Annotated in this window: 184 protein-coding genes, 2 tRNA genes and 5 pseudogenes (2 of these 191 only partly in view); 120 read left to right on the top strand and 71 right to left on the bottom strand. The window is 70.9% G+C overall.

The features are described from left to right. Window positions 1-969 carry the 3' portion of an aspartate-semialdehyde dehydrogenase gene (locus LWJ43_RS22130; RefSeq protein WP_277333962.1) on the top strand. 60 nt of this gene lie to the left of the window's left edge, so 969 of the gene's 1,029 nt are visible here — the last part of the coding sequence; its start codon lies off the left edge, out of view; its stop codon occupies window positions 967-969. 70 nt (window positions 970-1,039) lie between these two features. Here LWJ43_RS22130 and LWJ43_RS22125 read toward each other — a convergent pair whose 3' ends face one another. Genes LWJ43_RS22125 through LWJ43_RS22115 form a run of 3 tightly spaced genes read right to left on the bottom strand, consistent with a single transcriptional unit; the run spans window position 1,040 to window position 2,162 of the window. Continuing rightward, a complete protein-coding gene (locus LWJ43_RS22125; RefSeq protein WP_277333961.1) occupies window positions 1,040-1,387 on the bottom strand; it encodes a type II toxin-antitoxin system PemK/MazF family toxin in 348 nt (115 codons plus the stop codon). Continuing rightward, window positions 1,374-1,604, bottom strand: a complete 231-nt coding sequence (locus LWJ43_RS22120) for a ribbon-helix-helix domain-containing protein (RefSeq protein ID WP_033299349.1) — start codon at window positions 1,602-1,604, stop codon at window positions 1,374-1,376. The genes LWJ43_RS22125 and LWJ43_RS22120 overlap by 14 nt, the downstream gene beginning before the upstream one ends. A 45-nt stretch (window positions 1,605-1,649) precedes the next feature. Beyond that, window positions 1,650-2,162 carry a DUF1203 domain-containing protein gene (locus LWJ43_RS22115; RefSeq protein WP_277333960.1) on the bottom strand — a complete coding sequence of 171 codons (513 nt, stop codon included), beginning with the start codon at window positions 2,160-2,162 and terminating at the stop codon, window positions 1,650-1,652. Between the two features lie 113 nt (window positions 2,163-2,275). Between LWJ43_RS22115 and pepN the strand changes: the two genes are divergently transcribed. Next, window positions 2,276-4,852: an aminopeptidase N gene (gene pepN, locus LWJ43_RS22110; protein ID WP_277333959.1), complete on the top strand. Its 2,577-nt coding sequence runs from the start codon at window positions 2,276-2,278 to the stop codon at window positions 4,850-4,852. 140 nt (window positions 4,853-4,992) lie between these two features. Here the strand turns inward: pepN and alc are convergent, their stop codons facing one another. The 5 genes from alc to LWJ43_RS22085 all read right to left on the bottom strand — a co-directional run bounded on the left by alc (window position 4,993) and on the right by LWJ43_RS22085 (window position 9,942). Continuing rightward, window positions 4,993-6,138, bottom strand: a complete 1,146-nt coding sequence (gene alc, locus LWJ43_RS22105; RefSeq protein WP_277333958.1) for an allantoicase — start codon at window positions 6,136-6,138, stop codon at window positions 4,993-4,995. Between the two features lie 59 nt (window positions 6,139-6,197). Beyond that, window positions 6,198-7,133, bottom strand: coding sequence for a LysR family transcriptional regulator (locus tag LWJ43_RS22100; protein ID WP_277333957.1), 936 nt, complete (start codon window positions 7,131-7,133; stop codon window positions 6,198-6,200). Window positions 7,134-7,210: 77 nt separating this feature from the next. Continuing rightward, window positions 7,211-7,441 carry a hypothetical protein gene (locus LWJ43_RS22095; protein ID WP_462100901.1) on the bottom strand — a complete coding sequence of 77 codons (231 nt, stop codon included), beginning with the start codon at window positions 7,439-7,441 and terminating at the stop codon, window positions 7,211-7,213. Between the two features lie 20 nt (window positions 7,442-7,461). Next, window positions 7,462-9,609 (bottom strand): 4-alpha-glucanotransferase, encoded by a 2,148-nt coding sequence (gene malQ, locus LWJ43_RS22090; protein WP_277333956.1) that lies wholly within the window; start codon window positions 9,607-9,609, stop codon window positions 7,462-7,464. After that, window positions 9,610-9,942, bottom strand: coding sequence for a hypothetical protein (locus LWJ43_RS22085; RefSeq protein WP_277333955.1), 333 nt, complete (start codon window positions 9,940-9,942; stop codon window positions 9,610-9,612). 350 nt (window positions 9,943-10,292) lie between these two features. On the opposite strand from LWJ43_RS22085, the gene LWJ43_RS22080 reads away from it, so the two are divergent. After that, complete coding sequence (locus LWJ43_RS22080; RefSeq protein ID WP_277333954.1) at window positions 10,293-13,295, top strand: beta-N-acetylglucosaminidase domain-containing protein; 3,003 nt, start codon at window positions 10,293-10,295, stop codon at window positions 13,293-13,295. Window positions 13,296-13,323: 28 nt separating this feature from the next. On the opposite strand, the gene LWJ43_RS22075 is transcribed toward LWJ43_RS22080, so the two are convergent. Continuing rightward, a complete protein-coding gene (locus tag LWJ43_RS22075; RefSeq protein ID WP_104785722.1) occupies window positions 13,324-13,860 on the bottom strand; it encodes an HNH endonuclease in 537 nt (178 codons plus the stop codon). A 315-nt stretch (window positions 13,861-14,175) separates the two neighbouring features. Here LWJ43_RS22075 and LWJ43_RS22070 point away from each other — a divergent pair, with 315 nt between their 5' ends. Continuing rightward, entirely contained in the window at window positions 14,176-15,240 is a 1,065-nt protein-coding gene (locus tag LWJ43_RS22070) for a mechanosensitive ion channel family protein (RefSeq protein WP_277333953.1), read from the top strand. Between the two features lie 65 nt (window positions 15,241-15,305). Here LWJ43_RS22070 and LWJ43_RS22065 read toward each other — a convergent pair whose 3' ends face one another. Beyond that, window positions 15,306-15,830 carry a hypothetical protein gene (locus LWJ43_RS22065; RefSeq protein WP_277333952.1) on the bottom strand — a complete coding sequence of 175 codons (525 nt, stop codon included), beginning with the start codon at window positions 15,828-15,830 and terminating at the stop codon, window positions 15,306-15,308. Between the two features lie 232 nt (window positions 15,831-16,062). On the opposite strand from LWJ43_RS22065, the gene LWJ43_RS22060 reads away from it, so the two are divergent. The 17 genes from LWJ43_RS22060 (at window position 16,063) to LWJ43_RS21980 (ending at window position 41,877) form a co-directional block, all read left to right on the top strand. Continuing rightward, complete coding sequence (locus LWJ43_RS22060) at window positions 16,063-17,223, top strand: ROK family transcriptional regulator (protein ID WP_277333951.1); 1,161 nt, start codon at window positions 16,063-16,065, stop codon at window positions 17,221-17,223. A 120-nt stretch (window positions 17,224-17,343) separates the two neighbouring features. Further along, the gene (locus tag LWJ43_RS22055; RefSeq protein WP_277333950.1) at window positions 17,344-18,684 is read left to right on the top strand and encodes an ABC transporter substrate-binding protein; all 1,341 of its coding nucleotides are present in this window, start codon (window positions 17,344-17,346) and stop codon (window positions 18,682-18,684) included. An 11-nt stretch (window positions 18,685-18,695) separates the two neighbouring features. Then, complete coding sequence (locus LWJ43_RS22050) at window positions 18,696-19,694, top strand: carbohydrate ABC transporter permease (protein ID WP_277333949.1); 999 nt, start codon at window positions 18,696-18,698, stop codon at window positions 19,692-19,694. Window position 19,695: 1 nt separating this feature from the next. Then, window positions 19,696-20,598: a carbohydrate ABC transporter permease gene (locus tag LWJ43_RS22045; RefSeq protein WP_277333948.1), complete on the top strand. Its 903-nt coding sequence runs from the start codon at window positions 19,696-19,698 to the stop codon at window positions 20,596-20,598. Window positions 20,599-20,603: 5 nt separating this feature from the next. Beyond that, window positions 20,604-21,869: a 6-phospho-beta-glucosidase gene (locus tag LWJ43_RS22040; RefSeq protein ID WP_277333947.1), complete on the top strand. Its 1,266-nt coding sequence runs from the start codon at window positions 20,604-20,606 to the stop codon at window positions 21,867-21,869. Then, on the top strand, window positions 21,860-22,828 hold the full coding sequence (locus LWJ43_RS22035; RefSeq protein WP_277333946.1) for an N-acetylglucosamine kinase: 969 nt from the start codon (window positions 21,860-21,862) through the stop codon (window positions 22,826-22,828). The genes LWJ43_RS22040 and LWJ43_RS22035 overlap by 10 nt, the downstream gene beginning before the upstream one ends. 302 nt (window positions 22,829-23,130) lie before the next feature. After that, entirely contained in the window at window positions 23,131-24,519 is a 1,389-nt protein-coding gene (locus LWJ43_RS22030; protein WP_277333945.1) for a hypothetical protein, read from the top strand. 11 nt (window positions 24,520-24,530) lie between these two features. Continuing rightward, window positions 24,531-25,568 carry a glutamate ABC transporter substrate-binding protein gene (locus LWJ43_RS22025; protein WP_277333944.1) on the top strand — a complete coding sequence of 346 codons (1,038 nt, stop codon included), beginning with the start codon at window positions 24,531-24,533 and terminating at the stop codon, window positions 25,566-25,568. Window positions 25,569-25,615: 47 nt separating this feature from the next. Continuing rightward, a complete protein-coding gene (locus LWJ43_RS22020) occupies window positions 25,616-26,953 on the top strand; it encodes a coiled-coil domain-containing protein (protein WP_277333943.1) in 1,338 nt (445 codons plus the stop codon). After that, on the top strand, window positions 26,950-29,691 hold the full coding sequence (locus tag LWJ43_RS22015) for a serine/threonine-protein kinase (protein WP_277333942.1): 2,742 nt from the start codon (window positions 26,950-26,952) through the stop codon (window positions 29,689-29,691). The genes LWJ43_RS22020 and LWJ43_RS22015 overlap by 4 nt, the downstream gene beginning before the upstream one ends. A 2-nt stretch (window positions 29,692-29,693) precedes the next feature. Then, window positions 29,694-31,064, top strand: a complete 1,371-nt coding sequence (locus LWJ43_RS22010) for a PP2C family serine/threonine-protein phosphatase (RefSeq protein ID WP_277333941.1) — start codon at window positions 29,694-29,696, stop codon at window positions 31,062-31,064. Between the two features lie 191 nt (window positions 31,065-31,255). Next, entirely contained in the window at window positions 31,256-32,617 is a 1,362-nt protein-coding gene (locus LWJ43_RS22005) for a vWA domain-containing protein (RefSeq protein WP_277333940.1), read from the top strand. 111 nt (window positions 32,618-32,728) lie between these two features. Beyond that, entirely contained in the window at window positions 32,729-34,186 is a 1,458-nt protein-coding gene (locus LWJ43_RS22000) for an FHA domain-containing protein (protein ID WP_277333939.1), read from the top strand. A gap of 84 nt (window positions 34,187-34,270) precedes the next feature. Continuing rightward, window positions 34,271-34,675 carry a globin gene (locus tag LWJ43_RS21995; RefSeq protein WP_277333938.1) on the top strand — a complete coding sequence of 135 codons (405 nt, stop codon included), beginning with the start codon at window positions 34,271-34,273 and terminating at the stop codon, window positions 34,673-34,675. A gap of 158 nt (window positions 34,676-34,833) precedes the next feature. Further along, the gene (locus LWJ43_RS21990) at window positions 34,834-38,160 is read left to right on the top strand and encodes an FtsX-like permease family protein (protein WP_277333937.1); all 3,327 of its coding nucleotides are present in this window, start codon (window positions 34,834-34,836) and stop codon (window positions 38,158-38,160) included. Between the two features lies 1 nt (window position 38,161). Continuing rightward, on the top strand, window positions 38,162-40,924 hold the full coding sequence (locus tag LWJ43_RS21985; RefSeq protein WP_277333936.1) for an FtsX-like permease family protein: 2,763 nt from the start codon (window positions 38,162-38,164) through the stop codon (window positions 40,922-40,924). Further along, window positions 40,921-41,877: an ABC transporter ATP-binding protein gene (locus LWJ43_RS21980; protein WP_277333935.1), complete on the top strand. Its 957-nt coding sequence runs from the start codon at window positions 40,921-40,923 to the stop codon at window positions 41,875-41,877. Before LWJ43_RS21985 ends, LWJ43_RS21980 begins: the two co-directional genes overlap by 4 nt. A 49-nt stretch (window positions 41,878-41,926) precedes the next feature. On the opposite strand, the gene LWJ43_RS21975 is transcribed toward LWJ43_RS21980, so the two are convergent. The 7 genes from LWJ43_RS21975 to LWJ43_RS21945 all read right to left on the bottom strand — a co-directional run bounded on the left by LWJ43_RS21975 (window position 41,927) and on the right by LWJ43_RS21945 (window position 50,751). Further along, complete coding sequence (locus tag LWJ43_RS21975) at window positions 41,927-42,622, bottom strand: hypothetical protein (RefSeq protein ID WP_277333934.1); 696 nt, start codon at window positions 42,620-42,622, stop codon at window positions 41,927-41,929. After that, on the bottom strand, window positions 42,619-43,041 hold the full coding sequence (locus LWJ43_RS21970; protein ID WP_277333933.1) for an acyl-CoA thioesterase: 423 nt from the start codon (window positions 43,039-43,041) through the stop codon (window positions 42,619-42,621). The genes LWJ43_RS21975 and LWJ43_RS21970 overlap by 4 nt, the downstream gene beginning before the upstream one ends. A 5-nt stretch (window positions 43,042-43,046) precedes the next feature. Further along, the gene (ettA, locus tag LWJ43_RS21965; protein WP_277333932.1) at window positions 43,047-44,711 is read right to left on the bottom strand and encodes an energy-dependent translational throttle protein EttA; all 1,665 of its coding nucleotides are present in this window, start codon (window positions 44,709-44,711) and stop codon (window positions 43,047-43,049) included. Between the two features lie 207 nt (window positions 44,712-44,918). Continuing rightward, window positions 44,919-46,292: a Cys-Gln thioester bond-forming surface protein gene (locus LWJ43_RS21960; RefSeq protein WP_277335961.1), complete on the bottom strand. Its 1,374-nt coding sequence runs from the start codon at window positions 46,290-46,292 to the stop codon at window positions 44,919-44,921. 293 nt (window positions 46,293-46,585) lie between these two features. After that, the gene (locus LWJ43_RS21955) at window positions 46,586-47,011 is read right to left on the bottom strand and encodes a single-stranded DNA-binding protein (protein ID WP_277333931.1); all 426 of its coding nucleotides are present in this window, start codon (window positions 47,009-47,011) and stop codon (window positions 46,586-46,588) included. A 165-nt stretch (window positions 47,012-47,176) separates the two neighbouring features. Beyond that, window positions 47,177-49,111, bottom strand: coding sequence for a YfjP family GTPase (locus LWJ43_RS21950; protein ID WP_277333930.1), 1,935 nt, complete (start codon window positions 49,109-49,111; stop codon window positions 47,177-47,179). Beyond that, window positions 49,108-50,751 (bottom strand): GTPase domain-containing protein, encoded by a 1,644-nt coding sequence (locus LWJ43_RS21945; protein WP_277333929.1) that lies wholly within the window; start codon window positions 50,749-50,751, stop codon window positions 49,108-49,110. The genes LWJ43_RS21950 and LWJ43_RS21945 overlap by 4 nt, the downstream gene beginning before the upstream one ends. 319 nt (window positions 50,752-51,070) lie before the next feature. On the opposite strand from LWJ43_RS21945, the gene LWJ43_RS21940 reads away from it, so the two are divergent. Further along, window positions 51,071-51,143 (top strand) — tRNA-Arg (locus tag LWJ43_RS21940). 162 nt (window positions 51,144-51,305) lie between these two features. On the opposite strand, the gene LWJ43_RS21935 is transcribed toward LWJ43_RS21940, so the two are convergent. After that, window positions 51,306-52,106 (bottom strand): HAD-IIA family hydrolase, encoded by an 801-nt coding sequence (locus tag LWJ43_RS21935; RefSeq protein ID WP_277333928.1) that lies wholly within the window; start codon window positions 52,104-52,106, stop codon window positions 51,306-51,308. Between the two features lie 119 nt (window positions 52,107-52,225). On the opposite strand from LWJ43_RS21935, the gene LWJ43_RS21930 reads away from it, so the two are divergent. The 7 genes from LWJ43_RS21930 to LWJ43_RS21900 all read left to right on the top strand — a co-directional run bounded on the left by LWJ43_RS21930 (window position 52,226) and on the right by LWJ43_RS21900 (window position 59,580). Then, on the top strand, window positions 52,226-53,491 hold the full coding sequence (locus LWJ43_RS21930) for a phosphoribosyltransferase family protein (protein WP_277333927.1): 1,266 nt from the start codon (window positions 52,226-52,228) through the stop codon (window positions 53,489-53,491). 175 nt (window positions 53,492-53,666) lie between these two features. After that, entirely contained in the window at window positions 53,667-54,233 is a 567-nt protein-coding gene (locus LWJ43_RS21925) for a GNAT family N-acetyltransferase (RefSeq protein ID WP_277333926.1), read from the top strand. A 273-nt stretch (window positions 54,234-54,506) separates the two neighbouring features. Next, entirely contained in the window at window positions 54,507-56,030 is a 1,524-nt protein-coding gene (locus LWJ43_RS21920) for a sugar ABC transporter ATP-binding protein (protein ID WP_277333925.1), read from the top strand. Continuing rightward, window positions 56,027-57,079, top strand: coding sequence for an ABC transporter permease (locus LWJ43_RS21915; protein WP_277333924.1), 1,053 nt, complete (start codon window positions 56,027-56,029; stop codon window positions 57,077-57,079). The genes LWJ43_RS21920 and LWJ43_RS21915 overlap by 4 nt, the downstream gene beginning before the upstream one ends. Beyond that, window positions 57,063-58,118, top strand: coding sequence for an ABC transporter permease (locus LWJ43_RS21910; protein WP_277333923.1), 1,056 nt, complete (start codon window positions 57,063-57,065; stop codon window positions 58,116-58,118). The genes LWJ43_RS21915 and LWJ43_RS21910 overlap by 17 nt, the downstream gene beginning before the upstream one ends. Window positions 58,119-58,162: 44 nt before the next feature. Continuing rightward, on the top strand, window positions 58,163-59,248 hold the full coding sequence (rhaS, locus tag LWJ43_RS21905; RefSeq protein WP_277333922.1) for a rhamnose ABC transporter substrate-binding protein: 1,086 nt from the start codon (window positions 58,163-58,165) through the stop codon (window positions 59,246-59,248). A 17-nt stretch (window positions 59,249-59,265) separates the two neighbouring features. Then, complete coding sequence (locus LWJ43_RS21900; RefSeq protein WP_277333921.1) at window positions 59,266-59,580, top strand: L-rhamnose mutarotase; 315 nt, start codon at window positions 59,266-59,268, stop codon at window positions 59,578-59,580. 120 nt (window positions 59,581-59,700) lie between these two features. Here the strand turns inward: LWJ43_RS21900 and LWJ43_RS21895 are convergent, their stop codons facing one another. From LWJ43_RS21895 to LWJ43_RS21845, 11 genes are all read right to left on the bottom strand, one after another. After that, on the bottom strand, window positions 59,701-61,281 hold the full coding sequence (locus LWJ43_RS21895; protein ID WP_277335960.1) for a vWA domain-containing protein: 1,581 nt from the start codon (window positions 61,279-61,281) through the stop codon (window positions 59,701-59,703). A gap of 126 nt (window positions 61,282-61,407) precedes the next feature. Continuing rightward, complete coding sequence (locus LWJ43_RS21890; protein WP_277333920.1) at window positions 61,408-62,292, bottom strand: ABC transporter permease; 885 nt, start codon at window positions 62,290-62,292, stop codon at window positions 61,408-61,410. After that, window positions 62,289-65,078 (bottom strand): alpha/beta fold hydrolase, encoded by a 2,790-nt coding sequence (locus LWJ43_RS21885; RefSeq protein ID WP_277333919.1) that lies wholly within the window; start codon window positions 65,076-65,078, stop codon window positions 62,289-62,291. Before LWJ43_RS21885 ends, LWJ43_RS21890 begins: the two co-directional genes overlap by 4 nt. A 212-nt stretch (window positions 65,079-65,290) precedes the next feature. Next, window positions 65,291-65,893, bottom strand: coding sequence for a DUF4291 domain-containing protein (locus LWJ43_RS21880; protein ID WP_385455086.1), 603 nt, complete (start codon window positions 65,891-65,893; stop codon window positions 65,291-65,293). Between the two features lie 166 nt (window positions 65,894-66,059). Then, window positions 66,060-67,151 (bottom strand): C40 family peptidase, encoded by a 1,092-nt coding sequence (locus LWJ43_RS21875; protein WP_277333918.1) that lies wholly within the window; start codon window positions 67,149-67,151, stop codon window positions 66,060-66,062. Window positions 67,152-67,407: 256 nt separating this feature from the next. Beyond that, complete coding sequence (locus tag LWJ43_RS21870) at window positions 67,408-68,451, bottom strand: aminoglycoside phosphotransferase family protein (RefSeq protein ID WP_277333917.1); 1,044 nt, start codon at window positions 68,449-68,451, stop codon at window positions 67,408-67,410. Between the two features lie 73 nt (window positions 68,452-68,524). Beyond that, window positions 68,525-70,024 (bottom strand): CoA-acylating methylmalonate-semialdehyde dehydrogenase, encoded by a 1,500-nt coding sequence (locus LWJ43_RS21865; protein ID WP_277333916.1) that lies wholly within the window; start codon window positions 70,022-70,024, stop codon window positions 68,525-68,527. 14 nt (window positions 70,025-70,038) lie between these two features. Further along, the gene (gene iolD, locus LWJ43_RS21860; protein ID WP_277333915.1) at window positions 70,039-71,952 is read right to left on the bottom strand and encodes a 3D-(3,5/4)-trihydroxycyclohexane-1,2-dione acylhydrolase (decyclizing); all 1,914 of its coding nucleotides are present in this window, start codon (window positions 71,950-71,952) and stop codon (window positions 70,039-70,041) included. Next, window positions 71,949-72,836: a 5-deoxy-glucuronate isomerase gene (gene iolB, locus LWJ43_RS21855; protein WP_277333914.1), complete on the bottom strand. Its 888-nt coding sequence runs from the start codon at window positions 72,834-72,836 to the stop codon at window positions 71,949-71,951. The genes iolD and iolB overlap by 4 nt, the downstream gene beginning before the upstream one ends. A gap of 31 nt (window positions 72,837-72,867) precedes the next feature. Further along, window positions 72,868-73,758: a Cgl0159 family (beta/alpha)8-fold protein gene (locus tag LWJ43_RS21850; protein ID WP_277333913.1), complete on the bottom strand. Its 891-nt coding sequence runs from the start codon at window positions 73,756-73,758 to the stop codon at window positions 72,868-72,870. Continuing rightward, window positions 73,755-74,816 carry a 5-dehydro-2-deoxygluconokinase gene (locus LWJ43_RS21845; RefSeq protein ID WP_277333912.1) on the bottom strand — a complete coding sequence of 354 codons (1,062 nt, stop codon included), beginning with the start codon at window positions 74,814-74,816 and terminating at the stop codon, window positions 73,755-73,757. The genes LWJ43_RS21850 and LWJ43_RS21845 overlap by 4 nt, the downstream gene beginning before the upstream one ends. 168 nt (window positions 74,817-74,984) lie before the next feature. On the opposite strand from LWJ43_RS21845, the gene LWJ43_RS21840 reads away from it, so the two are divergent. Beyond that, a complete protein-coding gene (locus tag LWJ43_RS21840) occupies window positions 74,985-75,911 on the top strand; it encodes a sugar phosphate isomerase/epimerase family protein (protein WP_277333911.1) in 927 nt (308 codons plus the stop codon). Between the two features lie 157 nt (window positions 75,912-76,068). Beyond that, window positions 76,069-76,260 carry a helix-turn-helix transcriptional regulator gene (locus LWJ43_RS21835; RefSeq protein WP_277333910.1) on the top strand — a complete coding sequence of 64 codons (192 nt, stop codon included), beginning with the start codon at window positions 76,069-76,071 and terminating at the stop codon, window positions 76,258-76,260. A gap of 94 nt (window positions 76,261-76,354) precedes the next feature. Here LWJ43_RS21835 and LWJ43_RS21830 read toward each other — a convergent pair whose 3' ends face one another. Continuing rightward, window positions 76,355-77,407 carry a zinc-dependent alcohol dehydrogenase family protein gene (locus LWJ43_RS21830; RefSeq protein ID WP_277335958.1) on the bottom strand — a complete coding sequence of 351 codons (1,053 nt, stop codon included), beginning with the start codon at window positions 77,405-77,407 and terminating at the stop codon, window positions 76,355-76,357. Window positions 77,408-77,606: 199 nt separating this feature from the next. Next, on the bottom strand, window positions 77,607-79,856 hold the full coding sequence (locus LWJ43_RS21825) for an MMPL family transporter (RefSeq protein WP_277333909.1): 2,250 nt from the start codon (window positions 79,854-79,856) through the stop codon (window positions 77,607-77,609). A 158-nt stretch (window positions 79,857-80,014) separates the two neighbouring features. Here LWJ43_RS21825 and LWJ43_RS21820 point away from each other — a divergent pair, with 158 nt between their 5' ends. The 3 genes from LWJ43_RS21820 to LWJ43_RS21810 all read left to right on the top strand — a co-directional run bounded on the left by LWJ43_RS21820 (window position 80,015) and on the right by LWJ43_RS21810 (window position 83,859). Continuing rightward, window positions 80,015-80,773 (top strand): TetR/AcrR family transcriptional regulator, encoded by a 759-nt coding sequence (locus tag LWJ43_RS21820; RefSeq protein WP_277333908.1) that lies wholly within the window; start codon window positions 80,015-80,017, stop codon window positions 80,771-80,773. 96 nt (window positions 80,774-80,869) lie between these two features. Beyond that, window positions 80,870-81,175 carry a heavy-metal-associated domain-containing protein gene (locus LWJ43_RS21815; protein ID WP_277333907.1) on the top strand — a complete coding sequence of 102 codons (306 nt, stop codon included), beginning with the start codon at window positions 80,870-80,872 and terminating at the stop codon, window positions 81,173-81,175. Window positions 81,176-81,396: 221 nt separating this feature from the next. After that, window positions 81,397-83,859 carry a heavy metal translocating P-type ATPase gene (locus LWJ43_RS21810; protein ID WP_277333906.1) on the top strand — a complete coding sequence of 821 codons (2,463 nt, stop codon included), beginning with the start codon at window positions 81,397-81,399 and terminating at the stop codon, window positions 83,857-83,859. Window positions 83,860-84,450: 591 nt separating this feature from the next. Here LWJ43_RS21810 and LWJ43_RS21805 read toward each other — a convergent pair. Continuing rightward, complete coding sequence (locus LWJ43_RS21805; RefSeq protein WP_277333905.1) at window positions 84,451-85,749, bottom strand: citrate synthase; 1,299 nt, start codon at window positions 85,747-85,749, stop codon at window positions 84,451-84,453. Window positions 85,750-85,946: 197 nt separating this feature from the next. Next, window positions 85,947-88,178 carry an SF1B family DNA helicase RecD2 gene (gene recD2 / locus LWJ43_RS21800; protein ID WP_277333904.1) on the bottom strand — a complete coding sequence of 744 codons (2,232 nt, stop codon included), beginning with the start codon at window positions 88,176-88,178 and terminating at the stop codon, window positions 85,947-85,949. A 107-nt stretch (window positions 88,179-88,285) separates the two neighbouring features. Between recD2 and LWJ43_RS21795 the strand changes: the two genes are divergently transcribed. Further along, window positions 88,286-88,618 (top strand): SMI1/KNR4 family protein, encoded by a 333-nt coding sequence (locus tag LWJ43_RS21795; RefSeq protein WP_277333903.1) that lies wholly within the window; start codon window positions 88,286-88,288, stop codon window positions 88,616-88,618. 243 nt (window positions 88,619-88,861) lie between these two features. Beyond that, window positions 88,862-89,608: a class I SAM-dependent methyltransferase gene (locus LWJ43_RS21790; RefSeq protein ID WP_277333902.1), complete on the top strand. Its 747-nt coding sequence runs from the start codon at window positions 88,862-88,864 to the stop codon at window positions 89,606-89,608. Between the two features lie 335 nt (window positions 89,609-89,943). Here LWJ43_RS21790 and LWJ43_RS21785 read toward each other — a convergent pair whose 3' ends face one another. Together LWJ43_RS21785 and LWJ43_RS21780 are read right to left on the bottom strand one after the other, a co-directional pair. Beyond that, on the bottom strand, window positions 89,944-91,062 hold the full coding sequence (locus LWJ43_RS21785; RefSeq protein WP_277333901.1) for a hydrogenase expression protein HypA: 1,119 nt from the start codon (window positions 91,060-91,062) through the stop codon (window positions 89,944-89,946). Between the two features lie 534 nt (window positions 91,063-91,596). Further along, window positions 91,597-92,004 (bottom strand): RidA family protein, encoded by a 408-nt coding sequence (locus tag LWJ43_RS21780; RefSeq protein ID WP_277333900.1) that lies wholly within the window; start codon window positions 92,002-92,004, stop codon window positions 91,597-91,599. Between the two features lie 126 nt (window positions 92,005-92,130). On the opposite strand from LWJ43_RS21780, the gene LWJ43_RS21775 reads away from it, so the two are divergent. Beyond that, window positions 92,131-92,514 (top strand): winged helix-turn-helix transcriptional regulator, encoded by a 384-nt coding sequence (locus LWJ43_RS21775; protein WP_277333899.1) that lies wholly within the window; start codon window positions 92,131-92,133, stop codon window positions 92,512-92,514. A gap of 64 nt (window positions 92,515-92,578) precedes the next feature. On the opposite strand, the gene LWJ43_RS21770 is transcribed toward LWJ43_RS21775, so the two are convergent. From LWJ43_RS21770 to LWJ43_RS21755, 4 genes are all read right to left on the bottom strand, one after another. Further along, entirely contained in the window at window positions 92,579-93,145 is a 567-nt protein-coding gene (locus LWJ43_RS21770) for a hypothetical protein (protein ID WP_277333898.1), read from the bottom strand. Window positions 93,146-93,465: 320 nt separating this feature from the next. Further along, window positions 93,466-94,299: a sugar phosphate isomerase/epimerase family protein gene (locus LWJ43_RS21765; RefSeq protein ID WP_277333897.1), complete on the bottom strand. Its 834-nt coding sequence runs from the start codon at window positions 94,297-94,299 to the stop codon at window positions 93,466-93,468. Next, entirely contained in the window at window positions 94,296-95,438 is a 1,143-nt protein-coding gene (locus tag LWJ43_RS21760; RefSeq protein ID WP_277333896.1) for a dihydrodipicolinate synthase family protein, read from the bottom strand. Before LWJ43_RS21760 ends, LWJ43_RS21765 begins: the two co-directional genes overlap by 4 nt. Next, window positions 95,435-96,586 (bottom strand): Gfo/Idh/MocA family protein, encoded by a 1,152-nt coding sequence (locus LWJ43_RS21755; RefSeq protein WP_277333895.1) that lies wholly within the window; start codon window positions 96,584-96,586, stop codon window positions 95,435-95,437. Before LWJ43_RS21755 ends, LWJ43_RS21760 begins: the two co-directional genes overlap by 4 nt. A 110-nt stretch (window positions 96,587-96,696) precedes the next feature. Here LWJ43_RS21755 and LWJ43_RS21750 point away from each other — a divergent pair, with 110 nt between their 5' ends. The 5 genes from LWJ43_RS21750 to LWJ43_RS21730 all read left to right on the top strand — a co-directional run bounded on the left by LWJ43_RS21750 (window position 96,697) and on the right by LWJ43_RS21730 (window position 106,241). After that, window positions 96,697-97,761 (top strand): LacI family DNA-binding transcriptional regulator, encoded by a 1,065-nt coding sequence (locus LWJ43_RS21750; RefSeq protein WP_277333894.1) that lies wholly within the window; start codon window positions 96,697-96,699, stop codon window positions 97,759-97,761. A gap of 168 nt (window positions 97,762-97,929) precedes the next feature. Further along, window positions 97,930-100,995 carry a type 2 lanthipeptide synthetase LanM family protein gene (locus LWJ43_RS21745; protein ID WP_277335957.1) on the top strand — a complete coding sequence of 1,022 codons (3,066 nt, stop codon included), beginning with the start codon at window positions 97,930-97,932 and terminating at the stop codon, window positions 100,993-100,995. After that, window positions 100,992-101,189, top strand: coding sequence for a hypothetical protein (locus LWJ43_RS21740; protein WP_145801427.1), 198 nt, complete (start codon window positions 100,992-100,994; stop codon window positions 101,187-101,189). The genes LWJ43_RS21745 and LWJ43_RS21740 overlap by 4 nt, the downstream gene beginning before the upstream one ends. 78 nt (window positions 101,190-101,267) lie before the next feature. Next, window positions 101,268-104,183 (top strand): helix-turn-helix transcriptional regulator, encoded by a 2,916-nt coding sequence (locus LWJ43_RS21735; RefSeq protein WP_277333893.1) that lies wholly within the window; start codon window positions 101,268-101,270, stop codon window positions 104,181-104,183. Between the two features lie 210 nt (window positions 104,184-104,393). After that, window positions 104,394-106,241 carry an AfsR/SARP family transcriptional regulator gene (locus tag LWJ43_RS21730; RefSeq protein WP_277333892.1) on the top strand — a complete coding sequence of 616 codons (1,848 nt, stop codon included), beginning with the start codon at window positions 104,394-104,396 and terminating at the stop codon, window positions 106,239-106,241. Here the strand turns inward: LWJ43_RS21730 and lanKC are convergent. The 3 genes from lanKC to LWJ43_RS21715 form a co-directional block, all read right to left on the bottom strand. After that, entirely contained in the window at window positions 106,228-108,843 is a 2,616-nt protein-coding gene (gene lanKC / locus LWJ43_RS21725; RefSeq protein ID WP_277333891.1) for a class III lanthionine synthetase LanKC, read from the bottom strand. The two genes, LWJ43_RS21730 and lanKC, sit on opposite strands and share 14 nt — an antisense overlap. Before the next feature lie 73 nt (window positions 108,844-108,916). After that, on the bottom strand, window positions 108,917-110,242 hold the full coding sequence (locus LWJ43_RS21720; protein WP_277333890.1) for an MFS transporter: 1,326 nt from the start codon (window positions 110,240-110,242) through the stop codon (window positions 108,917-108,919). 176 nt (window positions 110,243-110,418) lie between these two features. Next, window positions 110,419-110,577 carry a hypothetical protein gene (locus LWJ43_RS21715; RefSeq protein WP_187282406.1) on the bottom strand — a complete coding sequence of 53 codons (159 nt, stop codon included), beginning with the start codon at window positions 110,575-110,577 and terminating at the stop codon, window positions 110,419-110,421. Between the two features lie 361 nt (window positions 110,578-110,938). On the opposite strand from LWJ43_RS21715, the gene LWJ43_RS21710 reads away from it, so the two are divergent. The 9 genes from LWJ43_RS21710 (at window position 110,939) to LWJ43_RS21670 (ending at window position 121,323) form a co-directional block, all read left to right on the top strand. Further along, window positions 110,939-112,024, top strand: a complete 1,086-nt coding sequence (locus tag LWJ43_RS21710) for a radical SAM protein (RefSeq protein ID WP_277333889.1) — start codon at window positions 110,939-110,941, stop codon at window positions 112,022-112,024. Continuing rightward, entirely contained in the window at window positions 112,021-112,755 is a 735-nt protein-coding gene (locus LWJ43_RS21705) for an iron-containing redox enzyme family protein (protein ID WP_277333888.1), read from the top strand. The genes LWJ43_RS21710 and LWJ43_RS21705 overlap by 4 nt, the downstream gene beginning before the upstream one ends. Then, a complete protein-coding gene (locus LWJ43_RS21700; protein ID WP_277333887.1) occupies window positions 112,752-112,997 on the top strand; it encodes an aroma-sacti cluster domain-containing protein in 246 nt (81 codons plus the stop codon). The genes LWJ43_RS21705 and LWJ43_RS21700 overlap by 4 nt, the downstream gene beginning before the upstream one ends. An 84-nt stretch (window positions 112,998-113,081) precedes the next feature. Next, the gene (locus LWJ43_RS21695; protein WP_277333886.1) at window positions 113,082-116,201 is read left to right on the top strand and encodes an adenylate/guanylate cyclase domain-containing protein; all 3,120 of its coding nucleotides are present in this window, start codon (window positions 113,082-113,084) and stop codon (window positions 116,199-116,201) included. 3 nt (window positions 116,202-116,204) lie between these two features. Beyond that, window positions 116,205-117,086, top strand: coding sequence for a S8 family peptidase (locus LWJ43_RS21690; protein ID WP_277333885.1), 882 nt, complete (start codon window positions 116,205-116,207; stop codon window positions 117,084-117,086). A 4-nt stretch (window positions 117,087-117,090) separates the two neighbouring features. Continuing rightward, window positions 117,091-117,663: a GAF domain-containing protein gene (locus LWJ43_RS21685; RefSeq protein WP_277335956.1), complete on the top strand. Its 573-nt coding sequence runs from the start codon at window positions 117,091-117,093 to the stop codon at window positions 117,661-117,663. Between the two features lie 109 nt (window positions 117,664-117,772). Next, complete coding sequence (locus tag LWJ43_RS21680) at window positions 117,773-118,561, top strand: sugar phosphate isomerase/epimerase family protein (RefSeq protein ID WP_277333884.1); 789 nt, start codon at window positions 117,773-117,775, stop codon at window positions 118,559-118,561. A gap of 197 nt (window positions 118,562-118,758) precedes the next feature. Beyond that, window positions 118,759-120,582, top strand: coding sequence for a glycoside hydrolase family 3 protein (locus tag LWJ43_RS21675; RefSeq protein ID WP_277333883.1), 1,824 nt, complete (start codon window positions 118,759-118,761; stop codon window positions 120,580-120,582). Between the two features lie 120 nt (window positions 120,583-120,702). Beyond that, window positions 120,703-121,323 carry a hypothetical protein gene (locus LWJ43_RS21670; protein ID WP_277333882.1) on the top strand — a complete coding sequence of 207 codons (621 nt, stop codon included), beginning with the start codon at window positions 120,703-120,705 and terminating at the stop codon, window positions 121,321-121,323. Between the two features lie 45 nt (window positions 121,324-121,368). On the opposite strand, the gene LWJ43_RS21665 is transcribed toward LWJ43_RS21670, so the two are convergent. From LWJ43_RS21665 to LWJ43_RS21655, 3 genes are all read right to left on the bottom strand, one after another. Then, window positions 121,369-122,853 carry a S28 family serine protease gene (locus LWJ43_RS21665; RefSeq protein WP_277333881.1) on the bottom strand — a complete coding sequence of 495 codons (1,485 nt, stop codon included), beginning with the start codon at window positions 122,851-122,853 and terminating at the stop codon, window positions 121,369-121,371. A gap of 77 nt (window positions 122,854-122,930) precedes the next feature. Further along, window positions 122,931-123,383 carry a hypothetical protein gene (locus LWJ43_RS21660; RefSeq protein ID WP_462100956.1) on the bottom strand — a complete coding sequence of 151 codons (453 nt, stop codon included), beginning with the start codon at window positions 123,381-123,383 and terminating at the stop codon, window positions 122,931-122,933. 136 nt (window positions 123,384-123,519) lie between these two features. Then, a complete protein-coding gene (locus tag LWJ43_RS21655) occupies window positions 123,520-127,296 on the bottom strand; it encodes an ABC transporter ATP-binding protein (protein ID WP_277333879.1) in 3,777 nt (1,258 codons plus the stop codon). A gap of 184 nt (window positions 127,297-127,480) precedes the next feature. On the opposite strand from LWJ43_RS21655, the gene LWJ43_RS21650 reads away from it, so the two are divergent. After that, entirely contained in the window at window positions 127,481-127,837 is a 357-nt protein-coding gene (locus LWJ43_RS21650) for a hypothetical protein (protein ID WP_147963516.1), read from the top strand. A gap of 56 nt (window positions 127,838-127,893) precedes the next feature. Here the strand turns inward: LWJ43_RS21650 and LWJ43_RS21645 are convergent, their stop codons facing one another. The 3 genes from LWJ43_RS21645 to LWJ43_RS21635 all read right to left on the bottom strand — a co-directional run bounded on the left by LWJ43_RS21645 (window position 127,894) and on the right by LWJ43_RS21635 (window position 132,106). Further along, entirely contained in the window at window positions 127,894-129,576 is a 1,683-nt protein-coding gene (locus LWJ43_RS21645; protein ID WP_277333878.1) for a thiamine pyrophosphate-binding protein, read from the bottom strand. Then, on the bottom strand, window positions 129,573-130,541 hold the full coding sequence (gene speB / locus LWJ43_RS21640; protein WP_277333877.1) for an agmatinase: 969 nt from the start codon (window positions 130,539-130,541) through the stop codon (window positions 129,573-129,575). The genes LWJ43_RS21645 and speB overlap by 4 nt, the downstream gene beginning before the upstream one ends. A gap of 101 nt (window positions 130,542-130,642) precedes the next feature. After that, entirely contained in the window at window positions 130,643-132,106 is a 1,464-nt protein-coding gene (locus tag LWJ43_RS21635; protein ID WP_277333876.1) for a sodium:solute symporter family protein, read from the bottom strand. A 125-nt stretch (window positions 132,107-132,231) separates the two neighbouring features. On the opposite strand from LWJ43_RS21635, the gene LWJ43_RS21630 reads away from it, so the two are divergent. Both LWJ43_RS21630 and LWJ43_RS21625 read left to right on the top strand, forming a co-directional pair. Next, entirely contained in the window at window positions 132,232-133,713 is a 1,482-nt protein-coding gene (locus LWJ43_RS21630) for a PucR family transcriptional regulator (protein ID WP_277333875.1), read from the top strand. 209 nt (window positions 133,714-133,922) lie between these two features. Further along, the gene (locus LWJ43_RS21625; RefSeq protein ID WP_277333874.1) at window positions 133,923-134,843 is read left to right on the top strand and encodes a hypothetical protein; all 921 of its coding nucleotides are present in this window, start codon (window positions 133,923-133,925) and stop codon (window positions 134,841-134,843) included. Window positions 134,844-134,902: 59 nt separating this feature from the next. Here LWJ43_RS21625 and LWJ43_RS21620 read toward each other — a convergent pair whose 3' ends face one another. Beyond that, window positions 134,903-136,027, bottom strand: coding sequence for a tetratricopeptide repeat protein (locus LWJ43_RS21620; protein ID WP_277333873.1), 1,125 nt, complete (start codon window positions 136,025-136,027; stop codon window positions 134,903-134,905). Then, entirely contained in the window at window positions 136,024-137,277 is a 1,254-nt protein-coding gene (locus LWJ43_RS21615; RefSeq protein ID WP_277333872.1) for an ATP-binding protein, read from the bottom strand. Before LWJ43_RS21615 ends, LWJ43_RS21620 begins: the two co-directional genes overlap by 4 nt. Before the next feature lie 141 nt (window positions 137,278-137,418). Between LWJ43_RS21615 and LWJ43_RS21610 the strand changes: the two genes are divergently transcribed. Continuing rightward, complete coding sequence (locus LWJ43_RS21610; RefSeq protein ID WP_277333871.1) at window positions 137,419-137,829, top strand: RidA family protein; 411 nt, start codon at window positions 137,419-137,421, stop codon at window positions 137,827-137,829. 14 nt (window positions 137,830-137,843) lie between these two features. Here the strand turns inward: LWJ43_RS21610 and LWJ43_RS21605 are convergent, their stop codons facing one another. Next, window positions 137,844-138,152 carry a hypothetical protein gene (locus LWJ43_RS21605; protein ID WP_277333870.1) on the bottom strand — a complete coding sequence of 103 codons (309 nt, stop codon included), beginning with the start codon at window positions 138,150-138,152 and terminating at the stop codon, window positions 137,844-137,846. Window positions 138,153-138,516: 364 nt separating this feature from the next. Here LWJ43_RS21605 and LWJ43_RS21600 point away from each other — a divergent pair, with 364 nt between their 5' ends. The 12 genes from LWJ43_RS21600 to LWJ43_RS21545 all read left to right on the top strand — a co-directional run bounded on the left by LWJ43_RS21600 (window position 138,517) and on the right by LWJ43_RS21545 (window position 150,393). After that, complete coding sequence (locus tag LWJ43_RS21600; protein WP_277333869.1) at window positions 138,517-139,308, top strand: helix-turn-helix domain-containing protein; 792 nt, start codon at window positions 138,517-138,519, stop codon at window positions 139,306-139,308. Next, window positions 139,305-139,526: a DUF397 domain-containing protein gene (locus tag LWJ43_RS21595; RefSeq protein ID WP_277333868.1), complete on the top strand. Its 222-nt coding sequence runs from the start codon at window positions 139,305-139,307 to the stop codon at window positions 139,524-139,526. The genes LWJ43_RS21600 and LWJ43_RS21595 overlap by 4 nt, the downstream gene beginning before the upstream one ends. 33 nt (window positions 139,527-139,559) lie before the next feature. Next, window positions 139,560-140,198, top strand: a complete 639-nt coding sequence (locus LWJ43_RS21590; protein ID WP_277333867.1) for a hypothetical protein — start codon at window positions 139,560-139,562, stop codon at window positions 140,196-140,198. A 130-nt stretch (window positions 140,199-140,328) separates the two neighbouring features. Beyond that, window positions 140,329-140,613: a hypothetical protein gene (locus tag LWJ43_RS21585; RefSeq protein ID WP_277333866.1), complete on the top strand. Its 285-nt coding sequence runs from the start codon at window positions 140,329-140,331 to the stop codon at window positions 140,611-140,613. Next, on the top strand, window positions 140,595-141,008 hold the full coding sequence (locus LWJ43_RS21580; RefSeq protein WP_277333865.1) for a DNA-binding protein: 414 nt from the start codon (window positions 140,595-140,597) through the stop codon (window positions 141,006-141,008). Before LWJ43_RS21585 ends, LWJ43_RS21580 begins: the two co-directional genes overlap by 19 nt. Before the next feature lie 244 nt (window positions 141,009-141,252). After that, a complete protein-coding gene (locus LWJ43_RS21575; protein ID WP_277333864.1) occupies window positions 141,253-142,545 on the top strand; it encodes an ABC transporter substrate-binding protein in 1,293 nt (430 codons plus the stop codon). Between the two features lie 31 nt (window positions 142,546-142,576). Next, entirely contained in the window at window positions 142,577-143,518 is a 942-nt protein-coding gene (locus tag LWJ43_RS21570) for a carbohydrate ABC transporter permease (protein ID WP_277333863.1), read from the top strand. Window positions 143,519-143,532: 14 nt separating this feature from the next. Beyond that, a complete protein-coding gene (locus LWJ43_RS21565; protein ID WP_277333862.1) occupies window positions 143,533-144,360 on the top strand; it encodes a carbohydrate ABC transporter permease in 828 nt (275 codons plus the stop codon). Further along, window positions 144,357-145,409 carry a LacI family DNA-binding transcriptional regulator gene (locus tag LWJ43_RS21560; RefSeq protein ID WP_277333861.1) on the top strand — a complete coding sequence of 351 codons (1,053 nt, stop codon included), beginning with the start codon at window positions 144,357-144,359 and terminating at the stop codon, window positions 145,407-145,409. Before LWJ43_RS21565 ends, LWJ43_RS21560 begins: the two co-directional genes overlap by 4 nt. A 52-nt stretch (window positions 145,410-145,461) precedes the next feature. Next, window positions 145,462-147,396: a cellulase family glycosylhydrolase gene (locus tag LWJ43_RS21555; RefSeq protein ID WP_277333860.1), complete on the top strand. Its 1,935-nt coding sequence runs from the start codon at window positions 145,462-145,464 to the stop codon at window positions 147,394-147,396. Window positions 147,397-147,421: 25 nt separating this feature from the next. Beyond that, entirely contained in the window at window positions 147,422-149,767 is a 2,346-nt protein-coding gene (locus LWJ43_RS21550; RefSeq protein WP_277333859.1) for a glycoside hydrolase family 3 N-terminal domain-containing protein, read from the top strand. A gap of 215 nt (window positions 149,768-149,982) precedes the next feature. Further along, complete coding sequence (locus LWJ43_RS21545) at window positions 149,983-150,393, top strand: peptidase inhibitor family I36 protein (RefSeq protein ID WP_277333858.1); 411 nt, start codon at window positions 149,983-149,985, stop codon at window positions 150,391-150,393. Between the two features lie 63 nt (window positions 150,394-150,456). Here the strand turns inward: LWJ43_RS21545 and LWJ43_RS21540 are convergent, their stop codons facing one another. Then, window positions 150,457-150,888 (bottom strand): Asp23/Gls24 family envelope stress response protein, encoded by a 432-nt coding sequence (locus LWJ43_RS21540; protein WP_277333857.1) that lies wholly within the window; start codon window positions 150,886-150,888, stop codon window positions 150,457-150,459. Window positions 150,889-151,411: 523 nt separating this feature from the next. On the opposite strand from LWJ43_RS21540, the gene LWJ43_RS21535 reads away from it, so the two are divergent. The 3 genes from LWJ43_RS21535 to LWJ43_RS21525 are packed head-to-tail and all read left to right on the top strand — an operon-like array spanning window position 151,412 to window position 154,454. Then, window positions 151,412-152,569, top strand: coding sequence for an acyl-CoA dehydrogenase family protein (locus LWJ43_RS21535; protein WP_277333856.1), 1,158 nt, complete (start codon window positions 151,412-151,414; stop codon window positions 152,567-152,569). Window positions 152,570-152,590: 21 nt separating this feature from the next. Continuing rightward, entirely contained in the window at window positions 152,591-153,466 is an 876-nt protein-coding gene (tesB, locus tag LWJ43_RS21530) for an acyl-CoA thioesterase II (RefSeq protein ID WP_277333855.1), read from the top strand. Window positions 153,467-153,494: 28 nt separating this feature from the next. Next, window positions 153,495-154,454, top strand: a complete 960-nt coding sequence (locus LWJ43_RS21525; protein ID WP_277333854.1) for a cation diffusion facilitator family transporter — start codon at window positions 153,495-153,497, stop codon at window positions 154,452-154,454. Window positions 154,455-154,656: 202 nt separating this feature from the next. Here LWJ43_RS21525 and LWJ43_RS21520 read toward each other — a convergent pair whose 3' ends face one another. Then, a complete protein-coding gene (locus LWJ43_RS21520; RefSeq protein ID WP_277333853.1) occupies window positions 154,657-154,836 on the bottom strand; it encodes a hypothetical protein in 180 nt (59 codons plus the stop codon). Between the two features lie 605 nt (window positions 154,837-155,441). Here LWJ43_RS21520 and LWJ43_RS21515 point away from each other — a divergent pair. Further along, complete coding sequence (locus tag LWJ43_RS21515; protein WP_277333852.1) at window positions 155,442-156,410, top strand: AraC-like ligand-binding domain-containing protein; 969 nt, start codon at window positions 155,442-155,444, stop codon at window positions 156,408-156,410. Between the two features lie 19 nt (window positions 156,411-156,429). On the opposite strand, the gene LWJ43_RS21510 is transcribed toward LWJ43_RS21515, so the two are convergent. Further along, window positions 156,430-156,651, bottom strand: a complete 222-nt coding sequence (locus LWJ43_RS21510; protein WP_277333851.1) for a hypothetical protein — start codon at window positions 156,649-156,651, stop codon at window positions 156,430-156,432. 506 nt (window positions 156,652-157,157) lie between these two features. Here LWJ43_RS21510 and LWJ43_RS21505 point away from each other — a divergent pair. Further along, on the top strand, window positions 157,158-157,310 hold the full coding sequence (locus LWJ43_RS21505) for a WYL domain-containing protein (protein ID WP_277333850.1): 153 nt from the start codon (window positions 157,158-157,160) through the stop codon (window positions 157,308-157,310). Window positions 157,311-157,328: 18 nt separating this feature from the next. Next, window positions 157,329-157,691: a WYL domain-containing protein gene (locus LWJ43_RS21500; protein WP_277333849.1), complete on the top strand. Its 363-nt coding sequence runs from the start codon at window positions 157,329-157,331 to the stop codon at window positions 157,689-157,691. Here LWJ43_RS21500 and LWJ43_RS21495 read toward each other — a convergent pair. Both LWJ43_RS21495 and LWJ43_RS21490 read right to left on the bottom strand, forming a co-directional pair. Next, window positions 157,643-158,440, bottom strand: a complete 798-nt coding sequence (locus LWJ43_RS21495) for a phosphatase (RefSeq protein ID WP_277333848.1) — start codon at window positions 158,438-158,440, stop codon at window positions 157,643-157,645. The genes LWJ43_RS21500 and LWJ43_RS21495 overlap by 49 nt on opposite strands. A 151-nt stretch (window positions 158,441-158,591) precedes the next feature. Beyond that, complete coding sequence (locus tag LWJ43_RS21490) at window positions 158,592-159,206, bottom strand: SACE_7040 family transcriptional regulator (RefSeq protein ID WP_277333847.1); 615 nt, start codon at window positions 159,204-159,206, stop codon at window positions 158,592-158,594. 119 nt (window positions 159,207-159,325) lie between these two features. Between LWJ43_RS21490 and LWJ43_RS21485 the strand changes: the two genes are divergently transcribed. The 12 genes and pseudogenes from LWJ43_RS21485 to glmS all read left to right on the top strand — a co-directional run bounded on the left by LWJ43_RS21485 (window position 159,326) and on the right by glmS (window position 174,369). Beyond that, a complete protein-coding gene (locus LWJ43_RS21485) occupies window positions 159,326-160,942 on the top strand; it encodes a carboxyl transferase domain-containing protein (protein WP_277333846.1) in 1,617 nt (538 codons plus the stop codon). Between the two features lie 13 nt (window positions 160,943-160,955). Next, window positions 160,956-163,004: an ATP-binding protein gene (locus tag LWJ43_RS21480; protein WP_277333845.1), complete on the top strand. Its 2,049-nt coding sequence runs from the start codon at window positions 160,956-160,958 to the stop codon at window positions 163,002-163,004. Window positions 163,005-163,021: 17 nt separating this feature from the next. Further along, a complete protein-coding gene (locus LWJ43_RS21475; protein ID WP_277335955.1) occupies window positions 163,022-163,951 on the top strand; it encodes a hydroxymethylglutaryl-CoA lyase in 930 nt (309 codons plus the stop codon). A 7-nt stretch (window positions 163,952-163,958) separates the two neighbouring features. After that, the gene (locus tag LWJ43_RS21470) at window positions 163,959-165,125 is read left to right on the top strand and encodes an acyl-CoA dehydrogenase family protein (protein ID WP_277333844.1); all 1,167 of its coding nucleotides are present in this window, start codon (window positions 163,959-163,961) and stop codon (window positions 165,123-165,125) included. 186 nt (window positions 165,126-165,311) lie between these two features. Continuing rightward, on the top strand, window positions 165,312-166,340 hold the full coding sequence (locus LWJ43_RS21465; protein ID WP_277333843.1) for an ABC transporter substrate-binding protein: 1,029 nt from the start codon (window positions 165,312-165,314) through the stop codon (window positions 166,338-166,340). Window positions 166,341-166,486: 146 nt separating this feature from the next. Beyond that, a pseudogene (locus LWJ43_RS21460) lies at window positions 166,487-166,804 on the top strand (siderophore-interacting protein); the annotation flags it as partial. Window positions 166,805-166,963: 159 nt separating this feature from the next. Beyond that, window positions 166,964-168,412 (top strand): pyridoxal phosphate-dependent decarboxylase family protein, encoded by a 1,449-nt coding sequence (locus tag LWJ43_RS21455; protein ID WP_277333842.1) that lies wholly within the window; start codon window positions 166,964-166,966, stop codon window positions 168,410-168,412. Continuing rightward, entirely contained in the window at window positions 168,396-169,682 is a 1,287-nt protein-coding gene (locus LWJ43_RS21450) for a lysine N(6)-hydroxylase/L-ornithine N(5)-oxygenase family protein (protein WP_277333841.1), read from the top strand. Before LWJ43_RS21455 ends, LWJ43_RS21450 begins: the two co-directional genes overlap by 17 nt. Beyond that, entirely contained in the window at window positions 169,679-170,254 is a 576-nt protein-coding gene (locus LWJ43_RS21445; RefSeq protein ID WP_277333840.1) for a GNAT family N-acetyltransferase, read from the top strand. Before LWJ43_RS21450 ends, LWJ43_RS21445 begins: the two co-directional genes overlap by 4 nt. Continuing rightward, the gene (locus LWJ43_RS21440) at window positions 170,251-172,032 is read left to right on the top strand and encodes an IucA/IucC family protein (protein WP_277333839.1); all 1,782 of its coding nucleotides are present in this window, start codon (window positions 170,251-170,253) and stop codon (window positions 172,030-172,032) included. Before LWJ43_RS21445 ends, LWJ43_RS21440 begins: the two co-directional genes overlap by 4 nt. A 177-nt stretch (window positions 172,033-172,209) precedes the next feature. Then, window positions 172,210-172,485 carry a hypothetical protein gene (locus LWJ43_RS21435; RefSeq protein ID WP_277333838.1) on the top strand — a complete coding sequence of 92 codons (276 nt, stop codon included), beginning with the start codon at window positions 172,210-172,212 and terminating at the stop codon, window positions 172,483-172,485. Between the two features lie 54 nt (window positions 172,486-172,539). Beyond that, window positions 172,540-174,369, top strand: a complete 1,830-nt coding sequence (glmS, locus tag LWJ43_RS21430) for a glutamine--fructose-6-phosphate transaminase (isomerizing) (RefSeq protein WP_277333837.1) — start codon at window positions 172,540-172,542, stop codon at window positions 174,367-174,369. Window positions 174,370-174,453: 84 nt separating this feature from the next. Here glmS and LWJ43_RS21425 read toward each other — a convergent pair whose 3' ends face one another. After that, a complete protein-coding gene (locus LWJ43_RS21425) occupies window positions 174,454-174,975 on the bottom strand; it encodes a universal stress protein (RefSeq protein ID WP_030875140.1) in 522 nt (173 codons plus the stop codon). An 824-nt stretch (window positions 174,976-175,799) separates the two neighbouring features. Between LWJ43_RS21425 and LWJ43_RS21420 the strand changes: the two genes are divergently transcribed. From LWJ43_RS21420 to LWJ43_RS21405, 4 genes are all read left to right on the top strand, one after another. Then, on the top strand, window positions 175,800-177,032 hold the full coding sequence (locus tag LWJ43_RS21420) for a helix-turn-helix domain-containing protein (protein ID WP_277333836.1): 1,233 nt from the start codon (window positions 175,800-175,802) through the stop codon (window positions 177,030-177,032). A 10-nt stretch (window positions 177,033-177,042) separates the two neighbouring features. Beyond that, on the top strand, window positions 177,043-177,651 hold the full coding sequence (gene orn / locus LWJ43_RS21415; RefSeq protein ID WP_277333835.1) for an oligoribonuclease: 609 nt from the start codon (window positions 177,043-177,045) through the stop codon (window positions 177,649-177,651). A gap of 123 nt (window positions 177,652-177,774) precedes the next feature. After that, window positions 177,775-177,847, top strand: a tRNA-His gene (locus tag LWJ43_RS21410). Between the two features lie 220 nt (window positions 177,848-178,067). Continuing rightward, window positions 178,068-179,219 (top strand): tyrosine-type recombinase/integrase, encoded by a 1,152-nt coding sequence (locus LWJ43_RS21405; RefSeq protein ID WP_277333834.1) that lies wholly within the window; start codon window positions 178,068-178,070, stop codon window positions 179,217-179,219. 131 nt (window positions 179,220-179,350) lie between these two features. Here the strand turns inward: LWJ43_RS21405 and drmB are convergent, their stop codons facing one another. From drmB to LWJ43_RS21375, 6 genes and pseudogenes are all read right to left on the bottom strand, one after another. Beyond that, a complete protein-coding gene (gene drmB, locus LWJ43_RS21400; protein WP_277333833.1) occupies window positions 179,351-181,321 on the bottom strand; it encodes a DrmB family protein in 1,971 nt (656 codons plus the stop codon). Further along, entirely contained in the window at window positions 181,270-184,737 is a 3,468-nt protein-coding gene (locus LWJ43_RS21395; RefSeq protein ID WP_277333832.1) for a helicase-related protein, read from the bottom strand. Before LWJ43_RS21395 ends, drmB begins: the two co-directional genes overlap by 52 nt. Window positions 184,738-184,739: 2 nt before the next feature. Then, window positions 184,740-186,464, bottom strand: coding sequence for a nuclease-related domain-containing DEAD/DEAH box helicase (locus LWJ43_RS21390; protein ID WP_277333831.1), 1,725 nt, complete (start codon window positions 186,462-186,464; stop codon window positions 184,740-184,742). Further along, entirely contained in the window at window positions 186,461-188,056 is a 1,596-nt protein-coding gene (locus LWJ43_RS21385) for a hypothetical protein (protein ID WP_277333830.1), read from the bottom strand. Before LWJ43_RS21385 ends, LWJ43_RS21390 begins: the two co-directional genes overlap by 4 nt. Next, window positions 188,029-188,988: a hypothetical protein gene (locus LWJ43_RS21380; RefSeq protein ID WP_277333829.1), complete on the bottom strand. Its 960-nt coding sequence runs from the start codon at window positions 188,986-188,988 to the stop codon at window positions 188,029-188,031. The genes LWJ43_RS21385 and LWJ43_RS21380 overlap by 28 nt, the downstream gene beginning before the upstream one ends. Before the next feature lie 166 nt (window positions 188,989-189,154). Beyond that, window positions 189,155-189,992 (bottom strand): annotated as a pseudogene (locus tag LWJ43_RS21375) (IS5 family transposase); the annotation flags it as partial. Between LWJ43_RS21375 and LWJ43_RS21370 the strand changes: the two are divergent. After that, window positions 189,991-190,110, top strand: a pseudogene (locus LWJ43_RS21370) (IS5/IS1182 family transposase); the annotation flags it as partial. The pseudogenes LWJ43_RS21375 and LWJ43_RS21370 overlap by 2 nt on opposite strands. Window positions 190,111-190,213: 103 nt before the next feature. Here LWJ43_RS21370 and LWJ43_RS21365 read toward each other — a convergent pair. Continuing rightward, a complete protein-coding gene (locus LWJ43_RS21365; protein ID WP_277333828.1) occupies window positions 190,214-190,438 on the bottom strand; it encodes a hypothetical protein in 225 nt (74 codons plus the stop codon). Window positions 190,439-191,654: 1,216 nt separating this feature from the next. Here LWJ43_RS21365 and LWJ43_RS21360 point away from each other — a divergent pair. From LWJ43_RS21360 to LWJ43_RS21340, 5 genes are all read left to right on the top strand, one after another. Further along, window positions 191,655-192,299, top strand: coding sequence for a hypothetical protein (locus tag LWJ43_RS21360; RefSeq protein WP_277333827.1), 645 nt, complete (start codon window positions 191,655-191,657; stop codon window positions 192,297-192,299). Between the two features lie 65 nt (window positions 192,300-192,364). Next, the gene (locus tag LWJ43_RS21355) at window positions 192,365-193,786 is read left to right on the top strand and encodes a ParB N-terminal domain-containing protein (protein ID WP_277333826.1); all 1,422 of its coding nucleotides are present in this window, start codon (window positions 192,365-192,367) and stop codon (window positions 193,784-193,786) included. Continuing rightward, a complete protein-coding gene (locus LWJ43_RS21350; RefSeq protein ID WP_277333825.1) occupies window positions 193,787-195,607 on the top strand; it encodes a DEAD/DEAH box helicase in 1,821 nt (606 codons plus the stop codon). A gap of 286 nt (window positions 195,608-195,893) precedes the next feature. Beyond that, the gene (locus tag LWJ43_RS21345) at window positions 195,894-196,847 is read left to right on the top strand and encodes a NaeI family type II restriction endonuclease (protein ID WP_277333824.1); all 954 of its coding nucleotides are present in this window, start codon (window positions 195,894-195,896) and stop codon (window positions 196,845-196,847) included. A gap of 104 nt (window positions 196,848-196,951) precedes the next feature. Continuing rightward, entirely contained in the window at window positions 196,952-197,356 is a 405-nt protein-coding gene (locus LWJ43_RS21340; protein WP_462100900.1) for a very short patch repair endonuclease, read from the top strand. A 41-nt stretch (window positions 197,357-197,397) separates the two neighbouring features. Here LWJ43_RS21340 and LWJ43_RS21335 read toward each other — a convergent pair whose 3' ends face one another. The 3 genes from LWJ43_RS21335 to LWJ43_RS21325 all read right to left on the bottom strand — a co-directional run bounded on the left by LWJ43_RS21335 (window position 197,398) and on the right by LWJ43_RS21325 (window position 203,260). Then, complete coding sequence (locus LWJ43_RS21335; protein ID WP_277333822.1) at window positions 197,398-198,693, bottom strand: DNA cytosine methyltransferase; 1,296 nt, start codon at window positions 198,691-198,693, stop codon at window positions 197,398-197,400. A 945-nt stretch (window positions 198,694-199,638) separates the two neighbouring features. Further along, on the bottom strand, window positions 199,639-201,129 hold the full coding sequence (locus LWJ43_RS21330) for a UvrD-helicase domain-containing protein (RefSeq protein WP_277333821.1): 1,491 nt from the start codon (window positions 201,127-201,129) through the stop codon (window positions 199,639-199,641). Beyond that, window positions 201,122-203,260, bottom strand: a complete 2,139-nt coding sequence (locus LWJ43_RS21325; protein ID WP_277333820.1) for an ATP-dependent nuclease — start codon at window positions 203,258-203,260, stop codon at window positions 201,122-201,124. Before LWJ43_RS21325 ends, LWJ43_RS21330 begins: the two co-directional genes overlap by 8 nt. A 376-nt stretch (window positions 203,261-203,636) precedes the next feature. On the opposite strand from LWJ43_RS21325, the gene LWJ43_RS21320 reads away from it, so the two are divergent. Beyond that, entirely contained in the window at window positions 203,637-203,924 is a 288-nt protein-coding gene (locus tag LWJ43_RS21320) for a hypothetical protein (RefSeq protein WP_277333819.1), read from the top strand. Between the two features lie 86 nt (window positions 203,925-204,010). Here LWJ43_RS21320 and LWJ43_RS21315 read toward each other — a convergent pair whose 3' ends face one another. Next, a complete protein-coding gene (locus LWJ43_RS21315) occupies window positions 204,011-204,763 on the bottom strand; it encodes a DNA-methyltransferase (RefSeq protein ID WP_277333818.1) in 753 nt (250 codons plus the stop codon). A 575-nt stretch (window positions 204,764-205,338) separates the two neighbouring features. Between LWJ43_RS21315 and LWJ43_RS21310 the strand changes: the two genes are divergently transcribed. The 15 genes and pseudogenes from LWJ43_RS21310 to LWJ43_RS21240 all read left to right on the top strand — a co-directional run. Beyond that, window positions 205,339-206,472, top strand: coding sequence for a C40 family peptidase (locus LWJ43_RS21310; RefSeq protein WP_277333817.1), 1,134 nt, complete (start codon window positions 205,339-205,341; stop codon window positions 206,470-206,472). Between the two features lie 82 nt (window positions 206,473-206,554). Continuing rightward, complete coding sequence (locus tag LWJ43_RS21305; RefSeq protein ID WP_266621993.1) at window positions 206,555-206,863, top strand: DUF6112 family protein; 309 nt, start codon at window positions 206,555-206,557, stop codon at window positions 206,861-206,863. Next, window positions 206,863-207,552, top strand: a complete 690-nt coding sequence (locus LWJ43_RS21300; protein ID WP_277333816.1) for a hypothetical protein — start codon at window positions 206,863-206,865, stop codon at window positions 207,550-207,552. Before LWJ43_RS21305 ends, LWJ43_RS21300 begins: the two co-directional genes overlap by 1 nt. Window positions 207,553-207,579: 27 nt before the next feature. Beyond that, window positions 207,580-209,007 (top strand): SCO6881 family protein, encoded by a 1,428-nt coding sequence (locus LWJ43_RS21295; protein WP_277333815.1) that lies wholly within the window; start codon window positions 207,580-207,582, stop codon window positions 209,005-209,007. Between the two features lie 148 nt (window positions 209,008-209,155). Beyond that, complete coding sequence (locus tag LWJ43_RS21290; RefSeq protein WP_277333814.1) at window positions 209,156-210,628, top strand: SCO6880 family protein; 1,473 nt, start codon at window positions 209,156-209,158, stop codon at window positions 210,626-210,628. A gap of 42 nt (window positions 210,629-210,670) precedes the next feature. Then, window positions 210,671-211,123 carry a DUF6238 family protein gene (locus tag LWJ43_RS21285; RefSeq protein WP_277333813.1) on the top strand — a complete coding sequence of 151 codons (453 nt, stop codon included), beginning with the start codon at window positions 210,671-210,673 and terminating at the stop codon, window positions 211,121-211,123. 26 nt (window positions 211,124-211,149) lie between these two features. Next, complete coding sequence (locus LWJ43_RS21280; protein WP_277333812.1) at window positions 211,150-212,655, top strand: ATP-binding protein; 1,506 nt, start codon at window positions 211,150-211,152, stop codon at window positions 212,653-212,655. Between the two features lie 66 nt (window positions 212,656-212,721). Continuing rightward, window positions 212,722-212,931, top strand: coding sequence for a hypothetical protein (locus tag LWJ43_RS21275; RefSeq protein WP_277333811.1), 210 nt, complete (start codon window positions 212,722-212,724; stop codon window positions 212,929-212,931). A 1,293-nt stretch (window positions 212,932-214,224) separates the two neighbouring features. After that, the gene (locus LWJ43_RS21270; protein WP_277333810.1) at window positions 214,225-214,992 is read left to right on the top strand and encodes a hypothetical protein; all 768 of its coding nucleotides are present in this window, start codon (window positions 214,225-214,227) and stop codon (window positions 214,990-214,992) included. 27 nt (window positions 214,993-215,019) lie between these two features. After that, the gene (locus LWJ43_RS21265) at window positions 215,020-215,517 is read left to right on the top strand and encodes a hypothetical protein (RefSeq protein WP_277333809.1); all 498 of its coding nucleotides are present in this window, start codon (window positions 215,020-215,022) and stop codon (window positions 215,515-215,517) included. Window positions 215,518-215,694: 177 nt separating this feature from the next. Continuing rightward, a pseudogene (locus tag LWJ43_RS21260) lies at window positions 215,695-217,483 on the top strand (type IV secretory system conjugative DNA transfer family protein). Beyond that, window positions 217,480-217,710, top strand: a complete 231-nt coding sequence (locus LWJ43_RS21255; protein WP_277333808.1) for a hypothetical protein — start codon at window positions 217,480-217,482, stop codon at window positions 217,708-217,710. Before LWJ43_RS21260 ends, LWJ43_RS21255 begins: the two are co-directional and overlap by 4 nt. Beyond that, complete coding sequence (locus LWJ43_RS21250) at window positions 217,707-218,876, top strand: DnaB-like helicase N-terminal domain-containing protein (protein WP_277333807.1); 1,170 nt, start codon at window positions 217,707-217,709, stop codon at window positions 218,874-218,876. The genes LWJ43_RS21255 and LWJ43_RS21250 overlap by 4 nt, the downstream gene beginning before the upstream one ends. A gap of 82 nt (window positions 218,877-218,958) precedes the next feature. Continuing rightward, window positions 218,959-219,498, top strand: coding sequence for a hypothetical protein (locus tag LWJ43_RS21245; RefSeq protein ID WP_277333806.1), 540 nt, complete (start codon window positions 218,959-218,961; stop codon window positions 219,496-219,498). 297 nt (window positions 219,499-219,795) lie between these two features. After that, window positions 219,796-220,761, top strand: a pseudogene (locus LWJ43_RS21240) (DNA cytosine methyltransferase); the annotation flags it as partial. Here LWJ43_RS21240 and fxsT read toward each other — a convergent pair. Both fxsT and LWJ43_RS21230 read right to left on the bottom strand, forming a co-directional pair. Further along, window positions 220,758-223,019, bottom strand: a complete 2,262-nt coding sequence (gene fxsT / locus LWJ43_RS21235) for an FxSxx-COOH system tetratricopeptide repeat protein (RefSeq protein WP_277333805.1) — start codon at window positions 223,017-223,019, stop codon at window positions 220,758-220,760. The pseudogene LWJ43_RS21240 and the gene fxsT sit on opposite strands and share 4 nt — an antisense overlap. A gap of 46 nt (window positions 223,020-223,065) precedes the next feature. Then, complete coding sequence (locus LWJ43_RS21230; protein ID WP_277333804.1) at window positions 223,066-223,497, bottom strand: hypothetical protein; 432 nt, start codon at window positions 223,495-223,497, stop codon at window positions 223,066-223,068. Window positions 223,498-224,510: 1,013 nt separating this feature from the next. Here LWJ43_RS21230 and LWJ43_RS21225 point away from each other — a divergent pair. The 6 genes from LWJ43_RS21225 (at window position 224,511) to LWJ43_RS21200 (ending at window position 228,496) form a co-directional block, all read left to right on the top strand. Next, on the top strand, window positions 224,511-224,762 hold the full coding sequence (locus LWJ43_RS21225) for a hypothetical protein (protein WP_277333803.1): 252 nt from the start codon (window positions 224,511-224,513) through the stop codon (window positions 224,760-224,762). Between the two features lie 729 nt (window positions 224,763-225,491). Continuing rightward, window positions 225,492-225,653: a hypothetical protein gene (locus LWJ43_RS21220; protein ID WP_277333802.1), complete on the top strand. Its 162-nt coding sequence runs from the start codon at window positions 225,492-225,494 to the stop codon at window positions 225,651-225,653. A 93-nt stretch (window positions 225,654-225,746) separates the two neighbouring features. Next, window positions 225,747-226,340 carry a DUF4913 domain-containing protein gene (locus LWJ43_RS21215; protein WP_277333801.1) on the top strand — a complete coding sequence of 198 codons (594 nt, stop codon included), beginning with the start codon at window positions 225,747-225,749 and terminating at the stop codon, window positions 226,338-226,340. Between the two features lie 28 nt (window positions 226,341-226,368). Beyond that, a complete protein-coding gene (locus LWJ43_RS21210) occupies window positions 226,369-226,845 on the top strand; it encodes a hypothetical protein (RefSeq protein WP_277333800.1) in 477 nt (158 codons plus the stop codon). Further along, window positions 226,842-227,510: a hypothetical protein gene (locus LWJ43_RS21205; RefSeq protein WP_277333799.1), complete on the top strand. Its 669-nt coding sequence runs from the start codon at window positions 226,842-226,844 to the stop codon at window positions 227,508-227,510. The genes LWJ43_RS21210 and LWJ43_RS21205 overlap by 4 nt, the downstream gene beginning before the upstream one ends. A gap of 125 nt (window positions 227,511-227,635) precedes the next feature. Then, window positions 227,636-228,496 (top strand): SPDY domain-containing protein, encoded by an 861-nt coding sequence (locus LWJ43_RS21200; RefSeq protein WP_277333798.1) that lies wholly within the window; start codon window positions 227,636-227,638, stop codon window positions 228,494-228,496. A 475-nt stretch (window positions 228,497-228,971) separates the two neighbouring features. Here the strand turns inward: LWJ43_RS21200 and LWJ43_RS21195 are convergent, their stop codons facing one another. Further along, window positions 228,972-229,208 carry a hypothetical protein gene (locus LWJ43_RS21195; RefSeq protein WP_277333797.1) on the bottom strand — a complete coding sequence of 79 codons (237 nt, stop codon included), beginning with the start codon at window positions 229,206-229,208 and terminating at the stop codon, window positions 228,972-228,974. A gap of 220 nt (window positions 229,209-229,428) precedes the next feature. Between LWJ43_RS21195 and LWJ43_RS21190 the strand changes: the two genes are divergently transcribed. The 3 genes from LWJ43_RS21190 to LWJ43_RS21180 all read left to right on the top strand — a co-directional run. Then, window positions 229,429-229,641: a hypothetical protein gene (locus LWJ43_RS21190; RefSeq protein ID WP_030881314.1), complete on the top strand. Its 213-nt coding sequence runs from the start codon at window positions 229,429-229,431 to the stop codon at window positions 229,639-229,641. Then, entirely contained in the window at window positions 229,638-230,045 is a 408-nt protein-coding gene (locus LWJ43_RS21185) for an esterase (RefSeq protein ID WP_277333796.1), read from the top strand. The genes LWJ43_RS21190 and LWJ43_RS21185 overlap by 4 nt, the downstream gene beginning before the upstream one ends. A gap of 553 nt (window positions 230,046-230,598) precedes the next feature. Continuing rightward, window positions 230,599-230,686: the beginning of a hypothetical protein gene (locus LWJ43_RS21180; protein WP_103510037.1), read on the top strand. The gene runs 182 nt beyond the window's last position; only the first 88 of its 270 coding nucleotides appear in the window; it begins with the start codon at window positions 230,599-230,601; its stop codon lies off the right edge, out of view.

Genomic DNA, 230,686 nt, shown 5'->3' with positions numbered 1-230,686 from the left:
GCCGAGCGGAAGTTCCCCGTCGCCGAGCTGCGGCTCTTCGCCTCCGCGCGTTCCGCGGGTTCCACCATCGCTTACGAGGGCACGGACATCACCGTGGAGGACGCCTCCACCGCTGACTACTCCGGTCTGGACATCGTGCTGTTCTCCGCCGGCGGCGCCACCTCGAAGGCGCTGGCCGAGAAGGTCGCCTCCCAGGGCGCCGTGGTGATCGACAACTCCTCCGCATGGCGTAAGGACCCCGAGGTACCGCTGGTCGTCTCCGAGGTCAACGCCCACGCGATCGCGAACCGCCCGAAGGGCATCATCGCCAACCCGAACTGCACCACGATGGCCGCCATGCCCGTGCTGCGCCCCCTGCACGACGAGGCGCAGCTCGACGCGCTGACCGTCGCCACCTACCAGGCGGTGTCCGGATCCGGGCTCGCCGGTGTCGCGGAGCTGCACGGCCAGGCGTCGGAGGTCGTCGCCGACGCGGACAAGCTGACGCACGACGGCGGCGCGGTCGACTTCCCCGAGCCGGGTGTCTACAAGCGCCCGATCGCCTTCAACGTGCTGCCCCTCGCCGGCTCGATCGTCGACGACGGTTCCTTCGAGACGGACGAGGAGCAGAAGCTCCGCAACGAGTCCCGCAAGATCCTGGAGATCCCGGAGCTCAAGGTGTCCGGCACCTGCGTCCGGGTCCCGGTCTTCTCCGGCCACTCCCTCCAGATCAACGCCCGTTTCGCCCGTCCCATCAGTGTCGAGCGCGCCTACGAGCTCCTGAAGGACGCCGAGGGCGTCGAGCTCTCCGAGATCCCGACGCCGCTCCAGGCGGCCGGCAAGGACGCCTCGTACGTCGGCCGTATCCGCGTCGACGAGACCGTCGAGCACGGCCTCGCGCTGTTCGTCTCCAGCGACAACCTGCGCAAGGGTGCCGCGCTGAACGCGGTCCAGATCGCGGAGCTGGTGGCGGCGGAGCTCGAGGGCTGACACCCTCCCCACCCGTGCGAAGGGGCGGCCACCGGATCCCGGTGGCCGCCCCTTCGCGCGCGGGCCGGTATCAGAGGGCGAGGTGCCTGCGCAGGGCGGCCTCGATCTCCCCCATCCGCTGACGCGGCACGGTCCCGACGCGCTTCAGGAACCGCTCGTGCGCCATCGCGCGTACCTGCTCACACTGCACTTTGCTGTCCTTGGGCAGGCCTGACTCGCCCGCCTGCAGCAGCACCTGGAAAGGGTAGACCCGAGCGGTGTTGGAGGTCAGCGGCACAACCGTGACCACACCGCGCCCGGTCCGGTCCACTACCGCGTTGGCGCCGTCGTTCGAGACGATCACCGAGGGCCTCGCCTTGTCGGCCTCACTGCCTCGGACTGGTTCGTACTCGACCAGGTAGATGTCACCGCGCTTCATCGGTCAGCCCGTCCCCGGAGAACCGGTCCCAGAACGCGGCGTCCTCACTCGCGTCCCACTCCGCGAAAGCTGCCTCGTAGTCGGCCTCCAGGTTGGAGGCGCGCAGAGCCTCGATGGCGGCGTGTATGACCGCCGACCGGGAATCCGCCTCGGTCTTCGCGGCGTACTCGTCGACGAAGGCGACATCCTCCTGCGGCAGGCTCACACTGATCTTCATGGAGGCAATCCTACCCTGAGTAGGAAAAGAATGGCTACCTGAGCGCTACCTCCCCGCCCTGTTCGGTCGCACCTCGAAGTGGAAGCACCCGTACTCCACGGCCCGCACGTGCACCAGCGCCACCTCCGGGTCGGCGAAGGCCTCCGCGAAGGCCGCGTCGAACCCCTTCTCCTGGGCGGCCGGGATCTCCAGCAGCCGGCCGCCGATGATCTCGCCGTCCGCGTCGTAGCGCCGGACCGTGCGCATGGCGCCCGTACGGGAGAACGGGTAGCCGGTCCGGTCCGCCGCCGGGCCCTCGCACTCCTCGGCGTGGATGAAGACCGGGCCCTGTTCGTCGTACGCCCCCGGGCGGGCCCAGGTCTCCGCGGCCCAGCGCCTCAGCGGCGCGTAGGAGACGAGTGCGACCCGCTCCCCCGCCTCGGCACCGCGCAGGCAGCAGCGCAGGGGATCGCCGCCCTCCGTGGCCGTGTACGGGACGCAGGGGCGTCCGGCGTCGTCGGTCGTCCGGAGGCCTTTCAGGGCGCTGGGTTCGATGGGCCGTGCCTCGTATGCGGTCATGGTCCGAGGGTGGCCCGGATGCCCGCGCGGGTCCGGCGGAAAACGGACATCGCGCTGCGCCCTCCGCACGTGGAAGGATGACCAAAAACGTCGCATATCAAGGAGATGACCGCGTGCCTGGCACGAATCTGACCCGCGAAGAGGCACAGGAGCGGGCGCGCCTGCTGACCGTGGACGCGTACGAGATCGATCTCGACCTCTCCGGCGCGCAGGACGGGGGCACCTACCGGTCCGTCACCACCGTGCGCTTCGACTCCGCCGAGGCCGGTGCGGAGACCTTCATCGATCTGGTCGCCCCGGCCGTGCACGACATCGTGCTGAACGGCAAGGACCTGGACATCGCAGCCGTCTTCCGGGACTCCCGGATCACGCTGAAACACCTCCAGGCCGGTGCCAACGAGCTCAAGGTCGTCGCCGACTGCTCGTACACGAACACCGGCGAGGGCCTGCACCGCTTCGTCGACCCGGTCGACGAGCAGGCCTACCTCTACACCCAGTTCGAGGTCCCGGACGCCCGGCGGGTGTTCGCCAGCTTCGAGCAGCCGGACCTGAAGGCGACCTTCCGGTTCACCGTGAAGGCGCCGTCCGGCTGGACCGTGATCTCCAACTCGCCGACGCCCGAGCCGAAGGACGACGTCTGGTCCTTCGAGCCGACGCCGCGCATCTCCACCTACATCACGGCGCTGATCGCCGGTCCGTACCACTCGGTGCACAGCAGCTACGAGAAGGACGGCCAGTCGGTCCCGCTCGGCATCTACTGCCGGCCGTCGCTCGCCGAGTACCTCGACGCGGACGAGATCTTCGCGGTCACCCGGCAGGGCTTCGACTGGTTCCAGGAGAAGTTCGACTACGCGTACCCCTTCGCCAAGTACGACCAGCTCTTCGTCCCGGAGTTCAACGCGGGCGCGATGGAGAACGCGGGCGCGGTCACCATCCGCGACCAGTACGTGTTCCGTTCGAAGGTCACGGACGCGGCCTACGAGACGCGCGCCGAGACGATCCTCCACGAGCTGGCCCACATGTGGTTCGGCGACCTGGTCACCATGGAGTGGTGGAACGACCTCTGGCTGAACGAGTCCTTCGCGACGTACACCTCCATCGCGTGCCAGGCGGACGCCGCGGGATCGAAGTGGCCGCACTCCTGGACCACGTTCGCCAACTCCATGAAGACCTGGGCGTACCGGCAGGACCAGCTGCCGTCGACGCACCCGATCATGGCGGACATCCAGGACCTCGACGACGTCCTGGTGAACTTCGACGGGATCACGTACGCGAAGGGCGCCTCGGTCCTGAAGCAGCTCGTGGCCTACGTCGGCAAGGACGCGTTCTTCCAGGGCGTGCAGGCGTACTTCAAGGCCCACGCCTTCGGGAACACCCGCCTGTCGGACCTGCTGGGAGCGCTCGAGGAGACCTCCGGCCGCGACCTGAAGACCTGGTCCAAGGCATGGCTGGAGACGGCCGGCATCAACATCCTGCGCCCGGAGATCGAGACCGACGCGAACGGCCACGTCACCTCGTTCACCGTCCTGCAGGAGGCCCCCGCGCTGCCCGCCGGCGCGAAGGGTGAGCCCACCCTGCGTCCGCACCGGATCGCCATCGGCTGCTACGACCTCGACGCGGCGGGCAAGCTGGTCCGCACGGACCGGATCGAGCTGGACGTGGACGGCGAGCGCACCACCGTGCCGTTCCCGTCCGGCACGGCGCGTCCGGCGGTCGTCCTGCTCAACGACGACGACCTGTCGTACGCGAAGGTCCGTCTCGACGAGGAGTCGCTGCGGGTCGTCACGGAGCACCTGGGTGACTTCGCGGAGTCCCTGCCGCGCGCGCTGAGCTGGGCCTCGGCCTGGGACATGACGCGTGACGGCGAACTGGCGACGCGTGACTACCTGGCGCTGGTCCTCTCCGGGATCGGCAAGGAGTCGGACATCGGCGTCGTGCAGTCGCTGCACCGCCAGGTGAAGCTGGCCCTCGACCTCTACGCCGCCCCCGAGTGGCGCGAGGCGGGCCTGAACCAGTGGACCGAAGCGACGCTGGCGCACCTGCGCGCGGCCGAGCCGGCCGGTGACCACCAGCTGGCCTGGGCCCGCGCCTTCGCCGCGACGGCGCGCAGCCCGCTGCACCTCGACGTCCTGCAGTCGCTGCTGGACGGCACGCAGGAGATCGAGGGCCTGGCCGTCGACACGGAGCTGCGCTGGGCGTTCGTGCAGCGCCTGGCGGCGACGGGTCTCCTGGACGAGGAGGAGATCGCCGCGGAGTACGAGCGCGACAGGACCGCCGCGGGCGAGCGTCACGCGGCGTCGGCGCGTGCGGCCCAGCCCTCCGAGGAGGCCAAGGCCGAGGCGTGGGCGTCGGTCGTCGAGTCGGACAAGCTGCCGAACTCGCTGCAGGAGTCGGTCATCACCGGTTTCGTGCAGACGGACCAGCGTGAGCTGCTGGCTCCGTACACGGAGAGGTTCTTCACGGCGGTCAAGGACGTCTGGGACTCGCGCAGCCACGAGATGGCCCAGCAGATCGCGGTCGGCCTGTACCCGTCGCTCCAGGTCTCGCAGGAGACCCTGGACGCCACGGACGCCTGGCTGGAGTCGGCGCAGCCGAGCGCCGCGCTCCGGCGGCTGATGTCGGAGTCCCGCTCGGGTGTGGAGCGTGCGCTGAAGGCCCAGGCGGCCGACGCAGCGGCGGCCACCGCGTAGCGGTCCTCCGGTACGCGCGACGAGGGGGCGCCTCCCGTGGGGGGGCGCCCCCTCGGTCGTGCGGGGCGGAGGGCGCGGACGGCCGCTGGAAGCCGCCCGGCGGGCGGGCGCGGGTGCGCAGCCGTCCGCCGGGCGGGGCGTCAGGCGCCGGACTCCTGGTGGCGGCGGGCCAGTTCGGCGGCGCCGGCCTCCGTCAGTGAGCCGTGGAGGCGCATCCGGGCCACCCCGCCGTCGGGGTAGGCGTCCAGGCGTACGTGGGTGACCACGGCCTCGGTGTCGAGGACGAAGCGGTGGAGGGTGTCGGGCTGGAGCCGGGTGCGGGGCAGGATCTCGAACCACTCGCCCGTGTCGCCGTCGCGGCCGTGGAGGCCGGTCCAGCCGGCCGCGTTGCCCTTGAGGCAGGCCGTGTCGATCTCGACCGCGCGCACCGCGCCCTGGGCGGGCAGCCGGAAGCGGACCCAGTCGTTCGTGTCGCGGACCCGGCGGCGGCGGTTCTCCCAGCCGTCGTCCATCTTGCGGGAGGTGCCGGGCAGGATGATCTGGGCCGGGGAGGAGTAGAAGCGGTCCGAGGCGTCCTCGTACGTGCCGCCGTTGAGGATCGAGATCAGGTCGATCGTGCCGAGGGCCGCGAGCCAGGCCGGGTCGGGCACGACCTCGCCGTGGACGCGGAGACGGGCGATCCCGCCGTCCGGGTGCTGGCGGATCCGCAGGTGCGTCCAGCGGCGGTCACCGGTGACCTCGAAGCCGTTGGCGGCGTGGCCCCGCACGGGGGTGGGCGGGACGAGCTCCTCCCACTTCACGTCGTCGGCGAGGAGCTCCCCGGGTCCGGGGGCGCCTTCCACGGCCGTGGCCTGCACGGAGACGCGCTGCGGGTAGTTGCCGCGGAAGTGGGCGGTGTCGACGACGATGCCGCGGATGATCCCGGGCGCGCCCAGCCGGACGATCGCCCAGTCGTGGTCCTCGGGGGCGGGGAAGGGGTGCTCCGCGTCCGCGCCCCGGCGGCGGCGGGTCTCCCAGCCGTCCATGATCTTGCCCTTGTGGCCGAAGCGCTCGGGGTCGAAGACGGCGGGTTCGCGGATCAGGAGGTTCTCGCGCTCGGCGAAGAACTCGTCGTTCGCCGCGATCACTCCGGCGCCGAGGCGTCGGTCGGCGAGGTCGACCAGCCGGGTGAAGGGGAAGTCGCCCGCGCGGTAGTCGGCGTAGGGGTCACCACCGCCGTAGGGGGCCGCGTCGTTGGCGTGCGGGTCGCTGGAAGAGGGCTCCGTCTGGATCTCGTCGGTGGGCATGGGCCCACTGTGCGGCCCCGTCGACGACAAGGTCCATCGAAAGTTTTCGTACGGTTCTTTCAGCTGTGCTTAACGGTGTGCCGGTGGGAAGTGGCCGCCACCTGCTGGAGCGCGCCCAGTACGCGGGCGACCGCCGGGCCGCGTTCGGCTCCCTGCCGCACGGCGACCACCACGTGGCGGTACGGCCGGTCCGCCTCCAGGACCCGCATCGCCACGCCGTCGTGCGGCCGGTCCGAGGCGGAGACCATCCGGGGGATCAGCGCGACGCCCATGGACGCCCGCACCATGGCGAGGATCGCCGTCCAGCCGCTGGCGCTGTGGGCCTGTTCGGGGACGAAGCCCGCCGCCTCGCACGCGGCGGTGGTGATCTCCGACCAGGGGCCGGACCCGCCGAAGATCCAGGGCTCCCGCGAGAGGTCCGCCAGCCGCAGGACCGGCGCCCCGGCGAGGCGGTGCCCGGCGGGCAGCGCCACGTCCAGCGGGTCGGCGAGGAGCGGCTGCAGGGTGAAGCGGGGGTCACGGGCCGTCGGGGCGTGCGCCGCCAGGGAGAGCGCCAGATCCACCTCACCGGCCGACAGCAGCTCGAAGGCCTGGGCCGCCTCCGCCTCCCGTACGCGGATCTGGGGCCCGGGGCGCTCCTCGGCTCCCAGCAGTCGCACGGCCGGGACCACGAGGGCGGGCACGGCCGTCGAGAAGGCGCCGACGCGCACCTGGCCCGCCTCGCCCCGCAGATAGCCGGTGAGTTCGGCGTCGGCCCGTTCCAGCTGGGCGAAGACCGCCTCGGCGTGGTGCAGCACGAGGTGCGCGGCGTCGGTGAGCCGCACGCGTCGCCCCTGCGCCTCCAGCAGTCGCACCCCGAGCTGCCCGGCGAGGTTGGTGAGCTGCTGCGAGACGGCCGACGGCGTCATGCGGAGGGCTTCGGCGGTGGCGGTGACGGTGCCCCGGTCGCGCAGGGTGCGCAGGATGCGGAGCTTCTTGACGTCCCACTCGGTCATGCCCGCGACCTGTCCGGGTCCGGACACGCCGGTGCGCCGCGCGGTACGGAGTACCGGCGGCGCACCCGGGGGATTCCCTAGGCCTGCTTCTTGGACTTGTCGAGGACCATCACGAGGCCCACGATCACCAGGAACAGGACGATCGGCAGCGCGACGTAGAGACCGAGGGTCTCCAGCACGTTCAGGCCCGGCCCCGGGTCGTCACCGTCGTCGCGGGTCAGCGCGAGCGCCGGGGACGACATGAGCAGCATCATCAGCGTCGTACCGGCCGCGACGGCGCCGGCGCGCATAGCGTTCTTCTTGTCCACGGTGCAAACGTAGCGAACGCCTACGAGGGGCGCGCGTCCGGGGGTGCCGTACGGGACTCCGGACCGTCCGTCAGGACGGCCATCAGCCGGTGCAGCCGGGGCGAGGCGGTGATCTCCTCCAGGGTGACGGGATGGCCTTCCGCATCGGCGACGGGCAGACGCCAGTTGGGGTACTGGTCCCAGGTACCGGGCAGGTTCTGCGGGCGGCGGTCGCCCACGGTGTCGGGGAGCCAGACGCCGGCCATCAGGGCCGGGGTGCCGCGCAGGAAACGGTGGACGGCACGGACGGCCGCCTCCTCGTCCCCGTCGCCCTCGGGCAGCAGCCGGAGCCGGGCCAGGTAGGCGAGCCATTCCGCGGTGTCGGCGGCGTCCTCGGCCAGCTCCTGCTCCAGAGGGTGGGTCAGCAGCCCGAGCCGGTGGCGGAGCGTCACGTGTTCGCCCGTCAGCCGGGCGGCGGTGGAGGGCAGGTCGTGGGTGGTCGCCGTTGCCACGCAGCCCTGGCGCCAGGCCCCGGGGGCGAGCGGGCGCCCGTCCCCCGCCCAGTCGCGCTCGAACCAGAGCACCGAGGTACCGAGCACCCCGCGCCGGGCGAGCGCCTCGCGTACGCCGGGCTCGACGGTGCCGAGGTCCTCCCCTACGACGACGGCACCCGCCCGGTGGGCCTCCAGGACGAGGACGGCGAGCATGGCCTCGGCGTCCTGGGCGACGTAGGCGCCCTCGGTGGGCGGGAGCCCCTCGGGGACCCACCAGAGCCGGAACAGGCCCATGACGTGGTCGATGCGCAGGGCCCCGGCGTGGGCGAGGAGACCCCGCAGCAGGTCCCGGTAGGGGGCGTACCCGGACGCCGCGAGGGCGTCCGGGCGCCAGGGGGGCAGTCCCCAGTCCTGGCCGTGGGCGTTGAAGGCGTCAGGGGGCGCGCCGACGGACATGCCCCGGGCGAACGCGTCCTGCTGCGCCCAGGTGTCGGCGCCGTCGGGGTGCACGCCGACGGCGAGGTCGTGGACGATCCCGACGGTCATCCCGGAGTCCCGGGCGGCGCTCTGCGCGGTGGCGAGCTGGGTGTCCGTGAGCCAGGCGAGCCGGCAGTGGAAGTCGACCCGGTCGAGCAGGTCGGTGCGGGCCCGGGCGCTCTGCGGGGAGCGCGGGTCGCGCAGCCCTTCCGGCCAGGCTCGCCACTGCGGGCCGTGCACCTCGGCCAGGGCGTACCAGAGGGCGTGGTCCTCCAGGGCCTGCCCCTGCGCGGCGAGGAAGTCGCAGTAGGCGGCACGGCGGCCGGGGGTCAGGGGCACCTCGTGGACGATCTCCAGGGCCTGCTTCTTGAGCGCCCAGACGGCGTCCCGGTCGATCAGTGCGCCCTTGTCCAGCACGGCCTCGCGCAGCGCCGCGGCTTCCTGGCGCAGGTCGTCCAGGGCCGCCCTGCCCGGCTCGCCGACATGGCCGTACTCGGGGATCGACTCGATGTGCAGATGGACGGGGTCCGGGAAGCGGCGCGAGGAGGGGCGGTACGGGGACGGGTCCGTGGGCCGGCCCGGTACGGCGGCGTGCAGCGGGTTGACCTGGACGAATCCGCTGCCCAGGGTCCGTCCCGCCCAGGCGGCGAGGTCGGCCAGGTCCGCGAGGTCGCCCATGCCCCAGGAGCGGGCGGAGAGCATCGAGTAGAGCTGGACGAGGAATCCGTGCGTGCGCGGGGGCGGCTGGGGTACTCGGTCCGGAGCGACGACGAGAGTGGCGGTGATGTGGCGGTGGTCCGGGGTGCGGACGGTCAGCCGGTGGACGCCCAGGGGCGGTTCCGTCCACCAGGTGGGCGTCTCAGGCGCGTTCTCGACGGGTGCTGGGGCGGGGAGGACCCGCATGCGCAGGGGCCGGGGCGTCCCGGTGGCCCCCGGCTCGTGCTCGACCGTGAGGAGCGCGCCGGGCGGCAGCCCGGTGAGCGCCGCCGGCAGCGGCTCCCCCGACCAGGCCACCACCGTCGGCGGGAGCAGTCGGGAGGCCGCCGCCGATTCGGCCGCGGCGAGTGATCTCCGTACCTCCGCGGGAGTGGCGGCGTCGACGCCCAGCGCGGCGAGCACGGCCGTGACCGTGTCGTCGGGGACGGACACCGTGACGTCCGCGGACGGGGAGAAGGAGGTGGCGACGCCGTGCAGTGCGGCGAGCCGGGACAAGCCCATTCAGACTCCTGGGGACTCCATGCCCCCCGCGGTGCCGGGTGCTGTCGGCTCGCTGGTCAGAGGGGCGACGGCGGCGAGCGGTGGCTCGCTCGTGAGGGGTGTCGCGTCGGCGAGCGGAGGCTCGCTGGTGAGCGGGGGCTCACTGATGAGCGGGGCGCTGTCGGCGGACGCGGGTTCGCCGGTCAGGTGGGACACGTCGGCGAGCGGGAGCTCGCTGATCATCGGAGGGGCGGTGAAGGTCGGCGACGTCTTGCCTGCCAGCGGATCGGGATCCATGGGGCTCGGTACCTGTTTGGAGAGGGCGGAGAGCAGAAGCTGCGCGGATGCGGGCACGTTGGCCTCCTGGCCGTGGACAACAGGACACAGCAGGCCTACCCAGCGGGAGCGGGTACAGGCGTGGACGTGACACAGGCGTTATGACTAACGAGCTCAACGTGCCGTGGGTCACACCCCGTTCCCGCACTCGTCGGGTATGGGTGGTTTTCAGCCACTCGACAGCACTTCCCCGAACACCCACGCGTCACACCCGGCAGCACCTAGGGCATATGGGTCCAAACGGTCACGTGCATTGACACCCCCGCGTCCGGGTGGTGGGCTCGGACGTCATTGCCGGGGCAGCGGTCCCCCGCTCGGACCGGGCCCGGTCCGGACGCGGGCCCCGTGCCAGGACGAAGGGGTGGGGCGTGCAGCTCGGGCGCAGGAGGCACGCGACGGCCGTCGCCGTCGCCGTGATCGGCGGGCTGCTCGGCCCGTTCGCACCGGCCGCCGTCGCGGCCCCCGTCACCCCCTCCGCGACCGCCGCGGACCGTACGGAGGACACCCGGCTGCCCGCGGTCTGGCCCCGTCCGCAGTCCGTGGAGGCGTCCGGGCGGGCGGTCACCCTGGGGACCGAGGTCACCCTCCTCGCCGACGCGGACGCCGATCCGTACGCGGTGGAGGCGCTCAGGACACTCCTGCGCGACGCCGGCGTACGCACGGTGCACGACGCCCTGCCCGGCGGGGGGCCGGTGCTCCTGCTCGGCGGCACGGACGCCGGCCGCGCCCTGCGGGCCCTGCGCGCGCCCGAACGCGCCGACCTTCCGTCCGGGGGCTACCGCCTCGCCGTGGGTGAGGACGACGGCCGCCCCACGGTCGCTCTGGACGGCGTCGGCGATGACGGCCTGTTCCACGGCGTCCAGACCCTGCGCCAGCTCGTGAAGGACGGCACCGTCGCCGGGGCCGTCGTCCGCGACTGGCCGGGTACCGCCGTACGCGGTACGGCCGAGGGCTTCTACGGGCAGCCGTGGACCCGTGAGGAGCGGCTCGCGCAGCTCGGCTTCATGGGGCGCACGAAGCAGAACCGCTATCTATACGCGGCCGGCGACGACCCCTACCGGCAGGCCCGCTGGCGCGAGCCCTACCCGGCCGGCGAGCGTGCCGACTTCCGCGCGCTGGCCAGGAGGGCGCGGGCCGAGCACGTGACCCTGGGCTGGGCGGTCTCTCCCGGTCAGGCGATGTGCATGACCTCGGACGCGGACGTGCGGGCGCTGAACCGGAAGATCGACGCGATGTGGGCGCTGGGGGTACGGGCCTTCCAGCTGCAGTTCCAGGACGTCAGCTACAGCGAGTGGCACTGCGACGAGGACGCGGAGACGTTCGGCAGCGGGCCCGAAGCGGCTGCCAGGGCGCAGGCCCGGGTCGCGAGCGCGGTCGCCCGGCACCTCGCGGACCGGCACCCGGACGCGGAGCCGCTGTCGGTGATGCCGACCGAGTTCTACCAGGACGGCGCCACCGACTACCGCACCGCACTCGCCGCCGAGCTGGACGAACGGGTGCAGGTGGCCTGGACCGGCGTCGGAGTGGTGCCGAAGACGATCACCGGGGGCGAGCTGGCGGGCGCCCGGGCGGCCTTCCGCCGCCCCCTGGTCACCATGGACAACTATCCGGTGAACGACTACGCCCAGGACCGGATCTTCCTGGGCCCGTACACCGGCCGGGATCCGGCCGTGGCCGGAGGGTCCGCGGCCCTGCTCTCCAATGCCATGGAGCAGCCCTCGGCGTCCCGCATCCCGCTGTTCACGGCCGCCGACTTCGCCTGGAACCCGAAGGGGTACCGGCCGCAGGAGTCCTGGCAGGCGGCGATCACGGACCTGGCGGGCGGCGACGCCACCGCGCGGGCGGCCCTGGAAGCGCTGGCGGGCAACAGCGCCACCTCGCTGCTGGGCGGTGACGAGTCGGCGTACCTCCGGCCTCTGCTGTCCGCGTTCTGGGCGACGCGTCCGGCCGCGCACGCGACCGACGGGACCGCCCGCGACAAGGCGGCGCGTGAGCTGCGGGCCGCCTTCGGCGTGATGCGGCAGGCACCGGACCGGCTGAAGGCCCCGGCGGACGGCCGGCTCCAGGACGAGGTCCGGCCGTGGACCGGACAGCTGGCCCGGTACGGCAGGGCGGGCGAGCTCGCCGTCGACCTGCTGCGGGCGCAGGAACGTGGCGACGGGGCGGCCGCCTGGCAGGCGCAGCTGGCGCTCGAACCGCTGCGCGAGAAGATCGCGGCGAGCACGGCGACGGTGGGCAAGGGGGTCCTGGACCCGTTCCTGGACCGGGTCGTCGAGGAGGCGGACGCCTGGAACGGCACGGACCGCGACGCGGGGACGCCGAGCCGCGACGCCGACGGTTACACCCTCCGCCTCGACCGCGCCCGCCCGCTGAAGGCCGTCACCACACTGACCGGGCCCGGCGGCAGTGCGGCGGACGCGGTCCTCGAGGTCCATGTCCCCGGCGAGGGCTGGCGCGGCCTGGGACGCCTGTCGGCCGCCGGCTGGACGCAGACGGCGGTGGAAGGCCTGCGGGCGGACGCGCTGCGGGTCACCGTGCCGTCCGCCCGCCCGGTCCTGGTCGGCCCCCCGGCACCGGGGGTCACCGGCACCCGCCGGCCCTCGGACGAGGGCCCGGAGGTGCGGGCGCTCGTCCCCTGGTTCGGGGACGAGCCGGCTGCCCGGCTCGCCCTCGTCCGTGACAGGACGGACGCCGTGATCGGCGGCGGTACGCAGCGGGTCGAGGCGCGGCTGGCGGGCGGGCGCCCCGGCGAGGTGAAGGGCAAGGTCACGGCGCGGGCCCCCGAGGGCATCGACGTGAAGGTGCCGAAGCAGGCGACGGTGACGGGCGGCTCGCGCACCGACGTCCCGGTGGACGTCACCGTCCCGGCCGGTACCCCGGCCGGTGAGTACGAGGTGCCGCTGCGCTTCGGGGATGAGGAGAGCACGCTGACCGTGCGGGCCTTCCCTCCCACGGCGGGCCCCGATCTGATGCGTACGGCCACGGCGGCCTCGTCGGGCGACGAGACCCCGGACTTCCCGGCCTCGGCGGCCTCCGACGGTGATCCGGAGACCCGGTGGTCCTCACCGGTCGAGGACGGCGCCTGGTGGCAGGCCGAACTGCCCGCCCCGGTCCGGCTCGGCCAGGTCGTGCTGCGGTGGCAGGACGCCTACGCCTCCCGCTACCGCGTGCAGGTCTCCCCGGACGGCCGCACCTGGCGGACGGCGGCGACCGTGCGGGACGGCGGGGGCGGGCGCGAAAGCGTCCGGATGGACGCGAAGGACACCCGCTTCATCCGGATCCAGGGCGACGGCCGGGCCACGGAGTACGGCTACTCGCTCTGGTCGGTCGAGGCGTACGCCGTCACCGCGGAGGGCGAGGACGCGCCCTGAGGGCCCGGAGACGTCGAAGGCCCGGTCCTCAGGCTGACACGCCGTCGATCCGGGCCATCACGTCGTCCGCTCCGAACGGCTGCAGATAGGGCAGCCAGCGCGGATCGCGGTGTCCCGTCCCGATGATCCGCCAGGCGAGCCCGCTGGGCGGCGCCGGCTGGTGGCGCAGCCGCCAGCCCAGCTCGGGCAGATGGCGGTCCGCCTTGACGTGGTTGCAGCGGCGGCAGGCCGCCACCACGTTGTCCCAGGCGTGCTGCCCGCCCCGGCTGCGCGGGATGACGTGGTCGACGCTGGTCGCGGCGGCCCCGCAGTACATGCAGCGGCCGCCGTCCCTCGCGAAGAGCGCCCGGCGCGTGAGGGGGACGGGCCCCCGGTAGGGGACCCGTACGAACCGCTTGAGGCGGACGACGCTGGGCGCCGGTACGGCGCGGGTCGCACTGTGCATGAAGGCGCCGGACTCCTCGAGGCAGATGGCCTTGTTCTCGAGGACGAGGACGAGTGCGCGGCGCAGGGGTACGACGCCGAGCGGCTCGTACGAAGCGTTGAGAACCAGGACGTGCGGCACGTGGATGCCTCCTTGTACGCCGGCGACGCGTGGCTCGCGCCGGGACGATCCATCCAAGTCTCTCCTCATGCCTGGTCCGAGCGCCACCACGTGCGGGTAACGGGCCGGAGGGATTTTCCCCACCGGCGGGCCGCCCGGGGGTCCGGGACGCCCGGAACAGGCGCTTCGGCAGGGCGGCCGCCCATGCTGTGCGATCGGCCACAGCCGCTGTGTCCCCGGGTGAGACGCGTCTCTCCCCCCTCTACGGCAACGAACCACTCCCCCCGCTTCGTTACTGTTGTTGGTCTGCTGTCGCCCCACCTGGAGGTCCCCGCCGTGTCCTTGTCCGCCCTCCTGGCCGCGACCCGGTCCCCCGGCGCCGCCGGCTCGCTGGACGAAGCCGCCGAGCGGGCCGGGAACGCCGCAGGCTGGGTCGAGGAGAACTGGTCCACCTGGCTGAACACCGGTCTGCGCATCCTCCTCATCGCGGCCATCGCGATCGTGCTGCGCTACCTGATCCGGCGTGCCCTGACCAACCTCATCGACCGCATGAACCGCAGCGCCCAGGCCGTGGAGGGCACGGCCCTCGGTGGCCTGCTGGTCAACGCGGAACGCCGCCGTCAGCGCTCCGAGGCCATCGGCTCGGTACTCCGCTCGGTCACGTCGTTCCTGATCATGGGCACCGCGGCCCTGATGATCCTGGGCGCCTTCCAGATCAACCTGGCCCCCCTGCTGGCCTCCGCGGGGGTCGCCGGTGTGGCCCTGGGCTTCGGGGCGCGCAACCTCGTCACCGACTTCCTCTCCGGCGTCTTCATGATCCTGGAGGACCAGTACGGCGTCGGGGACACCGTCGACGCGGGTGTCGCCTCCGGAGAGGTCATCGAGGTGGGACTGCGGGTCACCAAGCTGCGCGGCGACAACGGCGAGATCTGGTACGTCCGCAACGGTGAGGTCAAGCGGATCGGCAACCTCAGCCAGGGCTGGTCCACGGCCGGCGTCGACGTCACGGTCCGCCCGGTGGAGGACCTCGACCTGGTCCGCAAGGCGATCGCCGGGGCCGGCGAGACCATGACCAAGGAAGAGCCCTGGTCGGAGCGGCTGTGGGGCCCGGTGGAGGTCCTCGGTCTGGACGCGGTGCTGCTCGACTCGATGACCGTGCGGGTCACGGCCAAGACCATGCCGGGCAAGTCGCTGGGCGTCGAGCGCGAGCTGCGCTGGCGTATCAAGCAGGCCCTGGACGCGGCCGGCATCCGGATGATCGGCGTCGTTCCCGCACAGCCGGACGGCGAGTCCGTCGCCGACCCGACGGCGGCCATGGCGGCCCCGTCGGCGTACGCCTCGGCGACGTCACCGCAGTCGCTGGCGGCGACCCCGATAGCGCCGCCCAACCTGTCGAAGTAGTACAGGCCACGCGAGGGGCGCTCCGCGAGACCGCGGGGCGCCCCTCGCGTGCGTCGTCGGGCCGGTCAGTCGCCCGGACACGTGCGCTGCGCGTTGATCTCCTCGCGCGTCATGATCCTGCCGCGGTAGGTCAGGAACTCGTCCTCACCCAGCGTCACCGACTTCAGTCCGCCCAGGTCGACCGAACCGCTGCCCGCCTCCTCGACCTCGCCGGCGGACGCGGTACGCGTACTGACGTAGAAGACCTTCGGCAGGGGCTTCGACCGCGGCTCCTCCTGAGTGGTGAAACTGCGCACGCCGTCCACGAAGAACACGCCACGGCTCACTTCCGGCGACCGCGGGCCGCTCGCGCTCCACAGGGTCTCGAAGCCGTCGCCCCGCCCCTCGCCGTCCACGCCCGTCTCGATCCGGGCGCCGTGGACGGTCTCCGCGGGGCAGAGAGGCACGGCGATCAAAATGTCCCCGCCCTCCAGCCGGTAACCGAAGTCCATGGCCACGGGCGCGTTCGTCAGCACGCAGGACGAGAGCCCGGCGACCGCCCCGAGGGGCAGGAGCACAGTGGTCAGCGTCGCTCGCAGCAGTGATCGCACCCGGACTCCCCCGACGTGACGGCCGGCCGCCCGGGGAGCGTGCCCGCCCCGGCACCTGCTTCCGGTGCCCGCCCGCGGTCCGACCCTAGGGCCCCGGCCCTGACGTGGCACCAGGCGGTAGGTAACACTTCGGTAGCTCTGCGACCAGACACCATTGACGGCTCCGTGACGCCCGCCATACCTTCCTCCCATCGACAGTAAAGTTTCCTAACAGAAGGCGGGTGCGCCGCTCATGGCCGGAACGACACCGGGTACCCCTCGCGTGCTGCGAGCCATGAACGACCGGGCGGCGCTCGATCTCCTGGTCACCCAGGGGCCTCTCACCCGCACCCGCATCGGTGAACTGACCGGGCTGTCCAAGCCCACGGCCTCCCAGCTGCTGGCGAGGCTGGAGGACGCCGGCCTGGTCAGGTCGACGGGCAGCCAGAGCGGTCGGCCGGGGCCGAACGCCGTGCTCTACGAGATCGTCCCGGCCGCCGCCCATGTCGCCGCGCTCTCCGTCGGCCCCACCGGCATAGACGCCGTCGTCGCGGACGTCACCGGCGCCGTGGTCGGCTCCTGCCGTGTCGAGGCCGACGCCGTCGCGGACGACGTACGTCACCGCACCGCCCAGCTCGTCGCCGAAGCCGTGGACGGCGCCCTCGGCCGGACGGGTCTCGGCCACGACGACCTCGACGCCGTGGTGATCGGCACACCCGGCGCGATCGATCCGCACACCGGGCAGCTGCGCTACGCGCCCCATCTGCCCGGCTGGCACTCGCGCACCCTGCTCGCGGACCTCGCCGAGGTGGTCGGAAGGCCCGTCGTCATAGAGAACGACGTGAACCTCGCGGCCATCGCCGAGCAGTACGAGGGCGCGGCGCAGGACCACGACCACTTCGTCCTCGCCTATCTCGACGAAGGCGTGGGCGCCGCGATCGTGCTGGGCGGCACCCTCCTGCGCGGCGCCACGGGCGGCGCCGGGGAGATCGGCTACATGCCGTTGCCCGGCGCCCCGCTCGCGCGCGGAGGGGCCGCCGACTGGGCCGGCCCGGACGCGGGCGGCGGATTCCAGAGCCAGGTCTCCTGCCCCGCCGTGCGCGACCTGGCCGGGGGCAGGCCGCTGGCCGAAGCCCTCGCCGACGAGGCCGTGCGGGCGGAGGTCGCCCGCAGGCTGGCCACGGGCCTGGCCTCCGTGGTCGCCGTGGTCGACCCCGACCTGGTCGTCCTCTCCGGCGGGGTGGCCCAGGCCGGCGGGGAGGAACTCCGCGAGCGGGTCGAGGCAGAGATGACCGGTCTGGCGCTGCCCCGGCCGCTCCTCCGCGTCAGCGACATCGAGGGCGACCCGATCCTGACCGGCGCGCTGCGGACGGCCCTCGCCCAGGCACGCGACAGCGTCTTCGACACCGCCTGAACCACCCGCCACCGCAACGCGCCAGCCGTCTGAGCCCGTTGGCGTGTACGGCCCCCGTACCCGGCGGCCCGTCCCCGGTGCCCCCGTCCCCGCGAAGTCCCGCTGCAAAGGAAGTCCGCTATGGCGCCACGGCGCTTTCGTACCCGCGTGCCCCTGGCGCTCGGCGCAGCCGCGCTGCTGCTGTCCGGCTGCGCCAACCCGAGTACCGGCAGCAACACCGACGACCCCACGAAGCCCGTCACGCTGAAGTTCTGGCACGGCTGGTCGGCGCCCGGCGAGGTCGAGGCGATCAACGAGAACATCGCCCGCTTCGAGAAGCTCCATCCGAACATCGACGTCGTCTCCACCGGCAACGTGAGCGACGAGACGATCAACCAGGCGCTGCGCGCGGGCGGCGGCGACGCACCCGACGTCGTGACGTCCTTCACCACCAACAACGTCGGGCAGTACTGCTCGTCCGGCATGTGGGTGGATCTCGACCCGTTCATGGAGAAGAGCGGGATCGACAAGGAGAAGGTCTTCCCGAAGACCCTGCTGGACTACACGCGGTACGAGGGCGTGCAGTGTGCGACGCCTCTGCTCGCCGACGCGTTCGGCATGTACTACAACAAGGACGCCTTCGAGGCGGCGGGCATCGCCCGGCCCCCGCGCACCATGTCCGAGATGAAGGCCGACGCGGTCAAGCTGACGCAGCGGAACAAGGACGGCTCGCTGAAGCGCGCCGGCTTCATGCCGAACTTCCAGCTGTACCAGAACTCCCCCGACCGGATGTTCGCGCAGTGGGGTCCGGAGTACTTCGACGACGAGGGCAGGGCGAAGCTCGCCGACGAGCCGAAGACCGAGGACTTCTTCACCACCATGCGCGACCTCTCCGACGCCCAGGGCGGCTACGCGGCCATGGAGGGGCTCCGCGCCCGCTTCGGTGACGAGATGTCGTCCCAGAACGGCTTCCTGACCGGCAAGCTCGCCATGCACCTGGACGGCGAGTGGCGCGGGCTGATGCTCGACGAGGCGAAGGCGGACTTCGACTGGGCGGTCGCCCCGCTGCCGGTCCCCGACGACCAGGCGGACACGTACGGACGCGGCTATCTGACCGGCACCGTGGCCGGCATCGCGCACAGCAGCATGCATCAGAACGCGGCGTGGGAACTGGTGAAGTACCTGACGGTCGACACGGAGCCGGTCGTCCGCTTCGCCAACGCGATCCACAACGTGCCGTCCACCTTCGAGGCGCTCAAGTCCCCCGATCTGGACGCGGATCCGGCGTTCCGCGCCTTCATCGAGATCGCGCGGAACCCGCACAGCCAGGCCGTCCCTCCCTCGAACAACGGCGGTCAGTACATCAACTCGTTCGGTGACTTCTCGCAGTCCGTCGAGGCAGGCAGGACGAAGGACCTGCACCGCGCCCTGAAGGACCTCGACGACCAGATCGACGCCGACAACGTCCAGTCGGAAAACTGAGGAGCCGAGTCATGGCACTGTCCCTCTCCACCCCGGCGAAGTCCGCGGGACGGGCGACTGATCCGGCCCCCCGCGACTCTCCCCTGCGGCGCAAGCGGAACCGTGAGCGGCTGCGCAACCTGGGGTTCCTCTCGCCCTGGATCGTCGGGTTCTCGGTCTTCTTCGGATACCCGCTGATCGCGACCGTCTACTTCTCGTTCATGCACTACAACCAGATCAAGGCGCCCACCTTCGTGGGGCTGCGGAACTGGCGGTACGTGCTGGAGCAGATGCCGCTGTTCGGCCCGGCCCTGTGGAACACGCTGTGGCTGGTCGTCGTGATGGTCGCGCTGCGCGTGGTCTTCGGCCTCGGCATCGGCCTGCTGATCACGAAGATCAAGACGGGTGCGGGTCTGTTCCGCACGGCGTTCTACATCCCGTACCTGGCCCCGCCCGTCGCGGCCACGGTCGCCTTCGTCTTCCTCCTCAACCCGTCCACCGGGCCGGTCAACGAGATGCTGTCGTGGGTCGGCCTGCACGGCCCGAACTGGTTCAACGACCCGGACTGGTCGAAGCCCTCGCTGGTCCTGCTCTCCCTGTGGGGCATCGGCGACCTGATGGTCATCTTCATGGCCTCGCTGCTGGACGTGCCGAAGGAGCAGTACGAGGCCGCCGACCTGGACGGCGCGGGCGCCTGGGCGAAGTTCCGCTACGTCACCTGGCCCGCCATCACCCCGATCGTGCTGTTCGCCGTCGTCACCGGAGTGGTGCAGACGATGCAGTACTACACGCAGGCCCTCGTCGCGGGGAAGCTCGCCTCGGGCGTCTCCATCGGTCCCGGCACGGTGATCCAGCCCGGATATCCGGACCACTCCACCCTGACGGTTCCGCAGCTCGTGTACTCGCTGGGCTTCCAGAACTTCAACACCGGCGCCGCGTGCGTCCTCTCCCTCGTGCTCTTCGCCATCGCCATGGCCGTGACCCTTCTGCTGATGCGCAAGAGCGTCGGCCTCATCCCGGCGGAGGACTGACATGACCACCACCACCCTGACCAGGCCGGACACCGCCGTGCCGAGCCGTCCGAGCGGCGCCGACGCTGCCAGGCACCGGCGCAAGCGGATCCTGAACTGGATCGCGGTCCACTCCGTGGCCGTCGCGCTCGCCCTGTTCTTCGTCCTGCCGTTCGTGTTCGTTCTCCTCACGTCCGTGATGAGCGACGACCAGGCGATGAGCGGCGATCTGTGGCCCGGCTCGTGGAACTGGTCGAACTACTCGACGGTCTTCCACACACCCGGGTTCCTCGACTGGTGGCGCAACTCGCTGATGTACGCGCTGCTGGGCACCGTGTTCACGGTGTGCTCGTCCGTGCCGGTCGCCTACGCCCTGGCCAAGTTCCGCTTCCGTGGCCGGCGTACGGCGATGATGCTCGTCATCTCCACGATGATGCTGCCGCCGCAGGTCGTCATCATCCCGATGTACCTGGTGTGGGCGCAGCAGTTCCACCTCTCGGGCTCGCTGTGGCCGCTGATCATCCCGATGGCGTTCGGCGACGCCTACTCGATCTTCCTGCTGCGGCAGTTCCTGCTGACCATTCCGCAGGAGTACATCGAGTCGGCGAAGGTCGACGGGTGCGGTGAGTTCCGCACCCTGCTGAAGATCGTCGTCCCGATGGCCAAGCCGGGGATCGCGGCCGTCGCGCTCTTCCAGTTCTTCTACTGCTGGAACGACTACTTCGGACCGCAGATCTACGCCGCGCAGAACCCGGGCGCCTGGACCCTGAGCTACGGCCTGGAGTCCTTCAAGAGCGCCCACGCGGTCAACTGGAACCTGACGATGGCCGCCACGCTGCTCGTCATGGCACCGGTCGTCATCGTGTTCTTCTTCGCACAGAAGGCCTTCGTAGAAGGCGTCACCCTCACCGGAGTAAAGGGCTGAGAACCATGAAGCTCGCAGTAGTTGGTGGCGGGTCCACCTACACCCCCGAACTGATCGACGGCTTCGCGCGGCTGCGGGACACCCTGCCGGTGGAGGAGCTCGTGCTCGTCGACCCGGCGGCCGACCGGCTGGAGCTGGTCGGCGGCCTGGCGCGGCGGATCTTCGCCAGGCAGGGCCACCCCGGGAAGATCGTCACCACCTCCGACCTGGACGCCGGGGTCGCCGGCGCCGACGCGGTGCTGCTCCAGCTCCGCGTCGGCGGGCAGGCCGCCCGCGACCAGGACGAGACCTGGCCGCTCGAATGCGGTTGCGTCGGCCAGGAGACCACCGGAGCGGGCGGTCTGGCCAAGGCGCTGCGCACGGTGCCGGTCGTCCTCGACATCGCCGAGCGGGTCCGCCGCACCAATCCCGACGCGTGGATCATCGACTTCACCAACCCGGTCGGGATCGTGACCAGGGCTCTGCTCCAGGCCGGGCACAAGGCGGTCGGCCTGTGCAACGTGGCGATCGGCTTCCAGCGGAAGTTCGCCGCGCTGCTCGACGTGACGCCCGGTGAGGTGCACCTCGACCATGTCGGGCTGAACCACCTGACGTGGGAGCTCGGGGTGCGTCTCGGCGGCCCGGACGGCGAGGACGTCCTGCCGAAGCTGCTCGCGGAGCACGGCGACGCGATCGCCGGCGACCTGCGCATGCCCCGGCAGATCGTGGACCGGCTCGGCGTCGTCCCCTCGTACTACCTGCGGTACTTCTACGCGCACGACGAAGTCGTGAGGGAGCTCGGGACGAAGCCGTCCCGCGCCGCCGAGGTGGCCGCGATGGAGAAGGAACTCCTGGAGATGTACGGCGACCCCGCTCTGGACGAGAAGCCCGCGCTGCTCGGCAAGCGGGGCGGGGCCTTCTACTCGGAGGCGGCCGTGGACCTGGCGTCCTCGCTGCTCGGCGGGGGCGGCTCCACGGTGCAGGTGGTCAACACGTACAACAGGGGGACGCTGCCGTTCCTGCCGGACGACGCGGTGATCGAGGTCCAGGCACGGGTCGACGGCACGGGTGCCTCCCCGCTCGCCGTACCCGCGCTGGACCCGCTGTACGCGGGGCTGATCGGGCACGTCACCGCCTACGAGGACCTGGCCCTGGACGCCGCGCTGCGCGGAGGCCGCGACCGGGTGTTCAAGGCGCTGCTGGCACACCCCCTGATCGGCCAGTTCGAGTACGCCGAGGCGCTCACCGACAAGCTGATCGCGCACAACCGGGAGCACCTGGCGTGGGCCTGACCGCACATGTGCTCGCGATCGACGCGGGCAACAGCAAGACCGACGTCGCCGTGATCGGCGCCGACGGAACGGTCCTCGGGACCGCGCGCGGGGGTGGCTTCCAGCCGCCCGTCGTCGGGGTCGACGTGGCTGTGGACGGGCTGGGGACGGCGGTGGGCGCCGCGTTCGCGCAGGCCGGGGTGACCGGGGTCGAGCATGTGTCGGCCTGTCTCGCCAACGCCGATCTACCGGTCGAGGAACGGGGGTTGGCCGCGGCGTTGCGAGCCCGCGACTGGGGGCGGACGGTGGAGGTGCGCAACGACACCTTCGCGATACTGCGCGCGGGGGTGGACGAGCCCCGTGGGGTGGCCGTGGTGTGCGGGGCGGGGATCAACTGCGTCGGGATGCGGCCGGACGGCGCCACCGCCCGGTTCCCCGCGATCGGCCGGATGTCCGGTGACTGGGGCGGCGGTTCGGGGCTCGCCGAGGAGGCGATGTGGTTCGCGGCGAGGGCCGAGGACGGCCGCGGTGAGCCGACCGAGCTGGCGCGGACCCTGCCCGGGCACTTCGGGCTCGACTCGGTGTACGCGCTGATCGAGGCACTGCACCTGGGACACATCCCGTTCGGGCGCCGTCACGAACTGACCCCGGTGCTGTTCTCCACCGGCGCGGCCGGCGACCCGGTCGCGCGTGGTCTGGTGGAACGGCAGGGGGACGAGGTCGTGGCCATGGTGTCGGTCGCGCTGACCCGGCTCGGGCTGCTGGACGAGGAGGTGCCGGTGGTGCTGGGCGGCAGTGTGCTGGCGGCCCGCCACCCGGCGCTGGACGGCCGGATCGCCGAACTCCTCGCCGTACGGGCCCCGAAGGCCGCGGTGCGGGTGGTCTCGGCTCCGCCGGTCCTGGGTGCCGCGCTGCTGGGTCTGGACCACACCGGAGCCTCCCGGGAGACACACGACAGGCTGCGGGCGCAGTACGCCTGAGGCCCCGTCATGAAGGGCGCCCCGCGGTCGTGCCGCGGGGCGCCCCCGCGCGTCGGGAGGGGAACCGATCAGTCGTCCCGGACGTGTTCATGGTGGGGAGATCGGATCGCGCGGGGCCGGGGCCTGGCCCGAATCGCCTTGATCGTTCGCGCTCGTCCTGGTCGAATACGGGCGGCGACGCGGGATCCGGGCACTCCTGGTGGATGGATGGCTGCCCCGGGGGCCATAATTCTGGCCAGGACCAGTCGTCCATGATCGGCCGGGGGGCCCGGGCCGTCGCCAGTGACCGAGGGGGAGGTCAAGTGACATACCCGCCGAGCGGGACCGCGCCGCGGGAGCCCGGCCCGGGTCGGCCGTCCGCGCCCGTGACCGTACCCGCGCAGCGCCGTGGGGCCGGGTCGGAGGCCGCCGCGCGGCTGCGCGCCGCGGCGACGACCGAGCCGGGCAGGCTGCAGATCTACGGCGCCGTACTCGCACTGCTGGTCGTGGTGTTCGGGGTCGTCACCTATCTGGAGATCGCCGCGAGGTCCTCGTCCGCCGACGACGTGGTGACCCGCAGCCAGCCTCTGAGCGCGGATGCCGCGAGCATCTACCGGTCGCTCGCCGACGCGGACACGATGGCCGCGAGCGGCTTCCTCGCGGGTGCGCAGGAGCCCCCGGAGGTGCTCGCGCAGTACGACGCGGACATCAAGGAGGCGTCGCGGCTGCTGATCGACGCCGCGGCGAGCACCGACTCCTCGACGTCCTCGCACGAGGAGATCACGACGCTCAGCCGGCTGCTCCCCGTGTACACGGGCCTGATCGAGCGGGCCAGGGCCAACAACCGGCAGGGGCTTCCGCTCGGAGGCGCCTACCTCCGGTACGCCAACCAGAAGATGACCGACGAACTCCTCCCGGCGGCGGAGCGGTTGTACGTCGCCGAGACCGGCCGGCTGGCAACCGACTCGGCCGACGCGCGGCAGCTGCCCTTCCTGTCCTTGGGGGCCGGGACCGTCGCACTGGGCGCGCTGGTGTGGATGCAGCGGCGCAACTACCGCAGGACCAACCGCGTCTTCAACCGCGGGCTGCTCGCGGCGACGGCCGCGGCCACGGTGGTCCTGCTCTGGCTGACCGTGGGGCACACGGTGGCCAGGACCGAGCTGCGGGGCGCGATGGTGCACGGCCAGGAGTCGCTCGACGTACTCAACAAGGCCCGGATCAGCTCCCTGAAGGCACGGGCCAACGAGAACCTCACCCTGGTCGCCCGGGGCGCCGTTCTCACCGCGGACGGCACGCGGGACCAGTACGAGACCGACTACGGCACGGGCATGAAGGACCTCGGCGCCCAGCTCGAAAGGGCGCAGGACCTCGCCGACGACGCCCGGGGCGGCGAGCCCGTGAAGGACGCGATCGACGGTGTGTCCGCGTGGCAGGACCGTCACAGGAAGGCCCGGACGACGGACGACCGGGGCGACTACGACAGTGCGCTGCAGCAGATCATCGGCCCGCAGGACTCCACGGGCGATTCGTTCGAGCAGGTCGACGACGCGCTGGAGCAGGCGCTCGCCCATGAACAGGACGAGTTCGACACGGCGGCGGAGGACGGGCGCGGAGCGCTGGGCGGGCTGCCCTTCGGAGCGGCCGTCCTCGCCCTGCTGGGTGCGGTGGCCGTGATCGTCGGGGTCAACCGCAGGCTCTCGGAGTACCGGTGAGGGGACGAGGGATGACCAGGGCGAAGGGACGGGCCACACGCGGCGGGCTGCGCGGCTGGGGCGGTGTGACGGGCATGGCGGTCGCCTGTGCCGTCACCGCCTCGCTCACCCTGCTGCCGCTGGCGCACGGCGACGGGACGTTCGGCGGGCTGAGCGCGGGCCACGGCGCCGCCCCGGCGGCGCCCGCCAAGTCGGTGGAGGAGTGCGAGGACCCGGAGGCGAGCCTGCCGGCGAAGGACGCGGACGGCCCGAGCATCGAGAAGATCAGGAAGCGCGGCAAGCTGATAGCGGGTGTCGACCAGAACAGCTTCCAGTGGGGCTACCGCAACCCGGAGACCCGCACGCTCGAAGGCTTCGACATCGATCTCGTGCACGCGATCGCGGAGGACATCCTCGGCGACCGCGACGCGGTGATCTTCCGCGCCATCCCCACCAACCAGCGCATCGCCGCACTGGAGAAGGACAAGGTCGACGTCGTCGTCCGCACGATGACGATCAACTGCAAGCGCATCGGGCAGGTGGCGTTCTCCACCGCCTACTTCCAGGCCGGTCAGCAGGTCCTGGCGCCCAAGACGTCCACGATCGACGGCTACAACGAGTCGCTGAAGGGCAAGCGGGTCTGCACGGCCGAGGGTTCGACGGCGTACGACGCGCTGAACGAGAAGTCCTTCGGCGCGGTCTTCCAGGACGAGCACGACGGGACCGGGCAGGACGAGGACCGGCTGACCGTGCCCAACCAGCTGGACTGCCTGGTGCGGCTGCAGCTCGGCGAGGTCGACGCGGTGGTCACGGACAACGCGCTGGCGGCCGGTCAGGCGGCCCAGGACCCGGCGGTGGAGCTCAAGGGCGACAGGCCTTTCACGACGGAGTACTACGGCGTCGCCGCGAAGCTCGGCGCGGACGACCTGGTGGCCAGGGTCAACCATGTGCTGGAGGATTACCGCAGCGGCGGTGCCGGCAGCCCCTGGATGACGTCGTACCGGGCGTGGCTGGCGACCGGGCTGCCCGGGATCACGGGCCCCCCGGCGCCCGAGTACCGGAGCAACTGAGCCTGCCCGGGCCCCCGGGTCCGGCGGAACGAGCGGAGAGGTGAACGATGGGCGTCGCGGGTTCCTTCCCCAGCTTCGCGGGGAGGCCCCCCGGCCCGGTCATGGGCCGGGACGAGGCGGACCGGACGCTGGCACGGCTCGGTGCGGAGCACGAGGCCATCGAGACCTCGCTCCTCGCCCTGGAGGAACACGCCGGCCGACGGCTCCTGGAGGGCGCCACTCTGACCGGTGTCACCAAGGAGCGCTGGGGCTCCGCCAAGCGGTCGATCACGCTGCTCTGGCAGTACTTCGACGCCTACGCCGGGACGCTGGCCTCGGCCCGTGAGATCCGGGCCAGGCGCCGCTACCCCGGCAGGAGCGACCTGGTGGCGCTGACCGACCTGCTGCGCGGCGACGGTGTGACCGTGGCCAACCAGGGCGCGGCGGGCCCGAGCGCCTCGCTCACCGGTCCGGCCCGGCTCTCCGAGCGGTTCACGCTGGAGGAACTGGTCGCCCGGATGAACGACCTGTACGCCCGGTCGCTGGACATGGTCCTCGCCTCCGACTCCGTGTGGTCGGCGCTGCCCGCCCGGATAGACCTGCTGGCCGCCGAGCTGCGCCGCACCGCCTCGCTGGCGCACTCCGTCGGGGTACGGCCGGGGGAGCATCCGGCCGGTGACGACCTGGAGTCGATCGCCGGGGAACTGACCACGCTGCGCGAGCAGGTGATCTCCGATCCGCTGGCGTTCTGGACGCCGGGCGCCGGCAGTACCGCACCGGGCGGGGGGCGGCCCGACACCACACGCTACGACCGCGCGGCCCGCGCCCTGGAGGAGGTGCGCCGGGAGATCGAGGCGGTGCTGGCGGTCCGGCAGGACGCCGAGCAGCGCCTGCTCCAGGTGCGTGACCTGCTGTCGCGTGCGAACCGTACGCTCGCCGAGGCGCGGCTGGCGCGCGGCGAGGTGCTGGCCAAGATCGCCGCCTCCGAGGTGCCCGCGGTCAGCGGACCGCCGACCGTGCTGCAGGAGCGGCTCGCGACGGCTTCGGCCTACCGCAGGCACGCCCAGTGGAACCGGCTGTCACCTCTGCTTGAATCGCTGGAGCGGGAGGCGGAGGACGAACTGCTGCGCGCCCGGGAGTCGCTGACGTCCGTCACCGAGCCGCTCGCGGTCCGTGCGGAGCTGCGCGGCAGGCTGGACGCGTACAGGGCGAAGGTGGTCCGGCACGGTCTGGCGGAGGACCCGCTCCTGATCGAGCGGTACGACGCCGCACGGCGCATGCTGTGGAGCGCCCCGTGCGATCTGCGGGTCGCCGAGCAGGCGGTGCTGCGTTACCAGCGGGCCGCCACGGATCAGCTGACACCACGCGGTCCGGGCGGGCACGACGGACAGGGGGAGACATCATGAGTACGGAGTGCCAGCGCCCCACCTGTGAGGGCGGCTACGAGGACATGGGCGGCGGCGAGCTGTACTGCGACACCTGCGGCCTCGCGCCGGTCGTGTCGCCGACGGGCCTGGTGAGTTCGCCGCCCACCGGCATCGCGGGCGGGAAGAGGGCGGCCGGCGTCCGGGGTGACAGCGCCTCGCAGCGAACAGGTTCGCAGGCGTCCGCGCGCGCGTCGGCCCGCTCCTCGACCTCCCGGCGATCGGTGTCCGGGAGGCTGTCCCGCTCGTTGTCGGGAAGCCCCACGTCCCGCTCCGTCTCGGTGCGCTCCTCGGGCACGTCCACGGGCTCCGCCTCCGGGCGCGGCCGGCTGGGCGCGGGCCTGGTACTCGTCCCCGACGTGCCGCGGCCCGATCCGCACACCGCGGTGATGGAGAAGCCGGAGGTCCCCGAGCGGAAGCGGTTCTGCTCGCGTTCCGACTGCGGCGCGCCGGTGGGCCGGGCCCGCGGCGAACGGCCGGGCCGTACCGAGGGGTTCTGCACCAAGTGCGGCCACCCCTACTCCTTCGTGCCGAAGCTGCGCGGCGGTGACATCGTGCACGGGCAGTACGAGGTGGCCGGCTGCCTGGCACACGGAGGGCTCGGCTGGGTCTATCTGGCGGTGGACAGGGCGGTCTCCGACCGCTGGGTGGTCCTCAAGGGCCTGCTGGACACCGGGGACCAGGACGCCATGGCCGCGGCCATCTCGGAGCGGCGCTTCCTCGCGGAGATCGAGCACTCCAACATCGTCCGCATCTACAACTTCGTGGAGCACCTCGACCAGCGCACGGGTTCGCTCGACGGCTACATAGTGATGGAGTACGTCGGCGGGAAATCGCTCAAGGAGATCGCCAACGAGCTCCGCACACCGGCCGGGAGGCGGGATCCGCTGCCGGTGGAACAGGCCTGCGCCTACGGGATCGAGGCGCTGGAGGCGCTCGGCCACCTGCACAGCCGCAACCTGCTGTACTGCGACTTCAAGGTCGACAACGCGATCCAGACCGAGGACCAGCTCAAGCTCATCGACATGGGCGCGGTGCGCCGGATGGACGACGCCGAGTCGGCCATCTACGGGACCGTCGGCTACCAGGCACCCGAGGTGGCCGAGGCCGGCCCGTCGGTGGCCTCGGACCTCTACACGGTCGCCCGGACGCTCGCGGTGCTGACCTTCGACTTCCAGGGGTACACGAACGTCTTCGTGGACTCGCTGCCCGATCCGGACAACATCGAGGTGTTCCGGAGGTACGAGTCGTTCTACCGGCTGCTCGTGCGGGCCACCGACCCGGACCCGGCACGCCGGTTCTCCTCGGCCGGGGAGATGGCGGAGCAGCTGACGGGTGTGCTGCGGGAGGTGATCGCCCTGCAGACGGGGCGTCCGCGCCCGGCGCTCTCGACCCTGTTCGGCGTCGAGATGCGCGTGACGGACACGGAGTTGTTCGCGCGACTGACCGGAGACGTGTCGCGGCTCGGCGTCCGGACCGACCCGTCCCGCGGCGGGCGCTTCGGAAGACGCCGTGCGACGGCCGCGCGGGCGGTCGCCCTCCCCGCCCCGGCTCCGAGCGCGGCGCCGGCTCCTCCCGTCGCGGCCCCGCAGGCGATGGGCGCCGCCCCGCTGTACGCGCCCGACACACATGTCCGGGGCAGCACCGGAAGCGGGGCCCGGGGTGGCGCCGCGGCCCACGCCCCGTCCCGGGCGCCCGTGCCGGCCCCCCGTCCGGCGGTCCCGGACTCCGGGGCGCTGCCGCCCGTGTTCCCCGGCGCGGGTCCCCGGCTCGCCGAGTTCGACGCGCGGGCGACGTCGCTGGCCCTGCCGGTCCCCCGGGTCGACCCGAACGATCCCAACGCCGGGTTCCTCGCCGGGGTGATGACCTCGGCGCCCGCGGAGCTGATCTCCGCGCTGCACTCCGTGCCCGCCGCCTCGCTCGAGACCCGGCTGCGGGAGCTGCGCGCCCGCCTGGAGATGCGCGAACTCGACGCAGCGGTACGGGCGCTGGCGGCGGTCGAGACGCAGCACCAGGACGACTGGCGCGTCGTCTGGTACCGCGGTGTCACCTCGCTGGTGACCGGTGACCACGTGAACGCCGCGCTGTCCTTCGACGCGGTCTACGACGCCTTCCCCGGCGAGCCCGCGCCGAAGCTCGCGCTGGGGGTGTGCGCGGAGGTGCTGGGTCAGCTGGACAACGCGGCGGAGTACTACCGCCTGGTGTGGGCGACGGATCCCGGTTTCGTCAGCTCGGCGTTCGGCCTGGCCCGGGTACAGATCGCCGCCGGGGACCGGGCGGCGGCGGTGCGCACCCTGGAGTCGGTGCCGGAGTCGTCGATCCACTACACGGCGGCCCGGGTGGCCGCGGTGCGGGCCAGGCTCCGCGGGCGCGCACCGCAGGAGCCGCTGCTCCACGACCTGTCCGCCGCCGCGGACCAGGTGACCGCGCTGCGGGGCTACGGCCTGGACGCGGTGAGACGCGAACGGTTGTCGACCGAGGTACTGGGTACGGCACTTGACTGGGTACTCTCCGGTGGTCCCACGGCTCAGCCGGCGGCTCCGTCCTCCCCCGCGGCCGGGGGGCCGGGGACGGTCCTGGGCAGCGAGCTGGACGAGCGGGGTCTCAGATCCGGTCTCGAACGCTCGTACCGGATGCTCGCCCGGCTCGCGCAGCGGGGCGACGAGAGGATCGAACTGGTGGAGCGGGCCAACCGCCTCCGCCCCCGGACCTGGGTGTGAAGATGTCACAGAGCCACCAGCAGACCTCCTTGCCGGGGTGCCCCAGCTGCGAGGAACCGCTGGAGTCGGGCGACCGATTCTGCGGCGCGTGCGGGTACGACCTCTCGGCCGTGCCCGCGCCTCCCGGCGACCGTCCGACGGTCGCCGTCTCCGTGCCGGCGCAGGGCGTCGGCACGCCGGTCGCCGCCGGGCAGGTGGAGTGGCCGCGCGCCTCCGAGACGGACAGCTCCGATCTGCCGGCGCCCACGCACCGCCCGGCCGACGTGCCGGGCGTGGACTCGGGCGGGAAGCCCCTGCCCCTCGCGGAAGGGCCGGCGGTCCGCTTCGACGGGCCGGACGCCCCGGGGGCCTCCGCCTCCGAGGGCCCGGACGGCTCCTCGGGCGACTTCGAGCTGGCCGCGCCCGATCCCCGGACCGTGGAACACGCCACGGCCGGCGGCTCGGTGGCCGGTGCGAAGGTCTGCGTGGCCTGCCGTTCGGGTCATGTGGACGCCGACGGCTACTGCGAGAACTGCGGCCATGCCCAGCCCCGCGAGCGTGACCACATGGAGAAGGAGCTCGATTCGGTCGCGGCGGTGAGCGACCGGGGTCTGCGCCACCACCGCAACGAGGACGCGTTCGCGGTGTCGTCCACCGCCCTGCCGGACGGCTCCCCCGCCGTCGTCGCCATCGTGTGCGACGGCGTCTCGTCGGCGAGCCGGCCGGACGAGGCGTCGGCTGCCGCGGCGAGCGCGGCCAACGAGTCGTTGCTGGAGTCGCTGCCCCGCGGCACGCATCCGCAGCAGGCCATGCACGAGGCGATCGTGGCGGCGTCCGAGGCCGTGAACTCCCTGGCGCAGGGACCAGGTCAGGCGCTGGAGCACGATCAGCACCGGCATCAGAACGCCCCGGCCTGCACTCTGGTCGGCGCGGTCATGGCGGGCGGTCTGCTGATCGTCGGCTGGGTCGGTGACAGCCGCGTCTACTGGGTCCCCGAGGACCGGTCCCACCCGCCGGCCAGGCTCACGGAGGACGATTCCTGGGCCGCGCAGATGGTGGCGGCCGGTCTGATGAACGAGGCGGAGGCGTACGCCGACGAGCGCGCCCACGCCATCACGGGGTGGCTCGGCGCCGACGCGTACGAACTGGAGCCCCACACCGCGTCGTTCAAACCGGACCGGCCCGGCCTGGTGGTGGTGTGCACCGACGGCCTGTGGAACTACGCGGAGTCGGCGGAGGAGATGGCCGCGGCCGTGCCGTCCGACGCGTACGAACGGCCCCTGCACGGCGCCCAGGTGCTGGTCGGTCACGCGCTCGACGGCGGGGGCCACGACAACGTAACAGTGGCGCTGCTGCCGTTCGCCGTGGCGGCACCGGGGGCAGGATCCGCCTGAGCCGCGGCCCGCGCTCCACCCTGCGCGGCGCCCTGCCCCGACGCCCTGTCCGACGCTTCGTCCCGACGTCCCGTCCCTGCGCGCTTCCCGTCCCGCGACCGGCTTTTCCTGTCCCGCGCGTCCGCGTCCCGGGAACCCGTCCGCACCACTGTCCTCGTCCGACACCTGTGGAGCCTCAAGGAGCCGATCAGATGGCCAACTTCTCCAAGTCCAACGTGCCGCAGTTCTCCGTCGAGGTGTACCAGAACGAGTACCTGCCCGAGGGCGGCCGTGACGTCAACGCGATCGTCACCGTCACCTCCACGGGCGGGGGTACGACCGGCGGTGTACCGCTGGCCGACGGGGCTCGGCGGTCCGCGCGCGTCCCGGGGCAGGCTCCGGACGCCGCCGTGGTGCTCATGGTCGACTGCTCGGGTTCGATGGACTACCCGCCGACGAAGATGCGCAACGCGCGTGAGGCGACGGCCGCGGCCGTCGACACCCTGCGTGACGGCACCCGGTTCGCCGTCGTCGCGGGAACGCACACCGCCAAGGACGTGTACCCGGGCAACGGGCAGCTGGCGACGGCCGGCCCGGCGACCAAGGCCCAGGCGAAGGAGGCCCTCCGGCGGCTCGGCGCGGGCGGCGGCACCGCGATCGGGACCTGGCTGAGGCTGGCCGACCGGCTCCTCGGGGCCGCCGAGGTGGACATCCGGCACGGCATCCTCCTCACGGACGGACGCAACGAGCACGAGTCCCCGGAGGATCTGCGGGCCGCTCTGGATTCCTGTGCGGGCCGGTTCACCTGCGACGCGAGAGGCGTCGGCACGGACTGGGAGGTGAAAGAGGTCACAGCGATCGCCTCGGCGCTGCTCGGCACGGCGGACATCGTGGCCGATCCGGCGGAGCTCGCCGCGGACTTCACGAAGATGATGGAGAACACGATGGGCAAGGAGGTCGCGGACGTCGCGCTGCGGCTCTGGACCCCCGTCGGAGTCCAGATCGTGTTCGTCAAGCAGGTGGCGCCCACGGTCGCCGAACTGACCGGCCGCCGCACCGAGGCGGGACCGCGTGCCGGGGACTATCCGACCGGCTCCTGGGGCGACGAGTCCCGGGACTACCACGTGTGCGTCAGGGTTCCGGAGGCCGGCATCGGCCAGGAGATGCTGGCGGCCCGGGTCTCGCTGATCCTGCCGCCCGCCTCCGCCGACGGTGTTCCGCAGACCCTCTCGCAGGGACTCGTGCGAGCGGTGTGGACGGACGACATGGCCGCGTCCACCTCGATCAACCCCCAGGTGGCGCACTACACAGGACAGGCGGAACTGGCACAAGTCATCCAGCAGGGGCTCGATGCGCGGAAATCGGGCGACTTCGACGGCGCGACGGCGAAACTGGGCCGTGCGGTGCAGCTCGCGTCGGCCTCCGGAAATGCGGATACCGCGAAACTGCTTTCGAAGGTGGTCGACGTCGTCGACGCGGCGACCGGTACTGTGCGACTGAAAGCGAGGGTCGCGGATGCGGACGAGATGACACTCGAAACGCGCTCGACCAAGACGGTTCGCGTCAAGAAGTAGCAGCGCGAAGCACACGAGACAGCCGTACGAAGAGCCTCCCCGGCCCACCGGACGGCGCACCGACGAGCATGGCGGCCTCCGGGCCGGACGAGGAGAGGGGGAAGCGCCGACATGCCGACCTGCCCGAACGGACACCAGTCGGGTTCCGAGGACTGGTGCGAGGTCTGCGGACATCGCATGGCCGGGACGAGCGCGCCCGCGGGCGCGGTCCCGCCGCCGCCTCCCCCGCCGCCCGCACGCGGTTACGGCTACCCGCCGCAGGGCGGTGGACCGACCGCGCAGGCCGAGCTCTGCCCGCAGTGCCGCACCCCGCGTGAGGCGATGGCGCCGTACTGCGAGGAGTGCCGCTGGAACTTCCTCACGAACACGGCGACGTCGTACACCCCGCTGGCCCCGCAGGGCGGAACCGGCGCCCCGCCCGGACTGAATCTTCCGCCCGGTTTCCAGGCGCAGCAGGGACCGCCGCCGCAGCAGCAGCGGGATCCGTTCGAGTACCAGGGCTCCCGGCCCTCCCAGGTGAACCGGCCGGCCGAGCCGCTGTCGCCCGATCAGGCCGGCCGTCCGGGTCCGCCGCCGCCTCCCCCGTCGTTCCAGCAGGGGCCGCCGCCCCCGCCGTCGTTCCAGCAGCAGTCGCCGTCCCCGTTCGAATCGCAGGGGCAGTCGCCGTCCCCGTTCGAACCGGGACAGCTCGGCCGTGGCCCGCAGGGCCCCGGTCAGGGTGGCCCCCCGTCACCGTTCGACCCGCAGGGCCGTCCGGCCGGGCCGGGAGAGCAGGTCCCGGGCCAGCAGGGTCCCCAGGGTGCCGGTGAGCAGGGTCCCGGCCCGGGTGCTCCCGGCCCGGGTGCTCCCGGCCCGGGTACTCCCGGCCCGCAGGGTCCCGGCCGGTCCGGCCCGCCGTCGCCGTTCGAGCCGCAGCGGCAGGGGCCGCCGCCGCCGTCGTTCCAGCAGCAGTCCGCACCGCCCGCGCCCCCACGGCCGCAGGCGCCGGGGACCGGCGGGGGCGACGACTGGATGCTGCCCCCGCCTTCGCGACAGCAGCCGCCGGCCGCCTTCCAGCAGGGTCCCCAGTCGCCCCAGGCGCCGCAGTCGCCCCAGGCGCCCCAGTCTCCGCAGCAGCAGTTCCCCGGCCAGGGCCCCGCCCAGGGCGGACAGGACCAGGGCCCGGGCAGCTGGACCGCCGTGATCGCGCCGGACCGTGACTACTTCCTGGCGATGATGCAGCGCAGCGGCCCCGAGGCGACGGGGCTCAACCTGCCCGCGTACTCCCCGGAACAGCGCCTCGCGCTCACCGGCAACCAGATCACGATCGGCCGCCGCCGTCACAGCACCGGCGAATCCCCCGACATCGATCTCGCGGTGCCCCCGGAGGACCCGGGCGTCTCGCACCAGCACGCCGTGCTGGTGCAGCAGCCGGACGGCACCTGGGCCGTCGTGGACCAGAACTCCACCAACGGCACCACGCTGAACGGCGCCGAGGACCCGATCCAGCCCTACGTCCCCGTTCCGCTCCAGGACGGTGACCAGGTGCATGTCGGGGCCTGGACGACGATCACGGTCCGCCGCGACTGACCGCCGCGGGGCGCTGCGCCCACCCGCACGGGCCGGGGTCCTAGGACCCCGGTCCTCGGCCGGTGCGTCTGCGACGATGGACGGGTGACTGAGATTCCGCGCGACACGCTTCAGGAGCAGACCTTCTACGAGCAGGTCGGCGGCGAGCAGACGTTCCGGCGCCTGGTGCACCGCTTCTACCAGGGCGTCGCCGACGACCCGCTGCTGCGGCCGATGTACCCGGAGGCCGATCTGGGCCCGGCCGAGGAGCGCTTCGCGCTGTTCCTGATGCAGTACTGGGGCGGTCCGCGCACCTACAGCGACCGGCGGGGGCATCCCCGGTTGCGGATGCGGCACGCCCCGTTCCAGGTGGACAGGGCGGCGCACGACGCCTGGCTCGGCCACATGCGGGTGGCCCTCGACGAACTCGGCCTCTCACCCGCGCACGAGCGGCAGTTGTGGGACTACCTCACCTACGCCGCCGCCTCCATGGTCAACACCGCGGACTGAACCCATGTGCGGAATCCGGTACGCCGTGGCCGCATAACGGTCACGATCCCATCAAGGTGCGCCCACAAGCGGTTTCCAGGAGCCCGTGCACTCTGAAAGCATCCGGTACACACCGGGGGGCGTGCGGGGCGTGCGGCTGCTGAGGTTCGGGGGATCAGGTGACGGGGTTCGTCCTTCTACGGGTGCGTGCGCACCGGCTCCTGCTCAGCGCAGCCCTCCTGGCCGTCCTCCTGACCACGTGCGTGCTGTCCGCGCTCACCGCGTTCTCCGGTTCGATGGGCGACGCGGCTCTGCGGCACACGCTCACCCACCGCTCCGCCGAGCGGGCCGCGCTCTTCGTCTCCGCCGACGTGGAACGCGGGGAGCGCGCGGAGGCCGACTCCGCGGTGCGCCGGGCGGCCCGCGACACCTTCGACGGACTGCCGGTGACCGTGCGGAAGCTGGAGAGCTCGGGGCCGTACGCGCTGCCGCGCGAACTGCGGGTGCCTGCCGCGCGGCGCGACCAGCCCGACCTGACGCATCTCGCCTCGCTCGACCGCAGCCGGGTCCGCCTGGTCGCGGGACGCATGCCGGACACGGGGGCCGGGGGCGCCCAGGACCCCGTGCAGGTGGCGTTGCCGCGCACCGCCGCCGAGGCACTGAAGCTGGAGCCGGGTTCCCGCGTCACCCTCACGGACCGGCTGGCGGAGACGCCGCTCCCGGTCGAGATCACCGGTCTCTACGAGCCGTCGGACCTGGACGACCCGTACTGGCGGCTGGACCCGCTCGGCGGGCGCGGTGTCCGCAAGGTCGTCTTCACCACGTACGGCCCGCTGCTGGCCGACCCGGCCGTCCTCGGTTCGGGCCGGGTCGGCGACGGTCCGGTGTCCTGGCTGGCCGCCGCCGACTTCCGTACGGTGACGACGGGCCGTACCGACGCGCTGCACCGGGCGTCGACGGACGGGCCGAAGGAGCTGTCCGCCTCGGCGCTGTTCGGGGACGGGGCCACGGTGCGTACCTCGCTGCCGACCGTCATCGACCAGGTCGGGCGCGCGCTGCTGGTGTCCCGCTCGACGATCATGATCGTCGCCGTGCAGCTGGTCCTGCTCGCCGGGTACGCCCTGCTGCTGGTGGCCAGGCTGCTGAGCAGCGAACGCGACGGTGAGACCGAACTGCTGCGGGCCCGGGGCGGATCCAGGGGGCGGATCGCCGCGCTGGCCGCGGTCGAGGCCCTGCTGCTCGCGGTGCCCGCCGCCGCCGTCGCGCCGCTGCTCGCCGGTCCGCTGACCCGGCTGCTGGCGGACCGGAGCGCGCTCGGCCGGATCGGACTGCGGCTCGACGGCGGGGTGGACGGCACGGTCTGGCTGGTGGCCGGCGGTGTCGCGCTGGCCTGTGCGCTCGCCGTCGTCGCCCCCGCCCTGGCGGCGGGCGCGCGAGAGCGCCGCGGCGCCCGGGCGGCCGCGCTGCCCACCCCGGTGCGGGCGGGCGCCGACATCGGGCTGCTGCTGATCGCCGGTGTGGCGTACTGGCAGCTGGACCGGCAGACCGGGGCGTCCGCCGGCGGTGCGCTCAGCGGCGACCGCGAGGGCGAGCTCGGCATCGATCCGCTCCTGGTCGCCGCACCGGCGCTGGCGCTGCTCGCGGGCACCGTGCTGACCCTGCGTCTGCTCCCCCCGGCCGCCCGGCTCGCCGAGCGTCGCGCGGCGGGCGGCCGGGGGCTGTCCGCGGCCCTGGCCGGCTGGCAGTTCAGCCGCAGGCCGCTGCGCGGCGCGGGCCCGGTGCTGCTGCTCGTCCTGTCGGTCGCGATGGGCATGCTGGCCATCGGCCAGAGTGCGACCTGGGACCGTTCGCAGGGCGACCAGGCGGACTTCAGGTCGGGCGCGTCGGTGCGTGTGGTGGGCACCCTGTCCGGCGATCCGGCGAAGGCGGCGGCGTACACGGGCCTCCCGGGCGTACGGGAGGCGGCACCGGCGTTCCGCACGACGGCCGATCTGTCCGGCGGCCGGACGGCCGAGGTGCTCGCCCTGGACACGGCGCACGCGGACGAGCGGATGCTGATGCGCGAGGACCTCTCCGGTACGTCACCACAGGGGCTGTTCGACGCGATCGCCCCCCGGAGTACGACACGGACCGGGGTCGTCCTGCCCCAGGACAGTGAGCAGGTGCTGTTCGACGTGCGGGTCCGTGACACCTCGGCGTCAGGCGGGAAGTCGCCGTCCGGCTCGACGGGCCTGGTCAGTGTGCTGCTGGAGGACCGTTACGGCATCGGGTACCGGGTCGGGGCGGGGAGCGTCCCCGTCGACGGCCGCACGCACAGCCTGTCCTTTCCCGTGTCGGCGTCGGGTGAACTGGCGGTGACGGGCTTCGAGCTGGACAGCGACGTACCCGAGGGCCGCGCCGAGACGCGTGTGGTCTCGCTGACCGGGCTCAGGGCCGTGACCGCGGGCGGGGACGAGCGGCCGGCCACCGCTGCGGGCGGGGTGCGCTGGCAGGCGAAGGCGACCATGGCGGCGGCCGGGGAGGAGCAGGCCGCGGAGCCACCGGTGGCGGTGACGGGCTCGGGTGCCTCACCGGCCTTCCAGTACGAGACCGGTCACACCGCCGCGGACGACGGCTACTACGGCGACCCGGTCAGCACCCTCCGCGTCACCGCGGCGCGCCCCGCGGCGCCCGCGCTCAAGGCGGTGGCCACCGACGCGTATCTGACGTACGCGGGCGCGAAGCCGGGCCAGGAGGTCGACCTCACGCTGGCGGGCAACACGGTCCGGGTCACCTTGGTGAAGTCCGTGCGGGAGCTGCCGACCACAGGCCCGGGGGCGGTCTCCGGGGCGCCCGAGGGCGCCTCGGAGGACGTGTCCACGAAGCCGGGCGGCGGTCTGCTGCTGGACCTCAGGGCGGTGTCGGAGGTGCTCGCCCACCGGGAGGGGGCCGCCCTCGCGCCCACCGAGTGGTGGTTGAGCACCGCACCCGGCGACGGCGCCGAGGTGGCGGCGGCACTACGGGCGCTGCCCGGCACGGATCCCGCGCAGGTGCGGGTGCGGGACGAGGTGGCGCGGGAACTGGCGGACGATCCGCTGGGGGCCGGTCCGCAGGCCGCGCTGCTGGCCGTCGCCGTGGTGGCGGCGGCACTCGCGGCGGTCGGGTTCGCCGTCGGCCTCGTCGGCTCGCAGCGCGAACGGAGCGCCGAATTCGCGGTGTTGCGGGCGCTGGGCACCCCACGCCGGCGGATGGCCCGGATGACGGCCGCCGAACAGGGTGTGCTGATCACCCTGGCCCTGCTGATCGGTCTCGCCCTCGGGGCGGCGCTCACCCGGGCCGTCGTACCGCTCGTCGTGCTGACCGGGCAGGCCGCCCGGCCCGTACCGGACGTGCTGGTGCTGCTGCCTGCCGGCCAGGTCGCGGTCCTGCTCGCCTCGGTCGCCGCACTGCCGCTGTTGATCGTCGCGGCGCTCACACTGCGCCGCGCCGATCCTGCGGTGTCGCTGCGCCACCAGGGGGACAACTGACATGAACGCCGCCAAGATCCCGGCTGCCTGCGCCCCTTGGGTGCGTACGCGGCTGCGCACCGCACCCGGCATCTCCGCCGCCCTGGCCGTCCTGGTGTTCCTGACCGCCTTCCTCGCCGCCGCCTTCCCGCGCTCCGTGGACGCGTACGAGACGCAGGCGCTGCGCCATGACGTCACGACCGCGTCCCCGGGACAGAGCGTGCTCGAGGTGACGACACTTCCGCCCCCGCTCGGCCAGGCACCCTCGGTGCGTGAGGCCGCGATGCGGGAGAAGGCCCTGGCCTCGGCCCACGGTGCGCTGATCGGGGCGCTGCCCGACCCGGTACGCGCGGACGTGCCCGCCTCCTCGTACGGGGTGCACACCACGAAGCCTCTCGTCGCGGACGAGCCGTGGCTGCCCCGCCCCGACGCGCTGCCGCCGCAGCTCACCTACGCCGCCCCCTCGGCACTGCCCGACCACAGCACCCTGCGGTCGGGGCGCTGGCCCGAGGCGCGGGGCACGGTGACGCTGGACACCCGGGAGGTGGAGGCAGCCGTCACCGAGGAGACGGCGGCGGAGCTGAAGATGAAGCCGGGCTCCACCGTCACGGTGCCGACCCAGAAAGGCACGTCGCTCACCGTACGGGTCACCGGCGTCGTCGCCCCCTCGCGGCCCGGGAGCGGCTACTGGGCGGTCGACCCGCTGTTGCGAGCCCCGTCCCTGATCAGGGACCCGGGGTCCCCGGCGCCCGTCTTCTACTGGCGGGCCACGCTGCTGCTGGCCCAGGACACGGGGCCGGCCCTGCTCGCCACCACCGGTGAGCCGGAGATGTACTGGCGGCTCGCCCCGGACGCCTCTGGGCTGACCGCGGCCGACGTGCCCGCGCTGGAGACCGGGATCGCGGCCGTGGAGAACGGTCCCGGCCTGCTGGAACTGCGCGACATCGCCGGGCCGAACACCACGCTCACCACCGGCCTCGACGCGATCCTCGGCGCCTACTCCTCGATGCGCACCGCGATCGGGCCCGTCGTGATGGTCGCCGCCGTGGGCATCGGGGCGGTGGCCGCCGTCGTCCTGCTGATGACGGGCGGTCTGATCGGTGCCCGCCGCCACCATGAACTCGCCCTGCTGCGCTCCCGTGGCGGGTCCCTGCGCGGCATCGGCGGTCGGCTGCTGGCCGAGACGGCGGTGTCGGTGGTGCCGGCTGCGGCGCTCGGTCTGGCGGCGGCCGTCCTGCTCGTCCACGAGGCGCGGTTCCTGCCGGCGCTGGTGGGCGCAGCGCTGGTCGCGGCCCTCTGCGTGGTGCTGCCGCTGCGCACGGCCCTGCACCACCGCAGGCCGATGCTGCACGGCGCCCGCGACGACGTGATGAGCGCCAGGCCCTCCCGGCGCCGTACCGTGGCCGAACTGACCGTGCTCGTCCTGGCGGTCGGCGCCGTCGCGGCCCTGCGCCGCCGCGGTACGTCGACGGGCTCGGAAGGCGATCTGCTGGTCAGTTCCGCGCCTGTCCTGGTGGGGCTGATCGCCGCGCTCGTCCTCGTGCGGCTCTACCCGCTGCCGCTGCGGCTGGCGGCGCGTCCCGTGGCGCGGTTGCGCGGAGCGGTCGGTTTCCTGTCGCTGGCCCGCGCGGGCCGGGCGTCGTCGAGCGGCACGCTCCCCCTGCTCGCCCTGCTGATCGCGCTCACCACGGCGGCGTTCGGCGGTTCGGTGCTCGCGGGGGTCGCGGACGCACGGGACGAGGCGTCGCTGCGGGCGGTCGGTGCGGAAGCCAGGATCAGCGGTGAGGGCGGGCCGGCCCCGGTCTCCGGCGGCCTCCTCCGGCAGGTGCGGGAGACGGAGGGGGTCACGGACGTCGCACCCGTACGCATCGAGTACGGGACACCGTTGGCGGCTTCCTCGGCCGTCAGGTCGGACACGGAGCGCGTCACGCTGGTGGGTGTCGAGCCGGAGTCGTACGCGCGCCTGGCCCTCGGCACCGGGCTGCCGGCCTTTCCGACGTCCGCGCTCGGGGACGGGCCGGGGAAGGCGCTCCCCGCGGTCGTCTCGCCCGGGGTCGCGCGGCTGCTCGGCGACCGGCCGCACACCGTCCGGTCCGAGGCGGGGGACATCACGGTGCGGGTCGCCGGGGTGCTCCCCCGCACCTCCGCGGTGACCGACTCCGAGTTCGTGGTCGTCGACGCGAAGAGGCTGGCACGGCCGGGCGCGACGACGCTGCTGGTCACCGGTTCCTCGCTCGACGGGCAGCGGTTGCGGGCCGCCGCGCGGGAGGCCGGACCGGAGTTCGCGGTGCGGCTGCGGTCGGCGGAGCGCGACAGGTTCACGGACACCCCGATGCAGTCGGGCGCGGAACGGATCTACGGGGCGGCGGTCGTGGCGGGCGCGGGTTACGCGCTGCTCGCTGTGCTCCTCTCCCTGCTGCAGACCGCGCCGGAGCGCACCACGCTCCTGGCCCGGCTGCGCACCATGGGGCTCACCACCCGGCAGGGCCGACGCCTCCTCGCGTCCGAGGCGATGCCCCAGGCGCTGCTGGCGGCGTCCGGCGGGCTCGTCGTCGGCTGGGCGACCATCGCCCTGCTCGCACCGGGTATCGATCTGGGGGCACTGGCACTGGCCGACGGTGACCCGTCGGCGGGGCACACCGCTTCGCTGCGGGCCGACCTCACGTCGCTCGCACTTCCGGCGGTCGGGGTGGTCGTCCTCGCCGCCGCCGTCGCCGGCGTCCAGGCGTGGTGGGCGAGCCGCCGTGGCTCGATCAAGGAACTCAGGGCAGGAGACACCCGGTGACATCGTCGACAGAGACCACGCTGGCGGAACTCGAGGAGCGGGCCGCCGCGCGCCGCGACCGGCCTTCGTACGGGCACGACGCCCTGATCGCGTGCGACCGGCTGGTCCGCGTCTTCTCCGCGGACGGTGTGGAGGTGCAGGCGCTCCAGGGACTCGATCTCCTGGTCACCGAGGGCGAGTTGATGGCCCTGGTGGGGGCCTCGGGCAGCGGGAAGTCGACGCTGATGAACATCCTGGCGGGTCTGGACGTCCCGACGGCGGGGTCGGCGAAGGTGGCGGGCTGCGATCTGCTGGCGATGGGACCGAAGGAGCGGCTGCGGTACCGTCGGGACGTCGTCGGTTTCGTCTGGCAGCAGACCTCCCGCAACCTGCTGTCGTACCTGACCGCAGTCCAGAACATCACGCTCCCCATGCAGCTGCGCGGCGGTGGCCGGAACCGCGAACGGGCCGCGCGGGCCGAGTCGTTGCTGACGATGCTGGACGTCGCGGACTGCCGTGACCGCCGCCCCGCCCAGATGTCCGGCGGCCAGCAGCAAAGGGTGGCGATCGCGGTGGCCCTCGCCAACAACCCGTCGGTGCTGCTCGCCGACGAACCGACCGGTGAGCTGGACTCCGCGACCGGCGAGCAGGTGTTCGCAGCGTTCCGCCGGGCCAACGAGGAGCTCGGGACCACGATCGTGATCGTCACGCACGACCAGGCTGTGGCGGGCGAGGTGCGCCGTACGGTCGCGATCCGCGACGGCCGCACGTCCTCCGAGGTCCTCCGGCGTACCGAGGTGGACGCGGCGACGGGGCAGGAGTCCCAGGTGGCGCGGGAGTACGCGATGCTCGACCGGGCAGGCAGGCTCCAGCTGCCCGCGGACTACACGGAGGCCCTGGGGATGGAGCACCGGGTGATGCTGGAGCTGGAGCAGGACCACATCGGGGTGTGGCCGGACGCGCCGAAGGAGTAGGGCGGGCCACGGAGGACCACGGCCGGTCCCGGCCAGGGGGCGCCGTTCCTCAGACGGTCCCGACCGTCACGGCGAGCGTGCCGAGGCCGCCGCCCGTGCCCCGCAGGGCGATCGAACCGAACGGCGTGCGCAGCCGCAGCCAGGAACCGGCCGTGAGCAGTGCGACGGGGAAGTCGGGCGCCGGGCGCAGGAAGCCGAGGGACTGGGCGGCGTGCACCGCGCGGAGCGGCAGTTCCGTGTCCCCGACCGTCCGGGACCAGATGTCGCGGCCGATCAGGTCGCGTTCCGCCCGGGTACGCCGTTCCTCGGGCAACGCCGCGTCGCGGGAGCGGAATTCGGCGACGGCGTCGGCGAGCCGGGTGCGGAGGTCGACGGGCCCGGGCAGCCCGGGACGTTCCTGCCAGCCTCCGCGCGGCGGCAGCATGCCCGCCCACGGCGGCCCGGTGACGGGGGACGGCAACGCGCTCACGCCGGCCTCGCCGTCGGTCCCGTCCGTGTCCAGTGATTCGAGGAGTTCACCGGCCGAGACCGTGACGTCGAACTCGTGGGCCGCTGACAGCCGGGCCGTCCGGATCGCGAGGACCTCGAACGACGGCGGCCTGCCGAAGACGGCCAGTGCGCCGCCGCCCGCCTGGAGACGGACGGCGGCGGCCCGGTCGTAGTGCAGCAGCCGGCGGAGGAAGGCGGCGAGATCCGCCGCCTCCCTCACGTCGGCGAACCGCGGGGACCGTACGGGCACTGTCATGCGACGGCGGGCTCCTGGTCGAGGTACTCCTGCAGGAAGAGCTTCTCCTCGGCCGTGATCCGCCGGGGCCGCCCCTCGGCCAGGTCGTAGGGCACGACGACCGTCGACGCCCGTACGTAGACCTGCTCGGGGTCCTTCACCTCGTAGGCGATGGTGAGCGAGGCGGCGGTCATCTTCGTGACCCAGGACTCGATGGTCACCGGCGCGTGCCGGTGGACCAGCGGCCGCACGTAGTCGATCTCGTGCCGGGCCACGACGGAGCCGCCCGAGAAGGACGGCGAACCGTCCCCCGGCGCCAGCCGGAACATGAAGTCGATGCGCGCCTCCTCCAGGTAGCGGAGGAAGACCACGTTGTTCACGTGGCCGAAGGCATCCATGTCCGACCAGCGGAGCGGGCAGCTGTAGATGTGACGGGCCAAGTCGATCAGCCTCGCGTGAGCTTCTTGTAGGTGGCACGGTGCGGGCGGGCCGCGTCCGCACCGAGGCGCTCGACCTTGTTCTTCTCGTACGACTCGAAGTTGCCCTCGAACCAGTACCACTTGGAGTCGCCCTCGTACGCCAGGATGTGCGTGGCGACGCGGTCCAGGAACCAGCGGTCGTGGGAGATGACCACAGCTGCTCCGGGGAACTCCAGCAGCGCGTTCTCGAGCGAGGACAGGGTCTCGACGTCGAGGTCGTTGGTGGGCTCGTCGAGGAGCAGCAGGTTGCCGCCCTCCTTGAGCGTCAGCGCGAGGTTCAGGCGGTTGCGCTCACCACCGGAGAGGACACCGGCCGGCTTCTGCTGGTCCGGGCCCTTGAAGCCGAACGCGGAGACGTACGCCCGCGAGGGCATCTCGACCTGGCCGACGTTGATGTAGTCCAGCTCGTCCGACACGACGGCCCAGAGGGTCTTCTTGGGGTCGATGTTGGCGCGGGACTGGTCGACGTAGGAGATCTTGACCGTGTCGCCGACCTTGATGGCGCCGGAGTCGGGGGTCTCCAGGCCCTGGATCATCTTGAACAGCGTGGTCTTGCCCGCGCCGTTCGGACCGATGACGCCGACGATGCCGTTGCGCGGCAGCGTGAACGACAGGTCGTCGATGAGGACCTTGTCGCCGAAGGCCTTCGAGAGGTTCTCGACCTCGACGACGATGGAACCGAGCCGCGGGCCCGGCGGGATCTGGATCTCCTCGAAGTCCAGCTTCCGCATCTTGTCCGCCTCGGCCGCCATCTCCTCGTAACGGGCGAGACGTGCCTTGGACTTGGTCTGCCGGCCCTTGGCGTTGGAGCGGACCCACTCCAGCTCTTCCTTGAGCCTCTTGGCGCGCTTCTCGTCCTTGCGGCCCTCGACCTTGAGGCGGGTGGCCTTCTTGTCGAGGTACGTGGAGTAGTTGCCCTCGTAGGGCAGGGCGCGGCCCCGGTCGAGCTCGAGGATCCACTCGGCGACGTTGTTCAGGAAGTACCGGTCGTGCGTGACGGCGACGACGGCGCCCGCGTACTTCGAGAGGTGCTGCTCCAGCCAGTTCACCGACTCGGCGTCGAGGTGGTTGGTGGGCTCGTCGAGGAGGAGGAGGTCCGGGGCCTCGATGAGCAGCTTGCAGAGCGCCACACGGCGCTTCTCGCCGCCGGAGAGGTTGTTGACGGGCCAGTCGCCGGGCGGGCAGCCCAGGGCGTCCATGGCCTGCTCCAGCTGGGCGTCGAGGTCCCAGGCGTTGGCGTGGTCCAGGTCCTCCTGGAGCTTGCCCATCTCGTCCATGAGCGCGTCGGAGTAGTCGGTCGCCATCAGCTCGGCGACCTCGTTGAAGCGCTTGAGCTTGCCCATGGTCTCGGCGGCGCCGTCCTGGACGTTCTCGAGGACGGTCTTCGACTCGTCGAGCTTCGGCTCCTGCATGAGGATGCCGACGCTGAAGCCGGGCGAGATGAAGGCGTCACCGTTGGACGGCTGCTCCAGGCCCGCCATGATCTTCAGCACCGTGGACTTACCGGCGCCGTTGGGGCCCACGACACCGATCTTCGCGCCGGGCAGGAAGTTCAGGTTGACGTCATCGAGAATCACCTTGTCGCCGTGCGCTTTGCGCGTCTTGCGCATGGTGTAGATGTACTCAGCCAAGAGAAACCGTCCGGCAGCAATAGAGGTGTGGGCAGATACACCCATCTTGCCTGACGTCCGTGCCCGGAAGGAAACCAGTCCGGTCCCCGGAACGGGCCCGGCCCCTGCGGGCGGTCCGGCCGGAGGGGCCCGGGGAGCACGAAGGGCCTGGTACGGAGGTCCGTACCAGGCCCTTCACCGGCGCATTCCCGCTGCGCCTGTGTTCAGTCACTCACCGCTGGTCTGCGGCTTCTTACGGCGAAGCATGAAGACCGCGCCGCCGCCGAGGACGACGAGGGCGATGGCGACACCCGCGATGACGGGGGTGGCGCTGGAACCGCCGGTCGCGGCGAGGTCACCCTCGGTGCCCGGGGTGCTCGCGGCGGGCGCGGGCGTGGGCTCGGAACCGGTCTGGGTCGTGGTGTCGTCACCGGGGGCGGGGGTGCCCGCGGTCTCGCAGTCCAGGACGCCCTTGAAGTTCTTGCTGAAGCCGCCGGGGCCGGTGATCGTGAAGTCGTAGGCCTCGTCCTCGCCGACCGGGATCGTCACCGTGCGGGTCTCACCGGCCGGGATGGTGTGCTCGGTGCCGGCGAGCTCGAAGGTGAACGCCTCGTCACCCGTGTTGCTCGCGGTGATGTCGACGCCGCCCTTGGCGCAGTTCTTCTGCGCGGTGACCGCCGGGACGGCACCCTTCTCGGCCCAGGTGGCGGTCGCCGTCGCGGAGACGGTCGACTCACTGGAGCCGGCGAGGATCATCGTCTGGCTCTTGATCAGCCCGGCGAAGACCCGGCCCACGGGCACGGAGGTGGTGGCCTGGACGGTCAGCGCGGCGGAGCCGTCGGTGGCGTCCTCGGGGACGGAGAAGTAGAGGTCGGAGCCGTCGGCGGCCTCGGTGACGGACTTGCCGGCCTTGTCGGTGACCTGGATCCCGCTGGCGGCGGCGTCGGCGGGCGGTGCCACCGAGACCTGGCCGGCGTCGGTGTGGACGGTGATCGGACCCAGCTTCTCACCGGCCTTGCCGGAGACCGCGGCCGGAGACAGCCCCACGGACGCCTTGGGCTCCGCGACGTTCTTCGCGTTCGCCTCCAGCCAGTCGGCGAGCTTCTCGGCGTTCTCGTCCTTGGCCGTCACGTCGGCCTTGTCCGAGAAGCGCCAGATGGCGACCTGGGTGCCGGCGGCGGCGGTCTTCGCGTCGAGCTGGCCGGTACCGGCCGTCTTGGCGAGCGCCGCGAAGTCGTTGACCTGCGGGTAGGAGTGCTGCAGGATCCAGCGCACCTTGCCGGCGTCGTCGTTGGCACCGAGCGAGGACTGGTCCCAGGGGGTCTCCAGGTACTTCGCGCCGTCCTTGGTGGGCGTGTGGAAGTCGATGCAGTACGTCTGGATCGTGCCGCCGCCGTCGACCTTCATCTCGAACAGGCCGGCGGGCAGCTCCTGGGGCTCGTTGCCCTTGCCGGTGTCGAGCTGGGCGGTGCCGTAGGTCTTCAGACCGTCCAGTACGGCGACCGCACCACCCTGGTGCTGACCCGTCTCGTCCGTCGGCGCGGCCGAGGCGGCCGTCGCTCCGACGATCGTTCCCGCAGCGACCAGACCGGTGGCCAGCATCGCGGCGGCCGACCTGACGAGACCGCGGCCCTTGCTCCGGCCCCCTGGGGAGCCCTCCGTCGCCGCCGTGGACGACGAAGCGAACGCTGAAGACACAGAAATCACAGAATTCCCCTCCGGGCGAGACCTTCACGCGTGGTGTGCGTGTGGGAGGTGCCTCGCCAGCAAACTCAAGTGCCGCATGAGTACGGGGGAATCGTAAGGAGCGAGCGAAGTGGATTCCCCCGTCATGCCGTCAGATAAGCATTCCGACTCGTAATCGTTATCGGCCTGTTCGGCGCGCCCCCTCCCCTTCAGGACACCGACGCCATTTCTGTGGCCGGTTTCTGACGGTACGTAGGGTCTGTCAGGGCGGGATCGGCCCTGACCACGCGCCGGAACGCCGCCGTCCCCCTGGTCAGGTCGTGCCCCACCGCCACGGCGTCGATGTCCACGGAGGTCCTCCACACCCCGTCCCGCTCCTCCTCCCGCACCTTCAGGCGGCCGTGGACGACGAGCGGCTCTCCGACCGAGACCGAACCGGACAGGTTCGCCGCGAGTGTCCGCCGTGCCCACACCGTGTAGAAGCCGGTGCTGCCGTCCGTCCAGACCTGCTGTTCCCGGTCCCACCGCCGGGGTGTCACCGCCAGCCGGAATCGTGCCGTCGATCCCGTCGCCGTCTCCCTGAAATCCACCGGGGTCGCCGCGTTTCCCACCAGCGTCACCATGGTCTCGTTCATTTCCCGTCCCCCGATTCCCTGCCGCTTCCGGCCGCTTTCCGTCCCGCTGTCCGCCCTGCACCGATGTGGTGAGGTGCGGTGCGACGACGTGCGGTCGGGCGCCTCCGTCCGATCCGCCGGGAACCATGCTGGACGGAAACCGGGAATCCCGTCGGGGCCTGTGGATTACCCGCCGGTTGTGGAGAACTCCGTCACCGCCACATAGCGCTCCCGCACCTCGCGGTAGCGCGCCAGTTCCGCCGACACCGGGTCGAGGACCCTGGCCCTGCCGCAGCCGGCCGCGGCCTCGCGGAGCCGCCGCTCCGCCTCCTGCCCGTACCGGCGCGCCGGCCCCCGTGCCGCCGCCGCGCACGACCACTCCACGAGCGGCCCGCCGACCACTCCCGCGAGCATGAGCAGCGCCGGGGTGAGCAGTCCGGGTTCGAGCACGCCCACGATCTGGCCGAGCAGCCACAGGCCCCCGAAGATCTGGAGCAGCGTCATCGAGGCCTGCGCGAGTACCGCCGCCGGCCACCACGCCGGACGCGGCGGCCGGGTGCCGCGGCTCCCCGTGGCGCCGGTGACGGGTGGGGACGTCCTGACCGCCGACGCGGAACCACGCTTTCCCTGCCCCACGGCCGTGGTGTGTCCGGACCTGGTGTCCGTGTTCCCTCCACGGCCCCGGCCGCCGCCTCCCGCCTGCGCGTTCCGTGACAGGTCGTCCAGTGCCTCGGGCAGTCCCCCTGCCCCGTTCACCGCCGCCTCGCGCACCGCCTGCGCCCACGGTGCGGGCAGCCCGTCGACGGCGGCGTCCGCCAGCTGCCGTACGGCCTGCTCCACCCGCTGCCGGGCGGTGAGCTCCTCCTCCGGAGGAGCGAGCACCTGCGCCATCAGGTCGAGTCCCCCGAGCTGCCGGGTGGACTCGTACCAACGCCAGAGCCGCAGCCAGGGGGTCCCGCAGGCCCGCCCCGCGTTCCTGCGCCACTCACGCTCCGCGGCCTGCCCGGCCGCCGCCGCGCCGACGGCCTCCGCGAGCCGCTCGGTGAACTCGTCGCGGGCCCGCTCGCCGAGCCCGGGCCGCCCGTCGGCGACGTACACCGACCTGAGCCGGGCGGCGGCGGCGTCCACGTCGGCGGACAGTCTGCGCGCCGCCGCCGTGCGGTCCTGGACGAATCTGCCGAGCAGTTCGCGCAGGTCGCCCACCCCCGCTCCGGTGAGCGCGGACAACGACATGACCGTGACGCCGGGTTCACCGTGCTCCCCCACCGCCATGCCGTCCTCGTCGAGCAGCCGGCGCAGATCGTCCAGGACCAGGTCGGCGGCCTCGCCGGACAGCCGGTCGATCTGGTTGAGCACGACGAAGGAGATCTCGGCGTGCCCTGCGAGCGGCCGCAGATAGCGTTCGTGCAGGGCCGCGTCGGCGTACTTCTCCGGGTCGACGACCCAGATCACCGCGTCGACCAGGGCCAGCACCCGGTCCACCTGCTCACGGTGTCCGGTCGCCGCCGAGTCGTGGTCGGGCAGGTCCACCAGCACGAGTCCCTGCAGTGCCTCGTCGACGGCCGTTCCGCCCTGCACCGGCCTGCGCCGGAGCCGTCCGGGGATGGCCAGCCGGTCGAGCAGCCCCGCGGCACCGTCGGTCCAACTGCAGGCGATGGGCGCCGAGGTGGTCGGCCTGCGCAGCCCGGTGTCGGAGATCTGCACGCCCGCGAGCGCGTTGAAGAGGGTGGACTTCCCGCTGCCGGTGGCCCCCGCGACGGCGACGACCGTGTGCCGGGACGAGAGCCGCTGGCGGGCAGAGGCCTCGTCGAGCACGCGCCCCGCCTCGGTCAGGGTGGCCGCGTCGAGCCGGGCGCGGGAGAGCCCCACCAGCTCACGCAGTGCGTCCAGCCGCGGCCGGAGGGAGCTGCCTGGCATCGCGTACGCCTCGGCCTCGGGCCCCGCATCGTCCTGTGGAGGCCGTTCGGTCTCGAGCCTCTCCTGCGCGGCCTCGGCGGCACGGCGGGCGATGAGCCCGTCGTCCCAGCGGCGCGCGTCGTCGCCCGGGGCCTCCCCCGCGTCCTCTCCCCCGGGTCCGTTCCCCTGCCCGTGGTCCCGGCCCTGGTCAGTGACGGCAGTCATCGCTGCCACCTCTCCTTCTGCAGTAGGGACAGCGCGGCGATGAGTTCGGCCTGGGGCTCGGGGGTGACCTCGAGTGCGTCCAGCGGTGCGAGGCGCCGGTCGCGCTCGCCGTGCATGACCTGGTCCAGGCACCCGGTGAGCAGCGCCCCGCCCTTGTCGCGGAGGCGCAGCGCCCCCTGGGCGCCGATCCGTTCGGCGAGCTGCTCCCCCGCGCCCCTGGCGCGGCGTCCGCCGAGGAGGGCGGCGGCCAGGAGCGCCGCCACCGTCTCGGCGTCGGGCGCCGCGTTGCGTTCGAGCAGCCGCGCCTCCTCCTCGGCGAGTTCCTCCAGTACTCGCCGCCAACGCCGTACGGCCATGCCGATCCGGCCCTGGACGTCCTCGGCGGGCCCCCACCCGCCGTCCTCCCGGCCGGCGTCCTCGAACCGGAAGATCCCGGCGGCGGGCTCGCGCTGCCAGGTCGCGCGGATCTGCTCGTCGGAGGCCGCCACGGCGCACTGCAACAGGGCCACGAGACTCTCCACCAGAGCGTCCAGCAGCTCCCCCGCGGTGCTGTACAGGGGGTATCCACGCCACCGGGTCCGTGCGCCGCCGGCCAGCACCGCGCCGTTCTGCAGCCGCCGCCGCACGCGTGACAGCTCCTTGCCGTACGCCTCCTCGACGACGCCGGTGAGGCGCACGGCCGCCGCGTACTGCGCGGCCACCGCCCCGGCCAGCTCGGGCATCCGTACGTTGAGCGAGTCGATGACCCCGGAGGCCGTACGCCCCACGGCCTGCTGACGGGCCGCGGGGTCCTGCGCCCGGTGGGTGAGCCAGGCGCGCAGGGGCGCCACGGCGGTGGTGGGCAGCAGACCGCTGCCCCCGCCCGCGGACTCGGGGAGCTCCGGGATGGTGAAGCGGGGCACATCGCCGAGGCCGGCCCGGGTGAGCAGGGCGGCGTACTGCCGTGACACCTCGGCGATCACCTGGTGGGGCACCCGGTCCAGGACGGTGACCAGGGACGCGTCGTACTCCTTTGCGGTACGCAGCAGATGCCACGGCACGGCGTCGGCGTACCGGGACGCCGTGGTCACCATGACCCAGACGTCGGCGGCGCAGATGAGCTCGGCCGCCAGGACCCGGTTCCGCACGACGAGCGAGTCGATGTCGGGGGCGTCGAGGAGCGCGAGGCCCCGGGGCAGGGTCGCCGCGGTCTCGACCCGCAGCACGGTGTCGTCCCGGTCACCGTCGATCCCGAGGTGGTCGAGGCCGTCCGGGTCCGGGACCTGTCCCGGGGGCAGCCACACCCGTGTCAGCTGCGGCAGCACGCGTACCCCGGCGAACCAGTGGTGGTCGTCCGGGTGGCAGACGAGCACGGGGGTCCGCGTGGTGGGGCGCAGCACCCCGGCCTCGCTGACCCGGCACCCGACCAGCGAGTTGACGAGCGTCGACTTGCCCGCGCCGGTGGATCCCCCGATGACCGCGAGCAGCGGTGCCTCGGGGTCCTTGAGCCGGGGTACGAGGTAGTCGTCGAGCTGGGCGAGCAGTTCGGTCCGCGTCTGCCGGGCGCGCGGGGCGCCCGGCAGCGGCAGTGGAAGACGCACGGCAGCGACACGGTCGCGCAGGGCGGAAAGTGCGTCGATGAGCTGGGGCCGTACATCCATGGTTACCACATGTGAAGAATGCCCAATTTTGGAGCCTTTTTGAAGCGTATAGACCTCTCTGCGCGGCGGATCCACCCTGGGGGACAGAGGGGACGAGTGGGGCGCAGGCATAACGAGTGCACAACACCCGGGGCGCGAGACGCGAAAAGCGATGCATCAATCGCACCTACCTGCGATTATCGGTTCGCTTCACCGAACCTCCACATCGTGCCACGCAGGTGAAGCAACCGGGAGGAGGCGATCTGAGCCCTATCCTTGTCCCGGCAAGGTCCGCAGATGGCTTGAACCAGCGCCCTCCGGGGCACCAGGCCGACACCCGGCCCCCGTAGCTCAGTGGATAGAGCAGGCGCCTTCTAAGCGCTTGGCCGCAGGTTCGAGTCCTGCCGGGGGCGCTCCCGCCGCAGCACGTCAGGCCCTCCCTCGGGAGGGCCTTTTCCCTGGCCCGCAGCACCGTAGCGACCATGGCGTAGCGCGGGCGTAAGCACTGCGGCCGTCGGCGGGTGCGCTCGAGTTCCGCGGCCGGCAGGCACGTTCGGCTTCCCGTCAGGCAGGTGTCAGCTCCTCAGCCGTTCGAGCAGGGCGGGTACGTCGGCGAAGGAGTCCACGACGTGGTCCGGGGTGCCGTCGGCGGCCGCAAGGGTCTCCGGCCGGTACTTGCCTGTCCTCACCAGTGCCCCGGTCATGCCGTGGCGCTGGGCGGCCAGCACGTCCGTCTCGATGTCGTCGCCCACCATCAGCGTCCGGGCGGGGTCGGCGCCGAGGTGCGCCAGCGCTGCGGCGAAGAACGCCCCGGACGGCTTTCCGGTGACGACCGCCTCGGTGCGCGCGGCACGCTCCAGGCCGAGGAGGAAGGCGCCGGTGTCGAGGTCGAGTCCGTCCGCGGTGCGCCAGTACAGGTTGCGGTGCATGGCTACGAGGGCCGCGCCCTGCTGGACGAGATGGAAGGCGCGGTTGATCGCGGCGTAGGTGAAGGCGGTGCCCGCGCCGCCGAGGACGACGACGTCGGGCACGGCACCCTCCGTGTCCTCCTCCTCGACGAGGGGCACCCCGGACAGGTCACCCCGCACGTCACCGGTGTTGATCAGCAGGCAACGCGCTCCGGGGTGCCGCTCGCGCAGGTGGGCCGCGGTGACGGCGGGCGCCGTGAGGACGTCTTCGGGGCCGACGGGGAATCCGGAGTCCGCGAGCCGCCGGGCGATCGCCGCGCGCGTCCGGGACGTGGTGTTGGTGACCAGCGCCAGCGGTACCCCCGCGGTCCGCAGGGCCTCCATGGCCTCCACAGCGCCGGGCAGCGGCTCCCAGGACACGGTGAGTACGCCGTCGATGTCGATCAGGACCGCGCCGATTCGCTCCATACGACCGACCGTCCCCGACTTGCCGAACCAGCGCAAATGGGATTGTTTCGAAGGTGGGGGTGTGCGTGTGTGTTCCGCGCTTCCTCACTGATGGAGACCTCTCTTGGAGGTGAACCACCGTGCAGTTCACCGACCGCACGGACGCCGGACGTCGGCTCGCCGTGGCACTGGGGCACCTGAGCAGACGCGATCCGGTCGTCCTGGGGCTGCCGCGTGGCGGGGTCCCGGTGGCGTACGAGGTCGCACAGGCCCTCGGCGCCCCCCTCGATGTCATCGTGGTCCGCAAGCTCGGGGTGCCGTACCACCCCGAACTGGGGTTCGGCGCCATCGGAGAGGGCGGGGTGCGGGTGATCAGCGAGGAGATCGTCCGCCGGACCGGGGTCGGCGAGAAGGACCTCGTGGCCGTGGAACGCGCCGAGGAGGCGGAGCTCGTGCGTCGGGCGCACGCCTACCGCGAGGGCCGGCCACGCCTGCCGCTGAAGGGGCGCGCGGTGGTCGTGGTGGACGACGGGGTCGCCACCGGGGCGACCGCGAGGGCAGCCTGCCAGGTGGTGCGGGCCCAGGGCGCCGCCCACGTCGTCCTGGCCGTGCCGGTCGCGTCGCCGGATGTCGCCGCCGGGCTGCGTGAGGACGTCGACGAGGTCGTCTGCCTGTCCACGCCGAGCTTCTTCTCGGCCGTGGGCGAGTGGTACCGGGACTTCTCCCAGACCTCCGACGAGGAGGTCGTCGCCCTGCTGGCGCGGGCCTCCGCGACTGTCGTCCCGGCCGAGGAGGTCGAGGTGGACGCGGGCGGGGTAGCGCTCACCGGAGACCTGGTGCTCCCCGCGGACGCCGGGGCGGTCGTGGTGTTCGCCCATGGTTCGGGCAGCAGCCGCCGCAGCCCGCGCAACCGTTCCGTGGCCGCCGCCCTGAACCGCGCCGGTCTGGGCACGCTGCTCTTCGACCTGCTCACCCCCGGGGAGGAGGTCCACCGCGCCAATGTCTTCGACATCGGTCTGCTGGCCGGGCGGCTCGCGGACACCACCGGCTGGCTGCGGCGCCGCGTCCCCCTCCCGGTCGGCTCGTTCGGGGCGAGCACCGGGGCGGCGGCGGCGCTGCGGGCCGCCGCCGCGGCGGACTCGGGGGTCGGCGCCGTGGTCTCCCGCGGCGGGCGGCCCGATCTGGCCGGGGCCGATCTGGCGGGGGTCCGCGCACCCACCCTGCTCATCGTGGGCGGCGACGACACGACGGTGATCGACCTCAACCGGCAGGCGCAGGCCGCGTTGCGCTGCGAGAACCGGCTGGAGATCGTCCCGGGCGCGACCCATCTGTTCGAGGAGCCGGGCACCCTGGACCGTGTCGCGGACCTGGCTCGTGACTGGTTCACGGCGCATCTCCTCCGGTAGCCGCCGCGAGCCGCGGGCGTTGCCACGCGGTGTGCGGACGCGCCCCGGGTACGCCGACCCGACCTGTCCTCTCCGCGAGTTGCGAGAGAGAGGTTGCGGCCACGGAGTCGCGGGGCAGGGAGTCGGGCAGGAAGTAGCGGGCACGGGATTCGCGGGGCGGGGAGTTGGTGCGGTGATGCGGGTCCGACAGGTCGGGAGCGCGAGCCTCGCCGAGTACGCCGAAGGGATCCGGCGGGTGCACTCCGAAGCGTTCTCGGCGCCGCCGTGGAACGAGGACCCGGCGACGGGCCGTCTGTACGTCGAGCGGCTCGGCGACGACGCCGGGCGCCCCGGGTTCACCGCCGCCCTGGCGCTCGACGGGCACACTGTCGGCGGCTTCGCCACCGCCTGGACCACACCAGGCACCTTCCCTTCCGGCCGCAGTCACGGGCACGTCGCCCGCGCACTCGGACCCGACCGCGTCACGGCGTGGCTGTGCGGGGCCGTCGAGGTGGACGAGTTGGCCGTCTCCCCCCACCTCCGCAGCGCCGGACTGGGCGCGGCGCTGCTGTCGGCGGTCACCGGGGCCGCGCCGGGCGGACGGTGCCGGCTGCTCACTTCCGTGCGCGCCGGGGCGACACTGCGGTTCTACCGACGCGCGGGGTGGGTCCAGGTCCCGGTGCCGGTCCCCGGCCGGGCCGGGCTCGTCGTCCTCCTCGGGCCGGACCATCCGGCAGCCGCCGGCCTCGCCGTCGGTCCATGAACGGTCGGCACCTGGTGTGCACTTGTAAGTGGAGCGATGCGCGACCGTGATGTGAATCGATTCAAGGGGCCGGAAGATAGTGGCCCGCCCCGAAGGCTGTCAAGGGTGTCCAGCCGTTCCTCCCCTACACGTCGCACATCGCGGCACCGTCCTGGAACTTCTCGGCATCAACCCATTGACTGCGCCCGCAATCCCCGTTTAGCTTCCGAGCAACCTGATTGAAACCTTTCACGGCGGGGTGGCGCGGAACGGTCCCACCGCTGAGGAGCTCTCATGAACCAGTCCGCCCCGGACCCGGCCCCGGTCCTGGCCCTGCAGGGCGTGAGCAAGTCCTTCGGTGCCGTACGGGCCCTGCAGGACGTGTCCCTGCGGTTGTTCCCCGGCGAGGCCCACGCACTCGCGGGTGAGAACGGCGCAGGCAAGTCGACCCTGATCAAGGCCCTCGCCGGAGTGCACCGGCCGGACAGTGGTGAGGTGCTTCTCGACGGCGAGCCCGTCGTCTTCCACGGCCCGGCGGACGCGCGTGACGCCGGCATCGCCGTCATCTACCAGGAGCCCACGCTCTTCCCCGACCTCTCCATCGCCGAGAACATCTTCATGGGCCGTCAGCCCCGGCGGTCCCTGGGACGGATCGACCGCAGGGCCGTGCGCGAGACCACCGCAGGGCTGATGCGGAGACTCGGGGTGGATCTCGCCCCGGACCGGCCCGCACGCGGGCTGTCGATCGCCGACCAGCAGATCGTCGAGATCGCCAAGGCGCTCTCCTTCGACGCCCGTGTCCTGATCATGGACGAGCCGACGGCCGCCCTGACCGGCAGCGAGACCGCCCGGCTCTTCTCCGTCGTCCGCGCACTGCGCGCCGAGGGCGCGGCGGTGCTGTTCATCTCGCACCGCCTGGACGAGATCTTCGAGCTGTGCCAGCGCGTCACGACCCTGCGCGACGGCCGTTGGATCTCCTCCGAGCCGCTCGAAGGGCTCACCGAGGACGACCTGGTGCGCAGGATGGTGGGACGCGACCTCGACGACCTCTACCCCAAGCAGGACGCCGAGGTCGGCGAGGTCGCGCTGTCGGTGCACCGGCTGACCCGCGAGGGTGTCTTCCGCGACGTGTCCTTCGACGTCCGGCGCGGCGAGATCGTCGCTCTCGCCGGACTGGTCGGTGCCGGGCGCACTGAGGTCGCCCAGGCGGTCTTCGGTGTGGACCGCGCCGACGCGGGCGAGGTGAAGGTCGCCGGCACGGTGCTGCGCCCCGGCTCGCCGACCGCCGCGATGGACGCCGGGCTCGCGCTCGTACCGGAGGACCGGCGCCAGCGGGGTCTGGTCATGGATATGTCGATCGAACGCAACATCGGACTCACGGGCCTGGGCGAGGTCCGCAAGCGCGGGCTCGTCAGCCGCGCCCTGGAGCACGACCGGGCCGCCGACTGGGCGGTGCGCCTCCAGCTCAAGTACAACCGGCTGGCGGACACCGTGGGTGTGCTGTCCGGCGGCAACCAGCAGAAGGTCGTGCTGGCCAAGTGGCTGGCGACAGGTCCCGCCGTGCTGATCGTCGACGAACCGACCCGCGGGATCGACGTCGGCACCAAGGCGGAGGTCCACCGGCTGCTCTCCTCGCTGGCCGCCGACGGTCTCGCCGTACTGATGATCTCCTCGGATCTCCCCGAGGTCATCGGGATGGCCGACCGGGTGCTCGTGATGCACGAGGGCCGGCTCGTCGCCGAGATCCCGCGCAGGAGCGCCACCGAGGAGTCGGTCATGGCCGCGGCCACCGGACGCGTCGAGAGGGCAGCGGCATGACCACCACCATCGGGAGCCCCCCGGACACCGCGAAGACACCGGAGCGGAGTGCCTCCTCGCTCGTGGACGCGGTCTTCCGGGCGCGCGAGATCTCCATCGCCGGGGCGCTGGTCCTGCTCGTCCTCGGCACCTGTCTGGCCAATCCGCGCTTCCTGTCCGACCAGGGCGTCAAGGACCTGCTGCTCAACGCGTCGATCCTGGTGCTGCTCGCGGTCGGCCAGTCCGCCGTGGTGATCACCCGGAACATCGACCTGTCGGTCGGCTCGGTCGTGGGCCTGTCCGCCTTCGCCTGCGGCAAGTTCGTCGCGGGGAGCGACCACGGTGTGCTGACGGTGATGCTGCTCGGCATCGCCGTCGGCGTGGTCTGCGGACTGCTGTCCGGCGCCCTCGTCAGCTTCGGCGGGGTCCCGGCGCTGGTCGTGACCCTGGGCATGCTCTACATCATCCAGGGCATCGACTACTGGTGGGCGCAGGGTGAGCAGATCAGCGCCTCCGAGGTGCCGGAGGCGGTCCTGGGCCTAGGCAGCGGCAGCGTGCTGGGCGTCCCGTACCTGCCGCTGATCGCGCTCGTCCTGCTCGTGGCGACGGCGTACTTCCTGCGCGGCTACCGCTCGGGACGTGAGCTGTACGCCATCGGGTCGAGCCCCGAGGCCGCCCGCCTCGCCGGTATCCCGATCCGCCGCCGGGTGCTCGCCGCGTACGCCTTCTCCGGGGCCGTCGCCGGCTTCGCCGGGGCCCTGTGGCTGGCCCGCTTCGGCACGGTCGTCGCGGACAACGCGCACGGCTGGGAACTGACGGTCGTCAGCGCCGTGGTCGTCGGTGGTGTCGCCATCACCGGTGGCACCGGCAGCGTCTGGGGCGCGGCGCTCGGCGCCCTGCTGCTCACCACCATCGGCAGTGTGCTGGTCGTGCTGAAGGTGGACTCCTTCTGGCAGGGCGCCATCACCGGCGCTCTCCTCCTGCTGGCCATCAGCGTCGACCGGATCGTGAACCTGCGGATGACCGCCGCACTGAGGAAGAGGAACGCCCGTCATGACCACGGCGCCTGACACGAAGACGGCTCCCACTCCGCGGGCCGCGGCGAGGCCCTCTCCCGTGCGCGCCCTGGCGCTTCGCTGGGACACCGCGGTCGGCGCCCTGCTGGTGGCGGTCCTCGTCGTCGGTCTCGGGACGACGGAGGGGTTCGGTTCGGGCGAGAACCTCGCGTTCGCCTTCAACGACATCGCCGAAGTCGCCCTCATCGCACTGCCGATGACGCTCCTGGTCGTCGCCGGGCAGGTCGACCTGTCCGTCGCCTCCATGCTGGGTCTGGGCAGCGCGCTGACCGGCGCGCTCTGGGAAGCCGGCTGGGCCTTCGAGACGATCGTCCCCGCCGTGCTCCTCGTGGGCGTCGCCGGAGGCCTCCTCAACGGCTGGCTGGTCACCAAGGTCGGACTGCCGTCCCTGGCCGTCACCATCGGCACCCTGGCGCTCTACCGGGGTCTGGCCTCGGTGGCGCTCGGCAGCGACGCGGTGACGGACTTCCCGCAGGTGTACGCGGACTGGGCCGTCGACACCACGACCGTCCCCGGCACCTTCCTCACGTATCCGGTGCTGCTCTTCATCGTCCTGGCCGCGATCACCGCGGTGGTGCTGCACGCGACCGGTCTCGGCCGCTCCCTCTTCGCGATCGGCGCCCAGGAGGAGGCCGCGTACTTCGCCGGTATCCGGGTCAAGCGGATCAAGCTGCTGCTCTTCGTCGTGACCGGGCTGTTCTCCGCGTTCGCCGGTGTCGTCTTCACCCTCCGGTACGGAAGTGCCCGCGCGGACAACGGACTCGGCTTCGAGATGCTCGTCATCGCGTCCGTCCTGCTGGGCGGTATCGACTTCGACGGTGGGAAGGGCACGCTCTTCGGCGCGGTCGCCGGTGTCCTGCTGATCGGCGTCCTGAAGAACCTGCTCACGCTCAACGACATCGCCAACGAGGTGCAGGTCATCGTGACCGGACTGCTCCTGGTGGCGTCCGTCCTGACCCCACGGGTCATCGCGACGGTCGTCGCACGACGGCACAGGCGGACCGCGCGCACTCCCGCACCCCCGTCGTCCTGACACCCCGTCCTCCGCCCGTACCTCTCCGAAAGGCACACGCCGCCATGATGCTCCGCAATGCCGCTGGGCGCCGCGCCGTCGCGACCGCAGCCACCGCCGTCTCCCTCGCTCTCGCCCTCACCGCCTGTTCCGGCACCACGAAGGACAGCGAGGGGAGCGGGGGTGCGAAGGCCGCGAGCTCGGCGAAGGCCGACCCGGACGCCCCGCTGAAGAAGGGCCTGAAGATCGCCTTCCTGCCCAAGCAGATCAACAACCCGTACGAGAAGATCGTCGACGAGGCGGGCATCGACGCGGCGAAGGAGTACGGCGGCACGGGCAAGGAGGTCGGCCCGTCCGACGCGAACGCGTCCTCGCAGGTCTCCTACATCAACACCCTGATCCAACAGCGTCAGGACGCCATCCTCGTCGCGGCGAACGACCCGAACGCGGTGTGCGGCCCGCTCAAGCAGGCCATGAAGAAGGACATCAAGGTCGTCGCGTACGACTCCGACACGGCGAAGGACTGCCGGCAGCTCTTCATCAACCAGGCCAGCTCCGAGGAGATCGGCCGCAGTCTGGTCCAGCACCTCGGAAAGCAGATCGGCTACAAGGGCAAGGTCGCGATCCTGTCGGCCACGCAGAACGCGACGAACCAGAACACCTGGATCGAGTTCATGAAGGAGGAGCTGAAGCTCCCCGAGTACAAGGGGATGGAGCTGGTCAAGGTCGCGTACGGCGACGACGCGGACCAGAAGTCGTTCCAGCAGACGCAGGGCCTCATGCAGGCCTATCCCGACCTCAAGGGCATCATCTCCCCCACCACGGTCGGCATCGCCGCGGCGGCGCGCTACCTGAGCGACTCCTCGTACAAGGGCGAGGTCGTGCTGAACGGGCTCGGCACGCCGAACCAGATGCGCAAGTACGTCAAGGACGGCACGGTCGAGCAGTTCTCGCTCTGGAACCCGGAAGAGCTCGGCTACCTCGGCTCGTACGCGGCCGCCTCCCTGGCGTCGGGGCAGATCACCGGTGCGGAGGGCGAGAAGTTCAAGGCGGGCAAGCTCGGTGAGTACACGATCGGCAAGGACGGCGAGGTCATCCTCGGGGAGCCGACCGTCTTCGACTCCGAGAACATCGACACGTTCGACTTCTGATCGGGGGAGCCGTCTTCATGCAGCGCGTCTGTTTTCTGCTGAAGGTCCGTGAGGACCGCAAGGACGAGTACCGCGAGCGCCATGCGGCGGTGTGGCCGGACATGCTCGCCGCGCTGTCGGAGGCGGGCTGGCACAACTACTCGCTGTTCCTCCGCCAGGACGGCCTGCTGGTCGGGTATCTGGAGACGGAGGACTTCGACGCGGCCAGGGAAGCGATGGCCGCGACGGAGGTCAACGCCCGCTGGCAGCGGGAGATGGCCGAGTTCTTCGAGCAGTCGGAGGCCGCCGACGAGGCCATGGTCCCGCTGACCGAGGTGTTCCACCTGGCGTAGCGGGCGGAACACCCTGATGCCGCCCCGTCCGCCCCGGCTGTCCGTGACAGCCGGGGCAAGCGTGCTCCAGGGGGCGCGTGCGGGTCGTCGCCGTCGCCCCGCACGGGCCGGACGGCCGTGTCAGCCGACTTCGCCCTCGCCCTCGTCGCCGGGCGGTCCGTCCCCGCCGCCGTTCTTGATCCGGTCGGCCTGTTCGATCATCGTCGCGAGCTTCTCCACGGCTTTGTCCTCGGTGGAGGAGGCCAGCTTCCGCGCACGGTCGGCGAGTTCACCGAGCGCGGGCGTTCCGGGGAGGTCACCGCCGCGCAGCGTGTCCGCGAAGTAGGCGGCCACCGCGGTCACCTGGAGCCGTGCGCCGGCGTCGTCCCAGAGTCCTCCGCCGATCGCGCCGGTCTCCACGGATCCCGTCTCCTCGTGGGCCTTCCGTGTCTTCGGGTCCAGCCAGCGCACGGTCGCCGTCGCGACGTGGCCGGAGGCACCCTCGCGGAGCCGCACGGCGTAGAGCGCGGTCACGGTGTGGCCTGGGCCCACCTCGCCGCCGTCGACGCCGTCGTCCCGGAAGTCGTCGTCGGCGACCTTGCGGTTCTCGTAGCCGATCAGCTCGAACTGCTGGACCGTCTCGCGGTCGAAGGCCACCTGGGCCTTGGCGTCGCGGGCCCGGAGTTCGACGTGGGCGGGCAGCTGGTCGACGAAGACCTTCCTGGCCTGGGCCTCGTCGGCGATGTACGTGGTGTTGCCGTCGCCCTTGTTGGTGAGGCGTTCCATCAGCTCGTCGCCGTAGTCGCTGCCGACCCCGACGCCGAACAGGGTGATGCCGTACTCCTTGCGGGCGTCCCCGACGCGTTCCAGGATGGCGTCGGCCTCGGTCTCGCCCGTGTTGGCCAGGGCGTCGGACAGCAGGACGACCCGGTTGGTGGCGCCCTTGCGGTGGCCCTCGACCGCTTCCTCGTAGCCCTGTTCGACGCCGGCCGCCACATTCGTGGATTCGGCGGGCTCCATCTCCTCGACGGCGTCGCGGAGTTTGGTGCGGTTGCCCCGCAGGCGGGTCATCGGCAGCCGGGTCTCGGCCTCCTCGCTGAAGGTGACCAGGGACACGGAGTCGTCGTCACGCAGTTCGTCGGCGAGGATGCCCAGCGAGGTCTTCGCCAGGTCGAGACGGCCCGGTTCGGACATCGATCCGGAGATGTCGACGACGAAGGTCAGTGCGGCGGGCGGCCGTTCACCGGCGCCCGAGGCCGCCTCGGAGGCCAGTCCGACCCGTACCAGCGACCAGTCGGCGGCGTCGGAACGGGCACCGTCGACGCTCACCGCGAAGCCGTTGCCCTTCGGCCGCTCGTAACCCTGGCGGAAGCTGTTGACGAACTCCTCCGGGCGCACCGTGTCCGCTGCCGGGAGCCGCCCGTCGCTCAGGGTGCGGCGCGCGTATCCGTAACTGGCGGTGTCGACGTCAAGGGCGAAGGTCGACAGGTAGTCGGGCGCGGCGCTCTCCCGGGCCGGGCCGTCCTCCGCCCGGCTCGCTCCGTCCTCCTGCTGCTGCGGTGCGGCGGACGGCTGTCTGCCCCCGGCCGGTCCGCCGCGCCCGGTGCTGCTGTCGACGGCGGAGTCGTCGGTCGTCCCCTGCCCACTGCAGCCGGTCATCAGGATCCCGCCCGCCAGGAGGAGCGCGAGCGCCCCCCGATACGTCCTTGCCCTGCGGTCCATCGGTACCCCCCACGTCGTAGACATCTGTGAATGTGACGTACGAGGCGGCCGGGTGGAGTCGTCAGAAGCGTTGCGGAACAGTCTCGATGGGGCAACAAGGGGCGGTGGCAGGGCGGAACGTGAAGGTCAGGACACGATGTCCTTACGACTGAACCCGCGGAAGGCGAGGGCGAACAGGATCAGGGCGTAGGTCACCGACACCGCCGCTCCCTTCGCCATCCCGCCCCATTCGAGATCGGGCTGGAGGGCGTCGGCCCAGGCGAACTGCCAGTGGGCGGGCAGGAACTCGCGCCAGTCGCCGAGTGCGGTGACCGCGTCCAGGACGTTGCCGACGATCGTCAGCCCGACGGCTCCTCCCACCGCGCCCAGCGGCGCGTCCGTCTTCGTGGAGAGCCAGAACGCCAGTCCTGCGGTGACCAGCTGCGAGACGAAGACGAACGCGACGACCAGCGCGAGGCGCGGCACGGTGTCCGAGGTGGCGAGCGCGCCCCCGGTGGGGAGCTTGAGGGGCCCCCAGCCGTAGGCGGCGGCTCCCGCCCCCAGTGCGACGAGCGGCAGCAGCACCATCGCGGCGAGGCTGAAGCCGAGTGCCACGACGAGCTTGCTCCACAGCAGCCTGGAACGGGGCACGGGTGCCGCGAGGAGGTAGCGCAGCGAGGACCAGCTCGCCTCGGAGGCCACGGTGTCACCGCAGAACAGGGCGACCGGGACGACGAGCAGGAAGCCGGCGGAGACGAAGAGGCAGGTCGCAGCGAAGTTCGCGGCGGACTCCGTCGCGACGTCCATGAGGTTGATCCGCGAACCGCCTCCGCCGCCCCCTTCGCCGCCGGGCGTGCCGCCGATGGCGAAGGCGATGATCAGGATGAACGGCAGGGCCGCCAGCACCCCGCCCATCAGCAGGGTGCGTCGCCTGCGCAGTTGCCTCATCGCCTCGACGCGCAGTGGCAGGGTCCGGCGCGCGTGGTAGCCGGGGGCTTCGGCGAGGGCCTGGATCTCTGGTGCGGAGCTCATGCGGATCCTTGGGAGATGAGGGTGAGGAACGCGTCCTCCAGGCGGCGGTGTGGCCCGACGCCCGTCACCGGCACGTCGAGACGCACCAGTTCGGCGACCAGCTGCGACGCGGTGGCGCCGTCGAGACGGACCAGCAGCCCGTGGCCGTCGTCCGTGCGGACGGCGGAGCCGATGCCCGGGAGTGCGGCCGCCTTGTCCACGAGTGCTTCGGTGACCTCGGCGTCCGTGGTGACGAGCAGCATGTCCCCGGAGCCGGTGATCTCGGCGACCGGTCCGGCCTGGACGAGCTGTCCGCGGTCCATGACCACCAGGTGCGTGCAGGACTGTTCGACCTCGGAGAGGAGGTGGCTGGAGACGATCACGGTGCGGCCCCCGGCCGCGTAGCGGATCATCACGTCCCGCATCTCGCGGATCTGGGGCGGGTCGAGACCGTTGGTCGGTTCGTCGAGGATGAGGAGGTCCGGCATGCCGAGCATGGCCTGGGCGATGGCGAGGCGCTGCCGCATGCCCTGGGAGTAGGTGCGTACGGCGCGGGCCAGGGCGTCGCCGAGTCCGGCGATCTCCAGGGCCTCGTCGATGTGGGCGTCCTCGGCGGGCCGCCCGGTGGCCTGCCAGTACAGCTCCAGGTTGGAGCGGCCGGACAGGTGCGGGAGGAAGCCGGCGCCCTCGACGAAGGACCCCACGCGGGACAGCACGGGTGCGCCGGGCCGGATCGCGTGCCCGAAGACCCGGATCTCGCCGGAGTCGGGGGTGATCAGCCCCATCAGCATGCGCAGTGTGGTGGTCTTCCCGGCGCCGTTCGGTCCGAGGAGGCCGAGGACCTGCCCCTTCTCGACGCGGAAGCCGAGGTCGCGCACCGCGTACCGGTCGGTGGACTTGGCGTACTTCTTGGACAGGTCCGTGATCTGCAGCGGCACGTCTGCCAGCGCCGGGTCGGGGGCCGGTGTGGCGGTGCGCCTGCGGGCGGTGAGCAGGAGTGCGGCGGCGATGACGACCGCTGCCGCCGGGAGTCCCCAGGTCCACCAGGGCAGGGAGACCGCCGCGGTCTTCACGCCGGGCGCGGTGGGCACGGTCAGTGCCCCGTCGAGGGTGACGGTGTACGTCGCGGGCTCGGCGGGTGAGGCGTAGGCGAGGTCGGTCGCGGAGAGGACGAGGCGGAGCCTGTGTCCGGCGTCGACCTCGTGGTCGACGGCGGGCAGGGTCAGCTCGACCGGCTTGCCCTGCTCGGCGGGGGTGAGCCGGTAGGGGGAGACCAGCTGGGAGGGCAGCACCTGCTGCTTCCCGTCCGGGGAGACGTCGTAGACCTTGCCGAACAGCACCGCGTCGCCCTGGTCCGCCTTGACGTTCACGGTGACGGTGGGTGATCCGGTGACGCGTACGGAGCTGTCCAGGGGGGCGGACTCGAAGCTCGCGTACTGCCCGGGGAAGTCGAGGGAGAGCCCGACGCCGAGCGAGGACAGCTGGGAGAGCCCGCCGCCGATGCCGGGGAGGGCGGAGACGGAGGGCGGGGCCGCCCCGGCGGGGTTGCGGAAGGTCTGGGTGAGACCGTCCGGCGCCTTCCGCCCGCTGCCTCCGCCACCGGTGGCGGGAGCGTCCCGCCCTCCGCCGGTGGTTGCCGCGTCCTGGCCGCCGCCACCGGTGGTCGCGTCCTGGCCGCCGCCCGGGCCGGGCTGCTGACGGGCACCGGTGAGGGGGATCTTCCGTCCGCCGCTGGCAAGCCCGGGGTACGAGTCACTGCTCGCACCGCGCTTCAGGGCGGCGCCGTCGGTCGAGTCGACTCCACCGGTCCGGGTCACGCGGAAGCCCGGCCCGGTGTCGGCGCCCTCGTCCTTCTTCAGGTACCGGTCGAACCAGTCACCGATCCGGCCCTGGACCCGGTCGCCCTCGTCGTCCCCGCCGTCGTGCCCGCCGGAGATCCAGTCGACGGAGACGGGTGCGCCGTTGGCCTTGACGGCCTCGGCCATGGCGTCGGCCTGGCCGAGCGGGAAGAGCGAGTCGCTCTGGCCCTGGAGGATGAGCGCGGGCACGTCGATACGGTCCGCGACGGCCTCGGGGGAACGTTCGGTCAGCAGGGCGCGCGCGGCGGCGTCCGGCTTGCCGCTGACCGCGACCCGCTCGTACATCTCGCACAGCTGCTTCTGGAACCTCTCGCAGCCGCCGCCGGAGCTCACGAAGATCCCGGCCCAGAGCTTCTTGAACACCCCGTCGGGGAAGAGCGCGTCGGCGAGGTTCCAGTAGCTGATCACCGGGGCGATGGCGTCGACGCGCTCGTCGTACCCGGCGGCGAGCAGGGACACCGCGCCGCCGTACGAGGCGCCGGTGACACCGACGCGCGGGTCGCCCTTCGCGTCGAGCTCCACCTCCGGCCTGTCCGCCAGCCAGTCGATGAGCCCGGAGACGTCCTTGACCTCGCCGTCGGGGGCGTTGAGGGTGATCTCCCCCGTGGTCCTCCCGAATCCTCGGGCGGACCAGGTCATGACGGCGTATCCGTCGGCCGCCAGTTTCTCGGCCTGCGCGCGCACGTCGTTCTTGCTGCCGCCGAATCCGTGCCCGATCAGGACCGCGGGCCGGCGCCCGGTGTCCCCGGACGTGAAGTACGAGGTGTCGACCGACACCCCGTTCATCTTCAGCATCTGGTCCTGCCGGTGCACGGCGGGCGCGCTGTCGTCGGCGGTGGCGGTCCAGGTACCGGCGCCCACGAGCACGGCGAGGGCGGCGACGACCGCGGCCCACCGGCCTCGGGTGCGGGGCAGCCGGTGCCGCCACCGGGAAGTCGGGTTCTCCATGACTCGACCCTAAACGGAACGGCTCGGGGGCCGGGGTGCCCCCGGGGGGAGGTGCACGGCATCCCTGGGAGGTACGTCCGGCACTCCCCGTACTCCGCATGCGGTACGCCCGGCCCCACGAAAGCGCACATACGCGCACATCCGCGCCAGCCGCGCCGCCGTGCACCCCCCCTACTCCCCTCCCCGGGACGGAGTCGCGGAGGTGCCGGCCCTCACCGCTCGGCCGGCACCGGGGCACCGAGGCCGGTGAGGGGCTTTTCGGCAGGCAGGAGAGCGGATGCCCTGCCGGTCTCGCCCGCCCTGACGAGTGCGTGGACCTCGCGGGCGAGCGGTGTGACGTCGGTGACGGAGACCAGCCACTCGTCCGCGTAACGCCGTGTCGCCTCGCCGCTCAGTCCGAGCTGGAGGGAGCGGTACGGCAGCGTGTTCAGGTGGAGGTCGCGTTCCGGGTCCCACTGGACGCGGGTGGGACTGCGTCGCAGGTCGCGCTGCCAGGTGGCCCGGTCGGGGTGCACTCCCCTGACGTAGTGCGAGAGTTCGGCGTTCTCCAGGGCCCAGCCGAAGCCCTCGCGGGTGATCTCGACGGCGAGCACGGTCTCCTGGCCCTCCTTGGTGCCCCAGCCGCAGCGGTACATCATCCACAGGAAGCTGGGCTTGATCCAGGTCATGCGGTCACGCTTCCAGGCGGGCGGGAAGCGCCCGTCACGGGCGGCCGGCAGTCCGATCGCGGGCCGATAGGCCTGGTACACGGTGACGGTGGAGTCGGTGTGCCGCGCGCGGATCTCGTAACGGGGCGGACCGGTCAGGTCGTTCATGCGCCTCAGCATGCGGGGCCCAGGCATCTCACGGCACCTGGTTTTCGCCGCGCGGACCGGGCCGCCCCGGCCTCGCCGGTGATCGCCGTGCCGGGGGACGGCAACGGCGACGGCTCCTTCCCACCGCCCGCGCGGTGGGAAGGAGCCGTCGCCGGGGACGCCCGCGTCAGCGGGTGCCGAGCAGGACGCGCCAGGTCTGCGGGCCGACGACGCCGTCGACCTGCAGGTGGTGCTTCTTCTGGAAGGCGACCACCGCGGACTTCGTCCTCGAGCCGTACGAGCCGTCGAGCGCCAGCCCGTAGCCGTAGACGTTCAGCTGCGTCTGCGCCGCCTTGACCGCCTGGCCGGTCGAGCCGGACTGCACCGTCCTGATCAGCTTGGACCAGGTGTTCGGGCCGATGACGCCGTCGGCGGTCAGGGACCGGGACTTCTGGAACGCGATCACCGCGGAGCGGGTCTTCGTGCCGAAGACGCCGTCCGCCCCGACCGCGTGGCCCCGTGCGGTCAGCAGCCGCTGGGCGGACCTCACGTCCGCGCCCTGGGAACCGCTCTTGAGGACCGGCCAGGAGACAGTCGGGGTAGGAAGCTGCCCGCCTCCGCCTCCGCCACCCAGCTTGACCGGGCGGAAGGGGTCGTAGTTGTCGCTGCCGATCCCGTACCTGAGCTGCCGGTGGGTCGTGCCGTACGTACCGCGCTGTTCGTACGCCCAGTAGGCGCTGTGCGACGCGTTGGCCCACTTCTCGAAGATCACCACGTGGCGGAAGTCGCCGTCGGTGGTGCTGTAGTCGATCAGCAGGTCGCCCTTCTGCAGCTGACTCACGCCGCTGAGCCGCTTGGTGACACCGTTGCGCGAGTCGGCCAGTCCGACGGTGTTCAGGCCGGGCTTGCCCAGCCCGAGCGCCATGGAGACGAAGCCGGAGCAGTCCTGCCGATAGCCGTCCTTCCAGTTGCGCTCCATGCTGTACGGGACCGGCCCTCCCTTGTTGGCCGTGAGCCAGGTGCGGGCCCGGTTGATCATCGTGTCGCGCGAGAGCGTGGCCGTGGCCATGGTCGAGAACTCGCCGGCCTGGGTGACGAGTGCGCTGTCGGCCTCCGGCTCGGGCCCGTAGTCGGTCCCCTGTGCTGCGGCGACCGTCACCGGCTCCGAGGAGTCGCTGACGACGATCGACGTCGCGACAATTGCAGACGCAACGACTCCGGCGGCAGCGCCGGCGAGAGCGAGGCGCGTACGGCGCGTGAGCTGGCTGCGAAGAGACATGATTTCCCCCGTATTCCTACTACTGTGGCACGTGTTGTGGCACGCGTTGTGGCACGTCGACCCCGGTGGACCCGATCGGGCTCCGAGCACTTGACGCGATCGGGGACCACGTGAGCCCCTGACGGGAATCACAATGGCAAACTTTGCTCTCTGAGCCCAGCGCTGTACGGAAGCGCCATCAGTCAGTGACGCGACCCCGACAATGTCTCGGATGTGTGACCGCGTCCCGTGACCGCTCCCGGATGTCTGACCGCCGCTAAGGGCGCCGCGTCGGCACCGGCCGGAGCGCCGGCCAGCGGTCGAGGACCGCGCGGCGCAGGTCCGCCGAGAGAACCCGGAGCCTCCGCAGCTCCCCGTGGTCCGCCGTCGTTCCGGCGACCACCGAGAGCCGGTGGACGAGGCGTTGGCGGGCGGTGGCCGTTCCCCACGCCCAGTCCTCGTGCGGGAGCCGGGCCAGGTGGTCGGTGCGGCCCCGGTGGGCGCGCTGGACCAAGGCGTCGCCCCGGATCAGCCAGCCCGCGCAGGCGTCGGCGAGGCCGGCGTCCGGGAGCGGGGTACCGGTCTCGCTGTGCCAGGCCGTGCGATAGGCGGTCTCGGCGCGTTCGAGCAGGGGGCCTGTCGCTCTGGTGACGCACCAGCAGGTCGGGAACCCGACGCGGAGATAGGCGAGTTCCATCAGGCCGCTGCCGAGGGACGCCTGCTCGAAGTCGATGAACCTGACGCCGTCGGGGGTGTGCAGGTCGTTGCCGGGGCACGGGTCGCCGTGGAGCAGGGCGGTCCCTTCCGCCCGGCCGAGGCGGTCCACGAGGGCGTGGAGTTCGTCGCGCACCCCGCGCTGTCCGGGCACCCCGAGGGCCTCGGCCAGGGAAAGGAACGAGCTGACGTCGGCGGCGGCCGGGCCCTGCCACCGGGGAAGGGCTCCGGCGTCCTCGGGGCCGGCGGTGCTGTGCAGCCTGGCGAGGGCCGTCGCGTAGTCGACGATCCAGTCGGCGGCGGGCCGCCGGTGGTCGAGGTGTTCGAGGACGAGGACCCGCTCGCCGGGGTCGGTGCCGAGGAGGGCGGGCACGACCGGGGCGCCGGAGGCCCGGCCGGCGATGCGCAGGGCGGCCACTTCGCGTGCGTAGCGCTCGTCGGCCTCGGGGGCTTCCACCAGTTGTTTCAGCACGGCCGGACGGCCGGTCAGTTCGATGCGCCAGACCCGTGAGCGGGGACTGCTCTCCAGGAGGGACGGGTCCGCCGCGGGCGGTCCCAGCCGGTCCCTCAGTGCCTTACCGAACGGAAGCTGCGACGCCGTCTCCATGCGGCCAGTGTTCCACTCCGGTCTCCCGCGCCCCCTGGGTTTTTCAGGGAGGCGGGGGACGCGGGAGACCGGGTCAGTGGTTGCGGGGGAAGCCGAGGTCGACGCCCGCGGGGGCGTCGGCCGGGTCGGGCCAGCGGGTGGTGACGACCTTGCCGCGGGTGTAGAAGTGCACGCCGTCGTTGCCGTAGACGTGGTGGTCACCGAAGAGGGAGTCCTTCCAGCCGCCGAAGGAGTGGTAGCCCACCGGCACCGGGATCGGGACGTTGACGCCGACCATGCCGGCCTCGATCTCCAGCTGGAAGCGCCGGGCCGCGCCGCCGTCGCGGGTGAAGATCGCGGTGCCGTTGCCGAAGGGCGACGCGTTCATGAGGGCGACGCCGTCCTCGTACGTGTCGACGCGCAGGACGCACAGGACCGGGCCGAAGATCTCGTCGCGGTAGGCGTCGGAGTCGGTGGAGACGTTGTCCAGGAGGGACAGGCCGATCCAGTGACCGTCCTCGAAACCCTCGACCGTGTGACCTGTGCCGTCGAGTACGACGTCGGCACCCTGCGCGGCGGCCCCGGTGACGTAGGAGGCGACCTTGTCGCGGTGGGCGGCGGTGATCAGCGGGCCCATCTCGGAGGTGGGGTCCGTGCCGGGGCCGATCTTGATCTTCTCGGCGCGCTCGCGGATCTTCGCCACCAGCTCGTCCGCGACGGAACGCACCGCGACGACCGCGGAGATGGCCATGCAGCGCTCACCGGCGGAGCCGTACGCGGCGGAGACGGCGGCGTCCGCCGCGGCGTCCAGGTCTGCGTCGGGCAGGACCAGCATGTGGTTCTTCGCTCCGCCGAGGGCCTGGACCCGCTTGCCGTTGGCGGAGGCGGTGGCGTGGATGTACCGGGCGATCGGGGTGGAGCCGACGAAGGAGACGGCGGCGACGTCGGGGTGGGCGAGGAGCCCGTCGACGGCGACCTTGTCTCCGTGCAGGACGTTCAGCACACCGTCGGGCAGCCCCGCCTCGGCGGCGAGTTCGGCGAGCAGGTTGGCGGCCGACGGGTCCTTCTCACTGGGCTTCAGGACGAAGGTGTTGCCGCACGCGACGGCCAGCGGGAACATCCACATCGGCACCATGGCCGGGAAGTTGAAGGGGGTGATGCCCGCGACGACGCCGAGCGGCTGCCGGATCGAGGAGACGTCGACGCGGCTGGAGACCTCCGTCGACAGCTCGCCCTTGAGCTGGGTGGTGATACCGCAGGCCAGCTCGACGATCTCCAGACCGCGGGCGACCTCGCCCAGCGCGTCGGAGTGCACCTTGCCGTGCTCGGCGGTGATGAGCGCGGCGATCTCGTCGCGGTGGGAGTCCAGCAGAGCCCGGTAGCGGAAGAGGACGGCGGTGCGGGCGGAGAGCGAGGAGGTGCCCCAGGTCTCGTACGCGGTCTTCGCGGCGGAGACCGCGGCGTCGACCTCCTCGGTGGAGGCGAGTGCGACCTGGGTGGTGACGGCACCGGTCGCCGGGTCGGTGACCGGCCCGTGGTTGCCCGACGTGCCCTCGACGGTCTTGCCACCGATCCAGTGGTTGACGGTCTTCATGAACGGGGTCTCCTTCACAGGTGGCGGCGTCGGGCTGCGATCTGCCGGTCGTACTCTTTCCTGGCCTCGACCGCCGACGGGCGGGTCGCGGTCTCGGCCACGGGAACATCCCACCACGCCTGTGCCGGCGGAGGCCCCGACACTGTGTCTGCCGTTTCGGTCTCGACGTAGACACAAGTGGGACGGTCCGCAGCGCGGGCCTCGGCGAGGGCCCGGCGCAGCTCCCCCACCGACCCGGCGCGCAGCACCCGCATGCCGAGGGAGGCCGCGTTGGCGGCGAGGTCGACGGGCAGCGGGGCGCCGGTGAACTCCCCTTCCGCGGTGCGGTGCCGGTAGGCGGTGCCGAAGCGTTCGGCACCGACGGACTCGGAGAGGCCGCCGATGGACGCGTATCCGTGGTTCTGCAGGATGACGAGCTTCACGGGAAGCCGCTCCTGCACGGCGGTGACGATCTCGGTGGGGTTCATCAGGTACGTGCCGTCCCCCACGAGGGCCCAGACCGGCCGGTCCGGCGCCGCGAGCTGGACCCCGAGGGCTGCGGGGATCTCGTATCCCATGCAGGAGTAGCCGTATTCGACGTGGTACTGGCGCGGGGAGCGGGCCCGCCAGAGTTTGTGGAGGTCGCCGGGGAGGGAGCCCGCCGCGTTGATCAGGATGTCCTCCTCGGTGACCAGTTCGTCGAGCAGTCCGATGACCTGGGCCTGGGTGGGGCGGGCGTCGGGGTCCGGGGTGGCGAGGGCCCTGTCGACGCGCTGCTCCCAGCGGTCCTTGGCGTCGGTGTACTCGCTCTCGTAGGCGGGGTCGACGTGGTGTCCGCGTGCGCCCAGGGCCTCGCCGAGCGCCTCGATCGCGGTGCGGGCGTCCGCGACGAGGGGCAGGGCGGCGAGCTTGTGGGCGTCGAAGCCGGTGATGTTGAGGTTGAGGAAGCGGACGGCCGGGGCGGCGAAGAGGGTGCCGGACGCGGTGGTGAAGTCGGTGTGGCGGGTGCCGATGCCGATCACCAGGTCGGCCTCGCGGGCGAGCGCGTCCGCCGTCGCGGTGCCGGTGTGACCGATGCCGCCCACGTCGGCGGGGTGGTCGTGGCGCAGGGAGCCCTTGCCGGCCTGGGTGGAGGCGACCGGGATGCGGGTGGCGGCGGCGAAGGCGGCGAGGGCCTCCTCGGCCTCGCTGTGGTGGACTCCGCCGCCCGCGACGATCAGGGGGCGGCGTGCGGCACGCACGGCGCGGACGGCCTGGTCGAGTTCGTGGGGGTCGGGGGCCGGCCTGCGGACGTTCCAGACGCGTGTCGCGAAGAACTCCGCCGGCCAGTCGTACGCCTCGGCCTGCACGTCCTGCGGCAGCGCGAGAGTGACGGCGCCGGTGTCCGCCGGGTCGGCGAGGGTGCGCATGGCCTGGAGGGCCGCCGGGATCAGCGCCTCGGGGCGGGTGATCCGGTCGAAGTAGCGGGACACGGGGCGCAGGCAGTCGTTGACCGACACGTCGCCCGTGTGGGGCACTTCGAGCTGCTGGAGCACGGGGTCGGCGGGGCGGGTGGCGAAGGTGTCCCCGGGCAGCAGCAGCACGGGCAGGTGGTTGACGGTGGCGAGCGCGGCGCCGGTGACGAGGTTGGTGGCGCCGGGTCCGATGGAGGTGGTGACGGCGTGGGCGGAGAGCCGGCCCGACTGGCGGGCGTACCCGACGGCGGCGTGCACCATGGCCTGTTCGCTGCGGCCCTGGAGGTAGGGCATCGCGGGGCCCGCCTCGACGAGCGCCTGGCCGACGCCCGCGACGTTGCCGTGACCGAAGATGCCCCAGGTCGCGTCGATCAGACGGTGCCGGCGGCCGTCGCGCTCGGTGTACTGGCGGGCGAGGAAGGCGATCAGGGCCTGCGCGGTGGTGAGCCTGCGGGTGGGCGCGGTCGCGTCCGAGGTGCGGCGTGGTGTGGTCACCGGGCGGCCTCCCGACCGTGGAGCGGCAGGCGTGGGTCGACGGGCTGCCCGGGCCATGTGTCGCGGATCCAGCGGTGGTCCGGGTGGTCGCGGATGAGCCACTCGCGCTGCTCACCCGGACCCGCCATGACGTTCAGGTAGTACAGGGTTCGGCCGGGCGGGGCGATGGACGGGCCGTGCCAGCCGTCGGGGATGAGGACGGCGTCGCCCGTGGCGACTTCGGCGAGGACGTCCGTGCCGCCCTTCCGGGACGGCGACACCCGGTGGTAGCCGAGGCCGTCGTCCTCGACCTCGAAGTAGTAGATCTCCTCCAGCACGGATTCGGCACCGGGGTGGTGCTCGTCGTGCTTGTGCGGCGGGTACGAGGACCAGTTGCCGCCCGGAGTGAGGACCTCCACGGCGATGAGCCGGTCGCAGTCGAAGGTGTCGGCGGCGGCGAAGTTGTTCACCTGGCGCGAGCAGGTTCCGGCGCCGCGCAGTTCGACCGGTACCTCCGGCGCGGGGCCGTAGCGAGCGGGGAGTCGTCGCTCGCACTTCGCTCCTGCCAGGGCGAAGCGGCCTCCTGCGCCGGAGGCGATCTGGGCGCGGGCGTCGCGTGGGACGTAGGCGAAGTCGGTCACGGCGCCGAACACGTGCTTCCTGCCCCGCAGTTCAAAGATCTCACCTGCTGTCCGCACCGTACAGCCGCCGGACAACGGCAGGACGATCCATTCGCTCTCCCCGGTTACCAGGGTGTGAACACCACCCGGTTCGAGCTCCAGGACGCGCAGACTCGACCGCTCCCACCCGGCCCGCTCCGGACCGATGTCGAGGACGTAGGGGCCGCTCGCCGCGTGCCCGGCCCTGAGGTGGTACCTCTGCTGCTCGTCGGACGTCGTCGCCATGGCTCCATCCCTACCCGTCGTCAGGCCTCGTTCACAGAAGTCCTACGGCCGTGTCGACCGCGCCCGCCACGTCGCCGTCGGCGGGGTAGAGCAGCGACCGCCCGACGACCAGCCCCTGGACGGTCGGCAGCCGCAGCGCGCCGCGCCACCGCTCGTACGCCGTGTCCGGGTCCTCCGCGACGTCGCCGCCGAGCAGGACCGCGGGGAGCGTCGAGGTCCGCATCACCCGCTCCATGTCCTCGGGGTCCTGTGTGACGGGGACCTTGAGCCAGGTGTACGCGGAGGTGCCGCCGAGGCCCGAGGCGATGGCGATGGACGTGGTGACGGCGGAGGCCCCGAGGTCGGTGCGGAGTCCCGCGGGGGTGCGCCGGCAGAGGAAGGGCTCGATGAACACCGGCAGCCGGTGGGCGGCCATGGCGTTCACGGTGCGGGCGGCGGTGTGCAGGGTGTCCAGGGAGCCGGGGTCGTCGTGGTCGATCCGCAGGAGCAACTTGCCCGCGTCGAAGCCCTGCTGGGAGAGGTCGACGGCGCGGTGGCCGGTGAAGCGGTCGTCCAGTTCGAAGGATGCGCCCGCGAGCCCACCGCGGTTCATGGAACCGATGACGATCCTGTCCTCCAGCGCTCCGAGGAGCAGCAGGTCCTCCAGGACGTCGGCGCCCGCGAGGACCCCGTCGACGCCGGGACGGGAAAGGGCGAGACAGAGGCGTTCGAGCAGGTCGAAGCGGTCCGCCATGGCCAGGTCGTCGTCACCGACGGCGAGGGCGCCGCGGGCCGGGTGGTCCGCCGCGATGATCATCAGCCGTCCGGTGGGCCCGACGAGGGGGCGTCTGCGGCGGGCCCCGGCCGCCTCGGCGACGGCCTCCGGGTGGTGGGCGCGGAGCCGGACGAGGTCCGTGACACCGGCCGCGGCGGGCGGGGTCACGGGGTGGCCCCCGTGGCCACCACACCGTCGGCGAGGGCCTGTTCGACCTCGTGCGGGAACGGCATCGCGGAGGAGCAGGCGAGCCGGGAGGCCACGATGGCCCCGGCCGCGTTGGCGTAGCGCATGACGTGTTCCGTGTCCCAGCCGGAGAGGAGACCGTGGCAGAGGGCACCGCCGAAGGCGTCCCCGGCGCCAAGCCCGTTGACGACGTCGACGGGGAGGGGCGGGATCTCGGCGGTGGTCCCGTCGCGGTGGACGGCCAGGACGCCGTCCGGCCCCTGCTTGACGACGGCGAGTTGGGGTCCGGCTGCGAGCAGGGCGCGTGCCGCGGCGTGGGGTTCGCGCTCCCCGGTGGCGATCTCGCACTCGTCGAGATTGCCGACGGCGACCGTGGCGTGGGAGAGCGCCTCGCGGTAGTGGGTGCGGGCGGCTTCGTCGTCGCCACCCTCCTCCTCGCCCCAGAACATGGGGCGCCAGTCGAGGTCGAAGACGGTGAAACGAGGCGGTCCGGGCGCCGCTGGGTGTTCGCCACCGGCACGGCCGTCCCGGGCCTCGCCACCGGCACGGCTGTCCTGGGCCTCGCGTCGGGCCCGGAGGGCGGTGAGGGTGGCGGTGCGGCTGGGTTCGGCGCACAGTCCGGTGCCGGTCACCCAGAAGACCCGGGCGGCCCGTACCGCGTCCAGGTCCAGCTCCTCACCCCGGATCTCCAGATCAGGGGCCTTGGGCTGCCGGTAGAAGTAGAGCGGGAAGTGGTCGGGCGGGAAGATCTCGCAGAAGGTGACCGGGGTCGGGTACTCCGGCACGGCACTCACCCACCGGTCGTCCACGCCGAACTCCCCCAGCGCCTGGTGGAGGTAGTCGCCGAAGGGGTCCCGGCCGGTCCGTGTGATCACAGCCGTACGCCGTCCCAGCCGGGCGGCGGCCACGGCGACGTTGGACGGCGAGCCGCCGAGGAACTTCCCGAAGGTCTCGACCAGGGCCAGCGGTACACCGGTCTGCAGCGGATAGACGTCCACGCCGATCCGCCCCATGGTGATCACGTCGTACGGCTCAGGCATACGCATCCCTTCGACCCGGTGTTCCGGCCCGGCGCATCGTCCCTGGAGTCGGCCACGGCCGGACGGGCGCTCCCAGGTCTAGCCCTCGCCCGGAGCCCTGTCAACACTTTGTCCGGACATTCGGACGAACTCTTGACACTGTTTCCCGAGGGCTGGAGGGTGGGCGATATGACCTCCTCCGTACCCTCTTCGGCCCGCATCCGCATCGGCTCGGCACCGGATTCGTGGGGGGTGTGGTTCCCCGACGATCCGCAGCAGGTGCCCTGGGAGCGATTCCTCGACGAGGTCTCCGAGGCGGGCTACGAGTGGATCGAACTCGGGCCGTACGGCTACCTGCCGACCGACCCCGCCCGGCTCGCCGACGAGACCGCCCGCCGCGATCTCGCCGTCTCCGCGGGCACGGTCTTCACCGGATTGCACCACGGCCCGGCGGTCTGGGACCGGACCTGGGAGCATGTCGCGGACATCGCGGCACTCACCCGGGCGATGGGCGCCGAGCATCTCGTGGTCATCCCGTCGTTCTGGCGGGACGACAAGACCGGCGAGGTGCTGGAGGACCGCACGCTCACCGGCGCGCAGTGGCGTGACCTCACGACCCAGACCGAACGGCTGGCACGCGAGGTACGGGACCGCTACGGGCTGCGCATCGTGGTGCACCCGCACGCCGATACGCACATCGACAGCGAGGAGAACGTCAACCGCTTCCTCGACGCCACCGACCCCGAACTGGTCTCCCTCTGCCTCGACACCGGCCACTACGCGTACTGCGGCGGGGACAGCGTCGAGCTCATTCGGACCTACGGCGAGCGGATCGGCTATCTGCACCTCAAGCAGGTCGACCCGGCGGTGCTCGCAGACGTCGTGGCGAACGAGGTGCCGTTCGGTCCGGCAGTGGCGCGCGGCGTGATGTGCGAGCCGCCGGGCGGAGTGCCGGCACTGGAGCCGGTACTGGACGCCGCGCGCGCCCTGGGTACCGATCTGTTCGCCATCGTCGAGCAGGACATGTACCCCTGCCCGCCCGACAAGCCCCTGCCCATCGCACGTCGCACCCGCGAGTTCCTCCGCATCTGCGGGCCCGCACGACCGTCCTCCTGAGCCCCTGAGTCCTCTTACGCCACGGCCGTCACTCCTCTGTCACGTATGTCCCGGTTCCGCCGATCCTGTGTCACAGCCTCGCGACGCCCCCTGCCCCGCCCCGGGCCCTCTCGTTCACCGGGACAGAGGTGCACGGACGTACGGAGAGGTGTCACTCATGACGGACAGAACGCTCTGGTCGTACAAGGACATTGCGGCGCACATCCAGGTCCGGCCGGACACGATCCGTTCCTACCGCAAGCACGGGCTGCTGCCACCTCCTGACGACGTCCGGCACGGGAAGCCCTACTGGTTCGTGGACACCGTCCTCGCATGGGTCGCGTCCCGGCCCAGCAACCGCGGCCGTTGAACCGGGGCCGAGGGCCGCAGATGTCGAACCGGGGCCGAGGGGCCGGGGTCTTCCGGAGGGCCGGGGTCTTCCGGAGGGCCGGGGTCGCCGGCTCTCAGTCCTCCTTCGCCGGTTCGATGATCGTGACGCCCGCTCCGGGCGCGGTGGCCATCGCGGCGAGGGCGGCCGGAGCCGCGTCCAGGGTGATGGTGGAGGTCACCAGGAGGTCCGGTCGCAGGGTCCCGGCCCGGACCATGCGCATCATCGGCGGGTAGTCATGGGCGGCCATGCCGTGGCTGCCGAGGATCTCCAGCTCCAGGCCGATCACGCGCGCCATGGGGACGACGGGGTCACCGGCGGCGGACGGCAGCAATCCGACCTGGATATGACGACCCTGCCTACGCAGGCTCTTCACGGACGCGGCGCAGGTGACCGGGGAGCCCAGCGCGTCCAGTGACAGATGGGCCCCGCCGCCGGTCAGTTCGCGTACCGCCTCGTCCGCACCGGCAGGGTGCGCGGACGCGTCGACACACGCGGAGGCGCCGAACGCCCGCGCCAACTCCAGGGCCCGCTGCGAGACGTCGACCGCGACGACCCGGGCCCCGCATGCCACGGCGATCATCACGGCCGACAGCCCGACCCCGCCGCAGCCGTGCACGGCGACCCACTCCCCCGGTGCCACCCGCCCCTGCCCCACGACGGCACGGAACGCCGTGGCGAACCGGCATCCGAGCCCGGCCGCCGTGGCGGGCGACAGCCCTTCGGGCACCGCGACCAGATTGACGTCTGCCTGCTCCAGCGCCACGTACTCGGCGAAGGATCCCCAGTGGGTGAAGCCCGGCTGGGTCTGACGCTCGCAGACCTGCTGGGCACCGGCGGCGCATGCGGGACAGCGGCCGCAGGCGCAGACGAAGGGCACGGTGACCCGGTCGCCCACGCGCCAGTTGCGCACGCCGGGGCCCACCTCCTCGACCACCCCGGCCAGTTCGTGACCGGGTACGTGCGGGAGGACGATGTCCGGGTCGTGGCCCATCCAGCCGTGCCAGTCACTCCGGCAGAGCCCCGTGGCGTCGACCCGGACCACCACTCCCGCGGCGGAGGGGGTGGGGTCGGGAAGATCCCCGACCCGGGCCTCCTGCCCGAACTCCTCGAACACCACTGCCCGCATCGACTCCGCCTCCCATGGTCCGGCCGGCGTCGACCGGCCGTCGCCGTCCAGCTGCCGCCATCCGGCATCCGGAAGCCGGAAGCCGGATGCCGCATCCGTCATCTGTCGTCCGTCGGCGAAGTGTCGTCGACCGGCCACCGCCACTGGCTTCCGAGCACAAGCTTCCGGCCGTCGTCATGCTGGTCGTGATCCGGCGAATCTACGCCCCGGCTGTGATCTTGTCCCGCTCCCGCCCGTTCGTCTCGGACCGCTCGTCGGCGCCCTGGTCCGAGGTGGGCGCCGGCTCCTCCCCCTCGCTCAGCCCGAACCGCCGGTGGAAGGCGCGCAGCGGCGCGGGGGCCCACCAGGTGACGCGGCCCATCAGCTTCATCACGGCCGGCACCAGCAGACTGCGCACCACCATCGCGTCCATCAGCACGGCCAGCGCGATCCCGAGTCCGAGCATCTTCGTGTTGGTCACCCGCGAGGTGCCGATGGCGACCATCACCACGGCAAGGATCACGGCGGCGGCGGTGATCAGTCCGCCGGTACGCCGGAGCCCGAACGTCACGGCTTGCTCGTGGTCTCCGGTCCGGTCGTACTCCTCCTTGATCCGGGAGAGCAGGAACACGCCGTAGTCCATGGAGAGGCCGAAGGCCACGCAGAACATCAGCACGGGCAGCGTCGTCTCTATGTCACCCGTGCTGGTGAAGGAGAGGATCCCGGACAGGTTTCCGTCCTGGAAGACCCAGACCACCGCTCCGAACATCGCGGTCAGGCTGAGCGCGTTGAGAACGACGGCTTGGAGGGGTATCAGGACACTCCCGGTCAGCAGGAAGACCAGCAGCAGTGTCACCACGACGATGATTCCCACCGCCCACGGCAACCGGTCCGCTATGGCGTCCTTGGAGTCGACCAGGACGGCCGCCGTGCCGGTGACCGAGGTGTCGAACGGAGCCGGCTCGGCTCGCAGTTCCCGGACCAGGTCCTGAGCGTCCTGTCCGACGGACTCCCCTTCGGGTAGGACATCGAAGTACGCGAAGCCCTCCCCCGTCACGGGACCGTTCACCCGCTCCACTCCGGGGAGCGCCTCGATCCGCTCCTTGAAGTCGGCGTACCGGCCGGGACTCGCGGCGCCCTCCGCGAGGACTTCGAGTCCAGCACCAGGGCTTCCGGGGAAGCCTTCCCGGATGTGCTCCTGGACGACGCGGGACTCGGCGTTCGCCGGCAGCTGCCGGTCGTCCGCCGTGCCGAACTTCACTCCGAGGAACGGGAGCCCCAGGAGCAGCAGCCCGACCGTGGTGACGACGGCGAAGACAGGAGCCCTCCGCATCACGAGCGCCGAGAAGCGGGCCCACCCCCTGCCCGAGCTCTCGGACGCGTCCGCCCCGGAGGCCGGCTTTCCGCGGCGGCGCAGCAGCCGGCGCAGGTCCAGTGCGTTGACCCGTGGGCCGAGCAGCATCAGGGCGGCCGGCAGCAGGATCAGGGCAGCGGCGGCGGCCAGCAGCACCACGGCGATGCCGGCGTAGGCGAAGGAGCGCAGGAAGTACTGGGGAAAGACCATCATCGCGGCCAGCGACACTGCCACCGTCAGCGCGGAGAAGAGCACCGTCCGTCCTGCGGTACGCAGTGTGGTGCCGATCGCCACGCGGGTGTCGGCCCCGGCGGAGAGCTCCTCGCGGAACCGGCGCACGATGAACAGCGCGTAGTCGATGGCGAGTCCGAGCCCCAGGGCCGTGGTGAGGTTCTGGGCGAAGACGGAGACCTCGGTGAATTCGGTGATGCCGCGCAGCACGGCGTTGGTCCCGAGGATCGCGACGATCCCCACACCGAGCGGCAGCAGGGCGGCGATCGCGCTGCCGAAGACCATGACCAGCAGCACCAGCGTGACCGGCAGCGCGATGAGCTCGGCCCGCAGGAGGTCCTCCTGGATGGTGCTCTGCATCTCGTGCCGGACGGCGACGGGCCCGCCGACGGAGACCTCCACCGGACCGTTCGTGCCCCGGTAGACGGGGGCTATCCGGTCCAGGGTCTCGCCGGCGGCCTTCTCGTCACCCCCGATCCGGGCGGCGACGATCGCTTCGTGTCCGTCCGAGGAGCGCAGGGTGGGGGACTTCGTCCGCCAGTACGAACCGACGCCCGTGATCCCGGGCTCGGCCGACAGGCGGTCGGTCAGCCGGGCGGCCTCGGCGGCCACCGCGGGGTCGTCGACCGAGGCGCCGCCGCTGTCGACGAGCAGGAGCAGATTGGGCTGCGACGCGGGGAACTCACGCTCCAGCACCTGGGTCGTCCAGGTCGACTCGGCGTCGGGTGCCTCCCAGCCGCCGCTGCCCATCCGGTCGGCCACTCCGCTGCCCGCGAACACGGCGAGCGCCGTGATCACGAGGGCGGCCAGCAGGGCGAACCGTGGCCGCGCGGTGACGAACCGGGTCCACCCCCCGACGCGCTCCGAGCTGTTGACGTCCGACATGGTGCGGTGTCCCCTTCACCGGGACCCGGGCGGCGCGAGGCAGCATGGGTCGGCCATTGCCACGTACACTGGCAAACACGAGTACCCGCTCGTGTTTCATCAGAATGCGAGCGACCACTCGCATTTGTCAACCGCGTCTTGAGAGCTGGGGATCGACCGTGCCGGAGGCCAGGGCGGAAGAAGCCGCCACACGCGAAGAGAGCGGCAGGCCCGGCGGGCGCGGCAAGGGTGCGGACGCCGGCCAGGACGCCGGAGCCGGGCCGGGCGGCGAGGCGAGCCGGCCGCGCCGCCGCCAGGCGCGCGGCGAGGCCCGCATCGCCCAGCTGCTGGAAGCCGCCGCCGACGTCTTCTGCGCCAGCGGGTACAACGGCGCCAGCACCAACGCCATCGCCCGCGAGGCGGGCGTCTCACCTGGCACGCTCTACCAGTTCTTCCCCAACAAGGAAGCCATCGCCATCGAGCTCGGCGAGCAGCTCATGCACCGCTGGCGGGAGACGTACGGCGCGGCGTTCGTCGTCAGACACATCGAGCTGCCGCTCGACAGGCTGCTGGACACGGTCCTCGACCCCCTGATCGCCTTCAACTGCGAGAACCCGGCGTTCGCCGTGCTCACCCACGGCTCCGAGATCCCGGGCGTGATCACCCGGGAGCACGACGCTTTGCACGCCACGATGCTCACCAGGACGGAAGAGCTCCTGGCCGCCTACCTTCCGGAACTCCCCGCGGACCAGGTCACCCGCACCGCCGAGATGGCCTTCGTGCTCTTCAAGGCAGGACTCGACCTGGTCATGTCGCACGAGGGCACCGAACGGGAGGCTTACGTGGAGGAGTTGAAGACCGTGATGTACCGCTACCTGGAGCCCCTGGCCTGCGACACACCCGACAGGGCGACCGCACGGAGCAGCGATACCCCCTAGGGGTATAGTTGACGGTGCGGGCGGCTCATCGGGCTTTCCGGTGCGCCCTTGCGCCACATCCGTCACACCATGTGTGCCTGCGAAGAGGAGAACGTCATGACCACCGAGACGGACACGCCCAAGACCGCCGGCTCCTGCTGCTCGTCCACCGGCTCCTGCGACGACCGGACGGCGGGCACCCAGGCGGGCGGCGTCACCGCGGTGTACGAGGTGAAGGGCATGACCTGCGGGCACTGCGAAGGGGCGGTCTCCGAGGAGCTCTCCGCGATCGAGGGAGTGACCTCGGTGAAGGCGGAGGCGGCCACCGGCCGGGTGACCGTGGCCTCCGCGGCCGCCCTGACCGACGAGTCCGTACGCGCCGCCGTCGACGAGGCCGGCTACGAACTCGTGGGCCGCGCCTGAGACCGGCCGCTGCGGTCGCTCCGGCCGCCCGGCGCGCGGCCGGCCCGGGTACGCGCCGCAGGAGCACAAGCCTCCGTTACGGACGCGCGGCCCCGCACCACCGGTGCGGGAGCCACAGCCGGCCCGCACGACCCAGCGCCTCCCTTCGGGCCGGTTCCGCCACCAGGAAGCAGATACTGGTGGGGAAACGGCCCGACTGCTCGACCCAGGAGTCCGCACACATGGCCAGCACCACGGCAGCCGAGGCCCCGGCGGCCGACACCTCCGATGCGGAGCTGACGATCGGCGGGATGACCTGCGCCTCGTGCGCGGCCCGCGTCGAGAAGAAGCTCAACCGGATGGACGGGGTGACCGCCACCGTCAACTACGCGACCGAGAAGGCCCGCGTCTCCTACGGAGCCGGCACCACTCTCGGCGACCTCGTCGCCACGGTCGAGAAGACCGGCTACACGGCCCGGCCCGTCGTCCGCCCCGCTCCCGCGCCACCGGCGCAGGCACAAGCACAGGCGCAGGCACCGGCGCAGGCACAAGCACAGGCACAGGCACAGGCACCGGAGGGTGAGGGGCCACCTCGTACCTCACCGACGGACGAGGCCGCCGGAAGCGACACGGCCGGGCGCGAGGCCGATGCCCCCCGTGACTCCGCCGAGCGCACGGCCGACGAAGCCCTCGCCGTACTCCGGCAGCGCCTCCAGGTCTCGGCGGCGCTCGCCGTGCCGGTGGTCCTCATGGCCATGATCCCGGCTCTCCAGTTCGACAACTGGCAGTGGCTCTCCCTCACCCTCGCGTCGCCCGTCGTCGTCTGGGGCGGGCTCCCCTTCCACCGCGCCGCCTGGGCGAACCTGCGGCACGGCGCCGCGACGATGGACACCCTGGTGTCGATCGGTACGCTCGCGGCCTTCGGCTGGTCGCTCTGGGCCCTGTTCCTCGGCTCGGCGGGCATGCCCGGCATGCGGCACGGGTTCGACGTCACCGCCTCCGGGTCCGATCCCTCCTCCACCATCTACCTGGAGGTCGCGGCCGGAGTCGTCGGCTTCATCCTGCTGGGCCGCTACCTGGAGGCGCGGTCCAAGCGGAAGGCCGGTTCCGCTCTGCGCGCGCTGCTCCATCTCGGCGCGAAGGACGTCACGGTCCTTCGCACGGACACGGACACGAACACGGACACCGGGCCGGGGGCGGGGCCTGGGCGCGAGGTCACCGAAGTACGCGTCCCCGTCGGCCGGCTTCTGGTCGGCGACTGGTTCGTCGTACGGCCCGGCGAGAAGATCGCCACGGACGGCACCGTCATCGAGGGCGCCTCGGCCGTCGACGCCTCCATGCTCACCGGGGAGGCACTCCCGGTGGACACCGTTCCGGGCGACTCCGTCACCGGAGCCACCCTGAACGTCTCCGGCCGGCTGGTCGTCGAGGCCACCCGGGTCGGCGCGGACACCCAGCTGGCCCGGATGGCCCGGCTGGTCGAGGACGCGCAGAGCGGCAAGGCCGCCGCCCAGCGCCTCGCGGACCGGATCTCCGCGGTCTTCGTCCCCGTCGTCCTGCTGATCGCCCTGGGGACGCTGGTGGTCCAGTTGCTCGCCACCGACGACGTCACCGCCTCGTTCACCGCCGCCGTGGCCGTCCTGATCATCGCCTGCCCCTGCGCCCTGGGGCTCGCCACGCCCACGGCCCTCATGGCCGGTACCGGGCGGGGCGCGCAGCTCGGCATCCTGATCAAGGGCCCCGAGGTTCTGGAGACCGCACGGAGGATCGACACGGTCGTCCTGGACAAGACCGGGACGGTCACCACCGGCCGGATGACCCTCGGAAGCGTCCACACCGCCCCCGGGACGGCCGAGGAGGACGTACTCCGCCTCGCGGGCGCCCTCGAGCACGCCTCCGGACATCCGGTGGCCCGCGCGGTGGCCGCGGGAGCGGCCGCCCGCACGGGCTCGGCGCTCCCCGCGCCGGTGGACTTCTCCGACGCCCCCGGCCTCGGGGTGCGCGGCACCGTCGAGGGGCACGTCGTGCTGGCCGGCCGGGCGAAGCTCCTGGCCGATGCCGGCATCACCCTCCCGCCCTCGCTCGAGGACGCCCTGGCGCAGGCTGCGCGTCAGGGGCGTACGACCGTCGCCGTGGCCTGGGACGGGGAGGCCAGGGGCGTCCTGGAGGTGGCCGACGCGGTGAAGGAGAGCAGCGCGGAGGCCGTCGCGGAGCTCCGCGCGCTGGGCCTCGACCCGATCCTGCTGACCGGGGACAACCAGGCCTCAGCGGACTCCGTGGCGCGCGCGGTCGGGATCGACACGGTTCTCGCGGAGGTGCTCCCCGAAGAGAAGGCGCAGGTCGTACGGCGCCTGCAGGCCGAAGGCCGGTCCGTCGCGATGGTCGGTGACGGCGTCAACGACGCCGCCGCGCTCGCCGTGGCCGATCTCGGACTGTCGATGGGCACCGGCACCGACGCGGCGATCGAAGCGGGTGACCTCACACTGGTCCGTGGAGATCTCAAGGTGGCCCCTGCCGCTATCCGCCTGTCGAGGCGTACTCTGTGGACCATCAGAAGCAACCTCTTCTGGGCTTTCGGCTACAACGTGGCCGCACTGCCTCTCGCCGCGTTCGGGCTGCTCAGCCCCATGATCGCGGGAGCTGCAATGGCGTTCTCGTCGGTCTTCGTCGTGACGAACAGCCTGAGGTTGCGCTCCTTCACATGATTTCCACAAAGAGACTTAGATCACACCGATTCGAGGGTAACCATCTGATGGGTTGGTGAGTCTAAGAGTGCGATGCCAAGGATGTCTTGGGGGACGTCCGATGGAGTGTCTTGGGGGACGCTCCTGGCAGGTGTTGGCCGGGGCACGTGCACCGGGGAGCTTTGAGCGGCCCTCCTGTCCGTACGTACCCCGGCAAGCCGCACAGCAGGACCGAACTGAATAGGCACCACCGCACAACAACGGGAGTTCAGGCTCCCTTCAGACGCCCGGCCGGATCCCGTGGGGGGAATCCGCTCCGGGGGATATGGGAAGCGCCCTGTCCGTCGACCCGTGGGGGGATCGGCGGCGGGGCGTTTCTCGCTCACGGCACCGGCAACGCGCCGGAACCACCGATACGGGGCCGGCGGACGGCCCCGTACGACGGATGCGGGCGGCGACGGACGAGCCCGCACGACGGATGCGGGCCCGGCGGACAGCCCCGTACAACGCCGAATCGCCCCGGACACCGCGCTCCGGAGTGTGCGAGCGCGGTACGCGGGGCGAAGGATGCCGGCCGCGAGCGGCCGGGGGTGGAGCAGCGGTCCTACAGGCTCAGCGGCCCTCGACCGGGACGAAGTCGCGCAGGACCTCGCCGGTGTAGATCTGGCGCGGGCGGCCGATGCGGGATCCCGGCTCCTTGATCATCTCGTGCCACTGGGCGATCCAGCCGGGGAGCCGGCCGAGCGCGAAGAGCACGGTGAACATCTCGGTCGGGAAGCCCATGGCGCGGTAGATCAGGCCCGTGTAGAAGTCCACGTTGGGGTAGAGGTTGCGCGAGACGAAGTACTCGTCGGAGAGCGCGTGCTCCTCCAGCTTGAGCGCGATGTCGAGCAGCTCGTCGGACTTGCCGAGCGAGGACAGCACGTCGTGCGCGGCAGCCTTGATGATCTTGGCGCGCGGGTCGAACGACTTGTACACCCGGTGGCCGAAGCCCATCAGGCGGACGCCGTCCTCCTTGTTCTTCACCTTCTGGATGAAGGAGTCGACGTCGCCGCCGTTGGCCTGGATGCCCTCGAGCATCTCCAGGACCGACTGGTTGGCGCCACCGTGCAGCGGGCCCCACAGGGCGGAGATACCGGCGGAGATCGAGGCGAACATGTTCGCCTGCGAGGAACCGACCAGACGCACGGTGGAGGTCGAACAGTTCTGCTCGTGGTCCGCGTGCAGGATGAGCAGCTTCTCGAGCGCCGAGACGACGACCGGGTCCGGCACGTACTCCTGGGCCGGCACGGAGAAGGTCATGCGCAGGAAGTTCTCGACGTAGCCGAGGTCGTTCCGCGGGTAGACGAACGGGTGACCGATCGACTTCTTGTACGCGTACGCCGCGATCGTCGGGAGCTTGGCCAGCAGCCGGATCGTCGAGAGGTGCCGCTGCTCCTCGTCGAACGGGTTGTGGCTGTCCTGGTAGAAGGTGGACAGCGCGCTGACGACCGAGGACAGCATCGCCATCGGGTGGGCGTCGCGCGGGAAGCCGTCGAAGAAGCGCTTGACGTCCTCGTGCAGCAGCGTGTGCTGGGTGATCTCGTTCTTGAAGGCCGACAGCTCGTCGACCTTGGGGAGATCACCGTTGATCAGCGTGTAGGCGACCTCGAGGAACGTCGAGCTCTCGGCGAGCTGCTCGATCGGGTAGCCGCGGTAGCGCAGGATGCCCTGCTCGCCGTCGAGGTAGGTGATGGCGGATTTATACGCGGCCGTGTTGCCGTATCCGCTGTCCAGCGTGACCAGGCCCGTATTGGCCCGGAGCTTCCCGATGTCGAAGCCCCTGTCGCCGACGGTGCTGTCGATCACCGGGTAGGTGTACTCGTCATCGCCGTACCGCAGTACTACAGCGTTGTTGGTGTGCTCGCTCACGTCATCCCTCACCGACGTAGTGCCTCTTCTTCGAGGTGCCCTGACTGTCTCCACCCTCCCCCATTTGGCTCAGGAGAGTGCACTCGGGGTCGTCCATTGGACCTACTGACGGCACTGAGTGCCGTCAACTTTCTCATCCTGCCCCCTGGGCCGCGGTTCCGGAAGAGCTCAGTGATGTTTCCCACCGTTTTGATCGATCATTTTTTCGGGAAGTCTTCCGCCGTACCGCCGCTGAGCCGGAAATCCAGTGCCGTACAGCGCCTGCCTGCGGAAACGGTGCGGACCGCCTGGCCGATGGCCTTGCGCGAGCCGACCAGCACGACCAGCTTCTTGGCCCTGGTCACAGCCGTGTAGAGCAGGTTCCTCTGGAGCATCATCCAGGCGCTGGTCGTGACCGGGATGACGACCGCCGGATACTCGCTGCCCTGCGAGCGGTGGATGGTCATCGCGTAGGCGTGGGCCAGTTCGTCCAGCTCGTCGAATTCGTACGCGATCTCCTCCTCCTCGTCCGTGAGGACGGTCAGCTTCTGCTCGTCCGCGTCGAGGGCGGTCACGACACCGACCGTGCCGTTGAAGACGCCGTTCTCCCCCTTGTCATAGTTGTTCCTGATCTGTGTCACCTTGTCGCCTACCCGGAAGACCCGGCCTCCGAACCGCTTCTCGGGAAGGCCCGGGCGTCCGGGGGTGATGGCCTGCTGGAGCAGCCCGTTGAGATGGCCGGCGCCTGCCGGGCCCCGGTGCATCGGGGCGAGGACCTGCACGTCACGGCGGGGGTTCAGGCCGAACTTGGCGGGGATGCGACGGGCGGCGACATCGACGGCGAGCACTCCGGCGTCCTCCGTCTCGTCCTCGACGAACAGGAAGAAGTCGTCGAGCCCCTGGGTCAGCGGCGGCACCCCGGAGTTGATGCGGTGGGCGTTGGTGACGACGCCGGACTTCTGGGCCTGGCGGAAGATGGTGGTCAGCCGGACGGCGGGGACGGGGCCGCCGTCCGCCAGCAGGTCCCGCAGCACCTCCCCGGCGCCGACCGAGGGCAGTTGGTCCACGTCGCCCACCAGAAGGAGATGGGCACCGGGTGCCACGGCCTTGACGAGCTTGTTGGCGAGCAGCAGATCGAGCATCGACGCCTCGTCGACGACGACCAGATCGGCGTCCAGCGGCCGGTCGCGGTCGTACGCCGCGTCCCCGCCGGGCTTCAGCTCCAGCAGCCGGTGCACGGTGGACGCCTCCGCGCCGGTCAGCTCCGAGAGGCGCTTCGCCGCCCGCCCGGTGGGGGCGGCCAGCACGACCTTGGCGTTCCGGGCGCGGGCCAGCTCGACCACGGAGCGGACGGTGAACGACTTCCCGCAGCCGGGACCGCCGGTGAGAACGGCGACCTTCCTGCTGAGCGCGAGCCGGACGGCCGCCTCCTGCTCGGGGGCCAGTGTGGCCCCCGTACGCCCCGCGAGCCAGGCGAGCGCCTTGTCCCAGTCCACGTCCTGGAAGCCGGGCATCCGGTCCTCCGGCGTACGCAGCAGGCGCTGCACCTGGGCGGCCAGGGAGATCTCGGCGCGGTGGAACGGCACCAGGTAGACGGCGGTGACGGGCTGTCCGTCCTCGGGGCCCGGCACCTTCTCCCGTACGACGCCTTCCGGGTCTTCTGCGAGCTCGGCCAGGCAGTCGATGACGAGCCCCGTGTCGACCTGGAGCAGCTTCACCCCGTCGGCGATCAGCCGCTCCTCGGGGAGGAAGCAGTGCCCCTGGTCCGTGGACTGCGACAGGGCGTACTGGAGACCTGCCTTGACCCGCTCGGGACTGTCGTGCGGGATTCCGACGGCCTGGGCGATGCGGTCGGCGGTGAGGAATCCGATGCCCCAGACGTCGGCGGCCAGCCGGTAGGGCTGGTTCTTCACGACGGAGATGGAGGCGTCCTCGTACTTCTTGTAGATGCGGACGGCGATGGAGGTGGAGACGCCGACGCTCTGGAGGAAGACCATGACCTCCTTGATCGCCTTCTGCTCCTCCCAGGCCGCGGCGATCATCTTCGTCCGCTTCGGGCCCAGTCCCGGAACCTCGACGAGCCGCTTCGGATGCTGCTCGATGATGTCCAGGGTGTCGACGCCGAAGTGGGTGGTGATCCGGTCGGCCATCACCGGTCCGATGCCCTTGATCAGCCCGGAGCCGAGATACCGGCGGATGCCCTGGATCGTGGCGGGGAGGATCGTCGTGTAGTTCTCGACGGTGAACTGTCTGCCGAACTGCGGATGCGACCCCCAACGGCCCTCCATGCGCAGTGACTCGCCGGGCTGTGCGCCGAGCAGCGAGCCGACGACGGTGAGCAGATCACCCGCACCACGACCGGTGTCGACTCGGGCGACCGTGTACCCGTTCTCCTCGTTGGCGTAGGTGATCCGCTCCAGGACGCCTTCGAGGACGGCGGTGTTGGACATGGTGCCGACGGTATCGGGTGGGGCCGACAGCGCGGAGGAGCACCCGGCACGCGAGCAGGACCCATAAGCGTTGGTGCGGAACACACCCGGCGACCGATGATGTGCGCATGGCCCTGACCGACACCCTGCGGCGTGTGGACGCCGACCTCGCCGCCGGGCGCATACCCGTGGCTCTGCACCTGTGCGTGCCGATCGCCCGGCCCAACGACGGGGGCGTCGCCTTCGTCGATCACCGCCCTGGGCCTTCGTACGGACATGTGTACGAGATGGGCATCGGGTCGGGAGATCTCGACGGCACCCTCTGGGCGACCGGTCCGGCAGAGCTCTTCCGGGTCCTGGCCGATTCCTTGGAGACGGGCTCGCCCTTCCTGTACTACCGGCCGTCGACCTACGAACACGAGTCGGGACACCACTGCGTCGAGTGGGATATCGAAGCCTGACAGCCCCCTCCGACCGCATCGCCTGCGAAGTGGTCGAGAAACACGCCTGGGCTGCCGCCGGGAAGGGCCCTCCGAGACTCTCCGGCGGTGCGTGGGCAGCGGGACGGGTTCCACCCAAGGGCTCTGGGCCGGGTGCTCCTGGACGCTGCGGTGCGGGCCCCACAGCGAGCCCTCACACCGCCTCCGAGCTGCTGAAACACCCCTCGACAGAATAGAGTTGGGGTCTCGCGAAGGGGGTTCTGAATGGACCGGAACATACGCTCGGTGGACGACGTACTGAAGCTCATGGACAGCCTGTTCGCGCCTGGGGCCGACCGGTGGACCAGCGGTGCGGGCGCCTGGTGGGACGGGTTCTACGAGGACCGCTCGAAGCCCGTGCCCTTCTTCGTGGCGAAGCCGGACGAGAGCCTCGTCTCCTTCCTCGACCGGGGCGTCGTCGCCCCCGGCCGTGCCCTCGATCTCGGCTGCGGACCAGGACGCAACGCCCTGTACCTGGCGTCACGGGGTTTCGAGGTGGATGCCGTCGATCTGTCGCCGGGGGCCATCGCCTGGGCCGAGGAGCGGGCCGCCGATGCGGGAGCAGACATCCGCTTCCACTGCGGGGACGCCTTCGCCGACGACGCGCCCGCCGGGCCGTACGACCTTGTTCACGACTCCGGCTGCTTCCACCACCTGCCGCCCCACCGGCGCGTCAGCTACCTCGAACTCGTCGACCGTACCCTCGCCCCCGGCGGGTATCTCTCCCTCAGCTGCTTCGCCTCGGGGGCCATGGGTTCGGAACTGCCCGACGCGGAGTTCTACGGCGGTGCGGGACTTCAGGGCGGGCTCGCCTACACGCCCGAGTCGCTGCGCTGGATCTTCTCCGGGATGGAGGAGATCGAACTGCGCCGGATGCGGGACGAGCCCGCCGGCTCCCCCCACTTCGGCGAGGACTTCCTCTGGACCGCACTGTTCAGGAAGCCGGACGGGGCCGGCCCGCTCATTCGATGACGGCTGTCGGGCTCCGCCCCGGCCCAGCGGCCTGAACTGCCGGACCCGAGGCTGGAGCTGCCGGACCCGCGACTTGAGCTGGCGGGTGGTTCCGGCTCACTCTCCGTGAAGGGCTGACTGACCGTAGCGTCGACCCCATACAACCGGCAGTGAGAGGTTGACGTGTCCTGCAACAACACCGTGAGGCGGGCCCAGAGGAGCTGAGCCGTCGTGGCATCCGCATGGCCCGGGCGATCACTCCGGCGTGCTTCGCGGGCTCCGGGCCGGACACGGCGGAGCCCCCTGGTGGCGGCGAATTCCAGGGGGCTCTGCCTCGCGGGCCGAAGCCCGGTGGGTCATACCGTGAGCTTCACGGCCTCGAACCAGCCCTTGTTGTCGGTGGTGCCGACGAACATGTACTCGGGTCGGCTGTTCTTGCAGTACTGCCTGCCCCAGCCGCCGTTGCCCATTTTGGCCGTGTGGCAGACGCCGCCCTTACCGACGTTCATGGCGAATCCCGTCATGAAAGGGGCACCCTGCTTCGAACTGCCTATGTAGTTGTTCTTGCCGTCTGCGGCGAGGGCCGTCCAGCTCGGGGCCCACTTTGCGTTGCCACTCGTCGAACCCTGGTCGTGCAGCAGGGCGTTCGCGGAGGACCCGCCGACGTTCCACACCGCGATGTTGAGAGCCGTGATCTGCTTCCCCTGGCCCGCCGTCCCGGCCATCGTCCCGTCGCACACCGGTGCCTGCCAGCCACTCCCGGACACGAAGGCCCGGTAACAGATGTGCCGCCCCTCGGGGTCGGCCTCGGCGAGACTGCTCAACGCGTCGGCGGCCGTGCTCGGCAACGCCTTCGCCGTCACCGTGGCCGTGGGCTTGCGCTCAGGCTTCTTCGGCGGCGGTACCATCACCGGCTTGACGGCAGGCGCCTCGGACGGCTTCTCCTGCACCTGCACCTTCGCCTTCTCCTTCTCCTTCTCCTTGCTCGGAGTCACGGAAGGGCTCGGCGACTTGCTGGTGTAGGTCTCCGGGGGCTCGGAGCTTTCGGTGCCCAGGACCGTGCCTGCCGCGTTCTGCGTGCGGTCCTGCTCGGGCTTGCGGTCGTCCTGGCCCGAGATGAGGAACGGTACGGAAACCAGGATCGCGCCGATGATCGCCGCCGCGGCCAGCATCGGTTTCTTCGGTCGGCTGCCGAGCAGTTCGCCGACCGCGCGCGTGCCCACGCCACCGCTGCCCGCCGCCGCCGTCGCGACTGCGACTGCGGGGCTCGGGGACCCGCTGACGGTACCGGTGGCCGCGTGCGCCGCGACCGGGTCGGAGGCGGGCGACGCCGAAGCCGAAGCCACGGTGGTCTCGTCGGAGCCGTCGGCCGACGCCCGTCCGGGCGCCTCCTGCGTCGACGGCTCCGGGACGCCGATGCCCCGGGCGGCACCGGTGACGGAAGCGGTGGCGGCGGCCGTACCCGCTCGCTTCACGGTCCGTGTCTCGTCCGCACCCTCGAGAGCCTCGCTCCCGGAGTCCTTGCTCTCCGGGCTCCCACTCGCCGGGCCCTGCGCGGCGGCGTCCGGGCCGGCCGCCGTGGACGACGTGTCCTCCTTGCGGCCGCGCGGGCCGCCGGGACTCAGGGTGTCAGCCGCGTCCCCGGCCGCACCCTGGATCGGTACCGCCCGGGGGGGCCGGCGCCGGCGAACTCCCGGACGCGCCGGAGGACGTACCGGAACTCGGCGGTACGCGTCTGGAAGGATCATCCTCACGTGCCATGCAATTCCCTTACTCATATTCGGGTTCGGCGTCGCGTCGCCTGCGCACCCGCGCACGACCGGACCCACCCTCCTCGGCCCTCGGATGGGTGAAGTCCCAGTCTGCGCAGTCGTGTCGGCGGGCGGTGAGAGCTGACACGCCTGAACGGTTCGGGCCCGGGAAGACGGTACAGGAACTCCCTCGACCGTGGTCGGCCGACGGAGCCTGCCACCGGCGGTTCGGCCCTTGGGGGCGGACTCCCCGCCGCCTCAGTCGATGACCGCCGTGGCCTCTACCTCGACCAGGTGCTCGGGGACGTCCAAGGCGGCGACGCCGAGCATGGTGGCCGGCGGTACCGGGGTGGTGCCCAGCCGGGCGGACGCCCGGGAGATCCCCTCCAGGAGCAGGGGCATCTTGTCGGGGGTCCAGCCGACGACGTGCACGTTCAGCTTCGCCACGTCGTCGAAAGAGGCTCCGACGCCCGCCAGCGCGGTGGCGACGTTGACGTAGCACTGCTCGACCTGGGCCGCCAGGTCGCCTTCGCCCACCGTGACGCCGTCGGCGTCCCAGGCGACCTGTCCGGCGACGAAGACCAGCTTCGAACCGGTCGCGACCGACACCTGCCGGTAGACATCGATCTCCGGCAGTCCCGTGGGGTTGGTCAGGGTGATGGCCATGCTGTCCGCCTCCTTGCAGCGAAGCCCTGACGGGCCGCACGTGCTCTCTTGTGGTTACTCAGGAACCGTAGGAGAGTGAGCGCTGACGTGGAAGAACGCACTTTTTAGTGACAGAGGTACCAGAAGGTGACCAAGCAGTTCAGCGGCTCCCCCGAGGAACAGGCCGATCTGAGGCGCGCGGATTCACTGGCGCGGGAGATCTTCTCGGACGTCGCCAACAAGTGGGCACTCCTGATCATCGAGGCCCTGGGCGACCGCACCCTGCGCTTCAGTGAGCTGCGGAGCGCGGTCGAGGGGGTCAGCCACAAGATGCTCACCCAGAACCTGCGCATGCTGGAGCGCAACGGTCTGGTCGAGCGCACCGTGTATCCCACGGTCCCGCCGAAGGTCGAGTACACCCTGACCGGACCGGGTCAGGGGCTGCGGAAGACGGTCGACGTGATGTGCGACTGGACCCACCGGCACATCGGCCACATCGAGGCGGCCAGGAGCGGCTTCGACGGCGCCTGAGGTCACGGACGGCGCACCGACGGGTTCCGAGGACGGCCTGCCCCGGGGCCCGGTCAACCGCTGTTCAGGGGAACGTCAGTCCCAGGTACTGGTGAAGCGTCTCCCGCTGCTCGGGTGTGGCGAGGACCATGATGCTGTCGTAGCCGGCGCCCGGCTCGCGTGCGAAGCCGACGCCTCGCCATGTGCGCGGGTCGTCGTCACGGGAGGTCGCGGCGATGGCCCGACAGGCCGCCGCGTGGTCGTAGTAGTCCTCCGCGAAGTGTTCGGCTGGGATGGAGAGGAGCTTGCCGTCCCTCCTGAACTCGACGGCGTCGAGGCGGCCACCCTCGAAGCCACCCTCCCCCTCGACGATCCGGACGTCGGTGATGGCGACCTCGCCACCGGCGACCTCGGCGGCGTCCGCCAGGAGGCCCCTGTAGCCCTCGTGGATGGAGTCGATGTCGTCGGCGTGGACCGAGACCGCCACCCCGAAGCTCTCCAGGGCACGAGCCGCCGCGTACTGGTCCAGCTCGTCATCCGCATAGGTGGCGGCGTCATCGAGGACGCCGCGCGTCTTCTCCTCGGAGACCATTCCGGTCTCGTGGAGGAGCGCACCTACGCACCGGTAGGTGATCGAGAAATGTCTGGTCATCCCGGCGATCCTCCCAGACCGGCGACCGGGCTGTTCCGGAGCGTCGTGTACGTGGTGCCGTCGACGGGGATGGTGCGGGACCCGGGCGGTCAGATCCGCCTCGGACGGTCCGGGAAGCGCACGGCCCGGGAAGCGCACGGTCCGGGAAGCGGAATGGGGCCCGGCCCACAGGCCGGACCCCCCTCGCTTTCCCCCTCCGTCGGGCTTCCCGATCCCCCCGGACCCCTCCCCGGAAGTCCCGACGCTGAGTACGACCGGGGAGGGTACGCAAAGGTTGCACGCCTTTGCGATCTATTTACCTCCCGCCGTCCGGACCCCTCTCAGCAGGCGTGTTCCAGGTACCGGGCTGCGACTTCGCCGATCACTTCGGCGCCGTCACGCGCCCAGAGTCCCTCGTTGAAGATCTCGACCTCGATCGGTCCGTCGAATCCTGTGGCCTCCACCTGGCGGCGCATGGCACGGAAGTCCACGCAGCCGTCGCCCAGTTGGCCACGGCCCACCAGGACGCCCGCCGGGAGCGGGGTGATCCAGTCGGCCAGCTGGAAGGAGTGGATCCGGCCACCCGCGCCCGCCCGCGCGATCTGCGCGGCAACCTGGTCGTCCCACCAGATGTGGTAGGCGTCCACGACCACCCCGACCTGCTCGGCCGGGAACCGCTCCGCGAGGTCCAGGGCCTGCGAAAGCGTGGAGACCACGCAGCGGTCCGACGCGAACATCGGGTGCAGCGGCTCGATCGCGAGCCGGACACCCCGCTCGTAGGCGTACGGCGCCAGTTCGGCCAGGGCGTCGGCGATCCGCTCACGTGCCGCGTGCAGGTCCTTCTCCCCCGCGGGGAGCCCGCCGGAGACCAGGACCAGGGTGTCGGTGTTCACGCCCGCGGCCTCGTCGACGGCCGCACGGTTGTCGTCCAGCGCACGGGCGCGCTCGGCGGGGTCGGTCGCGGTGAGGAATCCGCCGCGGCAGAGACTGGTGACGGTCAGGCCCGCGTCCCTCATCAGCTGCCCGGCGCGCTCGACGCCGTACTCCTGCACCGGGGCGCGCCACAGGCCGACACTGCCGATGCCCGCCTTGGCGCAGCCCTCGGCGAGTTCGGGCAGGGACAGCTGCCGGACCGTCTCCTGGTTGACGGACAGGCGCGACAGTTCGGTGCTCATCGGCTTCCTCCGTGAACGGTCAACAGGGCGCGCATCCGGGACTCGGCCAGCTCGGGGTCCGGGAACAGGCCCAGCCGGTCGGCCAGTTCGTACGCCTTCGCCAGGTGCGGCAGCGAACGGGCCGACTGCAGCCCGCCGACCATCGTGAAGTGGTCCTGGTGGCCCGCCAGCCAGGCGAGGAACACCACGCCCGTCTTGTAGAAGCGGGTCGGGGCCTTGAAAAGGTGGCGCGACAGCTCGACCGTGGGGTCCAGCAGATCGCGGAAGCCCCGCACGTCCCCGGTGTCCAGGACCCGCACCGCGTGCGCGGCCAGCGGGCCGAGCGGGTCGAAGATGCCGAGCAGGGCGTGGCTGAAGCCGCGGTCGTCACCGGCGATCAGCTCGGGGTAGTTGAAGTCGTCACCGGTGTAGCAGCGCACCCCGCTCGGGAGACGGCGCCGTACGTCGATCTCGCGCTCGGCGTCCAGGAGCGAGATCTTGATGCCGTCGACCTTGTCCGGGTGTTCGGCGATGACCTTCAGGAAGGTGTCCGTGGCGGCGTCGAGGTCCGTGCTGCCCCAGTAGCCCTCCAGCGCCGGGTCGAACATGGGGCCGAGCCAGTGGAGGACGACCGGCTCGGTGGCCTGGCGCAGGAGATGGGCGTACGTCTCCAGGTAGTCCTCGGGGCCCTTCGCCGCGGCGGCCAGCGCGCGGGAGGCCATCAGGATGGCCCGCGCTCCGCTCTCCTCGACCAGGGCGAGCTGCTCCTCGTACGCGGCGCGCACCTCGGTCAGGGTGGCGGGGCCGGTGAGCTGGTCGGTGCCCACACCGCAGGCGATCAGGCCGCCCACGGACTTCGCCTCGGCGGCGGAGCGGCGGATCAGCTCCGCGGCTCCGGCCCAGTCCAGGCCCATGCCGCGCTGCGCGGTGTCCATCGCCTCGGCGACGCCCAGGCCGTGCGACCAGAGGTGGCGGCGGAAGGCGAGGGTGGCGTCCCAGTCGACGGCGACGGGGTCGTCGGGGCTGATGTCGGCGTGCGGGTCGGCGACGACGTGGGCGGCGGAGAAGACCGTGCGGGAGGCGAGCGGCGCCCCGGACGGTGCCAGGTCGAGCGGGGTGGTGCGGGGTTCGTACGCACCCTGTGGGAGGTGGATGGTCACAGGTTCAGCTCCGGTACGTCGAAGCGGCGGCCCTCGGCCGAGGACTTGAGGCCGAGCTCGGCGAGCTGGACACCGCGGGCGCCGGCCATCAGGTCCCAGGTGTAGGGCTCGTCGAGGACGATGTGGCGCAGGAAGAGCTCCCACTGGGCCTTGAAGCCGTTGTCGAACTCGGCGTTGTCGGGGACTTCCTGCCACTGGTCGCGGAACGGCTCGGTGACCGGGAGGTCGGGGTTCCAGACCGGCTTCGGGGTGGCCGAGCGGTGCTGTACACGGCAGTTGCGGAGGCCCGCGACGGCGGAGCCGTGGGTGCCGTCGACCTGGAACTCGACGAGCTCGTCGCGGTTGACGCGGACCGCCCAGGAGGAGTTGATCTGTGCGACGGCGCCGCCGGCCAGCTGGAAGGTGCCGTACGCGGCGTCGTCTGCGGTGGCGGCGTAGGGCTTGCCCTGCTCGTCCCAGCGCTGCGGGATGTGCGTCTGGACGTGCGCCGAGACGCTCGTGACCTGGCCGAACAGCTCGTGCAGGACGTACTCCCAGTGCGGGAACATGTCGACGACGATGCCGCCGCCGTCCTCCGCGCGGTAGTTCCAGGAGGGGCGCTGGGCGTCCTGCCAGTCGCCTTCGAAGACCCAGTAGCCGAACTCGCCGCGCACGGAGAGGATCTCGCCGAAGAAGCCGCCGTCGATGAGGCGCTTCAGCTTGAGCAGGCCCGGGAGGAAGATCTTGTCCTGGACGACTCCGTGCTTGATGCCGGCGTCGCGGGCGAGCCGGGCCAGTTCGAGCGCGCCCTCGACGTCGGTGGCGGTGGGCTTCTCGGTGTAGATGTGCTTGCCGGCGGCGATGGCCTTCTTGATCGCCTCGACGCGGGCCGAGGTGACCTGGGCGTCGAAGTAGATGTCGATCGACTCGTCGGCGAGCACCGCGTCCAGGTCGGTCGACCACTCGGTCAGGCCGTGCTGTGCGGCGAGTGCCTCCAGGGCGTGGGCGCGGCGGCCGACGAGCACGGGTTCCGGCCACAGCACCTCGCCGTCACCGAGGTCGAGGCCGCCCTGCTCGCGGATCGCGAGGATCGAGCGCACCAGGTGCTGCCGGTATCCCATGCGTCCCGTGACGCCGTTCATGGCGATGCGCACTGTCCTGCGTGTCACGAAAGTTCCCTCCATACAGCCGTAGCAAGCGCTTTCTATGCGGTATGACGCTAGCCTGCCGACAGCGGCCCGGACAAGGGGGGCGCTCCACAACTCCTCGGAGGAGAGCGATGACAGTCACCCTGGCGGACGTCGCGGCCCGCGCCCGGGTGTCCCCGGCCACCGTGTCCCGTGTCCTGAACGGCAACTACCCGGTGGCGTCGTCCACCCGGGAGCGGGTCCTGCGCGCGGTGGACGAACTGGACTACGTGCTGAACGGCCCGGCCAGCTCGCTCGCCGCCGCCACGTCCGACCTCGTGGGGATCCTGGTCAACGACATCGCCGACCCCTTCTTCGGCATCATGGCCGGGGCCGCGCAGAGCGAGATCGGCGGACCGGGCGACGGGTCGGGCCGCGGAGGCGGCGAGAAGCTCGCCGTCGTCTGCAACACCGGTGGCTCCCCCGAGCGCGAACTCACCTACCTCACCCTGCTGCAGCGCCAGCGTGCCGCGGCCGTCGTGCTCACCGGCGGGGCGCTGGAGGACCCGGCACACCAGGCGGCCATGGCCGTGAAGCTGGCCAAGCTCGCGGACGCCGGCACCCGGATCGTCTTCTGCGGACGCCCCCCGCTTCCGGACACCGACGCGGTGACCGCCGCACTGGCCTTCGACAACCGGGGCGGTGCCCGGCGGCTCACCGAGCACCTGATCGGCCTGGGGCACCGCCGGATCGGTTACGTCGCCGGTCCCCTGGAGCGCACCACGACCCGGCACCGACTGGAGGGCCACCGCGAGGCCATGAAGGCGGCCGGGCTCTACGGGGACGAGGAGAACGTCACCGTGCACGGCCCCTACGACCGCGGCTCCGGTTACGACGCCACGCTCGAACTCCTGCGCCGCGAGCCCGAGGTGACAGCCGTCGTCGCCGCCAACGACACGGTGGCGCTGGGTGCCTGCGCGGCGGTGCGGGACCTCGGGCTCCGTATCCCCGAGGACGTCTCGGTGGCCGGCTTCGACGACCTGCCGTTCTCGGTGGACGCCGTACCGGCTCTGACGACCGTGCGGCTGCCGCTGTTCGAGGCGGGGGCGCGGGCGGGCCGGCTGGCCATGGGCAAGGAGACACCCCCGCCCGGCGGTATCGCGACCATCGCGGCGGAGCTCATGGAGCGGGGATCGACGGCGGCCCCGGCCCGCTGACCGCCGTTCGGCCCCGGGCCCCCCGCTGACCTGGTACTCCCCCACCGGTGGGGCGACGCACCCCGAAAGATGGGGGCGACTCCCCCATGTGCGGGACCCGGGCGCCCTCCAGGATGGGCACCGGGAGAACCGCTGGGGCCTCCCTGGACCGGGGAGGTGAACGCGGTGGTGGAGAAGGAAGCGATCGGCGGTAAGGCGTCGTCGGACGGCGCGGGCGGCACGGACCACGCCCCGGTACCGGACACCGACGGCCTCTTCGGACTCCGGGAGCACGGCGACCCGTGGTGGGTCCCCGGCACCGTCGGACCGCGCCCGGCGGCCGAGCCCGACTGGGCCGGTTTCGCCCGGGAGGCGGTCGACCGGGCACCGCGCTCGGCGCGGATCGCGGACCGGGCCTACCCGGATCTGACCGGCTTCGCGCTGGTCGTCGCCCCGTTCGCGGCCCGGGCAGCCGACCGGATGGCGGGCGCGGTGTCCGGTGGCGTCGGCGCGCGGCCTGGGCCGGCCCCCTGCTCCACCGCTGTGCTGGACGGCTTCCGTCGGGACGTGGAACGGCGCCTGGCCGTGTTGGCCGCCCGGACCCTCGTGTCGGAACTGCACGACGCGCGGGCCGACGGCAGGCTGACGGGCCCCGGGCCGCGTGAGCGCTTCCGGGACTTCCTGCGGCTGACCGCGAGCCGGGCGGGCCTCGCCTCTCTGGTCACCGCCTATCCGGTCCTCGCCAGGGTCCTCGCGCAGGCGGCCATGAACGCGGCCGACGCGTTCGCCGAGATGCTCGGCAGGCTCACCGCGGACGGGGAACTCCTCGGTGCCTCCACGGTGCTCGGGGCCCAGGGGGCGGGGCGGCTCACCGCCTACGGGCCGCACACCCTGACGGAGGTCGAGGCCGGTACGGGTGACAGCCACCGCGGGGGCCGGTCGGTGATGCTGCTGCGGTTCGCCGACGGCGCCCGGCTGGTCTACAAGCCGCGACCGCTCGCCGCGCACCGGCACTTCGACACCCTGGTGCAGTGGTTCAACTCCCTCGGGGGGACGCCCGTCCTGCGGGCGCCCGGGGTCCTGGACCGGGGCGCGTACGGCTGGGCCGAGTTCATCGGGGACGCCCCCTGCCGCTCGGCGGCCGAGACCACTCTCTTCTACCGGCGCCTGGGGGCGCTGCTGGCCCTGCTGCACGTCCTGGACGGCACGGACCTGCACCACGAGAACCTCATCGCATGCGGGGCCCATCCCGTCCTGGTCGATGTGGAGACGCTCTTCCACCCGCCCCTCACGCAGGCCCCACCCGCCGATCCGGCCGCCCGGGCCCTGTACGGCTCGGTGCACCGTGTCGGACTGCTTCCACAGCTTCTGGTCGGGGACACCACCGCGCTCGACATGTCGGCCGTCGGCGGCGGACGGGCTGCCTCCTCCCCGCTGGAGACGGCCTCCTGGGCGGCGGCGGGCACCGACACCATGCATCTGGTGCGTGCCACCGGGCGGTTCGCCGAATCGGCCAACCGTCCCAGCCTGGACGGGGTCCTGGCCGAGCCGTTCCGGTTCACCGGCGCCCTGTGCGACGGCTTCCGCGCCGCGTACACCGCCGTCAGCGACTCACGTGACGAACTGCTCGGCTCCAACGGGCTGTTGCGGCTGTTCGCCGAGGACGAGACCCGCTTCGTGCCGAGGCCGACGTGGACGTACGCCACGCTGCTGCACGAGTCGACCCACCCCGACCTGATGCGGGACGCCGCCGAGCGCCAGCAGGTGTTCGCGCTCCTGCGCACCGGCGCCCTGGGCTCCCCCGCGCTGGCCGGTCTGGAGGACGAGGAGATCGAGGAGCTGTGGCGGGGTGACGTCCCGGTGTTCACCACGCGTCCGGACCTCACCGAGGTGTGGAGCGGCAACGGGCGCAGGATGCGGGGTCCCGCCGGGCCCACCGGGCTGGCGCGGGTGGAGGCGAAGATCCGCGCCCTGGACACCGTGGACCGGCTGGACCAGGAACGGATCATCCGCACCGCCATGGTGAGCACCTCCACCGGGCCTCCGCACGGCGCCACCGGGTCCGCGAGGCCCAGGACCGAGGCCACCGCGCCGGAACCGGAGCGGCTGCTGTCGGCCGCCCGCTCGGTGGGCGACCAGCTCGTCTCACTCGCGTACCACAGCGGCAGCCGGACCAACTGGATCGGTCTTGAGCTGCTCGGCGAACGCTACTGGCGGCTCACGCCGCTGGCGGCCGACCTCGCGGGCGGTTACACCGGGCCCGCGCTGTTCCTCGCGCAGCTGGCGTCCCTGACCGGTGCCGCCCGCTACGCCGACGCGGCCCGGGCGGCGCTGGCGCCCCTACCGGGTCTGCTGGACGCGCTCCACCTGCGTGGGGACGACCTCGGAGTGCTCGGTTCCGGCGCGTTCTCCGGGCTCGGGGGCATCGCCTACGCCCTCACCGAGGTCGGGACGCTGCTGGACGACAGCCGGGTACTGGACTGGGCGGGGCCCGCCACCCGGCTCGCCTGCGCGGCGAGTTCGGCCGAGGAGGGGCTCGGGGTGCGCGGCGGCGCGGCCGGCGGGCTGGTGGCGCTGCTCGCCGTGCACCGGACCACCGGCCGGACCGAGGCCTGGCGCGGTGCCGAGCGGTGCGCCGAACGACTCGTGGCGGCGGCGCCGGCGTCCGGGGGCTTCGCGGAGGGGGCGGCGGGCATCGGCTGGGCCCTGCTGCGGTTCGCCGGGGCGGGCGGCGGCCCGCGCCACCGGAACGCCGGGCTGGACGCCCTGCGCCGTGCCGTACGGGGTGCCGGCGACGGCCGTGCCTGGTGCGAGGGGACGTCGGGCGTCGCGCTCGCGGTCGCCGACAGCCCCGAGGCCCTCGCCGATCCCGAGCTCCGCGACTGGCTCGCGGAGCGGGCCGGTGACGTGGCCCGGGCCGCACCCCAGCCGGACGACAGCCTGTGCCACGGCGAACTGGGCGTACTGGAACTGCTCGGTCATGCCGCCCTGCCCCGGCTGCGCCCCCACTGGCTGCGCCGGACCGGCACCGTGCTGGCCGCCGCCGACCGGGCGCAGCCGCACTGCGGGACGCCCGGACACGTACCTCACCCGGGGCTGCTCACCGGCCTGTCGGGCATCGGACACGGGCTGCTGCGGGCGGGGTTCCCCGACCGCATCGGGCCGGCACTGCTCATGCGCCACTCCACGGGGGCCGACCGGGCCCACGTACCCATGACGTTCACCATCAACGACCGGAAGAAGAGGCAGAGATGACGCAGATCAGCGAGTCGGCAGGATATGTGGACGTCACCGCGGCGCACGAGGGCGCCTTCGAGCACCCCGCGGGGCGGATATCACTGGGGAACAACGGAGGCCTGGGTCTGAGAAGCAGACTCCTCAGTGCCTCGGACGGGGACGTCGTCAACGGCCCCGACCTGCCGTGGACCACGTTCACCGTCCCGATGTAGCCGTTTCCCGCCACCGTGCACGGCATGACGGGAATGTGCCTACTGCCGCACTCTGTACGGCTCCAGTAGCCTGCGGCCATGCGTGCGAATTCGCCCGTCGTCGTCGGGCGTGACGACGAGATCGGTCTGCTGAGCAGCGCCCTGGACGCCGCACGACGGCGTTCGGGGCGCGCGCTGTTCCTCGTCGGCGAAGCGGGGATCGGCAAGTCCCGGCTGGTGGGCGAATGCGCCTACCGGGCCTACGGGCTGGGCATGCCGGTGCTGCGCGGGAGGGCGGGTTCCACCGGCCTGGTCGTGCCGTTCCGCCCCCTGGTGGAGGCCCTGTCGTCCCACTTCCGTGCGGCGGGCACGCCGACGGATGCCGAACTCGCGCCGTATCACCCGGCGTTGGCCAGGCTGGTCCCGGAGTGGCGGAGCGGGGCGCCGGCCGGTTACACGGAGACCGTGGTCGAGCTGGCGGAGGCCCTGCTGCGGCTGTTGTCGGTCCTCGGCCGGGACACCGGCTGCGTGGTGCTGCTGGAGGACCTCCACGACTGCGACACGGAGACCGTCGCGGTCGTGGAGTACGTCATCGACAACCTCGCGGACCTCCCGGTCCTGCTGCTGGGCACCCTGCGCCCCGAGCAGGGGACCGCGCTGGACCTCGTACGCTCCGCCGAACAGCGTCACACCGCGACGGTGGTGGAGTTACGCGGGCTCGACGACGCGCACGTGCGGACCCTGACCGGGGCCTGTCTGGAGACGCCGCCCGAGCTGGTACCCGAGGTGGTCCAGCGGCGGCTGGCCGAACGCGCGACGGGCAACCCCTATCTGGTCGAGGTGCTGCTCGACGACCTCCTCGACACGGGCAGGCTGCGGCGCACGGAGACAGGATGGGAGGCGGCGGACCAGCCGGACGGGACCCTCCCGTCGCGCATCCTGCGGAGCTGGGCCCACCGGCTGGACCGGATGGACGAGCCGGTGCGGGACCTGCTGCTGACGGCGGCGACCCTGGGCGGCCAGTTCTCCGTGGCGGTGCTCCAGACCGTCACCGGGCTGGAGGACCGGGCCCTGTTCACCCACCTGCGGTCCGCGGTCGAGACGGGCGTGATCGCCCCCGACGGGGCGGCTCCCGACCGCTACACCTTCCGCCACGCCCTCACCGCCGAGGCGCTGGTCTCCTCCCTCGCGCCGGCCGAGCGCGCCGCACTCGCCCGCCGTGCCGCCGCGGCGGTGGAGCAGTCGGGGGAGCCGCTGGACGAGGACCGGCGGCAGCTCGTGGCCTCGCTGGAGCTCGCGGCGGGCAACCGCGCCCGGGCCGCGCTGCAGTTCGCCGAGGCGGGGCGGCGGATGCTCGCGGCGGGCTCGCACGGTTCGGCCGTGGTGCTGCTGGAACGTTCCCTCTCCCTGGCGGCGGACGCCGATCTCGCGGCCGTCACCGAGTCCCTGGCGGTGGCCCGGGCCGAGGGCGGCGACCTCGACGGGGCGCTGGCGCTGGCCGACGGCCTGCCGCCGCTCCCCGCCCGCTCGGAGGCGGCAGCCCGGCGCGGGGACGCCCACATCAAGATCGCCTGGGTGGCGGTCATGGCGGAGCGCGCCGAGGACACGGCGCGTCAGATCGCGGCGGCCCGAGCCCTGTTCGGGCCGTCGCCGTCGCCCGCCCGTCGCGCCTCGCTCGCCGTCGTGGACGGTCACCTCTCCCTGCTGCCCGGGGAGGGCAGGGGGGAGCCGGAGGCGGCCGAACGGTCCGCCCGCGAGGCCGCAGGGACCGCCGAGGCGGAAGGGCTGCCGGTCGTGGCCTGCCAGGCCTGGCAGTTGCTCGCGCTCCTCCACCGGGAGCGGGGGTTCGACGCCGCCGACGCGTGTCTGGAGCGGATGCTCACCCTGTCCACCGAGCACGCCCTGCCGCTCTGGCGGGTGGAGGCGCTGGTGCGTCTGGGGGTGAACGGCTTCATGCGGACCGGTGACGCGGCACGTCTGCACTCGGCGCGGGCGGCCGCGGCGGAGCTGGGTTCCCTGCTGCTGGCGCAGACGGTCGACGGACTGCTCGCGATGAACGCGGTGATGTGCGCCCGGTGGGACGAGGCGGAGGCGATCACCGCACGGTCGGTGGAGGCGAGCGCCAGGATCGGCAACCACGGCGCGCACCGCTACCTGCTGCTGGCCGGCGCGGCGGCAGCCGCACACCGGGGCCGCCGGCGGGAGACGGAACGGGCCCTCGCCGCCTTCCGCAGGGCGGGCGGGGAGCAGTCCGCGCTGGTCCCCCTGCGGCTGGGGTTCTGCGGGGCGATCGGGGCGCTGCTGGAGGAGGACCGCCCCGCGGCCGTGGCGGCACTGGACGCCGCGCTGGCCTGGGAGCGCGACCACCCCAGCTACTACTACCTGAGCGGCCGCTACGGGCTGCGCCCGCTGCTGCGGGTGCTGTCGGGCGACGGGGCGCGCGGGGAGTACGAGGAGGTGGCCGGGGCGCCCGGCGCCGACCTGGCCTGGAACCGGCAGTTCCTCCAACTGACGGAGGCGGTGCTGCTCGGCAGGGAGGGGGATCCCGCCGGTGCCGCGAGGCGGATGGCGTCCTTCCACGCCCGGTCCGAGGCCTTTCCGGTGGCCCGTCATCTCGGTCTGCGGCTGGTCGCGGACGCGGCGCTCGCCGACGGGTGGGGCGAGCCGGTCGTGTGGCTGCGCACCGCCGAGGAGTTCTTCCACTCGGCCGGGGTGCAGCCGGCGGCAGCGGCGTGCCGGGCGGCGCTGCGGCAGGCGGGGGTGAGTGTGACCCAGCACCGCGGTGGACGGGACCGGATCCCTCCGCCGCTGCGGACCAACGGGGTGACCCCGCGCGAGTACGAGGTTTTCGTGCTGCTGGCGGAACGGCCGGGCAACCAGCAGATCGCCCGCCGGCTGTCCATCTCGCCCCGCACGGTGGAGAAGCACCTGGCCAGCCTGCTGAGCAAGACGGGCCGGGCGAACCGTTCGGCCCTGTGCGAGTTCGCCGCGGAGTGCGCGGGCGACCTCCCCTGAGCACCGTTCCCCCATCCGGGCGGCCGGCCCGCCGGTCCCCGGCCCTCCGGATGGGGGAACGGCCCCTCAACATGGGGGCATCGGACGCCGGGGGTCGGGTGCGTCCCCCGGAAGATGCGGGGCGGCTACCGATGTGCCCCGTTCCGCGTCGCGGCAGCATCGGCACGGTACGGCAGCTCGTCGCCCCTCCCCCGGCCAGGAGGCCCGCTGATGCCCCTCTCCCCCGTCCGCCCCGGCTCCCCCGGTGCGGTGTACTTCTCGCTGCTCGGACCGCTCTCGGCGGTGATCGACGGCAGGCCGCTGCCCCTCGGGCCGCGCAAGCAGAGGCTGGTCCTGGCCACCCTGCTGTCCCGGCCCAACACCCCCGTGCCGGTGGACGTGCTCACCGACGTGGTGTGGCCGGAGGGCCCGCCGCGGACCGCGCGCAAGAACCTGCAGGTCTATGTCAGCGCCGCCCGGGCCCTGTTCGGGGCCGTGGACGGCGACGACCGGGGCCGGGTGGTGCACGACTGCGGCGGCTACCGGCTGCGGGTGGAGGAGGGCGAGCTGGACACCCTGCGCTTCACGACACTGGCCCGGGCGGGCCGGGCGGCGGGCGAACGGGGTGATCTGCGCACCGCCGCCCGGCTGCTGCGCGAGGCCCTGGACCTGTGGGGGGAGAGGCCTCCGCTGCACGACCTCCGCGACTCCGCCGGGGTGGCGGAGGAGGCCGAACGCCTGGAGGCCCGCTGCCTCACGGTCTACGAGGACTGGGCCGAGGCCGAGATCGAGACGGGCCGGGCGGGCGTCGCGGTGGACGGCCTGCGGGACCTGGTAGAACGCCATCCCTTCCGGGAGCGGCTGCGGGCCGCGTGGATGAACTCCCTGCACCAGACCGGGCGCCAGGCGGAGGCGCTGGCGGTGTACGACGACTACCGGCAGCTGCTCGCCCGCGAGCTGGGCCTGGAACCCAGCCCGGCGATGGCGGGCCTGTACCGGGCGATGCTCGGCGAGGGCCGGGCGTCGCGGCCCTCCGCTCCCCGGAGCGCGGCGGGCGGTGTGTCGCTGCCCGCGGACAGCAGGCACTTCACCGGCCGCGAGGACGAACTGGCGGGACTGCTGGACGTGTCGGGGAGTCCGGACGGTGCCGTGCTGGTCGTCTCCGGCCCGGCCGGGGTGGGGAAGTCCGCCCTGGCCGTCCGCGCGGCCCACCTGCTCGCGGACAGCTTCCCCGACGGGCGGGTCCACGTCCGGGCGCGACGGGAGGACGGTGTGGCCCGCTCCCGGAACGACGTGCTCGACGAGCTGGGGCGGTTGTGCGGGGTGGGCGGTCCGGGCCGGCCTGACCCCGCGCGGGCCGAGGACGCCTGGCAGGACTGGCTGGCGCGGCACCGGGCGCTGGTCGTGCTGGACGACGTCGCGGACGAGGCGTCGGTGCGCGGACTGCTGCCCCGGTCCGGGCGGAGCTCGGTGCTGCTGACGGCCCGAGGCCAGCTCGCCGGTCTCGAAGCCGTGCACCGGACGGCGCTCGCCGTACCCGGGGAGGACGAGAGTCTTGAGCTGCTGGGGACGCTGATCGGTGGGGACCGGCTGCGGACGGACCGGGCCGCCGCGCTGCGCATCGTGCGGGCGTGCGGGGGCCTGCCGTTGGCGGTGGCGGTGAGCGGGATGCGGCTCGCGGTGCTGCGGCACCTGCCGCTGGCCGAGTACGCGGACCGGCTCGACGACCCGGCGGCGGCCCTGGACGAACTGGTGGCGGGAGACGTGTCCGTACGCTCCCGGCTCGCCGCGGGCTGGCGGGACCTGAGTGCCCGTGACCGGGGGGCGCTGATCCGCATAGCGGGGCCGGCACGGGACGGCGGCTTCACGCTGGAGCGGGCGATGGCGGCGCTGGACCGCGACGAGCGGGGCACGATCCGCGCGGTCGAGTCGCTCATCGACTCCGGTGCGGTCACCTCTCCCTCGGGCGAGGTGACCGCACACGCCGTGCTGTACGAGGTGCCCCGGCTCCTCTGTCTGTACGTCCGCGAGGAGGCGGTCCCCGAGGGGGCCGGTCGCACCCGCCTCAGCCGAGGGTGAGCAGCTCGAGCAGGCCGGGGAGGTTGACCCCGGCCCGCTGGACGCGCGGGCCGTCTTCCTCGGCGCCCCCGTCGCGGCCTCCGGACAGGAAGTGCAGGGCGAGCAGCAGACCCGCCGCTCCCGTGCCGAGGTCGGCGGAGAAGCGCCGCAGCGTCGCACCCGGGACGAGCAGCCGGTCCTCGTCGGCGACGAGGTGCCAGGCGAGGTTGCGTACGGAGGCCAGGACGCCCGGCCCCGTCCGGGTCACCGGGTCGAGCTGGCCGGCGGTGGCCGCGAGGCCCGCGCGGCCGGTGAACAGCCCCGGCTCGCGGACGAACTCCATGGCGCAGCCCTGGGCCACGCCCGGGATCAGGGCGCTCAGTTCCTCGTCCTCGTACCGGGCGGTGTAGGCCTGGGCGACCAGCGCGACACCTGAACTGCCCTGTCCCAGATAGAGCAGATGGCGTCGGCCGTCCTTCACCTGGAGCGAGCCGTCGTCCATGGTGACGAGGTGTCCGGCCTCGCGTCCCAGGGCGGTGCGGGCGGCCCGGCGCAGCCACTCCTCGCCGGTCAGGGTGTGCAGTTCGAGGAGGAGCAGGGCGGCTCCGCTCAGCCCGCGCAGCAGTCCGGCCGACTCCGGCAGCCGCAGGCCGTCCACCTGTTCGCCCTGCACCAGCCGGTCCAGGTCCCGGGCGGTGCGCAGGGCGTCGTCGACCAGCCGGGGATCGGGGGCCGCACCGTCCACGCGGGCCATGCGAAGGGCCGCGAGCGCGGTTCCGGCCCGCCCGGTGAACAGATCCGCCGAGGCCGTCGCCGGTGCGAGGGACGTCGCACGCTCCCACACCTCGCGTCCCTGCTCGGCGCGGCCCAGGAGGAAGAGCACCAACGCGGCGCCGGGCAGCCCGTCGTAGAGTCCGCCGGCCCCTGCGGGGTCCCTGCGCAGCGCAGCCGCCGCGAGCCAGTCGGTCCACTCCTCGGGGACGGGGGCACCGGTCCTGTGCAGGGCGTACAGGACACCCGCCGCACCGTTCACGAGGTCGGTGCCGCCGGTGGCGAAGAGGTCGGGCCCGCCCGGGAAGAGGCGGTCCGCCCGCCCGGGTGTGGCTCCGGCGTGGATTCCGGCCAGCAGCCGGGTGCGGATCCCGGCCCAGTCCACCTCCGGCCCCTCGAACAGGGCGGCCACCTCGTCCTCGCGCCGTCGCGAGGCGTCCGGAACGTGGAGCAGTCGAGGCCTGCGGGGGCCCGCTCCGGCCGGGAGCGAGTACCGCCGTCGGGCCCAGCGTTCCAGGGTGAGGGCCTTCGCCCTCTCCAGCCCGGCCATCTCCATGACCGGCATCAGCATGTTGAGCCAGGTCGCCCAGAGCGCGTAGGCGTCGGCCTCCGCCCCGGGGGTGCCCTGCGGTGCCTGGAGGCCCTGGGCGCCGGCCAGCGGGGTGTCCTTGTCGTCGAGCGCGGTGGCGTACTCGAAGTCGACGAGGGCGATCCGCCCGTCGGGCCGGACGATGATGTTGGAGGGGTGCAGATCGCCGAAGCGCAGGCCGCGCGCGTGGATCGCCTCCAGTGCCCGGGAGAGTTCACCGGTCACCGACTCGGTCCAGGCGACGTAGGGGGCGAGTTCGTCCGCCGAGTCGGCCCCGCGTACGAGGGCGAAGCGGGCGACGATCTCCTCCAGCAGAGTGTTCCCCTCGATGTGCTCCTCGATCAGGAAGTGGTGCTCCCACACGGTCCGCACCCCGTACACCCGGGGTACGCAGTCGAGTCCGGCCAGCGCCGTCAGCGCCCGGTGCTCGCGGTGCAGGCGGGTGACGGCGTCGTCGCCCGCGGCGTCGAGTCCGCAGTGCGGACGTGCCTCGCGCAGCACCACGCGCTCTCCCGTCCCGGTGTCCTCGGCGACGTAGATCCCACCGGCGTTGGAGAACTGGAGAGCTCCGGTGACCTTGTAAGGGAAGGTGTCGTCGCGGGCGGCGGCACGCGCCGCGAGGTGCGGCCGCAGTGCCTCGGGGACCTGGACCCAGGAAGGCATCCGGAACACCACACCGCGCTCGTCGGGGACGAGCTTCCCGGACGGGTCCCGCAGGGCGAGGACCCGGCGGCCCTCGGCGTCGTCGCACCAGCGGGGCACGTAGGCGCCGTAGCGCGTGTAGACCGGTGCGCCGCCGATCCGCAGGTCGCTGAGGATGTAGGGGCCGCTGCGTCCCGCCAGCGTCCGGGACAGCTCGTCGGCCAGCGCGAGGAACACGGTCTCGTCGGGCGGGTAGGCCGCGATGAACTTGCCCGCGCCGCTGCGGTTCATGTGCTTGCCCGCCACCAGCAGCAACGCCTTCTCGCTGCGCAGGAATTTGAAGGGCACACCGTGGCGGACGCAGATCCGGGCGGTGTCGCGCAGGGTGGCCTCGGCCTCGCCGGGGACGGTGGACACATGGATCTTCCAGCCCTGCTCGGCCGGTTTCACCCCCTCGGGCACCAGTGAGGTCCACAGCCCCACGGCCTCACGGCGCCAGCCCTCCGGAGGCGGATCGGTGTCGAGCCGGTACCGCGACTCCTCGTCGGGCAGCCGGGCCGGGGTGTCGAAGTACGTACGGTCGGCGAGGCAATACAACTGGGTGTCCTGGATGCCTGGCACGCTCGGCTCTCTCTTCTCGAAGCCCGCGGGAGCACGGACGGTGACGGTGGGCGGCGGGCCCCGGGTTCGCGGATCAGTCCCCGGTGCCGGAGGGGTTCGCGCCCGCAGGTGCGCGGGCCGGTCCCGCCCCGGGCTCGGTGCCGGTCCCGGGCTCGTTCCCGGGCTCCTGCCGGCCGGTGGGCTCCTCCGCCGGCGGCGGGGACGGTTCCGTCCGCGCCGAGCGGGCGAAGGTGACCACGAGGGCGGAGACGGCCAGCACGCAACCGGTCAGGGCGAAGGCCCAGCGTGCGCCGAAAGCGGTCAGCAGGGCGCCTCCGGTCAGCGGCCCGAACGGCTGGACCATGGAGGACAGGAAGCCCGCCGCGCTCTGGACCCGGCCCACCTTCTCCTCCGGGGTCACGACCAGGAGCTTCGAGAGGAATCCGATGCTGGCGATCGTCGACAGGCACATGGTGAGCGCGCACATGATCCCGGCCACCAGCGGCCGGCTGATCCAGGCCATGACCCCGGCGGCCGCCACACAGGTCCAGCAGGTGGCCACGATCAGGACCCGGGAGTGCCGGGCGGGGCTGATCCGCGGCGCGAGCAGCGCCCCGGACAGTGCCCCGGCGGAGACGCAGGTGAGGACGAAGCCGCCGCCGACCCCCGACGTGCCCCCGTCGGAGAACGCGGTCAGGGCGGTGAAGGTGAGCGCCCCGAACGCGAAGTTCATGCCCAGCCCGAACACGAGGAGGACCGTACGGAGGTAGGGCAGGCCCCACAGGAAGGTCAGGCCCGCGAGGAGTTCGCGCCGGCTGAACACGGCGCCCGCCTTCGCCCTGGCCCGGGAGCGGGTGCGTACGAGGGCCACGCAGACGGTCGACAGGAACAGGCCCAGCGCCTCGGCCGCGAACGGCAGGGCCGGGTGGATGCCGAACAGTGCTCCCCCGACGAGTGGTCCGACGAGCCGGGCGGTCTGGGTGCGTGCCTGGAGCCGCGCGGTGGCGGTGCCCATCTGGTCGGCCGGGACGACCGCGCGCATGAGGCCGAAGACAGCCGGCCCGTAGACGCTGCCGATCACCGCGCCCGCCGCGGCGCAGAGCAGGACGAGTGGCATGGGGACGTGTCCGGACCAGACGGCAACGGTGAGGGCGGTGACGACGATCAGGCTGCCGACGTCGCAGACCCGCATCAGCCGGCGGCGTTCGACACGGTCGGCCATCACCCCGCCGGGCAGCATCGTGATCAGCACGGTTCCCACGGACACCGTCCCGATGGCTCCGGCCTGCACCGCCGATCCGGTCTCCTTGAGCACCAGCAGCGGAAGGGCGAGGGCACTCATCTGCCCGCCCAGGACCGCGAAGAGGCCGCTCAGCCAGAGCAGCCGGAAATCCCTGTTGCCGCGCAGCGGCGTGGTCATCGTGAACTCCCGGGGGAGACGGTCTGGGTCGTGACGAGGGGTGCGGGCCCGTCCGGGCCGCGGAAGCGACGGCGGGGCGGCTCCGTCAGACGGAACCGCCCCACATCACCAGCCGGCCGGGCGCCACGGCGGGAACTCCTGCAGCCGCCCCCCGCGGCGCCGCCCGGTGCGTCCGGCTAGTCCGCCAGGACGACGCTGATCACGCTGACGCAGCTGCCGCCCGGCGCCTCGATCTCCTTGTTGGCCGTCTCCTGGAGGTCCAGTACGGAGTGCGCCTCGACCTCGGGGGTCTCGTCGGTGTTGTCGTCGGCGGCGGGCTTGGTGTTCTCGGCCATGGTGGTCTCCGTCCACTTGTGACTGCACTGGTTCCGGGGGCCCTGAGGTGCCGGGTTTCCGGTGCGGCGGGCCGTTGCCTGCCGTTGCCGAGAAAGTTAGGACGGCCCGCCTGGCGATCGCTTCGGCGGCGGTATGGCTCCGGTATCGGCCCAGTTCAGGGCCGCTCCGTGCACCGCACCCGGCTTCCGCGGCGGGCCCGGGACCCTGCCTGAGCTGCGCCCATACCGCTCCTGAAGCATCGGTGGACCGTCGTCGAACCGCCGCCCCGCAGCCTGGGTGCACTTCCGCGCACGCCGGTGGGTCCACGGGAAACGGTCCCTCCGCACGCACGCTCCGGCCCCGACAAGGAGGCGGCCCCGCATGGAACTCGGCGAACTCGTCGGCCGGCGGCCCTTCCCCGCCGCCGGCCTGCTGCTCGGCCTCACCCGGCGTTGCCCGCTGAGCTGTGCCCACTGCTCGACCGGCTCGTCCCTCACGACACGGGAGGAACCGGACGCCGGCCGGCTGGTGCGCTTCGTCGGCTCGTTCACCCGGGAGAACCGCCCCGACGTGGTGATGCTGACCGGTGGCGAACCGCTGCTGCTGCCCGCGCTCGTCGAGGAACTGAGCGCCCGGGCCCGCGCCGCCGGATCGCGTACGGCCCTGCTCAGCGGCATGTTCTTCGCCCGCTCCCGGGAGATCCCGCCCCCGGTCCTGCGCGCGATCAGGGGCGTGGACCACTTCTCCGCCAGCCTCGACGCCCACCACGAGCGGGAGATCCCCCGGGCCGACGTGTTCCGCGCGGTGCACCGGATCCGGGAGACGGGTGTGGCGGTGAGCTTCCACCTCACCGGCGAGGGGGCGGACGACCCCTACCTCGCGGACATCACCCGCGCCGTCGACTCGGAGTTCGGCGGCCAGGTCCCCTCCCTGGTCAACGAGGTGCGGGCGTTCGGGCGGGCCGCCTCCTGGGCCGCCCCCGCCCGCACCGGCCCGGAGGCCGGCACGGTGTCCCCGTGCGCCATGGCCGCCTGGCCGGTGGTCGCCTTCGACGGCGCGGTGCTCGCCTGCTGCAACCAGGACACCGTGGACCTGCGGCCGGCCCCCGCCCACCTGTACCTCGGCCACGTCGACACGGACGACTGGGCGACCGTACGCGGCCGGGCCCTGGAGTCACCGGTGCTGCGCATGATCCGCACGGTCGGCCCCGCCCATCTCGCCGCGCGCGCCGGGGCCTCCCCCGGCGGCGCCTCCTACTGCCACGGCTGCCGTGCCCTGGGAGCGGACGACAGGGTCGCGGACGAGGCCCGTTCGGTGGCGGCCGGGGCCGTCGGAGCACTGCTGGACCTGACCGCGGCGCGCCGCGGGGCGGCCGAGGGCCCGGTGGGCGTCGTACGGCACCACGGCTGTGCCGCGTACGCGCCCCTGGTCCTGGCCCGCGTTCCCGCCGGGGACGGTTCCCGGTGAGCGCCCCGGGGCCGAGTTCCTCGGCGCGGCTGCGGATCACCCTGCGGCTGCTGGACACGGAACTGCTGGGCGCGATGGAGCACATGTGGCGCGCCGAGGAGCTGCTGCCCCGCTACCGGAACTACCTGTGCGCCATGCACGCCGTGGTGCGGGCCTCCGTCCCGCTGATGGAACGCGCCCTGGAACGCGCCGTATCGCTGGACGTCCGCGGTGACCCGCTGGCCGGCCCGCTGGCGGCGTACCTGCGCGAGCACATCCAGGAGGAGAAGGGCCACGACACGTGGCTGCTGGAGGACATCCTGGCGGCGGGTTCGCCGCCGGGGGACGCGCTCGGTCCGATGCCCCCGCCGGTCGTCGCCGCGCTCGCGGGCTCCCAGTACTACTGGGTCGAGCACCACCACCCGGTGGTTCTGCTCGGCTACATCGCGGTGCTGGAAGGGTACGCGCCCGCCGCGGACCTGACGTCCCGGATCGCGGCGACGACCGGCCTGCCGGACGCCGCCCTGCGGACGGTGCGGGAGCACGCGGCCCTGGACACGGGACACCTGGACGAGCTGTACGCGCTGCTGGACCGGTTGCCGCTGACACGTGGCCAGGAGTCCGACGTGACGGTCAGCGCCATGCACTCCCTCGACGCGCTCACCCGGCTGTTCGTCCGGCTCGGGCGCTCCGCGGCGGCACCGCCGCCTCGGAGGGCCGGACCCTCCACACCGACGGGAGTCACCCCATGACCCGACCATCCGAAGGCAACGGCAGCCCCCGGGCGCCCGAAGGCGACGAACGGCCGCCGCTGCCCGACGCGTTGTACGAGGCCGGACTGCCGGTGGACATGCTCACCGACGAGCAGCGCCTCGTGCTCAGCGAGCTCACGGAGGACGAGCTCGCCGTGCTGCTCGACATCAAGAGCCGGCTGGACGCGGTGGAACCCGAGGTCCAGGCGCACGGCGAGATCGCCGGCGGCGCCCTGTTCTGAGCGGTTCCCGGGCGGGGGCGGGCCGGTGCGCCGGCCCGCCCCCGCCCGGCGGCACCCGCCCCACCCCGGAGAGAAGGGAACGTCATGAACTGCACCACGTGCCGCCAGGACCTGCCGGAGAACGCCAGGTTCTGTTCGTCCTGCGGGACGCCGTGCGCCGTCGCCGTCGCGCCCGGGGAGGACGAACGCAAGCCGGTGACGGTGCTGTTCTGCGATCTCGTCGGCTCCACCGCGCTGTCGGGCGTACTGGATCCGGAGACCCTGCGCACGGTGACACTGCGGTACTTCGAGGCGATGAGCGCGCAGATCGTGGCCCGGGGCGGCACTCCGGAGAAGTTCATCGGCGACGCCGTGATGGCGGTGTTCGGTGTGCCGGTGGTGCGGGAGGACGACGCCCGGCGGGCGCTGGCCGCCGCGCTCGGCATGCGGGACGCGCTGGCCGTGCTCAACGAGGAGCTGCACGCCACGCTCGGCATCACGCTCGCCACCCGGATCGGTGTCAACACCGGCCAGGTGGTGGCCGGTGGCGACGCGTCCGCCCGCCAGGCGCTGGTGTCCGGGGAGACCGTGAACATCGCCGCGCGCCTGGAACAGCACGCCGGGGCCGGCGAGATCCTCCTCGGTCCCGACACCCTGCTCGCCGCCGGGCCCACGGTCTCAGCCGAGCCCACCGGGCCGCTCCGGCTGAAGGGCAAGCAGGACAGTGTCGAGGCCTACCGGCTGCTGGCCCTGGGGGCGGACGACCCGGAGCTGCTGCGCCGCTTCGACGTGCCCTTCGTCGGGCGCCGCACCGAGCGGGACGCCCTGGACGCGGCCCTGTCGGACACCGTGCGCGCGGGACGGGCCGGGCTGCTGCGGGTCGTCGGCGAGCCCGGCATCGGCAAGACCCGGCTGGTACGGGAGTGGCTGGCCCGGCGGTCCGCCTCGGAGGTCCTCTCCTACGGCGCCGGCCGGTGCCGAGGACACGGCGACCGGGGCACGCTCACCCCCCTCGCGGACGCCCTGCGCGCCCTGCCGGTCCTGGCCGCACACCAGGAGGCTCCGGCGGCCGACGACGCGATGGCCCTGCTGTCGGCGGGGCTGTTGCGCGACGGTACGCCGAACGCCCCGTTCGAGGACATGTGCGCCGCGCTGGCGACGGTGCTCGGCCGGGCGGCCAGGGAGAGACCCTTCGTGCTGGTGCTCGACGACACGCACGAGGCGGCCCCCCTGCTCACGCGCACCCTGGAACGGCTGGCGGACGGCTCGGGGCCGGCCGGTGTGCTGATCCTCTGCGTGGGCCGGCCGGACGGGACGGCCGACTCCGCGGACTGCCTCCAGCTGGCGGGACTGCCCCGCGAGGAGAGTGAGCGGCTCGCGGGCCTGCTGGCCGCGCTCGACGGTGCCGCGGGGCCGGTGGACGAGCGGCTCCTGTCCCGCGCCGAGGGCAATCCGCTCTACCTGGAACAGCTCCTGGTCGGCGGCCGGATGGACGGCCCCGGGTCCGGACTGCCGCCCACGCTCCAGGCGCTGCTGGGCGCCCGGATCGGGGCGCTGGCCCGGACCGAGCGGACCATGGTCGGCCTCGCCGCGGTGATCGGCCGGGAGTTCACCTCGGCGGAGCTGCTGCTGCTGGAGACGTCCGCGCGGCTGGCCGAACTGCGGGGGCCCGCGGCGGTGAACCTCTCCTCCGCCGACCGGGCGCACCGCCTGGGCCGCATCGAGGAGGTGCTGGTGGCGCTGACCGGCCGGCGGCTGGTGGAGCCGGGGGCGGGTCCGGAGCCGGCGGCCTACCGGTTCAGCAGCGGTCTGGTGCACGAGGTGACGTACGCGTCGCTCTCCAAGCGCGCCAAGGCGGACCGTCATGCCTGGGCCGCCGAGCTGCCCGGGGTGCTGCGGGCCGGTGACGGCGCCGTCGGCGGTCATCTCGAACGGGCCTGCCGCTACCGGACGGAACTCGGGCTGCTCGACGACCGGACGGGGCGGCTGCGCGGCCGTGCCGCCGCCGCGCTGGGCCGCGCCGGGGCACAGGCCGCGTCCCGGTCCGACCTCGCCTGGGCGGACGACCTGCTGGAGCGGGCGGTCGAGCTGGACCCGGACGACGTGGGCTCGGTCCGCAGGCTCGGCGAGGTACGGGTGGCGCTCGGGAGGACCGCGAGCGGGGCGCGGCTGCTTCGGCGCGTGGCCGAACTGGACTCGGCGTCCGTGGAGTCCGCGCACGCCAGACTCGCGCTCGCGGTACTGGACCCCTCGGGCCCGGGCCCGGGGCTCACGGCGACCGCGCGGGCGGTGCTGCCGGTCTTCGAGGCGGCGGGAGACGCGGTCGGCCGGGCCAGGTCCCATCTGAGGCTCGCCCAGCACCTCCAGCAGGCCGGCCGGCACGAGGAGGCGGAACGCGATCAGGCACGCGCCCTGGAGCAGGCGGTGCTGGCGGGAGCCGAACCGGAACGGGCCGGCGCGCTCGGGGCCATCGGCATCTCCCTGTGGCGCGGCCCGGTCCCCGCCCCCGAGGCGGTGGCCCGCTGCCTGGGCCTGCTGGCCACGCACGGGGAGGGCCGCCCCACGGTCAGACTCACCCTGAACTGCCCCCTCGCGGTGCTGTACGCGCTCCAGGACCGGCCCCGCGAGGCGTACGCCTGCCTCTCCGAGGCCCAGGAACTGGCGGGGAAACTGCGGTTCGCCGAGGCCGAGGTGTTCCTGCCCGTGTTCCGGGCCGCCGTCGAGGCGCTGCTCGGACGCGGCGGCACGGCGCTGGAACTGCTGGCCGGGGCCGACGAGGTGGCCCGGCGCGCCGACGCGGCGGGACTGCGGACCGCCGTGGCGCTGGACGCGGCCCGGATCGAGCTGGACGAGGGCAGGACCGGGCGGGCGGTGGCCTGGATCTCGGGCATCGGCGAGGCGTCGGAGCTGAGCCCCGCGGACGCCGTCGATCTGAACGGGCTCCGGGGCCGGCTGGCCGCCGCGGACGGGCGTCCGGCGGAGGCGGCGGGTCACGCGGACCGGGCCGTGCGGGCGTCGCTGCTCACGGACTCCCCGCTGGTCCGGGCGACGGCCGAACTGGACCGGGCCCGCACGCTGTTCGCGCTGGGGCGGCAGGCCCCCGCGCTGGTCTCGGCACGTGCGGCGCGGGAGCACTTCACGAGCAAGGGGCATCTGCCGGGGGCCCGCCGGGCCGCCGGCTGCGTGCCGGACGAGGCCATGGTCACCACGACGGAGAGGAGCTGACCGATGGGAACCGTCGGAACAGGCACGGTCCCGGGGCAGGGACTCACGTGGAGCCTGCGCGGGCGCGGCCCCGACGACGTACCGGTCCCCGCGGACGAGGGGCCGCCGGGCGGTCTGCCCGCGCGGCAGGCGACCGGGCGCGGGGTGCGGGTGTGCGTGGTGGACTCCGGTGTGGAGCTCGACCACCCGCTTGTCGGCCCGGTGGAAAGTTCCTGGGTGGTGGTCAAGGACCCGGAGAGCGGGGCGGTCACGGTCGAGCCGACCGACACCGGCGACACCTGCGGACACGGGACGGCGTGCGCGGGGATCATCCGCCGCACCGCGCCCGACTGCGAGATCCACAGCGTCCGGGTGCTGGGCGAGCGGTTCTCCGGCACCGGCGACGTCCTGATGGCCGGGCTCCGCTGGGCCGTGGAGCAGCGCTTCGACGTGGTGAACCTGAGCCTGTCGACCACCCGCACCCGGTTCGCCGCCGAGCTGCACGGTCTCGCGGACCGGGCCTACTTCGGCCGTACGGTGATCGTCGCCTCGGCGCACAACACCCCCGTGGAGAGCTTCCCCTGGCGGTTCGCCTCGGTGATCTCCGTGGGCAGCCACCAGGAGGACGACGAGCTGCACCTCTACAACCCGGAGCCCCCGGTTGAGTTCTTCGGCCCGGGGCAGAACGTGTCCGTGCCGTGGCTGGGCGGCCGGACGATCCGCACCACCGGCAACAGCTTCGCCACCCCGTACGTCGCGGGGCTCTGCGCCCGCGTCCTCTCCGGGCATCCCAGGATGACGGCCTTCCAGCTCAAGAACGCCCTCTACCTCTCCGCGGCCAACGTGCACGCGGATCCGCGTCCTTCCACAGCGGCAGGAGACACCCGTGACGACTCCGAGAACTGAAGCCATGCTCACCTCCCCGTCCTTCCGCGCCCCGGGTGACGCCGCCCGGCACGAGCTCCTCCAGTCGGTCGTCGACGTGGCACGTGCGATCTTCGGGGCGGCGGCCAGCTCCGTCTGCCTGCTGGACGAGGAGGCGGACGAGCTGGTCTTCCAGGCGGTCTCCGGCGAGGGCGAGGCGTTCCTCGTGGGGCGCAGGTTCCCCGCGGGCCGCGGCATCGCCGGCTGGGTGGCGACGTCGGGTGAGCCGATGGTCGTGGACGACCTGAGCCGGAACACCTCGTTCGACCGGTCGCTGGCGGAGTCCACCGAGTACGTCCCGGACGCCCTGATGGCCGCACCGCTGATCAGCGAGTCACGCGTCCTGGGGGTGCTGGAGGTCCTCGATCCCTCCCCGCAGGCGCGTTCGGGCGTCCGTGAGCTGGACCTGCTGGCGATGTTCGCCCGGCAGGCGGCTGCGGCGCTGCGGGTGCTCGCCCCGCACTCGGCGGGCAGCGGCTGGGCGCTGGAGGGCGAACGGCGCGAGGACGCCCTCCAGTTGCTCGGCAGCCTGGAGCGACTGCTGCGGGGCGCGGGCTGAGGGACCGTACGCTGGGCGGCGCGCGGGAGTGACGGCCGGTTCCGAAGGGCAGGAGCCGGATGAGTGCCGGGCCGTTCCCGCGCCGGCTCCCAGCGGAAGGACAAAGATCGTGAAGCTCGCTTTCTCGACCCTCGGAGTACCGGGCATGCCCGTCTCGGACGTGGTGCGGCTCGCCGCCGGGCAGGGGTACCAGGGGGTCGAGCTGCGCGCCCACCCGGAGGAGCCGGTCCACCCCGGCCTGGGGTCGTTCGAACGGGCGGCCGTGGTGGAGGAGTTCAAGCGGGGCGGGGTCGAGATCCTCACCGTCGCCGGCTATGTGAGGGTCGCCGCCGCGGGCGACGACGAGCCGGTGCTCGCCGAGCTCGCCGGGCTGGTCGAGCTGGCCCGTGACCTGGGCGCCCGGTACGTCCGGGTGTTCCCCGGGGGCGGCGACCAGGACCCGGCCGAGTCCGACGCGACCGCCGCCCGCCGGCTGGGGGCCGCCGCTCCGCACGCCGCCGACCTGGGCGTACGGATCCTGCTGGAGACCCATGACTCGCACCGGGCCGGGGCCGACGTCGCGCGGGTGGTGGGCACGGTCGGGCACGGGCAGATCGGCGCGATCTGGGACGTCATGCACACCTGGCTGGCCGGCGAGGAACCCGTGGCCAGCCACGCGGTGCTGGCCCCGCACCTGGGATACGTACAGGTGAAGGACATCGCGTCCGCCGAGGACACCACGCCGCTCGCCCTCGGTGCGGGGGTGCTGCCGCTGAAGGCGTGCCTGGACGCCCTGGACCAGGACGACTGGGTCTGCTGGGAGTACGAGAAGCGGTGGTACCCCGAGGCCGCCGGGCTGCCGGAGCTGCTGGCGGCGGGACGGGAGCACCTCCTGCGGCTGGGCGCGCCGAAGCAGTAGGTCAGACGGCTGCCTTCCGGACCTCCGGCAGGGGTGGCGCGACGGCGGGGCGGCGCGGGCCCGGCCCGCACCCCTTCCCGGGCACCGCTCACCCGTCCGGGTGCCACACCGTTCTCGGGTCACCCCCTTGACTGGTAGTTACTTTCCATATATCCGTACCTTCTTGGAAGTTTCTTTCAGTACCGGAAGGGGCTCACGTGCACCACCGCACCTCCAGACGCACTCTCCTCACCGCCACGGCTGCGGCGACCGGCGTCGCCGCTCTTCCCGGCACCGCGCAGGCAGCCGCCTCCGCCACCTCCACGGACAGCCGTCTCAAGCGGCTCATCGCCCGGATGAGCCTGGAGGAGAAGGTCGGCCAGCTCTTCGTGATGCGGGTGTACGGGCACTCCGCCACCGAGCCCGACCAGGCGGACATCGACGCCAACCTCGCCGAGATCGGGGTCCGGGACGCCGCCGAGCTGATCTCGACGTACCACGTCGGCGGGATCATCTACTTCGCCTGGGCCCACAACACCCGCGACCCGCACCAGATCGCCGACCTCTCCAACGGCATCCAGCGGGCGGGGCTGGCCGGACGCACCCCGCTGCCGCTCCTCGTCTCCACCGACCAGGAGCACGGCATCGTGTGCCGGGTCGGTGAACCGGCGACGCTGCTGCCGGGGGCGATGGCCCTGGGCGCGGGCGGTTCACGCTCCGACGCCCGCACGGCGGGCCGGATCGCCGGGGCCGAGCTGGCGGCGCTCGGCATCAACCAGAACTACGCGCCGGACGCGGACGTCAACGTCAACCCGGCCAACCCTGTCATCGGCGTGCGCTCCTTCGGCTCCGAACCGGAGTCGGTCGCCGGGATGGTCGCCGCGCAGGTGAAGGGGTACCAGAGCTCCGGTATCGCCTCCACCGCGAAGCACTTCCCGGGGCACGGTGACACCAGCACCGACAGCCACACCGGTCTGCCCGTCATCCATCACACCCGGGAGCAGTGGGCCGAGCTGGACGCCCCGCCGTTCCGGGCGGCCGTGGCGGCGGGCATCGACTCGATCATGACGGCCCACATCGTGGTGCCCGCACTGGACCCGTCGGAGGACCCCGCCACCCTGTCGCACCCGATCCTCACCGGCATCCTGCGCGAGGAGCTCGGTTACGACGGCGTGGTGGTCACCGACGCCCTGGGCATGGAGGGCGTCCGCACGAAGTACGGCGACGAGCGCGTGCCCGTCCTCGCGCTGCTGGCGGGCGTCGACCAGCTGCTCAACCCGCCGGACCTCAAGGTGGCCTGGAACGCCGTGCTGGACGCCGTGAGGAGCGGCGAGATCAGCGAGGCCCGCATCGAGGAATCGATTCTGCGCATCCTGCGGCTGAAGACGAAGCTGGGGCTGTTCCGCGACCCGTACGTCACCCACCGGGGTGTCGACCGCACCGTGGGCGTCCCGTCGCACCTCGCCGCCGCCGACCGGATCGCCGGGCGGACGACCACGCTGCTGGCCGACGACGGTGCGCTGCTGCCCCTGTCCCGCCGGTCCCACAAGAACCTCCTGGTGGTCGGCGCCGACCCGGCCTCGCCCTCCGGCACGACCGGCCCTCCGACCACCACGCTCGCCGGGGCCTTCCAGGAGCTGGGGTTCACGGCGACCGCGCTGTCCACCGGCACGGCACCCACCCAGGCGAAGATCGCCGAGGCGGTGTCAGCGGCCCGGGGCAAGGACGCGGTGATCGTCGGCACGTACAACGTGTCGGCGACCAGTTCGCAGCGGACCCTGGTCAGCGCCCTCGCGGCCACCGGCGTCCCGGTGATCACGGTCGCGATCCGCAATCCGTACGACATCGCCCAGCTGGCCGGAACGGGCTACGCGGCGAGCCTCGCCGCGTACTCCTGGACGGACGTCGAACTGCGGGCCGCCGCCCGGGTGATCGCGGGGAGGGCCCGGCCGGAGGGCAGGCTGCCGGTGCCGGTGCAACGGGCGGACGCCCCCGCACAGACGCTGTACCCCGTCGGCCACGGACTGTCGTACCGAAGGTAGCCCGCCCTCACACCAGAACCACCCGATGAGCTGAAAACCCCCTGTGCACCTGGCGTGCGCCCGCTCCGGCGGGCCACGCTGGGTGCACGTCCGTGTGGGCGTACAGGGGGGTCGTCGTCCATGGGAGAGCGCCGTCTCGCGGGGGTGTCGTGCGTCCTCCTGCCGCTCGTCGCGGTGCTCGTCCTGGGCGGCTGCCGGCAGTCGGTGACGGGCACACCGGGCGTCGGTACGCCGGGGACGCCCGCCGGGAGTCCGCTCGGCGGCGGCACGGCGCTCCCGGGCCAGGGGCCGGAGTTCCTGGGGCCGGCCGAGTGCAGTTCGCGCGGAGAGGCGTTCCGCGAGGTGTCGTGCGGCAGCGAGAAGGCGGCGGCGCGCGTGCTGGCCCGGTACACCGGTACCCCGTCGGACGGGCCCGCCTGTCCGCGCCCGACCGACTTCGTCCTGCACATCTCGGCGGGCGGCCCCTCCGCGCCGCGCGGATACGCGTGCATGCGCAACCTGGAAGCCCCGCACCCGGGTGATCCGGGACAGGGCGGCGGCCCGCTCACCGTCGTCGGGGACTGCGTCCACGGCTTCCACGACGGCGAGGTCAGGGAGACCGCCTGCGACGGATCGGGAGAGCACCCGCCGGAGTTCGAGATCGGATCGGCCGTGGCACGACGCGCCCTGTGCCCCGGCACGACGGATCTGTACGTGCGGCTGGGCGGGGACGGACCGGTGGGCTGTGCCCACCGGGTGTGATCGACACCCGGCGGACACAGCCCACTTCGTGGCGGAGCGTCGGCGTTACGGCCTCAGCGTGCCCCGGTCCCGCTGGAGTTCGTCGTCCCGCTTGTCGAGGCGGGCGTCGAACTTCGCGAGGGGCTTCGCCTTCGCCGGGTCGGCCTCGACGGCCGCGGGCGCGACCCCGGCCCAGCGCAGGATGGCCGCGGTGGCCTTCGCCTTCTCGTCGGCCACGAGGCCGGCGACCTTGGAGCCGTGGTTGCCGCCGGGCACGGTGTAGACGTAGCTGTCCCTGGCGCCCTTGCCGAGGCGGAAGGGCTCAGCACCCCACGGGTCGTTCTCGCCGTAGACGTACATCATGTGCCGGGCGTCGTTCCTGACCCAGTTGTCCACGTCACGCATGGCCGAGTGCTGGAACTTCATCGGGATGGAGCGCGGCACGAAGGAGCGCGGCGGCTGGTAGCCGTAGCGGCTGAGGTTGCCGAGCCAGGGCTGCTGGATGTCGGGCGAGCCGAGCTGGGTGCCGGCCTGGTAGTAGTACGGCGTGTACGTCGCCAGGCCCTGGTCGGCGTAGGCGGAGAAGCCCGAGATGCCGTCGACGGAGTCCCAGATCTCCTGGTCGGTGGCGTTCTTCGCGTCCGCCGGGACGGACGCGCAGTCGGCGAGGAGGCTGTACTGCCAGAACGCCCAGACGTAGTCCATGACGACGGCCTCGTACGCCTTGTCCAGCGTGCCGACGGTGTCGAAGGTGAGGCCGTTCTCGGCGGCGTAGGCCGCGAACTTCTCCTCCAGCGGTTCCCGGCGGACGAGGGCCTCGCGCTGGACCCCGCTCAGCCGGTCCCGGCACTCCTTGGTGCCGACGCGGGCGAAGAACCGGTCGTACGCCGAATCCTCGTCGTTCACCACGTCGTTGGGGGCGACATAGGCGACGACGCCGTCCATGTCCTTCGGGTAGAAGCGCTCGAAGTAGGTGGCGGTCATGCCGCCCTTGGAGCCGCCGGTGGTGAGCCAGTTCTTGGAGTAGATCTCCTTCAGCGCCTTGAAGACCCGGTGCTGGTCGCTGGCGGCCTGCCAGATGTCCAGCTTCGACCAGTCGGCGGGTGCCGGGCGGGACGGGGTGAAGAACCGGTACTCCAGGGACACCTGGTTGCCGTCGATGATCTGCGTCGGCTCGCTGCGGCTCGGGTTGGTCGAGACGTTGTAGCCGCTGGTGAAGAAGACCGTGGGCCGGGTCGTGTCCTTGTGCAGCAGGGTGACGCGCTGCTGGAAGGTGCCCTTCGACGGGTTCTTGTGGTCGACCGGCTGGGTGTAGTTCAGGACGAAGTACCGGTAACCGGGATACGGCTTCTCCTCGATCAGGCTCATCCCCGGGATGGCCAGGATCCGGTCCTTGATGTCCTCGCTGCTGCTCTCGCTGCTGCTGCTGTAGCCGCTGCTCCGCTTCGCGGCCGGTTCCGCGGCGGTAGCCGCACCGGCCGAGGCCCCGGTCGCACTCACTGTGCCTATGAGCACCGCGAGCGACAGAACGCCCCTGAGCGCCTTGCGCATGCACCCTCCCCTTGATTCACGACAGTCGCCGTGAACCTAGCGGGGGTCACACCCGTCACGCCAGACCCACACTCACGTCAGCACAGGATCCACCCGGTGGAGCCGGACGAGCCTCCGACCGATCCCGAGGCGCGGACGCAGCGGTTCAGCGCGTGCACCGTGACCGGGCCGGCCAGCTGGGTGAACTTCCCGCTGTCGACGACCGCCCCGCCGCCGCGCGGTTGCAGCGACACCCGCATCGCGCGGCGCGCGCCCGGCTTCTTGGCGACGCTGACGGCGCACGCGTAGGCACGGCTCTTGTAGACGCGCAGCGAACCGGTCGAGAACGTCACCGTCTTGACGAGCCGCCCGGAACAGGCCGACGCGGCGTGCGCCGGGGCCGATCCGGTGGGGCCCAGCACCAGGCCGAGCGCCCCGAGGAGCGGGAGGACGAACAGCGCGGCCGTCGCGCGCCGGCCCTCCGGTCGCCCGAGCCGCCCCCGCCGTCCCGATGACCTCAGCGGTCTCACCACGCCGTCCACCTCATCCACCCCGCCCGCTTCGTCGAACACGTTGCCCTTCACCGGACACACGTACGCACGGGTGTACGACGCGGGAAGGGGGCCGTCGGGTTCCGTTGCGGCGGGACCGGCCGGCGGACACCGTCCGCCGGTGGCCCGGCGGACGTCACACGCCTGCCGGGGCGTCCTCGCCCATGCCCTCCCCTATGAAGGTGCGCCACAGGCGCGCGTACGCGCCGTCCAGGGCCAGCAGCTCGTCATGCGTACCGTCCTCGGCGACCCTGCCCCGGTCCATCACCACGACCCGGTCGGCCCGGGCGGCCGTCGTCAGCCGGTGAGCGACGACAAGGGTGGTGCGCCGTCCTGCCAGCCGGTCGGTGGCCTGGTTGACCTGGGCCTCACTGGCGAGGTCGAGGGAGGCGGTCGCCTCGTCGAGCAACAGGATGTCGGGGTCGACCAGCTCGGCACGCGCCAGCGCGATCAGCTGGCGCTGACCGGCCGAGAGGTTGCGGCCCCGTTCGGCCACCTCGTGGAGGTAGCCGCCCTCCAGGGTGGCGATCATGTCGTGCGCGCCGACCGCCCGGGCCGCCGCCTCCACCTGCGCGTCGGTGGCCTCCGGCATCCCGTAGGCGATGGCGTCGCGGACCGTCCCCTCGAAGAGGTAGGACTCCTGCGGCACGACTCCGAGCCTGTGCCGGTACGCCGTCCTGTCGAGCCTGCGCAGGTCCGTGCCGTCCGCCGTCACCCGCCCGCTCGTCGGGTCGTAGAAACGGGCGACGAGCTTGACCAGGGTGGACTTGCCCGCGCCGGTCTCGCCGACGAAGGCGACCGTCTGGCCGGCCGGGATCCGCAGGTCGATGCCCGTGAGGGCCTCCTCCTCGCCCGTGTACGCGAAGGACACGTCCTCGAACGCGATCTCGCCGCGCAGCGACGTCACGTCCTGCGGCTCGTCGTGGTCGGCCGTGGAGGTCGGCTCCCGCAGGAGCTCCTGGATGCGGCCGAGGGAGACGCTGGCCTGCTGGTAGCCGTCGAAGACCTGGGACAGCTGCTGCACGGGGGCGAAGAACAGGTCGATGTACAGCAGGTAGGCGACGAGCGCGCCGGTGGTCAGTGTGCCGTTGTCGACGCGGCCCGCGCCGACGATCAGCACGGCGGCGGCCGCTATCGACGCCAGCAGCTGCACGAACGGGAAGTAGACGGAGATCAGCCACTGCCCGCGCACCCTGGCCTGGCGGTAGTGGTCGCTGCGCGCCGCGAACCGCTCGGCGCCGTCGTGCTCGCGACGGAACGCCTGGACGATCCGGAGGCCGGCGACGGACTCCTGGAGGTCGGCGTTGACCACGCTGATGCGTTCACGGGCGAGCTCGTACGCCTTGACGCTCTTGCGGCGGAAGAAGAAGGTGCCGACGATCAGCACCGGCAGCGTCGCGAACACGACCAGGGCCAGCTGGACGTCGAGGACGAGCAGCACGACGGTGATGCCGAAGAAGGTGACGACGGAGACGAAGGCGGTGACCAGGCCGGTCTGCAGGAAGGTGGACAGGGCGTCCACGTCCGTCGTCATCCGGGTCATGATCCGGCCGGTCAGTTCCCGCTCGTAGTAGTCGAGGCCGAGCCGCTGGAGCTGCGCGAAGATCTTGAGGCGCAGGGAGTACAGCACGCGTTCGCCGGTGCGGCCCGTCATCCGGGTCTCACCGATCTGCGCCAGCCACTGCACGAGGACGGCGAGCAGTCCCAGCCCGGCAGCGGCCCAGACCGCGCCGAGCGCCATCTTCGTGACGCCGTCGTCGATGCCGTGCCGGATCAGCACGGGCAGGAGCAGACCCATGCCCGCGTCGACGGCGACCAGCCCCAGGCTCACCAGCAGCGCGGCCCCGAAGCCGTGCAGCAGCCTGCGCAGGCCGTACGACTTCTCCGGGCGCACCGCGCTCGCCTCGTCGACGGCGGGGACGTCGGTGGCCGGGGGCAGCGCGTCGACCTGGGCGAGGAGCTCGGGGGTGGCGGGCATCCCGGCGGCCGCCGTGTCGCGCGGCTCCTCCTTGCGGATCCACAGCCCGGGGGTGACCCCGCGCTCGGCGTCGAACTCCGCGTCGAGCTCCTCCAGGAGCGCGCGGTCGTCCTCCGGCTCCGCCACGACCGCCTTCGGCCGGTGGCCGGGAGAGGTGCCGCCCAGCTCGTCCGGGTCGGTGAGGAGTCTGCGGTAGAGAGCCGACCGGCGCTCCAGCTCCGCGTGCGTACCGATGTCGGCGAGCCGGCCACGGTCGAGGACGGCGATGCGGTCGGCGAGGCCGAGCGTGGACCTGCGGTGGGCTATCAGCAGGGTCGTGCGGCCCTCCATGACCTGGGCCAGTACCTCGTGGATCTCGTGCTCGACCCGGGCGTCGACGGCGGAGGTGGCGTCGTCGAGGAGGAGCAGGCGGGGGTCGGTGAGGATGGCGCGGGCGAGGGCGACACGCTGGCGCTGGCCGCCGGAGAGGGTGAGCCCGTGCTCGCCGACCTTGGTGTCGTAGCCCTCGGGCAGCTCGGAGATGAAGCCGTGCGCCTGGGCGGCCCGTGCGGCCCGCTCGATCTGCTCCTGGGTGGCTCCCGGGTATCCGTACGCGATGTTGGCGCCGACCGACTCGGAGAAGAGGAAGCTGTCCTCCGGCACGAGCCCGATGGCGGCCCGCAGCGAGTCCTGGGTGAGCTCACGGACGTCGTGGCCGCCGACGAGGACGGCGCCGTGCGACACGTCGTAGAAGCGGGGCAGCAGGAGCGAGACGGTGGACTTGCCGCTGCCCGAGGCGCCGACGACGGCGACGGTCTCGCCCGGCTCGATGGTGAGGGAGAACCCGTCCAGGACCGGGCGGTCGTCTTCATAACCGAAGCGGACGTCGTCGAACTCGACGCTGGCGGGGGCGTCGGCCGGGAGCGTCCTGGTGCCGTCCGCCATGGACGGCTCGGTGTCGATCAGCTCCAGGACGCGCTCCACACCGGCCCTGGCCTGCTGGCCGACGGTGAGGACCATGGCGAGCATCCGGACCGGGCCGACGAGCTGGGCGAGATAGGTGGAGAAGGCGACGAACGTGCCGAGCGTGATCTCGCCCCGGGTGGCGAGCCAGCCGCCGAGGGCCAGCATCGCGACCTGGCCGAGCGCGGGGACGGCCTGGAGCGCCGGGGTGTAGCGGGAGTTCAGCCGGATCGTGCGCAGCCGGCCCGCGAAGAGCTTGCGGCTGACCTCGCGGAGCTTGCCGGTCTCCTGCTCCTCCTGGCCGAACCCCTTGACGACCCGGACGCCGGAGACGGCCCCGTCGACCACTCCGGCGACGGCGGCGGCCTGGCTCTGGGCGTACCAGGTGGCGGGGAAGAGGCGGGTCTTGGAGCGACGGGCGATGAACCACAGGGCGGGGGCGACGGCGAGGGCGATCAGGGTCAGGGGCAGCGAGAGCCACGCCATGATCACCAGGGAGATGAGGAAGAGCAGGATGTTCCCGATGGTCATCGGGAGCATGAAGAGCAGCCCCTGGATCAGCTGGAGGTCACTGGTGGCGCGTCCGACGACCTGCCCGGTGGAGAGCTCGTCCTGCCTCTTCCCGTCGAGCCTGGTCAGGGTGCCGTACATCTCGGTCCGCAGGTCGTGCTGGACGTCGAGGGCGAGCCGGCCGCCGTAGTAGCGGCGGATGAAGGTCGCGACGTAGACGAGGACGGCCGCACCGATGAGGAGGCCGGTCCAGACGCCGAGGGAACGGGTGTGGCTGCCGACGACGTCGTCGATGATCACCTTGGTGATCAGCGGGACGAGGGCCATCACACCCATGCCGGCGAGCGAGGATCCGAGGGCCAGGACGACGTTGCGCCGGTAGCGCCAGGCGTACCCGGTCAGCCTCCGGCCCCAGCCCGGCTCCTGGGCGCCCTGCTCCCGGGCGTCCCTCTTCTCCGCGCCCTGTTTCTCCGCGCCCGCCACCCGTGCCTCCTGATTTCGCCCCGTTGCCCCGCCTGACCTACCGCATCTCACCAACGCGGTCAGCAGCGGATTTCATCCTTCCGCAACAATTCCCGGCCGATGGGCGGAGGCGGGGGCGGGGTGGTCCTAGGACCACGGGGGTATGGATGAGCCCGCACACCGGAACCACAGGACGGGGACGTCGATGGCGAGAGACATCGAGGCGGATGCCTACCTCTGCGGCAGGCTGTACGCGGCACTGGCCGAGTTGCAGAGGCTCGGCACCGGGGAGCACCACTCCCTGGGCAGGCAGGAAACCCTTCGGAAGCTGGCCAAGGAGCCGTCCAAACACCTGATCGATCACCTGCACAAGGCCGGGAAGTATCTGGTGGACGCCGGGAGACGAGGTCAGGGAAGCCCTGCGGCCACGGTGTTCAGGTCCCTCCCGGATCTGCTGCCCACCGGACGGGAGCTGCCCGGCTGTCTGCGCGACGCCTCTCTGCAGGAACGCTTCCAGGCCGGGATCACGGCCCAGAGGGCGGAGATCGCCAAGGCCGTCTGACGGCGGGTGCGGCCGGACGACGGGCTGTCCGCCCCCATCCGGCCGCCGCGGACGGGCTACAGGTGCGTCGGCTCGAACATCCTCAGCAGGGCGGGGAGCACCACCACCGACGGGCCGGGGGCCGCGAGGGCCTTGCCGAGGTCGGCGGCCAGGGACTCCGGCGACGTACGGACCGCCGGGACGCCGAAGGACTCGGCGAGGGCGACGAAGTCCGGGCGGGAGAGCTCGGTGGCCGTGGCCTCGCCGAAGGCGCCCGTCATGTACTCGCGCAGGATGCCGTAGCCCCCGTCGTCGACGATCAGCCAGGTGACGGGCAGGTCGTACTGCCGCGCGGTGGCGAGCTCGGCGATCGAGTACATCGCGCCGCCGTCACCGGAGACCGCGAGCACCGGCCTGGTGCGGTCGGCGGCGGCCGCTCCGATCGCGGCCGGGAAGCCGTAGCCGAGGCCGCCCGCGCCCTGCGCCGAGTGCATGGTGTTCGGGTGGCGGGCGTCGAAGGCGGACCAGGCCCAGTAGGCCAGGATCGTCATGTCCCAGAAGCTGGGTGCCGTGTCGGGCAGCGCCGCACGCACGGAGGCCAGCACCTGCTGCTCCAGGGTGAGGTCCTGCGCCGCGATGCGGTCGTGGACCCGCTCCAGGAGTTCGCGGACCCGTCCGGCCGCCGTGGCGTCCTCACGGGGTTCCACCGTTTCGAGGAGGTCGGCGAGGGCCTCACGCGCGTCGGAGTGGATGCCGAGCGCGGGGTGGTTGGACTCCAGCTTCCCGGCGTCGGCCTCGATCTGGATGACCCGGCCGCGCGGGGCGAACGTGTGGTAGTTCGACGAGAGCTCGCCGAGCCCCGACCCGACGACCAGCAGCACGTCGGCGGACTCCAGGAAGTCCGTGGTGTAGCGGTCCTCCAGCCAGGACCGGAGCGAGAGCGGGTGTTCCCAGGGGAAGGCGCCCTTGCCGCCGAAGGTCGTGACGACCGGGGCGTCGAGCTTCTCCGCGAGCGCGCGCAGCTTGCCTGCCGCGTCGGAGCGTACGACTCCGCCGCCCGCGATGATCACCGGACGCTCGGCGTCCGACAGCAGGTGGGCCGCCACGAGGGTGAGCTCCGGGCGCGGGTACAGCTCGCGCGGGGTGGCGTCGAGAGCGCTGACGACGGGGAGGACCGTCTCGGCGAGCAGCACGTCCTGCGGGACCTCCACCCAGACCGGGCCGTGCGGGGCGGTCAGCGCGGACTCCCAGGCGGCGGCGATCGCGGAGGGGATCTGTGACGCCGTGCGGACGGTGTGCACGGACTTCACGATGTCGCGGACGGAGGCCTTCTGGTCGCGGAGCTCGTGCAGATAGCCGTGGCGTCCGCCGCCCAGCCCGGCGGTGGGGACCTGGCTGGAGATCGCCAGCACGGGCGCCGACGCGGCGGCCGCTTCCTGGAGCGCCGCCAGGGAGGTCAGGGCGCCGGGACCGGTGGACAGCAGCAGGGGCGCCACCTCACCGGTGATCCGGCCGTAGGCGTCGGCGGCGAAGCCCGCGTTGTTCTCGACGCGCAGCCCGACGTACGACAGCGAGGAGCGGCGCAGCGCGTCGAACATGCCGAGCGCGTGCTGGCCGGGCAGCCCGAAGACGGTGGTGGCGCCGAGGCCCTGGAGGGTCTCGACGACCAGGTCGCCGCCGTTGCGTCCGGCCGGGGGCCGCAGGGCCGCCTCGGCCTGCGCGGCGGTGAGCTGCGGCCGGTCGTCGTGGTCGTGGCTCACTGGGTGCGGCCCTCCGCGATCTGGCGGGACATGATCGTCGTCAGCTCGTACGCCGTGTGCGAGGCGGCGACGGAAGTGATCTCCGCGTGATCGTACGCCGGGGCGACCTCGACCAGGTCGGCCGAGACGAGGCGGCAGGAGGAGAGCCCGCGCACGATCTCCAGGAGTTCGCGCGAGGTGAGCCCGCCGGCCTCGGGGGTGCCGGTGCCGGGGGCGTGCGCCGGGTCGAGCACGTCGATGTCGATGGAGATGTACAGCGGCCGGTCGCCGATGCGCTGCCGCAGCTGGTCGGTGATCTCGTCCACGCCACGGCGCATGACGTCGGCGGACGTGACGATGCCGAAGCCCAGCTTGGCGTCGTCGGTGAGGTCCTGCTTGCCGTACAGCGGGCCACGGGTGCCGACGTGGGACAGCGCCTCGGTGTCGAGGATGCCCTCCTCGACGGCGCGGCGGAACGGGGTGCCGTGGGTGTACTCCGCGCCGAAGTAGGTGTCCCAGGTGTCCAGGTGGGCGTCGAAGTGCAGCAGGGCGACGGGGCCGTGCTTCTTGGCGACCGAACGCAGCAGGGGCAGCGCGATGGTGTGGTCGCCGCCGAGTGTCATCAGCCGGGCGCCGGTGGAGAGCAGGTCGTCGGCGGCGGCCTCGACGGTCTCGACGGCCTCGTTGATGTCGAAGGGGTTCACGGCGATGTCACCCGCGTCGGCGACCTGGGCGAGGGCGAAGGGCGAGGCGTCCTGCGCCGGGTTGTAGGGGCGCAGGAGGCGGGAGGCCTCGCGGATCGCGTTGCCGCCGAAGCGGGCACCCGGGCGGTAGGAGACGCCGGTGTCGAAAGGTACGCCGACGACGGCGACGTCGGTGGAGCCGACCTCGTCGAGCCGTGGCAGCCGGGCGAACGTCGCGGGTCCGGCGTACCGCGGGACGCGGGAGGAGTCGACGGGGCCGCGCGGCGTCTCGTTGCTGCTCATGGGTGAGGGTGCCTTTCGTTCGGTCATGCACGCCTTGTGGGCGTTCATACGGTATTCAGTCTGCCAGGGCCCGTTCGGACGCCTGTTTCGATCGGGTTGGGTCAGACGGTGACCGGATCCGGGGTCGCCGGATCCTCGGTCCCGCGTCCTGCCAGCCGCTCGCGCCAGGCGGTCAGCACGGCGGGGTCGGTCGGCTTCGTCGCCAGCGAGACGACGACGTACACCGCGAGCGAGGCGAGCAGTCCGTAGTAGACCGGCTCGTTGGCGAGGATCCCGTATCCCGCCATCAGCCCGATCACTGAAGCACCGCCGACCGCGACCGCGGCGAGGGCGCCCGCCGCCGTGCCCCGGCGCCAGAGCAGACCGCCGAGGATCGGCACAAGCAGCCCGCCGACCAGCAGGTTGTAGGCGACGGTCAGTGCCTCGACGACGTTGTTGAGCGCGATGGCGATCACGATGACGGCGACGCCCATGAGGAGGATGAAGGCACGGTTGCCCTTCACCTCGTCCCGTTCCCCGCCGCCCTCCTTGGCGACCGCGCCCCTCAGCCGCGACCAGATGTCGTTGTTGGCGACGGTCGCGCAGGCGATGAGCGCGCCGGAGGAGGTCGACATCACCGCGGCGAGCGCGGCGGCCAGCACCAGGCCCCGCACACCGACCGGCAGTTCGTCCTTCACGATCGTCGCGAACGCGGCGTCGGCGCTGGGCAGCTTCGGGTACATCACCTTGGCCGCGGTACCTATGACGGCGCCTGCGAGGGCGTACACCAGACAGTAGGTGCCGGCGACGGTCCCGCCCCAGCGGGCCGTGCTGTCGCTGCGGGCGGTGAACACGCGCTGCCAGATGTCCTGGCCGATGAGCATGCCGAAGGTGTAGATCAGGACGTACGTGAAGATCGTCTCGCCGCCGATGCCCAGCGGGTCGAAGTACTCGGTGGGCAGCTTCGCCTTCATCTCGCTGAAGCCGCCGGCCTTGACGACGGCGATCGGCAGGAGCAGGAGCAGCACGCCGATCGTCTTGACGACGAACTGCACCATGTCGGTGATCGTGATCGACCACATGCCGCCGAGCGTCGAGTACGCGACGACGATGGCGCCGCCCAGGATGATCGCGACGGTCCGGTTCACGTCGAACAGGACGTCGAAGATCGTGGCGTAGGCGATGGTCGAGGTAACCGCGAGCATCAGCGTGTACGCCCACATGACGACCCCGGAGATGACACCGGCCCGGCCGCCGTAGCGCAGGTCGAGCATCTCGGAGACGGTGTAGACCTTCAGCCGCGCGATGCGGGCCGAGAAGAAGACGGACAGGGCGAGCAGTCCGAGGCCGATGGTGAAGACCATCCAGGCGCCGGAGAGCCCGTACTGGTAGCCGAGGCCCACGCCGCCGATCGTCGAGGCTCCGCCGAGGACGATCGCGGCCATGGTGCCGGAGTACATCCAGGGGCCGAGCCGCCGTCCGGCGACCAGGAACTCACTCTTGGACCTGGCGCGGCGCATGCCCCACCAGCCCATGGCGAGCATGCCGGCCAGATAGACGACGATCACCGCGTAGTCGACAGCCATGGGCTTCCTCCGTCTCGTTTTCCGCTCAGGGGCCGGATGTGGTGATGGAGACGGTAGGTGGCCGGAAGCCGACGCTGAAGTGTACGTTTCCTCCATCCTCGACCCCATGAGTGGATGGAACATCCATGCCGGACTCCCCCGCCGGGCCCCCCACCCCTCCCATCCCGCTGGCCGAACTGCTGGCCCGGGAGGAACTCGGCCTGCGCCTCATCGCCGGCCCGGCACACGCGGACCTGCTGTGGGTGCACACCTCGGAGATGGCCGACCCGTATCCGTACCTGCTCGGCGGTGAACTACTGCTGACGGCAGGGGTACAGCTGGCGGACGCGGACACCTACGTCGCCCGGCTCGTCCAGGCGGGGGCCTCGGCGCTCGGCTTCGGGGTGGCCCCGGTGCACGACACGGTGCCGGCCGCCCTGGTGGAGGCGTGCGAGCACCACGGCCTGCCCCTGGTCGAGGTGCCGCCCGAGACCCGCTTCACCGCGATCGCCCGGGCGGTCTGGCGGCTCATGGCGGAGGCGCGGCACCGCGAGCTGCGCCGGGTGACCCGGGCGCAGCAGGCCCTGGCGACGGCGGCGGCCCGCCCCGATCCGGTACCGGCGGTGCTGCGGCAGCTCGCCGTGCAGTTGGAGGGCCGGGTCGCGCTCCTCACGGCGGACGGCGGGGTGCTGCACGCGGCGGGCGGGCACCCGGCCCCGGACGTGCGGGCGGCACTGGCCCGGCTGGCCCGGGTCGTGGCACCGGCAGCCCTGCCCGGGACGCCCTCCTCCCCCTCCCGGAAACCGAGCCCGTCGTCCGCGACCGACACCCGGGGCGACACCCATCTGTTCGCCTACGCCCTCGGCGGAGGCCAGGGACTGGTCCTCGCCCTGGCGACGCCCCGCCGCGACTCCGGTGACCACACCGTCGCGGGGATCGCCGTGGTGCTGCTGTCCCTGCTCACCGCCCCGCACCAGGGCGCCGACGCGGCGGGCCGTTCGGCCGCACTCGTACGTCTCCTGCTGGGCGCGGCCCCGCAGGACGTGGCCCCACTACTGGGCGACGGGGACGGCGACGACTGGAGGGTGGTCCATGCCCGGCGGACCGACGGATCGGCGGCCGACGCGCTGAACGCCGGGGCCCTCGGCACGGCGCTGGGTTCGGCGTTGTCGGAGGTGGACCGCGACACCGTACGCGTCCTGCTCCCCGGCCGTCACGGGGCGGTGGCCGCCCAGCCCGGCTGGACCCTCGGCGTCTCCGGCCCCGCCCCGGTCACCGCCCTGCCCGACGCCGACATCCAGGCGTCCCGCGCCCTGGGCCACGCCGAGGCGACCCGCACTCCCCTCGCCACGCACCGTCCCGGCGCCGGAGGCCTGGCCGCACTGGTCCCGGCCGACCGCGCCGAGGCCCACGCCCGCGCCCTGCTGGCCCCGCTCACCGACCCCCTGGCCGAGACCCTGCGCTGCTGGCTGAGCCTCCACGGCAGCTGGGACCGCACGTCGGTCGCGCTCAAGGTCCACCGCAACACGGTCCGCCAGCGCATCGCCCGGTGCGCGGCACTGCTGGACACGGACCTGGACGACATGGACGTACGGACGGAGCTGTGGTTCGCGCTGCGGCAGAGCTGACCGGCCGGACGCGTGCCGAGCGGTCCCACCCGGACCGGCCTGGCATCCGCCCGGACCGTTGACCTGATCATCTATTAGAATGACGTCACGCACGCGGGCACGTACCTCGGAGGCGAACCATATGGTCCACGTTCCGTGGCCCGGACAAGCGACTGCATCGCCTTGTTCCACAGCCGCCCTCGGTGTGCTCCGGTCCGGTGTCTGAGCGGATGTCCCACTCGTTGACGCCCCGTGACACGGGGAACCTCCCCGCCCTCAGCGCACAGCCACTCATCCGGCTCGACGCCTACGTGGCGGAGGACGGGTCGACGGTGGTCAACGGCCACCTCCTGACGATGGGCGGCACACGCCCGCCCAACGAGGCGATTCTCGACGCAGTGGCCATGTTCGCCCGCACCCTGGGGACTCCGGTGGCGGCGACCGTCATCGACCGCAGCGTGCGGCAGGTGGCGCGGCTCCGGGTGCATCCCGACGGCTCCAGTCGGACCATCGGCGAGGAGGAGGACCTGCCGCCCGGGCGTGAGCGAACCACCGCCGAGGAGAAGGCGTTTCCTCCGCTCGCCCGCGTCGAGCGGATCATCCAGCACGCTCAGCGTGAGGAACTGCACGCCGCGTTCGTCCTCGCCGGCGCTCTGCGGGAGCATCTGACGCTGCGCCGGGGCGCGGAGGACGAACTGTCACTGGAGGCCAGGGCGATCGAGGCGTACATCGCCTATCGTCGCGGCGACTACTCGACCTCCACAGGACTCGCGTTGACCGTCGCGCGCATCCGCTGCGGCAGCGATCTGCACCGGGCCGTGCCCGAGGTGGCCCGTGCCACCGCGGCGTGGCAGCGGCTCCAGGACCAGGCTCAGGTGGCGACCAGGGGGCAGGAACTGCTCCACATGTGGGAGAAGTTGTCTGCGGAGGGTCTGCTGCGGGAACCGTCCCACCACGCCATGGCCCAGGCCGTCCGGAGCCGGATCGAACGGGGCAGCCCGTACGCGGAGACCCCGGCCCCCACCCCTGCGGCGGCAGCAGCACTGACCGCGGCACCGAACCATGTCGTCGCCCCCGAGGACACGCCTCTCGCGCCCACCCGAAGGGGGATACGGCGCTTCACCAGGCGGGCGGGACGACGGGACAGTTGAACCCGGGCTGTGTGAGCGAAGTCGTGCGGTCACCGGGGCCCCTCGGGCTACCGTCCGGCTCAGCCGGTCTTCCTCCGGTCGAACCACATCGTCGCCACCGTCGGCACCAGGCCGGCCCAGAACAGTACGAGCGGAACCGTGCGCTCCGTCCAAGGTATCTGGGTGATCAACAGCGCACAGAGCATGACCCACGCCGCTTGGCCCAGGACGATGCGGGGCCACGTGCGTCGCCGGATGATCGAGCGCAGGTTGACCTGGACACCGGCGCGCAGGCGGCGGTAGCGCAGCAGTGCGCCCAGGACCCAGACGACGGCCATGGGGACGAGGTCCCACAGCCGCTGGCCGAGCACGAGCGGCAGCTCCCGCTGGGTCTCCCCCTCCGTCTCGAACAGGTCGATACCCACGGCTGCGAAAACCAGGCAGAGCAGAGCCAGCCAGCGGACGCCGCGCAGCAGGCGGTAGGAGGCGTCGTCCAGGCCGCGCTGCATCAGCTCCGAGCCGGGGGCGGAGGCCAGCGCGTCGGCGTAGAGGGTGGCGGCCTCCTTCGCCATGACGCCGGGGGCGGCCGCCGCCTTCTTCGCCTGCCGGGTCAGGGCGTCCTCATGCTGCGGGTCGATCCGGAGGAGAACCAGCTCCCACTGGTCAGCGGCTGCCCGGTCGCCCAGCATGTCGGCGATCAGCAACGCCACCTCGTAGGCGTACGCCTCCTCGGGGCCCAGCCGGATGGCCTCCCGGACGAGTGCGTCGGACTCGCGCAGGCCGACCTCCATGTCCTCGCGCCGTGCCTGGCCGCCGTTGGCCTGTCCGGAGTGGATCAGCTTGATGCGCCACAGCCAGTTGGCAAGCAGCGCGTAGCCGTGCCAGTGGTCGGGGGCCAGCCGGATCACGTCGCGCAGCACGCCCTCGGTCTCCAGGAAGCGGCCCGACGCCCGCAGGGCATGGGCGTGAATCGTGAGCGCCCCGGTGTCCTCGGCGTTCAGGGCCAGTGCCCGCTCGGTGGCTTCCAGTGCCTTCGCGCCGCCCTTCTCGTCCCAGAGATGGCTGCGGGCCAGCTTGACCCAGGCCCGGATGTCCTCGGGGTCCTCCGCGAGCCTCTGGGTCAGCAGCTCCCTGGCCTCTTCGTACCGCTTCAGGTCGATGAGCAGGTCGGCCCGCTCCACGGCGGGGTGCAGGGTCGCGGTCACAGCTTGCGCCTCTTCTTCAGGTAGGCCACCAGGTCGTCGTACATCCCGCCCTCGTTGGCGAACATCGCCACGTTGCGTGCGGAGGCGAACCACGGTTCCGCGGACGGAACCACGTCGTCGGCCGCGGCCAGCAGGTCCTTCATGCCGATCATGCGTACGGTGCCGGTGCGCACCGAGTCCAGCAGTGCCCGCTCGGCCGCCGCCTCGCAGAGATGGGCCAGGTCCGCGCCGGACAGACCGTCGGTGATCTTGGCCAGCTTGCTCAGGTCGATGTTCTCGATCGGCCTCTCCCGCAGGTGGTGGCGGAGGATCGCCTCCCGGGCGGTTCTGTCGGGCGGCAGGACGAGGATCGTCCGGTCCAGGCGTCCGGGGCGGCGCAGGGCGTTGTCCACGTCCCAGGGCACGTTGGTGGCGGCCAGCACGAACACGCCCTCGTTCGCTGCCGAATCGATGCCGTCCAACTCGCTGAGCAGTTGGTTGACCGTGTTGCGCATGCCGCTGTGCGCGGTACGACTGCGCTTGGCACCGAGCGCGTCCAGCTCGTCCAGGAAGACCACGCAGGGCGCCTGGCGGCGGGCGGTCTCGAAGATCTCGTGCATGTTGCGTTCGGAGTTGCCCATCCACATGTCGAGGACGTCGTTCACCGACACGGAGAGGAAGGCGGCGCCCAACTCACCGGCCACTGCCCGCGCCACGAACGTCTTGCCGCAGCCGGGCGGCCCGTACAGCAGCAGCCCGCCACGAAGGCTCTTGCCGTACAGCTTGCGCAGCTCGGGGTTGCGCAGAGGCGCGAGGAAGGCTGCCTCCAGACGGTCCTTGACGTCCTGCATGCCACCGACGTCGGCCAGTCGCACGGTGCCGGGTTCCTCCACGTCCCACGCGCCAGCCTCCGCGGAATCGTCCTGCCCGTCCGCGCGGGCGGGCGTCTCGGCGAACCGCGGCGGCACGGCGTCCCCGACCTGTTCCGCGGCGGTCTTCCAGTCGAACCCGGCACGCGGGCTCGGGCGTTGCTCGGACTGCGGGGGATCCGCCGGCGACGGCGGCGCCGCGCCCATCGCCTGCGCCATCAGGGCCCGAGCCCGGGCGTCGCCCGGTACGTGCTGCAGGGCCACGGCCGCCTCGGCAACGGCGTCATCGGACCGTCCCTCCTCCAGCAGGAGCTGGGCCAGGTGCAGTCGCAGGGGCACATCGGCGGGTACGGCGGAAACCGCGGCACGCAGGCTCTGTATGAGAGGGGAGTCGTCCGGCATGATCCTCAGACTAACGTCGCCGCGGCCACCCTCTGAAGAGGCCCGCCCCTGGCCAACGGGCGTGAAAAAACGAGGCGGTGACGGCTGCGCCCTGTGAGGATGGAGCGCCCCTCGCTCCCCTCTTCGAAGGTCGGAACACCCATGCCCCGCGCCGTCACACTCATCAGATCCGCCTCATTGTCCGACGTGGCCGAGTACGCCTACGCCGCCACCGCCCCCGCCGACGCCCGGCTGATCTTCCTCGCCGGCGCATGCCCGCTGAACGAGGACGGTTCGACGGCAGCGGTGGGCGACTACGCGGGCCAGGCGGAGAAGGCGTTCGAGAACATGCGCACCGCCCTCGCCGACGCGGGCGCCTCGCTGGAGGACGTCATCAGTACGCGGGTACTCGTCGCGTCCTCGCGGCAGGAGGACCTGGTGACCGCCTGGGGCGTGGTCCGGTCAGGCTTCGGCGACCACGACGCCCCGAGCACACTGCTGGGCGTCACGGTCCTCGGGTACCACGACCAGCTCGTGGAGATCGAAGCGGTCGCAGCGGTACTCGACGCCTGAGAGCGGTCGCCCGCTCAGCCCTGGGGGCCGGCACTCGGAGCCGCGAGTCGTTCACCCCGGCTCCGGGCGATCCGGTGCACGTCGTGCAGCGACTCGGCCAGGCGCGCCACCACGTAACGGAGTTGCGCTGCGGTCACCTGCCGGTCGTCGAGCATGTCGGCCGCATGGTCGAGCAATTCGGCAGCCATGGCGAGCTGGACGCTCTCGATGTCGTTCGCGATCCGGGAGAGGTGCCCCGTCCCGTCGCCGATGACATAGCAGGGCTTGCCCTCCGGGCCGGCCCACGGCAGCAGTCGTGCCGCGTCGGGGATCCGACCGGTCATACGATCCGCCCCATGCCGCACCTCGGGCAGTGCCTGATGTCGATGCCGTACATGGCGAGCCATAGCGGCCGCTCCGGCAACGACTCGGACGACACAGGCCCGGCAGGAGAAGGCATCCGGAAGTCCGCCGGGACCGGCGGGACCGGTTGAAGGAGACGCAGCAGCGTCTCGAGGATGCGGATGGCGCAGTGCAGCACGTCGTCGACTCCGTCGCATGGGTGGGTGATGGCCGCGTGGTCGTGCCCTGGGGCCGGGACCTGGCCATCTGTCGCTGAGTAGCGATCCGTTCACAGAGTGGGACGACCGGGACTAGGCTCGCCAGGGGGTCGTTGGTGACAAATCATTCGTCACATGGGAGTCGACGTTGAGTAACACCTATGGGGAATGGCTCAAGGAAACGCGTCGGGCGGCCGGGCTCACCCAGCAGGAACTGGCGGACGCGGCGGTGATGACCCGTTCGCACATTGCGCACATCGAGGCGGGGCGTCGCGTGCCGTCGAAAGAGGACGCACGCCGGCTGGACACGGCGCTGAACACCGGAAACGTACTGAGCAGCTTCCTGCCGGACGACGACGCTGCGGTCGCCGACTACTTCGAAGCGGCCCTTGTGCTCGAACAACAGGCACTGACGATCCGCGAGTTCGCGCTGTCATACATTCCAGGCATCCTCCAGACGGAAAGGTACGCGCGTGCGATCCTCGGCACCTCCTTCCCTCCGGTGAGTGAAGAGGAATGTGACAGGCTCGTTGTCACACGGCTCGAGCGGGCAGGAGTGCTCGACAATCCGTCGAATCCGGCAGTTTGGGTACTGCTCGACGAAGCCGTACTGCGCAGGTCGGTGGGCGGGCCTGATGTCATGGCGAAGCAGATTCTGCATCTGGTCGAGTTGGTGCAGGCGGGGCGCGTGCGTGTACACGTGATGCCGTTCACCCTGGGGTTCCACCCTCTGATGGACGGCATGCTCACCCTGATGACCTTCGAGGATCAGCCTCCTGTTGCGTACAGCGAGGGCTTGCGCATGGGAAGGGTGCACGATTCCCCGTCCGTGGTTCAGGAGTTGCAGAGCCGCTACGCTCTCGCCCTGAGCGACGCTCTGCCCCTGAAGGAGTCGCTGGCCCTGCTGAGGACGACAGCGAAGGATTACGGAAGCCGATGACCGACCGAATCATCCCGAACATCTCCGAGCAGGCCGGCTGGCGTAAGTCCTCCTACAGCAACAGCGAAGGCGGCAGCTGCCTGGAGGTCCTGGACGGCTACCCCTCCGGTGTACCCGTCCGCGACTCCAAGTCGCCGCAGGGGCCGGCCCTGTTGATACCGGCCGCAGGCTGGTCGTCCTTCGTCGCCGCCGTCAAGGCCGGGGGCCTCTCCGCCTGAGCCGCGCGCCCCGCCCCGGCTAGGGTCGCGGGCATGCATGGTGTGCGAGTGGTCCTGATCGGGGGCACGTCGAACGTCGGGAAGTCGGCCGTCGCCCAGGCAGTGGCGGACAGGCTCGGCTTCGACTGCCTGTCGACCGACAGCCTGGCCCGGCACCCGGGCAGGCCCTGGCGGACGCCGGAGCGGGAGGTGCCGGCGCACGTCGCCGAGCACTACGGGACCCTCACGGTCGACGAGCTGATCCGGTCCGTCCTCGACCACTACGAGCGGCTGTGGCCCCGCATCGAGGAGCTGATCACGACCACCGCCACCGGTGGCGGCGCCGGGACGGGCCTGGTCCTGGAGGGCTCGGCGCTTCGGCCGGTGCCCGTCGCCGGGCTGAAGGTCCGGCACACGGCCGCCGTATGGCTCACCGCCGACGTCACGGTTCTGCGCGCACGGGTGCACGCCACCGGGCACTACGACACCGCGACGACGCGGGAACAGCTCCTGATGGACGCGTTCCTGGCCAGGACGGAGCGCTACCAGAGGCTCATGATCGACGCCGTCGACGGACTGGGCCTGGACCGCATCGACACGGGCGCGGGGCACGCGGTCGCCGATCTGGCCGAGTCGGTGCTCGCGTCCGTCGGTGCGCAGGACACCGTAGGGCGGCCGGCCGCCGGAGGCTGACCAGGCCCCCGGGAAACCGGCCGGTTCCAGCCCGCGCAAGGGGTGGGTGCCGAGGCAGGAGTCACCGGCCGCGTCACCCTCAGGACGCACACGGCCGAGCCCTTTCACACTCATTTGATAATCTACGGGGGTGAGCGATGACTCGTACCAGATCGGCGAGGGCCCTGCGACAAGGGTGAGCCTCTCACTCCCCGAGGGCACTGCCGAGGCCATCCGCAAGCGGGTGGGGAAACGCGAGTTCTCCGCCTTCGTCGCGGCGGCGGTGGAGCGGGAGCTACGCGGTCAGATTCTCGACGAGTACCTGGCCGACTACGAACGCCGGCACGGCCACGTCTCCGAGCAGGAACAGGCGCGCGCCCGCCAGGTCTTCGACGAGGCGTTCGCCGAGGAGGGGCAGTGGCCCGCCGCAAGTTGACCCACGACGGCACCCTGGTGCTGGACAGCGAGGGACTTTCGGCTTTCGTCGACGACCGGGAGCCGGTGGTGGCTCTTGTCGCCGAAGCCCGACGCCGGGGGATGGAAGTCGTCATCAGCGCCTTGACGACCGTCGAAGCCACGCACCGGAGGACCGACAAGGCACGACTCGCCTGGGCCCTGTCGGGGATGCGCATCGCGCACATCGGTGACGAGGAGGCCAAGGCGGCCTCGGCGCTTTTGCTGAACACCGGCCTTCACGGCCACAAGTACGCCATCGACGCCGTGGTCGCCGACCTGGCACTGCGACAGCAACGCCCCGTCGTGATACTGACCTCGGACCTCGACGACATGGCGAAGCTCTGCGGGGACCGCGTACGCCTCGTGGCCGTCTGAACCGCTCACCACGCCCCGATCGGGCCCGCATCGGACGGAGCGCAGCCGACCAGGCCCGCAGCACACAGAACACGGCCCGGCCGAGCCCGCACGACACGACCGGCACAGCCCGCCCGAAATGTCGGCTCTTCCAGCATGCGCAACCGGGGGTTGACCATTCCTCCCCCCACCCCTAAGTTTCTCGCAACCCGCTGGTACATCGATTAACCACTCCGGTTAACGTCCTGGTTGGAGACATCCCGCTGTGCGCTCACCCCTGAGTCGGCGCGGTTTCCTTGCCGCTGGTTCCGGCCTCGCCGCCGCTACCGCGCTGCCCGCAATGTCCGGCTGTTCCACGCTCGCCTCGGCCGATTCCGACCCCGGCACGCTCGTCGTCCACACCCAGCTCGGCACGACCGCGCCGGGCTCGCCCACGTACACCGCCGCCGTGAAGGACTTCGAGAAGGAGAACCCGGGTCTCCGGGTGAAGAACCTCGTCAACGGCGACGACCTCCCCCAGGTCTACGAGACCTCGCGGCTGGCCCGTAAGGAGCCGGACGTGGTCATGGTCAACCTGTACGACAAGACGCTCGCCTGGACCGACGTCGGCGCCACCGTCGACGTCAAGGGCTACCTCGACGACTGGGGCCTGCGCGAGCGCGTCCTGCCCGCCGCGCTCACCGAGTGGACCGACGACGAGGGCCGGATCCGCGCCTTCCCCTACTTCGCCGCCAACTGGCCGGTCGCCTTCAACACCCACCTGCTCGACCGCGCCGGTGTCGGCGCGATCCCCACCACCGGGGACCAGCTCATCGGTGCCGCGCGGAAGCTGCGGGCCAAGGGCATCGCACCGGTGACCGTCGGCGGCAACGACTGGACGGGGCAGAAGCTGCTCGCCCAGATCATCCAGACCTTCCTCACCCCGGAGGAGGCCCGGCAGGTCTACACGACCGGGGACTTCAGCGGGAGCCGGGGCGCCCGCGCGGGCATCGACTACTTCGTGACGCTCCGGGACGCGGGCGTCTTCGCCGACAAGGCGCAGGGGCTGACCTCCGACTCGATGACCACGCAGTACAACACGGAGGCGGCGGCCATCCAGTCCGCGATGTCCTCCGCCCTGGCCAAGGTCCCGGCGAAGGCTGCCGGGCACACCGAGATCGGCGGCTGGCCGCTCGCACCGGGCGCCGCCCACGAGAAGCCGACCATCCTGCGCTCGTTCACCCTCATCGGCTTCTGGATCAGCCCCAACGGCGTCAAGAAGCTCTCCTCGGTCGAGAAGTTCATCCGCTTCATGTACCGCCCCGAGATCGTGTCGCGCTTCATCACCGAGAGCGGCCGTGACATGGCGCTGGTGACCGACACGGTCAGCAAGGACTTCCCGCTGGTGGCCGAGGCCCAGCAGCTCGGCGACCGGGTCGGCCAGGCGCTCCTGCCCGACCTCTACGTCCCGCCGACCGCGACCCAGCCGCTGATCACCGCGACCAGCACCGCCTTCACCCGGGGGACGAGCGCGGCCTCCGTGCGCTCCGCCCTGGAATCCGCCTACCGCACGGCCTGATCCGCGCGCCCGAGCCTTTGCGAGTCCTCCTATGACGATGCTCTCGTCCGCCCCGGGCGGCGCCTCGGTCCGCGGACCGGTCACTCCCCCGCCGTCCGCCTCCGTCACCAAGCGCCGTACGCAGGGCGGGGTCATCCTCGCCGTGCCCGCGCTGGTCTGGTACCTGGTCTTCATGGTCGGCCCGCTGGTCGCCATCTTCGTCATCGCGGCCCTGCACTGGCCGGGCATGCTCCAGCCGGTCTCGTTCGCCGGCACCGGCAACATCAGCGCGGTCCTGGACGACCCGGTCTTCTGGGACGCGGTGCGGAACACCGCCGTGCAACTCGTCGTGGCCGTGCCGCTGATGATCGTCGGCGCGTACATGCTCGGGTACTACGTCGCGCAGAAGCCGCCGGGACACCGCGTCCTGCGGTACCTGCTCTTCATCCCCGGGCTGATCTCCACCCCCGCCAAGGCCATGGTGTTCTACGCGGTCCTGTCGCCGGACGGCCTGCTCAACGGCGCGCTGGACAAGGTGGGCCTCGGCTCGATGACCGACGCCTGGCTCGCGTCGCCCTCCACCGCGCTCGCCTCCCTCATCCTCCTGGACGTGTGGAGCGGCATCGGATTCACCGCCGTGCTGTTCGCGGCCCGGCTGGGCAGTGTCCCGGACGAGATCGGTGAGGCCGCGCAGCTCGACGGCGCCGGTCACTGGCGCGCCATGTGGCGCATCCACTTCCCCGTCATCCGGGACTTCGTCGGTGTCGTAACAATGCTCCAGTTCCTCTGGACGCTCTTCGGCTCCGCGCAGAACGTCCTGCTGCTGACCCAGGGCGGCCCGGGGAGCTCGTCGACGACGTTGTCCTTCCTCGTGTACCAGAAGGCGTTCATCGCGGCCGACCTCGGCTACAGCCAGACCGTCGGAGTGGTCCTCTTCCTGGTGGGTCTGGCCGGGCTGCTCACCATCCGCCGCGTCTTCCGCCAGAACTACTGATCGGAGCAGGTCCCATGAAGTTCGGAAGGTCCTGGCTGCCGGCGCACATCTTCGCCTGGCTGTACATGGTGCTGCTGGTCGTACCCCTCTACTACCTGCTGGTCTCGGCGTTCAAGACGAACGACCAGATCTTCGGGAGCCCGTTCTCCCTGCCCACCTCCCTTTCCACCGCCAACTTCACCGAGTCGTTCTCCTCGGCGCACCTCGGCCCGGCGATCCTCAACTCCATGCTGGTGACCGTGCTGGCGCTGGTGCTGACCCTGGTGCTCGCGATACCCGCCGCCTTCGCCATCGCGCGGACGGAGGGCCGGCTCGGGGCCCTGGTGGAGCGGGTGTTCTCGCTCGGCTTCCTGGTCCCCACCTTCGCCGCGCTCTTCCCCACCTTCCTGCTCGCCGCCGCCACCGGGCTGTTCCACACCCGGGCGTTCATGGTGCTGTTCCTGCCGGCGACGGCGATGCCGCTGTCCGTCGTCATCCTCGTTCAGTTCATGCGGACCATCCCGCGCGAGATGGAGGAGGCGGCGCGCATGGACGGGGCGTCCACCTTCGCCGTCCTGAGGCACGTCTACACACCGATGTGCATGCCGGGCATCGCGACGATCCTGCTGCTGAACTTCCTGACCTTCTGGAACGAGTACCTCTACTCGCTGGTCATCATCGGTCCCGACCCGGACCTGCGGACGGTGCAGGTCGCCCTGCCCACACTCAAGTCCCTGACGGGTACGGACTACGGCATCCTTACCGCGGGCACGGTGCTGACCCTGGTCCCGGTCTGGGTGGTCTACACCGTGCTCCAGAAGCGGATGCAGCAGGCCCTCGTCAGCGGAGCGGTGAAGATGTGAACAAGCGTCTCGAAGGGCGTGCTCCCGCGCGCCCCACGATCAAGGCCGTGGCCGCCGCGGCCGGGGTGTCGACCGCGGCGGTCTCCCAGGCCGTCAACGGCACCGGCCGGATCTCGGAGGCCACCCGCCGCCGGGTCCTGGACGCGGCCACGGAGCTCGGCTGGTCCCCCAGCGCCTCCGCGACCGCGTTGCGCCGGGCCCGTACGCGCACGATCGCGCTCGTCGTCCGGCGGCCCACCGACGTGCTGGGCGCCGACCCGCACTTCAGCGAGCTGATCACCGGTCTGGAGGGCGAGCTCGCCCCCCGGGGCTACGGTCTGCTGCTCCACCTGGTCGCCGACATGGCCCAGGAGAGCGCGCTGTACGAACGCCTCGTCGCCGAGGGCCGCATAGACGGCGCCGTCCTGACCGACGCCCGCGCCGACGACCCGCGTCCGGACCTGCTGCGCGGCCTCGGGCTGCCCGCCGTCCTGCTGGGCGCCCCCGACCCCGGATCACCGGTGCCCCGGGTGGGCCTCGGGCAGCAGGGTGCGGGCATACGGGAGGCGGTGGGTCATCTGCTGGAGCTCGGCCACCGACGCGTCGCGTACGTCGCGGGACCGGCCGAACTGCTGCACACCCGGCTGCGGTTGCACGCCTTCGAGGAGGCGCTGGCCGAGGCCGGCCTGCGTCCCGTCGCCGTGCGGCACAGCGACTTCACCGAGCGGGCGGCCGTCGACGTCACCGAGGATCTGCTCTCCCTGCCCGGCCGGCCCACGGCCCTCGTGTTCCCCAACGACTCCATGGCCGTCTGCGGCATCGGCACGGCGCAGCGCGCCGGGCTCCGGGTGCCGGACGACCTGTCGGTGGTCGGCTACGACAACCTCTCGCTCGGCCGCTGGGTCCATCCCCGGCTGACCACCGTCGACCAGCAGGTGCAGCGCGTCGGCGCGGCCGCCGCGCGCACCCTCCTGGCCGGGTGCGGCGAGGACGTGCCCCCGCCGGAGCTGGACGGCCGTCCGCGTCTGGTCGTACGCGAGTCGACCGGCCCCGTGCCGTCTCCGACCTGAACCACCGCACCACCACCGCACCCCCCGCACAGCGAAGAGGACCTGTAGAACCATGCGACGCCACAGCGCCCAGCTCACCCACGACTCCGCCGTCCTCCCGTGGCTCGGCGCCAACTTCTGGTCCCGCACCGGTGGTCCGCTGATGTGGCGGAACTACGAGCCGAAGACGGTGCGCGAGGAGCTGGGTGTGCTGAGGGAGCACGGTCTGAACATGACCCGGTCCTTCTTCTACTGGCCGGACTTCCACCCGGAGCCGGGCCGCGTCGACGAGGAACTCTGCGACCGTTTCCGCGACTTCCTGGACGCCCACCACGAGCTGGGCATGGGGACGGTTCCCACCTTCATCGTCGGCCACATGTCGGGCGAGAACTGGGACCCGGCCTGGCGCGGTGACCGGGATCTGTACGAGGACGTGTGGCTCGTCGGCAGGCAGGCGTGGTTCGTCTCCCAGATGACCCGCCGCTTCAAGGACCACCCGGCGGTCACGGGCTGGCTGATCACCAACGAGATGCCCGGTTACGGGCGGATCTACCAGGTGGACCCGCCGTCGAGCGACGTCGTCACCGCCTGGGCGCAGTTCATGTGCGACGCCGTGCGCGCGGCGGGCGGCACCCAGCCGGTGTCGCTCGGCGACGGGGCCTGGGGCATCGAGGTGACCGGCCGCGACAACGGTTTCTCGCTGCGGGAGACCGCCGAGTACGTCGACTTCGTGGGGCCGCACGTCTACCGGTCGGACACGGACCGGCCGCGCCAGCACTACCGGGCCGCGTTCGAGTGCGAGCTGGCCGCCGTGACGGGTCAGCCGGTCGTCCTGGAGGAGTTCGGGCTCTCCACGGACGTCGTCTCGGCGGCGAACGCCGGGATCTTCTACCGGCAGACGCTGCACAACTCGCTGCTCGGCGGGGCGACCGGCTGGATGGCGTGGAACAACACGGACTACGACGACCTGTGGGAGCAGTCGCCGTACGACCACCACCCCTTCGAGATGCACTTCGGGATCACCGACAGCTCGGGGCGTCCCAAGGAGCCGCTGCGTGAACTGGCCTCCTTCGCGCAGGTCCTGGAGCGGGTCGACTTCCCGCGCTGCCGCCGCACCGACGCGGACGCCGCGCTCGTCGTGCCGGCGTTCCTTGAGCGCGGCTACCCCTACAGCCGGCCCGCGGACCGTCCGCTGATCTTCACCTCGCTGCACCAGGGCTATGTGGCGGCGCGGGGCTCCGACCTGCCGGTGGCGTTCGCCCGTGAGGCGGACGGGCTGCCGGACGACGCCTCGCTGTACCTGCTGCCCTCGACCCGTCAGCTGACCACCCGCACGCGCCGGGACCTGGAGCGCCGGGCCAGGGAGGGGGCCACGGTCTACCTGTCGTTCTGCTCGGGTGAGTACCCGACGACCCGCGGCCCGTGGTTCCACGACCTGGACGGGCTGTTCGGGGTGGAGCTCCAGCTGTCCTACGGGGTGGCGGAGCCGATCGAGGACGACGTCCTCGAGATGACGTTCGCCGAGGACTTCGGGTCGATCGCGGCGGGCGAGGTGCTGACCTTCCCGGTCGCGGGCAACGAGGACAGCCGCGCCTATCTGCCGGTCGTCCCGGACGGCGCGCGGGTCGTCGCGACGGACGCGCACGGCCGTCCGGCGCTGCTGCGGTACGAGACGGGCGCGGGCCGCACGGTCCTGGCGACGTATCCGCTGGAGCACATGGCGGCGCGCACCGCGCGCGCCAATCCGGAGCAGACCCACCGGCTGTACGCGGCCCTGGCCGACCTCGCGGGCGCCGCGCGGCCGGTGACCGTCGACACCCCGTACGTCAGCGCGGACACGCTGGTCCGCGAGGACGGCACGCGTTTCGTGTGGCTGGTGAGCCAGTCCGGCGAGGAGCTGACCGTGCGCCCGGCGGCGGACGGGGAGCTGCGCGAACTGACCGGCGGGGAGCCGGTGGGAGACGTGACCCTGGCCCCGTACGGGGTGCACGTGCTCGAACTGCGCTGACCGCCCGACCCTTTGAGGAGCCGCGATGTCCGAACCACTGTTCCGCGATCCGGGGATGCCCGTCGCCGACCGTGTCCGCGACCTTCTGTCACGGATGACGCTCACCGAGAAGGTGGGCCAGGTCAACCAGCGGATGTACGGCTGGGACGCCTATGAGCGCACCGGGTCGGGTCACCGGCTGACGGACGCGTTCCGGGCGGAGGTGGCGCGCTTCGACGGGATGGGCGCGCTGTACGGCCTCCAGCGCGCCGATCCCTGGTCCGGTGTGACGGCGGAGACGGGGATCGGCGCCGCGGACGGGGCACGGGTGTCCGACGCGGTGCAGCGGCACGTCGTCGAGAACACCCGGCTCGGCATCCCGGTCCTGCTGGTCGAGGAGATGCCGCACGGGCTGCAGGCGCTGGACGGGACGCTGCTGCCGGTCAATCTCGCGGTCGGCGCCACCTGGAATCCTGAGCTGTACGAGGAGGCGGCCGGTCTCGCGGCCGCCGAGCTCAGGGCGCGCGGCGGCCATGTCGCGCTGGTCTCGGCGCTCGACCTGGTGCGGGATCCGCGCTGGGGCCGCGCGGAGGAGTGCTTCGGCGAGGACCCGTATCTGGCGGCGCGGTTCACCGAGGCGCTGGTGCGCGGTGTGCAGGGTCCGGCCGGGGAGGCCATCGGGCCGGACCGCGCGGCCGTGGTGCTCAAGCACTTCGCCGGGCAGGGTGCGACGGTGGGCGGCCGGAACAGCGCGGCGACCGAGCTGGGCGCTCGGGAGCTGCACGAGATCCATCTCGTGGCGGCGCGTGCGGGCGTGCGGGCCGGGGCCGCGGGCCTCATGGCGGCGTACAACGAGTTCGACGGTGTCCCGTGCGCGGCGAGCCACCACCTGCTGACCGGGATCCTCCGGGAGCGGTGGGGCTTCGAGGGCCTGGTGATGGCCGACGGGCTCGCGGTGGACCGTCTGGTGCGGATGGCGGGTGATCCGGTGGCGGCGGGGGCGCTGGCGTTGCGGGCCGGGACCGACCTGAGCCTGTGGGACGACTGCTATCCCCGGCTCGGCGAGGCGGTCGGGCGGGGGCTGGTCGAGGAGGCCGTGCTCGACCGGGCGGTGGGCCGCGTCCTCGCGCTGAAGTTCCGCCTCGGCCTCTTCGAGCACCCGTACACCGCCGGGCGGGCCGGGGCACAGGGGCCGGACCGGGCACGCACGGAGCGGCTGAGCGAGCGCATCGCCCGCCAGTCCGTCACCCTCCTCGAACACGACGGGGTGACGCTGCCGCTCGCGGGCCGGCGTATCGGGACCGTCGCGGTCATCGGGCCGAACGCCGATTCCGTGCCGCAGCAGATCGGCGACTACACCGCGCCGCAACGGCCCGGCACGGGCAGCAGTGTGCTCGCCGGCATCCGGGCCGCCGCGCCGGAGGGCACCGACGTCACGTACGCCGGCGGCTGCGGCCTCGTGGGCGGGGATCTGTCGGGCCTGCCCGAGGCGGTGGCGCTCGCCTCCGCCTCCGATGTGGCCGTGCTGGTCCTCGGCGGATCGAGCGCACGCGAGGCAGGAACCCGTTTCGACGCCAACGGGGCAGCCGTCGTCGCCTCCGGGAACCCCGTGGAGATGACGTGCGGCGAGGGCGTCGACCTCGCCGAACTCGCCCTGCCCGCAGCTCAGTCGGCCCTGGTGGACGCCGTCGCCGCGACCGGGACCCCGGTGGTCGTGGTGCTGGTCCAGGGCCGTCCGCACGCCCTGCCGGACCTCACCGGTAAGGCGGCTGCGGTGCTGAGTGCCTGGTACCCGGGCCCGTGGGGCGGGAGGGCGGTCGCCGACGTGCTGTTCGGTGCGGCCCAGCCGCAGGGGCGGCTGCCCGTGTCCGTGCCACGCTCGGCGGCCCAACTGCCCGTCTTCTACAACGGGAAGGACCACGGCTACCGGGGGTACGTCGACCAGCCCGCCACGGCCCTTCATCCCTTCGGCCACGGGCTGTCCTGCACGACGGTCGAGTACGGCGCGCCCCGGCTGTCGCCTCCGTCCCTGGCGGTGGACCGGTTCGACGGGCCGGCACCGGTGAGCTGTGTGGTCCACGTCGCCAACACCGGTACGCGACCGGTGCGGGAGACGGTCCAGCTCTACGTACGCCGGGTGCTCGGCGGGACCTCGTGGCCACGGGTGCGCGAACTGCGCGGTTTCGCACAGGTGGAACTGGAGCCCGGCGGGAGCACCGATGTCACCTTCCAGGTGGATGCCCGAACCCTGGCCTCGTTCACACACTCAGGTCAGTGGGCCGTGGAGCCCGCCGAGTTCGCGATCGGGACGGGCCCGTCGTCGCACCGCACCCAGGAGGCGCGGCTCACGGTGACGGCAGGACCGACCCGGCCGGGCGCGGAGAGCCGGTGACGGCGGCGGGCAGTCGCCCGCCGCGTCGTTCCCGGGGCGGCGCGGCCCTCCGTCGCCGGACGCGGGCCGCACGCCGGTGCGCACAGGCGCGTTCCCACCCGTCGCACTGACCTCGCGCGCCCCCCTTTCGGACCTGTCTACGCAGGTCATCGGGGTGCCACGCTGCTTTTGATCACGGGCATCGCCCCGCCGACGAACAGCGAAAGGTCTTCACCGTGAACCGCATCACCGCACTTGCCGCCACCGCGATCGTCCTGGCCTTCGGACTGGGTACAGGCCCCGTCTCGGCCACGGACGCCGACGCGCGCACGGCCGCCGGACAGACCAGGTCCGCCGCTCCGGCCGCCGCGTTCACCCGGTGCACGCACGGCTACTTCTGCGCCTTCGCCGGCTGGAACGGCGAGGGGACCCGCTGCCAGTGGACGGCCCGCGAGATGCGGAACACCGCCGACAACTGCTCGTTCATCCGCGAGGGGCGGAACGTCCTGTCGGTGTGGAACAAGACCGAGCACCGGGTGCAGTACTACACGCAGACCAACTTCAACTCGCGCGTCGGTTCCACGCTCGCCGGGCAGGGCGGCAACCTCCAGGGGAGCTACCAGATCCGCTCCTTCAAGCCCCAGTAGGCTGCGCACCTGCCACGCCCACGGGACAGACGGCCGGCGCCGGGGCCCGGACCCGGCGCGGGCTCACTGCACGCGGGCGGACGACCGGCTGCCGCCGTCGTCGTCCTCGTCGCTGTCGTCGCCAGGAATGTGGACGTCGAAGACGTTGATGTTGATCTCGACGACGTCCAGACCGGTCATGGTCTCGACCGCGTCCGTCACGTTGGTCCTGACCCGGTCGGCGAGTTCGTGGATCGGCACGCCGTACTCCACCTTGATGTCGACGTCGATCGCCGTCTGCTTCTCGCCCACCTCCACCTTGACGGAGCGTCCCGCCGCGGAGGACCCGGACACCCGGCCGGTGACGGCTCCCAGCGCCTTCGACGCCCCTTTGCCGACCGCGTGCACGCCGTCCGTGTCGCGGATGGCGATGCCCGCGATGGTGGAGACGACGTTGTCGGAGATGGTGGTCGTGCCGCGTCCGCCCTGTCCCGTGTTCCCGTCAATATCAGCCATGACTGCCTCGCAGAGGGTTGGTACGACAGGCCGGTCCGTTTCTCACCGGCCCCTCGTTTCACTGTGCGCCCGCCCGTCCCCTGCCGCCATCGGGGTGACACAGCGCTCCGCGTCGACACTCTCCGCCACCTTCGGACCCACCACCGATCCGGGGGCGGACCGGATCCGAATCACCGGTGAGGGTCAGGAACCAGCCCTCACCTCCCTGTCCGGGGGCGCGGCGGCCCGCGCCCCCGGACAGCACCTCGCGGATCCCCTCGTGCGCGACCGCGCCGATCCCACCACCGGCCTCCTCGAACTCCGCCTTCGTAGCGCCGAGTTCTCCCGCCAACAGCCTGCCCGGCGCGTCCGGCGCAGCCGGGCCCGCCGGTCGTTCCCCCACGGCCCGGAGACCGGAACGGGCCGTGGGCGTGCTGAGCATCACCCTGGACAGCCGCCGTGACCGCCGGGTAACTTTTGCCCAGGACTGAGCAAGCGCTTAGCCACTGCGACCGAAGCCGAAGCTGACACCAGGAGGCACCCCGTGCGCCGTACGGTTTACAACGAGGACCACGAGGCGTTCCGGGAGACCATCCGCGCCTTCATCGAGGCCGAGGTCGTCCCCGTCTACGACGAGTGGTTCGCGGCGGGCCAGGCGCCTCGCGACTTCTACTACAAGCTCGCCGAGCTCGGCATCTTCGGCATCGAGGTGCCCGAGGAGTACGGCGGCGCGGGCGAGGAGTCCTTCAAGTTCGAGGCGGTGCTGTACGAGGAGACCGCCCGCGCGGGCATCTCCTTCGGCGGCTCCGGCGTGCACGTCCTGCTCTGCCTGCCGTACCTCAAGGCGTACGCCACCGAGGAGCAGAAGAAGCGCTGGCTGCCGGACTTCGTCTCCGGCAAGTCCATGTACGCGATAGCCATGACCGAGCCGGGCACCGGTTCGGACCTGGCCGGCATGAAGACGACCGCCAAGCTCTCCGAGGACGGCACGCACTACGTCCTCAACGGCGCCAAGACCTTCATCACCGGTGGTGTGCACGCCGACAAGGTCATCGTCTGCGCCCGCACGGACGCCCCCAAGGCCGACGACCGCCGCCACGGCATCTCGCTCCTGGTCGTCGACACCAAGTCCGAGGGCTACTCGGTCGGCCGCAAGCTCGACAAGCTGGGCCTGAAGGTCTCCGACACCGCTGAACTGGCCTTCGTGGACGTCAAGGTGCCCGTCGAGGACCTGCTGGGAGAGGAGAACAAGGGCTTCTCCTACCTCGGCCAGAACCTCCCCCAGGAGCGCCTGGGCATCGCCGTCGGCGCGTACGCGCAGGCCGCCGCCGCCGTGCGGTTCGCCCAGCAGTACACGCAGGACCGCACCGTCTTCGGCAAGACCGTCGCGTCCTTCCAGAACACCAAGTTCGAACTGGCCGCCTGCAAGGCCGAGGTCGACGCGGCCGAGGCCGTCTGCGACCGCGCGATCGAGGCCCTGGACGCCGGCGAGCTCACCCCCGCCGAGGCCGCCTCGGCGAAGCTGTTCTGCACCGAGGTCGCGCACCGGGTGATCGACCGCTGCCTCCAGCTGCACGGCGGCTACGGCTTCATGAACGAGTACCCGATCGCCCGGCTGTACACGGACAACCGGGTCAACCGCATCTACGGCGGCACCAGCGAGGTCATGAAGTCGATCATCGCCAAGTCCATGGGCCTCTGAGAGCGGCTACGTTTCTCCCCCATGAGCGCAGCACTTGAATCCCTGCTCGATCTGCTCGACCTCGAGCGGATCGAGCAGGACATCTTCCGGGGCACGAGCCGTTCGGCGGTCGTGCCCCGCGTCTTCGGCGGCCAGGTCGCGGCCCAGGCCCTGGTCGCCGCCGGGCGCACGGTTCCCGAGGACCGGGGCGCCCACTCCCTGCACGCGTACTTCCTGCGCCCCGGGGACCCGGGCGCGCCGATCGTCTACAGCGTGGACCGGATCCGCGACGGGCGGTCCTTCACCACCCGCCGGGTCGTCGCCGTCCAGCACGGCAAGCCGATCTTCCACCTCTCAGCGTCGTTCCAGGCCCACGAGGAGGGCATGGACCACCAGGCGGTCATGCCCTCGGCGCCGGACCCGGAGACCCTGCCGACGGCCGCGGAGATGCTGCCCGGGTACGCGGACCGCTTCACGGACCCCCGCATGGTGGACCGGCTGCTGGAGGCCCGGGCCGCCGTCGACCTGCGGTACGTCGACGCGCCGCCGTTCGCCACGGCCGGTGAACCCCGTGAGCCCCGCTCCCAGGTCTGGTTCCGTACCCACGGGAAGCTGGCGGACGATCCGCTGCTGCACGTCTGCATGGCGACGTACGTCTCCGACATGACGCTCCTCGACTCCGTGCTGCTCGCCCACGGGCGCGGCGGCTGGTCGGTCGGCGACGTGGTGGGCGCCAGCCTGGACCACGCGATGTGGTTCCACCGCCCCTTCCGGGCCGACGAGTGGCTGCTGTACGACCAGGAGTCGCCGTCCGCGTCCGGCGGACGCGGTCTCGGGCAGGCCAGGATCTGGACGGCGGACGGCAAGCTGGCCATCACGGTCATCCAGGAGGGGCTGGTCCGCGTCCCGAGGGACTGAGGCCACAGATTCGGACATACTGCCCACCATGGGTGACGAGCAGACCGAGGGCGGCGAGTCCACGTTCACCGTCGTCGTCGCGGCGGCGGCCAATCTCGGCATCGCGGTGGCGAAGCTGGTGGCGGGGCTGATCAGCGGTTCGAGCGCGATGCTGTCGGAGGCCGCGCACTCGGTCGCCGACACGGTCACCGAGCTCATGCTCCTCACCGCGCTCAAGCGCAGCGAGAAGCCGCCCGACGAGGACCACCCGCTGGGCTACGGCCCCGAGCGGTACATCTGGGCGATGCTCGCCGCCGTCGCGACGTTCGTCGGGGGCGCGGTGTTCTCGCTGTACGACGGCGTCCACACCCTTCTGAAGGGCGAGGAGCTGGGCGATCCGCTCGTGTCGTACCTCGTGCTCGCGGTGGCCTTCCTGCTGGAGGGCTTCTCGCTGCGCACCGGGGTGCGGCAGGTGCGCGGGGAGGCGGCGCGGCTCCGGATGCCCGCGCCGCGCTATCTGCGCCGGACACCCGACACCGCGGTCAAGGCCGTGGTGATGGAGGACTCGGCGGCCCTGGCCGGGCTGCTGCTGGCGGCCGGCGGCCTGCTCGGCGGACAGCTGTCCGGTTCCGCGGTGTGGGACGGCGTCGCCTCGATCCTCATCGGCTTCCTGCTGGTGTACGTGGCGTGGGTGCTGTGCCGGTCCAACGCCCAGCTGCTGATCGGCCGCCCGCTCCCGCCGGAGATGCGGGCCGGGGTGCGCGAGGAGCTGCTGTCCGTGCCGCACGTCGTCGAGGTGCTGGAGCTGACCACGCTGATCCAGGGCCCCTCGGAGCTGCTGGTCGCCGCGAAGATCGACTTCCGGGACGCGTCGAGGGCCGAGCAGATCGAGTGGGCGTGCGAGGAGGCGGAGCAGCAGCTGCGGGAGCGCTACCCGTCGATCCAGCGGGTGTACCTGGATCCGACACCGGGGCGCGCCCAGCGGCACCGGGCCGCCCCCCAGGACTAGAGCAATTCGATGGTGGTACCGACTCGATGTTCTGGGTGTGCCGTTGACTGACGCGCAACAGTGGGCGGCGCGGATCGGCCGGGTGTCGCCGGATCTGACGCCGACGTCGGGTGGCAGGTGGCGGGATCACCGACAGGTGACCGATGCGATCGCCAGGGAGTCCCCGACGCTGTCACAGCGGCTGTACCTGACAGAGAGGTAACTAATGGCTCTTGCTCCGTCGGACCAATGCGGCGATGGCGCCGGGGGCCACAACGATCGCCGCGCCGAGCATCAGTAGAACCGTAGGGGACTCCCCTCGGTAGTCGCTGCGGACCTCCAGCTGCGAGCCGTAGAGACCGGCGCTCAGGACGAGCAGGGCCGAGGCACCCAGGATGATCACCCCCCAGCTCCTGCGTGCGGACGCGCTGCGCATTGGCACGAGCGAGATCAACAACCACCCGGCCGCGACCGACACAACGAACGGCAAACTATTCATGCGTGCTCCCAGGCAATCTTGAAGGCAAGCCGAACGGGGGCCCGCATCTGTAGCTGCACCCCGCCCCCGGTCGGGGTGCAGCAGAACCGCTGCATAACGCGCAAATCTCCGGTCCCCGGTGCGGCACAGGCCGCCGGGGACCGTCACCGCGTTGCGCACCGGGCCATCACACGTACACGTGATCCCAGATACGTGAGCGATTCCTCAACCGACATTAAGGCGAGCACGCGGCACGCACTGTGTCATGCGTGCACAAAGCTGTGTCAGTGGGCGCATTCCCGAGGCGGTTGTCCTGCCGGTGCCGGACGCCGACGCGGAAACCGACAAGGTGTGGCACAAGGCAGCAGTCAGCACCTAGGCACTCGCACGGCACCAAGGGCGTTGCGCAGCGTGACGAACCCCTGCCATTCTGATGCTCGCACCGGCCCTGTTGAGAGGTGGAGCATGAAGCAGCGGACCGACGTCTTACCCAACGCGGCCGGCGGCCGGTACAGACCACGGCCCCTCCGATGAGCTCGGTCCTGGACACCACGTCAGTGCCACCGCGCGACAGGGAGGAGACGATCCGGCACGCGGTGTGGGAATCGCTGGTGCGGGTCGATATCGATCATCATCTGCCGCCAGAGCGCCTCTCGGTGCGCCTCGGGTTGAACACCGTCGGGCCCATGGAGATCTGCTCCGCACGAACGACCGCACTGACCGTTAGGCGGCCCTCTCAGCTGGCGCGGGGGGACGAGGAGCCCGCCATTTTCCTCGGTCTCCAGATTGCCGGCACCAGCGTGGTCACGCAGAATGGTCGTCAGGCTCTGCTGCGACCAGGGGACTTCGTTCTTTACGACACAACCACCCCATACACGCTTCTCTTCAGCGAGGGAGTGGACCAGCACCTCCTCCGTTTCCCCCGTGCAGCACTCGCACTGCCCGAGCGGTCGCTTCGGGACATCACCGCAGTCACCCTCGGCTCCGACAACCCCGTAGCCAGCCTCGCCTCAACGTACTTTTCCCAACTTGCCGTCAGTGAAGCACTGCACAGAGGCCCGTACGCGGACACCGTCACGGAACCCAGCATCGAACTCGTCCGAGCCGTCGTGACGTCCCAGCTCGGAAACCTGGACCTGGCCCAGGCACCGTTGGAGGCGACGCTGAACCTGCGGATTATGTACTACCTCCGCACGCACCTGGCTGATACCGACCTGTCAGCCGCTCGTATTGCCGCAGAGCACGGCATCTCGGTCCGTCATCTCTATAACGTACTGGGCCGGTCGGGCATCAGCCTCGGAGACTGGATCCGCTCGCATCGCCTCGCGGAATGCAAACGCGAGCTGGCGGGCCCGAAGGGCCGGGTCCGGACCGTAGCGGCGATCGGACGGAGTTGGGGCTTCGTGGACGCGACCCACTTCAGCAAGGTGTTCAAGCAGGCTTACGGCATCTCGCCCCGGGCCTGGCGCGACCGGAACCGCAGCCACCCCTGCCCTTGAGCCGCGGACAGTTACAGGCTCAGTCCAGGCCCGCGAAGACCTCCCTTACGTCCTCGGCGAGGAGCTCCGGTTGCTCCAGCGATAGGAAGTTGCCGCCGCGGTCGAACTCCGTCCAGCGCACGACGTGGTGGTCGCGCTCGGCGAAGCGGCGGATCGCCACGTCGGAGGGCAGCGCGACGGCCACCGCGGTGGGTACGGTGCCTCGCTCTCCAGGCGCCCAGGCGCCCAGGTCATGGGCCATCTCGTAGTAGAGATGGGCCGCCGTCCCGCCGTACCGGGGAACCAGTAGAGGCTGATGTTGGTGAGCAGGGTGTCGCGGTCCGCCGCGTCCTCGAGCAGCTCACTGGCCGTTCCCGTCCACTCCTTGAACTTCTCGATGATCCAGGCGAGCTAGCCGGCCGGCGAGTCATTCAGCCCGTAGGCCACCGTCTCCAGGCAGGTCGACTGGACGAAGTTGAAGCCCATCTTGTCGTCACGGAACTTCTGCAGCCGCTCCAGTCGGATCTGCTCGCCCCGGTGAGGCCGGCGGAGTCCGCGGACTTGTCCGAGGGTTAGGTGACCAGCCCGTTCACGTGGATGCCCTTCACATGATCCGGGGCGATCCGGCCCATCTCGCCGGGACTGAGGAGACCTCGGGCCGCGCTCTCGCCATGCTGGAGCAGGTGCTGCCCTCGTCTGCGGCGGCGCGTCCGGGCCCTCCAGGTTCCACCGGACCGGCCCGCACCGGGGACGGACACGGAACCCCTGATGACACTGACGGCCGCCTGCCGTGACCACGAGCGGCTGCGCCTGGACTACCGCGACCACTCCGGCGCCTCCGCCCGCCGGCTGGTCGAGCCCCAGCGCGTCGCGAAATGGGGCCGCCGGGTGGTACCTCGTAGCGTGGGACGTGGACCGTGACGCCTGGCGCACCTCCGGATGGACCGGCTCACGCCCCGGCTGCCGGCCGGCCCGCGTTCCGAGCCCCGCGAGGACCCGGACGGCGACGCGGCGGCGTACGCCGCCGGCGGATCGTCGGCCGCCGCCCGGCGTCACCGCGCCCGGGTGACGGTCCACGCTCCCACCGCGGCGGTGCCGGAGCGGATCAACCCCGCAGTGGGCACCGTCGAGCCTGTCGACGCGGAGACATGCGGCCTGGACACCGGGGCTGATTCCCTGGACTCGCTCGGCTTCGACTTCACGGTGACGGAACCGGTCTCGCTGGTGGCCCACCTGCGGGAACCGGCGGCGCGTCACGCCCGGTCGGAGGAGGGGAGCAGCCCGGCCGCGTCCAGCAGGTAGTCGGTCATCGGGTCGTAGTAGCGCGGGTCGGCGACGTGGTCGTCCAGGGGCACGGTGACCTGGAGGGTGCCCTCCGCCTCGCCCAGGAACAGCGCGGGGTCGTTGCAGTCCGCGTAGCCGATCGAGTCGATCCCGCGCTGCCCCGCGCATCCGGCCCAGCCGTGGTCGGCCACGACCAGGTCGGGCCGCGGCCGGCCCTCGCGCTCCAGGCCGTCGAGGATGGCGGCCATCGGGACCGGCGAGTGCGTGTGCCAGAGGGTCGCGCCGCGCTCCAGCACGGCGACGTCGGCGAACTGGAAGACCATGCCCTCGTCCGCCATCAGGCCGCCGGGGATGCGCACGATCTCGCATCCGGCCTCCCGCAGGGCGTTCGCGGTCTGCCGGTGCACGTCGAGCAGTCCGCCGGGGTGGCCGGTCGCGAGCAGCACCCGCTCCCTGTCCGCGGCCGCCTTGCGCAGCCGGGCCGCCATCCGGTCGAGGGCGTCGACCGTGAGCTCCGGATCGATGGTGTCCTGCCCCTGCCGGTGCTCGGGGTCGTCGTTGACCCCGCACCTCTCGGCCATCACGGCCAGCACGTCCTGCTCGTCACGCCAGCGGTCGCCGAGCTCCAGCCCCAGCCAGAAGTGGCGGTTGCCGTTGGCGAGCTGGCGGTAGTGGGAGAGGTTATTGTCGCGGGGTGTGGCGACGTCGCCCGCGATCCGGGTGCGGACGAGGTGCTCGACGAGGGCGGCACGGCTGGGTATCGGCATGCACCCATTGTGCCGTCGGGTGCGCGGTGTGTGCCCGGTGTCTCGATCGGCGGGATCCCTGCGCGACGTCACCGGGAGGACCAGCGTGGTGCGCCACCGGCCTGACCTGCCCGGCTGTACCGACCGGGGCGGCGACCTGCCGCCCCGGCGGTCAGGAGGCCGCCGCCTCGAAGGCGCCGCGCGCCAGGCGGTGCAGCAGGGCGGCCGTGGCCGTGCGGTCCGGGAGTGCCTCGGGGCGGGTCAGGTGGGGTGTGGAGTTCAGCAGGCCGAACACCGCGTGGACGGTGACCCGGGCCTCGTTCTCCGCGAGGGCCGGGTAGAGCGTGCGTACGACGTCGACCCAGACCTCCACGTACTGCCGCTGGAGCTGGCGGACGCGCTTGCGGTCGGTGTCGCGCAGGCGGTCCAGCTCACGGTCGTGGAGGGTGATGAGGGGGCGGTCGTCCAGGGCGAAGTCGATGTGTCCCTCGATGAGGGCGTCCAGGAGGGCGTCAGGGGAGCCGCCCCGGGAGGCCCCGTCCTCGGTGACACGCAGCCTGCCGCCGGCCAGCAGGCGTTCACTGATGCCGACGAGCAGCTCGGCGAGCATCGCGTCCTTGCCGGGGAAGTGGCGGTAGAGGCCGGGGCCGCTGATACCCACCGCGGCCCCTATCTCGTCGACCCCGACGCCGTGGAAGCCGCGCTCGGCGAAGAGGCGGGCCGCCTCCCTGAGGATCTGTTCGCGGCGGGTGGGGGCCGCGACACGGGCGGCGGCATGGGTGCTCATGAGGATTCATTCTAGACAGGCGGGTTAGCGCTCGTTAACCTGAGCGCGATGCGTTAACGCTCATTAACTCTCGAACATCTCATCCGACTACTGCGGTACGGGCAAGGGGGCTCGACAGGATGCAGCAGGCACCGGTCCTGGTGAGCGCGGCCGATCCCGCCTCGGAGGCCTGGCAGGCCAACGAGGCGGCGCATCACGCGCTCGCCGAGGAGCTGCGCACGCGGCTCGCCACGGCACGGCTCGGCGGAGGTGAGAAGGCCCGCGCCCGGCATGTGGCGCGCGGCAAGCTGCTGCCCCGCGAGCGGGTGGACGCGCTGCTCGACCCCGGCTCGCCCTTCCTGGAGCTGGCGCCGCTCGCGGCCGAGGGCATGTACGGGGGCGCGGCGCCGGCGGCCGGCGTGATCGCCGGAATCGGGCGGGTCAGCGGCCGGGAGTGCGTGATCGTCGCCAACGACGCGACCGTCAAGGGCGGCACGTACTACCCGCTGACCGTGAAGAAGCACCTCCGCGCCCAGGAGGTGGCCCTGGAGAACCGCCTGCCGTGCCTCTACCTGGTGGACTCGGGGGGCGCCTTCCTCCCGATGCAGGACGAGGTGTTCCCCGACCGGGAGCACTTCGGGCGGATCTTCTACAACCAGGCCCGGATGTCCGGTGCCGGGATCCCGCAGATCGCCGCCGTGCTCGGCTCCTGCACGGCGGGCGGGGCGTACGTCCCGGCCATGAGCGACGAGGCCGTCATCGTCCGGAACCAGGGCACGATCTTCCTGGGCGGCCCGCCGCTGGTGAAGGCGGCCACCGGTGAGGTCGTGACGGCGGAGGAGCTGGGCGGCGGCGAGGTGCACTCCCGCACGTCCGGGGTCACCGACCACCTCGCCGAGGACGACGAACACGCGTTGCGGATCGTGCGGAACATCGTCGCGACGCTCCCGGAGCGCGGTCCGCTCCCCTGGTCGGTGGAGCCCGCCGAGGAGCCGAAGGCCGACCCGGCCGGGCTGTACGGCGCGGTGCCCGTCGACTCGCGTACGCCCTACGACGTGCGGGAGGTCATCGCCCGGGTGGTCGACGGCTCACGCTTCGCCGAGTTCAAGGCGGAGTACGGCCAGACGCTGATCACCGGCTTCGCCCGGATCCACGGCCACCCCGTCGGCATCGTCGCCAACAACGGCATCCTGTTCTCGGAGTCCGCCCAGAAGGGCGCCCACTTCATCGAGCTGTGCGACCAGCGCGGCATCCCGCTGGTGTTCCTCCAGAACATCTCCGGCTTCATGGTCGGCCGGGACTACGAGGCCGGGGGCATCGCCAAGCACGGCGCCAAGATGGTGACGGCCGTGGCGTGCACGAGGGTGCCGAAGCTGACGGTCGTCGTCGGCGGGTCCTACGGCGCGGGGAACTACTCCATGTGCGGCCGGGCCTATTCGCCGCGGTTCCTGTGGATGTGGCCGAACGCCAAGATCTCGGTGATGGGCGGTGAGCAGGCCGCGTCCGTGCTGGCCACCGTCAAGCGGGACCAGATCGAGGGCCGCGGCGAGGAGTGGCCGGCCGAGGACGAGGAGGCCTTCAAGGATCCGGTCCGCGCGCAGTACGAGCAGCAGGGCAACGCCTACTACGCCACCGCCCGGCTCTGGGACGACGGTGTGATCGACCCGACGGAGACCCGGCAGGTGCTGGGGCTCGCCCTGACCGCGTGTGCCAACGCCCCGCTGGGGGAACCCAGTTTCGGCGTCTTCCGGATGTGATGTGAGGACTTCCATGTTCAGCACTGTTCTGGTCGCCAACCGTGGCGAGATCGCGGTCCGGGTCATCCGGACGCTGCGCGAGCTCGGCGTGCGGTCGGTCGCCGTCTTCAGCGACGCCGACGCGGACGCCCGGCACGTCAGGGAGGCGGACACGGCGGTACGCATCGGGCCCGCCCCCGCCACGGAGAGCTACCTGTCGGTGGAGCGGCTCCTGGACGCCGCCCGCCGCACGGGCGCCGAGGCCGTCCACCCGGGGTACGGCTTCCTCGCCGAGAACGCCGGTTTCGCGCAGGCGTGCGCGGAGGCGGGGCTGGTCTTCATCGGGCCGCCCGCTCCGGCGATCTCGCTGATGGGCGACAAGATCCGCGCCAAGGAGACCGTCGCCGCGGCCGGTGTGCCGGTGGTGCCCGGCTCCTCGGGCAGCGGTCTCACGGACGCCCAACTGGCCGCCGCGGCCAGGGAGATCGGGATGCCCGTCCTGCTGAAGCCGTCGGCGGGCGGCGGCGGCAAGGGCATGCGTCTGGTCCGCGAGGAGGCACTGCTGGCGGACGAGATCGCGGCGGCCCGGCGCGAGGCACGCGCCTCCTTCGGCGACGACACGCTCCTCGTGGAGCGGTGGATCGACCGGCCCCGCCACATCGAGATCCAGGTCCTGGCCGACGGACACGGCAACGTAATCCACCTCGGCGAACGCGAGTGCTCCCTCCAGCGCCGCCACCAGAAGATCATCGAGGAGGCTCCGTCGGTCCTGCTCGACGAGCGGACCCGGGCCGCGATGGGTGAGGCGGCCGTACAGGCGGCACGCTCCTGCGGGTATGTCGGCGCGGGGACGGTCGAGTTCATCGTCCCGGGCAACGACCCCTCCTCGTACTACTTCATGGAGATGAACACCCGTCTCCAGGTCGAGCACCCGGTCACCGAGCTGATCACCGGGCTCGACCTGGTGGAGTGGCAGCTGCGGGTCGCCTCCGGCGTCCGGCTGCCGTACGCCCAGGCCGACGTCACCCTCACCGGGCACGCCGTCGAGGCCCGGGTCTGCGCGGAGGACCCGGCCCGCGGCTTCCTCCCGTCCGGCGGCACGGTGCTCGCCCTGCACGAGCCGCAGGGTGGCGGGCTGCGGACGGACTCGGGGCTCAGCGAGGGCGTGCCGGTCGGGAGCACCTACGACCCGATGCTCTCGAAGGTCATCGCGTACGGCCCGGACCGCCCCACGGCGCTGCGCCGGCTGCGGGCGGCGCTCGCGGACACGGTGGTGCTGGGCGTGCCGACGAACGCCGGATTCCTGCGGCGGCTGCTGGCCCATCCGGCGGTGGCCGCGGGCGATCTGGACACCGGTCTCGTGGAGCGTGAGGCGGACGGCCTGGTGCCGGACGGGGTACCGGAGGAGGTGTACGCGGTGGCGGCCCTGCTGCGGCAGCCGTCCCCCGCACCGGCGGCCGGCTGGGTCGATCCGTTCTCGGTGCCGAGCGGCTGGCGGCTGGGCGGCACATCGGCGGAGACCTTCCACCACTTCCGTGTGCCGGGACACGACCCGGTGCGTGTGGGGCTGCGCGCGGGAGCGGCGGGCTCGGCCTCGCTGACGTTCGGTCACGCCGGGGACCGGGAGGAGCAGACGGATGCGTGCGGGCCGGTACCGTCGCTGCCCGGTGCGGAGAGGGCCCGGCTCGTCGGGGCGCCCGGGACGCGCGTCGTCGTCGAACTCGACGGTCTGACCCACACGTTCAGCCGGGCGTCGTCCCCGGACGGGGTCTGGCTCGGCCGGGACGGTGACACCTGGCACGTCCAGGACCACGACCCGGTCGAGGCCTCCCTCGGCGGAGCCGGCCGTTCGGGCGCGGACACGCTCGCGGCGCCCATGCCCGGGACCGTCACGGTGGTGAAGGTGGCGGTCGGGGACGAGGTCGTGGCCGGGCAGAGCCTGCTGGTCGTCGAGGCGATGAAGATGGAGCACGTCATCTCCGCCCCGCACGCCGGAACCGTCACCGAGCTGGACGTCACCGCCGGTGCCACGGTCGCCATGGACCAGATCCTGGCCGTGGTCGCCCCGAGGGAGGAATCGTGACCGACACCGGACTGCCCATGACGGTGCCCGCGCCGGGGCTCCCGGACCGGGTCCGCATCCATGAGGTCGGCGCCCGCGACGGACTGCAGAACGAGAAGTCCGTCGTACCGACCGAGGTGAAGGCGGAGTTCGTCCGCCGGCTCGCGGAGGCCGGGCTCTCCACGATCGAGGCGACCAGCTTCGTCCACCCGAAGTGGGTGCCCCAGCTGGCGGACGCGGAACAGCTGTTCCCGATGCTCGGCGAGATCGCCGATGTCGGGGACGTGGCGCTCCCCGTCCTCGTACCGAACGAACGCGGCCTGGACCGGGCGCTCGCGCTCGGCGCCCGGCGGATCGCGGTCTTCGGTTCGGCCACCGAGACGTTCGCCGCACGCAACCTCAACCGCACGGTGGACGAGTCGCTCGCCATGTTCGAACCGGTGGTGGCGCGGGCCAAGGACGCCGGGGTCCATGTGCGCGGCTATCTGTCGATGTGCTTCGGCGACCCGTGGGAGGGCGCGGTTCCCGTCGCCCAGGTCGTGCGCGTCGCGAGGGCGCTGACCGACCTCGGCTGCGACGAGCTCTCCCTCGGCGACACGATCGGCGTCGCCACCCCGGGGCATGTGCGGGCGCTGCTGTCCGCGCTGAACGACGCGGGCGTGCGCACCGACACGATCGGGGTGCACTTCCACGACACGTACGGCCAGGCGCTCTCCAACACTCTGGCCGCTCTCCAGCACGGGGTGACGACGGTGGACGCCTCCGCGGGCGGCCTCGGCGGCTGCCCGTACGCGAAGAGCGCGACCGGCAACCTCGCCACCGAGGATCTCGTGTGGATGCTCGACGGTCTCGGTGTCCACACCGGGGTCGATCTCGGCGCACTCACCGCCACAAGCGTGTGGATGGCCGAACAACTGGGCCGTCCGAGCCCGTCCCGCACCGTCCGCGCGCTGTCCCACAAGGAGTGAAGCACCCATGTCCCTTGACCACCGGCTGACCGCCGAACACGAGGAACTGCGCCGCACCGTCGAGGAGTTCGCACACGATGTGATCGCCCCGAAGATCGGCGACTTCTACGAACGCCACGAGTTCCCCTACGAGATCGTGCGGGAGATGGGCCGGATGGGCCTGTTCGGCCTGCCGTTCCCCGAGGAGTACGGCGGTATGGGCGGCGACTACCTCGCCCTCGGGATCGCCCTGGAGGAGCTGGCCCGGGTGGACTCCTCCGTGGCGATCACCCTGGAGGCCGGCGTCTCGCTCGGCGCCATGCCCGTCTTCCGGTTCGGGACGGAGGAGCAGAAGCAGCGGTGGCTGCCGAAGCTCTGCGCGGGAGAGGCCCTGGGCGCGTTCGGGCTGACGGAGCCGGACGGCGGCTCGGACGCTGGCGGCACACGGACGACGGCCGTCCTGGACGAGGCCACCGGCGAGTGGGTCATCAACGGCTCGAAGTGCTTCATCACCAACTCCGGTACGGACATCACGGAACTGGTGACGGTGACGGCGGTCACCGGCCGGAAGGAGAACGGCGCTCCGCGCATCTCCGCGATCATCGTCCCGTCCGGCACCCCGGGCTTCACCGTGGCCGCCCCGTACTCCAAGGTCGGGTGGAACGCCTCGGACACCCGCGAACTGTCCTTCTCCGACGTACGCGTCCCGGCGGCGAACCTGCTGGGCGAGGAGGGGCGCGGGTACGCGCAGTTCCTCCGGATCCTGGACGAGGGCCGGATCGCCATCTCGGCGCTGTCGACGGGCCTGGCGCAGGGCTGTGTGGACGAGTCGCTGAAGTACGCGAAGGAGCGGCACGCCTTCGGGAAGCCGATCGGCGCCAACCAGGCCATCCAGTTCAAGATCGCGGACATGGAGACGCGGGCGCACATGGCCCGGATCGGCTGGCGCGACGCGGCCTCGCGGCTCGTGGCGGGTGAGACGTTCAAGAAGGAGGCGGCGATCGCGAAGCTGTACTCGTCGACGGTGGCGGTGGACAACGCCCGGGACGCGACGCAGATCCACGGCGGGTACGGATTCATGAACGAGTACCCGGTGGCCCGGATGTGGCGCGACTCCAAGATCCTGGAGATCGGCGAGGGCACGAGCGAGGTCCAGCGGATGCTGATCGCCCGGGAGCTGGGCATGGACGCCTGACGCACCGGCTGGGCGGCGACACCGCACGAGCCTCCCTCCCCCGCCGGGGAGGGAGGCTCTTCCGTGCGCGGGTAACGGATCAGCGGCTCCCCCTTGCCCCGCCCGCCCGCGACATGTGAGGTTAGGCTAGCCTTCCTTCGAATCGTCAGCGGGCGCCGTGCGGCGCGTACGAAAGCAGACACACTCATGACCGACCTCCGGACCAGCTCACTCTCCCGCCGCGGCCTGCTGGCCGTCGGTGGCGCCGTCGGTCTCGGTGCCGTCCTCGCGGCGTGCGGCGACGGCGACGAGAAGGGCTCCACCTCGGGTTCGGGTGCGGAGAAATCCGGCCCCTGGTCCTTCAAGGACGACCGCGGGCAGACCGCCGAGGCCGAGTCCGCGCCGAAGAACATCGTCGCGTTCATCGGCGTCGCCGCCGCGCTCCACGACTACGGCGTCGAGGTGAAGGGCGTCTTCGGCCCGACGAAGACGTCGGACGGCAAGGCCGACGTGCAGGCCGGTGACCTCGACATCAGCAAGGTCGAGGTACTCGGCAACGTCTGGGGCGAGTTCAACGTCGAGAAGTACGCCGGGCTCGCTCCCGAGCTCCTGGTCACCGCCATGTGGGAGAAGGACGCCCTCTGGTACGTGCCGGACCAGTCCAAGGACAAGATCCTCAAGCTGGCCCCGAGCGTCGCCCTGTGGGCCGCGCAGACCACGGTCCCGAAGGCGATCCAGCGCCACGAGGACCTCGCCGCGTCCCTCGGCGCCGACGTCAAGGCCAAGAAGGTCACCGACGCCAAGGCCGCCTTCGAGAAGGCCGCGGCCCGGCTGCGCGCCGCCGCCAAGTCCCAGCCGAACATCAAGGTCATGGTGGGCTCGGCCAGTCAGGACCTGTTCTACGTCTCGCTCGCGAAGACGTCCGCGGACACCCTGTACTTCCAGGAGCTCGGCGTGCGGTTCGTCGAGCCGAAGGTGAACGAGGCCGGCTTCTTCGAGGAGCTGAGCTGGGAGAACGTCGACAAGTACGACGCGGACATCATCATGATGGACAACCGTTCCTCGGCCCTGCAGCCCGACGCCCTGACCTCGAAGCCGACCTGGGCCGGGCTGCCCGCCGTGAAGGCCGGTCAGGTCATCCCGCGCACGACGGAGCCCATCTACTCCTACGACAAGTGCGCGCCCATCCTCGACGCCCTCGCCGAGGCCATCGAGAAGGCCAAGAAGGTCGGCTGATCCCCGGGTCCGGCCCGGAGGGCCTCCGGGCCGGACCGCCATCCGCCGCTCCGCCTCCCGGAAGGACCCCTCGCATGACGACCGCGACCGCCCCCGCCATCGCCCCCTTCCGCTTCTTCGGCCTGACGGTCCTGCGGACCAGCCGCACGAAGGCCCGAGCCTGGCTGGAGGTCCCGCATGCCCGGGACCGTCTGGAGATCCGCACCGGGGCCGACGTGCGCATCACCTGGCTCGTGCGGGAGGAGGGCGCTCCCGGTGCCGTGGACGCCGTGCGCGCCGAGGAGTTGCCCGAGGGCACCCCGTACGTCTGGATCGCCGGCGAGTCCTCCGGGGTGAAGGCGCTGCGACGCCATTTCGTCCAGGAGAGGCTGCTCGACCGGCGGCGAGTCGCCTTCACCGGCTACTGGCGGCGCGGGCTGAGCGAGGAGCAGCCGAGGGAGCAGGCGGCGCGGGTCGCCGCGTAACGCACCTGCGTGACGTGTGGGGTTCCTGTGACGGACCCCCCGGGAGCGGGGAGCGCGATCATTGTTAGGTTAGGCTTACCTAACTTACCATCGCGCCCTCGCTCCCTTCCTTTCTGCCCGGAGGGCCGCGACGACGTCCCCACCCGGGAGGCCCCCCTCATGCGTTCCCACCTGCTCAACCGCACGACGGCAGAGCACTACCGTCGCTCCGTCACCGCGGGAGTCGAACAGGTCGCAGCCAGACTCGCCTCCACCGACAAGCCGTTCACCGGCATGGACGCCGACGGGCTCCGCCCCGTCGTCGACGCCATCGATCTGGACCGGCCGCTCGGCGACACGGCCGCGGTGCTGGACGAACTCGGCGAGGTCTACCTCCGCGATGCCGTGTACTTCCACCACCCCCGCTACCTCGCCCACCTCAACTGCCCCGTGGTCATCCCCGCGGTGGTCGGCGAGGCGGTGCTCTCCGCCGTCAACTCCTCCCTGGACACCTGGGACCAGAGTGCGGGCGGCACGCTGATCGAGCGCCGGCTCATCGACTGGACGGCGGCCCGCATCGGCCTCGGGCCCGCGGCGGACGGCGTCTTCACCAGCGGGGGCACGCAGTCCAACCTGCACGCGCTGCTGCTGGCCCGCGAGGAGGCCAAGCTCCGCCCGGAGGAGTTCACCCGCCTGCGGATCCTCACCTCCGAGTGCAGCCACTTCAGCGTCCAGAAGTCGGCCAAACTCCTCGGCCTCGGCACCGACTCCGTCGTGTCCGTCCCCGTGGACCGCGAGAAGCGCATGCGGACCGTCGCGCTGGCCGCGGCATTGGAACGCTGCGCGGCCGAGGGCGCGGTACCGATGGCGGTCGTCGCCACGGCGGGGACCACGGACTTCGGCTCCATCGACCCGCTGCCCGGGATCGCCGCACTCTGCGAGCGGTACGGCACCTGGATGCACGTCGACGCCGCCTACGGCTGCGGGCTGCTCGCCTCACCCACCCGGCGCGAACTCGTCGACGGCATCGAGCGCGCCGACTCGGTCACCGTGGACTACCACAAGGCCTTCTTCCAGCCGGTGAGTTCGTCCGCCGTGCTGGTCCGCGACCGGTCCACGCTGCGCCACGCGACCTACCACGCGGAGTACCTCAACCCGGAGCGGACCGTCCAGGAGCGCATCCCCAACCAGGTGGACAAGTCCCTGCAGACGACGCGCAGGTTCGACGCCCTCAAGCTGTGGATGACGCTGCGCACCATGGGCGCGGACGGTGTCGGGGAGTTGTTCGACGAGGTGTGCGACCTGGCCGCCGAGGGCTGGCGGCTGCTGGCCGCCGACCCGCGCTTCGACGTCGTCGTGGAGCCGCGGCTGTCCACCCTGGTCTTCCGCTACGTCCCCGGCGGCGTCCGGACGTCCGCCGACATCGACCGGGCCAACCTGTACGCCCGCAAGGCGCTCTTCGCCTCGGGTGAGGCCGTGGTGGCGGGCACCAAGGTCGGCGGCAGCCAGTACCTGAAGTTCACCCTGCTCAACCCCGAGACGACGGCGGCCGACATCACCGCCGTCCTCGACCTGATCGCCGGCCACGCCGAGCAGTACCTGGGAGAGTCCCTTGACCGCGCTTCCTGACCCCCTCGCCGCCCCGTACGACTTCATCGGGATCGGGCTCGGTCCGTTCAACCTCGGACTCGCCTGTCTGACCGAGCCCGTGGAGGAGCTGAACGGGGTCTTCCTGGAGTCCAAGCCGGACTTCGAGTGGCACTCCGGGATGTTCCTCGAAGGGGCGCATCTCCAGACCCCGTTCATGTCGGACCTGGTCACGATGGCCGACCCGACCTCGCCGTACTCCTTCCTGAACTACCTGAAGGAGCGGGGCAGGCTCTACTCGTTCTACATCCGGGAGAACTTCTACCCGCTGCGCACCGAGTACAACGACTACTGCCGGTGGGCCGCGGCCCGGCTAAGCAGTATCCATTTCAACCAAACCGTACAGTCGGTTACGTACGACGGGAGCGACGGCCTGTACACCGTCAGCACCGCCGACAGCACGTTCCGCGCCCGCCATCTGGTCCTGGGAACCGGCACCCCGCCGCACGTCCCGGAGGCCTGCCGGGGGCTGGGCGGCGATCTCCTGCACAACTCGCGCTACCTCCAGGAGAAGGCGAACCTGCAGGCCAAGGAGTCCATCACCCTGGTGGGCAGCGGGCAGAGCGCGGCAGAGATCTACTACGACCTGCTGTCCGGGATCGACGTGCACGGCTACCGGCTGAACTGGGTGACGCGTTCCCCCCGTTTCTTCCCGCTGGAGTACACCAAGCTCACGCTGGAGATGACCTCGCCGGAGTACGTGGACTACTTCCACGCCCTGCCCGAGGACACCCGCTACCGGCTGGAGTCAGGCCAGAAGGGCCTCTTCAAGGGCATCGACGGCGAGCTGATCGACGCGATCTTCGACCTGCTCTACCAGAAGAACCTGCACGGCCCCGTGCCCACCCGCCTTCTCACCAACTCCGCCCTGAACAGCGCGCGTCACGACGCGTCGACGGGGACGTACACCCTGGGCCTGCGTCAGGAGGAGCAGGGCAGGGACTACGAGCTCGAGAGCGAGGGCCTGATCCTCGCCACCGGCTACCGGTACACCCCGCCGGCCTTCCTGGAGCCCGTCGCCGACCGGATCCGCCGCGACTCCCGGGGCCGTTTCGACGTGGCCCGCAACTACAGCATCGACACCACCGGGCGCGGGATCTTCCTGCAGAACGCCGGGGTGCACACCCACTCGGTCACCTCGCCCGACCTGGGCATGGGTGCCTACCGCAACGCGTACATCATCGGCGAACTGCTCGGCCGCGAGTACTACCCGGTCGAGAAGTCCGTCGCCTTCCAGGAGTTCGCAGCATGACCCGCACGAAACAGATCGGGGCGTTCTCCGTGCGCCCCATGGACCCCTCCCCCGGCCGGGAGGACGGCAGGTCCGACGCCGAACTGGTCCACGCGTGGGTCACCCACCCCAGGTCGGCCTTCTGGATGATGGGCGACGCCCGGCTGGAGGACGTCGAGCGGGAGTACACGGCGATAGCCGCCCACCCCCACCACGACGCCTTCATCGGCCTGCACGACGGCCGGCCGGCCTTCCTCATGGAGCGCTACGACCCCACCGAGGTCGAGCTCAAGGGGCTGTACGAGGCGGAGCCCGGCGACATCGGGATGCACTTCCTGGTCGCGCCGCCCGAGAACCCCGTGCACGGCTTCACCCTGGCCGTGATCACCACCGTCATGGAGACGCTGTTCGCCGACCCGGGAGTACGCCGTGTCGTCGTCGAACCGGACGTCACCAACAGCGCGGTGCACGCGCTGAACAAGGCCGTCGGCTTCGAGGCGATCCGTGAGATCACCAAGCCGGAGAAGCAGGCCCTGCTCAGCGCCTGCACCCGTGAGCAGTTCGAGGCCGCGACCACTGGAGCCGACCGATGACCACACACCCCGCCACCGCCGCGGCCGACCACCTGACCCCCGAGCGCTGGGCCGTCGCCAACCGGCAGTTGATCCGCAAGGCACTGGCCGAGTTCTCGCACGAACGGCTGCTCGACCCCGCACCGCTCGGCGACGGCCGCCACGTCGTGCGCAGCGACGACGGGACCGTCGAGTACCGCTTCGCCGCCCGCCGCTTCGCGCTGGACCACTGGCAGGTCGACGCCGGTTCGATCACCCGCCACCGGCACGGTTCGGACCTCCCGCTGGACGCGCTGGAATTCTTCGTCGAGCTCCGCGCCACGCTGGGCCTGTCGGCGGAGATCCTGCCGGTGTACCTGGAGGAGATCTCCTCCACGCTGGCCGGAACCGCCTACAAGCTGACCAAGGAACCGACCACCTCCGCCCAGCTGGCCGTGGCCGGTTTCCAGGCCGTGGAGACAGGGATGACCGAGGGTCACCCCTGCTTTGTCGCCAACAACGGGCGGCTCGGCTTCGGGGTCGGCGAATACCGCGCCTACGCACCCGAGGCCGCGGCCGGGATCCGGCTGATCTGGCTGGCGGCCAGGCGTGATCGCGCCACCTTCACCGCGGGTGAGGGGCTGGACTACCCCACCCTCGTCGCCGGCGAGCTCGGCGAGGAGACCCTCGGGAGGTTCGCCGCGAGGATGAAGGGCCTGGGGCTCGACCTCGACGACTACCTGCTGATCCCGGTCCACCCCTGGCAGTGGTGGAACAAGCTCGCCGTCACCTTCGCCGGAGAGGTCGCGCAGCGGCACCTGGTCTGCCTGGGCGAGGGCGACGACGCCTACCTGGCCCAGCAGTCGATCCGGACCTTCTTCAACGCGGACCACCCCGGCAAGCACTACGTCAAGACGGCGCTGTCCGTGCTGAACATGGGCTTCATGCGCGGACTCTCCGCCGCGTACATGGAGGCGACCCCCGCGATCAACGACTGGCTGGCCGGCCTGATCGAGCGCGACGACCTGCTGCGCGGGGCAGGGTTCTCGATCATCCGGGAGCGGGCCGCGATCGGCTACCGCCACCGCACCTACGAGGCGGCGACCACCAAGGGGTCCCCGTATCTGAAGATGCTCGCCGCGCTCTGGCGGGAGAGCCCGGTCCCGGGCCTGGCCGGGGGCGAGCGGCTCGCGACGATGGCGTCCCTGCTGCACACCGACGCCGGGGGCCGCTCGGTGGCCGGGGCGCTGATCGCGGAGTCGGGGCTGGACCCGGCCGACTGGCTGCGGCACTACCTGGACGCGTACCTGGTGCCGGTGCTGCACAGCTTCTACGCGTACGACCTGGTGTTCATGCCGCACGGTGAGAACGTGATCCTGGTCATCGAGGACGGCGTCGTGCGCCGGACGGTCTTCAAGGACATCGCCGAGGAGATCGCCGTCATGGATCCGGACGCGGTGCTGCCGCCCCAGGTCGAGCGGATCCGCGCCGACGTCCCCGAGGACATGAAGCTGCTCTCGGTGCTCACCGACGTCTTCGACTGCTTCTTCCGCTTCCTGGGCGCCGGGCTGGCCACCGAGGGGATCCTCGGCGAGGAGGACTTCTGGCGGACGGTCGCCGCGTGCGTCAGGGGCTACCAGGAGTCGGTGCCGTACCTCTCGGACAAGTTCGAGCAGTACGACATGTTCACGGAGGACTTCGCACTGTCCTGCCTGAACCGGCTGCAGCTGCGGAACAACCAGCAGATGGTCGACCTGGACGACCCGGCGGGCGCGCTCCAGCTGACCGGCAGGCTGCGCAACCCGATCGCGGGGTACTGAGCCGGCCGGGGCGCTCGTCGCGATCCGGTCCCGCGTCGTCCGGTCCTGCCCTTCGCGGGCGGGGCCGGATGAGAATCTCATGCGCATTTCCGACATAAAGCCCCACGTTGATGAGATTCCTGCCCGATATCGGGCAGATTTCTTGCGTAACGGCTCCGCTCCACGCAATATCGACGGGTGCTCGAACACCGCCCCACGCACGACGACCTCGTCGACCACCTCGTACGCTCCACCGCGCTCCAGCGCGGCGAGGCGGCCAGGGTGATCCTCGACGTGCTGGCGTACTTCGACGAGACGACAGAGGACTTCGTGCGCCGCCGCCACCGCGAACTGCAGGCCGGCGGCCTGGTGAACACGGAGATCTTCGAGCGGATCGCGGCCGAACTGCCGCACCGCGCGGTGGCGCCGCATGAGCTCTCGCTCCGCCAGCTGCGCCGCATCGTCTACGGCTGAGCCGGGCGGCCGGGCACCGAACTTTTTGTACGTCGATGGAGGGGCAGAAAATCCATGTGCGGGATCGTCGGTTACATCGGGAAGCGTGACGTGGCTCCGCTGCTGCTGGAGGGCCTGCAGCGGCTGGAGTACCGGGGATACGACTCCGCGGGCATCGTCATCACGGGCAAGGCCGCCGCGGGCAAGCCCGGCGCCCTGAAGATGGTCAAGGCCAAGGGCCGGGTCCGCGAGCTCGAGGCCCGCGTGCCCAAGCGGTTCGCCGGCACCACGGGCATCGCCCACACCCGCTGGGCCACCCACGGCGCCCCGAGCGACGAGAACGCCCACCCGCACCTGGACGCGGAGAACAAGGTCGCCGTCGTCCACAACGGCATCATCGACAACGCCTCCGAGATCCGCGCGAAGCTGGTCGCCGACGGGGTCGTCTTCCTGTCCGAGACCGACACCGAGGTGCTGGTCCACCTGATCGCCCGCGCACAGGCCTCCACCCTGGAGGAGAAGGTCCGCGAGGCACTGAAGTCCGTCGAGGGCACGTACGGCATCGCCGTCCTGCACGCCGACTTCAACGACCGCATCGTCGTCGCCCGCAACGGCTCCCCCGTCGTGCTGGGCATCGGCGAGAAGGAGATGTTCGTCGCGTCCGACGTGGCCGCCCTGGTCGCGCACACCCGCCAGATCGTCACCCTGGACGACGGCGAGATGGCCACCCTCAAGGCCGACGACTTCCGCACGTACACCACCGAGGGCTCGACCACCACGGCCACGCCCACGACCGTGGAGTGGGAGGCCGAGTCGTACGACATGGGCGGCCACGACACGTACATGCACAAGGAGATCTCGGAGCAGGCCGACGCGGTGGACCGCGTGCTGCGCGGCCGCATCGACGACCGCTTCTCCACCGTGCACCTGGGCGGCCTGAACCTGGACGCCCGTGAGGCCCGTGGGGTCCGCCGGATCAAGATCCTGGGCTGCGGCACGTCGTACCACGCGGGGCTGATCGGTGCCGGGCTCATCGAGGAGCTCGCCCGCATCCCCGCGGACGCGGAGCCCGCGTCCGAGTTCCGCTACCGCAACCCGGTCGTGGACCCCGACACCCTGTACGTCGCCGTCTCGCAGTCCGGCGAGACCTACGACGTGCTGGCGGCGGTGCAGGAGCTCAAGCGCAAGGGCGCCCGCGTCCTGGGCGTCGTGAACGTCGTCGGCTCGGCGATCGCCCGTGAGGCGGACGGCGGCATGTACGTCCACGCCGGCCCCGAGGTCTGCGTCGTCTCCACGAAGTGCTTCACCAACACCGTCGTCGCCTTCGCCCTGCTCGCGCTGCACCTGGGCCGCATCCGTGACCTGTCGGTCTCCGACGGCAAGCGGATCATCGAGGGCCTGCGCAAGCTGCCCGAGCAGATCGGTCAGATCCTCGAGTCGGAGGACGAGATCAAGAAGCTGGCCGAGGAGTACGCGGGCGCCCAGTCGATGATGTTCATCGGCCGCGTCCGGGGCTACCCCGTCGCGCTGGAGGCCTCCCTGAAGCTCAAGGAGATCTCCTACATCCACGCCGAGGCCTACCCGGCGTCCGAGCTCAAGCACGGTCCGCTCGCGCTCATCGAGCCCGCGCTCCCGACCGTCGCGATCGTCCCGGACGACGACCTGCTGGACAAGAACCGCGCCGCGCTGGAGGAGATCAAGGCCCGCAGCGGCCGTATCCTCGCCGTCGCCCACCGCGAGCAGGAGAAGGCCGACCACACGATCGTCGTCCCGAAGAACGAGGACGAGCTGGACCCGATCCTGATGGGCATCCCGCTGCAGCTGCTCGCCTACCACACGGCGCTCGCCATGGGCCGTGACATCGACAAGCCGCGCAACCTGGCGAAGTCCGTCACCGTCGAGTAGTCGAGTGGCGGACCCCACCCGTCCGCCCGCCGCACGACGGCACCGCGAAAGGCCCCTGACGCTCCGTCAGGGGCCTTTCGCGGCTCAGGGGATGACGATGACCGGGCGCTGCGCCCGACGCGCCAGGCGGCCGGCCACGGATCCGAAGATCCGGCCCACGATGCCGTGCGTGGAGCCGACGACGATGGCGTCGGCCGAGTACTCCCGGCCGACCTCCTCCAGCTCGTGGCAGATGTCCCCACCGCGCTCCACGAGCACCCAGGGCACCTCGGTGAGGTAGTCCGCGCACGCCAGCTCCAGGCCGAGGACCTCGGTGCGGTGGTCGGGCACGTCGACGAACACGGGCGGCTCGCAGCCGGCCCAGACGGTGGTCGGAAGCCGGTTGGCCACGTGGACGATGATCAGCCCGGAGCTGTGCCGGTGAGCCATTCCGATGGCGTACGCGAGGGCGCGCTCGCTGGACATCGAGCCGTCGAAGCCGACCACGACGCCATGCCGGAAGGCGGGATCGCAGGAAGGGCGCGACTCTCCGACCGTCTGCGGTTCCGACCCTGGGTCGGCTACCTGCTTGCGGTCTGCGGGTTCAGGGATTTCGTGACCGGCCATCGGTGTCTCGACGAAGAGAGTCCTCATGAGGAGGGAGCGATTTGGAGGTGTACCTGTGAGCGGTGGAGCTGTGTCCGGGAAACGTCTTCCCAACCCCCTACCCCCAAGGGTACGGCGCCACTCCTCCACTGCCCAGCCCTCGCGCAGCGCATGCGGCGATGGAGGGAGCATGCCGGAGAACGCCCCGTCATGGCAATGCCGGTTGCGTCGTACATCCAGCTCGTGAACGCTCTGGCGGGTTCCCGTCACTCCCTCCGGACGGCCGTCGCGCCGGCTCCGGGAGGACGGCCGAATGCACTACCCGACCACTCGCCCCGGGATGTCACGCCCTGCCATCATGCAATTGCACAACGTCGATGTCCGGGGCCCGAACCGCCCCGTGGGACCCCTGAGGCGCGTCGAGGCTCCTGAGGGCAGGGGGCGTACGCCGGTCACATGACTGGATTACGCGCACGCAACCATCGGTTTTCAGCCAACTTCACCCCCACCCCGTTCCCTTGCTCCCACAAGGGCCCAACCCGCGTGCCACCAGGAAGGAATAGACCGCGCGGTACGCTTTGACCCTATGGGGACGGGCCATGATCGCGATGCGCACTTCCCTGTGGGGCTCGCGAGTGAAACGCTTCGTGATCGAACGCTTCGCGCCAAGTTGCCTTGTCGACATAGTGCCGGTGGGGGAACGTGTCACGTCGGGGTCACGGGACGCAGTAGATTCGATCATGAGTCGAGGACTGGTGGACCCGTGCGAGACCGAGGGGAAACGTGCAGGAGCGACAGGCCCGTAGGGACCAGGAAGACGCGAACACCGAGGGGGGCTTAGCGTCATGAGCCAGGACTCCGCCACCGCAACGGAGGCCGCACGGAAACTGACCGGGCGGCGACGCCGGGAAGTCGTAGCCGTACTGCTGTTCAGTGGCGGCCCTATCTTCGAGAGCTCCATTCCGCTCTCAGTTTTCGGAATCGACCGGCAGGACGCGGGCGTTCCGCGCTACCGCCTGCTGGTCTGCGGGGGTGAGGAAGGACCGCTGCGCACCACCGGCGGGCTCGAACTCAGCGCGCCGTACGGCCTGGAGGCGATCAGCAGGGCCGGCACCGTCGTGGTGCCCGCCTGGCGGTCCATCACCTCCCCGCCGCCCGCAGAGGCACTGGACGCGCTGCGCCGCGCCCATGAGGAGGGCGCCCGCATCGTCGGTCTCTGCACGGGGGCCTTCGTCCTCGCCGCGGCCGGCCTGCTGGACGGCCGTCCGGCCACCACGCACTGGATGTACGCACCGACTCTGGCCAAGCGCTATCCGTCGGTGCACGTCGATCCGCGTGAGCTGTTCGTCGACGACGGCGATGTGCTCACCTCGGCCGGGACGGCGGCCGGAATCGATCTCTGCCTCCACATAGTCCGTACCGACCACGGCACCGAGGCGGCCGGGGCCCTGGCCCGCAGGCTCGTCGTACCGCCGCGGCGCAGTGGCGGTCAGGAGCGCTACCTCGACAGATCTTTACCTGAAGAGATCGGCTCCGACCCGCTCGCCGAGGTCGTGGCCTGGGCGCTGGAGCATCTCCACGAGCAGTTCGACGTGGAGACGCTGGCCGCGCGTGCCTACATGAGCCGACGGACCTTCGACCGCAGGTTCCGTTCACTCACGGGCAGCGCACCGCTCCAGTGGCTCATCACCCAGCGCGTGCTGCAGGCGCAGCGGCTTCTCGAGACCTCCGACTACTCGGTCGACGAGGTGGCGGGACGCTGCGGCTTCCGCTCGCCGGTCGCGCTGCGCGGGCACTTCCGCCGCCAGCTGGGCTCCTCCCCCGCCGCGTACCGCGCCGCCTACCGGGCACGCCGTCCGCAGGGCGGGGTACTGGAGAGCGTCACCACGGCGATCGAGACGTCCGTTCCCGTCCAGGGCACGGCATCGAGCCGGCGGGCCGCTGCGGCGACCTCCCCCGGCCCGTCCCCGGTCACCGCGACGACGGCTCCGGGGGGCGTCGTGGAGCGCCTGGGAGCGGTTTCCGAGGCGTACGTTCCGGGTCGCCCGGCCCTGCCGGGGCAGCGCAGCGCCCCGTAGGGTGGGGGCCATGAACGATCGCATGGTGTGGATCGACTGCGAGATGACCGGGCTCTCGTTGACGGACGACGCACTCATCGAGGTGGCCGCGCTGGTCACCGACTCGGAACTGAACGTGCTCGGTGAAGGGGTGGACATCGTGATCCGCCCGCCGGACGCGGCCCTGGAGACCATGCCCGAGGTGGTGCGGCAGATGCACACCGCCTCGGGCCTGCTCGACGAGCTGGCAGGGGGCACGACCCTGGCCGACGCCGAGGAGCGGGTCCTGGCCTACATCCGTGAGCACGTGAAGGAGCCCGGCAAGGCCCCCCTGTGCGGAAACTCGGTCGGTACCGACCGGGGCTTCCTGTCGCGGGACATGCCGTCGCTGGAGGGCTACCTCCACTACCGGATCGTCGATGTGTCCTCGGTCAAGGAGCTGTCCCGCCGCTGGTACCCGAGGGCGTACTTCAACAGTCCGGAGAAGAACGGCAACCACCGGGCGCTGGCCGACATCCGCGACTCCATCACGGAGCTGCGGTACTACCGGGACGCGGTCTTCGTGCCGCAGCCCGGCCCGGACTCCGCCCGCGCCAAGGAGATCGCGGCGCGCCACACGCCGCCCGCCGGACAGCAGTAGAAGAGTCGCTGGTCACGGGCCCTCCGGGGCCCGTGCACCGTCCCCCAGGAAGTCGGGCGCGAGCACCCGCTCGGACCCTGTACACTTTTTCTCGGCCGGTCAGTGAAACGACCGGACGACATGGTGGGTATAGCTCAGCTGGCAGAGCACCTGGTTGTGGTCCAGGATGTCGCGGGTTCAAGTCCCGTTACTCACCCTTGAAGGGGAAGCCCCTGACCTGCGGAGACGCAGGTCAGGGGCTTCTTCGTTCTCTGGGCTGGCCAAACCACGGCCAAACGCGGCCGGATTTTCGACCTAACGTGCGACCCATGGCAACGATCAGGAAGCGGGTCCGCAAGGACGGAACGGCGAGTTTCCAGGTCCGCTGGCTCCAGGGAGGGCGTGGCGGCTCATGGGAAGCCGAGAGGTTCGGGGACGTGGACCAGGCGGACGCCTTCAAGAGGCTCGTCGACGCCCACAAGCAGCACTGGCCCTACGGCTGGGTTCCAGGCCAGGGCTTCGTCGAGCCCGAGCAGGACCCCGACGACGTGCTCCTCACCGACTGGGCTCGGCGCTACGTCGACCGCCTCACGGGTATCGACCCGCGGACCCGGGACGACTACCGGCGCGAGGTGGATCGGCACATCTCCCTCATGGCGCACACCACCCGATCGGGACTGGTGATGCCGGCCACGATCGGGAACATCACCGCTGACGACGTCCAGGACTGGGTTCGGCTTCAGGAAGCAGGCCAGCAGGACGCACAGACAGGGCGGTGGGTCCGTCGACCGGCCTCGCCGAAGTCCACAGCCAATCGGCACGGCCTGCTGTGGTGCATCGTGCAAGCGGCGATCGACGCCGATCCCCCACTGCGCACCAAGAACTGCTGCGCGAACACCCGCCTGCCTCGTGTCGACGACGGGACATCCGAGGAGATGGTCTTCCTGGAACAGGAGGAGTACCAACTCCTCCGCAAGCACCTCACCGACCCTGCAGCCCGAGACCTCGCCGACTGGTTGATCGGTACAGGCATGCGGTGGGGCGAGGCTACGGCCCTCCAGGCACAAGATCTTCGACTTGGCGGCCCTGGGCCGACAGTCAACGTCCAAAGGGCCTGGAAGAGGTCACCCAGGGGCGCACAGTCCTCATTCTTCCTCGGGCCCCCGAAGACGAGGAAGGCGCGCCGTCTGGTCGCGCTCGCCCCGACGCAGGTGGACCTCGCCCGAAGGCTGACGCAGGGGATGTCACCGGAGGCGTTCATCTTCCGCACGCCGACGGGCAAGGCGTGGAGGCATTCCAACTTCTACAACCGGAAATGGATACCCGCAGTCGCTGCCGCGATGGAGGCCGGCCTTCCCCGCCAGCCTCGGATTCACGACCTGCGGCACAGCCACGTCGCCTGGTTGGTAGCCGCGAACATACCTCTGCCGGCGATCCAGGCCCGGCTGGGTCATGAGTCGATCCAGACGACGATCGACCGCTACGGGCACTTGGCCAGGTCGCTCGACTCAGACATCAGTGCCGCCGTGCAGGCTGCCATGGGCGGCAGCCCCTCGTCCGCTCGCGGTCTACGGTTGATCGGCGCTTAGACCGTGTCCTATGTGGGGCTGACAGAGAGGGACTGAAGGGCCCTCCGGACACCGTGTCCCAGACTGCGTAGCTCCAGTGCGGATGTCACCTACCACCACAGGTCTTGCTGGAACCAGACAACCGGCCAAGGTCACTCAAGCCTGCTGAAGAACCCGAGGTCGGGATCATCCAAGGTTCCGGCTACCAGCCCACGGTCCAAGAAACGATTGAACTCCTCGCACGCCGTCTCGGGCAGCAAAGCGCAGCTGTGGCACGCTGCGAGATTGCAGGAATCCGGCCCCTGGCCGTAGCTGTCCATACAGACTGGGTCAGAGGAGCACCAGCGAGCATTGGTGATCGCGTTCCGCAGTACCTCTTCGAAGCGCTCAGGCTGGCCCATTCGCACGAGTCCGCCCAGGGTTCCTTCTGAGTCCCCGGCGGCTGTGTAGATGAGCAAGCCATTCATTCCATCAGTGCCAGGTGAGTCGTAGAGGCGTTCTCGGAGCGACGCCGAGCTGTAGCCGCACTCGAACGTCAGCTGGTTGATCAGCAGGTGCGCGAGCGTGTGCAGCAAGACCAGCCGAGGAGTTACCTCTCGTTGGGCGAGATGGCGTTCATGAGCGAGCAACTGGAACTGCTGGGCCATAGGAACCAGCCGCTTCTGCACCAGGGAACCGGCCTCCCACTTCGTGAGAGCTTCCGGAGAGAGTTCCAGGTAGATGCCCTCTCCGAGCACTGTGTAGGCGGGGAGCCACGACTCGCCGGCATCAGGGGTCTGGCGGCGCAACAGGGCGGTGCGGGCGTCGGTGTCCTGCCGGGATGACTCGGCGAAGACTCGGTTGAACCCCCAGAGAACTCGGGTCTCCCGCAGCTTCTCGACGAGGCGGACTCGCGAGATCAACTCCTCGACGTCCTTAGCACGGGCGCCCTCCGGCTCCCTGACCACTAGTTCGGCGGAGTCGATCGTGTCTCGAATGCTCGTGTACTCCTGGTGACGGAACAATCCTGGGCCGTCGACAGACTCCGTCGTCAGCTGGTGGGATGTCTCCGCTGGGCCTTCCAGAATCGCGAGAGCCGACTCGATCTGCGTATCGGTGAAGCTCTCCAGGCGGAAGGCGTTCTTCTTCGCGGCACGCCGCAGGCGGCTCGCGGTCAGTTTGTCGCCGTCTTCCAGGACATCGCGGACGTTCGCCCGAGCCCTAGCGATCGTCTGTTCTTCGAGGGCCTCTAGCACGCTGGGATCCACTCCCACCGATGATGCTTCAGGGATGAAGATCGAGCTCTTGACCAAGGCGTAGTAGACGTTGGATGCACCTCGGAGACTGCCGCGCAACGGCTCTCCGCAGGTTCCTCTACCCATCTCCAGACCGAGCCAGGGCATCGCTCCACGGCAGGAGAACTCGGTTCCGTCCTCGAGGTGAGCAGTGAGGTATGTGGTCCCCTGCTCGTGCTCCCGGTTAGAACGCTCTACTGATGTGATGCCTTCCAGTCCCCGATCCTTGTGGCAGGTCTCGCACACGACACGCTGCGAGGCCAGGGTGCCACCGCCCGAGGTCCGAAGCTTGAGCTTAGGCGACCGGCATGTCGGGCTGGCGGACTTGTGGACCCACTCAACCCAGGGGAAGTCCTGGAGGTGGCCACGCTCGCACAGAGCCACGAAGGGCACTTGGGCGAGAAACGGCGTCCAGGACGCCTTCTGTCCGGAGCAGTCGGGGTTGGCGCAGCGCGGTCGGTCCGCGATGTGCAGCGGGTGCGGAGTGAGAGCGCGGCACCGGGGGCAGAAGCTCCAGGCGGGGAAGCGCAGGACTGGGACCTGGAGCTTAGTGTTGTACTGGCCGGGGCTGGCCTTGAAGTTGTCCCGATAGTCAGGCGGGGTGTAGAGAGCGTCCACCCCCAGGTGACTCTCCAGTCGCCACTCGTGGATGCGGAACTCCTCTTGGTCCAGCCTTTCACCGGGGACGAACCAGTGGTCGAGGCCGGCGGTGATGACAGAAGTGCCATCCGCGAGGACCTGCATAGCTCCAGGCCCGAAGGGTGCTACGAGTTGAGAGCGCCGAACTTTGCCGCGGATCACTGTTTGGCTCCTTCGAGTGCGTACTGCTGTGTGATCTCGGCGCGGCATTCGGCGTCGGCACCGCGCATGGACGTGGGAGTGGGCCAGGTGCTTGCCTCAACGTTGCCGTCTGCATATTGGCCCGCAGCACGCATAAGGCTGCCGAGCTCAGCGCTTCCTCCCGGTGTCCCCCATGAGGTCGGCTGCCAGTTGGCCCATTCTTTGCGGAGTTTACTCAGAACGGAAACGACGCGATCCTCCTCACCGGGATCGCAGAACGCCACCCGGGTGCACAGGAGTTCCACAGCTTTGTCGAACAGTTCCGCAGGGAAGGGAAACGGTGGAAGAGACTGATCGGCTGTCTGTCGGATATAGGCGACGGCGACGGCATGCAACGCGCGGTCCAGGGCCGGCGGAGCGAAGGGGGTTGCGCTGGTGGGTTCAACCTGGGCGTAAAGCCGCTGGTGGTAGCTGCGAAAGCGCTCGAAGTGGCTTCGGTCGCGCGGTTTGGCAGCACCGTAGAGGGTGACAACCAAGCCGGGACGCTTGTCCCACTTTCGGCCGACCCGGCCTGTGACCTGAATGTACTGGGAGGTGCTCTTGGGTTGGCCCACCACTGCCATGAGAGAAAGCCGGTCGATATCGATACCCACTTCGATCAGGCTGGACGCGAGGCAGACATCAATGGCCTTGCCGCCCTTAGCCCTTTGTGCAAGCTTTTCCATCGCTTCGGGAATCTGGTCCTGCCGGAGTCGACTTGTCATCTCCTCGACCCTGTTGAGGTATCTGACCTCGGTGCGGTCGGCGCTGGAACGGTTGTTAATCGTCTTGAGGTAGTCGGGGATGTCGGACTGCATCAGCGACAGGGAGTTGCCAAGCTCCCGGAGGCTGTTGAAGAAAGCCATCAGTGTCCACCAGGGGTCCTGCTGCTCCTCCTCTGGAGCGTCCTTCGCCGCCTGCAGAAGTGCCGCGAAGGAGCGCACCTGCGTGGTCTGCATAGATCCGAGCGCGGGCGCGTGGACCCCGATGTACTTGCGTCCTGGAAGTCTCCTACCTTCACTGTCCCGTGCGTACACCGCGAAGAACGAGTCCTCCGCGTCGATTCCATGCGGAGGGAAGAGCAGGACTCTGTCGCGGGCATACAAGGCGCGGATCTGCTCCTCGTGGCGACGAATAGTCGCCGTCGAGGCAATGAGCTTCGGCGGGGCCGGGGGGTCTGCGCGCCGATCGGTGCACAGCTCCTCGATGAGGCCTTCGTACAAGCCAGTCATCGAGCCAAGGGGCCCCGCGATCAGATGGAGCTCGTCCTGGATGACCAGCTCTGGAGGTGAGTAGGCGCGTCGTCCAGACTCTCCCAGTCCAAACAAGGCCCGCGCACGGGGGTTCCAAGCGAGTTGCGCGAACTTGTCTACCGTCCCAATGACGAGAGACGGTCGGCACTCGTACACATCGTCGTCAACAACGTAGACGGGAAGCGGGCGGTCGGCAGTGGAGAACTGGCAATTCGCGTCCGGGCACCGAAAAATGACTCGCCCACGGTACTCCTCGTAGCCGGCAACGGAGTTCTGCCTTCCCTTGTGCTTTCGGCGCGGGGGTCTCCCTCGCCCGCTTGCCGTCAAGTTGGGGTTGTCAACGCTCTTCACCGGCCCCATCTGAGCGGCACACCAAGGACACCGCAGCAGCAAGAAGGGGTTCTCTCCTCCTTCGCGTTCCATCGCCCGCAAATCCCTGACGGCATCGGTGTTCTTGTTTGGCGTCGAGTCACTGCCGACCCAGATTCCGATGGAGAACCGCTCACCGCCCAGCTCCTTCTCCCGATGGCGGCGCAAGTCCTCAAGCGCACAAATCAGCCCAGCCGCACGCAGAAACTGCTGGGCTGTCAGGAGTCGCAGGGTGTAGCGCATGAGGATCGTGACGCTCACATCGCCAGGTTCACGCAACCGTCTGAGCAGCATTGCGAAAGCGGAGAGGCCTAGGTACGCCTCGGTCTTCCCTCCTCCGGTAGGGAAGAAGATCAGGTCGACGACGGAGCGGTCGGGGTGGGCAGGGTTGGCAGTTGAAGGAACGGCAGCGAGCAGGAAGGCGATTTGGAAAGCCCGCCATGCCCCACGTCCCTTCGCCTCGGTGCCTGCTTCGTCAGGCGGTTCGCCCTCAACGCGAATCCGCTCATCGACGAGCTGTGTGGTACGCAGCTCCGCGCCGGAGCGCAACTGCTGCTTGTACATCGCTGTGTTGGCCAGCCGAAAAGCCTTGCCGATATCGCTGTCCGGGTCGCGGACCAGCTCCAGCCCTTCGCGCATGCGCTCCAACGCCCTGGTGCACTCAACCATGTGGCGCTCGGCGGTCTTGCGGAACTCTCCTTCTAGAGCGGCCGCTTGTACCCTGTGTTTCTCGATCCAGCCTGCGTACTCTGTCAGGACCCGTTCGAGCTGGGCCATACCGCCCGGTTCGGCCCCGGCGAGTTGCCTCATGGAGACGGTCAGTGCCGTCCCGTCCTCGAGAACGATGTCGGGGGTAGTGCTCGGCGTCTCGTACTCGGGGAGCGAATCCGCCTTGGCCCATTGCGAGCGTCCGTCGAGATCGGGATCGTCCCAATCGGCGGAACAGCCATGTCCGACTGCGTACGTCTGCTCGCGCCTGTAGAGAAGGCGGAAGGACGCGTCGTCAGGGTGCGCTCCGGCTTCGGGACCCTCGGGGTAGGGGACAATCCAGCTGTTCTCGGGAATCGCTGTCACGTCGGCCTGGAAGAGGCATGCGGCGTCCACCGCCTTGGTGCCCGGTGTGGACCGGTTCACGAGGGCAACGGTCGTCAGGATGCCCCCAGCGTGACGTCGAAGGTTCACTGTCAGCCGCAGAGCGAGCCCTTCCAGCCCTGCGGACTCGTCAGCAACGGGAATGAGCTCGCGGTGGAGAAAGGGAGACCGCTGAAAGTGTTCAGCGGTCAGACGCCACACGGCCTTGACTGGGACACGGGTCCACCATGTACGCCTGGCCCCGCCCGGAAGGTCGATCCTGATCTGCTCGTATCGGCCGCCGGTGACCTCGATCTTCAGACCGGTCTGCGGCTCTGGGGCCATGAGGAACGAGATGCCCATGGCCGTAGGCCGCCGTTCGTTGGCGCCGGAAAGGTCGAAGTCGGCGTCGTCAGAGGTCGCTCCGAGCCTCCCCGAGGATCCTTCCCACGTCCCGGTCTGCGGTCCCTCGGTATTTTCGGCAGTCAGGCCAGGCACGATGGCTTGGTCTGCAATCTTGGAGCCGGTCGCACCGGCAACGGGGTATAGCACACCGACGCCATAGCGAATTAGGGGATCGCGTTCCAAGATCTCCTCGCCGGTGGCGGCGTTGGTCCAGGGCCCGTAGGAGTCCTCCTTCTTCTCGAAGGTGAACCTGTCGAGCGGCTTGCCGGCGGGCGCAGGACCTAGGAGTTCATCCCTCAGCGCCTTTGTGATCTTGTCACGGCCTGCTGTCCGGTCGTGTTCAGCCATCGTCATTCTCCCAGTACCAGTCGTCGGAAGTCAGGGCGCGCTGTGTCACGGGCGATGATGGTGAGGTCGTCACGCGCCCGAGACGAGGCGATGTAAAAGAGCGCCTCGCTTCGGGAGTCCTTTATCTCTTCGATGTCAGTGACGATCACTGCCGACGCGTCCAGGCCCTTGAACGCATGGACCGTTCCGTAGCCGACGGACCCACTTCGCAGCTTGGCGAACGGGGCCAGCTGACGGGACCATCGGGGGTCTGCACACAGTTCTGCAGCACTGCCATGCCCTCGGACTGACAGCACAACGATCTCGTCCGGAGCGAACCCGTCCGCATGAAGCCTGGCTAGGTGCTTGACCAGATGCTGGTCCTGCTCGGCGGGCGTAGACCACCACTCCCGTACGGCTTCACGGTCATTCTCCGCCCGGAGAGTACCGCTGTAGCCGGGCTCCAGACGCGAGGTCTCCTCCACGTACTGGCAGATCGAGGGGACATTGCGGCAGTTCGCCGTCAGGCTGAAGGACGCGGAACCAGCGCCTGTCCGGTCCTTCAGCAGACCGATCCCCGCATACCCAGAGTCGTAGATCGCCTGGTTGGTGAAGTCGCCGAAACACAGCCACCTGCCACTGCCGAGTCCTCCGCGGACCGACATGTCAAGAACGTCCAAGTAGGCGTCCAGCATGAGGTCCTGCGCCTCGTCGACGACCAGGGCGTCAAAGGGTGGGTGCCCCTCAAGCAGGGAATCGAGGGCGCGCTCTGGAAGCACTTCAGTGAAAAAGTCACCTTCGCCGACGCGGTGCTGCTCCCGGGCCCTCGGCGCGAGCTTTCCCATGTAGCTGTGGAGCGTGCCCGCAGTGATCAGGCTGTCACCGGCCGTCTCCTCCTTGAGCCACTGCCCCAAGAGATTGTTGTAGCAGCAGAGGAGCACACGCGAGCCGTCGGCTGCGAGCCGACGGGCAGCCTCCAAGGCGACGAAGGTCTTGCCAGTGCCAGCCGCCCCCTTCACGATGCAGCGCGGATTCTCGGCGATCATGTCGAGCAGTTGATACTGCTGACGCGTGAACCGTTCGACCTCCTCCCGGCGACGGTAACGTCGGATCTTGGGCGGCTCGACGAACTCAAAGGCAGGTCGCAGCACATCCACGATACGAGTGCAGACCACCGGAGTCGGCTCCACGTGTGACGCCGAGAACCAGGCGCGCGCACTCGGGGTTCCAGCGAGTAGCTCACGCTGACTTTTCAGGACACCTCGCAGCAGCGTCGAGATGGGGTTACGGCGGAACGCGACAGTGTCAATCGCCTGCCAGCCGTGCCACTCGGTCGGATTGGGTACCTGGAAGCGGGCGTGGGTGAAGCACACAGCGGAGGCGATGGGAAGGGAGGGCAGTTGGGGATTGGCCTTCCTGAGCTGCGCGGCGACCGCGTACTTCGCCTCGTCGGCCTGCTTGAAGGGGCCGCGGACCTCCGGTTGATGCTTACCTAGTCTCCAGTTTCCGTCTGCGAGTCGGGCGACGTGCAGATGCGACTTCACTTCCAAACAGACGATGCCGCTGCCCGGGACGATGACCACGAAGTCGGCCTCACCCTGGATCTGCCTGGGATGGCTGGCGATACCCAGGGAGTGGAGAGCGATCCATCCTTCCGTGGCCGGATCATCGCGCAACCGTTCGAAAACCTCGCGCTCCCCCGGGCTTGTAGTCTCCGGGTCGAAAGACGGCGGAATCATTCGTGTCATCGGAAGTCCTCCGTTGTACGGAGCCGGCAGAGGGCGTTCAGCGGGACCTGCAGGGTGTCGGACAGTACATAGTCAATGCGGGCGACGAGTGTCTCGCTGTCCGCCCCGGTCGGTCTGACTGCGCACCAGCCAGCCTCTACGAGCCTCCCCACTCTGTCAGGGGTCAGCGCTTGCTGGAGATCGTCCGCGTACCGCTGCCCGGCACTGCGGTGGGCGCTGTCAATCCGCCGCAGCCGTTCCCAGACGCTGTCAACGTCAGCGCCCGCTGCCAGGTAGCGCAGCACTACAGCGAAGTCCGCCTTGCTCCTCGGTCTGATGCACCAGTCGCTGATCCAGTAGCCCACGTTGGCGGTGCCAGCCCCCCGGCTACGGAGTTCCTCAGCGACACCTCGGATACCCCGTGGATGCTGCTCGGTCCGCTCCCACAGTCGCGCCTTCCACTCTGCCTGTGTGGTTCGCAGCGAGGTCGCGTCCGGGCCGAGGATGGCGTCTGCCCGGTCCACCAGGTCCTGGTGGTGGGAGCGATTCCGCAGGGCAAGATAGTCGCCCCGGCCCACCGACGACGCGGGGACCTGCTCTACCTGGACTTCAGGGAGCTCTCCGGCCCGCAGCGAGAGGACCCGGGCCTCGAAGTCCGTTGGCAGAAGCACGTGCGAGCCGTCAGCGAGAACCGCCGCACATGCCTCCACCTGATCAGCAGCACCGCTGCGGCCTCCTGTCGAGGGATACCGAGGGAATGAAGCCCGGATCTCCTCGCTGGGAGAGCACTCTGCGGCAGCGAGCAGGTCGGCTGCATCCGGCTCCCCCTGTTGCCAGCCCCCTCCGGGGGTTTCCGGGGCTTCACATCGAAAGGGCTTCGACTTCTTGATGGGGCGCGTGACGTTGGTGCTGGAGACGGGCCCGAACAGAAGCGGTATCACTTCAGGGTCCTCGCGGAAAAAGCCGTAGTGCACAAGCGCGAGGTTTTCGGTTCGCGGCGCGTTCAGGAGACCCTGGTGGATCCAGGTGGGCGGTCCAACAACCACGACAGACGTATAAATGTCGTGCCCGAGCAGGTCGGCGTGGGTTCCGATCGTCACCTCAACGCCGTTCAGCACCATGGCCTTCACGACCGCGTCGGTGAACCTTCGGTCAGTCAGGACGACAAGCCCGTCACGCGGGTCGTCCAACGTCAGAAACTCCCGCGTGCAGTCGCCAAGCGGATCCCTGCCGTCAGCAGCAAGACGCTGAAGGCTTGACACCACAGCCCGCATCCGTTCAACGTGCCCGGGGTCAACGGCACCCTCGAATCGGGCTATCTCCGAACCAAGTCGGTGTGCGGCAGCCTCGAACTCGAGCAACGGATGGTCGAACGGGAGCGGAACGGTACAGACGAACCTTCGGCACCGACGCAGCAGAGCAGCACTGGCTCTCCAGAGCTCGGAGTCCGCGGCTTCGCCGAGCCCTCGCAGGAAGCCGGTTGCCGCGAAAACGAAAGCCCGCGCAATGGGATGCTCGACTGGCTGGTCCCAGATCTCGCACCCTGCCGCGCAGGCGTATACCTGGTCGATCTCTTCCAGCGTCGTCATGGGTTCCCCGCTCTGCTCTGCCACGCAATCACCTCGATCCCAGTGGGAACTCGTGCGAGATCCGCCGGAAGCAACAGATCCTCCGGGCTTCTGGCCCGATAGCGCTTGAGGGCGTCGGCCGCCGCTTCGCCAGACGGTGCCGTACGCTCGACCAGCGCGACCGTGACCGGCGCCATCTCCGCGCCGAGCCACCGGCAGACCGTTGCCGCGCTGTCCAGGATCACCACCTTGGGCTTCCGCCTGGCAACGAGTTCACGGTAGTCCTCCGGGTCCTCCCGCGCTGGGAGTAGCAGGCTGCGGAACTGGCGCGCTTTTTCACGAATGGCGCGGGGACGGAGCAGAGCACTGAGCGGCACCGGCTCAGCCACCATCGATGTTGCGATCAGAGCCTCGGACTCCTTTTGTATGGCTGTGCCGTTGCCGATGATCGCGCAATGGAGGGCACTGAACCCACAGAAGTCGGCGGGCACACCGGGCAACAGCCCTTCTGCACCAACCGGAATGTCAATGCGCTCCAAAATGCGGCTCTGACCCATGAACTCCGCAGGTTCATCCGGCCAGTTAAGAACATCGATCCGATATCTGTCAGCCGGAATCCAGCTTCCACCGACGTTGTAACCCTGGCGATTGTTCTTGCTGACCGCCTCATTGAGGATGCCTACGAATCCAGCAGTGTTCTGCGTTGAGACAAGACGAACGACATGGCTTCTCGGTTCAAGCTCGGCGGCGCTGGTGAATTGTGAGCCTTGAGGCGAGGTGTCCAGTTTCGGCTCAAACGCCGCATACACAGCTCCGCAACCAACGAAGACACTGGCGAACTCGCGAGCGGGAACCGAGACCGCGATGGTGCCGCTGACACCTTGCGCCGCCAGTTGCGCAGCCCAGGCGCCGAGTTCAGCAAGCCAGACTGCCCACGCGGGGAGCGGAAGGCGCTTCTCATCTGTGCACAGCAGCACCCCGCTCAACTGTGCGCGACCCCCCGGCGGTCCCACCCTAGACTCCCGTTGCAGCCGCACTTAGACCTATACGTGCGGCACGTTCACAAAATCAGCACATTTGCTGGGCATGATACAGCAGCACTACCGAGGAGGACAGCCTCAGATTGTCCCCAACTGCACTGCGCTAGGGCCTGTCTGATAGATAATCATTTAGCGGGTTCTCGGAGCCACAGGATCAGAGCCGCCAGGAAGATTCCAGCCCGGTAGCGATCGGCGAGCTTGTCGAACCTGGTCGCGTTCGCACGGAACTACTTGAGGCCGACGAAGCATCGTTCGACCACGTTGCGGTCGCGGTAGATGCCCCTACAGAAGGCGGGTGGGCGGCCGCCGTGGGCTCCACGTCGCCGGCGGTTGGCAACCTGGTCGCGGCGTTCGGGGATCGCGGCAACGATGCCCCCGGCGCTGCAGCAGGTGGCGTATCACCCGGCTGGAAGACGCTTTGTCGCCCAGCACCCGTGCCGGTGTCGTGCGGGGTCAGCCCGCAACGGTGCGTGAGATGCGGATGCTGTCGAGGACCTGGCCGAAGGCCGTGGCGTCGTTGACGTGCCGGGCGTGAGCATGATGGACAGCGGGAGGCCCTGGCCATCGACGGCAAGGTGGACCTTGGTGGTCAGCCCGCCCCGGGACCGGCCGAGGGCCTGACGCGCTTGTGAGCAGCCCGGGTCTTCCAGTTCGTCCCTGTCTGCGTCCCCTTTTTGCGGGCGCCGACCGCGTGCTGGCGAGCCCGGTTAACCGTGGAGTCGACGGAGACGGTCCACTGCACCCGGCCTACCGCTCGTCGCGGACCTGGACGTGTTCCAGCAGCTTCGCCCAGGTCCGGTCCGCTTCCCAGCGGGCGAACCGCTCGTAGATGGTCTGCCAAGGCCCGTAACGCCAGGCAGATCTCGCCACGGAGCCCCGGTCCGCGGCCGCCACGGCACCCCGTCGATCACCTGCCGGTGATCACGCCACGGACGCCCCTGGCTCACCGGCTACCGCAGCTTGAACCACCGCTACGAACGCCACACTCGCAACTACCTGGCCTTCCTCGGACTCGCGGCCGCCCTCTGCCGCTACAAGCGCCTCGTCCGACTCATCACACAGGACACAGTCTTAGATGCGCCTGCAGCCGTGCCGTCCGCTCACGCAGCGCCGACCTTCCCAGAGCATTGCAGCCAGGAAGGCCGGCGGTGCGCGGCAGCCGTCAGTGAATGAGGAACCGCGCCGCGATGATCTGGACCGCGATGGCGCCGCCGGCGTAGGCGGCACCCTTCAGGATCTGAACCGCGAGCGCCCAGCGGAGGAAGCGCAGCCGGCGCCGGACCTTGCGCCACGAGCCCCAGAAGGCATTGCCGCCGGAACCTTCCTTGCGCATCCAGGCAGCCTTGATCTTCCTGGCCGTGCGGGCCAGGTAAGCCGTATAATTCACCAGCGGAGACTCCTTATCGCATTCGATTTGAAGCAGGGGGTTTCCTGCAGGGGAGGTTGGGCCACGGTTCGCTGCCTCTGACCAGCCTTCCCTGCTCCGCGTGCGCGGAGGCGCACGGCAGGAGATGTCAGATAAACAACAAGCGCTGCCTGGCGCTGAGTCGCACACAAAATGCCCCGTTCCTCATGCCGCAAAATGACGTGGAGAATCACCCCTACTCCACGTTAGGGCACATACTTGCGGCAAGTGTAATTTTCACGAAATCCTTGCCCGCGGACCCCGCAGAATGTAGGATCACCTCCATTTCGGAACGCATTCGAACGCGCCCAAGTGCCACCGCCAGCGCACCGATCTCATCCTCGCCGAGACTCGCCCCCAAACTCCATAAGAAGGCGGCCCGCTCAGCGGGAGGGAGTGCCGCCAGGCGTCCAGGGAGCGTTGACTCTTCCACGCCAGCGCTAAAGCTGTTGCGCCGGTCATCCCTGTCGACATGACCGTTCACGTCGTTGCGCCGGTCCCCCTGGAGAGGCTTCCTTCCGCAGACACATCCACCCGTGCACCGGCGACAAGACGCGGCCCGTGCCGCCCCCAGGAGTTCCTCGAGGCGAGCAAGATCCTGCCTGACCTGGCCTTCTCCACCTTCCCGCTCGGCCTGCACCAAAGGTTCCAACGCATGCGAAATCCCCGACTGAGGCAGCCTTCGCCCATGCAGCCAGTGCGAGAGAGAGGAGGGAGAGACGCCGAGAGCCTGCGCTTTCTCGGTCATGGTGGCCCCTGGAAGCACGCGGGGCATCACATCTTGGAAGGCGAGCGCGAAAGACCTCACCTCCCGTCCGGCTTCGCTCACGCAGGAGCGTTTGATCAACCCGAGTGACGGCATGCAAAGGAGCCTCTCGCTCGCCAGAGATCAGCAGAGTTGCGTGATCGCCGGAAGCCTAGCCCCTCCCTACGACACCAGGGCGCGATCCGACGTTTTTACAGTGACGTATTCACGCGGCGATCATAATGAAGTCATAAATGCCCACTTAAGGAACTAAACGGATCTTTACATCAACGAGAGGCGTAAAGATCCCGGAACTACTGGAGCAAGCAATGCCGCCCGTGCTAATACTGAGCAAGAATCGCGGCCTGAAATGCATCTTCAGGACTGCACCGGAACACTGCATGAAGTGGAGGCACTGTGACGCCGTCGTGGCGCGATGACAGCCTCGGAACGATGAAGCGGGTTGCCCTCTGGCTGGTCTCAGAGGTCGGCGAGGGAGAGGCCTTCACCAAGGAGGCGCTGCGAGAAGCGTTCCCTGGGGTGTCCCAGGTGGACCGGCGGATGCGGGACCTCCGAGACTTCGGGTGGCTTATCGCCACCAACCGGGAGGACGACGGCCTCGACTCGCACGAGCAGCGTTTCGTGAAGCGAGGGGACCCCGTCTGGGAGCCGGGCCGCGCCACCCGGAGGTCCGGCACAACAGCCATCGGCGCGGGGCGCCGACGCGAAGTGATCGAGCAGGATGGCCGCATGTGCCGCTCCTGCGGAATCACACCAGGTAACCCCTATGCCGACACCGACGAAGCCGCTCAACTGGACATCGCACGTCGAAAGGTCCTGAAGCCTGATGGGACCAAGGTGACCGAGCTGATCACCGAGTGCAAGCGGTGCCGCATCGGTGGCAAGGAACTGGTCGCGGACCTCGGCCGGGTCCTCAGCGAAGCTGCTGCGCTCAGCTCCATCGAGCGCGAGGTACTGTCCGGCTGGATGGAAGCCGACGAGCGGCAGTTCGGTCGGCTGGAACAGCTCTGGAGTGACTACCGATCCCTGCCCGAGGAGTCGCGTGCCCATCTGCGCAAGCAGCTCGGCCTCGGCTGAGCATCTGGCAGATGCGGATAGTGACCGAAGTGGGCCGAGCAGAGAGAGAAACGAGAACAACGGAGATGACAATGGACTACGGACTGCCCCCGAGGGCGGAGGAGAACCGGGCCGTTGTCCGGACCCGACTCGCAGAGAGCACTGCCGGCGGCAGCACCCGCGAGACGTTCACCGTCGAGTGGCGGGGCAAGCCCGAGCACCTCGAAGTGATCGAGATGGAGGTCGGCGACCTCTACTACAACCCGGCGACCCATCGGATCCGTGCACAGGCCGGTCATGACCCCGAGAAGTCCGCAGCTCTCAAGGCCGATTCCTGGAGTACGGAGAGCCAGGCCTACCTAGGCCGTCTGCTGCAAGTCGAACCGCACGACCCGGCAAGGACCGACCCCGAGTTCGACGAGCTGTCCACCAGTCTGAAGGAGTTCGGGCAGACCGCTCCCGGTTTGATCACTCACGAGGGCATCCTCGTCAACGGGAACACGCGGCGCGCCGCACTCCTGGAGCTCCATGGGCCCACCCACCCCATGCGCGTGGCTGTGTTGCCCCCTTCCTGCGACTGGCGGGACATCGCTGCCATCGAGCTCTCACTGCAGTTGCGCAAGGAGCACCGGCGGGACTACTCGTACATCAACCGGCTGCTCGCCGTGGAGGAGCTGGTCGAACAAGGCACTCCGCTCGCGGCCATCGCTGCCACTTTCCGCACCACCGCTGCCCGGGTCCGGCAGGACCAATGGGTCCTCTCCCTTATCCGCCAACTGGTCAAACGCAGCGAGAGTTCCGGAAAGCGGCTGTCGCTGGTCGCGTTCGAGGAGCAGGCCGAGAAGTTCCGCGAGCTGCACCGCGCCTATGAAAAGCAGTACAGCGCCAACCCCGAGCGAGCAGATCTGCTGGTGGAAAACCGCCTGGCCGCCATGCTCCTGGGCTTCGCCAAGACGGACGTGCGCTTCATCAATGACAAGTTCAGTGACACATATCTGTCCAAGACTCTGCCGGCAGGCATAGTTACCGCCTCCGCAACCACCCAGGGAGGCGTCGCGATCCCTGGTCTGGGACGTGCGGTGCAAGGCCCCAGCCAGGCTGTCTCCGCGGCCAAGGCCCTAACGGATACCGTCCTCCGCGCCCGGGCGATCACCCAGTCGGGCAGCTCAGCGTCGGCGGAAACCATCACCGCGGTGCAAGCCGACCTGCAGTGCATGCATGAGGCGATGGACGAAGCCATCACCGACGCCGGCCGCCACGCCCGCATCACCAAGCGCAAGCAAGCCGTCCCAGCTCGTCTCGCCGACGCCAATCGCAGCATTGAGCAGTGCGTCACGGACCTCGTCCTCTCCCGGTCTCAGCGAAGCCTCGACGAAGACGCCTTCGACGATGCCATCGTCGAGCTGCGGAAGAGGCTGGAGAAGCTCGCCATCGAAGCTCGACGGACTGTCGACGAGCCCGGCGACGGCCTGGTGTGGCTCCTCGAAGCCACGGGAAAGACACGCTGAGTGGGTAACCGACCCAGCCTGGTGATCGGCTTCGACACCACGCGCACCCAAGCAGCGCTCAGGACCGTGCCCGAGTGCCGCGGCGACTTGGGGCAGATGATCGCCAGCTTCCCCAGTGGCCGAATGACCGACCGACTATCCGCCGCTGTGCCTATAGACAGCTTCTTGGCCAGTCTCGGCTCCCTAGCGGCATGGCCGCAGCCCGAGAGCGTGGTCTGGGAGGACGACTTCCGCGTCCTTGTCAGCGAGATGCTCGACACAGCGGAGACGGCGGATCGGCTGCTGAACGGCACGCCGGGCGAGGAGAGCGTTGCCCCGGAAGAGGTGCCAGCCCTGCTGGGCGATGCCTGGACGGGACCTCTCACGCCGTTCCAGCTCCGGGACATCGCCCGGCTGCTCTCGGTCGGCCACGGGGCCAACTTCAGCGTGCCCGGCGCCGGCAAGACCCGCGTCTCCCTGGCCGTATTCTCCGCCCTGCGGGAGCAGGGAGCGGTCAACCGCATCCTGGTGGTCAGCCCGAAGTCGGCCTACGAGGCATGGCAACTGGAGGCGCGGGAGTGCTTCTCCTCGCCTCTGGACGTACAGGTGCTCGGCAAGTCAATGCCTCCGTCAGCAGACGTCCTTTTGGTCAATTACGAGCGGCTGGACCGGGCGCTCGCCGGCCTGTCGCAGTGGTTGAAGGCCGCCCCGACCATGCTCATCCTTGACGAGGCGCACCGCATGAAGCTAGGCGGCGCGGGCGTCTACGGTGCCGCCTGCATGGCGCTGGGACCGCTCAGCCGCGTGCGCATGATCCTCAGCGGTACCCCAGCACCGAACGGTGCGAAGGACCTGGAGAACCTGCTCTCCTTCGTCTGGCCCGGCCACGGGCGGCGCGTGGTCACCCAGGCCGTGGACGGTGGTGACCTAGGCCACGCAAGCCAGGTACTGCGCCCCCTCTACACCCGGACAACTAAGGCAGAACTGGGGCTTCCGCCTGTCGACCTGCGCGTCCGCCCTCTCCGCATGCCTCCCCTGCACCGAGAGATCTACGACGCCTTGATCGGCGAGTTCTCTCCGCGCGCAGCAGCCGACCGGGGCGATTTCGAGGCACTCGGCAAGGCAGTCCTGCGTCTGCTCATGGCCGCGACTAGTCCGGCGCTCCTCGTTGGCGGCTCGACCCGCTATGAGCCGCTGAGCTTCCGTGTCCCGCCCCTGGATGTCCCGGAGGGGGACTCGCTGGCGGTCCTACTCCGCAAGCTCCCCGATTACGAACTGCCGCCCAAGTACACGGAGACACTGTCCATTGTCTCCGCCAATGCCGCGGTCGGCCGGAAGACTTTGGTGTGGACGAGCTTCGTCCGGAGCATCACGTCATTGCAAGCGCTGCTCGCGCCGTTCCAGCCCGCCGCGGTGCACGGGGGGACTCCCGACCGGGGGGAGGAGTTGCGCCGCTTCCGCGAGGACCCGGACTGCAGCGTGCTCATCTCCAACCCGGCGACCCTGGGCGAGGGCATCAGCCTCCACCAGGTCTGCCATGACGCCGTGTACGTCGACCGCGACTTCCAGGCAGGCCGGTTCCTCCAGAGCCTGGACCGCATCCATCGCCTTGGCCTCGCTCCGGACACGGAGACGCGGGTCACCGTCCTCACCGCGGTGGGAAGTGTCGATGATGTCGTCTCCATGCGGCTCGCAGAGAAGCTGGAGTTTATGGGCAGCATCCTCGACGACCCCGAGGTGCAGCAGCTCGCTGACCCGGAGGACGAGGCCCCGATGGCGGCAGGGATGAACTCAGCCGACGTCCAGGCGCTGCTGGATTATCTCAGGAGGCGCCCGGCGTAGCGGAAAACACCAGCCCTCCGGTACCCGTCAGAGCGTGCCCTCGCCGAGTAGCCGCTCAACGGCGTCTGCTTCCCGCTGCAGCACGATGCGCCCGTCGCCGTCGCTGAAAGCGAGGAGGCGGCTGCCTGCATCGAGTCCAGCCTCCGCTAGGAGACCGAGAGGGAGTACGACCTGCCCGTCATCACCGACCAAGAGTTCTGCTGGTTCACGTATCACGCCCAGCAGTCTGCCAGCATCGTCCCGCAGCGGACTGCCCCAGCCCATCCTCTGCCGATAGAGTCCCGCTGTGGACGGCAAAACGATCAGCGTGCAGGCTCCTCTGTGGCCAGTTGGTGAGAGCGACGACCTGGCCTTAGACGCGGTGGCCGAGGAGGTTCTTCGCGCGGACCCGGATGGCAGCCGGTTCGCTGGCGCGGTCCGCCGCAGCATCGACATGTTGCTGGACGGCCAGCACACCGGCCGCTTCCGCTGGGACCAGCTCTTCAAGACTGAGAAGGCCCACCTGGGAACCCTCATCGAGATCAACGTGCAGCGCGAGTTCGGCTTCGCGGACGGCGCCAGCATGGACTACTCGATCGCCGGGTCGGACGTCGACTGCAAGTACTCCCAGACACTCGGTCAGTGGATGATCCCGCCCGAAGCCCACGGGCACCTGCTGCTCGTGGTCTGGGCCAGCGACGAGCAGGCCCAGTGGTCGGTAGGACTCGTACGGGCGCTGCCCGAGCGGCTCAACAACGGCGGCAACCGCGACGCGAAGAAGACACTGAACGCGGCCGGCCGGGGCGCAGTGCGATGGCTGTTCCGCGACGCGCCCCTCCAGGAGAACATGCTGCTGCGCCTCTCCCCGGCGGACATCACCGCTGTCTTCTCCCACAAGAGCGGCCAGCGCCGCGTGGACGAGCTGTTCCTCCGGGCGCAAGGGCGCAGGGTCAGCCGCAATGTCGTTGCTACGGTGGCTATGCAGGAGGACTACATGAAGCGCGTCCGCTACAACGGCGGATCGCGCTCCAGGCTGCAGCGCCACGGGGTAGTGATCTTGGGTCACTACTCCCGCCATGGGCGCATCGCCGAAGTCCTGGGGCTGCCGGTTCCCGGGCCAGGCGAGTCAGTGAGTGCCCGCCTGGTCCCCGCAGGCGCCCAGCACGCCGGGAGGCCAAGCGTAGAGCTGGACGGCCGGGAGTGGGTTCTGGCCGAGCCCGGCGACCCAGAAGAAGCAGTACCGAAACTGCCGGAAATATGAACGGACGAGGCAAGCGCAGCAAACCGCCGGAGGCTGGACCCCAAGCGGGACAGTGGTCTCCGCCTGAGGGCTCATGGGCGTCCTCAGCCGCGAACCGGCGCAGCATGCTGGGCAACCGGAACCGCGACACGGCACCGGAGCTGCTCCTACGCTCACTCGTCCACAGGGCGGGGCTGCGCTACCGGGTGGCAGCCAAGCCCCTTCCTAAGATGCGGCGCACCGCCGACATGGTCTTCCGCCCTGTGAAAGTAGCTGTCTTCGTTGACGGCTGCTTCTGGCACGGCTGCCCTGAGCATTTCGTCATGCCGAAGACCAACCAGCCGTACTGGGAAGACAAGATCGGGCGGAACGTCCAGCGCGACAGGGACACCGACCAGCGCCTCGCGGACGAGGGCTGGCTGGTGCTGCGCTTCTGGGAGCATCTCGACCCGGAAGTCTGCGCGGCAAAGGTCGTCGATGCGGTGAGGTCCCGGCGGCAGCGGGAGGCAGAGTCTCGAGAGCAGCAGTAGGCCCTCGACGCCGCCCGCCCGCTCCGCACGAGCCCCGAAAATCAGCTGATCTTCGCCTGGTTCAGCGAGAACAGCTCATGCCGCTGGTGCCCCTCCTGGCCGACGAACGCCTTGAAATCGCCAAGGCTGTAGGCGTAGGTCCCGCCGGAACGCTGCTCCCTCCGGATCTCGAAGTCCCTTTCGAGATGCGCAATGTGCCGCTCGACCTCTGGTTCAGACAGGCGCTTGCCCGCCTTCTCCAGTCGGCCGATGATCTGGGTGATGCCGATGAACCTCTGCTTCTCCGCCTCAGCCCTCAGCAGCTTGTACACGGGGTCGTGGACCGTTTCCATATCCTCGACCAGCTCTGCCGGAGTGCCCTTCTTCTCCAGGGCCCGGGCGATCGACCGGCCGATGGCCTCTGCGACAGGAGGCGGGAAGGCATTGCCGACCTGGCGGTACTGGCTGGTCTTCTTCCCCTCGAAGAACCAGTCGTCCTCCTGCCTCCAGCCTTGGATGCGGGAGACCATCTCCACGGTCAGCTTGGGGCCCGCCTTCCCTTCCGCAGGCACCCACCCCTTCGCGGGAGCCTCATCCGCGACACCGTGCGCATCGACGCCGAGCTTCGCCCATGCCGCCTTGGCGCGGGTCGGTCCCAGGTCAGCGCCTCCGTGCTTCTTAGAGCCGCCGACAATGGTCGGGGCGATGTCGTTGGCTCCCTTGGCCCACTCCTCGGCCCCCTCCCAGCCGTTGGCAGCCATCAGGTCGCGCAGCGTCTCGCCGACCGTCGGTCGTTTGCCTTCGAGCGGTTTCGGCCAGGCGAAATACGGGGCGTACTCACGCTTCAGTGCGACGAGGACGAACCTGGGGCGCAGCTGCGGCACGCCGAAGTCGGCAGCATGGAAGAGCTCCCACTGCGCTACGTACCCGGCGTCCTGCAGCGTGTCTAGAACGTTCTGCCGGTAGGCGGCGAAACGGTTCGCACTGAGACCTCGCACGTTCTCCAGCAGGAGGGCCTTGGGCTGCACCCGCTCGGCCAGTCCAACTGCCCAGGCGAAGAGATCGCGCTCGTCAGTGGCGCCAAGCTGCTTGCCCGCGATAGTGAAGGGAGGGCAGGGGACGCCTCCGGCGATCAGATCCGGGGTCCCGTGCTCAGCGCAGAACCGCTCCGGGTCCCAGACCGAGCGGTCAGCCACGTCCCCTTCCCGGACATCGCACCCAGGCATGTTCCTCTTCAGGGTGGCGGCAGCACGGGGGTCGAGTTCTACAGCGACAGCGTGCTCAAATCCGGCACGCTCCAGCCCCAGAGCCTGCCCGCCGGCTCCCGCGCAGATCTCGGCAACCTGCAGCTTGGCCATTCGTCCTCCATACGTGCGCACTGCCCGCCGCGTGCTCGGATGCATTCACGGCGGGACAGGTTCGAACATGCTATCGAGCCCGTCCCCACGAACATCCCAGCAAGATCTCGACAAGTCCACAGGGACCGTGCAGGAACAGCTGAGCTGACCGCGAACGCGGTCAGCAAGGGGGGGCCCATGTTAGTTCGCCCGCACCAGCCCTCGTGGTCATCCACAGCCTCTGCGCGACCAAAAGGGACAAGCATCTCAATCCCCTGCACCGCACCCAGGAGGGGCAGGCCCATAGATCAAGGGTGTACGGCGCTGAGTAGCGGCATAAGCATTTGGGGGCGGAATATTCGCTCGACCCGCTGAAAGCCGAGCATCTCGGCCTCCGCGATGCGCTTGAGACAGGTCTACCCCTCCTTGCCATTCTCCTGTCGGCGGGCGCTCTCATCTACTGCGGCATGACGTCCACCCGCCGAACTGCGTCGGACCAGAGGCACCTACCTGCCCCAGGGCGTTTTGCCTTCATGAGATCAGGCCCTCCTTTGCCGCGGAGGCCCCGTCCGGGGCGAGGGACGCGACTACTCCCCGGCTTGCATGGGCCATGGCGGTGGCAGGTGATCGGTAGAGCGTCCTCGAGGGTTGTCAGCACGAGACGAAGTCGGCGTCGCGTGGGCAGAGGCCTCCCAAGCCACCACCCGGCGGGAGAACGCTTCTCGGATCGCCAACGGCCGCAAGGACCCATAGCCGGGCGCCAAAACGGGGCGTCGTCCAGCCGCACCATTTGCCCCCCACTGTCCAAAAGAGGGGTGTGACCACAGAGCGGTGAGACGCAGAGCACACCTGATGAGACGCTCCGTCTTGGGTAGTGGATGCGCCCGATGGGCTCTGCCATCGGCTGTACACCCGCGCAGATCGGAGAGGCGAACGAACAGGGGCCTGCCCGGGGCTCAAGAAACCTCACACCTTGACACTGAGGTGTCGTGCTCTGGTGAGTGCGACGTAGAGCGCGCGGTGGCTCTCGTCGCCAGAGTCGAGGCCCTCGCGGAGGGCGGCCACGTCGAAATCCTCCAGCCGCACTCCGACCCTGTCCCATTCCCTGCCCTTCGCCTGGTGACAGGTCAGGCCGAGTATCAGGCGGTCGTGCTCGACGTTCAGGCGCGTGCGCAGGTGACCAAGAGCCTTGCGCGGTGTCAGCTTGTTCCTCTTCGGCAGCTCGACGCGCCCTGTAGCGACCACGGCACGTACCAAGGCAGCCCAAATCTCGCCAAGATCGTCCTGGCCCGCCAGGTGTTGGAGTGTGCTCTGCAGAGTCGGACGCAGTTCCTCCAACATTTCGGCCTCCTTGATGCCCAGAGTGGTCCAGGCCTCTGGGAGGAACAAGGCCGGCAGACGGAGGGCCGTCTGGGTGAGTTCGTTAAGAAGCAAGGTGCACAAGGCTTTCTGAAGCGGCCCCATCCTCCACTTGGCGGTAGCCAAGGGGAGGACATGAGAATCGCAGTCCCACAGAGACTGCCATTTCCGCGCGAGCACGACATTGACGTCTTTCGCCGCTCCCTCGGGGAGGAACGTGCTCTGCCCGAGGCGCAATCCCTGAGTCAGTGCCGTCTGGGTCGCGCTGTCGCGCCATCGGAACGTGGTCCGGAGTTCGCCGCGTTCGAACTCCAGCAGTCCGAGGAGTCGGTGAACGCTCTCCGGGCGGGCGCCACGAAAGGCGTAGAGGGCCTGCCAGGGATCTCCCACCAGGGTGACGGCCAGTCCTGCGTCTGCCGCCACGCGGATGATCTCCACGTCCAGGTCGTTCGCGTCATAGGCCTCGTCGACTAGCAAGGACCTGATCGCTGTGGCGAAGTAGGCCGTGACGCGGGCGCGGATGTCCTCGGCCTCGAGGGCGTCACACAGGACCTCACGCACATTCTCGTGGGTGCACCGCCCATCCCCGATCGTGAAGGAGAAGTCCGCCGGCTTGATGTGGTACTTCGGTTCGTCTACCTGCTGGTAGGTGGTAACGACACGGGTACCCGCAAGACGGAGGACCGGCCTCGCTTTCGTTCGGGTGGTGGGCAGGTGTGTCGGCCATGTGTCCAGCACCTCCAGTTCCTCATGACCACCCGGCCACTGGAGGACCCGGGACCGCAGGAGGTGGGTGAGCAGGTCGTTCAGGACGGAATCGAGGGTAACGATGCGATGGGGCCAGGTCAGCGCCGGCGGGCCCCATTGCCGGTACACCCGGCTGCGTAGCTCCTCGGTGGCCGAGCGCGTGAAGCTGACCGCCACGACCGCCCGATGGTCAGCCGTACGCGCGAAGCGGTGCAGGCCGAAGCGTTGCTGCAAGACAGTCGTCTTCCCTGAGCCTGGGAGCGCCTCTACGTAGAGAAGGCGGTGAGGGTTCGCCGCAACGAGGAGCTGCTCCGGCGTGAGGACAGATCTGCCAGGCTGGCGGCTACTCATCGGAACCCGTCGTTCGAGGTGCGGCCGTTGGCAAGGCCCCCCTGCGGGAAGGGCGCTGGAGAAGGAGTTCATCCCAGGGCGGCGCGTCCGCTTCTGGAGCACCAGGGGGCAGTTCGTATCCGGCCGACCAGTCACTCTCTTTCTTCTCCTCGTCGTCCCACCAGTGGACGTCCTCGATGTCCTCGGCGGGTTGGTCACCCCTGTCCCGTTCCTCCTTCGCTACCGCGAGCCAGTCCGGCTCGTCGAGAGGAGCCAAAGGGTCGTTCTCTGACTCAGAGCCGTCCTCACCAGCCGCGTCGGGCGTGTAGAGGAACTCGAACAGCTGGCGCATGTGCTCAGGCACGGTTGGGGAGTTCGACACCTGCCCGAGGTTCGCCTCGTTGGCCTCCGCGAGGAGACCGGCGAAAGCCAGCGCAAAGTCTCCCTTCTTACTGGAACCCAGCCCCGCCGGAGTAGCGGGCTGCTCACCCTTGGCCTTCCGAGCGCTGCGGAACAGCTCGTGCACGGTCAGGGCCGTCACCTCCGGCACCTTCAGCCCGACCTCATTCAAAGCGGCCTCCATCAGGTACTCGTTACCCTCGGTGATGGACGGTTCCAGGGTCGGGTGACTGACGAAGGCGTCGACGACTGACTGGTCATGTTCGGCGAGCCACTTCGGTTTCTTGCGCTCTTCGCTCTCGAAGGGAAGATCGCTGTCGACGAGGACCGCCAGCCTGGTGCACAGCTCACTGCCCTGGGTCGCCAGCAGATGCACCGGCCACTGCCCGACCTTCCAGCCCATATGCACGATGCTGAGCGCGTCGATGAAGGAGTGCTTGCGCGTATCCGCGCCGGCCCACGTCCTGCCGAATTCCCGGACTATGGCGGCATCCGTGACGCCCTCGACCAGCACCAGGCGTTCGGCGAAGAGCGCGGCGGACCGGCTCGCGTCCAAGTGAAGCCGTGTCTTCCGCAGCGTGACGGCGCGGTCCTTCTTCGGTACGACATTGGCAACTGCGCGGCAGACCCTTCCCCGCGCCGTCCGGCGCACGATGACGAGTTCCTCCGGGGCGCAGGCCGTGATGACGTCCGGGGCGTGGGTGGAGAGGATGACCTGCAGTTCGGGGCGCTTCTTGACGGTCCTGCGCAGGTAACGGGCGAGAGCGTGCTGCAACTGCGGATGGAGGTGAGCCTCGGGTTCCTCGATGACGACCGTCGCATGGAAGGGCTTCATGCCGAAGAAGGAGTCCTCCTCCGCATCGGCGTCGGCCTGTGCCTGTTCGAGGTTCAGGGTCGCCTGCTGGATCTGCTCCTCCTCGGTGAGAGACGGCCGATCATGAGCGTCCGGGGGAGGCCAGGCCTCCCCCGGCGGAGTTTCGGGAGAGTCCGGTATCGCCGCCAGAGTCACGGCAATGTGCAGCAGGTTGACGTATCCCAGCCCGGAGACTTCGAGGGGGCGGGCAAACCTGCGTCCCTCCATGACGGCGAGCATGACTTCCAGTACGCGGGCCAGGTAGGTGTCGTCGATGACCTGACCGCGAATGTACGGCCACTGGCGGTCCACCCCGGCCGACAGATCCGTGAGGTATCCGCCGATCCTCTTCTCGACGGCGTCAATGATGCTCTCCTTGGCCAGCTCCTCAAGCAGTTGGGAGGCGCGCGCTCGGAGGCCCACCAGGTTCCGGGTGTCGTTCAGGCGCTGCTGTTCGGCACGGAGCAGTTCCACCAGGATCCTTGCCTCGCGGCGCGCCAGCTCATCCAGTGGATGGCGCCAGGCTGGCAGATAGATCAACTTGTGCGGGTCCAGATCCAGGGTCCTGCCGTGCGCACTTACGACCTTCGCGACGACGCCGCCGAGCCGACGGTTCAGCGTGACGCCCCAACTCTGGGCGACTTGGCCAAGAGGCTGGTGGTCGACCACATGCAGTCGGCGTCCGAGTGGCCCCTCCTCGTCGAGGCTGTCGCCCAGTTCGTAGGCGACCTCGATGGTGCGGGTGGACCTCTCCGGCGCAAGCGCGGCGGATCCGTATCTCGGCAGGACCGGGAAGCGGCTGGTGGGATGGGCCAAGTAGAGCGCGTCTGTGAGGGTCGTCTTACCGGCGCCATTCGCTCCGATCAGCGCACTGAAACGACCGGGGAGGTCGCAGGTCATAGCCTCCTCCGCGCTTGCCCGGAAACCGCTGACCGCAATGCGACTCAGGTGCACCATGTCCCCCACAGGTCAACCAGCACGACAACAGTCATCATCCATGCCACTGGCAATTCCCTGAAGGGGTAAATCGCTTGAGCTCGGATCCACCGCCGGGATGGCGGTGGATCCGAGCTCAAGGGAACAAGGCGCCAAACTGGTCTCGACCGCGGGAACCTCGCAGCCGCACCCACATCAGCGGTCTCCAGCTGGAATACGTCTGTTCCCGTATCGATTGCTTCCCGACGCGGCAGTCTGCAGCGCGCTGACGGCAACGGTGGTTCCTTCACTGGCGGGTGTTGGCCTTGTCCCCGCGTGCCTGCAAGACCTGTACGCGGAGGTGGACGAGGTGCTCACGGCACGGGGCGAGGTCGAGGTGGCGCCACTGCGGCACTACATCGCCTACCGGCGGCTGATGAACGTGGCGTCGGTGATCTTCCGCCCGCAACACGGAACGATCTTGGTTTATCTCAGATTCGACCCGGACTTGGTCGCGCTGAAGGAGGGCTTCACCTGGGACATGCGCGGTATGGCCATCTGGCAACCGGGGGCCTGGAGGTGCGCTCACCTCCGCGGCGGACCTGGAAAGGGCGGCGTCTTTATCCGACGGGCTTTCGGGGCGGACTGACGCAACAAGAAGGATGGCTGGAACATCATTTCCTCGATGCTCCAGCCGCCCTTCGACTTCTCCCCGGCCCCGGGCTCTCTTCACTCTCATGTTGAGGCCTCCGGTCCGGCCAAGGCGAAGTCATTCTTCGCCAACTCGGCGCGGAGCCTCTGCTCGGCGACGTCGGCGTAGTGCGAGGACAGCTCGACACCCACGAAGCGGCGTCCCTCGCGAAGGGCTGCGACGCCCGTGGAGCCGCTGCCGGTGAACGGGTCGAGGATGACGCCGTCTTCGGGGCAGATCCGTACGAGCTGCTGCATGACCTCGACGGGCTTCTGGGTGATGTGAACGCGGCCCTTGCGGGGCTGGGAAGCGATGTAGTGGCCGGGGAGGTAGAGGTCGCGGGTGTTGTCGAGGGATCCCTTGACCCCCCAGATGATGAACTCGGAATCCTGCTTCGGCCCGCCCTTCCGGGGTCGGCTGGAGGGCTTGATCCATGGAATCGTGCCGCTCCAGGTCCACCCCGCCATCTGCAGGGCGTCCGTGGTGGTCGGCTCTTGGCGCCAGTCGGTAAAGACCATGGCGACCGAATGCTCGGTGGCCGCCCGGTAGGCCTCGGTGAGCAACTCGGTCAGCCAGGATCGGTAGGAACGCTGGTCACGGTTATCGCCGGGGAAGTCGGCGAGGTCGTGGGCCGAGTTACTGGTGACGTACTTGGCTCGCGCGGTGCGGCCGGTGCGGTCCGAGCTGGTGCGCCCGCCGGAGTTGTACGGCGGGTCGGTGATGACGGCGTTGACACTCTCATCCGGGAGGGACTTCAACACGGTAAGGGCATCGCCTCGGTGCAGCGTGTAACTCATGTGCGGGTCCTCTTTCAGGGCGCGGCAGGACTGCGCCCGCTCCGGACGGCGTTCAACAGCAGTCGCTTCGAGCGGGGTTGCGCCGGAGGTTAACCGCGAGTTCCGGCCGCACCTAACGAGCCGCTTCAGGCAACTGGGTCGGGCCCGGGAACCGTTTGGTGCGGCCGGAATCCCGGTCTACTGTCTCGCCACGTCACCAGGTCGGAACCTCGTTTCGTACCCGTTGACCTGCGCTTATCCGTGTTGTCTCGTTCGGGCGAGCAACGTGGCAATCCCGTTGGCCCTTCTTTCCTGAAGCGGTGAGGAGATCCGGTGTTCCGCCTGAGATTACGAGCGCGGGCTGCCGCCCATTAATTGCGACCAGCATCCGGGAGCTACCAACTCCTGTGGCCTGGGCCCGCCCTGTGAGGCGGATTCACATCGGCGTGGTGCCGGCAGCTTTGCACGAGAAGCCGGCACCACGCCTCCTACGAACATCGAGGAGCCGCTGCGATGCAGCATGGCCTGATACCCCCGCGTCCCGACCCAACAACGCTGTCCGGCCGGTATCACCGTCTCGGTGAGCGGTGTCTCCGATGAAAAAGACCACCGGAGCCGTCGTCGGTCTCTTCGCGGCCGGTCCGCTACTGCTGGCGGTTCCGATCCTCGCCATCGGCGCTGGGGCGGCTTCGGCCTCCTGCTCTGCAGGCGGTACACCGCCTGTGGATACCTCGGCCGTCGCCGCTCAGGTGAAGGCGATCCTGGACGGCGGCGGAAAGGAAGCGGTCTCCGTGCCGGGACTGGGTGATCCGGCGGAGCAGGTGCCCAACGCCAAGACGATCCAGGCCACCGGCGTCGCGATGAACGTTCCGGCCCGTGGGCAGGTCGCGGCCCTGGCCACGGCCTTGCAGGAGAGCGGACTACGGAACCTGACCTACGGCGACCGCGATTCGCTGGGACTGTTCCAGCAGCGTCCGTCGCAGGGGTGGGGCACCGCGAACGAGATCCTCGACCCGGTGCACGCCTCGACCAAGTTCTACGAGGGGCTGAAGAAGGTCTCGGGCTGGCAGTCCCTCTCTGTCACCCAGGCCGCTCAGGCGGTGCAGAGGTCCGGCTTCCCGGAGGCTTACGCCAAGTGGGAGCCACTGGCCACCGCGTTGCAGCAGGCGATCGAGCCCCTGCTGCCGAAGGCCGACGGAGCATCAACGGCTCCTTCGCCGTCCGGTTCGGGTAGTCCCACCGGCCTGGCGGGCGGCTGCACGACGGCCGGGGACGGCACCGACTTCGGGACCATTCCGGCGGGCGCGGTGCCTGACGGGTACGAGATTCCCGCGGACGCTCCGCGCGAGGTCCAGACAGCGATCCGCTGGGCACTCGGCCAGCTCGACACCCCGTATCAGTGGGGCGGCAGCTGCACCGACGCCCATGGGCCGGACCCCATGGGCCGGTGCGACTGCTCCTCGCTGATGCAGCAGGCGTACAAGGCTGCCGGGGTCACCCTGACTCGGACGACGTACACGCAGGTCAAGGACGGCAAGTCGATATCGGCCGATGCTCTCCGGCCAGGAGACCTCCTATTCACCGAGGGGTCGGTCAGCACTCCTGAGCACGTCGGCATGTTCATCGGCCAGGGCCTGATCATTCACGCCCCCCACACCGGTGACGTGGTCCGCATCACGACCCTCGCGTCCTGGAAGCCGCAGATCCTCGCGGCCCGCCGAGTCGCCTGACCTGCCCCTCCTCCGCCCTCTTTCCGCTCTCGCTCCGCCCGCTCGGGCTTTGACGCGCATTGAATCGAACTGGAGTTCTTACATGTATCTCGCGGACAAGGTCGTCCAGCTCGCCTACGACCCCGGGATCAAGCCGAACGAGGGCGGGCTGCCCGGCCTCGCCGTCCTCAAGCAGGTGATGGGCTCCATCAACCTCTTCGGCATCATCGCCGTGGTCGGCGCGCTCGCCGTCAGTGCCGGCGTGTGGGCGTGGGGCCATCACTCCGGCGGCCACCAGGCCGAGGCCAACGGCAAGAAGGGTGTGCTGGTCAGCGCCGGTGCGGCGCTCCTGTTGGGTGCCGCGAACGGTGTGGTGGCGTTCTTCAGCACGCTGGGGACGCAGGTCCGCTGATGTCCTCCCGCTCCTCGAACCCCGGCGGCGTATCGAGCGTGCGCCGCCGGGCGCTGCTCGGCACCGCCGTCCTGGTGGTGCTCGTCGCCCTCGCCGGTCTGGCCGCCTACCTCACCCGCGACGGCAGGGAACCCGCCAAGCCCCCTGCAAATCAGACGACTTCGGTCTCCCCCTCTGCCCCGGCCGTTTCGCCGGCCGGGTCGCCGTCGCCGATCACAAGCTCCGCCGCCCTCCCGGTCCCACCGGACACGCACGATCCGATCGCGTTCGGGAAGGCAGCCGCCACAGCTCTGTGGTCCTACGACACCCGCGCGTACTCCCAGGCGGAGTTGCTGACCTCTCTGCACGGGTGGCTGACCACCGAGAACAAGTACGCCGACCGCGACTCGGTCGACGCGGTCGTTCCCTCGCCCGTGCTGTGGAAGAACATGGCCGCCAACGGCCAGTTCGCCACCGCGACCGTGAACGAGGGGCACTTCCCGGACGCGTTCACCCAGGCCCTTCAGGCGGCCCCCGGGACAATCACGCAGGCGTACGTCTACGCGGTGACCGTCTCCGGCAAGCAGTCGATCGCCTGGAACGGCGCGCCCGCCGGTGGTGCGGAGAACCGCGTCACCACCCTCGCGGTCCAGTGCCGGCCCGACCATCCCTGCGCCCTGGCCGGCGTCATGCCGTCCGTCGCGCCCTGATCCCCAGCCCGGAAAGGAGGTACCACCATGGGAGTCTGCGACCTTCCGCTGATGGACAAGGTCTGCGGCGCTGTCGACTTCGCCACCAACCCCGCCGGGGCCGTCACCGACGGCATCGGGGCATGGATCGCGAAGTCCATGGGTGAACTGGCCGCCAGCGCGGCTGATCTCGCCGCCAGGACCGTCAACGCGACCACCGCCATCGACCTCAACGCGTCGTGGTTCCGGGAGAACTACGAACTGCTGCTGCCCATCGGGCTCGCGCTGACCGTCGGCACGTTCTGCATCCAGTTGATGCTCGCGGCCTGGCGACGCGACGAGCGAGCCTTGGCCCAGGCAGCGATCGGCACCATTACCGGTGTCCTGTTCAGCTTCTGTGCCATCGCCTTCACCTCCGTCGCCATCACCGTGGTCGACGCCTTGTCCGACGGCCTGTTCCAAGCGGCCAACAGTTCGGTCGACGACGCGATCCGCCGAGTGGTGAAGGTCACCGAACTGGGGGCGATGTATGGCCTCGGCTGGGGAGTCCCAGCCATGGTCGCCCTCGGATGCGCGATCGGCGCGTTCCTGTACTGGGGCGTCATGGTCGCGCGCAAGGTCGGCGTACTCGTCATGGTCTCCCTCGCCGTCTTCGCGGGGGCCGGCGGAGGCTGGGAGGTCGCCAAGCGGTGGCGGCGCGGCTGGATCGAGGCCACCGCCACCCTGGTCGTCTCGAAGCTGTTGATGACCGTGGTCTTCCTCATCGGTGTCTCGGCGATGGGCAAGTCGGATGCCCACGACGGCATGGCTGCCCTGTCCGACGCGATGGCCGGCATCGTCGTGATGGTGCTGGTCCTGCTGTGCCCGTACGCGACGTACAAGTTCGTCCACTGGGCGAGCGACGGCGGCGGCCATGACAACCTGCACCGCACCGGCGTCGCCGGCATGGCGGTCGCCGCGGGGGCCGCGAAGACCGCGGGCAGCATGGCGATGCGGGTCGGCACCGGCGCAGGCGCCCCTTCGCCGCAGGGTCCGAGCCAGGTACCTGGTGCGGGCACCGACGGTGTCGCCTCCGGCATCAACCCCGCCGGTGGCAACCTCAGTAAGGAGGGCATCGACTCCGGCCCGCCCAAGCCGCGGACCAGCTTCCGCTACGGCGAGGACCCGAACGCCTCCGGCGACAAGGGCCGCGCCCTGATCCAGCGCTCCGGCATCCCGCCGCTCGTCACCCGGCCCAGCGAGGGTGAAACGGAGGGGGCCGAAGGAGGCACCCCGGGTGCGCGGTTCGCCGGCACGTCGGCTCCGGTCAGCAGCGTCGTCCGTGCCGGTGCCGCGTCCCCCGCCGGCCCTGCGCCCGGGGAGGGACCGAGCAGCCCTGCCTCACCGCCACCGTCCTCGACGGAGCCGTCGGCGACCGGTTCCCCGACGCCGACGAGCTGGATACAGCAACCCACCCGGCCGCCCTCGGGTTCCTGACCAACCACAACCGGGGGCGGGCTGCACTCACAGCCCGCCCCCGCTCCCCTCGCACCACCGGCCAGGAGAAACGGAGCCTCGCCGTGTCCTCCAGAAGAAGAGCACCGCACACCTCGCCCTCCGTCCGCTCCCACCGTCTGGAACCGCCATGTCCGTCAAACCCCCGGCCGAAACCACCACGGCCACCGTGAAGTTCCCGCACCGCAGCAGGCGCGGCATCCTGCTCGGCCTGACCGCCACGCAGCTGATCATCGTCGGCCTCGCCGGTCTGCTCCTGCTCTCCGTGATCCTCGCCCGCGGAGTGGTCGGCGCTCTCGAACTCATTCCGGTATGGGCCGCCATCGCCCTTCTCGTCTTCGTCCGCCACCGAGGCCGTGCCCTGGCCGACTGGACTCCGATCGTCACCCGATACGTGGTCCGCCGGCTGCGCAAGCAGTTGGTCTGGCTCACCCGCCCCTCGCACCACCCGGTCCGCGAAGGGCTCCTCCACCTGCCCGGCACAGCGGCCAGTCTGCGTGTGGTCACCGCACCCGACCGCCGCTACGGCGCGGTCCACGACCCGCACACGGGCACGCTGACCGCCGTCGTCAAGGTCTCCTCCCGCGCCTACGCTCTGCTCGACCCCGGTACTCAGAACGCCAACGTCAGCGGCTGGGGACGCGCCCTGGCCGCTCTGGCCCGTACCGGCCAGGTAGCCAGGATCCAGGTGATCGAGCGCACCGTCCCGGACTCCGGCGACGCGCTGCGCCGCTACTGGGAGGAGCACGGCCGACCCGACACCCCCGTGGCCGGTGCGATCTACAGCGAGCTGATCCAGAGCGCGGGCCCGGCCGCGGCACCGCATGAGGCGTATGTCGCGGTGTCGCTGGACGCCAAGGCCGCACGCCGTCTGATCAACCAGGCCGGAGGCGGTCTCACCGGGTCCTTCAACGTCCTGGGCCAGCTGACCTCGACATTCGACCAGGCCGCACGGACCGCCGGGCTCAACCCCACGGGTTGGCTCACCGCTCGCGAGATCGCGGCTGTCGTTCGAACCGCGTACGACCCCAAGGCGCTCTCCGCACTGGACCGTTGGTCGGTCAGCGGCCGCCCCGAGGCAGAGCCCGCTGCCGCCGGCCCGGTCGTGGTCGTCGAGAAGGCGGACCACATCGCTACCGACTCGGCCGTCCACGCCACGTACTGGATAGAGAACTGGCCCCGCACCGAAACCTCGGTCGGCTTCCTGCACCAGCTCCTGTTCACCGCCGGGGTACGGCGCACGCTGTCGCTGTCGTACGAGCCGAAGGGCCTGGACGCCGCCCTGCGTGACGTCCAGCGCAGGAAGGCCAGCGTGATCGCGGATGCTGCGGAACGGACGCGGCGGGGACAGGTCGACTCCGAGGCGGACTCGATCGAGTACCAGGACATCAAGTCCCGTGAACGCCAGCTCATCGCAGGGCACGCGGACGTCGCGTTGACCGGATTGCTGACCGTCTCGGCCGACTCCGAGGAGGAACTGCGTTCCGCCTGCGCGGTCGTGGAAACCGCAGCCGTCGGCGCCCAGCTCGATCTGCGGCCGCTCACCTGGCAGCAGGCCGAGGCATTCACCGCCGCCGCCATGCCGCTCGCCCGCACCGTCTGAAACCGGTCTTCGTCCCCTTCTCTCCTGTGAAAGAGCGCCCGCATGTCCCGCACCGCCAGTACGACCGCGCAGGACTTCGTGCCCTTCGCCACCGCCGCGCTCGACTTCCACCGCGCGCTCAACCTCCCGGGCGGTCCGCTCGTCACCACCCGCCCCGAGCTGGACGCCCTGCACGCCCATCTCGTCTCGCTGTACGAACTGCTCGACGCCCACGCCTCCCGCACGGGACAGCTCGTCCCTGTCGAGGGCGACGCCCTCCGTGCCGCCCTCACCAGGGCCTGGCAGGCCGCCGACCACATCCACACCGCCTACCACGCGGCGCCCCGGCCGGACTCCGGCGAAGTGCCCGAACCCGAGGCGTGCCGGGCCGCCCTGCCCGAAGGGGCGCCCGAGCTGACCGTCTGCCAGCGCCACCAGCGCACCGCGCGCCTCGTGCGCCGCCGCACCACCCCTGCCGACCTGCACGCACCGTTCACCGGCCTCGTACGCCACTAACCCCGCCTTCCACTTGGAGAACGTTCATGCCCCGCACCCGCGCCAGCGCCTCCCACCTGTTCGTCCCCCGCAAGGCGACCCGTGCCGAGCAGCGGGCCGCCCGAAGCGGTTTCGCCGAGGCCCGTCGTCAGGCGCGCCTGGCCGGCGCCGCGCCCAAGCACCGTGCCGCGGAATTCCTCGATCCGGAGCTGCGCCCGGTCTTCCCGTCGTCCGGGCGCCCCGGCTCCTCCTCGGCTCGGGGCGGCAAACTGCGCCTGCCCGCCCACCGGATGACCACCGCCACCGTGTCCGGGGCCTACCCCTTCCTCGCGGAGGGCGGCCTGGGCGCGGAGGGCATCTTCATCGGCCGCGACGTACACGCCGAAGCAGCTTTCTGTTACGACCCGTTCTCGCTGTACAACAGCGGCAGGATCGAGGGCTTCACCAACCCGAACGCCGTCCTGGCCGGGATCATCGGCATGGGCAAGAGTGCACTGGCCAAGTCGATAGCCACCCGGGCGATCGCCCACGGCTACCGGGTCTACGTCCCCTGCGATCCCAAGGGCGAGTGGACGGCCGTCTCACAAGCTCTCGGCGGCTACAGCATCGCGCTGGGGCCGGGCCTCCCCGGCAGGCTGAACCCTCTGGACGCTCCGGCCCGGCCGGCGTCGGTGAGCGAGGACGACTGGTCGACCGAGGTCCGAAAGCGCCGTCTCCTGCTCCTGGCCGGCCTCGCTCGTACCGTGCTGAAGCGTGATCTCCTGCCGATGGAGCACACGGCCCTGGACCTCGCGCTCGACCTCGTCGTCGCCGAGGCCAACGCCGACGGCACGGTGCCGCTGCTCGGCGAGATCGCCCACGCCCTCAGCTCCCCCGAGCGCCTCGACCGGGCCCTCGGCGACCAGGCCGGCCACATGGGGCTTGCCGCGCAGGACCTCGCACACGCCCTGCGCCGCCTGGTACACGGCGACCTGAGCGGCATGTTCGACGCCCCGAGCACCGTGACCTTCGACCCTGCCACCCCGATGCTGTCCATCGATCTCTCCCGCCTCGGCGGCTCCGGCGACGACACCGCCCTGGTCCTGGCCATGACCTGCGCCTCGGCGTGGATGGAATCCGCACTCGCCGACCCTGACGGCGGCCGACGCTGGGTGATCTACGACGAAGCGTGGCGCGTGATGCGGCACGTCGGCCTGCTGGAACGCATGCAGTCCCAGTGGAAACTCTCCCGCGGCCTCGGCATCGCCAACCTCATGGTCATCCACCGGTTGTCGGATCTGCTCTCGGCAGGCGATGCCGGCTCACGCGGCCGGGTGCTGGCGGAGGGCCTCCTCGCCGACTGCTCCACCCGCATCATCTACCGCCAGGAACCCGACCAACTCGCCGCAGCCGCTTCACTGCTCGGCCTGACCGGCGTCGAGACCCAGGCAGTCTCCGCCCTGACCAAGGGCCGAGGCCTGTGGAAAGTCGCAGGCCGCTCCTTCATCACGCAGCACATCCTGCACCCGGCCGAGCGCGAACTGTTCGACACCGACGCCCGCATGTCGGCATAAGCCCGTGGGTTCGTCTGCTCGCTAACACCCTCTTGGCAGACGCCAGCACAAGAACGAGGACCAATCATGCCCATTTATCCTGCTTTTGATAAGGGCCAGCCCCTGACGGCCACCGATCAACTGGCATGGAGGCAGCACATCCCGGCGCTCTCCTCCGCCGCCGACGGCATCAGGCAGGCATTCGACGCCTGGGACGCGGTCTCGGACTCCTTCTGCGACGAGGACGGCTGGCCCATCGACGAGAAGGGCTACGCGGACGGCAAAGTGAACCCGTGACGCAGAGGCGTGGAAACACGTCGAGGTCTTCCTCACCTACGGCCTCGAGGTCCTGGCCGGAGTCCGTGCCGCCGCCCACGGTGCCGACTACGTCGAGGGGCCGGTCAGCGAGGACCTCCGGCAGCTGCGCGCGATCGACACCACTCTGGAACGGGCAGGCCAGGTCCGGCACGAGTGGGACCAGGTCATGGCGCTCATGGACGACTCGCTCCCTGGCTCACGGGAGATCTACGCGAGCCATGCGCAGGAGATCCGCAACTCCGAAGGCTGGTACTAAGCCGACGAGTTGTCCCGTCAAGGCCCGGCACTCGCTCGGGCTGCCAGCTACTTGGCCGAGCAGATGGCTCCCGATCGGCCCTCGCAGAACGACCGAGCCCAGGCGGCCCTCGCTCGCTCCGCTCTCGGCAACCGCGAGGCCTCGCCCGCTTCGCCTCCCGCACCACCGGCGTCGAACCCGAAGCCCCCACGTCATTCCCGCTGACGTCGATAGCACCGAGTTCCGGCGGCACCAAACCGGCCGATCGCCGCATCCTCGTGGAACACCGCGCCCCTCACCCCTACCAGCGGCTAGCGCCGTCGGTCACCGGGGCACTCGGCCAGGGAGAAGGAGAAAACTCATGCGTCCCGATGAACCCCGCGTTCCACTCCATCAGGAGGACCTACCGATATCCGCTCGCCCGAGCAAACTGCTCCTCCAGCAAGCCGTCGCCGGCCTGCCGGGGCCTGAGCACGGATACGGACACCTCACCGCGCCCCTTCGGCAGCGTGGCCTGGTGTGCACTGTCGAGTACGGCCTCAGCGACTACATCGTCCACGCCAACCTCCCGGACGGCAGCTCGCTGATCATCTCGCCACCCCAGGAACCGCCGACCGACCACCCACCTGGACACCCCGAAAGCTGGCTGGTGACCCGAGGGCATCCCGACGACTCCACAGTCCACGAAGTGATCTACGACTCGGAGCCAGGCGGCCCCCACGCCCAGCACGGCGGCAGCGCCCCCAGCCTGCTCGCCGCCATCGACGGATGCCTCGATCAGCTGGGCGTGCCTCCACGACCGGACGCTGCCTCGTCTCGAGCGAGTGCCGCTCGCGCACTCTCACCGACCGCCCATTGCACGACCCCTGCACCAACGCCGGCAGCTTCGGCCGTACGCCCCGCGCTTCCGCCCGTTCGTCCTCCGTCCTCACTCGGTCGCTGACCACTTCCCGCCGGAGTGCTCGATGCCCCGCACCAGCAGAACCATCTCGGCCCTCGACCACCGCGTTTCCCGAGCCGCACCGGACGGATCAGCCATGTCCACCCACTACGACTCGCTTCCCGACGTAGCTATCGGCCGCCACCCCGACTACGGCATCGTCGCCGCGAACCCAAAACATCTCGCAGCCAGCGCATGGATGTTGAAAGGCTTCGACTTCCACCCCGTCCCTGACCAGCCGACGCTGTACGCACTGGCCGACCAACAACGTGACGGACAGGGCCGCGCCACCCGGGCCGTCACGCTGCTGCGCGACGCCGACTACCAGGTCGACGTAGATGCCACGTTCGACCCCTCACTGGCCTCGGAAGCGGCCGCCGACCTTGACCGGCCGCCGCGCATGGTTCCCGACGTCGCGTTCGCCGAACATCCGCAGCTCGGCATCATCGCGGCCACCGAGGACCACTCCTCCGCGCTCGGCGGCCGCCTCGTCCTGGAGGAGCACGGCTGGCGCCATAACCCGGCCCTGGACGTCTACACGCTGCCCATCACCACCGCCCGCAGCGAAGCCCTGGGGAAGGTGGCCGACGCCACGCTGTCGATGCATCGATCCGATCTCCAGGTCGCGGTGCAGCCCTCCCTTACCCAGGACGTAGCAGCTCGCCGCCCTCCTGCGCCCGCAACGGCCGCGCGCCCCGACCACGACCGGGGCTTCACCCGTGCCTCCTCCGTCAGCGCCGCCGCTCTCGCTGCCAGCCCAGCCCGCGACGGCCTCCCGGCCAAGACGCCGGTGCCCGCTCCCACCGCCTCCGCTCCGGCGGCCCGGCCGGTCGACCCTCGCATCGCCTTCGCCCTCAACCGCTAACCCCACCTCCCGTAAGGAACCGTTCCCATGGCCGTGAAGACCGTCTGGCAGATCACCCATTCCTGCGGCCACCAGGCCGACCGCGACCTGTCCAACCGGGCCGCCGACCGGCGTGCGGGCTTTGCCGAGTGGCTCGCCAAGCAGGAGTGCACCGACTGCTGGCGAACCTCCGAGGAAGGCGCCGAACCGGACAAGACCGCCTGGCTGAAGGCTAAGCGCGCCGAAGAACGGGCCGAATCCGAAGCCTGGTCGCAGCAGTACCGGATGCCGCCCCTGGACGGGACCGAGCGAGCCGTCGCCTGGGGTGTGCGCTGCCGCCACCAGGCCCTGGCCGCCGCATACGCCGTCCTGGTCCTCGAAGGCGAGACCAGCGAAACAGAGTGGGAGAAGATCGAGGAGGCCGCTCGCACCGTCACCCGCGCCGGGTGGTGGATCGACCAGCGCTCCTCCGAACCCGACGACCTCGCCGAGCTGCTCCAGGCCGCCACCGAGGCCGAGCGGACCACCGAGAACCCTCACTTCTGACCGCCCGATGCCCCGCCAAGGTGGTGCACCAGTTGCCTTCCTGCCAGCGATGCCCTCGCCGGAGCGCTCCCCGCGCTGCGTTGTCGCCCCGAACCGGAGTGCCCCGATAACCAGCAGAAGACTGAACCTCGCCCACCACCACCCATCACTCGTCTGCGCTCATTCTCAGGACTCGCCATGCCCGCACCGCGTACCAGCGCGCCCTCGACCACCACCGGGTCGGACGCGCTCCTCTATCTCCTCTTCGGCCTGATCGGCATCGTGCTCGCCTTCGGCTCGCTGGCCTGGCTGACCGGCAACCTCAGCAACTCCCTCGTCGGTACCGGGCCCTGGGCCCCGTACACGGCCACCGACACGCTGCTGCACCCCGAGGTGCTGTGGCCGCACCTGAGCCCCACCGCCCTGCTCATCGGCGCACGGATCATCCCCGGCCTGCTGTCCGTCTGGTTCACGGTCCTCGGCCTGGTGGTGTGGATGCGGCTGCGCGGCGGTGCGAAGAACGGTCTCGCGCGGAAGGGCGACCTCGCCCCGCTGCTGGACAAGGAGATCACCGCCAAGGCCCGGGACCTGCGGCCGTCTCTGAGCGGCCGGAGGTGTAAAAGAGGTCGCTCCTGCTGACCGCGGCATCCTGCTCGGCGCTCTTTCCCCGGGGCGGGCCGATGTCCGTGCGTCGTGGGAGGACGTGATCGTCGCGATCATGGCCCCGCGCTCCGGCAAGACCTCCGGACTGGCGATCCCCGCGATTCTCGCGGCCCCCGGCCCGGTGCTGCTGACGTCGAACAAGGCGGCGAACGATGCCTTCACCGCGACGGTCGACGCCCGCGCCGAGGTCGGCACGATCTGGACCCTGGACCCGCAACAAATCGCCCACCATCCACGTGAGATGTGGTGGGACATCCTGGCCGACGCCCGCGACCTGGCCGGAGCGAAACGCCTTGCCGGACACTTCGTCGCCGCCAGCGTCGACGAGTCGAACGGCTCCGACTTCTGGTCCACCGCCGCGTCCAACACGCTCGGCGCGCTGTTCCTCGCCGCCGCCGGCCACCGGCGGCCGATCACCGATGTCCTGGGCTGGCTCGCCGCCCCCGCCGACCGGACCCCGGTCGATCTACTCACCGATGCCGGCCACCTTGCGGTCGCCGCCCAACTCCAGGGCACCGTCTCCGGCGCCACCGAGACCCGCGACGGCATCTACGAGACCGCGAGGCAGTACGCCAGCTGCCTGCTCGACCCGGACGTCGCCGGCTGGGTCATCCCCGCCAAGGGCCTCCCCGAGTTCAAGCCCTTCGCCTTCGCCACCTCCCGCGACACGCTGTACCTCCTCAGCAAGGACGGCGGCGGCAGCGCGTCCGCGATCATCGCCGCGGCGGCCGACGCCGTGATGCGCGCGGCCGTGATCGTCGCCGAGCGCTCCGGCGGCCGGCTCGACCCGCCCGCCCTCTGCGTCCTCGACGAGGCCGCGAACGTCTGCAAGATCTCGGACCTCCCCGATCTCTACAGCCACTTGGGCAGCCGGGGCGTCATCCCTATGACGATCCTGCAGTCCTACCGCCAGGGCCAGCGGTGCTGGGGTGAGGCCGGCATGGACGCCCTCTGGTCCGCCGCCACCATCAAGATCATCGGATCCGGCATCGATGACGCCGACTTCGCCGACCGCCTCAGCCGACAGGTCGGTGACCACGATGTCCAGACCACCTCGGTCTCCACCAGCGACGGCAGCAAGTCCACCTCAGTCAGTATGCGCAGCGAGCGGATCCTGCCGCCCGATGCAATCCGCGCCCTGCCCAAGGGCAAGGCACTGCTCCTGGCCACCGGCATCCGAGTGGCGATGCTTGATCTGCGGCCTTGGTACAGGGAGCCGTCCGCCAAGGAGATCGGCCCGGCCTCCGCCCGCGCGACGAAGGCCATCACCGAACGGGCCATCGCGAAGACCCACGGCCGTGACGGCTTCGGGCTGTCGGCATGAGTGCGCCCACGCCGCGTCCCGGGCGGCTCGAACGTTCGCCGGTCGTTCTGCGCGACGGCCAGTGGTGGCTGGTCAGCGGGGTCGGCTCGATTATCGCCACCGACCCCGTGTTCACCAGTGTGCTGGACGGCTTCGCCGTGGCGATGGCCGCTGCCGACCAGGCCGTCGCCGATCTCCGCGCCCGGCACGATGAACTTCCCTCCTCCGACGCCGGGGGGCGACGATGAACCCGCTGCTGCGCGCGGAGCAGGCGGTCCTGGGCTCCGTGCTCCTCGATCCGGACCAGCTGGCGCATCTTGATTGGCTCGCACCGGATCACTTCGACCGGCCGGTCCACCAGGCGCTGTTCGCCGCGCTGCGCAGGCTCCGGGCCGATGGCCACCCCGGACTGGCAGCCGATACATCGGTGCCGCTGTCGTGGGTGACCGCTGCGGTCGAGGAGGCCGGCCACCACGTACGGGGGCTGAGCGCGGTCTACGCACACACCCTGGTCTCTGCCTGCCCGCGTCCCGAACACGCTCCGGCGTACGGCCGCATGGTGCTGGAGGGGGCGATCCATCGCAGCATCACCGCGCACGCGATCCGCCTTCACCAGGCGGCCCGCACCGACGCCCTGCGGGGCGAGGTCGAGGGCGCCCTGCACCACGCGGACGTTCTGACCGGGGTTCTCGACGATCTCGCACGGCGGTGGGGCACTGAACCGCGCCCGGTCCCGCCCGCTACGCCGCTGGCCACCGCTCCGGCCGCCCTGCCGCCGGTTCGGGCCGGTCAGGTCGCCGAGGACGAACGGTTCCTGCTGGCCGTCCTTGTCGAGCGGCCGAGGGCCATGGACGAGGTGGTGGACTGGCTGCGGCCGGGCGACTTCGCCGACCCGGCCCACGGGCAGCTCTACCGCTGCCTCGGCGCGCTGCACCACCGGGGCGAGCCCATCGACCGGATCACCCTGGTCTGGGAGGCGCAGCGGCGCGGTCTGCTGGCCGACGGCACGCTGTCCGGCGGGCAGGTCGCCGTCATCTGTGACGGTGTGGGTCCTGGCAGCGCCGAGTGGCTCGGTGAGCAGGTGATCCGTTCCTCGGTCACCCGCACCGCCGTCGCCTCTGCTCGCACCATTCGGGGCTTGGCGGAGAACGAGTCCCTGTCCCCTGGGCATCTCATCAATCACGCCCTGCACACGCTCGGTCCACTCGATGACATACGTACCCGCTGGCGGACGGCGAACGGCCACTCTCCGCCGTCACCGGCCCCAGCTTCTTCGTCGAACGGGCCTCCTCCTGCGCGGGTGCACGCCGCTCTCGCTCGCAGCACGCCACACCCAATCTCGCCGTCCTCGGCCCGGACCCGCTCTGCGCCCGGCCCTGCTGTCGTGCGGTCTCCCTCGCGCGGCCACAGCTGAAAGCCCCGTCCTCTGTTCGTCCTCTCCCTTGGGATTCACCGTGAACAACACCCCCAGTTCTGACATCTCTGCCCTGAGTGCCATGGCCTCGGCCTTCGACGCCCAGCGCGGCAAGCTCCCGGTCGCTGGGAACTACCACCGCTCGCCCGGCATCGTCGCCGTCGCCAGGCAGATATCCGAACTCGGCGAGCTGATCACCGACCTGGGCCATGAGGTCTTCCTCCGGGCCGCGGCCCAGGACCACGAAGTCCACACGGCCCGGGTCATCGCGGGCTTCGCTGCCGCTGCGCGACCTGCCGGCGAGGCGGCATCCGCCCTCGGGGAGACGGCTCACCAGCTCGCCTTCCTGAACCAGACCGAGCATCTCCGAAACCGGCCCGACGCCCAGGACGCCCGGGAGGCAGCAGTGCGGGTGATGGAAGACGCTCTCGGTTCGGCGGACACGGCCCTGCGCGAAGCCGCCGACTCCCTTCACGCCGCATCGGCGACGGTTTCGCCTCCGTCCGTACGGCTCCGAGCCGCCCGTAGCCGGTCCACGACCACAGCTCCCGCTCCCCAACCCGCGCCTCTCGCTGCCACGCCGACAGCGGCTGCACCGGGCCGGATTGTGCGGAGGCCGTGACATGGGGACCAGCAGCGTGCGCCCGCCGTTGATCGGCTCGCTCTGCTCGGGGTATGGCGGGCTGGACCTCGGGGTGCAGTCCGTGCTCGGCGGCAGCCTGGCCTGGCATGCGGAGGTCGATCCGGGCGCCTCGCGCATCCTGGCCCGGCACTGGGCCCGGGGTGCCCAACCTGGGCGACATCACGGCCGTCGGCTGGTCCACCGTCCCCCGGGTGTGCGTCCTGACGGCGGGCTTCCCCTGTCAAAGACGTCTCGGTCGCCGGCCGCCGGGCCGGACTCAACGCCCAGACCCGCTCCGGACTGTGGCTGCACGTCGCCCGTGCGGTCGAAGCCCTCCGACCCTGCCTGGTTGTGATCGAGAATGTGCGCGGCCTCCTCACCTCCCCCGCCGGTTCCCCTGGCAACGTGGAACCCTGCCCGTGGTGTCTGGGAGACACCCCAGGCCAGCCTCCTCTGCGAGCACTCGGTGCCGTACTCGGATCCCTGGCCGACCTCCGGTACGACGCGAGGTGGCTCGTGCTTCGCGCCTCCGACATCGGCGCCCCGCACCGCCGCGAGCGGACCTTCCTCGCCGCCTGGCCCGCCGGAAAGCCTGCTGAAAACGCCGACCAGCAACATCGGCAAGAACGGTGGTTCGCAACACCCGGCCAAGAGGAAGAGCGGGGGCCACGGGCCGAACCTGGCCGACGAGGTCGAATGGCTGCTGCTGCCGACGCCGAAGGCGTCGGACGGGATCAAGGGTTCGCCGAACCAGCGGCACGGCAACGGGGACATGACCCTGCCCAGTGCGGCGGCATCGCTACTGCCCACGCCGAGGGCCAGCGACACCGGGACCCCGGGCCGCCGCCCCAGCAAGGGCTGGCGTCCCCCGCTGTCGGCGGTGGTCCTGCCGCTATGGACGGAGAAGTCGCCGAGAGCGAGGAGCGGACCGGCGATGGGGAGCGTACGCAGCCGCCATCACCCGATGGGAGAGGCTCACCCGTCCCGCACCGGTCCCCACTGGCGCGGGCGGGCGTCTCCGCGCCGACTTCGTGGAGTGGATGCAGGGCCTCGACGCCGGCTGGGTCACCGCCACTCCGGGGCTCGGCCCCCCCCCGCTCAGCTCACCGCGCTCGGCAACGGAATCGTTCCTCAACAGGCCAGCCGAGCGGTGAAGTTGTTGGCCCCACCCTTCCCGCGTTGCCCTCGCTGCACGGCGGCCTAACGCCTCACTACCGGGGTTTCCCGGCCGGACCGATCGCGGTCCGACTACACGACTCCTAGCATCTGTCGGGATGGCCGTCAGAGAGGAGCCGCTTCGCATCCGTCATGGCGCGTTCGTACAAAGGAAGCGCCCTCTCCAGTTCACCCGCCTCCTGGTAGGCATCAGCGAGTTTGACTCTCAGGGCGAGCGTATCGAGGCCGTCGGGAAGGCCCCGTTCCAGAGCTGCCAAGGTCTGCTCGTAAAGGGGGATCGCCTTCTCTAGGTTGCCTGCGACGTGATGCGCGCGGGCAAGGTGGTTCCGCGAGGCCAGTGTGTCGAGGTGGCTGTCAGGAAGGAGCCGCTCTCGGGCAACCAGGGTCTCCTCGTAGAGAGGGATCGCCCGGTCCAGGTCGCCTGCATCGCGATAGGCACCCGCAAGGTTGTTCCGCACGGTCAAAGTGAGGGGGTGGCCGTCAGGTAGGAGCCGCTCCGAATCCGCAAGGGTCTGCTCGTAGAGGGGCGTCGACCTCTCCCGGTCACCTGCGGCGTGGTAAGCGCTGGCAAGATTGTTCCGCGAGGTGAGCGTGTCGACGTGGCCGTCAGGAAGGAGCCGCTCCCGGGCAACCAGGGTCTCCTCGTAGAGAGGGATCGCCCGGTCCAGGTCGCCTGCATCGCGATAGGCACCCGCAAGGTTGTTCCGCGAGGCAAGAGTGTGTGGGTGGTCGCCGGGAAGGACCCGCTCCCGGGCTTTCAAGGTCTGCTCGTAGAGGGGGATCGCCCTCCCCAAGTCGCCAACGGCGTGGTAGGAGCCAGCAAGGTTGTTCCGCGAAGTCAGCGTGTGTGGGTGGTCTTCGGGAAGTACCCGCTCCCGGGCCCTGAGAGCACGTTGACTGTATGCGGTGGCGCGGGCGATAAAGCCCTGCTCGGCGAGGAAGAGTCCGGCCTGGTTGAGGACGACCGCGGTGGTCTCGGTATCCGTGTTCGGCGGGGCCCTGTCGACGATGGCGCCGATGTGGGGAAGGAGAGCACGCCAGGCAGGCCAGGTAGTCGGGTTGTCCCCGTTGTCCATTTCCGCTGCGGCCAGACCAGTGGTGGCGTCGTCGAGGGCTTGAGCGATGTCGTGGGGTTGGCGATGGAGGTCGTCGGAATCGGGGGTGCAGGCGAGCGCCTGGACGAGCCGGTGCACGGTCACCGTATCGGGGGTCACGGTGATCATGCTGTAGGCGGCAAGACGTCGAACAGCGCTATGGACGGCGGGCAGCGTACCGAGATGGTTGAGGAGGCTACGGGGGATCTGGTCGGGGGCATACCAGGCGAGAGTGCGCAGGACACGGCCTGCGAGGGGTGTGTCGGCGAGGTGATCGAGGGTGATGCGCCAGATCCGGGCGATGGTCCGTTCGACAGCGCGGCCTTCTTCGCCCTCGCGGTACATGTCTGCCGGGGAGTCGGCCAGCAGACCAAGGTAGGCACGGGGGGTGAGGCCTGCTTCCGCGATGTAGGAGCCGACCTGCTCGAGGGCCAGTGGCAGATGCCCCAGTTCCGCGCAGAGTTCATCCACGCCGTCGAGATCTGGATTATCTCCGTCATAGCTCCCGATCCTGGTGATGAGCAGCCGACGGGATTCATCGGGCGTTGTGACGTCGAGGCGGGTAGGGATTGCCGTGCCGTGCCAACCGCTGGCGAGCCGACTGGTGATGAGAAACTGGCCAGCGGGGGCACGGGCCAGGAGCGGGGCGATATCGGCGGGGCGGTGGACGTTGTCCAGTACGACTAGCCAGCCGGTGTGGCTGGCTAGCCACTGCAGGGCGAACTCAGCCAGTGCCTCCGCAGTCAGGGCCTTCGCCAGAGCTGGCTGCAGGGCAGTGGCAAGGGCTACCAAGCCCTGCTGGACGCTGGCGGGACTGTCAGCGGTTATCCAGCGCACAGGAGTACGTCCGTGGGGGCGAGTGGCGGCCCAGTGAGCAGCCAGGGTGCTCTTGCCGACGCCGCCGAGCCCGTGCACAACCTGCACTGGCGTCGCACCGGGCGTGCTCATCGCGGCGTCGAGCCGGTCCATGTGGGCGGCGCGCCCGACGAAATGGTTCGTCCGAAAGGGCACGTTGTCCATACCTGCGGGCGCGTTGGTCTCGGCCGCCGCGCGCAGGATCTCCGGCGGCAGAACCACGGTGGAGTTGTCGTTGTAGATGCCGCTGACAGCCGTTCCACCGCCTGTTGCGGTCACCGCGCCGCTGTCGACCACTGACTGAACGGCAGACGTGGGCCCCGCGCCGAAGTCGTTGTTGCCACCGTTACCTACAGTGTAGGCGGCATCCGTGCTGTCCGGTCCCGTCGCGTCCAAACTGTCCTCCAGTGCTGGTGCGGCCTGTAGCTGTCGCTCGGCCGGGTCAGGTACTGAGGATCCCCGAGACCGCTTCGGACCCTTTACCGGTGGCCTCAGCGTCCCCCGTGTTCACCGCGACTGCCAGCCCAGTACTGATACCAGTACGACGGACGCCAGTGGTGGCGCGGCCTCCGTCCCGCGCCGTAGCCTTGCCCGTGCCCATGGCCGCGTCCCCGCCAGCGGTGGAGACGACGAGGTGCACAAGCGCCTGCAGTTCCCCGGCCACCCGCTCCCGCTCGGCGTCTTTGGTGTCCTCCAACAGCGCCTCGAACCGGGCCTGCCACACACCTTGCTGGTGAATTCGCGCGCGGGCGATATCTGCCGGCTCTCCCTCTGTCAGAAGGTGCTGGGTACGGTCAAGCCGTGCCAGCTCGGCCTCCATGCGGGCCAGGTCACCGCGCCCGAACATCCCCGCCACCTGCTCGCGCATCTCCATCCAAGCGCTATTGCCTACGGCCTCAACCACAGCAGTACCGCCCTCTGTGGCCAAACTCGTCAGCGTCTCACCCAACATGCTGCCACTCTCACTCTCTTCACAGGCCGCTCCCGCCATCGTTCGCCCGTCCGCGCACCGGTAGACGCACTGGCTGCACTCCGATGCTGGGGCGACTGCGCTTCGACCTTTCCAAGCTCTGCTATCCAAACCTCTGCTGGCGGCTCAGCTGTAGTCGATCCCCGTTACGCCCTTGCTTTTCCGCCCAGTTGACGTGCTCTTCCCGCTGTCGCGGACAGTTGCCTCACCGCTCCCCTTGCCCTTGCGCCGCTTCACCCCAGTCGTCGCCTGGCCGCCGTCCCGAGTGATCGTCGCCCCTGAGCGCGTAACCCGGTCAACGGGACCTGGCCCTGAGGTCTGAAAAACAGCCCAGAGCAAGGCCAGGATGCTCACCGCCCCTTGAACTGAGGCCCCGACCAACTGGCCCTTGTCCGGGCCATTAAGCAACCAGATCAGCGGCGTAGAGACAATGCCCGCCAACGCCACCACAATGAGCGCGATCTTCCACCCATGCGTCACGTCGTTCCCCTTCTGCGAATCCGCCTCGCCAACGCCTCGGCACGTCCGTGACGCTCCCCGACAGGTCCAGTACACCAGCTAAAGCGAGTGATTACTTCCTGATCCAGCCAGAAACCTGTGCCGTCATAGCTCAATAGGCGCAAGAAGACTGATGAAGCCGCCGTCCACGCCATCGGAGTCGTCGCGGTACTCCCCACCGGCGGCGACACCATCCCGGCGAGCTCACCGCCGCTGGCCACCGGCTCGCCGAGGCCCTCGACCAGGCCGTGGCCCTTGGCCTTCGCCCGGCAGCCGAGCCGCTCCGATGTCGTGGGACCGGAACGAGGCCGGTCCAACGGCCATTAAAGCGCTTCTAGCGCGAATTCCCGGCCGGACCAAACCGCACTTCTCCGGATCCTCCATTCCATGGCGCCGCCCCACAGATGGAGTGCTCCCCCATGTCCGACACCAGCAAGACCAACCCCGACCCCGAGCCGTTCCGCGTCCCCGACGGGGACCTCGACGATCTCGCCAGCACGCTCGCCAAGACCATGGCCGAGGTCAGGCAGCACGGCGTCATCCTCGACCGTCTGGGCTCCGAGCCCGCTCCTGCTTCCTCCGCCCTCCAGCCTGGCACGCGGAGGTCGATCCGAACGCTTCGCGCATCCTGGCCCGCCACTGGTCCGGGGTGCCCAACCTGGGCGACATAGCGGGTGTGCGTCTTGACGGCGGGCTTCCCCTGTCAAAGATGTCTCGGTCGCCGGCCGACGGGTCGGACTCCACTCCCAGACTCGCTCCGGGCTGTGGCTGTACGTCGCCCGTGCGGGCGAGGCCCTCCGACCTTGCCTGGTTGTGATCGAGAGTGTGCGCGGGCTCCTCACTTCACCCGCCGGTTCCCCTGGCGACCTGGAATTCTGCCCGTGGTGTCTGGGAGACACCCCAGGCCAGCCATCGGGGCGCCGCACCGCCGCGAGCGGACCTTTCTCGCTGCCTGGCCCGCCGAACCCCCTGCTCAAGACGCCGACCAGCAATATCGGCAGGAACGGCGGCTCGCAACACCCCGCCAAGAGGAAGAGCGGGGGCCACGGCCCGAACCTGGCCGACGAGGTGGAGTGGCTCCTGCCCACCCCGAAGGCGTCGGACGGAACCAAAGGCTCGCCCAAGCAGCGGTAACGCCACGGCGACATGACCCTGCCGAGCGCGGCAGCGTCCCTGCCGCCCACACCGCCGGCCCGCGACCCGGGTGCCCCGGAACGCCGACCGGGCAAGGGCCGGCCGACTCCCCCGCCAAAGGTGGCTCTGCCGCTCTGGAGGCAATAGGAGAAGAGCGGCGATGGGGTGCGTACGCAGCCGCCATCACCCGATGGGAGACGCTCACCCGCCCTGCCCCGGCGCCCACCGACGCGGCCGGACGGCTGCGTGTCGACTTCGTGGAGTGGATGCAGGACCTCGATGCCGGCTGGGTCACCGCCACCCCGGGGCTCGGCCGCCCCGCCCAGCTCACCGCGCTCGGCAACGGTGTCGTACCTCAACAGGTCGCCCGGGCAGTGCGGTTGCTTGCCCCGCCCTTCCCTCGCTGCCCTCACTGCACGGCGGCGTAGCGCCCGGCTACCGGGTTTCCCCGGCCGGACCAAATCGCGGCTTCTCCGGATCCTCTTCCGCATGTCGCCGTCCCACAGAGGGAGCACGTCCCCATGTCCGACACCAGCACGACCGCCCCCGGCCCCGAGCCATTCCGCGTCCCGGACGGGAACCTCGACGACCTGGCCAGCAGCCTCGCCAAGACCATGGCCGAGGTCAGGCAGCACGGCGTCCTCCTCGATCGCCTCGGCTCCGAGCCCACACCCGCCCCCCCACCGACCGAAGGCGCGCTGGCAACAGCAGCGGGCTCCGAGCCGGCGGCCGGCCCCGCCTCGGTGTTCATCGTTGCCCTGGGTGGTGAGGCGTACGCGGTCGAACTCGCCGCCCTCGCTGCCTGGGTGAACCATCTCTTCCTCCCGATCTACGGGCGAGAGATCAGCACGACCCGCCCGTGGTGCGCGCTGTGGCAAGAACACCCTGAGGCCGTGGCGCGGCTGCATGCCCTCTGGCTCTCGTGGCAGCAGCTCACCGACGCCGAGGCCGGCCTGTCCGGTCCCTCGACGTGGCACCGCGACCACCTCGATCAGACGCTGGTCCACCTCCGTGCTCCCGACGGTCCGTTCGCCGCGTGCACGACGAGCCCGAACCGGCCCAACCACCGCGTGCTGGCCACCCCCGCGCCCGAGCCGTTGGGGCCGGCGGCATGAGTGACGTACTCAGCCCGGGAAGGTCGATGTGAGCCGCGCCCGCTTCGCCTTCGCCGCGCACCCGGACGCCATCGCGGACCTGCGCGAACTCCCCGACGCGATACGTGATCTGGCGCTGCTGGAGCTGCAGAACCTGGTCCACGGAAGTGACGACTGCCTGCCGTTGAAGGGCCGTCTCGCGGGCTTTCACAAGGTGTACGTCGACCCATCCGTCTCCTATCGGATGGTCATCCAGTTCCGCCCCGCCCCGTCCACCTCGCACCACAAGCGCGAGGTCTATCTCGTCGCCGCGGGCAGCCGGAAGGAGTACGCGGTCTACCGCACGGCCCACCTGCGCACCGGCCCCCATCAGAACGCGGACGTCGAGACAACCTCCTCGGCCGCCGAAGCACGCGTGCAGGCCGCACGCTCCCGCTCTCCCCACACGGCAAACCAGCCGACGCCCCTCCCAGTGGCGGCGGCCCGGCCCCCTGCCACCGCTTCCCGAAAGGCTCCCCACCGGTGATCGTCGACCGCGCCCCGCTGACTCGTACCGAACTGGCGGGCCTGCTCACCGACGCCGCGCAGAGTGTCTCCGGGATCCTCACCGCCGAGTACCCGACGGCTGCCAGCCGCTCCTATCTGCATCCCGTACTGGGTGCGCTGTCGGCCGGACCCAGGGTGATCTGCGAGCTGAACGACCGGCTCGAAGAATTCTTGGCCGACGAGCCGCGCCCCGCGACGCCGACGGGTCTGTTCACCCTGGCCTCCTACGCCTCCGCGCTGGGATGGCTCACCGAGTCCCTCGCCGAGCTCACCACCTCGGTCGACCAGATCTGCACCCGCGTCGGCATCCCCACACAGCCACCGGACCCGACCTTCACCACGCCCGACGGCGACGAGCAGGACAGCGAGCTCGACTTCGCCTTCAGCGAACTGGAGTTGACGGAAATCCGCACCGCCGCCAAGGCCGCCCACCTCCCGCCGGGCGACTACGTCGCCGTGCTCTCCGAGTCCCTGCTCGCCATCACCCGGATTACCGACGCCTGCATGGAGATCTCCAGCGGCCTCCTCGACGACGCCACGTACGTCCTCGGCGAACCGACCGACCACGTCTGGATCAGCGACGGCCCAGGCCACCTGCCCACCCTGGTCCGTTCATTGCTCGCCCGGATGGAAACGGCCGGATGAGCCTCCACAACCCGTTCCAGAGCCGGTGATCCGGCTCATTTCCACGGCGCCCGTGTGCGGCCGAACGGCCCGTTCCACAGCGTGCGTAGGCGCGTTCCCCTCCCCGTCTTCTTCAGGAACTTCCCATGACCTTCAGCTCGGATGATGAGCAGTGGCGCGAGTACCACGTCAGCCCCCGCTACCTCGCCGGATCAACGTTCACCGGTGACCCCGCTCTCCGTCCGCTCCTCGACAGCGGCTGGTTGCTGAACGGCGACGACGTGGGCAACGTGTACGTCAACACTGCTGACCAGCGGGTCCGCCTGGCCTACCTGCCCGAGGGCGACGACGACGCCCTGTGGAAGATCACCGCGTACAGCTCGGACTACGCGACGCCACACTGGCTGGTCACCTTCCAGAGCGGCACCCCCACCGAGATCGTCGCCGGTTTCACCACGGCGCTCGCCGCCGCCTACGCCGAGGGCCCCGATTCCTACCTCCACCACGGCAACAGCGCCCTGACCGCGCTGGATGCCGGCACACCTCTGGCAGCGGCGGGCTGGAGCCACAGCTACAGCCCCGAGAACGTCTTCTTCCAGTCGCCCGACCACCTGGCCGAGGTCTACCTGCGCCACAACCACCGTGACCACACCGCCGAGATGCGGGGCCATCAAGAACGCTGGCTCACCCTCGCCGGGCCGCCAGGAAACCAGTGGTACGCCACCGCTTCCTCCTTCACCCCGCAGAGGCTGGTGACCGCGATGAACACCGCCCTCACCGACCCGTCGCCAGTTATCCGTTACGGCTATGACCTGCGACGCCTTCCCTCACAGGCCACCGCGACACCGGTCAAACCGCCTATGCCCACACCCCTGGACATCCGCCGTATCCAGGCAGCCAACTCCCGCTCCACGGTGCTGCCAACGACTGCCGCGGCTCGTCCCGTAACCCCGTCGCCGCGTTCGCCACCGGCTCCGCAGGCCCCGCGCTCCGGGTACGCCCGCTGACGAACACGCCCTCTCCCCCACGCCCCGTTCCTGCGCTCGGCCATGCGCATCCGCGCGGCCATGGTCATCACCGACAGCGCCGCGACCGTGACCGTCTGCACGCCCTGACCCGCCCCGGCCACGTGCCGGCCTTCTACGACCTGGAACGGATCACCAGCTCAGCGGCAGACCTTCGCGTCGCCAAGGCAGAGAGCAGTACGTCCCTGCAGGCCATCAGCCACGTGATCGAAGCCCGCGAATCCGCCGCGACCACGGCCTCGGCCCCGGCAGTCCGGCTGGCCCAGGCCGCCGTCCCCCGCTCCGGGCACACCACGCCCCCTGGGCCAGGTACCCGATCAGCCCGCCCCTTCGGCCGCTGTCGGCCCGCCGGTGGCCGGCCCGGGGCCGCGCCACTGACCGGTCAGGCGAGGTCCTCGTCGCGGTGGACATCCCCGATGCGGGAGCCCACCACGCGGGCCAGCTCCTCCACCGTCAACTAGGCACGGCACCCCTCCGCGATCCGCTCCTCCACCACCGCGCCCTCGTCCCAGCGCCCGCACCGCGCACCGACGGCCCACTGGCCGTCGGCGACCATCGCGATGTCGCCGACCGTCCACGGCCGCCCTGCCGCCCTGCCGCCCGGATCCTGCGCTCCAGCCCGGATACGACAACCGGGTTCGCCGGTCCATTCCCGGGCCGCTGGCCATCTGCTGGCGGCGGCCAGTTCGCCCACGGCAGACCCCACTTCCCCGGAAAGGACTACGGACTTCGGCTCACCGCATGCCAACGTAGAGGTGTCGGGAAAAACCGCAGGTCAACGAATGGATCGTCCAACCATGAACGCCTCCGCGTGACCTCCCGCACAACGTGCGTGGCCCATTCCGGCTGCCCGACGGGCAGACGCACCAGCTTTCCCCGCACCCGCCCTTTCCTACCGATCTTGGAGGCCTTCCGTGCCCCGTCACCTGACCGTCGGCCATGTGCTTTGTCAGCTCCAGGAGCTTGACCCCAACCTGCCGATCCGTCTCGCCGTCAACCCCGACTTCCCCTTCGCCCACCACGTGGGAGCCGAGGTCATCGTCCGGGACGGCAAAGCGTTCATCGCCGACGACGGCCAGGAGGGCTACCTCCCCGCGGCGGTGGGCGAGGCCCTCAACTGGACATGACCAACCCCATCAACGCCCTGGATGTTCCTATCTCGTCGCACGTCCTTCCACTCCACAGCATCGCCGCGCACCCCATGCCGAGCGGTGTACGCGGCGCTCTGGTCCAGCGTTTCTCCGTCCTGCCCGACGGGCCGCTCGACGTCACCTGGCTCGCCGCCGAATCCCCGAGGCTCCCTCTCGGACGCATTCGCCTCCGCTGGGAGCCGGCTTCCCCCACCGGCTGGAACGTCACCGCCCACCTGGGCCTGGCCACCGCCGAGGTACATCTCGCCTCCTGGCCCGCAGCACCGGACGACTGGCCGCATCTGGCCCATCCGACCATCCACGAGGTACTCGGCCTGTGCGCCGCACTCACCGTCGCGACCGCCGCCCTCGATCTCTCGAACCGCCTCGCCCAGGTCTGACCGGGACCGCAACACCCTCCTCCAACTCCGCAGCCAACTCGTCGAGGGGCCGGTCCTCGGCCACCGCTATCGGGATGCCTACGAGATGCGGGGGCGTCCTGTGGCGTGCGTGGGTGACGGTGCGTCGGCGGACAGCCGAGAAGCTCTGCTCAGGGCGACCGCCAGTCCCTTGCGGCCTGGGCTGCCGATGCCGCTTCTGGCAACCGTGCCGTCGACCCTCCCTTCGCTGCCCGTACCGCATGTTCCCCACAGGGTCCGAGGTCCGTCGAAGACCGACCGGTGCGCTCTCCCTCCAGCGCGCCCCATCGACTGCCACAAGGCTCGCGGGGACCAACGGGACGGCAGTGCATATTCGTGAAGCGCTGTCACGGTCGGCCCGGCGTGAGTCCGGTCGTTCCTGCCGGTCCACCCCGGGCGACTTCGCCGTGATCCGCCCGGCTATCGGTCGATACAGGGGGACGAGCCATTGTGTTCGGATGGCTGGAAGTCTCTGCCCGACGTTGCGTCAGGTGTGATCTAGGTTACCTTCGGGGGGACTGAATGGAGAACCGTGATGATTCGGGGCTGGGAAGCCGATCCTTCTTCGCCGCTGGTGCGTCGCCTGGGTAAATCCCCCACCGAGCTCGGGACCACGGGCGGCG

The sequence above is a fragment of the Streptomyces sp. JH34 genome, from assembly GCF_029428875.1.
Taxonomy (GTDB): Bacteria; Actinomycetota; Actinomycetes; order Streptomycetales; family Streptomycetaceae; genus Streptomyces.
This window is presented reverse-complemented; position numbering and strand designations above follow the sequence as displayed.

Bases quoted from the DNA above. Each gene is read 5' to 3' on its own strand.
- LWJ43_RS21960 (WP_277335961.1), bottom strand. From the start codon at position 46,292: ATGCTGGCCACCGGTCTGGTCGCTGCGGGAACGATCGTCGGAGCGACG.
- LWJ43_RS21945 (WP_277333929.1), bottom strand. From the start codon at position 50,751: ATGGATGTACGGCCCCAGCTCATCGACGCACTTTCCGCCCTGCGCGAC.
- LWJ43_RS21285 (WP_277333813.1), top strand. From the start codon at position 210,671: ATGTCCCGCACCGCCAGTACGACCGCGCAGGACTTCGTGCCCTTCGCC.
- LWJ43_RS21455 (WP_277333842.1), top strand. From the start codon at position 166,964: ATGCGTTCCCACCTGCTCAACCGCACGACGGCAGAGCACTACCGTCGC.
- LWJ43_RS21440 (WP_277333839.1), top strand. From the start codon at position 170,251: ATGACCACACACCCCGCCACCGCCGCGGCCGACCACCTGACCCCCGAG.
- LWJ43_RS21340 (WP_462100900.1), top strand. From the start codon at position 196,952: ATGCTGGGCAACCGGAACCGCGACACGGCACCGGAGCTGCTCCTACGC.
- LWJ43_RS21780 (WP_277333900.1), bottom strand. From the start codon at position 92,004: ATGGCCATCACCCTGACCAACCCCACGGGACTGCCGGAGATCGATGTC.
- LWJ43_RS21425 (WP_030875140.1), bottom strand. From the start codon at position 174,975: ATGGCCGGTCACGAAATCCCTGAACCCGCAGACCGCAAGCAGGTAGCC.
- LWJ43_RS21550 (WP_277333859.1), top strand. From the start codon at position 147,422: ATGTCCGAACCACTGTTCCGCGATCCGGGGATGCCCGTCGCCGACCGT.
- LWJ43_RS21730 (WP_277333892.1), top strand. From the start codon at position 104,394: ATGCCCCTCTCCCCCGTCCGCCCCGGCTCCCCCGGTGCGGTGTACTTC.
- LWJ43_RS21525 (WP_277333854.1), top strand. From the start codon at position 153,495: ATGGGTGACGAGCAGACCGAGGGCGGCGAGTCCACGTTCACCGTCGTC.
- LWJ43_RS21985 (WP_277333936.1), top strand. From the start codon at position 38,162: ATGAACGCCGCCAAGATCCCGGCTGCCTGCGCCCCTTGGGTGCGTACG.
- LWJ43_RS21895 (WP_277335960.1), bottom strand. From the start codon at position 61,281: ATGGACCGCAGGGCAAGGACGTATCGGGGGGCGCTCGCGCTCCTCCTG.
- LWJ43_RS22005 (WP_277333940.1), top strand. From the start codon at position 31,256: ATGGCCAACTTCTCCAAGTCCAACGTGCCGCAGTTCTCCGTCGAGGTG.
- LWJ43_RS21470 (WP_277333844.1), top strand. From the start codon at position 163,959: ATGTCCCTTGACCACCGGCTGACCGCCGAACACGAGGAACTGCGCCGC.
- LWJ43_RS21870 (WP_277333917.1), bottom strand. From the start codon at position 68,451: ATGGAGACGGCGTCGCAGCTTCCGTTCGGTAAGGCACTGAGGGACCGG.
- LWJ43_RS21920 (WP_277333925.1), top strand. From the start codon at position 54,507: ATGAACCAGTCCGCCCCGGACCCGGCCCCGGTCCTGGCCCTGCAGGGC.
- LWJ43_RS22010 (WP_277333941.1), top strand. From the start codon at position 29,694: ATGTCACAGAGCCACCAGCAGACCTCCTTGCCGGGGTGCCCCAGCTGC.
- LWJ43_RS21915 (WP_277333924.1), top strand. From the start codon at position 56,027: ATGACCACCACCATCGGGAGCCCCCCGGACACCGCGAAGACACCGGAG.
- LWJ43_RS21630 (WP_277333875.1), top strand. From the start codon at position 132,232: ATGCCGGACTCCCCCGCCGGGCCCCCCACCCCTCCCATCCCGCTGGCC.
- LWJ43_RS21840 (WP_277333911.1), top strand. From the start codon at position 74,985: ATGACCTCCTCCGTACCCTCTTCGGCCCGCATCCGCATCGGCTCGGCA.
- LWJ43_RS21390 (WP_277333831.1), bottom strand. From the start codon at position 186,464: ATGACACGAATGATTCCGCCGTCTTTCGACCCGGAGACTACAAGCCCG.
- LWJ43_RS22115 (WP_277333960.1), bottom strand. From the start codon at position 2,162: ATGACCGCATACGAGGCACGGCCCATCGAACCCAGCGCCCTGAAAGGC.
- LWJ43_RS22125 (WP_277333961.1), bottom strand. From the start codon at position 1,387: ATGAAGCGCGGTGACATCTACCTGGTCGAGTACGAACCAGTCCGAGGC.
- LWJ43_RS21975 (WP_277333934.1), bottom strand. From the start codon at position 42,622: ATGACAGTGCCCGTACGGTCCCCGCGGTTCGCCGACGTGAGGGAGGCG.
- LWJ43_RS21315 (WP_277333818.1), bottom strand. From the start codon at position 204,763: ATGAGTTACACGCTGCACCGAGGCGATGCCCTTACCGTGTTGAAGTCC.
- LWJ43_RS22120 (WP_033299349.1), bottom strand. From the start codon at position 1,604: ATGAAGATCAGTGTGAGCCTGCCGCAGGAGGATGTCGCCTTCGTCGAC.
- LWJ43_RS21280 (WP_277333812.1), top strand. From the start codon at position 211,150: ATGCCCCGCACCCGCGCCAGCGCCTCCCACCTGTTCGTCCCCCGCAAG.
- LWJ43_RS21570 (WP_277333863.1), top strand. From the start codon at position 142,577: ATGACGATGCTCTCGTCCGCCCCGGGCGGCGCCTCGGTCCGCGGACCG.
- LWJ43_RS21475 (WP_277335955.1), top strand. From the start codon at position 163,022: ATGACGGTGCCCGCGCCGGGGCTCCCGGACCGGGTCCGCATCCATGAG.
- LWJ43_RS21890 (WP_277333920.1), bottom strand. From the start codon at position 62,292: ATGAGCTCCGCACCAGAGATCCAGGCCCTCGCCGAAGCCCCCGGCTAC.
- LWJ43_RS21245 (WP_277333806.1), top strand. From the start codon at position 218,959: ATGGCCTCGGCCTTCGACGCCCAGCGCGGCAAGCTCCCGGTCGCTGGG.
- LWJ43_RS21835 (WP_277333910.1), top strand. From the start codon at position 76,069: ATGACGGACAGAACGCTCTGGTCGTACAAGGACATTGCGGCGCACATC.
- LWJ43_RS21565 (WP_277333862.1), top strand. From the start codon at position 143,533: ATGAAGTTCGGAAGGTCCTGGCTGCCGGCGCACATCTTCGCCTGGCTG.
- LWJ43_RS21360 (WP_277333827.1), top strand. From the start codon at position 191,655: ATGAAGCGGGTTGCCCTCTGGCTGGTCTCAGAGGTCGGCGAGGGAGAG.
- LWJ43_RS21480 (WP_277333845.1), top strand. From the start codon at position 160,956: ATGTTCAGCACTGTTCTGGTCGCCAACCGTGGCGAGATCGCGGTCCGG.
- LWJ43_RS21355 (WP_277333826.1), top strand. From the start codon at position 192,365: ATGACAATGGACTACGGACTGCCCCCGAGGGCGGAGGAGAACCGGGCC.
- recD2 (WP_277333904.1), bottom strand. From the start codon at position 88,178: ATGTCCAACACCGCCGTCCTCGAAGGCGTCCTGGAGCGGATCACCTAC.
- LWJ43_RS21665 (WP_277333881.1), bottom strand. From the start codon at position 122,853: ATGCGCAAGGCGCTCAGGGGCGTTCTGTCGCTCGCGGTGCTCATAGGC.
- LWJ43_RS21500 (WP_277333849.1), top strand. From the start codon at position 157,329: ATGGACCGGCTCACGCCCCGGCTGCCGGCCGGCCCGCGTTCCGAGCCC.
- LWJ43_RS21770 (WP_277333898.1), bottom strand. From the start codon at position 93,145: ATGACCAGACATTTCTCGATCACCTACCGGTGCGTAGGTGCGCTCCTC.
- LWJ43_RS21865 (WP_277333916.1), bottom strand. From the start codon at position 70,024: ATGAAGACCGTCAACCACTGGATCGGTGGCAAGACCGTCGAGGGCACG.
- LWJ43_RS21325 (WP_277333820.1), bottom strand. From the start codon at position 203,260: ATGACCTGCGACCTCCCCGGTCGTTTCAGTGCGCTGATCGGAGCGAAT.
- LWJ43_RS21910 (WP_277333923.1), top strand. From the start codon at position 57,063: ATGACCACGGCGCCTGACACGAAGACGGCTCCCACTCCGCGGGCCGCG.
- LWJ43_RS21765 (WP_277333897.1), bottom strand. From the start codon at position 94,299: ATGAGCACCGAACTGTCGCGCCTGTCCGTCAACCAGGAGACGGTCCGG.
- tesB (WP_277333855.1), top strand. From the start codon at position 152,591: ATGAGCGCAGCACTTGAATCCCTGCTCGATCTGCTCGACCTCGAGCGG.
- LWJ43_RS21420 (WP_277333836.1), top strand. From the start codon at position 175,800: ATGAGCCAGGACTCCGCCACCGCAACGGAGGCCGCACGGAAACTGACC.
- malQ (WP_277333956.1), bottom strand. From the start codon at position 9,609: ATGGGCTTGTCCCGGCTCGCCGCACTGCACGGCGTCGCCACCTCCTTC.
- LWJ43_RS21215 (WP_277333801.1), top strand. From the start codon at position 225,747: ATGTCCGACACCAGCACGACCGCCCCCGGCCCCGAGCCATTCCGCGTC.
- LWJ43_RS21935 (WP_277333928.1), bottom strand. From the start codon at position 52,106: ATGGAGCGAATCGGCGCGGTCCTGATCGACATCGACGGCGTACTCACC.
- LWJ43_RS21700 (WP_277333887.1), top strand. From the start codon at position 112,752: ATGACCCGACCATCCGAAGGCAACGGCAGCCCCCGGGCGCCCGAAGGC.
- LWJ43_RS21795 (WP_277333903.1), top strand. From the start codon at position 88,286: ATGGCCCTGACCGACACCCTGCGGCGTGTGGACGCCGACCTCGCCGCC.
- LWJ43_RS22045 (WP_277333948.1), top strand. From the start codon at position 19,696: ATGACCACCACCACCCTGACCAGGCCGGACACCGCCGTGCCGAGCCGT.
- LWJ43_RS21950 (WP_277333930.1), bottom strand. From the start codon at position 49,111: ATGACTGCCGTCACTGACCAGGGCCGGGACCACGGGCAGGGGAACGGA.
- LWJ43_RS22100 (WP_277333957.1), bottom strand. From the start codon at position 7,133: ATGACCGAGTGGGACGTCAAGAAGCTCCGCATCCTGCGCACCCTGCGC.
- LWJ43_RS21590 (WP_277333867.1), top strand. From the start codon at position 139,560: ATGCATGGTGTGCGAGTGGTCCTGATCGGGGGCACGTCGAACGTCGGG.
- LWJ43_RS21875 (WP_277333918.1), bottom strand. From the start codon at position 67,151: ATGTCTCTTCGCAGCCAGCTCACGCGCCGTACGCGCCTCGCTCTCGCC.
- LWJ43_RS21330 (WP_277333821.1), bottom strand. From the start codon at position 201,129: ATGAGTAGCCGCCAGCCTGGCAGATCTGTCCTCACGCCGGAGCAGCTC.
- LWJ43_RS21690 (WP_277333885.1), top strand. From the start codon at position 116,205: ATGGGAACCGTCGGAACAGGCACGGTCCCGGGGCAGGGACTCACGTGG.
- LWJ43_RS22020 (WP_277333943.1), top strand. From the start codon at position 25,616: ATGGGCGTCGCGGGTTCCTTCCCCAGCTTCGCGGGGAGGCCCCCCGGC.
- LWJ43_RS22015 (WP_277333942.1), top strand. From the start codon at position 26,950: ATGAGTACGGAGTGCCAGCGCCCCACCTGTGAGGGCGGCTACGAGGAC.
- LWJ43_RS21220 (WP_277333802.1), top strand. From the start codon at position 225,492: ATGCAGGACCTCGATGCCGGCTGGGTCACCGCCACCCCGGGGCTCGGC.
- LWJ43_RS21715 (WP_187282406.1), bottom strand. From the start codon at position 110,577: ATGGCCGAGAACACCAAGCCCGCCGCCGACGACAACACCGACGAGACC.
- LWJ43_RS21670 (WP_277333882.1), top strand. From the start codon at position 120,703: ATGGGAGAGCGCCGTCTCGCGGGGGTGTCGTGCGTCCTCCTGCCGCTC.
- LWJ43_RS21880 (WP_385455086.1), bottom strand. From the start codon at position 65,893: ATGAACGACCTGACCGGTCCGCCCCGTTACGAGATCCGCGCGCGGCAC.
- LWJ43_RS22060 (WP_277333951.1), top strand. From the start codon at position 16,063: ATGGCCGGAACGACACCGGGTACCCCTCGCGTGCTGCGAGCCATGAAC.
- LWJ43_RS21810 (WP_277333906.1), top strand. From the start codon at position 81,397: ATGGCCAGCACCACGGCAGCCGAGGCCCCGGCGGCCGACACCTCCGAT.
- LWJ43_RS21735 (WP_277333893.1), top strand. From the start codon at position 101,268: ATGCGTGCGAATTCGCCCGTCGTCGTCGGGCGTGACGACGAGATCGGT.
- LWJ43_RS21605 (WP_277333870.1), bottom strand. From the start codon at position 138,152: ATGACCGGTCGGATCCCCGACGCGGCACGACTGCTGCCGTGGGCCGGC.
- LWJ43_RS21505 (WP_277333850.1), top strand. From the start codon at position 157,158: ATGACACTGACGGCCGCCTGCCGTGACCACGAGCGGCTGCGCCTGGAC.
- drmB (WP_277333833.1), bottom strand. From the start codon at position 181,321: ATGCCGCGCCGAGATCACACAGCAGTACGCACTCGAAGGAGCCAAACA.
- LWJ43_RS21610 (WP_277333871.1), top strand. From the start codon at position 137,419: ATGCCCCGCGCCGTCACACTCATCAGATCCGCCTCATTGTCCGACGTG.
- LWJ43_RS21200 (WP_277333798.1), top strand. From the start codon at position 227,636: ATGACCTTCAGCTCGGATGATGAGCAGTGGCGCGAGTACCACGTCAGC.
- LWJ43_RS22025 (WP_277333944.1), top strand. From the start codon at position 24,531: ATGACCAGGGCGAAGGGACGGGCCACACGCGGCGGGCTGCGCGGCTGG.
- LWJ43_RS21750 (WP_277333894.1), top strand. From the start codon at position 96,697: ATGACAGTCACCCTGGCGGACGTCGCGGCCCGCGCCCGGGTGTCCCCG.
- LWJ43_RS21815 (WP_277333907.1), top strand. From the start codon at position 80,870: ATGACCACCGAGACGGACACGCCCAAGACCGCCGGCTCCTGCTGCTCG.
- speB (WP_277333877.1), bottom strand. From the start codon at position 130,541: ATGAGCAGCAACGAGACGCCGCGCGGCCCCGTCGACTCCTCCCGCGTC.
- LWJ43_RS21885 (WP_277333919.1), bottom strand. From the start codon at position 65,078: ATGGAGAACCCGACTTCCCGGTGGCGGCACCGGCTGCCCCGCACCCGA.
- LWJ43_RS21335 (WP_277333822.1), bottom strand. From the start codon at position 198,693: ATGGCCAAGCTGCAGGTTGCCGAGATCTGCGCGGGAGCCGGCGGGCAG.
- LWJ43_RS21485 (WP_277333846.1), top strand. From the start codon at position 159,326: ATGCAGCAGGCACCGGTCCTGGTGAGCGCGGCCGATCCCGCCTCGGAG.
- LWJ43_RS21650 (WP_147963516.1), top strand. From the start codon at position 127,481: ATGGCGAGAGACATCGAGGCGGATGCCTACCTCTGCGGCAGGCTGTAC.
- LWJ43_RS21845 (WP_277333912.1), bottom strand. From the start codon at position 74,816: ATGCCTGAGCCGTACGACGTGATCACCATGGGGCGGATCGGCGTGGAC.
- LWJ43_RS21825 (WP_277333909.1), bottom strand. From the start codon at position 79,856: ATGTCGGACGTCAACAGCTCGGAGCGCGTCGGGGGGTGGACCCGGTTC.
- LWJ43_RS21185 (WP_277333796.1), top strand. From the start codon at position 229,638: ATGACCAACCCCATCAACGCCCTGGATGTTCCTATCTCGTCGCACGTC.
- LWJ43_RS21255 (WP_277333808.1), top strand. From the start codon at position 217,480: ATGAGTGCGCCCACGCCGCGTCCCGGGCGGCTCGAACGTTCGCCGGTC.
- LWJ43_RS21740 (WP_145801427.1), top strand. From the start codon at position 100,992: ATGACGCAGATCAGCGAGTCGGCAGGATATGTGGACGTCACCGCGGCG.
- LWJ43_RS21925 (WP_277333926.1), top strand. From the start codon at position 53,667: ATGCGGGTCCGACAGGTCGGGAGCGCGAGCCTCGCCGAGTACGCCGAA.
- LWJ43_RS21230 (WP_277333804.1), bottom strand. From the start codon at position 223,497: ATGGAGATGCGCGAGCAGGTGGCGGGGATGTTCGGGCGCGGTGACCTG.
- LWJ43_RS21710 (WP_277333889.1), top strand. From the start codon at position 110,939: ATGGAACTCGGCGAACTCGTCGGCCGGCGGCCCTTCCCCGCCGCCGGC.
- LWJ43_RS22040 (WP_277333947.1), top strand. From the start codon at position 20,604: ATGAAGCTCGCAGTAGTTGGTGGCGGGTCCACCTACACCCCCGAACTG.
- LWJ43_RS21510 (WP_277333851.1), bottom strand. From the start codon at position 156,651: ATGGCCCATGACCTGGGCGCCTGGGCGCCTGGAGAGCGAGGCACCGTA.
- glmS (WP_277333837.1), top strand. From the start codon at position 172,540: ATGTGCGGGATCGTCGGTTACATCGGGAAGCGTGACGTGGCTCCGCTG.
- LWJ43_RS21250 (WP_277333807.1), top strand. From the start codon at position 217,707: ATGAACCCGCTGCTGCGCGCGGAGCAGGCGGTCCTGGGCTCCGTGCTC.
- LWJ43_RS21275 (WP_277333811.1), top strand. From the start codon at position 212,722: ATGCCCATTTATCCTGCTTTTGATAAGGGCCAGCCCCTGACGGCCACC.
- LWJ43_RS21555 (WP_277333860.1), top strand. From the start codon at position 145,462: ATGCGACGCCACAGCGCCCAGCTCACCCACGACTCCGCCGTCCTCCCG.
- LWJ43_RS21300 (WP_277333816.1), top strand. From the start codon at position 206,863: ATGTCCTCCCGCTCCTCGAACCCCGGCGGCGTATCGAGCGTGCGCCGC.
- LWJ43_RS21955 (WP_277333931.1), bottom strand. From the start codon at position 47,011: ATGAACGAGACCATGGTGACGCTGGTGGGAAACGCGGCGACCCCGGTG.
- LWJ43_RS21790 (WP_277333902.1), top strand. From the start codon at position 88,862: ATGGACCGGAACATACGCTCGGTGGACGACGTACTGAAGCTCATGGAC.
- LWJ43_RS21395 (WP_277333832.1), bottom strand. From the start codon at position 184,737: ATGGCTGAACACGACCGGACAGCAGGCCGTGACAAGATCACAAAGGCG.
- LWJ43_RS21720 (WP_277333890.1), bottom strand. From the start codon at position 110,242: ATGACCACGCCGCTGCGCGGCAACAGGGATTTCCGGCTGCTCTGGCTG.
- orn (WP_277333835.1), top strand. From the start codon at position 177,043: ATGAACGATCGCATGGTGTGGATCGACTGCGAGATGACCGGGCTCTCG.
- LWJ43_RS21595 (WP_277333868.1), top strand. From the start codon at position 139,305: ATGACCGACCGAATCATCCCGAACATCTCCGAGCAGGCCGGCTGGCGT.
- LWJ43_RS22000 (WP_277333939.1), top strand. From the start codon at position 32,729: ATGCCGACCTGCCCGAACGGACACCAGTCGGGTTCCGAGGACTGGTGC.
- rhaS (WP_277333922.1), top strand. From the start codon at position 58,163: ATGATGCTCCGCAATGCCGCTGGGCGCCGCGCCGTCGCGACCGCAGCC.
- LWJ43_RS22055 (WP_277333950.1), top strand. From the start codon at position 17,344: ATGGCGCCACGGCGCTTTCGTACCCGCGTGCCCCTGGCGCTCGGCGCA.
- LWJ43_RS21635 (WP_277333876.1), bottom strand. From the start codon at position 132,106: ATGGCTGTCGACTACGCGGTGATCGTCGTCTATCTGGCCGGCATGCTC.
- LWJ43_RS21490 (WP_277333847.1), bottom strand. From the start codon at position 159,206: ATGAGCACCCATGCCGCCGCCCGTGTCGCGGCCCCCACCCGCCGCGAA.
- LWJ43_RS22050 (WP_277333949.1), top strand. From the start codon at position 18,696: ATGGCACTGTCCCTCTCCACCCCGGCGAAGTCCGCGGGACGGGCGACT.
- LWJ43_RS21225 (WP_277333803.1), top strand. From the start codon at position 224,511: ATGTCCGACACCAGCAAGACCAACCCCGACCCCGAGCCGTTCCGCGTC.
- LWJ43_RS21310 (WP_277333817.1), top strand. From the start codon at position 205,339: ATGAAAAAGACCACCGGAGCCGTCGTCGGTCTCTTCGCGGCCGGTCCG.
- LWJ43_RS21295 (WP_277333815.1), top strand. From the start codon at position 207,580: ATGGGAGTCTGCGACCTTCCGCTGATGGACAAGGTCTGCGGCGCTGTC.
- LWJ43_RS21290 (WP_277333814.1), top strand. From the start codon at position 209,156: ATGTCCGTCAAACCCCCGGCCGAAACCACCACGGCCACCGTGAAGTTC.
- iolB (WP_277333914.1), bottom strand. From the start codon at position 72,836: ATGGCGACGACGTCCGACGAGCAGCAGAGGTACCACCTCAGGGCCGGG.
- LWJ43_RS21265 (WP_277333809.1), top strand. From the start codon at position 215,020: ATGGCCGTGAAGACCGTCTGGCAGATCACCCATTCCTGCGGCCACCAG.
- LWJ43_RS21465 (WP_277333843.1), top strand. From the start codon at position 165,312: ATGACCGACCTCCGGACCAGCTCACTCTCCCGCCGCGGCCTGCTGGCC.
- LWJ43_RS21615 (WP_277333872.1), bottom strand. From the start codon at position 137,277: ATGCCGGACGACTCCCCTCTCATACAGAGCCTGCGTGCCGCGGTTTCC.
- LWJ43_RS21685 (WP_277335956.1), top strand. From the start codon at position 117,091: ATGCTCACCTCCCCGTCCTTCCGCGCCCCGGGTGACGCCGCCCGGCAC.
- LWJ43_RS21445 (WP_277333840.1), top strand. From the start codon at position 169,679: ATGACCCGCACGAAACAGATCGGGGCGTTCTCCGTGCGCCCCATGGAC.
- LWJ43_RS21830 (WP_277335958.1), bottom strand. From the start codon at position 77,407: ATGCGGGCAGTGGTGTTCGAGGAGTTCGGGCAGGAGGCCCGGGTCGGG.
- LWJ43_RS21305 (WP_266621993.1), top strand. From the start codon at position 206,555: ATGTATCTCGCGGACAAGGTCGTCCAGCTCGCCTACGACCCCGGGATC.
- LWJ43_RS21495 (WP_277333848.1), bottom strand. From the start codon at position 158,440: ATGCCGATACCCAGCCGTGCCGCCCTCGTCGAGCACCTCGTCCGCACC.
- alc (WP_277333958.1), bottom strand. From the start codon at position 6,138: ATGCCCACCGACGAGATCCAGACGGAGCCCTCTTCCAGCGACCCGCAC.
- LWJ43_RS21695 (WP_277333886.1), top strand. From the start codon at position 113,082: ATGAACTGCACCACGTGCCGCCAGGACCTGCCGGAGAACGCCAGGTTC.
- LWJ43_RS21540 (WP_277333857.1), bottom strand. From the start codon at position 150,888: ATGGCTGATATTGACGGGAACACGGGACAGGGCGGACGCGGCACGACC.
- LWJ43_RS21900 (WP_277333921.1), top strand. From the start codon at position 59,266: ATGCAGCGCGTCTGTTTTCTGCTGAAGGTCCGTGAGGACCGCAAGGAC.
- LWJ43_RS21270 (WP_277333810.1), top strand. From the start codon at position 214,225: ATGTCCACCCACTACGACTCGCTTCCCGACGTAGCTATCGGCCGCCAC.
- LWJ43_RS21515 (WP_277333852.1), top strand. From the start codon at position 155,442: ATGAGCTCGGTCCTGGACACCACGTCAGTGCCACCGCGCGACAGGGAG.
- LWJ43_RS21625 (WP_277333874.1), top strand. From the start codon at position 133,923: ATGTCCCACTCGTTGACGCCCCGTGACACGGGGAACCTCCCCGCCCTC.